Raw genomic sequence first — 230,686 nt, forward strand, 5'->3', positions numbered from 1 at the left:
GGCCTTGTCCAGGCCGCCGTACTTGCTGACGTTGGTCATAATGTATGTTGTGTTGATGTAGATGAAAAAAAGATCGAAGGGTTGAAAAATGGGATAATTCCGATTTTTGAACCGGGCTTATCAGAGCTCGTCAGTACTAATTATGCAAAAAAACGTATTACCTTTACCACTGATTCTGTAGAAGGGATCAACCATGCTGAGCTTCAGTTTATTGCAGTCGGGACACCACCTGATGAAGATGGTAGTGCTGACCTGCAATATGTATTGTCCGTTGCTGGTACAATTGCCAAACATATGGATGCTGGAAAGATTGTAATAGATAAATCAACTGTGCCTGTTGGTACTGCTGACAAAGTTAAAGCGCATATGACGAAAATACTCAGTGAGCGTGGAGTAGAATTGCCTCTTCATATCGTTTCTAATCCTGAGTTTTTAAAGGAAGGCTCTGCACTTGACGATTGTATGAGACCTGAGCGCATTATTATAGGCACTGACAGTGATTATGTCGAAACGCAGATGGGTGAATTGTACGAACCGTTTAGTCGAAATCATGATAAAATTATGATCATGGATGTTAGAAGTGCTGAGTTTACAAAGTATGCTGCCAATTGTCTGCTTGCCACAAAAATCTCTTTTATGAATGAGATGTCTAATCTTGCAGAAAGATTGGGTGTTGATATAGAGCAGGTCAGACGTGGAATAGGTTCAGATTCTCGTATTGGTTACCAATTTATTTATCCTGGTTGTGGATATGGTGGGTCATGCTTTCCTAAGGATGTTCAAGCTCTTGAAAGGTCTGCACATGAAATAGGGTATGATGCCAAAATCCTGAAAGCAGTTGAGAGTGTAAATTATAAACAGAAAGAAAAATTGTTTGAACATATCTCTTCTTTTTATAAAGGAGAACTGGCTGGGAAAACCTTTGCTATTTGGGGACTTTCTTTTAAACCCAATACCGATGATATGAGAGAAGCTTCCAGTAGAGTTCTTATGGAATCGCTCTGGAAGGCTGGGGCAAAGGTACAGGCGTACGATCCGGAAGCAATGGAAGAAGCCCAAAGAATATATGGAACAAGAGACGATTGTACTTTAATGGGAACAAAGGAAGCTGCTATACACGGTGCAGATGCCCTTGTTATTGTGACAGAGTGGAAGAGTTTCAGGGTACCTGATTTTGACTTACTATTAGCAGAGTTAAAAGATAAGGCACTTTTTGATGGTCGAAATTTATATGAGCCAAGTCGTATTGAAGCAATGGGCCTTGCCTATTATGGAATAGGTCGAGGGCGTTCAATAGAGATCTAGTCGTATATAAATGAAGGGGTATAGCCTCTTCATTTTTTGTTTAAGCATTCATTGAATTCTTCAATTATATAAAAGTGAGTAAATGAAAAAAGCACTAATTACCGGAATCACTGGACAAGACGGGGCATATTTAGCCGAGTTCCTTTTGGAAAAAGGCTATGAGGTTCATGGAGTTAAACGGCGGTCGTCGCTTTTTAATACCGACAGGATTGATCATTTATATCAGGACCCCCATGCAGATAAACGGCGATTCATCCTGCATCATGGAGATCTGACCGATTCATCCAGCCTTATTAATATTATAGGTAAGGTTCAGCCTGACGAAATTTATAACCTTGCAGCGCAGTCTCATGTCGCTGTTTCCTTTGAAGAGCCTGAATACACTGCAAATTCAGATGCCCTTGGAACATTGAGAATTCTCGAAGCTATAAGAATCCTGAATTTGGCAGGAAAAACTAAGTTTTACCAGGCTTCAACCTCAGAGCTTTTTGGTAAGGTTCAGGAAATCCCTCAGACTGAAACAACACCCTTTTACCCAAGATCCCCATATGCTGTATCAAAGATGTACGCTTACTGGATAGTGGTTAATTACCGTGAAGCCTATGATATCTTTGCTTGTAACGGCATACTCTTTAATCATGAGTCTCCACTTCGTGGTGAAACCTTTGTAACAAGAAAGATTACAAGGGCTCTTGCAAGAATATTCTTAGGACTTCAGGATTGTCTCTATCTTGGAAATATGGATGCTAAACGGGATTGGGGGCATGCAAGAGACTATGTAAAAATGCAATGGCTCATGCTCCAGCAGGATCAACCTGAAGATTTTGTCATTGCAAGCGGAGAGCAGCATTCCGTTAGGGACTTTGTTGATGCAGCAGCAGCTGAACTGAGTATTACCATTAAATGGCAAGGAAGTGGCATTGATGAAGTTGGTTCTATTGCAAGTCTGCCCATATCTTACGCAGGTGAACTCAAAGTAGGAGACGTTATTGTCCGTGTTGATAGCAGGTATTTTAGACCCACTGAAGTTGAGACTCTCTTAGGGGATCCTCGAAAAGCGAAAGAAAAGCTTGGATGGGTACCTGAAACGACATTTTCAGAGTTGGTTGCTGAAATGATGAGAAGCGATCTCGATGAAGCCAAAAAAGATGAACTGTGTAAAAGCGAAGGCTTTTCGGTGCTCAACCATCACGAATAATTATGGGATCTTCTCGTTTTACGATAAAAAAGGATGAGACCATCTTTGTGGCAGGGCACAGAGGAATGGTTGGTTCAGCAATTGTTCGCAATCTTCAAGGTTTGGGCTGCAGCGATATTATCACTAAAACCCATAGTGAGCTTGATCTGTCCGACCAGGCAGCAGTGAGAGATTTTTTCTCTAGTCGCAGGATTGATAGGGTAGTACTTGCTGCTGCAAGAGTCGGGGGGATTCATGCCAACAATGTTTACCCGGCGGAGTTTATTTATATCAACCTGATGATACAGGCTAATGTCATCCACCAAGCGTATCTAGCTGGTGTTAAGCATCTGCTATTTCTAGGATCATCTTGTATCTACCCTAAGCTTGCACCCCAGCCAATGGCTGAACGCCATCTACTTACAGATGTGCTTGAACCAACAAATGAACCCTATGCTATTGCCAAAATTGCGGGGATCAAGATGTGTGAATCATATAATAGGCAGTATGGCACCTCCTATCGCTCGGTGATGCCCACAAATCTATTTGGGCCCGGTGATAATTATCATTTGGAAAATAGTCATGTTATCCCTGCAATGTTGCGTAAGTTTCATTTAGCAAAGCTTGCCCAGGATCAAGATTTAGCTTCGATAATTGCTGATGAAAATCAATATGGAGCCATTCCTGAAGAGATTCAAAAAGCCATAGGGTACTCATCTTCACTCAAGAAGTTTGTTCATAATGCAAAAGAACCCAGAGTTATTCTTTGGGGGTCTGGCGCCCCCAAACGTGAGTTTTTACATGTTGACGATATGGCCGCAGCTTGTGTGCACGTGATGGGTGTGGAACAACATCTTTTCGAGGGCGATAATTCGTCTTTTGTCAATGTTGGAACAGGAGTGGATATTACCATTCGTGAGACTGCATGTCTAATTGCCGATCTTGTGGGGTATTCAGGGGAGGTGGTTTATAACAGTGATCAGCCTGATGGAACTCCCAGAAAACTCTTAGACACAACTAGAATAAATAGTCTTGGATGGAAGGCTCAATTGAGTTTTCGTGAAGGACTTGCAGATGCCTACAGCGCGTATAAGGCAAAGGCTCAATAAATACATTCGTATTGATACTGTGGTAAAGCCTCAACCAGATTTGGTTGAGGCTTTTTTATTTAACGTGAAGCCGGAAGTGTTTGATAAGGTCGTTACGGATACTATCATGATTGAGGTGGTAGATGTCCTGGGGGAAGAGCAGTTCCATAACTCCTGAATCAAAGATTCGTTTCACCTCATATTCATCATGTGAAACGTCATGCTTATACATATAATTCAGCCAGCTTTGATTGGTGTGAATAATAAACTCCACACGCATGCCTCCAAGGCGGGCAAAGAACTTCAGCATTTCTGTCTTGCTACTCGACCCCGCTCCTGTACCACGGTACGGTGTGCTGCCTGTGAGCGTATCAGAAATATCTTCTAAAACCATAAAACTATCCGCTTTTGACGCACTTCGTATAAGGTGGTCCTGGAAAATTTTAATATCAGAAATATTATCTAAAACTGCCATGAGACCGAGCTCATCGTCCACTGCAATGGAAGGGTTTTTCTCGTTTTTTCTAAGAAGTTTTAATACCTTGGCCTCAGGTGGTTTTTTACGGATAGAAACATAGATTGGTATTTCACGAGTGCCGTTGTGAAAGCGTCTTCTTTTTATGAGGGTTAGCTTGTGTTCTTTATCCCCCGTGACGTCTTTTGCCTGCGCTGGTGTTAGGGGAGAAACATCGACACAGCTGTAATCTTCAGTGGAATGGGTAGAGTGGAGGTAGACTGTATCCAGCTCTCCAATTTTCAAACTATTGCTCCACACGTAATCGTTGAGAAAATGGAGGAAGTTTGAGAATTTTTCCTCAGTTGCTGTTTCCGTTTCCCGCTGGTCAATTGAACCTGCAAGGTTCATTAATACGAGTTTTCTTCTCGCTTCAAAACGAGCTTTTTTGCTGTATTTGTTATCAAACATTATCAACAATAGACCGACAGGGTCATTTGCAACTTCAATTTCATTTGTCGTAGCTATATATGATGCATATTGATTGAGAATTTTGACCTTAAGGCTATTTATAACGGCATCAGCTGTACGAGCATATTGGTGCACTCTGGCTTCTATTTCTCTTGGCGTGCCATTAAGTCCAAACATGTTTCCGAGCAAGGCACAGGCACGTCTGCTGCGTTCTTTTTGGGTGTTTGAGTCTTTGAGAAGTGTCTCGAGTTGACTGAAATCGTCAATATCTAAAAATGCGAAGATTTGGTGTCTGAGAGCTCTATACTTAGTGGTGTTGAGTCGATCTTTTTTTAGATTTTTAACCCAATCTCTTTTTTCAGGTGAAAAGCGACCTGCAAGATTAATATTTTCTTCGACTGCCAATGGCCCGTCTTGTTGGAGAGAGGTAAAGACACTGTGTTCACATATTACTGACATTAAATAGCCCTGATTGTTCTATAGCCTGGTGATAAACGTTTGACCTATCTTTTATGTAGTGCCTCAATGGCAAAAGTGATGAATATCTCAGCTGTAATGATTATAATAGACCTTATTTTTTTCCTACAAGAAGAGGTACAATAGACGAGCTGTAGAAAGAAGCAATAGTTTTGTACTGCAAATGATGCTTGAATTTATAGTCTAAAATTGTTAGGGGAAGTTTTATTTAATCATTTAAACAAGTTTTTGGCTCTTCAAGTATCTCACAATTTTACTCGTGAATGAATATGTATAGAAATTTTAGTGTTGTGCCCAATATTATGTTTGGTCGTGGTTCGTTTGACCAGTTAGCTGACGTTATCGCACCCAAGCGTGTTTCTCCCGGCTCTTATTTTGTTTTTATCTTAGATGATGTTTTTATTGGTAAACCAATTGAAAAACGAATTCCATTGCAAGATGGTGACTTGCTCCTCCATGTAAATGTCGATGACGAGCCCAAAACCAGCTACATCGATGCGCTGGTTCAACAGATTAAAGAGTATAACCCGATTCAGCCTGATGGAATTGTTGGTATTGGTGGTGGGTCTACTTTGGATATTGCAAAGGCGGTTTCTTTGTTACTAAATAATCCTGGGTCTTCAGCCGACTATCAGGGGTGGGATCTGATTGAAAATCCTTCCATTTATCATCTTGCTGTTCCAACACTTGCGGGAACTGGTGCAGAGATATCGAGAACCACAATCCTGACTGGCCCTGAGAAAAAACTCGGTATAAATTCTGATTTTACTCTGTATCACCAGCTTATCCTAGACCCAGAGTTAGTAGCTGATGTTCCAAAGGATCAGTGGTTTTACACAGGAATGGATTGTTATATACATGATGTGGAGTCATTGCAGGGAACTTTTATCAATGAATTCAGTCGATCATATGGTGAAAAATCCATAGATCTTTGTCGTCAGGTCTTTCTTGAAGATCATCCGGAAAAAGATGATAAATTGATGATGGCCTCATACTTTGGGGGGATGTCGATTGCCTATTCTCAGGTTGGAGCATGTCATGCTCTCTCCTATGGGTTGTCGTATGTGCTTGGAATTCACCATGGTATCGGATGCTGTATTGCCTTTGATGTGCTGGAAGAGATTTACCCTGAAGGTGTTGCAGAGTTTCGGGTAATGATGGATAAACATGATATTAGCTTACCTAAAAACATTACAGCCGATTTAAGTGAAGATGCCCTTGAACTAATGGTGACGACTGCTCTTAATCTCGTCCCACTATGGGAGAATTGTCTCGGACCTGATTGGGAAAATCTGATGACTCGAGAACGTTGTAAAAATCTTTTTCTTCGCATGTAAGTAATGGCGAGTGATGCATTTTTAAAAGGGGCTCAGCGAGCTGTTCCAATCGTTCTAGGTTATGTACCCATTGGTTTTGCATACGGAGTTCTTGCAGGCAAAAGTGGTATGTCTGATACGAACACGCTGTTGATGTCCCTTATCGTCTTTGCAGGATCCGCCCAGTTTATAGCTGTGGGGTTATTTGCCAGTGGTACAGGACCTGCTGCTGTAATTTTGACAACCTTTGTCGTTAATCTAAGACACATGTTGATGGCCGCATCTCTTGCCCCATATATGTCAGGATGGAAGAAGAGATACCTTGCTCTTTTTTCCTATGAATTGACAGATGAGACCTTTGCGCTCCATTCATCCCGTGCTGTTGAGTTAAAAGATTGTAAGGTCGAAGCCTTATCTCTCAATCTAACAGCTCAGTTATCATGGGTGACAGGAACGGTCCTTGGTATTGTTGCATCAGGACTCATAGGTGATGTTAAACCTCTTGGACTTGATTACGCCCTTGCAGCGATGTTTATTGGGTTGTTGGTAGGGCAGTGTGAAAATAAAATTAGAGTGTGTACAGCTCTTATCTCAGGAATACTTGCAACACTTTTTTATCTTCTCGGGCTGCAGCAATTTCATATAATATTGGCAACAGTTCTTGCTGCTACCATGGGTTTAGGCTTGGAACAATGGATCAAACGCTAATATTCTGGACCATTGTTGGTATGGCAGTTGTCACCTATATACCACGATTATTGCCTACCCTCTTTTTGAGTGGCAAGACCCTGCACCCAATTCTGGCGGCCTGGTTAAGATTGATTCCTCCAGCAGTACTTGCGGCAATGCTTGTTCCTTCTCTACTTATCCGCAATGAGTCCGTTCATTTAGGATTTGATAACCTGTTCTTATGGTGCGCTCTTGTGGTATTTCTTGTGGCTTGGAAATTTAATAGTCTTTCTGCCACTGTTCTTGTTGGGATGGGGTTGGTTGCACTTGGTCGTTATTTAGGCCTAGGTTTCTAGTTGTTAATTCCCGTGCATCTGGCTTAATTCGATTACACTATGGCTGTAAAATTTCCTACATCTGACGGCAAATTCTTTGTCCAGCAACTTACGCAGTGGTTCCGTAAAACTAAGAGGGATCTGCCATGGCGTCAGAGCTATGATCCATATCATGTTTGGATTTCTGAAATCATGCTTCAGCAAACCCAAATGGATCGTGGCGTGCGTTATTTTTTAAGGTGGATTAAGCAGTTTCCTGAAGTTGATGATGTTGCAAGTGCTTCTGAGGATGAGATTTTATCTCTTTGGGAAGGGCTTGGGTACTATGCAAGAGCCAGAAATCTTCATAAGGCTGCAAAAGAGATAGTGTTAAGTCATAGTTCAGTTGTACCCTCAGACTATGAAACTTTGCTTACACTACCAGGGATTGGTCCCTATACAGCAGCGGCAGTTGCTAGTATTGCGGGAAATCAGGATGTTGCGGTCATTGATGCCAACGTAAACAGGATTTTTGCGAGGGTTTTAGATATGGCGGAACCTGTTAAAAGTAGTGGCTCACAGAGAGTTATCCGTGAACTTGCCGACTCATTATTACCCAGTGGGAAGGCGAGGGTGTTTAATCAGGCGTTAATGGACTTTGGAGGTCTGGTCTGCACCCCTAAAAATCCTGGATGTGATCGTTGTTCAATTCAAACTATATGCAAGGCCTACTTAAAAGGAACGGTCGAGTTGCGGCCAGTGCTCAAAGCTCCTGCTAAGAATATTCTGATTCATCGCCTGGTCGCTCTAATAGTATACGATGGGAATATCTATATGCAGAAGAGGGGGCGTTCAGCAGTATGGGGTGGACTCTGGGAGTTCCCTGGTGGTGAAGCCGTCGTTGGTTGTAAGGGGGAAACTCTGGTTGACCTGAAGAGCGCAGTGAAAAAGGATACTGGACTGGATATAATGAAAGAACATTTTGTCGTGCAGGTTCAGCACCAGTATACTAATCATAAAATAACACTGGATGCATATATTTGTGAATTAAAGGGTCGGGGAGAACCTGAACCACGTTTAGTGAGTGCCACTGAATATCGATGGATGTCACCTGGTGAACTGGACGGAGCAGCTTGTCCATCTGGTATTCGCAAGGTGATAGAATACTTAAAAGAGAAAAGGCCTGAATTGTTAAACAATAATATTGTGTTACATTGAGGCCCTGTTCTTACTGTGAAGTGCTTTTAAATCGAATTATTGCAAATAGCCCTGTTCTTCGAGGTAAAGAAGAATCTCCTGAACAGCCTCCATGGGGGTCATGTTGCTTGTGTCGATACTCAGTTCTGGATTTGAAGGGTTTATATATGGATCAGTAATTCCGGTTACACCCTTCACTTTACCAGCTCTCGCTTTCGCGTAGAGGCCTTTTCTGTCACGTTGTTCGCAAACCTCAAGTGGGGTTGCAACGTGTACCTCAATAAAGCCACCATAACTTGAAATCAAATCTCGATTTGCCTGGCGGGATTCCTCGTAGGGGGCAATGGGTGCGCAGAGGGCAATACCACCGTTTTTGGTAATTTCACTTGCAACAAAGCCAATGCGGGTAATATTGAGATTTCGATGTTCTTTCGAAAAGCTTAATTCTGATGAAAGATTCTGTCGTACAATATCTCCATCAAGAAGTGTTACCGGGCGTTCGTTCATTTCCATAAATTTGACCAGAAGAACCTGGGCAATTGTTGATTTCCCAGAACCAGAAAAACCGGTAAGAAAAATCGTGAAGCCCTGCTTTGATCGTGGCGGAAATGATTTCTGTAGCTCAGAAACAACTTCAGGATAGGAAAACCAGTCAGGAATCTGTTCTCCTTTAAGGAGTTTATGTTTGAGCTCTGTTGAGTTAATAGTTGAAATATCTTCAGATTTATTATCATCTAACACGACATATTTCCCAGTTGACTGCTGGTATCCCATATTTTGTTGGGGAACCATTTCAATACCAGTTTCTTTTGCATGTTTTGCAACAAGTTCCTGGGCACTTCCAATGGGGTAGAAGCGATTGTCCGAGTTACTTCGTATAAAGGGGTCAGCATGATCCTCGGCAACCATAAAGTGACTGCAACCAAAATTCTTACGGGTGATAGCCTGCCATAGTGCTTCTATAGGGCCAGCTTTCCGACTGGCAAAAGGGGTTAAGCCAAGTTGAAGCATATTGGTGGGGAATTTACCAGCAAAAGCCTGATAACATCTTATTTGGGTGTAGTATTCCAAGGCACCTGGGTGGATAAGATCCGCCACAGGTTGGAGAAACAACGCTGCACTATGTTCTCGTGCAGCGTTTAGAACCATTTCGCGGTGGGCGCAGTGCAAATAGTCATCTGTGTGAAAACCAAGAACTCGACGCCAGCCGTTCATACTGAATGTTCTGGCGGTTTCTGATGGGGTAAGGCGCAAGGCCCTGAAGTCGTAGTGGATTGGAAGACTAATGCCTTCAAGGCTACCACCGAGATACCAGTCCTTATTTCGATCTATAAGTTGCATCACTCCGGGGTGCAGGTTAACATCATCAGTCCCGTAGACGGCTTTTGCTTCCTTTGCCTTGTCCGGTTGCCATACATCTTCCACTGTAAGTATTGCAAGGAGAAACCCTTCCTGGTCATTGAGGGCTATTCGCTCTTCTTTTTGAAGAGACTCGGCAAGTGTTTCATTGATATTGAGAGTAATGGGCATGGGCCATATTTCACCATTGGGAAGACGCATACTCTCAACAACGGAATCATACTCTTTGCGGTTGAGGTACCCGCTCAGTGGATAAAAGCCTCTATTAAGTAGAAGTTCCAGGTCACAGAGTTGTCGTGGTGATAAATCTATGGATTTGAGGTCGAGGGCTTCTGAGCGTAGAGATCCAATACGCCTGAAATGGACATACTATGAAATAAAAACTTTCAAAAGAAAAGTCTTTGTTTACGGACGATAGTGTAACTCCACAGGACAATGGTCTGATCCTAACACTTCCTGTTTGATGATTGATGAAACAACGTTGTCTTTTGCGTCTTTGTTGACGCAGAAGTAATCTATCCGCCAGCCAATATTCTTAGCTCTGGCACTGAATCGATAACTCCACCAGGTGTACTGTTCAGGTTCCTTGTTGAAGAGGCGAAAGGTATCTATAAAGCCAGCCTCAATAAACTCATCCATCCAGGCTCTTTCTTCAGGACTAAAACCCGCATTTTTCACATTTGTTTTAGGATTTTTTAAATCTATTTCTTTGTGGGCTACATTAAAATCACCGCAGAGGATGACATTTTTATCCTTCTCAAGCTCTTGTGCAAAAGATAGGAGTTTTGCATCGAATCTCAGTTTGTAGTCCAGTCGCTTAAGTTTATCTCCGCCATTGGGAAAATAGATATTAACCAAATAATATTTGTCGAACTCCAGTGTTATAACCCTGCCTTCACAATCAAACTCATCATCCCCAAGCCCATAGTGCACTGCCACAGGTTTAAGGCGACTATAAAAGGCAACGCCAGAGTACCCCTTACGTTCGGCACTGTGCCAATAAGAGGTGTAACCTGGGATGTTTTTTAACGAATCGGAGAGCTGATCCGGTTGCGCCTTGGTTTCCTGTAAACCAATAACATCGACATCGAACTCCTGAAGTAATTCAATAAAACCCTTTTTCTCTACTGCACGAATTCCATTTACATTCCAGGAAATAAATTTAAGACCATCTTGTTGCGTCATATGTTTTCCACCAGTTTTTCGGGGGCGCACCCCAATTTGAGCACATTCATTTTTAAGTGGACAGATATCACAGTGGGGACCAACCGGTCTACATACAGATTGGCCAAAGGCTACCAGTTTCGAATTAACAGTTATCCAATGCTTTTCCGGTAGTTTATCTCTCAGAGCCATCTCAGTTTTAAGTGGAGTATCTGTCTCTATATACTTCCATATATTCATAATCCTATGTACATGGGTGTCAACACAGATAGCGGGTTTTTGATAGGCAACACTAACAACAAGATTGGCGGTTTTCCGTCCTACACCAGGTAGTTTGATGAGTTCTTCAATGGTCTCAGGAACCTGGTAGTCAAACTGGGCCATTGCATCTCGGAGTAAACGTAGATGCTTGGCCTTGGTCTTGTAAAACCCTACAGGATAAATCAGTTTGGCTAGCTCTTCCTCTGTAAGTTTACCAAGGCTTTCTATGTTATTGGCCTTTTTAAAGAGGCGGGCTGACGCCTTGGCGGTAACTTCATCTTTTGTACGTGCAGACAAGATGGTGGCGACGAGTACTTTGAAGGGATCTTTTGTTTGGACAGCTATGAGGTCCACTACTGGAACCTGTTTGTCTTTCACATAGTTTGCTACCGTTTCTAAATAAAAATCGATATCAATATTTTGAGGCATAAACAGGTTCCTAAGTAGTAGTTGGTTCTTTTTTATAAAACCAAATTATCTTCATCAAATTGAAGTGTTATAAAATAGTCGTCGACTGTCTCAGCCCTGCGGATAAGAGCGACACTTCCATCAGTCTTTAAAAGAAGTTCTTTGGGGCGAAGGTTGCCATTGTAGTTAAAACCCATGGCGATTCCATGTGCACCAGTGTCCTCTATGATGACTATATCACCATCATCTATTACAGGAAGTTCCCGTTGCACTGCAAATTTATCATTGTTCTCACAGAGAGATCCAACGACATCAACCACCTCTTTTGGGCCATCTTCTTTACCTACTACTTCAATATGGTGATACGCGTCATACATTCCAGGCCGCATAAGTGCAGACATTGAGGCATCAACTCCTACATAGGTTCTGTAAATTTCTTTTCGGTTGATGGCAGTAGTCGCAAGTACACCATGGGGGCCGGTCATAAAACGACCACTCTCCATATAAAGCGCTGGCTGATAACCATACTGAGTTGTGAATTCATTAAAGAGTGCGGTGATTTCAGCGCCCATGGCTTCAAGGTTCAGTTCATCAGTGTCTGGGGTATAAGGAATGCCAAGTCCTCCACCAATATTTATGAATTCAAATGTAATATCGAGTTCTGTTGAGATTTCTGTTACGAGTTCAAGTAACATCTGAACAGTTTGAACCATATATTCATAGTTGAGTTCATTGGATGCAAGCATCGTATGGAGGCCAAAACGAGTCGCTCCTTTTTGCTTTGCAAGACGGTAAGCGTCTATAATATGATCGTGACTGACACCATATTTTGCTTCGGTGGGGGTTCCAATGATTTCGTTACCTGTTCTTCTTGAACCAGGATTATAGCGAAAACAAACGAGTTCTGGAACTGTTGGAACTTTTTCAAGCAGGCTAATATCATCGAGATTGAGTATGCACCCTCCCTCAAGTGCGGCCTCATTAAAATCAGCATCACTGGTGTTGTTGGAGGTGAACATGATGTCATCAGGTGTCGCTCCAATTTGCCTGCTTAATTGTAATTCCGCGATTGAACTACAGTCAAAACCAAAGCCCATATCTTTCATAATGGCAAGAATCTCAGGATTTGGAAGCGCCTTTACTGCATAAAATTCTTTAAAGACTGTAATACCTGAAAACGCATCCTTGAGTCGTTGACCAGTGTTTCGAATTCCAACTTCATCATAGATGTGGAAGGGCGTTTGGTAATGTTCTGCTATGGTGTTAATGATTGGAAACAGTCGGTCTTTGTATGATTTTGAAATAGGCATAATGGTTGTCCGTAGTTCTATAATGTTTTGGGAAGAGGGAATCTGCTGGTTTCTTTATTGGTGGAAAGGACAATTTCAGATTTGGTTGATATGACACCTTCAATTGCCTTAATTTGTTTATGTATGATATTACCAAGGGCAGTGCTGTTTTCACATCGTACCTTGGTGAGGTAACAATCGTTACCGGATATAAAGTGTACCTCCTGAATATCAGGTATTTCACTGAGCTTTTCACCCACAAAGGCTTCTTTATCTGTTGTGGTGGTTACATACACATAAGCAACCATGGTACGATGAAAAAGGTCCGGGTTTAGTGTCACTTCGTAGCCGTCAATAATTCCCAGTTTTTCCATCTTCTTTACTCGTTCAAGTACTGCCGATGGTGCCAGTCCAACTTTACGAGAAACTTCTACATTGGGAATTCGAGCTTTTTCTTGAAGAATTTTTAATATCTCAAGACTTGTGTCGTCAATCATTCTCTCTCCTGTGATGTTGAGAGAATTATATTCATCTTATGTTTGTTTGTCAAAAATATAATACTCTTTAAGTAGGGTTGTGGAGACAAATGTATGGTTTTGGCGTTGGCTGAGATGAGAAATGTCTCTTTCGAGTAGATCTGAGAATAAATAGAAAAGCATAAAACACTTTAACTCCCATGAACGTGATAAGTACCGCAAAGGTCTCACTACGTTCACTATCTGGTGGTAAGACTTAACTTACGATTTCACATTCAATTCCTGAGTTTCTCGGAGTCTACGCTACCCGGAGTCTGCGCTACCCGGAGTCTACGCTACCCGGAGTCTGCGCTACCTGGAGTCTACGCTACCTATATTGTATGAAAGGCTTTCAGAAGTAAGGCACTAAACACTAAGGCTGTATCATCTCTTTTGATAGGGTGAATTATAACCATAATCCAAAACATACTTGCGATTTCCTGGTGCGGGTGCAACAATACATTGGAGTGCTTGTCTTTTTCAATATTCATAGTTTTTACATCATCGTTATAGGTGAAGCCAATAGAGAGGGGGGACAATGGCAAAAGTGACGATAATTATTCCTACGCTTAATGAAGAAGAGAACATTAATCTGTTGCTCGATAGAATTTTTACTGTGCGAGACACCTCGAGTCTTGATTTTGATGTACTCTTTGTAGATTCGGCATCGTCAGATAGAACCTGTGATTGTGTAGCAAAATGGCAGGATAAAAGACCTGTTTCCCTGCTGAGAAGAGAAGTTAATGTTGGACTTGCACCAGCAGTTATTGCAGCCGCGCATAATGTAGATACCGAATATGTCCTTGTTATGGATGCGGACCTGAGTCATCCCCCAGAAAAAATTCCACAGCTTCTTATGCCTCTATTGGACGGTCCGTACGACATGGTCATTGGTAGCCGCTATGTAGAAGGTGGTTCAATGCCTGATTGGCCTTTTAGTAGAAAATTATCTTCAAAACTTGCAACTCTACCTGCACTTTGTTTTTGTAATGCAAAAGACCCCCTTGCTGGATTTTTTGCCTTAAAGAGAAGTTTGATTACCGATCTGCCTAAAGAAGTCCCTGGCTTTAAAATTGGTTTAGCAATCCTTGCAGAATATCGTAGCACATTAAAAATTAAAGAAATTCCCATAGAATTCCGTGATAGAGATTATGGACATTCCAAGATGAATAAAGGTGTGGTGTACGATTATCTGCGTCAATTAGGAGGGCTGGTACGTACAAGAGTTGGATGGTAGTCTTTTTTGCTTTACGCTTAACTTGTAAAACCACCACTTGCAAGCACGTCAGGATCCAAAAGTTTTTCTAACTTCTCTTTTGATATATCGGTCATCTCCATAGCCACCTCTAGTATCGGTCTTCTTTCTTGCTCTGCAACTTTTGCAATTTCAGCAGCCTTGTTGTAGCCAATGTGTGGTGACAGTGACGTTACCAGCATCGGGTTATGGCTGAGGGCTTCTGATAATTTTTCCTTATGTACAATAGTAGATTTAATTGCCTTTTCTCCAAGACTGTCCGCACATCCTGTAAGGAGGTCGATGGACTCTAAAATTATGTCTGCTGCAAGGGGCATCATTGTGTTGAGCTGGAAGTTACCACCAAGACCTGCGATATTCATTGTTGCGTCATTGCCGATTACTTTGGCCGCAGCCATAAGAACAGCCTCTGGGATAACGGGGTTAATTTTGGCGGGCATTATGGAAGACCCGGGTTGAAGAGCAGGCAGTTGTATTTCTCCAAAACCATTATGGGGACCGGAGTTCATAAATCGCAAATCATTTGCAATTTTACTCATTGTTATCGCACAGGTTTTTAGGTGGGACATGTGTTCAACAATGTTGTCGAGGGTGCTGATACCCTTAAACCTGGAACTGCACTGACTGAATTCAAGGCTGAAAAGTCTATTGAGAGTTTCTATTGTAATCCCGGCAAATTGCGGATGGCAGTTAACTCCAGTTCCAACGGCGGTTCCGCCTAAGGGCAGGCGCATTAGCCGTGTCTTTGACATTTCCATGCGCTCAATGCATTCTTCTATTTGGCATATCCAGCCCTTGCACTCATCTATGAGTTTAATTGGCAGGGCGTCCATGAGGTGGGTTCGCCCAGTTTTGATAACATTAACATTGTTATTGGTGAATATATTAATGTTTACGACAAGGTTTTTGAGGGCAGGTATAAGGTGGGTTGTTGTACGGTGAGCAGTGGAAATCTGGATGGCTGAAGGAATGACATCATTGCTGCTCTGACATAAATTCACATGGTCATTTGCCGAGATCGGGGCATCAGGTTGGCTGCTCATCCTGGCAATAACTTCATTGACGTTCATATTGGTGCTGGTGCCAGATCCAGTTTGTAAGACAGGGACAGGAAATTGATTTTTGGGTTTCTTTTCAAGAATATAATCAACAGCAGTTGATATACGAATGGCTTGCTCCTTAGTGAGCAGTCCTAATTCTCCATTGGTTTTAGCAGCGGCAAGTTTAATATGAAGCAAGGCTTCTATAAAACTCCAGGGCATAACTTTTTTTGAGATGGTGAAATTATTGATAGCTCTCTGGGTTTGTGCACCGTACAGGGCCTTTGAGGGTACTTTAACCTCACCCATTGTGTCTTGTTCAGTTCTATATTCTGTCATGATATTTGGTGGTTGAGGTGTAAATACGTGGTCAGCAATTATAACTGTGTATACTATAAAGATCTATCTGCTATTGTCTAGAAAAACAGGCAATATGTCAATGATGGGCCTGTAATATTACGCCTATGGAGTGAAAACGACAGCTATACGACAAAGAGTGGAGGATAAGAGGGACGTACGGGAAGGGGAGAACAGACTGACCGTATAGGAGATACGGCCAGTCAGTATTAAGGCTATTTTTTCCAGAGACCGTGCAGGTTGCAATATGCACGTGCAGTTACACCATCATCTGTAACTGGGAAAAATGCTTCAGGTTTATCTGTAGGGTTGAGGAATTGTCTGTATACTGCATTTCCTACTGAAAGTTCAATCCACTCAATCCAGTGAGCATCGGTCATAGGATGGTCTACCGATCCAACGGACACATGCCATCCTCCGTCTTTCTTTTCTAGAACAGGAACGTGTTTTTCAACAGCAGCATCTGTGGTGTTTTCAGTCTGCATTGTCATCTGTTGACCACAACACATTAGATCTGCACCACCAGCGGTGAGAATTTCCGCAACATTACCACAGATATCACATTTATAGACAGCCAGTTTTTGAGCCATTCGAAAACCTCCAATACTCGAGTTTTTAATAGGTGTTAGTAAACATATAGGTAAAGTAACCCAGATGTTCGCCAAATCACGTTATTTAGGGTGATACAACAAATTTCTAACTAACAACAGTTGCTTATACTAATCATCTACCATCTACTGGGCAATATTAAATAAAGATATCAATGAAAGAAATTTCAGAACGTAAGAATTACTAGCGTTAGTGCGGATAAATAAAAATAACACGCAGGTGGGGGATGTGGTTTTAATTGTGCCAGTTTAGCGTGACAAGGTGAAAGAGTGGAGGCTGAGTTTACAGTGATCATCATAATTAATTGGAATTCTAATTTTTAAGGATAAAAAGAATGTTATGTAGGGAAAAGACCTACTGCGTCGGTTTGTGTTTTAACAAATAATAACCATAACTAACACATTGAAAATATTATATAAAAATAATATGCGATAATTGCATAATAGTAAGAGGTCTGTTATGCTCCTCTCTTTTGAAAATATATTGACTGTCTGTGCAGAAGCATTAAGAACCGTTTTGTCAGGTCTGGATAGTGCCCAATCAGCACAGGATATATCCAGTTGTAAATATTTTTTCAGAGGCACAAAAAAAGTACAATTTTCTATTGAATAGAGTGTGTGGGGGGGGAATATGACTAACGGGTTTTATTATCAAACTAATGGTGTAATCCCAGATTTGGGTGCAGGGTTCGATGTCTCTGAAGATATAAACGAGCAAAAATACATCATATCTAACTCTAATGAGTCAAAAACAGAGATGTATGCTCCTGAAATTAATTTTTATTATGCAAATAGTCTCGATCAGGAAAACTTGAAGGCCGATAAACTAAAAATCTTGTATCAGGCCCGATTTCATCGATATGATTATGCTCAAGATGTGGTGTCTTCCCTTAGAGTTGGTACAAGGGTAGCGATCATTTCAGATGACCCGGTGACAGATTTGACGGCTCGTCTAGAAGATCAGGGATATGTTGTCGTAGAAGTATCGTATTCTGCTGTTTCAGAAATACATGGTACCCTCGGTAATTTTTCAATAGTTGTAAACAGTGATGGTGAGCGTACAGAACTATCCTCGGACCATGTCGTATGGGCAGGTGACAGTGCTTACGACAGGAAAATTGTCGGAATGTGTGATTTTAAAGTCTTAGGCTTAGAGGGAACACTAGAGCAAATCACGGCAAACAGTGGCCTATATAAATATAAAAATGGCGTTACCTACAATCTGTCAGCCTGTTTACAAAAAAACAGAAGAAAAGAGGTGTGTGGTAAGTGTGTGGATGTGTGCCCCAACAGTGCCATTACCATGGACCAAAATGGTTGCTCTATTGAGCTCTCACACATTCAATGTGTTGCTTGCGGAAGCTGTGTAAGTATCTGCCCCACTGGTGCCCTTGACTATGCATCGATAACACGTGATGCCTTTACTGCAATAGATAAACTCTACAAGGATAGTATTGCCCTCGTTATTGGTGAAGATACACTTATCAATGATAGAATGTCCTGTATCTTGCCAGAAAAAATATTGCCGTTAGTTGTTGATAGCGTAGGATTTATTGATGAAGATCACCTGATATCCTTAATTCAATCCTCCGGCTATCCTGTGATCTTGTGGCAGGATGTATTGTCAGAGCATCAGCAGGACTGTGTAAATTTAGTAAATGATATTTTTGTTAAAATATATAACAGGCAGGTGGTGTATCATTGCAGTCTTGTCTCCGAGATTGTCGGCGTTGCTGAGCTATGTGAGAAACTTGATCTCGAGGAGCAGAGTGTACCAGATAGTGACCTAGGTAAAAGAGTTCGGATTTCAGAGCGGCTTGCTGCCTTAGTTGGTGATGACGATTTTGGATTACTTACCCCAAAGAGTACAACACCGTACGGAACGATCAAAATTAATACCAATAATTGTACCCTTTGTCTAAGCTGTGTTGATGCCTGTATAGCTCACGCATTAATCCCCCATGCCGAAGATAATAGTTTACGTTTTACCGCGTCGTCCTGTGTTCAATGCGGATATTGCGAAACAATATGTCCGGAAAATGATTGTTTAGAGGTCATCTATAATCAGCTGGATCTCAGTGGTGGTTTTTTCACTTCTCATATTATGGCCCAGGATACACTGTTTAAGTGTATTGAGTGTGGTGAAGGATTTGCTCCTGTACAATCCATAGAAAAAATTATTGCACTGATGACACCGTCTTTTGGTGATGATTCTTTACGTATCAAATCATTGTCATGTTGCCCGGATTGTAAGGCGAAGGTCATGCTTGAAGCGATTACAGCTGATATTTAAAAATATAGAACAAGGAGCAGATATATGGACCATGAAGCAATCAACAAGGCTCGAATAATCTATTATGGGATGTTTGCTTCCCTTTTTGCCTTTAATTTCGATAAGAAGAACTACGCAACAGTAGTAGAGTCAGTTGACATATTATCAGCTCAACCAATGGATGATGAGTCTGGGGAGGCTCTTGAGTGTATGAAAGAGATATTACATTCACGTTCCTACCAGGAGGTGAAGGATGAAAGTGATCTTGTTTTTTTCAGCCCAACTACCTCGCTTATTCCAACAACATCCTCTTTTTATGATGAACAGAGAGACGACGGACGAAAACGAGTTGATATGATGAATTACGTTTTGGCTTCCAAATTCCGCAAAAATTCAGAAACATTTAAGGAAAATGAAGATCATATTGAGTTCATCTCAGTATTCATGCAAAAACTGATTGAAGAGCAGTTGCAGGGCAATGATGGGAGTGGAAATGTCGCCAAAAACGTGTTTGAAAATATACTCAATCATATGCTTGACCCATTAAGCAAGAAATTGTACGAGCATGAAAACGGTGATTTGTATCGTTACGCGGCTGTTGTGCTTGATTCTTTCACACAGCTTGAAAGGTTGTATCTGGGTGTTGCTCAGCCGGATGAAAAAATGGTCAGGAGTACAGTTAAGCCACAAATAAAACCACGTAAGATAAAAAAAGCTCCAAAGGAACTTGTCACAAGAAATATGGATGAGTTTGTAAGTGTTTAGTTACCGGTAGAATGTGTTGAGCTGTACTGAAAAGAAGTAAACAGTGTAAAAAAAGCGGCTTAAGCTGTCTTTGACTTGCTGAAATTAAGGAGTTACAAGGCAGATTGAGTAAAATTTTGAAATGTAATATGCAAAGTCAGCATATTACAACTATCCATTTTTTTTATAACAGGAGGAATCATGCAGGAGGAGCGAAGGAGTTTTCTTAAAACCACGCTTGGTGTAGGCGCTGTAGGCGTTACTACATTGTTCGCCGCTAAAACGGGGCTTGCTGCTCGTTCGGGTGGGGCGGGTAACAGTTCAAGCGGAGTAGTTCAGGGATCGTCTCCTAAAAAGGAGATTTTGTATAAGAAGACCCAAAATTGGGACAGATATTATAAATCGGCCTACTAGGAGGGAGGACCATGATAAAAGAAACGTTTGACAAAATGTCATCGAAAAAAATTGGAAGAAGATCTTTCCTCCAGCTTGCAGCTCTAGGGGCAGGAATGACTGCCACTTCGGCACTCGCTGCGAATGACTCTATACGGCAAGCCACGGAGGAAGAAGTTCAAAATCCGTTTCCTGGATCAAAAACCGTTAAAACAGTTTGTAGTATTTGTTCTGCCGGTTGTGGAATGATAGCTGAGGTACAAAATGGTGTCTGGGTTCGTCAGGATGTTGCTCAGGACCATCCCATTAGTGAGGGAAGCCATTGTTGTAAGGGTGTGGATCAGATTGATCTGATTAAAAGTAAAATGCGACTCAAGCATCCCCTTAAAAAAGTGAATGGTGAATGGAAGCGTATTAGCTGGGAAACTGCTGTAAAGGAAATTTCAGCGAAAATGTTGAAACTCCGTGAAGAAAATGGACCTGATGTTGTTCAATTTCTAGGATCTGCAAAATTTAACTTACAGCAGGCATTCTATTTCAGAAAGTTTGCCGCAATGTGGGGGACCAACAACATAGATCATGTAGCACGAATCTGACACTCTGCAACTGTCGCCGGTGTGGCGAACACGTGGGGTTATGGTGCAATGACAAATCACTTCGGTGATGTTGTTGAAAATTCAAAAGCAATGCTGATTATTGGCGCAAATCCAGCAGCGGCCAATCCTATTGGGATGAAACATTTCCTCCAGGCCAAAGACCGTAATAATGCGCCACTTATTGTAGTTGATCCGGTTTACACAAAAACTGCTGCGAAATCAGACCATTATTTAAGAATTCGTACGGGTACTGATGTAGCGTTTGTTTATGGTTTACTCCATCTGATCTTTAAAAATGGCTGGGAAGATAAAAATTTTATCGATAGCCGTGTTTATGGAATGGATGATATCAGGGCGGAAGCAGCTAAGTGGACTCCTGAAGTAACATCCGATGTAACTGGAATTGAAGCTGCTAAAATTATTCAGGTAGCAACAATTCTTGCCAAATCAAAACCTGCAACAGTGGTCTGGGCTCTTGGTATCACCCAGCATAGTACTGGTACTTCAAACACCAGGATTATTCCAATTCTTCAGTTGGTTTTGGGTAACATGGGGAAAAAAGGTGGTGGATGTAATATTATCCGCGGCCATGATAACGTGCAGGGTTCAACGGATATGTGCTGTCTTGCTGACAGTCTTCCAGGTTACTATGGACTTAAAAAAGGTTCATGGAAGTATTACGCAGACTCCTGGGGTGTTGATTTTGACTGGCTGGAAGGTCGTTTTGCAGGTCCCGAATGGATGAACGCTAAAGGTTTTTCCCTTGCCAAATGGTGGCAGGGTGTTCTTCAGGAAGAAAAAACTTATTCATCAAGCCCAATTCGTGCACTATGGGTACAGGGTAACGGTATCACCTCGATGTCCCAAACTGCAAAAATTCAAGAGGCCCTCGACAAACTGGATCTTCTTGTTATCGCAGAACCGTTTGTTAATGAAGCTGCTGTCATTACGGCAAAAAAAGATGACATCTATATTTTACCTGTTGCAACACAGTTTGAAACAGAAGGAAGTGTGACAGCCACTAACAGAACATCACAGTGGCGTAGTAAGGTGGTCGATCCTCTCTATGAGAGTAAGGCTGATCATGAAGTTATGTTCGCCTTTGCAAAAGAGTTTGGTTTTTACGATGAATATACTCGCGCCATGAAAATGGGGGTTAAGGATGGTGTGCTTCAGGCTGTAAAAAAAGAATTCAATTGGCCAGATGACGCCTCTGATGAGATTGCGCGGATTGTGAAAACCATCGGCCTTGGTGGTTGGACTGCAAAACGTCTTAGAACCCATCAGGAAAATTGGCACATGTTTGACCCTCTTACTCTCAAGGGGTACGGTCCAATGAATGGTGAGTATTATGGTCTGCCTTGGCCGAGTTGGGATACTGAACACCCAGGAAGTCCGGTTCTTTATGATGTAGATACCCCTGTAAATGAAGGTGGTATGGGCTTTCGCAATAGATTTGGTCTCGAGCATGACGGTGTGAGCCAGTTGGCTGAAGGTGGGGTGACTGTAAAAGGTTCTAAGATTAAGGGTGGTTACCCCGAAATCACCAGTGATAATATCGAAACAGTCCTGGGTATCCAGTTAACAGCCGACGAAAAGGCTAAGATTGGTAAGAACTGGAAGGTTGATCATAGTGGAATTATACAGGAAAAATGTAGAGCGGCAGGTGTTGCTCCATACGGTAATGCCAAGGCAAGAACCATCGTCTGGACATTTCCAGATCCTATTCCAATGCACCGAGAGCCCATCCATTCCCCAAGGCCGGATCTGGTTAAGGAATATCCAACATATGAAGATCAGGAGAATAACTTCCGCGTCGATGTGAAGTTTATCTCAGAGCAGAATGCTCAGATCTGGGCCAAGGATTTCCCGACAATGCTCGTTTCCATGCGTGTTGTTAATCTGAGTGGGGCTGGTATGCTGGAGAGGACCTCGAAATACCTCTCTCATATTACACCTGAAATGTGGGCAAACATCCACCCTGATTTAGCCCACGAATATGGTCTGCGTGATGGAGATATGATGTGGCTCCATGCTCCCCAGGGAACTAAAATCAAGGTTAAAGCTCAGTATAGCAAAAGTGTTACACCCGACAGAATTGCACTACCGTATAACTTTGCCGGTATGATGCAGGGTGTGGACCTGAGTCAAAACTACCCGGAAGGTACCAAACCTTATACTATTGGCGAGAGTTCTAATACAATCACCAATTACGGATTCGATATTATAACGCAAATACCTGAGTTTAACGCGGGTTTATGCCGAATTGAAAAAGCATAAGGAGGTATGAACCATGAGTAGTGACCAAGCTAAAATGAAGTTTTACTGCGATAATGATCGCTGTATTGAATGTTATGGGTGTTCAGTTGCCTGCGCTCAGGCCCACGAACTTCCAGTAGGTATCAGCAGACGTAAGGTTATCACCTTAAACGAAGGCGTTGAAGGAAAAGAGATGTCAACCTCAATTGCCTGTATGCACTGTACCGATGCACCCTGTGCTCAGGTTTGTCCTGTGGACTGTTTCTATATCAGAGAAGACGGCATTGTGCTCCATGATAAAGAAAAGTGTATCGGTTGCGGCTATTGTTTGTATGCCTGTCCTTTTGGTGCACCGCAGTTCCCTCGGGATGGTGCATTTGGTACGAAGGGTGCCATGGATAAATGTACTATGTGCGCAGGAGGTCCTGAGGAGACAAACAGTGAAGAAGAACGACACCTTTATGGGCATAACCGTATTGCAGAGGGCAAGGTACCTATTTGTGCCGCTGTTTGTGCGACTAATGCTCTACTTGTGGGAGATGCTGAAGAGGTTTCAGCAATTTTCAGAAAGAGGGTGAGTTCAAGAGGAAAGGGAGCCTGAGAAAGGTGATGAAGAAAATTCTATTTTCTATCATTACCCCGATGTTTCTGGCATCAGCTGTGTATGCAGCTGATAGCCAGATCTGGGGTGAAATGATAATTCAAAACATAATGGCGTATGGAAAGGGGTCGGTTTGTTCTTTGGGACCACTTTTTGTACTTCTGCAAAGTTTATTTTTTTCAAAAATATTTTTGGCTGTTGTTGTGGCTGTACCATCTGTATTTCTAATTCATTATCTTATCATTGGTCCCAAGGTATTTTCACATGACGGTGAAAAAATCTATGTTTTTTCGGCATTTCAAAGGATAGTTCACCTTATTGCAGGTGTAGCTTTTATCATTTTGATTCCTACCGGTCTGGTAATTATCTTTGGCAAATATTTGGGTGGTGGCTTCTTGGTTGAAATGGCCAGGCACTTACATGGTATTGCGACAATTATGTTTATGGTGTCGCTGGTTCCCATGTTTATATTCTGGTTTGTTGAGATGCTGCCGACCCTTGAGGATATCAAGTGGTGCTTTATCCTTGGTGGTTACCTGAGTAAAGAAATAAAAGAAATTCCTGCGTCAAAATTTAATGCAGGTCAAAAGATGTGGTTTTGGTGTGCATCACTTGGCGGTGTTGTGATGATTGCAACTGGTGTAGCCATGTACATGCAGGATTTTGATTATAATATTGCGGCAACCATAGGCTTGTCTCAGATTGATCTATTAAGGGCGTCTGTGATTGTGCATAATATTTTAGCAGTGGTGATTACAGCATTTTTCTTTACCCATGCCTATATGTCCCTTTTTGCCATCAAAGGTGCATTACACAGTATTATAACCGGTTATAAAGAACATGATGAAGTGAAGTATCTACACAGTTCATTTTATAAAAAACTACAAAGGCAGGGTAAAATTTAACTATTTTAATTTTTGTAAAATGACTTTGTTTACTTGTGGTGGTTTGTGTTGAGCCACATCCCTAAAGGGTACAGAGGAAAATCCCGTTGAATATCATTTCAGCGGGATTTTTTTTTGTAATAGGTTTCTCCAGTGGAATTGCAATCTTCTTCCATTCAATTGTTCGTGTGTCTGAAATAGTATTGATTGGCTGGAATCGTGTATACGATACCGTGGCTATTCCAATGTGGTGGTAATTCGATTCTTATTTGAAATTATACAGGAAATTATAGAGAGCAAGATATGATTGAGGTAGGCAATGTATTGTAATAAAGAGTATTATTCTTTAAATAATTCATGAAATCTTTTGTCGGCAAACTCTTCTATCTCTTTTTGTAATTGTCTGTAATTCTTGATGAGTTCCTTTGCCTTAGGGGTAAGATGTGTCCCGCTGGTTGTACCTCTTCCTTTCTGCGAAATTACTAATTCATCTTCAATGTTTTTTTGTAATATTTTAATGTGGGACCAGGCTTTCTTGTAGTTTAACCCCATTTTTTCAGCAGCCTTGGCAATGGAACCTTCCTGTTCGATCTGTTCAAGTATATCTGTTTTTCCTTTGCCAAAAAGGAGATCTTTGTGATCATTTTCAATCCAAACCTTTGTTTTTATATGAAAAGAATTTGAGTCATTAGGTTTCATAGGTAAGGTACGTAGAGTTTAAGTGACAAAGCTTTATGGGGTTTATATTGTCATAAAGGTATAGAGCCAAGGTCAAAACTGAAGTTTAAACTTATCCTACCCTAACTGTACGATTGTCAGCAACACTACTCTTGTTTTTTGATATTTTTTGCAGGTTAGTCAAGAGAATAGTAATCATGTCACAATACTATTTTTCATTCTTGTGTGGCATAGAGATGGTTGATACTTAGTGTTAAACGCTAGAGTTAAACATATTTTAATACATCGAAATTCAAATTACTTAAGCGAGAATCTATTATGATCAGTAACAACATGTGCAAAGCGTTGAATGACCAGGTTAATGCAGAACTGTTTTCATCCTATCTTTACCTCTCTATGTCTTCCTGGTTCAGTGAAAGATCACTTTCTGGTTTTGCATCGTGGATGCGTGTTCAGGCCCAGGAGGAACTCTCCCACGCAATGAAAATCTACGATTACATTTTAGAGCGCGGTGGAAAAATTGAGTTAACATCCATTGATCAACCTGAATCTGAGTGGAAATCTGCTGTAGTGGTTGTTGAGGAGGTAGCACAGCATGAGGCCAAGGTTACAGCCCTTGTTAATGATCTTGTAGATATTGCTCTTTCTGAAAAAGATCATGCGGCAAATATCTTTCTACAGTGGTTTGTCGCAGAGCAGGTTGAAGAAGAGGCAAGTGTGGGAGAGGTGTTTGAGCGGATGAAAATGATAGATGGTGATTCGGCAGGAATGTTTGCTATGGATATGGAACTCAGTAAAAGGGTTTTCACCGCCCCTGCAGAATAATCTGATAATAACAGCATACTATAAGGAGATAATTATGAAAATAGATTGGGCATATATGCGTAAGGGCTGAGTATCGTGTAAGAAAGCCTGGACGGTTACAGAAGAGAAAAATGTAGTAATAGAGACTGAAGTAGACGCCAAAAAACAAACCTGCCAAAGTGATGAGGCGTGGGACTTGGTGAAGACAGCTGATAAAATTGTGGTTGCCAGTGGACAAAAAACACTGGAATTTGATCCCAACTCTGCTGAAAAAGATGAAATCATCAAGAAGATAACCGGTCGTACAGGTAATCTAAGAGCACCAGCATTGAAAATTGGCAATGTCTACTATATTGGTTTTAATGTCGGTATGTACGATAATCTCTTTTCATAAGGTTTTGAACGCTACGTGCCGCAACTTCATGGGCACGTAGCATCATTGTGGATGCAAATATTGGGTGTTTTACTAGTGTATCTATTTCTCGGATTTACTTTTTTAGTAGTTTTAGGATATTATCTGCAATTTCTGTGGCTTCCTTCCCACTTGTGTTCACAGTTTGAAATTGATTGTACCCAAGTTTCCTTTCTTCCAGAAGCTCCAAAATTTTCGCTTTAGGATCTGCTACAGCAAGTAGCGGCCTTTCATTATTAGTATCTTTAAGCAGTCGTTCTAAGATTTCGTCGGCTGTTGCGACGAGAGAAAAGACCTGTCCTTTTAACTTGAGTAATTTCACATTGACAGGGTCTAGCATCATCCTTCCACCCGTTGCAATAACGAGTCCTTCCTGCTCTGATAGATCGCGAGCAATGTCGGTTTCCATCTGTCGAAATTCACTTTCTCCAAATTGCGTAAAGATTTCAGGAATAGAGATACCATGTTTTGCTTCTATAAGTTGGTCTGTGTCAACGAACTTAAGTTGAAGTGTTTGAGCAAGACTTTTGCCGACTGTGCTTTTACCGGTGGCCATAAACCCGGTGAGAACGATGTTATGTATAGGTTTTTCGTGCATATTTACGTAACTATGATTTTAATATGGTTTGTAAAAGTATATTTATGAATTATCAAAGTTGATGGTCATTTCGTGGACGAGCACAAGATACACTGCCGTAACTTGAGTATAAAGGTAAAATATTGGACTAGCTTCTAAAGTGTGTTGTACAGAATTGGATGATACGATTTTAGCTCCATTAAAAAAATCTTGTAAAGGAGAAGAGACTGTGACTACAGAGAATTACCAGGATATTAGCTTAAACTATGATAATAATGTTGCAACCATCACTATTAACCGACCAGAGACTCTCAATTCTATACGAATGCAAACCTACGAAGAGTTGATACATGCTTTCACGGTTGCTGATAATTCTTCTCTGTGCAATGTCATTGTCCTAACAGGAGCAGGGGAGCATTTCTCATCGGGAAATGACCTGAGCGATCTTATCGGTACTGATCATAAAGAGCTTATGAAATATGTTGGAGATATCTTTAAGACGGTCGCAACACTAAAGAAGGTGCTCATAGCAGTTGTCGATGGTGTCGCAGTAGGTATTGGTACAACGATCCTGCTCCACTGTGACCTTGTTGTTTCCTCTAGTCGGGCAAGATTTCGATTACCATTTACAACCTTAGGTGTAAGCCCGGAAGGTGGTGCTAGCTCAATATTACCAATAATAATAGGCCAAAAACATGCAAGAGAGGTGTTGTTGACTGGCCGGTTTTTTACAGCTGATGAGGCAAAAAGTTGGGGCCTTGTCAATGCTGTATCAGAACCGGACAAACTGAGCGAAGTTTTAGAGAGTTATTTATCGCAACTTATAAAGCAACCCTTGGAATCACTTGTTGCAACCAAATCGCTTATGAGGGCTTCGTTACCAGATATCCCCCAGCTTATAGATACGGAATTGCATATCTTCACTGAATTGCTTGGAGCTGAATCAACCCAGAAAAGAATCCAGTCATTTTTAAAGAGATGATGAGGGCAGGGTAATGTGGAATAGGAATATTTGTATAGTAACATTTGGGTGGTTTGCCTTATTCCTCTGTCAGGTATTGCCGCCTACCCACAGATTTTATTGCTCAAACAATGAGAAGACTCATTGTTCGAGCATCTGCACATGTTATCTCATAACTAATATTATCTTTGTCTGCCACTAACAGGCGTGTTGTCCTTTATATGATGATCATCCATTATGATGGCGCATTGGTCCTACCAAAGAAAGCTGGTGAAGTGGGTTACTAAATAGTAACTAAGATTGTACCATTGTAATTTCAATTTCGATATCTGTTAAGTATAAATAACACTGAAACGTTATGATATTGGTATTCTTCTCATGCTGTAAGGCTTCTTTTTAATCATCCTTGTTGGCTTAGATATTGCTAGTAGGCACTTCTGTTTAATGATATGTAACCATGTGTTGTTATATGGTCAAACCTTTGTGTGCTTCCGAACCTTTTGCAGGGGAAAAAGTAGCCGTGGTGCTCAAAATTGGACGGATATATCAAACGCTACAGTATAATAATTAGGACAAATCGTAATGAAAAAACACATACACCCATTTTGCTCTCTTGTAACCTTTGCACTACTATGTAGTTTACTTCTTGGTTTGCCAGTCAGTTGTTTTGCTGCAAAGGGTCCCACAGCAGCAGAATATGGTGTTGTTTTAAATTTGTCAGGGAAGCAGCGTATGCTTACTCAGAAGATGAGTAAAGAGGTGTTGCTTATTGCAAGGAATAATGACGTTGAAAACAATTTGAAAAGTCTTGAGGCAACAGCTTCCCTTTTTGATAAAACGCTTGTTGGACTCATTGATGGTGATAAAGATTTAAATCTCCCTCCGACAGTTGATTTTCTAATAAAAATGCAACTGGGAAAAGTACAGCTACTTTGGGCTAACTTCTACCCACCTATCCAGGAAATTATTAAAAATAAAACAGTTACAGATCACCAAGCATGGCAAATTGCAGAAAAGAATTTACAGCTGTTAAAAGAAGCAGCCGCATGTGTGACCATGTATGAAAAAGATGCGGCAAAGGCAGGGTTGAAGTCGAATCCAAACCTTGCCGTATCTATTAATTTGTCAGGTAAGCAGCGAATGCTATCGCAAAAAATGAGTAAGGAGTATTTGCTTATAGCCTACGGCCATAAAATAGCAGATAATCAGAAACGCCTCAAAAACACATATTCACTTTTTGAGCGGACCTTACTTGGACTGATAAATGGAGATGAAGGTCTGAATCTCATGAAAACTACTAATGAAGTTACTGCGAACCAGTTGTATGTGATTATGGACTTATGGAAAACCTTCAAACCTTTAGTCGTTGCAGCCGCTGAGATAGGCCCTTCTGCTATTACTCAAGAACAGATTTCATTGCTTTCACGTGAGAATCTTTTATTGCTCAAAGAAATGAACAAAGCTGTCAGTATGTATGAAAAAGAGGCGGCAAAATCAGTTTGATCATACCTGTTTAGAATAAGTCATAGGGTGAAGATTTCTCAGTTTAGATGACGTATCTGATCCCTATAACATTACCACTTTTGTCAGATTCGTCATATTCGTCTCATCATATTTTATACCTGTATCTGTACTATCACGCTGTTTCAAAGCGTTACCTTATAACGACAAGATCCTTTGATGATTTATCGTAGAATCTCTCTTCAAGGCATGAATATTTATGATAAAAAATTTGTGTTTTGCACTCCTGATGATACACTGTATTTGTTGATTAAATTGTAAATGATCTCGTAACATTTGATTTTCTTTGTCTAACAACTTTTCGAGTTAATTGTTCTCGTTTGGAGAAGGTAATGGATGTATTTGTAGCCAGGCAGCCTATTTTTGATATCAATAAAAAAATTTATGCCTACGAGTTGCTGTTTCGCTCTGGTGATTCTAACGGTTTTCCAGATATTGATGGTGAGACTGCTACGACCAGTCTTTTGTCTTCTTCGTTTTTCACCGTAGGGATTGAGAAAATAGGGGCTGGTAAACTTGTTTTTATTAACTTCACAGAAGATCTGTTATTAAACGGTACTCCCCAGCTCTTCCCGCCTGACAAAATGATGGTGGAAATATTGGAAGACGTTGGTCCGGGTTCTGATATCGTTAAGGCATGTCAGGATCTTAAGGACAATGGTTACTCCCTTGCCTTGGATGATTTTGTCTATTCAAATCAGTTTGATGAGTTATTACACCTTAGTGATATTGTAAAAATCGACTTTCGTTTGACTCCAGTAGAAACTCTGGGGAAAATGGTTGAAACTCTAAAAAAATACGATTGTAAGCTTCTGGCAGAAAAAGTTGAAACCTATGATGAGTTTCATCAGGCTGTAGAGCTAGGATTCGAATATTTTCAAGGCTATTTTTTCTCGAAACCCGAAGTGTTGAAGAATAAAGATCTCTCTTCTTCACAAATGGGACTAATGCGGCTTATCTCACAAATTAATACGGAAGAATTTGATGTTGATTCACTTGCCGAACTGGTGGCACAGGATGTGTCTATTACGTATAAGTTACTGAAATATATAAATTCATCTCATTTCTCAAGGCTACAACCTCTGTCGTCAATTAAACAGGCAATCACTTTTCTTGGTGAAAATGGTTTTAAGATGTTTGTGTCACTTATTGCCACCAGCAAACTATCTGAAAATAAACCTGGAGAACTTATCAGGGCATCTATTATTCGGGCCAAATTTTTAGAACAGGTCGGTATCAAGCTGAAAAAGGATAGCAGTGAGTTATTTCTTCTTGGACTATTTATGTCGCTTGATGCAATGCTTGATCAAAAGATTGAAAATATTATCAGCAAAATGCCCTTGTCGGACAGTCTGAAAGAAGCACTTGTGGGGAGAAAGGGTGACCTCTTTGCTTTTGTACGATTGATTGAGACGTATGAAGCGGGTAATTGGGTATCGTTTCGTTTTGCCCAGAAAAAACTCGGTTTAACGGATGCCTGTGTTACAGATTTCTACGTTGAGGCATTAGCATGGGCTGACTCTTTTGAGTAAGTCAGCCCCGAATTGAATATGATTTTTACTTGTGAAATAATATCACGCTGCGACTGAAGTTATAATCTCTGGCTGTATCTTTTTAATACATTCCGGTTTTAGTATCACTTCTTGTCGTTTCTCATCCACCTTATATATAAGTATGTCTTCTACGCTAATGTGTGCTGAATAGACAGTACCTCCTCCCATCTCCTTATCAGCCCAGCGGTTAAGAATCCACTTGGCCTCCTGAATGTCGGTGGTCCAGCTTAATCCGTATTCGATATTTGTAAGAGATCCTCTGTAGGCGATACTCCCTTCCTGGGGAAATGGTTTGCCCTGGGCAAGCAACAGGTCTCTGTCGCAGAGACCAAGTAGTTCCAGCCATGTGTCATAGCGTCCTGCAGGGGCAAATGGACTGTTTTTTCGGTAATATAGTCTAAGCACTGTTGCTTCGAGACTGTCGGTTGCTCTGAACTGTTCAAGGTTATTATGAACAAAGGTAATATGTTCAGTGGGGTTGAGAACATTCATAGCTTCGACTGGAAGTTTGGCAAGCTCAAGGGCTGCCTCAATCTCCTGTACTTTTTGATCCTGCATAGCTTTATGGCGCTGTTGCATGTGCTTATTATCAAATGAGCCAACAAAGTCATATGGTGGGTGAAGAAAGCGAATGTTCTCTAGATTCCATTGCATATCTTTAGGTCCTTAGGTTGTATTACCTTTTGGGTGATTGTTGTAGGCTGAGCCATTTGTTGGCAACATCAAGCATTCTGCTGGCAAACCCCCATTCATTGTCAAACCAGCAAAAAATTTTAACGAGTGTATCGCGGCACACCTTGGTCTGGCTTGCATCAAAAATAGAAGATCTGGGATCAGTATTAAAGTCGACGGATGCGTGGGGTTCTTCGGTATAACCAACTAACCCCCTAAGTGGCCCTGAAGCGGCACTATGTATCACTTGGTTAATTTGATCCACGGTAACCGGAATCTTCACATTAAGTGAGATGTCCATGGCTGACACATTTATGGTTGGTACCCGAACATGGAGACATTCGAAACGGTTTGCGAGCTGGGGCATGAGTCTGTCTATTCCTTTTGATAAACTTGTATCCACAGGAATAATTGAGTGAAGTGCGCTCCGTGTAAGACGGAGGTTTGTGCGATGGTAGCTATCAATAATCGGTTGATCATTCATCGCAGAGTGAATTGTTGTAGTCACACCGCTGTCTATGCCAAACTCTCGATCAAGGATGTCGAGGATCGGGACAATACAGTTTGTTGTGCACGATCCGTTGGAAACAATTCTATGATCTGCTTTGAGCTCATCTTCGTTGTATCCATGTACGATGATTGAGTCTACTGCAGGTGTTGCCGGGTGTGAAAGCAGGATTCTTTGGGCGCCGCTCTGTAAATGGAGTTCAGCCGTTTCACGGTCTTCAAAGGTGCCGGAACACTCAAAAAGCAGATCAATTCCAAGTTCATTCCATGGTAGTTTTTTAGGGTCTGCTTCACTTAAAATTACAATGGAGTCCTCGTTTCCAATTCGTAGAATGTTATCACTGTGTGATAAGGGGTAGGGGAATCTGCCATGGGTTGTGTCGTATCTGGTGAGATAGGTGAGTGTCTCTATATCTGCAAGTTCATTGATAGCAACAATGGAAAATTTAGAACGAAATGGAGATGAATAGATCGCTCGAAGTACCGATTGGCCGATACGACCGTAACCGTTTATGGCAACTTTAAAACTCATACGAACTCATTTGAAATGTTGTTGTTAATGGGTCAGATAAAACAGTTCCAATACGTTTTAATCAATACAGCTATTTAAGCTATAAAACAATAACATCTTGCACCAGTAGGAGAGGGAAGAGAATGCGTGTTGGTGAAAAATGTATGTTTTTAATCGAATATCTAAAATTGTAGTATAATTATCAGTTGCTGCGGCTAATTATAGGTATCGAAAAAGGGAATGTAATTTTTCTTTGGAAACTTTATGAAGGAGTTTTGAGGTTGAAGACGTTCTTTTGTCTTTAAAAGGTCGCGATATTAGGATTGCTCAATGGAACAAATATTTAAAAATAACCAACGACTTTTAGAAAAAACAGCCGGTCCGGTTTTTGATGCAACAATACGATGGTGTCTTTCTTTTAACAATAAGCTATCTTTTATCACTATTAACGAGGACACACCCTGCATATTGCGTGGAATGATTGAATGGCATGATCTTGGAAAGATTCTTGAAAACCAGGAAGATTGCACAATTGTGCATCCGGGAGTCGTTGCCCTTGAAGAAAAAATGGTTCTTCTCGAAGATGGTATTCCTTGTACGTTAAGACAATTACAAGAGGGGGCAATTAAAGCACGGCTCTCCCTTGAATTTTCACTTCCCCACTCTGAGCAGAAAGTGTTTCGTGATTCCGGCTGGGATGATATAGATACACTGGCCATCGTTGATATGGTCTGCTCAATTCAAAAGAAAATCAAGGCAGGATCCATAGATGATACAACAGTAATAAGCCTTGCCTGTGGAAGAGCAAAACCAAGCTACTTTCGGCAACGGAGCATGAAGTATAAGGCGGCTCTAGCGCTTGCACGGGGGGTGAGTATTGACGCAATCCCACAAAACATTGTAAATCACTATGTGGCAAGAGACATAATTAACAAAAAAGAATACCTTGTTTATGGTACACGGACCAGGCTTTGCCTGCACTCAGGATCAGGAGAACTTGTGGGCCACCACATAAGCCATCTCTGTTGATCGGTATGAGATCCCTCCCCCTCCCATCTATTTTCCTTTGAATCGCCAAAATCATACGATTGGCCGTCTTTTCTTGCCATCGTTCAAGTCATTGACTAAGTAGTATAAATTGAACTAATTTTTTAATACTATTTGCAGTATAAAATTATCATAATGGGTGGAACCACCATGGGAACAAAGGGTCGAATAATTATCAATACGGGCAATGGTAAGGGTAAAACCACAGCTGGACTTGGAACCGTTTTTCGTGCGTTGGGGCATGGAAAGAAGGTTTGTGTTATTCAATTTTTAAAAGGCCAGGGGAAGTATGGTGAGAGGCTCATGGCTGAAAAAACTGACAACCTTGACTGGTTTATATGTGGCAAAGGGTTTGTCTTTAAAAAAGAAAACATAGAGGAAGACAGGGCGGTTGCGCGTGAAGGGTTTCAATTGGCCATGGAAAAGGTGGCAAGTGATGAATATGATTTGGTTCTGTTAGATGAGATTACCTATCTGCCACTGTATGATTTTTTAGAAGTAGAAAAGATAGTCAAACTTCTAGAAACTAAACCAGAACGTCTTTCTGTCATTATCACCGGGAGGGACGCTGACCCCAGGCTCATTGAGGTCGCCGATACTGTTACGGTAATGGAACCGCTAAAGCATGCCTACGAAGAAGGAATTAAGGCCCAGAAAGGTATCGAATTCTAACGAGCCACCTGCAAAAGTGGTTTCTCGGTGTCTGCGATTATCTGGCCCAACCTTTTTGTTTTGTTCAAAATTATATCCTCGTCATATTACCTTTTTGCTGGTATGTGAAACATGTTTTGTATGGTACCAAAGCTGCAGGCTTACCTCTCGTATATATCAACGAGATAGCTGTGATTAAACGTGTAAGGGATTCTGATAGTAAGCGGGATAGGATGGAGCTCTTAAAATATCAAGAGTCGGAACTGCTTTCTGCTTTCAATACAGTGCGAGGATAGATAATGGATGGTAGAACGAGAAAAGATATTAAAATTGGCGCTGAGGTGAATATTGTTCTCAAGCAGCACCAGCGCAGCGGCACATTGACACGGGGGATAGTACAGGACCTGCTTACCAAATCCCCCAGTCATCCCCATGGTATTAAGGTGAGGCTGGAAAGTGGTGCAGTTGGTCGGGTAAAAGAAATTTTATAATACTCAAGACAATAATATTTTAAGTTTTCCGAACTGATAGAGATGAAAATACGTAAGGTTACAGAAGAAACCCTTCCAAAGGCGATTGGTCTACTGAAACAGTCGTTTACCGGCAGTAATTATGAGGTTAAGCTTGTCGAAAAACTCCATAAAAATAATACATATATAGAAGATTGGGTTTGCATCCATGTTAACAAGGTGATTGGCTATATTGCCTTTACTAATGCATATGATGGTAAAGATTTCTGTGGTTTGCATCTAGCTCCCGTCGCGGTAAAGCCAGAGTATCAAAACCAGGGTATCGCTGCTGAACTTATACGATTTGCTCTACGGCAGGATGTTATTAAAAAGAACACTGTTTTTGTGCTTGGTAAAACCCACTACTATGAACGTTTCGGTTTTAGGCCGTGTGATAATCCTCGTTGTCCATTTACCAAGAATAATCGTAACTTTCTTCGCTTAGGTGATGCTGTGGACCACAGTTTTACTGTGGGGTATGAAAAGGAATTTGGGGCTGTATAAATTCATTGATCATCTACGCTTCTCCGGTCTTTCTTTTTGTTTATAGATTGGAAAGTTCAGGTTGAGCAAATAAGGCTTTTGTATGAGAAATAACGATATTTTAAGACGAATACGTTACATTTTTGATTTGAGTGACTCAAAGATGATAGCAATCTTTGGCCTAGCTGATGTCGAGGCGACAAGGGCTGAGGTGAGTTCCTGGCTTAAAAAAGATGATGACCCGGATTTTTTGGCCTGCTCTGACCTTATGTTGGCTCAATTTCTGAATGGTTTTATTAATGAGAAGCGGGGAAAAAGGGAAGGAATTCAGGTCGTACCGGAAAAGTTTTTATCCAACAATCTTATCATGCGGAAGCTAAAAATTGCTCTTAACCTACGCGATGATGACATAATACAATTACTATCTCTTGCACGTTTGCGCCTGGGTAAAGCTGAATTGAGTGCCTTTTTCAGGAAAAAGGGGCACAAGAACTATCGAGCATGTAAAGATCAGGTGCTGCGAAATTTTTTAGCAGGGCTACAGATACAATATCGGGGGCAAGCAGCAGAGGCTCCGCATTCTGTGTGGAAGTAGTTATAACACATAGCCCGTATTGCATTGTGCTATTAAAGAGATCGGTGCAGTGATACGTTGAAAAATTACGAATTATTATGAGACGAACAGATAAAGAGATCAGCGGAAGGGACGCAATTTCTGAGGTGATAGAAAATGGGATGGTGTGTCGAATAGCTTTGGCGAAAGATAATCAGCCCTATATTGTTCCAGTTTCCTATGGATATGATGGTGAGGCTATCTATTTTCATACCTACTCAAAACGTGGTTTGAAACTCGATTACCTTGCCGCAAACAAAAAGGTCTGCTTTGAGATTGAAAATAATGTTGCACTTGTAGTCCACGATGAAAACCCTTGTGAATGGTCATTTAACTTTCAATCGGTGGTTGGTTTTGGAGAGGTTACTGAGCTGACGAGTGATACGAGTAAAAGTATTGGTTTACAAAGTATTATGAAACAATACTCTGATAAAAAATGGTCATTTGAAGGAATACCACTTACCGCTGTTGCTGTATGGAAGATTAATATTGAATCCATGACAGGAAAGCAGTCTTTGAATTATGCTGATTAAAAAGAGCAATATAATTCATCATGGCTTGTAACTCTTTTATGAATCAACAGAAAAAGACGTGAACAAAGTATCGTCGTTTTGACTTTTCTCTTTCTCCCCATTATGATAGCAACCGACTAGGAATAGCGTTCCCTGTTTAGTGCCTTACTCCTGAAAGCCTGTCATAAAAAAACAGGTAGCGTAGACTCCGAGAAACTCAGGAATTGAATTTGAAATCGTACATTTAGTAATACCACCAGATAATGAACGTAGTGAGACCTTCTAGGCACTTATCCCGTTTATCGGGGTTAGTTCTGTGAAAATTGCTCTATACTAACAATAATTATAATCAATATTTCAATACATTACTATGATTCGTGTTGGCCTTGAAGTCCTGCTGGACAGTTCTGATTACGCCTTTGAGGGACGAAAGATTGCATATCTTTCTAACCAGGCATCGACCACCAGTTCTCTCGTTCAGGGGCGTATACCCCTGCAACAAAAATATGGGGAACAGCTCACTTGTCTGTTTTCTCCCCAGCATGGGTTCTTTTCAGAAAAACAGGACAATATGATTGAATCTGATCATAGTGTTGACGCTCAAACGGGATTGCCCATGTTTAGTTTGTATGGAGATCTTAGAAAACCAACAAAAGAGATGTATGACTCTTTTGATGTGTTGCTGATTGATCTGGTGGATGTTGGGACTCGTGTATACACCTTTATGTATACTATGGCCTATTGTATGATGACAGCTGCCGAGACGGGTAGAAAAGTTGTTATTCTGGATAGACCTAATCCAATTGGCGGTACGCATATTGAAGGAAATATTCTTAGGGATGATTGTACCTCTTTTGTGGGTCTGTATCCGCTACCAATGCGACATGGACTTACCATGGGTGAACTCGCTTTTTTAATGAATAGAGAGTTTAATATCGGGGCCGATCTTTCTGTTATACCTGTTAAGGGGTGGGCAAGAGAGAGTCTTTCCAGGGAGACTGGCTTTCCCTGGGTGGCTCCTTCTCCTAATATGCCTACGCCTGAGTGTGCCCTTGTTTATCCGGGTCAGGTTATCTGGGAGGGGACCAATGTCTCAGAAGGAAGAGGGACAACTCAGCCTTTTGAGTTTGTAGGTGCTCCATTTTGGAAACACAATGAAGTATTTGAATATTTGGGGAAAACAGAACTTCCGGGATGTTTTCTAAGGCCTGTCGTTTTTGAGCCGACCTCGGGTAAATGGGCAGAGTCCGCCTGCTGTGGTTTTCAAGTCCATGTTACCAACAGCGATACTTTTATGCCGTACAGAACAAGTCTTGCCCTGCTGCAGGCTGTATACGTTCTGTACCCTGAAGACTTTCAGTATAAAGAACCTCCCTATGAGTATGAATATAAACGCCTACCCATGGATCTCATTATTGGAGACAAAGATATACGGATACGGCTGGAGGCTGGCGAATCTATAATAGATCTTGAAAATGAGTGGAGCGGACCACTTAAGGAATTTGATACATTACGATCAGACTACTTTTTGTATTAAGAGAAAGACAATGGAAAATAAAACTATAACTGTTGATAATCTGGCCAAGTTGGTCGGTGGTGAGGTAATTGGTGATGGAAGTGCTGAGATAACGGGTTTTGCACCCTTAGATCAGGCTGAATCTGGTGATATATCATTTTTGGTAAAGGCTAAAGAATCAGGTCAGCTGATGACTACCGGGGCCGGAGCGGTGCTCGTGCCAAAAGGAATAACGTGTGATGTTGATATAGCCCTTATTGTGGTAAAAGATCCATATCTTGCCTCAGCCCACGTACATAACTATTTTCTGCAGGCACCCTTTATTGCAAAAGGTATACATGAACGTGCGGTGATTGGCGAGAATGGCTCAATTAGTTCTGAAGTAACCATAGGTGCCCTTGTGGTTGTCGGTGATCGGGTGACGATCGGTGAGCGGGTAACGCTTGAGCCTGGTGTTGTTATTGGTGATGATGTTATGATCGGTGATGATTGTGTCATCAGATCAAATGTTACTGTCTATAAGGGTTGTAAAATCGGTAACCGTGTCTCCATACATTCCGGCACAGTAATAGGCAGTGATGGTTATGGCTATGCAGCAAATGAGAGGGGAGAGCATATAAAACGCCCTCAGGTAGGGATTGTCCGAATTGACGACGATGTTGAAATAGGCTCGAACAGTTGTATAGACCGCGCGGCCTATGGAGAAACCTGGATTAAGTCAGGTTGTAAAATTGATAATCTGGTGCAGATTGCCCATAATGTCGTTATTGGTGAAAACAGTTTAATCGTTTCTCAGGTTGGTATTTCGGGCTCAACCACCCTTGGTCGAAATGTAGTCATGGGCGGGCAGGCTGCGACAACCGGACATATTAATATAGGTGATCAGGTAATGATTGCTGCAAGGGGAGCCGCTCACACAAATCTTGAAAAGGGCGCAGTTGTGGGTGGAGCGCCGGCAATTCCTATTAGACAATGGGCGAAGTCTTGCGCTGTATTTAATAAATTGCCAGAATTGCAAAAACTGGCCCGAAGCAATCGTAAAGCAATCGAGGCGATGGAAGGTCGCAGCGAAACAGATAAGTAAAAGGAGAATAGGTTTCATGAGTGATGTTGTAATTCCAGAAAATATTGATATTGTAGAGATACTAAAATTACTTCCCCATAGATATCCTTTTGTCATGGTGGATCGTATCCTGTCCCTTGAGATGGGCAAAGAAATTGTTGGTCTTAAGAATGTGACAATTAACGAGCCGTTTTTTCAGGGTCATTTCCCTGGAAGGCCTGTAATGCCGGGAGTTTTGATTTTAGAGGGTATGGCGCAGGTTGGAGGGATAATGGCTTTTTATGCTAATCCTGAAGCCATTGGTAATAAGCTATTGTTTTTTGCAGGCATTGATAAAGCCCGCTTTAGAAAACCTGTTGTTCCAGGCGATCAATTGATTTTCACTCTGGAGTTGATCAAGCAAAAGAGATCAATCATGATGATGTCAGCCAAAGCGACTGTAGACGATCAGGTTGTAGCTCAAGCCGAACTCATGGCATCTTTCACCTGAAAAAACTAACCCAGATAAATGGGATAAGTACCTCGAAGGTCTCACTACGTTCACTTATCTGGTGGTAAGGTTAAACTTAGGACTTCAAAAACAATTCCCGAGTTTCTTGTTTTTTGACAGGCTTTCAGAAGTAAGGCACTAAAAGATGTGAAAACAGGTCTATAAATGGTATCAATTTTTCGTAAAAAGAGCGAAAATAGTTGCATTAGGTCTGTTGAGCAGTTAAGGAAGACAGCTTTTAGTGCTTTACACTATATAAGAGAGCCATAATAATAGATGTTTAATTGGCCAGGTTCTAAAGAAAAAATGTACAAACAGCCAATTCAGAGAGATCTTATGGGCTCTTATCCCGGCGTACTTCTCCGTATTCGGGGTTAATATATAGATAATCGGAGTATGTAGATATCCTTCTACGACATATAAATATATCATCATGGCTATACATCCCACAGCAGTGGTTGATCCCAAGGCAGAGGTCGACTCATCCGTTGAAGTTGGTCCATATGCAGTAATTGAAAAAGGTGTGACCTTAGGCGTTGACACTGTTGTAGGTGCCCACGCAGTTGTTTCCGGGCCTACCACCATAGGTGAACGAAATCTAATCGGTTCCTTTGCCATGGTTGGTGGCGCACCCCAAGACCTTGGTTATAAAGGCGAACCCACTGAGCTCATAATCGGCAATGATAATCAGATCCGTGAGTACGCTTCAATACACAGGGGAACTCCAACCGGTCGAAAGAAAACAACAATTGGCAATGAAAATCTGCTTATGGCCTACACCCATGTGGCCCATGATTGTAAAATTGGCAACCATGTAATCATGGCTAACGTTGCAACACTCGCAGGCCATGTTGAAGTAGGGGACAGGGCTTCCATTGGTGGGCTTGTCGCCATTCACCAGTTCTGTCGTATTGGAACCTTTAGTTATATTGGAGGTGTGTCTGGCTTGAGTCTTGACGTTCCTCCATTTGTAATCATTGCCGGTACCCGTAATCGTACCCGGATTTCTGGAATAAATAAGGTTGGTCTGAGACGTAATGGGTTTAAACGTGAGACTATCCAAAATCTTGATAAGGCCTTTCGTATTATATTCCGTTCTCCCAATCTTCTGATGAAGGATGCCATTGAAGTTGCAAAAAATGAATTTCCTGAATGCCCGGAAGTGCAGACCCTTGTCAAATTCTTCGAAGACTCCAAACGTGGCGTTGTGAAGCAGACGGTAGAGGATTGATATCCACTGTATGAACTCGTCTATGGAAAATATTGGAATTATTGCAGGCGGTGGACAGTTCCCAGAGCTGTTCATCCGAGCTGCCCAAAAGGCAGGTCGCAGGGTTGTGGTCATTGCCCATAAGGGTGAGACTGAAGAAAGTGTCGCTGAGGCAGCAGATGCGGTGTGCTGGGTTAAACTGGGGCAGCTTGGAAAGCTCCTGTCTTTTTTTAAAGAACAGGCAGTAAAAGAGACTGTATTCTTAGGGACCATTACTAAAACGAAAATTTTTCGTGATGTGTTGCCGGACTTTAAGGCACTCACTCTCTGGAATAAGATCGATCGTAAGCAGGATGATGCTATATTGCGTGCACTTGCCGGTGCAATTGAAGCTGAAGGAATCGACGTTCTGGAGTCTACGCTGTACCTTCAGGATCTGCTTTTTCCTGAAGGCGTGCTGACAAAAAACAAACCAAATAAACAGCAGCGTCAGGACATTGAGTTTGGTTGGCAGAATGCCAGGGCCATAGGCTCCATGGATATTGGACAGTGTGTAGTGGTAAGAAACTGTTCAGTTGTTGCTGTAGAAGCAATAGAGGGGACTGATGCCACAATCTTACGCGGTGGACTACTTGCTAAGGAAAAGTGTGTAGTGGTTAAGGTGAGAAAGCCTGGTCAGGATTTTCGTTTTGATCTACCAGCTACCGGTCTCACTACTATAGATACTCTAAAGAAGGTTAAAGGGGCCGTTTTAGCGGTCGAAGCCGGGCAATCTTTACTCTTTGACCGGGACAAAATGGTCCAGGAGGCCAACAAAGCCGGTATCGTTGTTGTTGGTGTAAGAGAGAAAGAAGACGGCACACTCGTGATAGGATAGATTGGATATTGCAGTATTCCTTATATAGTTTTTTAACCCCAGTACACGGGATATAAGCTAGGATTATTACTTTGACGAACTTCATTAATAGTAACATCATATGAATTTCTAAGGTACATATCTTAGGTGGAGAGCTCATATGCAAGCAATGATCTTGGCGGCAGGATTAGGCACCAGATTGCTTCCCCATACCAGCATCCGGCCCAAGCCTCTTTTTCCAATTCTTAATACTCCGCTGCTGTTACTGACCATTGAAAGACTTAAAAACTTCGGTTTTGATCGTATCATTGTCAACTGTCATCATTTAAAAGATCAGATAGTTGTGGCTCTTAATGGGATTGATGGTGTGATAATCATTGAAGAAGAGGTTGTTCTTGGGACTGGAGGAGGGATTCGAGGTGCCTTGTCCCATATGAGAGATGAGCCAATTCTTATCAGTAATGGTGATATTTATCACACCGTAAACCTCAAAGAACTCTACAGGTATCACCAAGCGGGCGGCAACCAGATTACCCTTGGGATGCACGATTATTCAAGGTTTAATACGGTGGCAATGAATGGTGAGAAAGTTTTAGCCTTCTCTAAGAGCCCAGGAGCTGTGACGCTTGCTTATACTGGTCTGCAGGTTGTTCAACCTCAACTTTTTGAAGATATCCAATTGGGAGAATATTCCTGTATTATTGATCACTATCGATTGCTACTGGAAAAAGGCGTAGATATTGACAGTTTTAGGGTTGATGACTGTTACTGGACAGATATGGGAACAGTTGATGATTATCTTGATCTACATAAAGGTTTGTTAACAGAAACAATTCCATGTTGGCAGGAGATTGGGCCGGTGAGAAAACCTTACTGTATTGCCAAACGGGCAAAGCTTCCAGCGCACCTGCAGCTTGATGATTGGGTATGTATTGGCGAGGCAAGTATTGGCGATAAGAGTCAACTCAAAGCATGTGTCGTCTGGGATGATATTGAAATCCACGGTGATAAGATAATTAGTGATACGATTGTTTCATCTGGGCTTGAATAATCGATTTTTGTGCATTTTCTTAATGGTCCATTAAATTCTTTACATGAAAACCTACAGCGATTCATTCATAATCTCCCTTGCAACTGATCTTTTGCAGGAGCATGGCCTTGTCAGTCAGGAAGAGGCCACCAGTGGGCAAATTGAAATTACTCCCATTGCAAGTGATGGCTCAACGAGGCGTTTCTGGCGTTGTAAGGTTTTAGATCGTTCTCTGTGTGTTGTTGCAGCACCCCTTACAACGACTGATAATGAAGTTAGGGAATCAAAATCAGCCTGGTTTATCGGTAATCATCTTCGTGCAAAGGGTTGTGCGGTACCTGAACTCTTTGGTTGGGATGAAGAGTCAGGCATGCTTTTATTTGATGACCTTGGGGACCAGCGACTCCATAGTCTTGTCACTCCAGGTAATGGCTTACGAGTGAATGATAGACAGATAGTTGAATTATATACGGAGGTTGTTAAGAATCTCTGTCATATGCAGGTCGCAGGTTCAGCTGATTTTAATACTGACTGGTGTTGGGACACAAGATGTTACAATAAAGAATTGATGTTGAGCCGGGAGTCTGGTTACTTTCTTACAGCCTTTTGGTTAGATTTGTTGCAGCAGTCGGTACCACCCGGAGTAGATGAAGATTTTCAAAACATAGCGGATCTTGCCGCTACGGCAAACGCGAACTATTTTCTTCACCGGGATTTTCAGTCAAGAAATATCATGGTGAACCCAAAAGGGTATAACTTTATCGATTTTCAAGGGGGGCGACGAGGACCTCTTGGTTATGATCTTGCTTCCTTACTCATTGACCCTTATTGTGCTTTGAGTTATGAGGTACAGGAAGAGCTCTTGGAAATGTATCTGAATCATATATCTGAGTATGTAGATATTGATCGAACTACATTCAGAAATGAATACCATGCTCTGGCATTACAGAGAAATCTGCAGATACTTGGTGCCTTTGCATTTTTATCCACAGTACGAAAAAAGTCTTTTTTTAAAGCCTTTATACAACCAGCGTTGTTATCTGCCCAGCTGAGACTTGAGCAGCCAGTCTTTTGTGATCTTAACGTTGTAAAAGCAATGATAAATAGCGGATTGCAAGCTATAGCTTGAGGCAAGCAGCATTGAGTTGTCTAACCCCGATGAACGGGATAAGTGCCTCGAAGGTCTCACTACGCTCACTCTCTGGTGGTAAGACTAAACGTACGATTTCAAATTCAATTCCTGAGTTGCTTTTTTTTATGACAGGCTTTCAGGAGTTAGGCACTAAAAATTATCATGACCATACTGGTCTTTCTTATTCCAGGAACATAAAAAATGTCTGAAAATGAAAATCTACCGATAGTGGCCCTCGTAGGAAGGCCAAATGTTGGTAAATCAACACTGTTTAACAGGATAACCAAATCGAGAAAAGCATTGGTGGATCCTACGCCTGGTGTGACAAGGGATCGGCACTATGATCGTGTTGTATGGGAAGATAAGGGCTTTATTCTCGTTGATACAGGCGGGATAGATGACAACCCTGAAGATGCTCTTGTTCACCATATTCGGGAACAGGCATTTCTTGCCATTGAAGAGGCGGATGTCGTTCTATTTCTCATGGATGGTAAGGAGGGGGTTACCCCTGCGGATTGGGAGGTTGTTGAAATTCTCAGGCGCACCAAAAAACCGGTTTTTCATATAGTTAATAAGGTTGATAGTCCGGAAAGAGAAATTGAGCTTGTATCTCAATTCTATGAACTGGGCGTTGAGGCTCTTTGGCCGTTATCTGCTGAACATAGTTACGGTTTTCGGACTCTTATGGATGATCTGACTGCTATCATTGATAACAGCGATGCCTCCCTCGATCTTCCTGAAGACACTGTCAAAGTCGCTTTTTTTGGACGGCCAAATGTCGGCAAGTCATCAATCATTAATATGATTCTTGGCGAAGATCGAATGGTGGTTTCTGATATTTCCGGTACAACCAGAGACAGTGTCGATACCCTTGTGACCAAGGGGAAATACAGCTACCTTTTCATCGATACAGCAGGAATTCGAAGAAAGGGTAAGACCAAAGAAAAACTTGAAAAATTCAGTATTCTTAAATCCCTTGCTGCTATGGGCAGGTGTGATGTTGCAGTCGTTCTTATTGATGCAGAGGAAGGAATTACTGAACAGGACACTAAGGTTATCGGCTACGTACTGGATCAGGGACGTGGACTTATCGTTCTGATTAACAAGTGGGATCTTTTAGAGGGTGATAAAAAGAGACAGAATGAAGTAGTTGCCGATGTTGCCAGGTTACTACCGTTTGTCGGCTTTGCCCCTCTGCTCAATGTTTCCGCATTAACTGGCTACGGAATAAAGAGACTGTTCCCGACAATTGGATCCGTTTACAGGCAGTATAGTGCAACTTTCCCGACCTCTGCTCTTAATAGATTACTCGCAGACGCCGTCGATCAGCATTCGCCACCAATCTATAAGAATAAGAGACTGAAATTTTACTACACGTCACAGATTGGGACCTGTCCGCCTAAGTTTGTTATTATGACAAACTCGTATAAGGGGGTTCATTTTTCCTATGAGAGATATTTGATAAACAGGTTCAGAGAGGGATTAGGACTTGATAAGGTGCCGATCCAGATAATTTTTAAGGATAAAAGCGGCCAGCGAAAAGATGGATGAAAAAAAGGGGATGAGCGTATATGCTCATCCCCTTTTTTTGTTTAACAAAAGTTAAAAGCAGGTTTCTACAGAGTAGCAACCTTTGCCATAACCCGCTTAAAGCTCTCAGCTGAAGCTGCAATAATTTCATCTGGAACGCAGAAGGCAATTCGTATAAACCCTGGTGCTCCAAAACCTACTCCGGGGACCGCAAGAATTTTTTCTTCCTGAAGCATCGCCACAAACTTAACGTCATCAGCTATTGGAGATTTTGGAAAGACGTAAAAAGCGCCTTTGGGTTCCGTGAACTCAATCCCCGCATCTTTTAAAACCTTACACATTATCTCTTTTCGACGCGCATATAGACTAATATCTACACTTTCATCCTGGAGTTCAGCTACAACTCGCTGCATCAGTGCAGGTGCATTAACAAAGCCGAGAATACGATTAGCAAGAGTCAGTGCATCAAGAAGTTGTGACTTGTCTTTTATCTCAGGATGAACTGCTAGATAGCCAATACGCTCTCCCGGGAGCGACAGGTCCTTTGAGTAGGATGAGACGACGATACTGTTACAGTACGCCTTGAAAATTGAAGGGACCTCATGGTTGTCAAAGGTGATTTTTCGATACGGTTCATCAGAAAGCATAAAGATAACATTACCATATTTACTCTCGGAATCTTTAAGTAGCTCGCCTAGGTGACTGAGAGCATCTTCAGAGTAAATCTGACCGCAGGGGTTGTTGGGGCTGTTGATGATAATGGCCCTGGTCTTTTCAGAAATTGCATCCTGAATGGCAGTAAAATCAAGGTTAAACTCATCATCTGTTTGCACAACCCTAGCTACACCACCATGGTTATCAATGTAAAAGCCATATTCTACAAAATAGGGGGCGAGGATGATAACCTCATCCCCAGGATTGAGAATTGATTTCATCACAATATTAAGGCCACCGGCAGCACCGCAGGTCATGAGCATATCACCTTGATTCACAACCATACCCTGTTCTGATGACATTCTGCGGGCGATAGCTTCACGGACCCAGGGGTAACCTCCATTTGGCATATAGGAGTGGACGCCAGGGCTGTTATCTTCAACAATTTCTTTTATTACAGCCTCATATGCCTTTGGTGGTGGGGCATCAGGATTGCCAAGGCTAAAATCATAGACATTCTCAGGGCCAAATTCAGCCTTCATCTTCGCACCTTCTTCAAACATCTGGCGAATCCAGGAAGATTTTTCGGCATACATTCTCATTTTATCTGAAACGGGCATATATTTCCTCTTGAGTCTATAATAGTTGTGAAAAGGTAATGTATAGTTCTAACCCCGACAAACGGGATGAGTACCTTGTGGTAATTTAACGTTCGCAATGTTAAAAGGTTCTCCAGCTTTCTCGGCGTCTACGCTACCTGTTTTTTATGACAGCTTTTCTGGAGTAATGTACTAATTATATACGACAACTTACAACTTCTTCAAATAATCATTGGCAGCATTTATTTCTTTCATCTTCTCTTCGGCAATTGCTCTAAACTCATCGCCGAGATGCCTCACCTTATCAGGGTGATATTGCATACTTAGTTTTCTATACGCTTTTTTGATATCATCAGCTGATGCACCTTTTTCCAGTCCAAGGGTGGCATAGTGCTTAGCTGACTGGTCATATCCTGGACTTGAGCTTGAGTATTGTTGTCCGTATCTGTACTTAGCCTCTACGGTTCTCTGATCATATTCAGGTATGTCGAGATATCTTGCAATATAGCGGGCTATTTCCAGCTCATCTTCTGGCACATCGGTTTTGGTGTAGAGTACCTGGTAGACGAGCTCTAAAAGAATAAGCCGAGGTTCGTAGGCAAATGTAGATTTGAATTCTGCAAGCAGGGTGTCAAGGGATTGTGTGGAATTGGCGGCCTCCTTGACAAGTTCTTTGACCCAGTGCATCTGGGTTTGACTGTATCTCAGATTATTTTGAAAGAATCTGTGGATTGTCTGAACTTCATCCTTGGTAATCTGACCATCAATTTTTGCAGTATGGATAAGGATGTTGACCAGAAGCCAGACAAACCTGTTGTGACTTTCAGTCTGGGACTGTTCGTAATCAACGACTTTTTTCTTAATCCAGTACGAGAACCCCCAGAACATAGCCATGAGGACCAAAATACCAATAATACCTGTATAAATAAGGGATCCTACAAAAGAAATGAGACCAGAACCGCCTCCTGTCAGGAATACAAAGAGCAGGACAATAAGCAGACATCCGCCGCAGCCCGGTTGTTGCTGTCGTTGGTATTGCATGGGAAATATTTTTTATAATTATTTAAGGTTAAAAGAAATTACTATTCACTTTGAAAAAGAGCATCAACAAATTCAGAGGCATCAAAATCGCGAAGATCGTCCATTTGTTCACCAATACCAATAAAACGGATTGGGATCTTCATATCATGGCAGATATTTACAACAATACCACCCTTGGATGTGCCATCTAATTTAGTTAGAGCAAGGCCCGTAACATCTACAGCAGCATCAAAGAGGCGTGCCTGGGATATTCCATTTTGCCCTGTGGTAGCATCAATGACAAGCATAACTTCATGGGGAGCGCCTTTCAATTTCTTGGCCATAACACGCTTGATTTTTTTGAGCTCTTCCATAAGGTTATCTTTGGTGTGCATTCTACCAGCTGTATCCACAAGGACAACATCGACATCACTTGCAAGTGCTGCTGTAAGACCGTCAAAAACAACAGATGATGGATCTGCCCCTTCATGTTGAGAGATAACTGGTACATCGTTTCTTTCACCCCAAATTTTCAACTGTGATACGGCGGCAGCACGGAAGGTGTCTGCTGCTATTAACATGACTGAGTTGCCTGATTGTTTAAATTTATTGGCAACCTTGCCTATGGTTGTGGTTTTCCCAACTCCGTTTACCCCAATTACCATAATGACAAATGGGCCAGAGTCAGGCATAACGAGAGTCGCATCTGTTTCACTTGCGACGATGTACTTTCTTATCTGCTCTTTAATAATATCTTTTAGAGCGTTTGGATCGGAAAGTTCTTTTCGTTTAACCTTTTTTCTTGCATAACTCACAAGTTCCTCGGCAGTTTCAACCCCAAGATCTGCTGTGATGAGTATCTCTTCAAGGGAGTCCAGAAGATCGGTGTCAATTTCTTTTTTCCCAAGAAAAAGAGCGTCCAGCTGATAGGTGAAAGACTCTTTAGTCTTACCTAGACGGTTTGAAAGCCTGGAAAATAGGGAGTCCTTTTTGGTCTCTATTTTTGAGGTGGAGGTGTTGTCGGAACTGATTTCTGCCACCGGCTTTTTGGGCGACTTGGTTGGGGTCGCTCCAGCGACAATTTCAGGTTTCTGGATAGGGGTAGGTTCAGTAATTGGTTCAGCAATTGATTCTTTAGTATTAACTTCAGGTGGTTTTTGCTGGTTGTCTTTTTCTGCTATCGTTTCTGGTTTAGTAGGGATTTCTTCTGAAGTGGGGCTGGTTGGCTCTACTGCTGCCTCTGTGGCTGGTGTTTCAGGAGCTGGTGCCGGTGTGGGAACAGCTTGGGCAGGTATTGGTGGCTCTGCTGTAGCCTCGTCATGGACTTGTAGCTCCTCTTCCTGACTGTTTTCTACGACCACTTCAGGTGTGGGGGCTTCTTCTTTTTTACCGAATTTTTTCTTAAACCAACCTAGCATTTTATGTCCATGGTGAAATTTACTATAATTTAACAGGATGAGCGTGGGATTTGTATATGTATTATATCTGTTTTAATAAACCTTATAACAGTAAGTCCAATACTTTGATTTTCAATAATTTGCATTAAATTATTTTGGTTGTACTCTGCTTTTTAGCGCGCTATTAATGTGTTTGCTTTTCAACTTAACAGCATTACTGTAGAGATTGTTAAAAATTGGATGCATTTTCAGAGGTGTCCTCTGGGGCTTTCAATATAAATAGAGCGTATTTTTAAATTTTGGAGGATTTGAACATGAGTGGATCATCTTGTGGAGGATCCTGTGGTACACCAGAGTCACAACAGGCGGCTGCTGCACAACAGGAACTTGCAATTAATACATCACTGGGCAAAATTAAAAACAAAATCCTGGTTATGAGTGGAAAGGGTGGGGTAGGTAAATCCACTGTTTCTGTTAACCTTGCTTTAGGTCTTGCCAATGCAGGTTTTCAGGTTGGGTTAATGGACGTTGATATCCATGGGCCCGATGTAGTGCGTATGTTAGATCTTAAGGGTACCATTGAGCCTCCTTCCACTCCGGATGGTCTTGTGCCACCGCTAAAATATAATGATAACCTGAAAGTTGTTTCTCTTGAATACATGATGAGGGACCGTGATGAAGCCATTATCTGGCGTGGACCTCTTAAAATTCAAGCAATTAGACAATTTGTTTCCGATATGGATTGGGGTGAGCTTGATTATCTCATTATTGATGCTCCTCCAGGTACAGGTGATGAACCTCTATCTGTAGCCCAGACAATCCCTAATGTAAAAGCTGTTGTGGTCACAACTCCTCAAAAGGTTGCCCTTGCTGACGTTAGAAAATCCATTAACTTCTGTAAAACTGTTAAAGTTGAGATTGCAGGAGTTGTGGAAAATATGTCAGGTTTTGTTTGTCCTAGTTGCAACACTACTGTAGATATCTTCAAATCTGGTGGTGGGGAAGAGCTCTCCCGTGAACTTGATCTTCCATTTCTTGGTAAAATACCAATGGATCCAAAAGTGGTTATGGCAGGTGATGATGGGAAACCATATTTATCCTCTGATGCAGACAGCCCGGCAGTAGCAGCTTTTAGTGAAGTTGTGAAAGCCATTGAAACAAGACTGCCTCCTGTTGCTGCGCCGGTAAGCCTTAATATGGCGCCTAAAGAAACCAGCTGTGGTTGTGGCGGTTCTTGCGGTTAATTGCTGAGTAGGCGAATATGCATTTGTATCTTGGTCCATTGTTCTTTAAAAGGATTATCGTTTTAAATGACTTGAGGGTCTCGATACATGTTTCGGGCAGATTATTTTTTAACGAAAATAATGTTAAAGGCACTAAGGGGGATTCTACTCTTTAGTGCCTTTAAGATATAATTAATAGAGCGTGCAGGTATGATATTAGATCAATTTGTCGTTGGATCAATGGCGGTTTGTAGTTATATCATTGGTTGTGAAGAGACTAAAAAGGCTGCTATCGTTGACCCCGGAGGAGATGAAGAACTCCTTTTAGGTGAGATTGATAAACAAGGTCTTACCGTAGAATATATTATTGCAACCCATGGTCACCCCGATCACGTTTGTGGAAACAGGAAGCTGCAAGAGGCAACAGGTGCAAAAATTATTATGCATACTGCCGATGTAGATTTCTTCGAAAAGGATGAGGTCAAGCAATACTTTTCAATGCTTGGTCTGGAACCGTCACCTCCTGTAGATACAATCGTCAGTGGCGGTGATGATATTAAGATTGGTAATCTTTCATTTAAGGTTATTCATACTCCAGGGCATACCCCGGGTGGAATATGTCTCTACTCTGCCCCCCATCTTATAACAGGGGATACTCTCTTTGTCGGTGGTTTAGGGCGCACAGATTTCCCAGGTGGTTCACATCAGGAACTGCTCGAATCTATTCGGACCGAACTGTTGACTCTTCCTCCTGAAACAGTGGTTTGGCCCGGTCACGGCTATGGTGGCAGTAAGTCTACCATCGGTAATGAGGCCGCATCAAATCCGTTTTTATAATTTTTTTTAAACTAGAATTGATCAAGGTCGTACGATAAAACTGTCGAACGATCTTAGTGTCTACTCCAGAAAAACTGTCAGAAGAACAGGTAGCGTAGACTCCCAGAAAACTGGAGAACCATTTAATATTACGAACTTAAAATTACTTCCAGGGTACTTATCCCGTTTATCGGGCTCAGGTTCTTTTTCCAGTCAATCCACAACCATTTATTAAACCTATGCGTGAGATAGTTTTAGGTACAGCCGGACATGTAGATCATGGTAAAACAAGTTTCATCCGTGCGCTAACCGGATTTGAAACAGATCGGTTAAAAGAAGAGCAGAAAAGAGGGATTACCATTGAACTCGGTTTTGCCTATCTTGATCTTGCCTGTGGTCACAGGATTGGAATTGTAGACGTTCCTGGACATGAGAAGTTTGTTAAAACCATGGTATCCGGTGTCTCAGGTATTGATATTCTGGCCTTCATTGTTGCAGCCGATGAAGGAATAATGCCACAAACCATAGAGCATTTCGAGATATGCCGACTCATGGGAGTGGAACAGGGAATTATTGTAGTCACCAAAAAGGACCTCGTTGATCCTGAGTGGCTTGAGATGGTAAATGAAGAAATCCGTGAGTTTTGCGAAGGATCTTTTCTTGAGGATGCACCACTCATCAACGTTTCCTCCACTACAGGGGAAGGGGTTGAAGAGGTACGAGCTGAGATAGATAATATTGTCCGCAAGCATAATTTTCATGAGGTGTTTGGTCCTTTTCGTCTTGCTGTGGATCGTATTTTTGCAATCAAGGGTTTTGGTGCAGTGGTGACTGGGACTTCTATTTCGGGACGTACCTCTGTTGGTGATGAATTACAGATTTACCCCACAGATAGAGTCGCAAAGATTAGAGGCATTCAAGTACATTCTTCAGCGGTAGATGAAGTAGAGGCGGGTCATAGAACTGCGATTAACCTGCAAGGTGTGTCTAAGAGTGAAATTAACAGAGGTATGGTACTGGCACCGGTTAATACCTTACAGGAAAACTTCATGCTTGATTGCCAGTTCTTCTATCTTGGCTTAAATGCAAAACCTCTAAAGCATAGAGCGCGCGTACGAGTGCATCTTGGAACGGCTGAGATCATAGGTAGAATATCTCTTCTGGACCGAGACGAATTACAACCGGGTGATGAGGCTGCTGTTCAGGTTTTACTTGAAGAGAAGGCTGTGGTATGGCCTGGGGATAGATATGTGATACGAAGTTATTCCCCCGTTGCAACAATAGGTGGTGGAGCCGTGCTTGGAAATGTATCACCTCGAAAGAGAAAACGGCTACTGGATGCAGATCGCGACTATAACAGGGAAATGTATTCAATATTACGTGATGGTACTGTTGAAGACAAAATCCTGTTTTTCCTTAAAGAAAGTCGTGAACTGGGTCTTACGGCAGATGAGCTTGGAATCCGTCTTGGGCTTTTTGGAAAGCACCTTAAGAAAGCATTGCAGGATCCTATTTCTGCTAAGAAAATGGTAGTTGTTGACTCGGCAAGTCAACGATATGTGGTCGTTGAAATAGCCGAAAATATCAAAAGCCTGTTTGTTGATTACCTCACTCAATATCATAGGAATAATCCATTACTTCCAGGGCTTGCAAAGGAAGAACTTCGTACGAGCTTAGGTCGGGAAATTGACCAGAAAGTTTATAATTACTGCATGGCGGATCTCATTCGTAAAGGGATAATTGTTCAGGAAGAGTCTGTGGTGCGGATGGCTGACCATGAAGTTGCCTTAAAAGCTGATGAAGAACAGCTGAGAAAAGATCTAGATGCATGGTTTAGTACAAAAGGGCTGTCTACTCCAACTCTAAAAGAGACAATGGAGCAGTTTGTAGACTATCCTGCAAAGCTCGTTAAAGAGGTCATTAACCTTGATATCAGAGATGGTAAAATACTGAAAGTCAGCGAAACCCTCTACTATTCAAAAGAGATATTAGAGCCGCTCATTGAGTCGGTGAAAAAACATATCGAAACCAATGGCGAAATTGACGCACCCGGTTTTAAGGAGTTGACCGGTCTTACCAGGAAATTTTCAATTCCGATTCTAGAATATTTGGATCGGGAAAAAATCACCATGCGCATTGGCGATAAGAGAATATTACGGAAAAAAACTGCCTGAGAATGATGTAATCGCGGAGAATTACATTGATATATTCAGTACACGCTTGGTTTCAGCACTTACTCTATATCGATGATCTATGATTTTTCCTATGATTGCGACAACTGAATGTTGACAAACGAGTATAGGCCAGGAGGAACGCCTACGTTTGTCGAGTTGTATTTCGTTGTAATACCTTGATATTTTTTTACTCATTCCACTACTTGGTGCAAATCGCTCGCCTGGCCTGACTCCTCGGATGACCATTGGAAAACTAACTGTATCCATGTCCACTTGAAGCGTTGAGTCATTAATCGCCCTCTGCTCAGTAAGCTCCTCACGGCTTAGGGTAATGCAATATTTTGTGCCAGGGATCTTATATAAACCTGGTTGAGTAACAGTTATTGTAAAGGGTTCAGGTGCCTTTCCACTCCCCCTGTTGTCAACGGGAAGAAGGGGACGGATGAACAGCAGGACTGAGCCAGTTTTAATAACCCTGAGACCATTTGTCAGGTGAAGCTCCTTGCTGTTCTCAGTTGCTTTTGCAAGGGACTGGATATCACTATGTGTGGTGTAGGACGGGCGTGATTGCATTTTCCAGCAGATCTTATCAACGATCCTTCGTTGAATAGCCAGGTGGTTGGCTAAGAATTGCTGAATATGCAAGGATATGCTAGCAGTTGTCTCATCGAGGTCGTTTTGTTGTTCTTCCAAAACACATGAGTCGTACTTTTCTTCACTGATCTCCTGTATAAGGTTATCTTCCTCCTGTAGTATGTCCATAGTATGTAACACAGCTCTACGAAGGTTCGGATTATAACTTTTTTCTAATTCAGGAAGGAGGTCAAGTCGGACACGATTGCGGAGAAAGTGATTGCTTAAATTAGAGGAATCTGTTGACCATTCGACTCCACGTTCTATGAGATACTGTTCGATATTTTCTTTTGATTCAAAGAGAAGCGGGCGAATGATATTCTTATAGCGGGGACGCATGCCGGAAAGACCTGTAGCCCCAGTTCCTCTTAGGAGGCGTATAAAAAACTCCTCAACCTGATCATCTCCATGGTGGCCAACCGCAATTTTCGAATACTTCTTTTGAGATCTGATTTCTTCAAGAGCCTGATAGCGTAATAACCTCGCTGCATCTTCTGTTGAACGACCCTCTTTTGTTGCAAGTGATGAAACATCAACAGCTTTTGTAATACATTCTATTTCAAGGATCTTGCAGAGGGCTGTGACTTTTTTGATTTCTTCAGGGCTCTCTTTTGGGCGAAGACCATGGTCGATATAGACAGCTGTAAGTTGTAGATCCAAAGAAAGCGAAGATAAAATCAAGAGCAGGGCGGTTGAATCAGCACCTCCTGAAACACCCACAATAACACCATCACCTTTATGTAAGAGTTGGTGTCTTTTGATTGATGCCTGGATATTCTTTTGAAAAGAATAGGATTTTTTGCTTAAGGGAGGTATCATAATTTGAATTGACTCACAGTTTCTTAGGCGATATCATTTCGGGTTATAGGTACGATGAGATATAGTGTGAAACGTGGTTAATGGCTAAGAAGCACATATGAATAAAACATGATACATAGAGATACGATGCTGGGTGCAGAAGACATTAAAAAACACTTGTTACAGCAATTTAATCTGCCCGTTGAGCAGATTGAATCTATGATGCCGAGTTTTCTCTCAACCCTTAGCTCCCATATGGACACCCTTGAGGAGGCCTATGTTGGAGATGATCTCATGCAACTTGGTAAGGCCGGCCATACGATTAAGGGTGCCTTTCTTAACCTGGGGCTGGCAGACTGTGCTCAAATAGCCCACGATATAGAACTATCAGGAAAAGCCGGCGATAATACGCTGGACTATAGAGCAAAGATAGATTCACTTCATAAGCATCTCGAATATGTGTTGAAATAGGCTTCTGCTTCTACAATTCCTCGAGTTGATTGAGGAGCCGGTCGTGGATGTTATCAAAACCACCGTTTGAGAGTATTGCTACAACATCCCCCGACTTAAGAACAGCATTGAGTTCTTTTAAAATGTCATCGGTATTTTCAAATGCTGACGCATCTATATGAAATTGATTATGAATGTCTGATGCGAGTTGATTTGAGCTGAACAGATCGTATTCACAGTCTTTGATGGGGATTGGTTCACGAATAAGGGCAAGGTCTGCCGATTCAAACGCCTTTATGTAATCTTTTTGAAAGATTGTTCGCCTCGAAGAGTTGGTCCGCGGCTCAAAAACAGCTACCAGCCTTCTGCCCGGATAACCCATTTTTAGGGCGGCAAGAGTCTCTTTTACAGCGGTCGGGTGGTGAGCAAAGTCGTCAATAACAGTAATGCCTTTACAGGTTCCTCTCACTTCCTGTCGCCGTTTGACTCCTTGAAATTTCGTAAGACCAATATTGATTTGCTCCCTTACGCATCCAACCGTATCCATTACTGCAGTTACAGCTAGGGTGTTGAGGCAATTGTGTACTCCTGTCATGGCAACTGTGATGGAACCCCAGGGAGCACCGTCTTTAAAAATTTCGATATCAGTTTTGCCATCGACAGTCTTCATTGTTCCAAGAGCCCAGTTATATTCTTTTTTATGTCCGTAGCTCAGGACAGTGCACCTGGCATCTTTAATTATTTCGACGACATTTGGATCGTCAAAATTTGCAATGAGATAGCCGTCTTCAGGAATCAGGGCAACAAATTTTAAAAATGCTCGTTTGATGGCATCAAGATCGGCAAAAATATCAGCATGATCAAATTCAATGGATGTGATGACCGCAATTTGTGGACGATAGTGGAGGAACTTGGACTCCTTATCGAAAAAAGCGGTGTCGTACTCATCACCTTCTGCGACAAAAAAATTCCCCTTACCAAGGCGAAAGTTGGTCCCAAACTCCTTGACTATGCCACCAATCATAAACGTTGGGTCAAGTTTGGCATGAAAGAGTGAGGATGCAAGGAGAGAACAGGTTGTTGTCTTCCCATGGGTACCGGCAATAACCAGTGACGATCTGGTCTCAATAAAGAAGTGTGACAATGCCTGGGGAAATGACAGATAGGGGATATCGAGTCCTGATAAGGCGATAGCCTCGGGGTTTTTCCTGGTAATTACATTACCTACGATAACCAAGTCCGGGGCAGGTGTGAGGTTTTCTGCACCATAGCCGTTATTTACAGGAATTTGGAGTTTATCAAGAAAATGTGACATGGGAGGGTATACCTGACTGTCACTGCCTGTGATTGTGTAGCCGGAATCCTTTAACATGCCCGCAAGAGCGGCCATCCCAGTCCCGCAAATTCCCATGATATGAATATGTTCTGTTTTTTCTGGCGCGTAATTTAAATGCGGGGCGAGATTCATCATTGTTTATTTATTTCGTACAGTTTTTTCTATCGTTGAGTAAATGTTTTGAAAGTTGAGTTCAAATCCAGCGGGCGTAATTTTGCCCATTTCAATAAATTTAACAACTATTTCTTTACTGATTTTCAAAATAGCTTCATCAGTGACGGCTTGTGTCCTGCCATGTTGTGTTAATGACTTGTGAGAAGTGTTCATTGCATGCCTGTACGTTGATGTTGAGTTCACCCCCGTTGCTTGAAGAAGGCCAATTCGTCGTTGTTGCAACGGAGGTGATGGGACGAAGAATAACCTATTAAGCCATCCTTGCAGCCTACTAGTTTACTCTCTATGCGTTGTAATATAAAACAATAAATCCCCAGTTTGTTTTTATATCAAGAAGTTAAGACAAGTGCCAAGATATTGTATGTCTATTTCTCTTAGAACACCTTATGTAGGATGTGCTACGCTAAAAGTAATAATATTTCCATACTCATGTCATGGTAACGCTCTAATATATAGAACTAGAGAAGGGGTGAGTTACCGATGATATTGACATAGATTATGTATATTTTTTTGAAGAGTCATATAATTTTCTTCTGAGTTGAATAGTTTTTCGCATAACTCACATTTTCTGTAACCAACAATTTCCTTTGAGAGCATTCCTGAGTACGATGCAATAGTGGAAAGGCCAATGTTTTTTATGCATTGATACAGCGGGTTTTGATCATATTTTTCAAAGAGAGATTCAGCAGAACTGTGTCGTAAATTTCCTAAGTAAAAGGCATTAGTATTGGTGAATTGACTGCCGGCGTCGCAGCAAGCATACATGTTGAAATCAGGGGCGAGGTAACAGTTCATACCACATCTGTTATCATGGTAATCTGTTGAGATAGGATCTTTTAGATATCTTTTGGCTCGGCCCGAGTAAATTAAAGGTTCCGGAAAGTATTTGAGGCTATTGGCCTTGAGGTATTCTTCGTACGCTTCGTCTTGACTTGAAAAATCTGTGACAAATGAAATGAAGTAATCAATGCCGCAAGTTACGCAGGCAAGAACTGCATTGATGATATTTCGCTTCGGTATATGTGCCTGGTGCCAACGGCTGTAACTCAAACGCATTTGCCTAAGACCTGATTTTTTAAGAATAGACACCTTGTTGAGTGCTGTTTCATAATCTTTAGCCCAAAGAGAGTTGGTGACAACGCGGCTGTATATGTTGTTTGACCTGCAAAGCTCTAGGAGTTCATTGAGATCTGGAAAATAAATAGTAGGTTCTCCAGCTGTAAAGCTTATACCGGTGACATTTGCCCTTGCAAGCTTGTTTATTACATCTTTTGCCTGGTCTAGATCCATTTTTGTGGAGGATGGTGACTCTCCTGCGGCAACACAGTGGTCACACTGTATGTTACATCGTGTTGAGTAGCCAAAAGCGATATTTCTCATTTGATTTTCTTCGTTCTTTTCTTTGTATATTTGGTAGCATCCGCAGCCGCGGGATCATCTGGCCAAAAATGTTTTGGATACCTGCCCTTAAGATCTTTTTTTACATCATGGTAACTATTTTCCCAAAAACCTTTAAGGTCGTTGGTTATCTGAATTGGTCGCTGGGCAGGGGAGAGCAGGTGCAGAAGAAGTGGGACCATGCCACCACATATTGAAGGCGTCTCTACAAGACCAAACAGTTCCTGAATTTTTACAGCTAAAACAGGTGAATCATCATTGTTATATTGAATACGTATTTTTGAACCAGTGGGGACTGTATAAAATAAAGGGGCATTTATATCTAATTGTTGTTGACTGTTATAGTCAAGGCGCGCCAGGAGTATTTCATAAAAATTTAGTTTTTGTAGCTGGTTAATGTGCGTGATTCCGGTCAAGTAAGGTTCCAGCCAATCAAGGTTATTTTCTAAGGATGTGATGCTGAAATCAGGAAGCGTAATTTGAGGCTGAAAATTTTGTAAGAATGTAATCCTGGACAGCAATTGCAGAACTTTGGGAGAGGATAGCAGTGAGTTGATTCCTCTCATCTGTATGCCCTTTTTTACAGCCCTTAAAATGTCGTCCTGGTCAACATCCTGTAACATAGATTCTTTTAATGGTATACATCCTACATTAAGTGTTTTAGAAGCTATTACTTTTCCTTTTCCATCGTTCCAGTATACACGCTCATGTACTGTAATGAGGTTTTGGTGATCTTCGACAATAGTTGAGAGTTCAATAGGCTCAGCAAGAAAAATACGCCCCTCTTTCTCTCCTCCGTCAATGCTTGCGATCACAATAAACTCACTGTGGGTTAAGGGATCACCAGGGGGGAGGTGCGCAACTCTTCCGCTAACAAGTTTAAATCGGGTAAACTGTTCCGGTATGCGTTGAGCGAGTCTATCGGGATAGGCAAAGAGGAGCAGGGAGGCGACAGACAGTTGATTACTCAGCACACTGGTCGTTTTTTTAATTTTTAAAAATGATTTCGAGGTTTGGTCTACACGTCTGCAAAGATCAATCTTGCAGGATTGTTGTAGTCTTTGTTTTGATTGCTTTGAATTTTGTGCTCGAAATATTTTCAATAAATCAAGTCGTAAAGAAAGCTCAGCCGTAGTTTTAGTTCGATAATCAATTATATCTTTTTCTGAAAGTAGGGCGCAAATATCGGCACCTAAGTTGGTTTGGTTGTTCGCGGAAGCCCTTTCCATAAGGCGGCCAAGTCTTGGGTGCATTGGGTAGCCCACCATCGCTCGACCTGTTTTTGTCAATCCTCTGTTCCCGTTCACTGCATCAAGGCTTTGTAGCAATGAAAGAGCTTTTTGGTAATTGGATTCACGGGGAGGATCAAGCCATACAAGTTCATCAGGGCTCGTTGCCCCCCAAAGCAAAATCTCAAGAACAAGATTTGACAAGTCGGATTGTAGTATCTCAGGAGGGTGGTACGCTGGTAAACTATGGTGTGTTGTCTTATCCCAAAGGCGTAGGCAGTAACCAGGGCCAAGCCTGCCGGCACGACCGGATCTCTGGTCTGCGCTTGCTTTAGAAACTCTGGTGGTTGTTAAGGTAGTGAGCCCATTTGCTGGATTATATTGTGGTCGCTTGGTCCAGCCACTATCAATTACATTGACTATACCTTCAATGGTAAGGCTCGTTTCTGCGATAGCTGTTGCAAGGACAATCCGGCGTGTATCAAAGTTTTCAGGGTATAGGATGATATCCTGTTGGCGCTGGGAGAGATTTCCATAAAGTGATTGTATCTTTAGATTGGCGCACTCAGGGATTCCGTTAAGGTATTTTTCAGTTGCGACTATATCTCCTACGCCTGGCAAAAATACGAGGATATCTCCAGTTTTCTCGATTATAACCTTGAGTACACCAGCGGCTGCGGTTGCAGCAACGGACCTGCTAGGAGAATTTTCGAGATAATCAACTTGAACATCATAGCATTTTCCTGTCCCCTCTATGATCGGCACTTGCCCGAGGAGTGACGCGATAGGGGCAACGTCAAGTGTCGCCGACATTATAAGAAGCCGGATCTGATCGTTGATCTGACAGAGATCGAGGCATAGTGCAAGCGCCAGATCAGCATGGATTGATCTTTCATGGAATTCATCGAAAATGATAAGGCCGACATCTGAGAGATCAGGGTCGTTTTGTATTCGTCTTGTAAGGATGCCTTCGGTTACTACCTCAATCCTTGTATGTTTAGAGCAGACTCTATCATGACGAATATGATACCCAACTGTGGCGCCAGCTTTTTCGCCAAGTAAGCCTGCCATTCGAAAGCACGCTGCCCGTGCTGCTATTCGTCTTGGTTGCAGGATTATAATTTTTTTTCCCCTAAGCCATGGTTCATCAAGTAGTGCAAGAGGAACAATAGTTGTTTTTCCAGATCCTGGTGGTGCACTGAGAACTGTAGCTCCTGATGAAAGCGCACTCTTAAGTTGTTTAATGGTGCTTGTGATTGGAAGTGAAGGGAGCATTGTTTCCTGGGGCTTTGATATTGAATTTTGAAAGAATATTGTAAATCAGAGCATATACAACGAACAGGATACGGTTGGTACAGTTTTTATAGCCTGCAAATTTGTAAGGTTTTCAGGAAAGTTGTGTAATAGAGTATTCAATAATGTAATTTCGTTAAGTATAAATATTACTGATAAGAGCTAAGTTCCTGAAATTGATGTCTTGCTTATATTGGTTCATATTTTGCAGTTGTCTTTGTGTAATAAGATGGTGTACTACAGCGTATCAATGATTACCCCTCTATAACAAGAGGTCTTAAACACGAAGCGAAGAGAAGGATATGGATACAGATACAATTATATTAATGGTACTCACATTAACAGCATTTTTTTGGTGGTTTGGATTAAGAGTACAGGAAGATAGGCGTTACGCTAGAGAACTAGTTGAGCTGGAAAAAGACAAGGCTGATAGAGCTGAAAGAGTAAAGATACTCACTAATCGTCGTTAGCTTGAGTGTATATTGCTCCCATCGGAATAACTGTCGCAAGCGTTTAATAATTTAAGAAGTACTGGTTTGTTAGTGTTTCTCTTCTCAAAGGTTCTGAGCAGAGTGACTGGTTTACCGGGGAAGATAGTAAGGCTAAGGCACTATAATCAATTGTGCAGTAAAGGTTGGTGGCTGGGAGACAAGGATTCGAACCTTGATAAGCGGAGTCAGAGTCCGCTGTCTTGCCATTAGACCATCTCCCAGCATCTGACGAGCCACTTTATAATGAAAAACTAGAGACGTGTCAAGAATATTTTATTCTATGATAACACCTGCATATCCAACGACTTGTTTTAGATCACCCGAAACAGCCCCTGAGTCCATATAGCCTGCCATGCGAACGCTGTCAGCGCCCAGTTTTTGACTGACGAGAAGTGTGATGACGACAGGAATAACACCACACATGGAAATGTTGTTCGTCTGGACAGTGGTGTAGAGTTGTAATGGATCTAATTCCTTTATCGCAGCAAGTGCCATTGCGTCTTTTACTTCTGATTTCGCGCGTGGTTCGTAGTGGCTCATGTCAGTTGAGGCAACGATGAGAACTGGTTCACAATACTCTTTGATGCCTTGAAAAAGAGATTTTGCAAGTCCCTCGCACTGTTCATAGGACATGCTCTTAAGAGTGAGTGGTGTAATGGAGAGTTGTGGCTGCAGATATTGTAGAAATGGTAGCTGTACTTCCAGGCTATGTTCAGACATGTGGGCATTGTCGTCCACGATGACCGATGTACTGTTTGATAGTATGTGATCAGTAAGTTTTTGATTACTTTTCACATGGCCAAAAGGAGTACTCCAGTCCCGCGCGGAAAGGGAGGCTTGAGCCCCTTGTCCTGTATGGTTAGGACCAATAAGCAACACAGTTTTTGGAATGACAACGGAATGTAGTGTTTTAGCAGCGAGTTGACCCGAATACACATATCCTGCGTGGGGCGCAATGACGGCGATAGCTTTAAGAGGAGGTTGGGGGACAACCTCCTCCATATAGCGTTCTACGGTGGTAAGTAATTCTCTTTTATCTGCAGGATAGAACCTGCCCGCAACAACTGGCTCTCGCGTAGGTCTCAATGTTTGATTTCCTCCGACTCGTTTCCCTGTTTATTACCTGGGTCAGCTGGATTTGACAACCCATGTCGTTCCTTCAGGACCATCTTTTAGCTCAATATTCTTTGCCAATAGCTCATCTCTGATCTCATCACTGCGAGACCAGTTTTTATCAACTCGACACTGCTTACGCTCGACAATCAAGGCCTCTATTGTTGAGCTATCTATATCACAACCTGAAAGCATTTCCTGCTTTTTGTCGTTGAGATAGGTAGATGCATCTTCTTTTAAAAGCCCCATGATCGCCGCAAGTTTTTTGAGCGCGGCGGTGGCTGTTTTGAGGGTGTTCACATCACTATCTAGGGGACTATTTGAAAGTTTGGCCCTCACCTTATTAATAGTTTTAATCGTATCAAAAAAGACTCCCTGAGCCTGGGCTGTATTGAAGTCGTTATCCATCGCCTGCTGGAATCTATCTTCAAGGGAATTGAGTTTTGAGAGATCGTCCTGAGAAAATTCTGATGCTCCATCAGTCACAGTTGATACCAGGGTGAGTGCGTCCACAGCTGCGACACATTCATAGAGTCTCGCAAGTCCAGTAGTGGCATCTTGCATGGCGGCTTCTGAAAAATCAAGAGGGTTACGATAATGTGTGGAAAATATGAAGAATCGTAGTACCTCTGGATGATAGTTGTCTAGAATATCGCGGATAGTGAGGAAATTACCCAAGGACTTAGACATCTTTTCATCCCGGATAGTTACAAAGCCATGGTGTATCCAACTCTTTGCAAATGGTTTGCAATTTACTCCCTCACTCTGGGCAATTTCATTTTCATGGTGGGGAAAAATCAGATCCTGACCACCTCCATGAATATCAAAAGTTTCACCAAGATACTTCTTGCTCATTGCAGAACATTCAATGTGCCAACCAGGGCGACCGTCTCCCCAGGGACTCTTCCATTTGGGTTCACCTGGTTTGGAAGCCTTCCAGAGTACAAAATCCATTGGATGCTTTTTCTGCTCATTAACAGAAATTCGTGCGCCAGCCTTCATGTCATCAATGTTACGTTTAGAAAGTTTTCCGTACTCAGGAAAACTATCAACTATATAATAGACATCCCCACCAGATTCATATGCCTTCCCTTGTGAAATAAGTTGATCAATCATCTCAACCATCTCGGTAATATGTTCGGTGGCCTTGGGCTCTATATCAGGTCGATCTATACCAAGCTTATCCATGTCTGTGTAAAATTCTTGGATAAACCGGTTGGCTAATTCTTCTGAACTGGTGTTTTGCTCCTGTGCTCGTGCTATGATTTTATCATCAATATCAGTAAAATTACGTACAAATGTGACTTTGTAATCGCGATATTTCAAATATTTAACGATCATATCAAAGGCAAGAGATGATCTTGCGTGGCCAATGTGGCAGTAATCGTAAGAAGTGATACCACAAACATAGAGTTTGACGTGGCCAGGTTCAATTGTTTTTAGTTCTTCTTTTTTGCCTGTAAGGGTGTTATGGGTGCGTATAGTCATGTGATTAGAACTGTTTATGGACAGTTCGAAGTTCTTGTATTAATTACATCGCTGCGACTAGCGCAAACGAGTGAGTTGAGTAAGCTATGCTCATTTACCATAATCTTATTGTAAGGAAAAGACAACAATGAGCCATGATAAGAAAGAGGTTGGGAGTTGGCAACAAACCGTGAAGGCATGGTTGCACCCAAAGGCTATTGCCATGCTTTTTCTCGGTTTTTCGGCAGGACTTCCGATTTTACTCATATTTTCTTCACTATCAGTCTGGCTAAGAGAAGCAGGGGTCGATAGATCTGCTGTTACTTATTTTAGTTGGGCGGCTCTTGGTTATTCTTTTAAATTTCTTTGGGCACCACTTATTGACCTGTTGCCAGTCCCTGTCCTGAGTCGTTTACTTGGAAGGCGCAGGGCTTGGATGCTGGTCGCCCAGTTTGGGGTTATCGGGGCAATATGTTCCATGGCGCTTGTGGATCCAATAGAGCAGACAGCCCTTACGATTATAGCACTTTCTGCGGTTTGCCTCGGTTTCTCTTCTGCTACTCAAGATATAGTTATTGATGCCTATAGAATAGAATGTGCAGATACCTCTTTGCAGGCAATGCTTGCCGCCATGTATATTTCAGGGTATCGGATTGGTATGGTCGTGGCAGGCGCCGGGTCGCTATTTTTGGCTACATTTTTTGGCAGTACTAAAGAAGTGTATCTCTATAGTGCGTGGCAGTCCACATATCTGACTATGGCGTGCGTAATGCTGCTTGGAGTTATTACAACTCTTATTATAGATGAGCCAACGGTGCCAAAAGAGAGAGCTTATAAAGATTATGCTGCCAGTGATTACGGGCGGATTATACTGATGTTTTTTATCTCTCTTTCGTGCTTCATCGTAACATTTGTTGTTTTAGGGAGTCAGTTAGTTCGACTGCAACAATATGGTGATGATATTTTTCTCTTAAGTGGCCCGACGGGTGAGTTTTTACTGGGGCTCCTACGTTTCATGTTTTCGCTTATCATAGCTTTCATCAGTGGATATGTTTTGGTTAAAATTGGGCTTGTTAATAGGCAAATGGCCTACAATTCATATGTTGCACCTGTTGTGGATTTCTTTGAGAGATATGGTGGCAGGACCGCGATCTTGTTCTTGGTCTTGATTGGTTGTTATAGGTTTTCTGATATTGTTTTAGGGGTTGTTTCCAACGTGTTCTATGTGGATTTAGGTTTTTCAAAAAATGTCATTGGTGGCATTACAAAGACGTTCGGCGTGGGAATGACTCTTGTCGGTGGTTTTGTGGGGGGCTTATTGACAATGCGCTATAATGTACAGTTTGTGTTGTTTTTAGGTGGAGTCCTCGCTGCCGGGACAAATCTTCTTTTTATGTTGCTTGCTAAAACGGGTGCTGATGTCACTATGCTAACAGCTGTTATTGCAGCGGATAACCTGTCCGCAGGAATTGCAACTACGGCCTTTATTGCATTTCTTTCGAGCCTGACCCATATTTCATTTACCGCAATGCAGTATGCTATATTTAGTTCCTTGATGACTCTTTTTCCTAAACTCATTGGCGGATATTCAGGGTCGATGGTGACAAGTATAGGATATGAAAATTTTTTTCTTGCAACAGCTGTTATGGGTGTGCCTTCACTTGTCCTCATCTGGCTTGTGCGCAAAGAGATTACATAAAGAAGATGAGTTGTTGTTTGATAAGGTAAGGTACTGCAAAGGAGGAGTGCTGCGGGCGCTATCTCAGTTATATACGACTGAGATGTGGTTCGAGAAATGTGTTCATCGCTTCAACGAGTCTCGTGGATTGAAATGAGATTCCGGCCTGATATCCGGGAGCGTCTATTTGTTTGTTGCACCACTCCACCAGTCCCGCGCCAGTTCTCAGTGCTTTTGGGAATTTTTTGTTAAATGCGAACTGTATAACTGTGTCGCTTGTGAGTGGAATGTCTGTATGCAGTCTCATCCCTATTTTGCTGATATCTAGCGTTTCTGCTTTTTCAGAAAGTTGTTCAACAATTTCCCCAGATTTAATCATTTTGAGTAGATCTATTTGATTGGAGAGTTCGATGCGAAGAGATTGCCGACGATTGCGTCCTTTATTGCTTCTATCCTGACCAGCATCGCTGTGTTTAGGGGCGTGCAGGGAGTATTGTAGACAAAAGTAGTGATCTTCTGTCGTACAATATGCTGTAATATGTTCTTCAAGTGGAATAAAAAGTCCATCATTACAGACGCGACATTTTTTTGAATCAATTGACCAGAATTGGCAGGTCGTATTACTTTTCTTGCTTGGGTACCCCATACAAAACCTTATAACAATCAAATTAAAGAACGGAATTGCTTTTTATGATGGATTTGCAATAATTATACCTATTTCAAATTTAGTACGTATGGTCCTTAGGAGATATATTATATCGCTTCATTTTGTCGTAAAATGCAGTCTTGCCTATCTTAAGTTGATCCACCGTTGGGGCAACCTTCCCATGATTATTTTTCAGTGAAATTTCAATAACCTCTTTTTCAAGCTCTGCAATAATGGTTTTTAGAGACTTGCCATCGAGATTGTCCAGATAATTTTTCTCTGTTGACGCTTCCTGCCCGGCGGGGTCAATGTCAAAGAATAACTCATTTTCAGTAATAGCACTGTTTTTTGCCATAAGTACGGAGCGTTGAATAACATTTTCTAGTTCACGGACATTTCCTGGCCAACTGTGAACAAGGAGCCGGTCAAGTATGGATTGGGGAAGAAAGCTAATGTCCTTTTTGAAGACTTGACGATATTTCCTGATAAAATGAGTGGTGAGATCAATGATATCTTCTCTTCGTTCTCGAAGGGGAGGGATGGAGATATTGATGATGTTTAATCTATAAAAAAGATCAAGTCTAAAGCTACCATCCTGAACCATAGATGTTAGGTCTCGGTTGGTAGCAGCAATAACGCGAACATCAATTTGAATAGGAGAATTTCCGCCTACGCGAATAATTTCTCCGTCTTGCAGAACCCTGAGGAGGGCTGCCTGCATCCGAGGACTGATATCACCGATCTCATCGAGGAATATAGTTCCTCCATCAACAACCTCAAATTTACCCTTTCTTTTGCTGTCAGCACCGGTAAATGCACCCCGCTCATGGCCAAAGAGGTCACTTTCAAGAAGAGAGTCTGCTATGGTATTACAGTTTATTTTAAGAAACGGCTTGTCGCTTCGATCACTGGATTCACGTATGAGGTTTGCGACAAGTTCTTTTCCTGTCCCCGATTCTCCAGTAATAAGGATAGTGGCGTCGGATTTAGCAACTTGGAACACCATATTGCGAAGCTCAGTCAAAGCCTTGCTGGACCCAACCATTTTGCCTTCAGTCGGCTGATCCTGTAGATGTTCTTTTAGTGAGTTGAGTTCACTGGTAAGAGTCCGCCGCATTCTTTCGCTTTCTTTTAACTCGCTAATTTTATGGGCAAGGATTGTTTCTATGGAGTTGTGGAAAAGGGATAGTTCTTCTAATTGATTTTTGTTGTCCGTTACGTCTCGTATAAAAAACCACTGCAACATATCACCTTTGTACCCCTTAAAAGGTGCAAGGGTGTACTCTATATGGGTGTTTTCATATGATGTCGCAATAGCTTCACCAAAACTTTGATTCGCATGGGCTGATTCGATGATATTTAAGATGATACCAAGCATCTTTTTTTCCTCTGTCTTCATCTTTTTGTTACTTGAGCAGAGGTTACCGAAAAAACCGAGGGCACTAGGGTTCATATACTCAACGGACTGGCTATTTTTTACTAGCAGTACCATTTCCGGGATGGCGTTGAGTAAATTCTTTTGATTCGAGATGAGGCGAAGACAGTTAGGATCGGTGACATTCATAATAGAAAATATCGTAATTTAAAGGTGATGTGGATATCTGATATTCATTCACTGATTCGAATATACCCCAGATTGCGATATAACTATATACAAAAAGTTCAGAAATCCGAAAAAAATATTTTTGAAAGGGAACACGTTTGAGAGGGTGAAGTATAGGCTAGGGTATTGTTAACAGTATTCACTATTTTGATGTTGTTCATCTGTTGCTGCAGAGTAAGAGTGGGTTCTGGTACTAACTATGATACGTTATCTGGGAGGCCAGTTAATGGGTGGTTTGTTCGTTTTTTTTCGAATCCAGTTGATACTGTTCTGAATTTTTTTCTGAACAATTAAAAATGTAATAAGCCTTCGTTTAAACGGAAAATCAATGAGTAGTAGCGAAACAAATATAGTGATCAGGCCTTGTCCTGGCAAAAAAAGCATTATCACCCCGGAGAGGAGCAGAAAACAGCCGAAAATATTGCGAAGAAGGAAAAAAAACAGGAACTTTATATCATAATCAATGGCCTTGGCTGGTGTACTGGATAACGTCAGGAAGTAATTCGACGGAATTTTCCTTATCATATATGGCAAAAGCAGGAGAGATAGGACAAACGTTAAGAGTGAAATTGCTGGTAACCAGATAAGTAATCCATTGAAATCTCGTTCGCTCAAAGAGCCTAAATACTTGAAGATTGATGTTATGTTCTCCATGAAAAATACTCCTCAAAACAGGTTCTAACCGTTAAAGAGGGGTGATGTCAATGTGCACACCCCTGCTGGTTTTGATGTCTAACCTGGTGTCAATTGTATGTGGAGCAATTTCAATACGACTTTCGTCAAGCGAGAGTTGGGTCAGTAAATGGTTACGTACAATGCTGAGTCGTTTCTCCGCAAGGTCATAGAGCATTTCATCATCAACAATAACTGGTTCAGGTAAAAGTGGTCGGAAACCGGATAAGACTTTAGAGGGAATATCATTTTCAGATATCTTGCCCTCGGAAATAGCACTGTTTTCGCTGTCGCTTACCTGGTTTTCAAATTCCTGTTTTTTCTCCTGCCATTTTGCGAACAGCTTTTCGTTCTCACGCTCGACACGCAATTTTTCATCCTTTTCTAATTGGGCGTGGAGGCTTGTCCTGTCGGCATCCAGGGAGATTCCCCCACTAATTATCAGTTTAATATTAGGATGCGATACAAGTAGTGCGCCATATCTGGTTAGAGTTTTTCGCCCTTGTCCTGTAAGCATGAAGAGACCTGGCTGAAAGCTTATGTGTTCATTATCAATGAGATCTGCAAAGTCACCTTTGGTGAGAAGAAGTGGCGACAGAGAACCCTTAACAACCTTTGTTTGGAAACTGTTTGCAAGAGTTTCAAAAAGACTCAACTTTGTCGATTCAACTGAAGTAGAGATAGACGTCTGTATATGTATCACTCCATTTTTGTCAGCCATTAATGCTATGGGAAGTGCTGTTTCAGATGTTGGTGACAAAGGTGTCAGGCCTGATATGTGAGCGTCTATATTTTGTTCGTTTATGCCAGATTTCTGTTTTGCATTGCTAGTAAATGTGGCCATAGCAGAATCTGAATCTACATCAATTTGAGCTTCTAATTGTTTGTAATAATTTTTTACAGGGTAGTTTTCAACGGATAATTGTTGGCTATTTAGCTTGCCGTTTTTGACTGGTGATATACTTGCCTCCCAGTTAAACGATGAACCGTCTACATCACCACTCATTGAAAAGGTAGCGTTCTCTGCAGATTTTGCTGAATGAATATTTTTTATAGATCCTTTGATGCCAGTAAAAGAACCACGCCATGTAGGAGATAGTCTAGTATCTGTAATATATATTTGACCATCTGTAATAATAATATCCTGTATGTCTGTACCTAAAAGATTTACCTGAGTTGTTTGAGTCACTTTGCCAGGGGTACCTGCAAGGGATGCTCTAAAGTAGTCGATTAAATGGTCTTGGATAGAATCGCTTTTGTTTTGAATTGTCGCCTGTAGTTTTGGAGCTTGCAGGAGAATACGACCGATTGTTCTATGGTAGGGATCTGAAGTGAAACTGATATTTTCAATAGCACAGCTCTTCCACATTAAGGGTATAGTTTTATGAACTATTTTCCCGTCCGTAATAGTAAGATTGCCGACAAAGTTGTTTTGCGGAAAAGTGAGTGTTCCTTTTCCAGATATAGTTCCATCACTTTTTGTTATAAAGTTTGGCTGGGTAAGAAGCGACTCTGTTTCCTGGGATTTGAGTTTGTCAAAATTAAGTGTCAGGTCGACTGCGAGTGGATTAAATTTCATCTGGCCAGTTCCATTAACAGTTCCTCCGCTCTTGGAGGTTCCTGACAGAGTGAGAGTGTTTCGAGAATTGTTTGTTTCACCCTTAGCCTGAAAATCAAGTTTAACCCCCCTCATTGTAAAGGGATCCTTGGTGTCTGGGGAGGTAATAGTAAGCTCACCGTCAAAAGCAAGACTACTCATTATCTTTTCTGATGTGAGCAGCTTGGTAAAAAACGTAACGTTACGAGAGCGGTTAATATACAGGTGACCTTGATTGATTGTAACCTTACCTAGTTTATTGTGGTTGCTACCTATTGCCGCACCAGAAAGTTGTAGCCCATCTGCCGTTAAAAGAGTTTTGTTGTTTGATAGCGTTATTTTTTTGCTGTAACTCTCGATTTCACTGAGTCTGTAATTGAGTTTTCGATCGTCACTGTTCCATATTAAGGAAAGTTTCCCCTCAACATCTGTTGGGCCGTTGTCTGTTATACTGGTGCCCTTAGGGAGCACGGTACGAAATAGTGTTTTCGCAGACATTTTCTTCATTGAGAAATCACCAGTAAGTTCTGTTGGCTTACCAAAGGTGCCCGAGTATGAAAAACTGTGATTGTTGTTATTCTGCTCGCCAGTTAGCGTAAAAACAGCATTCATACCGTTGGTTTCTTCTAACCGGTTGTGAGAGTTGAAGTTGTCAATTGTAGCTCTAAGATGTACCCACTCTTTCGGCGGCGTTGACTTATTTGCAGCACCTTGTTTGAGTTTGCCATCTATAATATTTAAAGAGCGGATGATAAAGGATGTCTGACGTTGCGAAGTGTGAGGTATCGCACTGTCATCGGCCTTTTTTTCAGCAAAATAACTGAGTACATCATCTAAACTTGCTGCATTTGACACAATTGTTGGAGCGCTCATTAAAAACGTATCTACTAATACACGTTTTTTTACAGGATTATATTCACCTGCAATTTGAATATTATCTGAATCGAGTGCGATAAATTTATTGGAAGTATTGCAATAAAATTTTGTGATACCCAATTTAAAACCAACTGAAAAATTGTTCTGTTGTATCTCGTTATTAAAAAGGAGTTTGATTGTTCCATCAATAATTCCAGAAGAAGATTCCAAGGGAAGGCTAAAGGGTAGATAACTCATGTAGTCTTCAAGTTTAACGTCTTGCAGTTCCCAGGTCAGTTCTGTTTGTGATGCCTTTGTTCCAGGATTACTGCTGCTCTCACTATCTTTGAATGTGACCGGGCTGCCATTGATGATAGCTGAAAAATGAGGTCGGATATAGTCTTCTGCTTGAAATCCTATGTTTGAGAGAGTGGGAAGTTGCATCTCTAGTTGTTCAACGTTGTGGATTTGGTCTGTAGGCTTGTCCACAAAGACCACTCTTCCATCTGTCACCGTAATGTTATTGAGAGAAAAAAGAACTGGCAGGTCTGAGAAGGTCATCATCTGCCTATTGGTGCGGTCTTTAGCCGAACCCGGCAATAGGGGGCTGATGTTGTAGGAATTGTCTTTATTTCTCACAAGGTGGAGATGGGGGGCTGATAGTTGTACTTTCTGGCATATAAACTCCATGCGCAATAATTCAATGGGAGAGAATATGAGATCAATGTTTTCAACATCAATTAAAGGTTCACCATCTTGTTGCGTTACCTTGGTGTTATGTAACTTTAGGCTGAAACTGTAGGGGTTGAAGCTTATTTTATCCGCTGTTAGATTGAGGTTGTATTTAAGTTGGAGTTGCTCTGGGATGAAATGGGTGACGTAGTAGGGAACTCCAAGAAAACCTAGTAATGTGTATACCGTCAGTAGGCCAATCGGTATGATTAACCATGAAAGTATTGATGAAAATGGTTTTTTTGCAGCAGACTTATTCTTTTTGTGCGGGCGTTTTTGAGGCGAAGACCTCTGGATGGTTTTTTTCTCAGGTGCGTCTGTGTCAATGGAAATTCCACCAAATATATCTGTCATAATACGTTGTGTTGAGCTTGTGGTCGTAGTTTGAATGATGTGCTGATACAACAATGATTTTGAGTGATTCTTGGACTGTTGTAACGGAAAGTGGGGTTTAAGTAAATCAGCAAAGCACGTTAGTTTGAAAACAGATCAATATCGAATCTACTTCTCTTTTATACATACCTTAGCAAAATCACATCAATTATTATTATAAAATTACTGTAAAACTACTGTTTATGTTTGAAATTTTCTATATACTTAAAATAAGTGGTATTTACACTTTCCCTCTAGCCATTTCTGTGCCGCCTTATGAGGCCAGAGAAAAGAATTAAAATAGCATTACTCTTTGTACCGGTTTTCCTATGCGTAGGTTCTCTTGGTTCTGTTGTGCTGCTCAACATGATGCTTTGATAGTGGATTATCTCTTACCCTACATGACCGGCATCCGCAAATGTGAGCAGGTAAAAAAGAGTGCTGCTGGGCTTAATATGAAGATATTTCAGTTCATAGCAGACGATCAGGCGCAAATTAAGACTGTTGCCTCGACTGTCGACGTTGACAACGTTGTAATAAAAAGTCCAGATGCAGGAGAAATTGTTAGCCTTGTGTCATTTGAATTGTTATAAATTCTAATTACTATAAAAAGTAATTAATATTACTTGTGAATTGATTTATTTGTTGTCGCAGGCTTAAGTGAGTGACAGTAAATCGTAAAATTTATTATCCGAGCAACTTTTAAGGCTGTAAGGATCAAAATCTGAAACTTTTTGTACATGTTAGATAACTTTTCATATTTCAGGTGGCAGGACTGTATTGATATCCTGGTGGTAGCCTTTGTAATATACCAGCTGATATCGATTATCCGGGGGACGCGATCTGTCCAGATGGTGGCGGGCTTAGGTGTGCTCACCATCATATACTTTCTCGCAGGAGTAATGGACCTTGCTGCACTGACCTGGATCATGCAGACTTTTTTGAGTTCCATCCTGATTATTGTTATCATCGTTTTTCAGCACGATATTCGTAGGGCGCTTACCCAGGTCGGAAAGTCGCCGTTTCACAAAACAACTGATGTGGCTGATAAGGAGCTGGAAGAAATTATTCGAACCCTCTTTTATCTTGCCAAACGTCGCATTGGTGCCCTGGTGGTTATTGAGCGTGAGACTGGGCTTGGTGATTTTATTGAATCAGGGTTTCAGCTGGATGCAAAGTTAACAAAAGAGTTGTTAATTTCTGTCTTTATGCCTGTATCACCTCTCCATGATGGAGCGGTTCTCATTAGTGAGGGAAAGATAAAGCACGCAGGATGTATATTACCACTATCGCAAAATCCGTATATTAATAAACGATATGGAACCAGGCATCGCGCAGCCATCGGTCTGACAGAAGAAACCGATGCTGTGGTTCTCGTGGTTTCTGAAGAAACGCAAGAAATATCAATAGTACGGCACGGCGCACTGACTACTGTAGAAGATGAAATTACTCTGACCAATAATCTTAAGGCTATATTTATTGATCAGAATGGACAAGGATCAGCTTGGAAAAATTGGATTAGCAAATGATTAAAGGAGTTCTTCGTTCTATATTTGAACTGAAAAAAATATCAAATCTTGTCTCAAAAGATTGGAGCTTAAAGTTTATTTCGCTCGTCCTTGCAGTTGTGCTCTGGTTTTTTGTTGGTGGAGAAGACAGGGTGGACAAAAATGTGATGCTACCCATTGAGATTATCAATTTACCAAGGGACTTGGTTATTTCAAATCAGTTTAAAAAGGAAATAGAAGTCACAGTAAGTGGTCCTCGTTCTCTCATTCTTGAGATGGCAAATAAGTCCATCACCCGCCAGGTTGATCTTTCTGCTGCCACTCCCGGCACAATGGTGATTGAAAATGATAATGACCATATTCCGGTACTTCGTGGAATTACCGTTCAGCGGGTTACACCATCTTCAATCATCTTATCCCTTGATAAACTCATTCAAAAACAGTATCCGGTCAGCGCTAAAACCGTAGGAAATGTAGCTGATGGTTACTATGTCAAAACTCTCAAGACAGATCCGGATGTGATAACCATAACCGGACCTTTGACAACCTTGTCCCAGTTTGATGAGCTATTTACGAAGGCAATTAACCTTGCAGGAGTGAAGCAGTCGGCTCAACTGCAGGTACCCTTAGAGCTTGATCCAGCCATTGTTGAATTAATTGGAGAAACCTCGGTGACTGCTGACCTTACAGTGGGGCTTGAGACGGTTACAAAAACAATTGAACAGATGGTAGTAGATCTTGTTGTTGACGGAACACAGGTAAAGGTTACGCCTGCCACTGTGAAAATTGCGGCCAACATCCCCAAAATGCTACTTGGGAAATATCGCACTATGGGAGACCTTTTTTCTGTAACTGCCTTAAAGGTAGATGACAGTGATCTGTATCAGGTCAAAGTTATACCCAAAAATAACATTGAGTATCCAATTGAAATATTGTCAATTATTCCAACTCACGTACTGCTCGAAAATGATAATCCGTCTCCTGTTTATGACACAAATGTCCTATCTAAATCGCTTGAGTCTATCGTGCCAATAAAAGATGTGACCTCTTTACAACAGAAGTCAATTCGAAAAATCAAGAGAACAAAAACTAAGAAAAAAATCATACAATGAGAAAATTATTTGGAACCGATGGTATCCGTGGTGTAGCCAATATTTACCCAATGACTACAGAAATAGCCATGCAGGTAGGCAGGGCTATTGCCTTTATTGTAAAAGAAAAGGCCAAAGGGCACCGCATAGTGATCGGAAAGGATACCAGGCAATCATGCTATATGCTTGAAAATGCACTAGCGGCAGGTATCTGCTCCATGGGCGTGGATGTGCTGCAGGTGGGACCGCTACCTACTCCAGGTATTGCGTTTATAACAACTTCTATGCGAGCGGATGCTGGAGTTGTTATTTCTGCATCCCATAACCCCTTTCAAGATAATGGGATTAAGATATTTTCAAGTGATGGTTTTAAGCTTCCTGATGATATTGAAGCCCAGATTGAAGATCTGATTTTTTCCCAAAAGATGGCAGCACTCAGACCAGTCGCAGACGAGGTGGGAAAAGCAAGGCGAATTGACGATGCCAAAGGTCGTTACATCGTTTTTTTAAAGAACACTTTTCCTAAAAATTATACCTTAGATGATTTTCATATTGTGCTTGATTGCGCAAATGGTGCAACCTATAAGGTAGCGCCCCATGTGTTTGAAGAGCTTGGCGCAACGGTGACAACAATTGGTGTAGATCCTGATGGAAAGAACATCAATCACGAATGTGGCGCACTCCATCCAGAAAAAATGGCTGAAAAGGTCAAAGAGCTGGGCGCTGATATTGGTCTTGCCCTCGATGGTGATGGAGACAGGCTCATCGTCTGTGATGAAAATGGTGAGGTGGTGGATGGAGATCATATTATGGCAATTTGTGCCCAGGAACTCATTGTCCAAAGAAAATTAAAGAAAAAAACCCTCGTTTCAACTGTTATGTCAAATATGGGCCTTGAAGTTGCCATGGAGAAGATGGGCGGCAAGATGGTTCGTGCGGGAGTAGGGGACAGATATGTAGTCGAGGAGATGCGCAAGAACGGTTATTCCTTTGGTGGGGAACAATCTGGTCATTTAGTGTTCCTTGATCACATCACCACAGGCGATGGAATTCTTGCTGGATTACAACTTTTAGCCATAATGAAAAAGCGTAAAAAAACGCTATCTAAACTTGCAAAGGTAATGACGAGTTTTCCCCAGGTTCTTAAAAATGTTCGAACTTCAAGAAAAATTGACATTAACTCAATTCAGAACTTTCCTGAAACTGTAGAAAAATTTGAAAAACAACTCGGTCGCACGGGGAGAATCCTTGTTAGACCTTCTGGCACAGAGCCAGTTCTCCGGGTTATGGTGGAAGGAAAAGATGCGGAAACTATTAACGAAATAGCAGATGAACTATGTCTCCTAGTTGAGAAAGCTGATAAAAATTAACAGATGCACTGACAGGGTACTCTAAAAAAACAATTCTAAAATAAATCCTTTTGATATGTATAAAAAAAAGAAAATTGCGATTGTTATACCTGCTTATAATGAAGAAAAGTTGATTGGCAAGGTTGTCGAGACAATTCCTGATTTTGTCGATTATATCATCATTGTTGATGACTCTAGTACTGATGACACTGTTTCAATAGTCAAAGACCTCAGCAAAACGAATGTAAGGATCGTGTTTTTAGCTCATGAGACTAATAGGGGGGTTGGGGCAGCAATAAGTAGTGGTTACATATGGGCAAGAGATAATGCAATTGATGTGACCGCAGTGATGGCAGCGGACTTCCAGATGGACCCTAATGACCTTCCTCGAATCCTTGATCCAGTGTGTAACGAAAAGTGCGATTATTCTAAAGGAAACAGGCTGTTTCGCGGTGAATCTTGGGAAATGATTCCAAAATATAGATTCATCGGAAATTCCATTTTATCACTTATGACAAAAATCGCTTCAGGTTATTGGAATATTGCTGATTCTCAGAGTGGATATACTGCAATATCGTTGGTAGCTCTCCAACATATCGACCTTGAGTCGATCTATCCTAGATATGGTATGCCGAATGATCTGCTAATTAAGCTTAATATTGCTAATTTTCGGGTTAAAGATGTGTCTATCAGGCCAGTGTATAATGTTGGTGAAAAATCTGGGATTAAAGTCCGTAAAGTTCTATTTACTATTCCATGGATACTGTTTAAAGGGTTCTGGAGTCGAATGTTCCAGAAATACGTAATTCGTGATTTCCATCCACTCGTTTTCTTTTATTGCATGGGGGTTATACTCCCTCCTATTGGTTTTGTTTTAGGTCTGTACTTGCTACTAGTTAGGTTTATGGGGGCAGGAGTGGCGCCGACCAGTGCCTTATTTTCTGCATTTTTAATTATTTCAGGATTACAATCTTTGTTTTTTGCGATGTGGTTTGATATGGAATACAATAAAAATTTACAAGGATGAAAAGACGATTAATAACCAGAACGCTAAATAATATTTTTTTTACCCCGTAAGTTCAGGCCTAATTTATAATTGAAAAATATACCCAATATAATCATTAAGATTAGGTGAATTACTCGTATCAAACCAGCAGCCAGAAGACTTTCTGTTGGAGATATTCCGAAAATTTGTGCTGTGATAACCATAATTGATTCAACTACACCTATTGAGCCAGGAGTTATGTTAATCATCGCTGTGAAGTTGAATAAAGTTGAGATGAGGAGGCTTTGGAACAAGGAAAGTTGTACTCCGAAAGCATAATAAGAATAATATACTAAATATAATCCAACTACAGAATTGATTATTGTGATGCCAATTAATTGTTTCATAGCATCAAAATCTTTATTAATGCCGTGCCAAGCTGTTGTGGCTTGGTTAATTTTGTTTAATAGAGTAAATCTTGATTCAGGTATTTTGATAGGTAAAAATATAAAAGCACAAATTAATAAGAAAATAATAATGAAGAAAATGAGCAATTGATAGATAAGTATATTATTGAGTAAATACAGTAAAATTACACAAGCAGTGCCAATTGCAGAATTGATAATAAAAATGAGAAAATACAAAGAAAGTAGAGTTGCAAAGAATTTAGTGAATGGAAACTTATAAACTCTTTTAAGGTATAGAGCGCGTACGCCTGCTCCGCCGCGAAAGGGCAAGATGATATTCCAAAACCTCGTTATAACAGATAAACCATACCATTCACGCCATTTCAATCTTATGGCAAAGTGCTCCATTACAACTTTTGTGAAAAGTCCAGAAAATATTGATTCACCAAATATTAAAAAGGTTAAAATTATCGTAGGCAGCCATGATAAATTGAATATAATTTCAAATTCATGAATGTTGTTACGAATATAGTAGATTAACCAAGTTGTAAAAAGAGTTAAGAAAAAAATAGAAAGGGCGTTACGTATTCGGTTACTCATGATGTTTTAGGTTCTCGGAAGATCTAGCGGGACTTAGTTACCCTAGCTGGGACTCCTGTAGCTATGCTATATGGAGATATGTCTTTTGTAACCACAGCTCCTGCACCAATTTGGGTTCCTTCACCAATTGTGACTCCAGGCATAATTATAGCGCCAACCCCAATGTCACAATCATCTTCAATGTTAACTGGTGAAAACTTGATTGGAGCATGTAAAATTGGTCCCTTTGTACTATGTTCATGTTCTGAAGAAATAATTTTAACCCCTGGTCCAATTCCAACATCGCGACCAATTTTTATTCCGCCTGCACTATGAAAAAAACATTGTTGGCCGATCCAAGTACCCTCACCAATGGCCATTGTGTTTTGGTGATATGCTTTTAGTATTGTTTGGTGACCTACATATACATAGCTAGCAATTTCAATATTTTCAGGGTGAAACACAAGGACTTCAGACTCAAAAATTACGTTATCCCCTAATTTCTTAAAGTCATGACTGGAGAAAGTACCTGTGCCGTGTGATTTGATTGGATATTTACGCTCTGTCAATTATAAAACCTTTCTAATCCATTTATGAGACAACGGCTGATGTATTCTTGATCATCAGTAGTTAAATTTTCGTGTAAAGGCAAGGATATTGATCTGGAAGCGATATTATCTGTTACAGGGAACATACCGGCCACAAATGAATATCTTCTCATGAAGTAGGATGTCATTGGCATGTTGATAGTGCCTATTGTCGCTTCAATTTCGTGCTTTTTCAAATAGGTTATCAGTTTGTCACGGTTGCCTGATACGCCTTCTGGTAAAAGTATAACATACGATTGGTATACTGGGTCAGCACCCTGTGCAATATATGGAGTGGTTATTGCAGTGCCTTGGAATAGTTTATTGTAGCAGGAGGCTTGTTTTAGGCGCGAATCGATGAGTCGATCGATTTTTTTAAGCTGGGTAACCCCCAAAGCACCCTGGAAATCGGTAAGGCGGTAATTGAAACCCGGAATGACAAAGTCAACGTGTCCATGTAAATTAGTCATTCCATGGTTACGAAGAGTTCTGAGCTGCTGAGCTAAATCTGTATCATCTGTTATTATTACTCCCCCTTCGCCAGTAGTAAATGCTTTTCTAGGATGAAAACTGAAACATCCAGCAGTTCCCCATGTCCCAGCCTGTTTTTTATTAAGAGTTGAGCCAAAAGCGCATGCAGCGTCTTCAACCACATGGACTCCATGTTTTTGTGCAATATCGACAATCTTAGGCATATCTGCTAGCTGTCCAAAACAATGAACTGGTAGAATGGCCTTTACTTTATCAGCCGTGTTACTATTAGACATTAATCTTTCAAGTGAGACGTGAAGGGCGTTAGGGTCGATATTAAAGGTATCTCTTTGGATATCGATAAAGAAAGGGCGGGCGTGACACAGCTCTACAACATTAGCCGTCGCAATCCATGAATAAGCGGGTACTAAAACAATATCTCCAGGTTGGACATCAAGTGCTAAAAGAGATAAATGTAAGGCTGCAGTGCAACTGCTCACAGCAATAGCATGTGTGCTTCCTGTAAGTTTAGTTATCTCTTTTTCGAATGTACTAACGTGTTTTCCCTGAACGAGATAGCCGGATTCAAGAACAGATTGCACCGCTCTCAAATCATCATCCTCAATTAAAGGATAGCCTAGCCGTATCATTTAAGCTTACTTTGGTAAAATTCAGCTGTTCTTCTTATCCCCTCTTCCAGATCAACTTGGGCCTGGAAACCTAGTAAGTGTTTCATTTTTTGGACTGATGGTATTCTGAGTTCTATATCAACATAATCCTTGTTCGCAAAAGTGATAGTGGATTTTGAATTGAGTACACGATGGACAATGTTTGCCAATCCATAAATTGTGACAACCGCTTTCTGATTGCCTACATTGAACGATTCACCGACAGCTTTGGGGTGGCTTGCTGCGAGAAGAAGACCGTCTATCATATCGTCAACATAACACCATGCTCTGATCTGTGTTCCATCACCATGGATTTCAAGTGGCTTATCCTGAATAGCCTTTTCTATGAAGTTTCTCAGAGCTCCTTCTCCTACTTGACCTGGACCATAAATATTGAAAGGCCGAACTACGGTTGTTGGGAGCTGTATTTCATTGTAGTAGGCTATGGCCATGTGTTCCTCTGCAAGTTTGCTTACTGCATAAGTCCACCGGGCTTCTCCAACATTACCCATAACGGTGTGATCGGTTTCTGATGAACGGAAAGCTTGTTGACCAAAAACTTCGCTGGTTGAAAAACAGACAACCCTATCACATCGTTGTAATTTAGAAGCAGCTTCAAGAACATTAGCTGAACCGATCATGTTTACCTTCATAGTGCTGATCGGGCTTTTAATTACTGTGTCTATTCCGGCAATTCCCGCACAGTGAATGATAATATTAGACCCTTGGATTGATCTATTCAAGTTGTCTGTGTCTAAGATGTCCCCTTTTATGACAGTGAGATTCTTGTGATCTTTGTCTTTACAATCTTTGAGGGAATTGCGGGAAAAATTATCGTAAACAACAATTTCATTTTTTTCGATTAATCTGCTGATAAGTGTGGATCCTATAAAACCAGCACCACCGGTTATAAAGATCCGTTTATTTTCTAGTTGAATGTTGGTCATTTTTTTCACTTTGTATAAGTGTGAATAGTTCGTCGTAATATTTACGTGTCATTTGTACTATACTAACACTATCTTTACTGTTTTTGTGAAGTAACTGATTTGCTCCAGCAATGATTTTATGGCGCAAATCGTCGTTTTCAATAAGAAGTTTCAAAGCATTTTTTAGGGCATTCGCATTTTTAGGAGGTATAATAAAACAATCATTCAGGTGAGTAAATGTCTTCTGGGTATAGCCTACATCGGTTAACACTACCGGAACTTCCATGAACATTGCTTCAGCAATTGAATTGGCCCATGTATTTTCGATGGGACTAATGTGTACTGTTGCAGTGGCTATTTTGAGTAAACGTTCTGGGTCATTTCGGAGTCCTAACAGAATCACCTCATTGTGTAGTGATAGGTTGTTAATTTCATAAGAGCACATGTCCATTAAATCACCATCTCCCGCAATCAGTGCAATAAAATTGATTCCTTCATCTTTCAATAGTGAACAGGCATGGATGAAAGTAATTGGATCCTTGAATTCGTCTAGACGGCCAATGAATGGAATAACAGGAGTTGTGAGTGGTATGTCGAGTTCTATTCGCAGGTCCGTGGGAACGTGAGAGTTGTTAAACCTTTCTTCGTCAATTGGTGCCATGATTCTACGAAAACTTTTACAGCCTGCTTCTTTTAGATGCTCGTCTGTCTCTACAGCTGTTGATATGCAGCCGTCGATTCGTTTAATGGTCCACCGGGTCAATTTCTTGGGTAATATACGAGTGTCAGAACCCCAGTTGGTTAAAACGATAGGTGTTTTTTTACTGCTAACTAGTCTTGCAATTATGGCAGCAATGGCAGTTGGAAGCCAGTGGCAATGAATAACATCGTAGTTGTTTTGATTTCGAATAATAGTAAAAATTGTAGCCAGCATATAAAGGGGCACTTGCAATTTGGCGAGCAACGAGTTCCTGATATTTGAGAGTATTCCGCTGGTACCATAGGCGAGACATTGGTATGATCTAGGTAAAAAATACTTATATCTTTCTACAGATATACCATCCATGTTTTCATAAGGGGTAAGTCCTGGGCCATGTGGGGCTAGAACTGTTACTTTAACTCCATCGCGAACGAGATATTTGGCAAAACGATGAATGAAACTCCCAGCAAAATCATTTTTGAACCTTGGGAAGCTCGTAGTTACAAAAAGAACTGAAGATGCCTTAGATTTCATGTTGTTTTAATTGGTGATGTATTATTTTTGCACACTCAAACAAAGCTATTATAGCTTTGGTAAATTTGTACAATCTTATATGTCCATCAAGAATTAAAAAATTCTTCAGCTATTTTTTGGCTTGAGGTTTTTTTTAATACCCTTTCTGGATTTTTCTCATTGCGCATTATTTATTCAAGCTACTTCAATAGATATAGCTGTTTAGCTTATCATTTAAGAGACTATTCTATTTATTTTTTAACAACCAGGAGTAATCTTTATCACAAATTGTACAAATCATCTGCGAATTAATTTTTTCACCGCATTCACACACCCATCCACTCTGTCTGCCAGGGTTACCCACAAGCAATGCGTGGTCAGGCACATCTTTTGTGACGACTGCGCCAGCGCCAATTAAGGAGTATCTTCCAATTGTCACTCCACAAATTATTGTGCAATTTGCACCCAAGGTAGCCCCCTCTTTGACCAGAGTTGGCCGGAGTTCTTTCATTTTTTGGATATGCGCTCTAGGGTTAAATACATTTGTAAAAACCATAGATGGGCCACAAAACACATTTCTTTCAAGGGTTATGCCTTTGTATAGAGATACGTTGTTTTGAATTTTACATCCATCCCCTATGACAACATCAGGTCCAAGAGAAACATTCTGTCCTATTATACATTCAATGCCAATTTCAGTGTTATTAAGAATGTGAGAAAAATGCCAAATTTTGGTACCTTTACCAATCTTTACATTATCATCAACAACAGATGTCTCATGTATGAAAATATTTTGAGTATTCATGAAAATAGGAAAAGTTTGTAAACTCTTATACCAAATAAATTGATTATCGCGACATGAACGGATGGAGAAAATCACGCTGCATAACAACATCTGCATTTCGGATATGGTGGACTGCTTCAATGCTGGGGCGGGCGTCTTCCAAGCCAAATCCATTGCCATTAAGTACATCCTGGAAACTTAGGGTATGCAGATCTGTAAATCCGGTGCTAAATTCGAGCTCCTTCCCTGCAACAGTAATAGAACGAAAAGTTCGCTGAGCTTTACTCTTTATATCCTCAGGCAACATATTTTCATCGACACTTAAAAACCATCTGACTCGAGCATTATCGAGCTCCAAGAACCCAGATGCACTGCTGGGACTTCGGTGATGTACGATATTCAGTTGAATCTTACCAAAAATCCAGATGAGCATATCATAGAAATGAACACCGATATTTGTGGCTATACCACCTGATTTTGATTCGTCTCCCTTCCATGAAGTAAAGTACCAGTTACCTCTTGATGTGATATACGTGAGATCTATCTCATACTTTTTTTCATTCTGGCTGTTAGCTATTTGCTTTTTTAATTCAATGATTGATGGGTGTAAGCGCAGTTGTAAAATGTTATACACCTTTTTACCAAAATCCTTTTCAACTTCCTCCAAACTGTCAAGATTCCAAGGATTTAAAACAAGAGGTTTTTCACAAATAGCATCTGCGCCGTTTCGTAAAGAAAAACGAATATGAGCGTCGTGGAGATAGTTAGGGGAGCATATGCTGACATAATCGATGCCGGCTTCCTTTCTCCTCTTCTTATCAATGTGCCTATCAAATCTTTCAAATTCTGTGAAGAAGTCAGATTTGGGATAATAGCTGTCAATGACACCAATACTGTCATTAGGATCTAAGACTGCAATTAAGTCATTGCCTGTTTCCTTAATTGCCTTCATATGCCTCGGGGCCACATATCCAGCACCCCCTATTAAAGCAAAGCGTTTCATTATTAGATTTTCCCTTATAGATTATATTTATTTGATAACTATTACACTGTGCATATAGGTTACCATTTGTCTGGATAAATTCAATAATTATGTATAATTGGTATGCTAGTTGATCTTAGGATTTTTTGAAATTATTGAAGTTCAACGTCAATTCACATTGAAGGGTAAATGGTTTACCGGCTAATGTATAGAAAAAAACAAGAGGCCTAAGTCTTCATCATTAAGGATCATTTGAAAACAGGAAAGTGTTTCTCAACAATCTAAATTATTTTTTTTCACGTAGGTAGCACAATGGTAGAGGTGTTATGTTTTCTGAGAGACTTCATTACTTTTAGTAACTTTATCATTGATCTGTAATTTTATACAAAGAGTAATTTAGATATGAATTAAGCAAAATCAGTTTGTGATTAAAAAAATCAGCTAAAGCTTGTTGGTTCACAGCAGACAAACTTTGCTGGTTGATTCGTTGGGTAAAAAGATCGGTTCGCAAAATGATATGGCTAATACCGTACTGTTTGAGCAGATTTGTAATCATTAAGGTGCTCATATTAGGCTCCTGTGTCCAAGATAACAGTAAGTTTTTATTGTTATAGTTATCAAAAACATGAGTTCGATTTAAATAGTACCCTCTGTGGCCCGTAAAAACGCAAAGAATTTTTGCGGTTTCCGGTAAATTTGAGTTTGCATATTGCATCACTTTGTATTCTGGTCTGTACTTTGCGATATAATTGGTATGTGTGACCTTTCCGCTTATATAACTCATTGGGGCAACATATATAAATTGTTGGTATATGTAGCGGCCATTGTAGGCCAGCATTAAGATTACTGGCACATACCAAACAATGTTATGCATATGTGGTTTGCTTAAGAACTTGATTGCTTTCCGCTCGATATTGTGTAATCCGAATATGGTCAAAATTACTAGAAAAGGAACTAACGGAGCCATGTAGCGTATTCTTAACGTCCCTGAGTTGAATGCAAAGAGAAAATAAAGCAGGCAGAAAACGAGAAGAGTAATCTGTTCTATTTGTATTTTCTTGTCCTTTGTTTCTCCTTGTATAAAGGCAAATAGTGGAAGCAGTAAGAGGAACGGGTTGAGGCGACCATCAAAATAGCGAGGATCGTCATCCAGACCTTCGAAAAATATCCGAACTGGCAAAGACAGTAATTGCCAGATGTTCTCTCCATATAGTGCATGTCGGGTGGCAAAAACACCGCGGATACTGTTTACTTCATTGGAAACTATAGTATTTTCTAAGGGGCCAGGGCTAAAAAAATCATTGTAAAGTGGATAGATAGGGTTGCCGGTCCAAATTGCATTTCTGATTAACCATGGTGAAGCGACTACTAGTGCACATACTAAAAAAAGTAGTGCCGCTCGGATCGCTGGAGATGTCTCATATGGATCAGAGTCTGCACTGCGAAGATAGAGAACTGGAACGAGTGAGGTCAAGAGGAGTAAAACAATCAAGCCGTTGTATTTAGTTCCGACCGCAAGTCCGCAACACAAACCAGCAAAAGCAAGATAGCGTATCTGGTTGTGCTTTTCTATCCAATTGAAAAGTAGAAGAAGTGATGCGGTTGTGAAGAAAATCAGACCTAGATCAACGTAAACAGTTATTGATAGCTTGACAATGATTGGAATGCTCAAAAAAAATAGTGCGCCAAGTAGGGAGTAGTGGTGTGGTAATCGTGGTTTAAGATAACGGTAGATCAAATAGCCAGTTGCTAAGGCAAAAGACATATGAATGAATTTAGGGAGTATGTCGTTATTAAAATAAAGTGCAGCTAAATATAAAAGTTCAAGATTCATTGGATAATATGAAAATATTAGATCCGGAATCTCATATATTCCACCATTTTGCAGGTACAGCTTAGGAATGGCAAGATGATGAATAAGGGCATCTCGGCTAAAGGGAGGCGTGAAATTGAGGAGGATAAGTGCCCCTATGAGGACTACAATAAGAGGTAGTAAGATATACGGGAGGACTGTTTGTTTATTTTTTTGCATGGCCTTGTTTGGCTAGCGAAAGAATCGTATTAAGCGTTTCTGGTGGGATTGAGCCCGTATATTTTTTACCGTCAATAATAAATGTCGGGGTAGCAAGAATGCGTAGTTTCATTCCCGAAAGAATATCATAGCTAAGCTGTTCTCTATAATAAGGGTTAGATATGGCGGCAGCAACTTCATTATAAGGAAGCCCTACTTTATTTGACAGTTTTTCGATATTAATAGATTTTTTCTCTCTCCCTATAGCGAAAAGGGCATCATTCATTTCCCAGAATTTATCCCTTTTCATTGCATAGATGGCCAAAAGGGCCATTTTCCCAGAGCCAACATGAAACGGTTCGGGGACAACGATTGGATTGAATTCGTGATCAAGTGGATAATGGCGGTGAATAAGTCGCAGTTTTTCGGGGTGCTTCGCTATGATTTTTCGAAGATAAAAATGGGTTTTAAGACATTGAAAGCATAGATAATCGCTGTACGCGGTGATAGTTATCTGAGGATTTTCAGCACCAATCCAGGGATTTCCGCTTGGGGTTATACCTGTTTTTAGATTTACTTTCGCTGGAGATTTTGTAGAGAACCAATAATGAGGTAGAGCAGATTCACTTGCCGTGAACAATACACTTAAAGACAGGACGGCCATAAAAAGTACTCTTTTTCTAAAAATATAATAAAAAGAAGCTCGTATGTTTTTTATAAAAGAAAAACCCTCTTGACGTCGATAAATAATCAGAGAAAAATAAAATAAGAACAGATTTATCCCTAGGCAGACAATACATAATACGCAATAAGAATGGATTTCTGTTGCAGAGATATAGCTGAAATAAATAGAAGTTAGTGAGTATAAAACACCTAAAAGAATAAGGAGTGCCCATAATGGTTGGGAAGATTGATTGTGGCGTCTCACGGACAGGAGAAGAGTAAAAAAAAGTAGGTAGCCAAACAATCCATAATGAGCAACAGGTATTCCCCACAATATAGACCATGGACTTTGTGCTACAGTGTCGCAATTGATTGCGTTTGAAATCGCACAGAAACTTGTGTAGTTCATGTCTGTGTAATTCCAATAGTGGCTGAGAGACAAATAGATGGCAACTACTATAGCTATACAGTTTAGGGCTAAAATCGTTGTGAAAAGACGACAGTAACTATGTTTTGAAATATTCATCGTTATTGTGGGAATATGTAATCCTAGCGATGTAGGTATATGGTGATGTTCATTGTCGTAGGTTAGTTACTGTTTTTGGCATAATCATTCAAGACCAATCTGCCCGCTTCATATATTACAGGTTTAATCAAATCGATATTGATTGGAACAGATCGGTGACGTTCACTTCCCGTGTTTAACAAGGAAGTAGAAATAGTAGATATGCTAAACACTTTATAAAGATTTTTTGCGTATTTTTTAGCTGAGTTGATGTCCTTCTGTCGGATACTGTTTTCTATAATGCTGAGCATGATGACGACGTTTTTAGGGCTATTTTTCAGGGCATTCCTTAAGTAGAAATTAGCTTGTTGATAAAATCCGGCGTGGCTGAGCGCCACTCCGATGTTATAGAAATACTGTCCTTTGTCGTTCGAATTTTGAAGAGCAAGGCCAAAAGAGTGGACCGCTTTTTGTGGCTGATCTTGCCATAAAAATATGACTCCTTTGAGATTGTTTGCCCGGTTAATTTTTGTTGTATCTTTGCTGTGGTTGATAATAAAGTCCAGATGCTCAATTGCCTCAGTGAATTGTTTTTGAATAGTTAGGACTTGCGCTAGTCCGAATCTGAATTGATGGAGATTGGGATCGTTCGCAATGACAAGCTTATAATATGTTGTTGCTTCATTGTAATGGCCATAATTGAAATAAATTCCAGCAATATTGGCTAAGATTGCATTATTAAACGGTTTACTTGGGCCGGATTTTGTCCTTGATTTTTGATAAAATCCAACTGCTTTTGTAAGGTTCTCAGGAGTATGCGGTTTTTCCCATCCGTAAATTTGGCCAAGATATGTGAGTGGTCTGGCGTTATCTGGAGCTTTTGTCATCGCATCAGTCCAGAGTATTTCTTGAGATGACCATGCTTTGTTCCTCTGAAATGTCCCCCATCCCATTAAAAACAATAAAGATGATATGAATATGGATATTGTTACAAAGACGAGTCTGTTTGCGTTTCGGTAATGCTGTATCCCACTATGAAGAATCATAGCAAATGGAATAAAAAGAAAAAAAGTGGGTAGGTAATTTCGATGCTCAAAAATCATTTCAAGGGGAATGATAGAAGATTCTATGATGTGATTGATAAAGAAAAAACTGATACTAAAACCCAAAATTGGTCTTTTTCGTAAAAGCAGAAGACCAAAAACAAAAAATACAGAAATAAAAAAAACAGCAGGTAGCGTGGTCAAAGGTTGAAATAAAGTCGTCGAAGTTGCGAGTGAATGGTCGATAGAAAATCGAATGGGTAATGGATAAAGAATGAGGCTTAAGTAAAAGATGAGTATTCGTGGTTGAGTAAGCAGTCTCTCGTAGAGAGAATATGGTCTGAAGCCATAGGGCGTAAATAAATCCTTTGTGAGATATTGAGAACATATGTAATAAATAGCTCCAACAATAAGAATGGTTGTTATAAAAAGTAGACCATTTTTTATCCTCTTAGAGAATAGATCTTGAGGAGGAGAAAAGAAGCTAAATTCTATGATAACTAAAATCACCGGTAAGAGTACAGCGTTCTCTTTTGACCCAAGGGCGAGAAAATAGCAAAATAAGGATGCTATGAGATACTTGAATTTTTGTTGGGAGTGTACTGTAAATTTACTTTTTAGATACCAGAAAAGAGCCCAGAGGAAAAACAACGCTGCCATTGAAGCCATGCGCTGAACTATATATGTTATGGCCTGAATTTGAATAGGGTGTGCCGCCCACAAAAGTGCGCTGAGCAGAGCAATAGAGTAGAGTTCTGATTGACTGTATCTTTTATTGATTTTTGGGGACTGGAGCAGAAGCAGGATTGTATGAAAAAGAATAAGAGTTGTGCAAATGTGAATAAATATATTTACAATATGATACCCAAAAGTACTACTTTGTCCAAAGTACCAGTTGAGAGCAAAGGTTAAGTAGGCTACAGGTCTACCTGGTATGGTTGAAATAATCGGTGAAGCAAATAAGGATTTCCATAGCGATTGAGGTGAGAGGTCTGTTAATTGGAGGAAGCTGTTTTGCGTGATGTTGGGAAGATCATCAAGGTGCCATGGGTAATTTAATGTCCCTGAGTAAATTATACAAATAAAACCTGCTAGGAGCAGGTAGGCAAAATGATTTTTTGTCACAAGAGACCCCTAAAAGACGAAAGCGGGACCTGAGGATGCAAAAACCTCAGGTCCCGCTATTATATTAGTCAGTTTTGTATTACAAATTCATAAGTTTGATATAAGTGTCACCCGTCCAGTAGCCAGTAGGGCTAGCAGCAGCAGTTATTGCATCTTTGTACTCATCTGGGCAACGACCACTACCATCTGTTACAATAATGGTTACGTTAACACTCGGATCTACGGTGCTGATTACGCGAGTGTTGGTACCACTTTTACCAATATTAGTTCCAATGTCAGCAGTTACTATAAGTGTATGAGTTGGGATGGAGAAGTAATCTGCGATATCAGATGCGACAGCATTTGCATCTGATTCTGCAGCAGAGCAAAAGGCTTTATTTCGATATGCTACAAAATTCGGGATGGCTATTGCCGCCAAAATTCCGATGATCGCAATGACGATCATGAGCTCGATGAGGGTGAAACCTTTTTCGTTGTGATTCATTCTTAATTTGTTCATTTTTTTCTCCTTCAATTGGTTGTTGACTAACGCCTCTTTTAAATCCATCTGACCTAATATAAGCAAAGAAAATGCCAATAGTCAAATTGTCGATAGTATTATTTGTTAATGTTCCTATAATACAATCAGTTAAAGATGGACAAACTATCTCATCGATACGTGGAGGCATATTTTTTTCGGAGCTCTTTTTGTTGATAGTGACAGTTTTGAGCGGCTGGGTGACAAATAACGTCACTGTGTTGCGTTGTGATTTGGCGGCGGTGAAAATATTGATTGCACTATGAGTCATTATGTTCAGTTAAAAATCGAAAAATTACGTAATCACCCGATATGATGATTAAAAAACTCGAAATTCACTTTTTAAATATAACCGGTTGGACTAGATATGCTTTTTAGCGGGTTAAAGATGCAAATTGCGGCAACATTGGCCATTTTATTATCGCTTGCGATATTGCTTGGCAATGTAGTTGTTGTTGCCTTCTGGCAAAAAGGTGTTGTTCGATCTGAAATTGACTATGCACAAACGGTTTGGGCATCTACTGTGGCCACGAATAGTGATGCGCAAAATTCAACCCAATCGAGTTTTGCCCGCGAGCTTGAGTTATTATGTAGGTATGCCGGCAGTCGTTGTGCCGGTGTGGTGACGTCTGGAGGCGAGCATTGGTTTAAAAATGATATACCTAAATTGCAGGTGAAATCTTTAAATCTTGCGCAGGAATCAGCGCTGTCTCAAAAAGAAATCATTACGCTTGAAAACAATATGTGGGGAATCTTCTCCCTTAAAAAAAGGTATTTGCTCATAGCGAAACCTTTACGTCCGAAGAGTTCCAAAGAGATGAAGTCAGCTGTTCTGGTTATTGCGTTAGATTCAATTTACGATAGTATATTCAAAAATCACAAAGCAATATTTGTCTACTGGCTGGTGAACGTGCTACTCTTAAGTGTAGTAGGTTTTTTTCGATTGATCAATATTACTGTCAAACCTGTGGAGAGAATGGTCAGAATGTCTGAATCTTATCATGACTCTGATGCATTGTTTTCTGACGGTCTGCAGAAACGGAGTGAATTGGGGCAATTGTCAATGGCTCTTAGTGGTATGCTCTGTCGGATTGCTTCGGACCGGGAAAAATTACGCAAAACGGTTTCGTCTCTTGAAGCTGCAAATTCACAATTGGTTAAGAACCAAAAAGAGATGGTTCGTACCGAAAAAATTGCTTCAGTTGGCATATTATCAGCTGGTCTTGCTCATGAGATTGGCAACCCGATAGGTATTGTTCAAGGGTATGTTGAGTTGCTGCAACAACCAGATCTTGCTGAAGATGACAAACAGCAGTTTGCTGAGAGGTCACTCAGTGAGCTTGATCGCATAAATAAGTTAATAAGGCAACTCCTTGACTATGCTGGTTCCTCTTCAAATGAAATGTCTCTAGTTAATCTCGATGTATTGTGTGAAAATATTTGTCAAATTGTTGCCTTGAAAAGATACGATCCTCCAATTTCATTGAAGAAGGATATTCCTGTGAGTTTATATGTTATGTGTGATGATGAAAGCTTACGCCAGGTATTTCTCAATTGCCTTTTGAATGCATTTGATGCGATTGAGGCGAAAGGTGGAGATTTTGAGCGACAGGTCATGTTTACAGCAGAAAAAATTGCCGAGACAGATGGAGGTCAGTTCAGTGTTAGAATTAGGATTGAAGATAACGGAACAGGGATAGCTGAGAAAGATCTTGAAGTAATCTTTGATCCATTTTTTACAACAAAAGATCCTGGAAAAGGTACTGGGCTTGGACTCTTTGTATCTCAATCCATAATAGACGCCCATGGTGGAAAGATATGGGTCGAAACTTATCTCGGTTCAGGCTCAACTGTTCACGTAGAGCTTCCCGCATACATTTTCGAGGGGCAAGAGGAGCGAGATGAAACTGCTGATCATTGATGATGAAGAAAATATGTGCCATATGCTGAAGGCAATGATTGAGCGGCATGGGTACGATGTTACTACCGCATTTGATGGACTGAGTGCTATTGAGAGAATTACTGAAGAGTATTTTGAGTTTATCCTCTGTGATGTCAAAATGCCTCAGATGGATGGCATGACGTTTCTGGAGAAGGGAGCAGCAAAACTAAAGGATTCAACTGTTATCATGATGTCGGCATTTGGTACCGTTGATTTGGCAATAGCAGCCATGAAGGCAGGAGCATATGATTTTATCTCTAAACCGTTCAAGACAGATGAAGTTTTGTTGACTCTTAGAAAGGCCGAAGAACGCGAATATCTAAAAAAGGAAAATCGTCAGTTAAAAAATGAATTAGACCAAATAAAGAAAAGTGCTTCCTCATTCGGCAAAATGGTTGCCAGAAGTCACGTTATGGAAAAACTTTTTGAGCTTATCAAAAAGACTGCCTGCTATTCGACAACGGTTTTAATTACAGGTGAGTCCGGCACAGGTAAGGAGCTAGTTGCACGTGCGATACATGACAATTCCATGCGAAAGGATAAGCCTTTTGTGGCGGTAAATTGTGGGAGTATCCCTGGCAATTTGATTGAAAGTGAACTGTTTGGATATGTGAGAGGAGCTTTTACTGGTGCTGAGAGAAACAGGAGAGGTTTGTTCGAAGAGGCTGACGGTGCCACACTCTTTCTTGATGAAATCGGCGAATTACCTCTTGGTATGCAGGTAAAACTTCTGAGGGTCCTTCAAGAGCAGGAGATTCGACCCATCGGTTCAAGAATTAATAAGAAGGTAGATTGCAGGATTATTGCAGCAACAGCGAGAGAACTTGGTCAGCGTGTCTCTGAGGGGGTGTTTAGAGAAGATCTATTTTATCGACTGAATGTGATGCCGTTAAAAGTACCACCAGTGCGGGAACGAAAGGATGATATTCTACTATTATGCGAGCATTTCATAAATACCTTCAATGTTCAGTTAAATAAAAACATAAAAGGTCTTACTTCCGAAGCGGCAATGATGATACTCGACTATTCATGGCCTGGTAATGTGAGAGAGTTGGAAAATACCATACAGCGAGGTATGATTCTGACAATGTCAGATTTTATTGATACGGATCAATTATCCAATAAAATTCGTGATTGCAGTAACACTAACCAAGTTATTGAAGTGCAAAACCATAAAGACCTGTCCTTAAAACGTGCCCAGGTAAAACTTGAAAAAGAATTTATTGAGCTTGCTTTGCGAAAATGTGACGGAAATAAAAGTAAAGCTGCACTCATGCTGGAAATTAGCTATCCTTCCCTGTTCAATAAAATCAAAGCATACAATTTATGAAATTACTACTATCGGCCGTTTGTGACAAAAAATGTCATAAAAATATTTTACAATTACTTGCTATCTCGGTTTTGTAATAACCTTTCTTGGTGTGTTTTAGATGGAACATATCAGTGTTTACGGTACGAGAAGGATTAGTCGTCCTAACGGTATATATATTGCACTAAAATTGTTTGTCATTAATTGAAGAATTGGAGGCAGAGTTCTATGATCATAAAGAAGCGAAATGGTTTCACACTGATAGAGGTGATGGTAGTTGTTAGTATTATCGGGATACTAGCAGCGATATCAGTGCCGGCTTACCTCAGCTATCGTCCCAAGCAGCGTCTAAACCAGGCTGTCAACGAGTATCACAGTTTACTACAGAACGCCCGGATGCTCGCAATAAAAAATCGAGGTGACTGCTCGGTCTCATATACGGCTACTTCATACACAGTCAGCTGCACAACAAGTGAATATAACAAAGTGGTCAATCTTTCAGACTATGGTGGTAATATTGAATTCGTGCAGTATGACGGATCTTCCGGTGTCCCTGCGGCCCCCATTACTTTCAATAGTCGGGGTACCAGCAATCAGGAATATCTTCATATTACCAATAGTCAGCGGACAGAATTCTATCGAATTGGGCCTTTGATTTCCGGGGTCATCAGAAAAGATATAAGGGACGGTGGGGGGTGGACGTCGCTATGAGACTATTCTACGATGTGAGAGAGGCAAAGATCTCTGCTCAATTATCTAGGCAAGGTGGTTTTACCCTTACCGAATTGCTTATTGCTATGGTTGTATCTGGAATAGTTGTAGGGGCTACTAGTTTAGTTCTGGCGACGATGGTAAGGAACCATAACACCGAGGTTCGGGTTACGACCATGCACCAGAATCTCCGGTCCACTATGAATTATATGGAGCGTTATATCCGTATGGCCGGATACGACCCATTGGAAAGTGCAGACGCGGAGTTTACCAAACTGTTATCGAATAATATTGCTTTCACACGAGATAAAGGCAGACCGTCAGGGGTGAATATTGACAATGATCCAAACGGTGTAATCGATAGCCATTGGGAAGAGATGATTGAATTTAAGCTCGACGATGATCGATTGGAAAGGGTCGATGAAAATGGTGTGGGACATCTCCTTGCCGAAGATATAGAAGTACTAAATTTTGTCTATCTCGATAACGACGGCGATCCGACCAATAATTCAGATGACGTGCGGTCTGTGCAGATAGCAATTATTGCAAGATCAAGTGGTGGTTTTGTGAATGATTATAGCGATACTACAACGTACACAAATCAGCAGGGGGCGGTAATACTGCCGGCACAAAACGATAACATCAGAAGAATCATGCTCTCAAGCGATGTGAGTTGCAGAAATATGGAATGGTGATGACATGAAAGATTTTGATGATTTTTGCTGTAAATCCATTGGTGGTAAGAAGATGCCAGTACTTTTACTTATTCATAACCAGAAAGGTTTCACTTTGCTTGGCGCGCTGATCGGCATGGCAATTTTTGTTATTGGAATTCTGGCCATTTTTGCACTGCAGATACAAGCTGTCAACAGCACGAGCTCCTCCTTGAGGCGGACCGAAGCAAATACCTGGGCGCAGGATACCCTCGAGTCTCTTATTACCAGTCAGTATGATGATCCCGCTTTGGGGCCGGCGTGCGGGGGTGGTGATGATATCGACCCGCTTGAGACTGTGGACTGCGGAGGTACCCAGGGTGGTGGGTTTATTCATCAGATGAGTGAGGGACCATATACAATCAAATGGGTTGTATTTACCTCTGACCATAACGGGAAGAAAATAAATGATTACGCGATTATTAAAGACGACTTGATGTTTGATAATGTTAACAAGACACAGACTCTAAAAGATATTCCGGACAATACCAAACTCATAAGCGTCAATGTATCGCATCCCAGGGGAGAGGCAAGTCAGTTTGTCTTGCTTAAATCGGATACCTGAAAAAAGTAGGATAGATAATGATTCAAAAATCGTCTCAGAATGAATTAAAAAATGTACAGGCAGAGAAAGGTCCAAGTATCTGCCACGAAGCTGAAGGTGGCTTTATAACTATTATTGTTGTTATATTGATGCTTGGGTTGCTAACGATAATTGGTGTCTCAGCAATTAACATGTCAACGGTCGAATCGATGATTGTTCGCTCTGACGGCCAGATTAAACGTAATTTTTATATGGCTGAATCTGGAGCATATGAAGCGACGCAACGCCTTGAATCCGCGGCTACGACAGAAACCAATCCGACAGGCGGAGTCGCGTGGGTAGTGCCGACCACCACAGATATGACAATTTGGAGCAACTGGCTAGACAATAATGGCACGGCTAATGATTTTTCCGATGATTCCTGGACGGCCAATTCGACTCGACCTGAAACTTTTTTTACTACCGACACTGTGAATAATCCCGCAAATTTAGATGTGTTGATGCCTGGTACGCACACGAGCGATAATGTAAGGCTTTCAGCTCATTTCCAAGGTGTTGCGCCAGGTTCGTCATTGAAAGTAACGGGTGCAGCGGGAAGACTTTATGCGTTTAGTGTATTTGGCATGTATTCCGAATTGGCCACAAATCAGGGTGAAGCGCTCATAGAGATGGGCTATCGAAAGCGGTTTTAAATGGGTGACATGATGACTATGAGCAAGCGAAAGACAATTTCTTTCAGAAAATTGGTGGTTCCGGTGAATATTTTGCGTGCAGGTTTTTTTTCTGCAATATTGATGTTATTTTGTCTCGTTGGTAATTCCTATGCTGTTAATCTCACACTAAATGTGACTGGTGGCGTTGGAGGCAATGTTATAGGGCCAGCCGGCCTTGATTGTCCAGGCGGTGGAGTATGTGGTCCAGAAGATGTAGGCTTGGATGGAACTATTATCAATTTGAGTGCAACACCAGATAGTGGCTGGACTTTCGCAAATTGGACCGGAAATGTCACCGGTTTTGTTGTTGATGTGAATGATTCGAATCCCCAATTTGATATTGGAAGCACTGATAGACTCGTCACCGCTAATTTCAGCAAGATTAACTATGACCTGACGACCTCCATGGTAGGTAATGGTACGGTCACCGCGAGTACGACCTATACGTATGACCAAGGTCTTGCAGTGGTAGCATCACCGGATACCGGTTGGCAATTTGACGGCTGGACCGGTGCCGGCACAGGCAACCTGGTGGATCAGACTGTTGCATCGACCAGCATCAAGAACCCGACAACCTCTAATACCGATGTCGTTGCCAATTTCAGTAAGATCACCTACAACCTGACAACCTCACAGTCAGGCAATGGTACGGTCACTGCGAGTACGACCTATACCTATGACCAAGGTCTTGCAGTGGTTGCATCACCGGATGCCGGTTGGCAATTTGACGGCTGGACCGGTGCCGGCACAGGCAACCTGGTGGATCAGACTGTTGCATCGACCACCATCAAGAATCCGACAACCTCTAATACCGATGTCGTTGCCAATTTCAGTAAGATCACCTACAACCTGACTACCTCACAGTCAGGCAATGGTACGGTCACCGCGAGTACGACCTATACCTATGACCAAGGTCTTGCAGTGGTTGCATCACCGGATGCCGGTTGGCAATTTGACGGCTGGACCGGTGCCGGCACAGGCAACCTGGTGGATCAGACTGTTGCATCGACCACTATCAAGAATCCGACCACCTCTAATACCGATGTCGTTGCCAATTTCAGTAAGATCACCTACAACCTGACAACCTCACAGTCAGGTAATGGTACGGTCACCGCGAGTACGACCTATACCTATGACCAAGGTCTTGCAGTGGTTGCATCACCGGATGCCGGTTGGCAATTTGACGGCTGGACCGGTGCAGGCACAGGCAACCTGGTGGATCAGACTGTTGCATCGACCAGCATCAAGAATCCGACCACCTCTAATACCGATGTCGTTGCCAATTTCAGTAAGATCACCTACAACCTGACAACCTCACAGTCAGGCAATGGTACGGTCACTGCGAGTACGACCTATACCTATGACCAAGGTCTTGCAGTGGTTGCATCACCGGATGCCGGTTGGCAATTTGACGGCTGGACCGGTGCCGGCACAGGCAATCTGGTGGACCAGACTGTTGCATCGACCAGTATCAAGAACCCGACAACCTCGAATACCGAAGTCGTAGCTAATTTTAGTAAGATCACCTACAACCTGACTACCTCTCAATTAGGTATAGGTACGGTAACAGCGGATACGACATACGTATATGATCAAGGGTTAGCTGTAGTTGCATCACCTGCAGTCGGCTCGATTTTTCGAAGATGGGAAGGAAGTACCAGCAATCTTGTCGATTCTTCTCTGGGTACAACAAATATTAAAAATCCCATTTTATCAGATACGACGCTTAAGGCTATATTCGGTCATACAGTCACAGCCACTGACGATGGCATCGCCACGGTGTCGCCTACTGGTGTTACAGAAGTAGATTATGGCGATCTAGCTCCTTACACTATATCTTCTAATGATCCAGCATTTTGTGTCGCGGATGTAATGGTAGATGGTTCGAGTCAAGGGATGATCTATAGTTATACGTTTAACAACGTGACAGCAACACACACCATTAGTGCAAGCTCACGAGCTGTTTACACGGTATCGACAAGCATCGAGCCCGAAGCTGCCCGAGACGCCGGCAGATGGCGCGCTATAGACCATGCTACCGGAAATCCGTTTACAGGTTGGCTTCAGCATCAGGAATCTGCCAACATCCCTTGTGATGTAACCTCTGTCAGGATCGAATATAACACCGTGCTTTGCTGGGATTCGCCAGTTCCTAGCAGCGCGTTTGCAGCCAGTTCAAATCCAACTCCTACAGGTACTTATAGTCTTCAATCTTATAATTTATCACTGGGTGTTTCTGGTTCGGGAACTGGAGAAGTTACTGCTGTGCCTGGTGGCACTGGTGTGGGTACCTACTCAATCGATTGTGGCACTCAGGTAATACTTACTGCTTCCCTGGATCCTGGTTCGGATTTCATCAATTGGCTTGGCGATGTAGACGATCCTTTAAACTACAACACGACAATCAGCATTTATGAGGACGAGACGGTCACCGCGGTATTCGATTCGGTTCAATACGAGTTGTCGATCAGTGGTAGTGGAGGAGGAACTGTTTCTCCATCTGCTGGATCGCATTACTATGATCCGGATACTATCGTCACACTGATCGCTACGCCCAATGCAAACTGGACGTTTAAAAACTGGGTCGGTGATGTTTCCGATATCAATACTCAGTCGACCAAGGTGATTATGAGTAGTGACCAGACAGTGACTGCGATCTTTACTTCCTCGTCGAACCCTGATACCGACAATGACGGTGACGGATACACTGAAAGTGGCAACGGGACCAATCCTGGGGTGGACTGCAATGATAACAACGCTGCTATTCATCCTGGAGCTACTGAAATATGCGGTGATGGTCTTGATCAGGATTGTAACGGCAGTGATGCCACCTGCGCCGACGATAACGATTTTGACGGTTTTGTAGATACAGACGACTGTGATGACAACGATCCAACGGTATATCCTGGAGCGTCTGAAATATGTAGTGACAGCAAAATACAGGACTGTGACCGGGTTGCCACTTATTGCGCATCTGGTGATGACAATTTTGATGCAGCTTGTATTGCCCTGGCTGATCTGATTTGTGATCCTGACCTTACGGACGCTGACGGTGACGGTTTTTCTCCTTCGGCAGGTGATTGCGATGACACTGATTCAGCGATTCACCCTGGAGCCACAGATATCTGCGGTGATGGGATTGATCAGGACTGCTACGACGGTGACAGAATATGTGACGTGGCTGATACCTGTATCGAAATTTCAAATACCCCCCTGAACTCAGAAGTGCAGGCTCCACCTGCAAACATCATTTTCCTTCTAGATGATTCTGGAAGTATGGATTTTACGTCACTTTTAGTTGGGAGCAGCGGGGCTGACGGAATATTCAATGGTTATGAATATTCATTTGATGATCCGGGCGACAATACTTATGGAACTCGTTTCCCGATTGGCCGTTCAGAGCGAAGATTCTGGGAGTCACAATGGTCTGAGGTCAGTGTGCTATGGTACGATCCGCAATCTGAGTACTTTCCATGGGCTGATAACACCCATTCCTGGGATCCTACTTCATATGCTTCCTGGCCGTCATTGCCGGATGCAGATCCTGATAATCCGCGGAGCAATCCTGTTCATAATACACAAACCCAGACACTCAATTTTGCCTCAACGGCAGACAACGGTGGGGTTAATTCTACGACGTATTACACGACAATCTACGAACCTGGCGGACAGCGAATTACTGTTGCCCGCGATACGTCGAGTAACAGGACATATACTGTAGCCGATGCTGTGAGACTGGTAGGTGGCAACTCTCCTACCGTCACCCAAATAAGCGGTGGAAATGATGATGCCGAAGAGGAAAATGACGGTGATATGAGCCGGGGCAGTGTTGATCTCGACTTTGGTGGAGACACTGATAATATGCGGGCCGCTGGTATGCGGTTTGCCAGTGTCACCCTGCCTGCAGACTACTCTGTGGCGAATCCCATCACCGAGGCTAGGATTACTTTTACCGCAAGAACTAACAGGAGCGGAAATACTAATCTGACCTTTACAGGGCATAAGGTTGCTAATTCCCCTGAATTCAGTGGAACTGACGATGATATAACTGATCGTATTAGCGGAGGAGGCAGCAACCCTACAGGGAACACTGTTAACTGGAATTCAGTGCCATCATGGTCAGAGAATAACCAATACAACAGCCCGAACCTTGCCAGCATTGTTACTGAGATTTTGGAGACTGGCTGGACCGAAGGCAATCCAATAACCTTCATCGTTACCGGAAGCGGATCAAGAGAAGCAATTTCCCATAATGCGGATGCTTCACGTGCACCGATTCTGACCTTGAGAACTGCCACATCAACTACAGTAAACGAAATCACCATTGATAACACCGATGCTGAATTCATGTGGGATGAGAGTTGGGGGTATAGAACCACCGGCAGCGCATACCATCCTACGACTACTAACGAAAGGTACTTCCGCACAAGTAGGGGAGAACAGGCCTCAGATCCTGTTAATACAGCAACCTGGTTGCTCAATATTGAAAATGCCGGTTTCTATCAGATATTCACCTATAACCCGGATCTGGATGACAGCGACGAAAATGCGCTTTATACCATCTATTACGATGGAGGCACTCATAGCGGAGCTCTCCGTGTCAATCAGAGAAGAGTTGCAAATGGTGGCAACGGCGGTCAGTGGTTTGAGTTGGTGAAAAGCACGACCTTGAACGCTAACGAGTCAAAAGGTGATACGACTATTACGGTTAACGATTTGGGTGAGGCGCCTAGGGTCGGTGCCAAGTTCACTATAGATGGTGATGTGCAGATCTATACTGTTGCGTCTGGAAGTACTGCGACAACACTCAAATTTAGTCCTGGGCTGACAAGTGCTTATAGCAGTGGGGATTCTCTTGATTTTACCTTGTTCTGGTATCTTACTGCTAACACCAGCTCGCGAGATGCTCTGAATATTCATCGAGCACATTACTATAAGATGTCTGAGGTGATATCTACAACAACGACGAGCAGTTACAATGGCTCGACCTCGACACTGAATGTCGTAGGTGTAGGGACTGTTCAGGCAGGTGATCTTGTTAAACTCACTGACAGACCTGGGGCGTATCGGCTGAAGTCGGATACCACATCCACTACGCTCAGCCTGAAGAGTTCAATTGATGCTTCTTCTAACATGATCCCTGTGGGACAGGAAGTGGTCATCGTTAGGCCGTACTTGATCGTTCTTGATTCCCACGATATAGAGGGGAACGCACTCGGTGCAGATACCATCCAGTATTATCGTTATCAGGATGATGACTGGGACGGAGTTGCCGAGTTCGGTGAAGACAACAATATGGTTGACTATGGTGAACTGACTCGGGATCTGAGTCCACCGGCGGATGTTATTCCGCAGAAAAATTTTATTCGGACGACCAACGTTGCCGCCCTTGGCGCATCAAACCTCGACATTGAGTCAACCGGAACTGCAATTGCCCTCGGAACCACATTTACAGTAGAGGGTGAAACACTCGACCATACCGTGGTGTCGGGAACGACTGCAACCCAGTTACAATTTACTCCATCGCTGGGTGCTGCGGTGGCGTCGGGGGCCAAAGTGGTGTTCAATGACACTACTATTGTCTTTGACAGAAATTATACAGAAGACAAACAAAACTTAGCCAATTGGTACCAGTATTTTAGTCGACGCGAGCTCACAGCAAAAGCTGCTGTAGGTAGAGTGATAGCTGAAATGGAGGATGTCAATATCGGACTTCATTCGATAAATAATAGACTCAAGGAACCAGTTGTTTCAGTAAAACCGACAAATTATTTTAATGATGCGTCTTGTGATGCGACAAATAATTATTGTGATGAGACCGATTATCTTTTGACGAAACTCTACGCCTCATACTCAAGTGGTGGTACTCCGCTGAGAAGAGGACTTGAAAGAGTTGGCGACTATTTTGATCAGACAGACGGCTCTTCCGGTGGAATTGACAATCAAGTCTCACCTTATCTGTCTGCTGCTGAAGGTGGTGCCTGTCAGCAATCATTCGTTATTGCAATGACGGACGGTTACTATAACGGAAGTGATCCTGATCTTGACGGTGATGGGGATAACGATACTGGTTTTAATGCAGACGGAGATGGAAATACTGGCTGGGATGGTGGGGTTTATGGCGATAATGAGGAAGATACCCTCAGTGACGTAGCCATGCACTACTACGAGAGAGATTTGTCGACCACGCTTGACAATCAAGTTCCGAAAAACACAGTTGACCAGAATTCGGCCCAGCATATGGTGATGTACGGTGTCGCTTTTGGCGTTAAAGGTACATTACCTCCTGATCCAGCGCTCAGCTGTCCGCCGGATTGTGGATGGCCGACAAATTTTCCATTCAATAATCAGGAACGTATCGATGATATGTTTCATGCGACCGTCAACGGGCGAGGTGATTTCATAACTGCAACAAGCCCGCAATCACTCGTTGATGCCCTTTTGGCAATCAAAAGCGATATAGAATTTAAGACTGGATCCGGTGCTGCTGTCGGGATCACCCCATCCGGTCAGTTGAGCACCGAAACTCTTGTGTTTCAGGGGACCTATGAACCATCAAACTGGTCTGGTGACATCAGTGCATACGGTTTGGTTACGCTTGAAGAATATATTGCGGATCAGCAGCTGACGACACCTACAGGTATTAAGACAGGTCAGGTGAAGTATCCGAAGGCCTGGTCGGCAGCAGATACCATGAAAGCGATACGAGATAATGACACAGCATGGTGGCATAATGACGGTACAGGATCGCAGTCTTATATCCGGCAAGTTGTCAGCTATAACGGGGTCAAAGGTGTATCGTTTACCATGCCGTTAGACCCCACTGCGCCAACCGCAGATGAACTGACGCTTGGTCAGCTTGGTTCTCTTGGGGCTTCAACAGTTATCCAACAACAAAAGATCAACTATCTCCGGGGTGACGTGACCAACGAACAACCGAACGGCTACGCCTGGAGAGGAAGAGAAGGAGAAATTTTTGGCGATTTCATCCATTCGGCGCCCGGTCTGTTCATTACCACTGTTCTGAGTGCTGGAGACGGTGACGGTATAGATAACAATTCTGATGGCAGTATTGATGAAGTTGGTGAGGAGGAATCCAAACTGCTTGTCGGTGCAAATGATGGTGGTTTACATATTCTTAATGCCGATGATAATGGTCGTGAGTTGCTTTTTTATATTCCAGATCTGGTCTTTGACAACCTCGATGACCTTTCGGTTGCAAATCCGCTTTATCAACATAAGTACTATGTTGATAATTCTGTCTATGCAAAACGTCTTGGTGAGACAGCAACCGATCCCGTACTTGCGGTTGGTGGACTCGGTAAAGGTGGAAAAGGATATTATGCTATCAACCTCTCGGAGGTCACCAACGGTAGTAGTGAATCTAACGCGGCCAATATTGTCAAATGGGAATACCCTAATGCCAACCTGCTTGATAGTTCAGGGAACAGTTTAGCCGACACGAATGGCTATATGGGCTATAGTTACAGTATGGGGTACATTGTTCGCTCCAATGCGAGTGATGCTGACTGGATGGTTGTTTTTGGCAACGGCTACGAAAGTACCAGTGGCAAGGCTGTCCTGATTGTTTTAGGTCTTGACTCAAACGGCAATATTATCTGGCGTAATGAATTTAATACTGGTGTCGGGAACCCGACCCCTACCACGCCCAATGGAACTTGTAATGGGCTCTCTTCACCTGCTCTTATCGATGTCAACTTTGACGGCAAGGTGGATTACGCCTATGCTGGCGACCTTCTCGGTAACATGTGGAAATTTGATTTAAGCAGTGCGACCAGGGGGGACTGGGGAATTCCGTTTGAGGACAGTTCCGGTGTCAAAAAACCTCTTTTTACTGCTCAAGGTGCACTTAATCGGTTCGGCAGTGGATGGGAATCGACCCTGCAGCCCATAACAACTGAACCCGACGTAATTTCTGCCTGCAATACTACTCAGCAAGGTTACCTGGTGCTTTTTGGAACTGGGCGTTATCTCAAGAGCGGTGAATATGAGGATATAAGTCCTCAAACCATCTACGGTATTTGGGACTGGAGTAATGGGTTCACCGACCCTGCAGATAAAAAGAAGAGTTACCTGGGGTCGTTAAATCTGCCAAGTGAGGAAAATGCGTCACTGACACCGCCATATGTGCGTACTGTGTCAAATCAATCCGCCATACCGGTTACAAGAGACCCGGCCCGCACGGGTTCCACTGGCTTGTCGTTATTGCAGCAGACGCAGATTACTGGTGCTTCTGACCCAGCTGCTGCCGTTTACAGGGTAAACAGCGAAAACGTGATGAACTGGTATGATCCAATTACTGGAGATGGCGAACATGTGGGCTGGTTCTTCGATCTGCCTGGTAATGGGGAGCGAATGGCAACCGATCTTTTTGTGCGTGACGGCATATTGCGGTTTGTCACAGTGCAGCCTTCTGATTCACCATGTTCCGGTGGTACTATTTCTATTGTACAAGGGGTAGAGGCTTGCAACGGTGGTCGCTCGGATGAACCGTATTTTGATATAAACGGTGACGGGAAGATTAATTCTGATGATCTTATCGAAATTGACGGTGAAATGGTCCCACCATCAGGATATTATTCACAAGGAATGGTCTACTCACCCGCATCTGTTGCTATCGCGGGTACCGGTACTGCTGTTGATATTTCTAGTGTCTCTGATGCGTCGTTGAAGACGACGATCACAAAGGGTGAACGTATAGGTATAATCAACTGGCGCGAGATTGAGTAAATTCGAAATCTCGTGAGACAATAGGTAAGACAAAACAACATACTCAACCAAGACCACGTGTTTTGAAAAACATCCGGTGAGGGTTTTATGAAATTAATTAAAGTAGGAATTTTAGCGACGATTCTCCTAATGATCACTTTTACCATCGTTTCTGCTAAGGAACTGGCGGTAGAGGTGAAAGGAGATACCAGTCCAGATGGTGTTGGCTGGCTTGAGAGGATTAATACTCAAGAAAGGGAAGTCGTGATTAATGACCGGTTATTGCTGTTAACTGGAGAAACGAAGTTTTTCACCGTCGACGGGAAACTGTCTGATAAGAGCAGCTTTAGTAACGGGATGACGGTACAATATCTCCTCGAAGACAACATCGTTCTGGCCCTATGGCATGAGAATGATACCGACAATGAGCATGATCCAGAATCGCAGGCAGACGGTGCTGGTGTAACAGCTGGCGGCACCCAGAAAAAACAGGGTACCGAAACGTTGGATACCAAGTCTGCTCCGGATGGTAGCGGCTTCTACCAGCTTGAAAACGGTGTCTGGACCAATTAAGGATTCATTGACCATTTTAGGATAACAAAAGGACCTGGGTGTTTACTCTCCCGGTCCTTGCTTTTTTATGAGTTAGAGTAGAGCTTTAATACCAACTCTTTTTTCATTGTAAGTTTTTTATATGAAAGTGGCAAATCATTCTGATTCTGTCTTCCGCAAGTATACCATAGATGTTTCTATCGGATTTTTATCATAACCAAGTTTGGTCTGTAGGAAACGTTAGTAGTTAAAATAATACTGGATAGCTGCTTTACTTCCAAGCAAAGCGTTAGTGCCTTTTGAGGAGTTTTGACCTTTCGTGCGCAGCAATAGTGCCTTACGCTTTTCCCTTGACTTTTCACAGATTACTTTTATATATATTGCTCACAATGAATACTCGTTCAGTATGCCAAGCATTTAAATGTGCGGCATTTAGCTTTAGTTTTATATATTACAAATTTTAACAAAAGAGGTGTTCTATGTCTAAATTAGTAGCCCCACATGGTGGTAAAGGTTTGGTATGTGCGTTGCTTGAAGGCGCTGAGCTTGAAGCTGAAAAGGCAAAAGCGGCAGGTCTAAAGCAAATTGAGATCTCTGATCGTGCTAAAGGTGACTTAATCATGCTCGGTATCGGTGGTTTTTCTCCACTTACCGGCTTCATGAAAAAAGCTGATTGGAAAGGCGTTTGTGAGAATTTCCAAATGGCGGATGGCACCTTCTGGCCTGTTCCAATCACCCTTGATGTTGACGAAGCTGTTGCAGTGGGTGAAGAGATCGCACTCGTTAAAGATGGCGAAGTTTTCGCGACCATGGCAGTAGAAGAATGCTATGAGATGAGCGAAGCTGACAAGAAGTGGGAATGTGAGAAAGTATTCCTCGGCGAAGGTGAAGAGTCAGTAGATGGAAAGTTCTGGGAAATCGCACCTGAAGATCATCCTGGTGTTATCATGGTTATGGCACAGAAAGGTTTCAACCTTGCTGGTCCAGTTAAGGTAGTTTCTGAAGGTGAGTATCCTAAAGAGTACCCAGGTGTTTACCTCAAGCCTGCTGAGACCCGTGCAATGTTTGACGAGCGCGGATGGTCTAACGTTGCTGCTCTTCAGCTACGTAACCCAATGCATAGATCCCATGAGTACCTCGCTAAAATTGCTGTAGAAGTTTGTGATGGTGTTCTTATTCACTCTCTTATTGGTAACCTCAAGCCAGGTGATATTCCTGCAGAGACCCGTGTACAGGCGATTGATATTCTTATCGAGAACTACTTTGTTAAAGAAAACGTTATCAACGCTGGATACCCACTTGATATGCGTTATGCTGGACCACGTGAAGGCCTGCTCCATGCTACCTTCCGTCAGAACTATGGTGTTAACAACATGCTTATTGGTCGTGACCATGCTGGTGTTGGTGATTTCTATGGTCTCTTCGAAGCTCAGGAAATTTTCGATCGCATCCCTACAACTGGTGATGATGCAAAAGATCTCCTTTGTAAGCCAATGAAAATTGACTGGACTTTCTACTGCTCAGAGTGTGATGGTATGGCTTCACTCCGTACTTGTCCACATGACAAAGAATCCCGTGTTATCCTTTCCGGTACCAAGCTCCGTAAGGCGCTTTCTGATGGTGCTGAGATCGTGGATCACTTTGGACGTGATGAAGTTCTTGATCACCTCAAAGTATACTACGGTAACTTGAAAGAGAAAGTTGAAGTTAAGATGCAGGGTGCTGCATCTGGTGATTCTATGTAATCACTGACTTTTACAGTCTAAGAAGGGTGATATCGTCTAGTACGGTATCACCCTTTTTTTTTTGTTTATTCTAGAGTAAGTTTCTTGTCGGTTATAGTTTGAAGGATTTGAGGTAGAATGAAAATGATTTTCAGGGGGCAGTAATGGCAGAGTTGAATGTAGGTCTGGGTGATAGAAGTTATCCGATATTCATAGAAAAAGGCTATCTTTCACAGGTTGGTGAAGATCTTAACAAGAGACAAGTTGGTAATAGATACTGTATTATAGCTGATGATCGTGTGGCTGAGCTATATGGTCAGATACTAATGGAAAGCTTGTCTACAGCTGGAATTCATGCTGAAATTCTCACCTTTCCCCATGGTGAGTCCCATAAGAATCTTGCCACAGTGACCGCTCTTGCAAGTGGCCTTGCCAAGCTTGGTTTTGATCGAAAGGATGCTATAATTGCCTTTGGTGGTGGTGTAAGTGGAGATATCGCAGGATTTTTAGCATCCTCATATATGAGAGGGATACCTTTCGTACAAATACCAACGACTCTTCTTGCCCAGGTCGATAGTTCTGTTGGGGGAAAGACCGGGGTTGACATACCTGAAGGGAAGAATCTTGTCGGTGCCTTTTATCAGCCAAAGGCTGTGTATATAGATATAGATGTCTTACAGACTCTACCAGCAGATGAGCTTTTAGGTGGTCTTGCAGAAGTTATCAAATATGGTGTTATTCGTGATCTTGATTTTTTCACTTTTCTAAAAGATAGCCGCGAAAAAATACTCGCACTCGATGATGCGGCTATTGCTCAGGTAATTTATACCTGCTGTAAGATTAAAGCCGAAGTCGTTTCAGAAGATGAAAAAGAGGGTGGGGTAAGGCGTATACTTAATTTTGGACATACCATAGGTCACGCCGTTGAAGGAGCGTCTGATTTCTCCATTATTCATGGACTTGCTGTTTCAATAGGGATGGTTGCGGCTTCAGAACTGGCTGTGTTGAACAAATTACTTACAAGTGTTGAGTCCAGAGAAATTCTTGCGATATTAAAAGAATATAATATGCCTGTTGAGGTTCCAGCTGGGCTAGATCGTGAGACCATAAAAAAATATCTTCTTACTGATAAAAAGACTGTCGGCGGAGTTGTTTTTTTCGTATTACCAACATCAATTGGTGAAACAATTGTGACAGACCAGGTTACCTCAGAACAAATTGATGCTGTGCTAAACTAACCCCGGTGAACGGAATAAGTGTCTCGAAGGTCTCACTACGTTCACTATCTGGTGGGAAGACTTCACTTACGTTTTCAAATTCAATTCCTGAGTTTCTTGTTTTTTTATAAAAGGCTTTCAGGAGTAAGGCACTAAACGTACGAAACGCTTTTTAAGCTGGGATCTATCACCTCGATTGATGTTCTAGCGTATTAATTTATACATATTTAAAATTACTTCCAAGGTACTTATCCCGTTTATCGGGGGTAGGAGTCGAAATGCCCATATACGAATATTTTTGTACTGATTGTAATGTCGTGTTTAGTTTTATGTCGAGTAAGGTCGCGCCATCCAAAATACCTGATTGCCCAAGATGCAGTTCGGGGGCAATGATAAAACAGCTCTCTGCTTTCACTACACCAGCAAATTCTAGTAGCGGTAATGGAACGTTTGATGAAGATCGGGTTGAGAGTGCATTTACTCATCTCCTTGAAAAAGCTGAGCATGTTTCTGAGCACAATGCTTGCGAAGTGGGAGGGCTTTTAGAGTCATTTACCAAAGAGTGTGGCTACGAGTATACCGGGGAGATGAGAGACAAACTGAGTAACATGTCAACTGCACGTAGCACGCCCTGTGAAATTACTCCCCATGAACTGTTGATGAAAAAAGGTGATAGTAGTGTCTCATTAGATGCGGCAAAGACCGAAATCAGTGACGCTACAGTAGTCGCGAATCCTCCAGAAATTGACCCTAATATTTATAAGCTGTAACACGTAATGGTTACAGCTGAGAATGAGAAACCTCATGGTATTAAAGTTATAAGTGTTACATGAGGTTTAATGGACGGTTTCACTATTGCCCGAATTGGTTGTCTGTAGAGTAACGTGGGTTCTTTCTTTATCTTCAAGAATTTTTTTCACTTCTTCTTCTGAAATACCTAAAGTATCGGCAAGTGCACGGACATCATAGACCGGTTGACCGGACGCTGTGTAATGGGATGGGGTAAGGCCTGGAAACGAGCTGTTTGTGGCAGTTGTCGAAGCCTCAATAAGCAGATCTTGTATTTCGGGTGGTCCATAAAGCATGAGCCACTCAACTGCCTCAGCCCATAATTTACTGTCTACAGTATCATGTTCAAGAACCTTCATCGCACTTTCAAGGTCCCATAGTTCTTTAAATTGCATATCTGTGAAAAACTCCTGCTCAACTGATTAATAATTATGATATTATGCTTTCATAATAAAGCTGATTGAACCCTTTAGCAAGTGTGTTAGATAAACCAAATCCATGTAGGTGTGAGCGATGAATAAATTTGATGGTGGTATTTTTCTCGAAAATATTGAATGGTTTGATGAGTCTGGAAAAGAACTTGTTCATAGGTTACCAGAGGGTGGCTCGGGGGAAATAAAATTTGGAGCACAGCTTACCGTACGAGAGAGCCAGGCAGCAGTTTTTTTCTATAAGGGTAAGGCGTGTGATTGTTTTGGCCCAGGCAGGTATACCCTTCGAACCGGTAACTTACCTCTTATTACTAAAATCTTATCTATTCCATGGAGAGGTGATTCTCCCCTTCGGGCTGAAGTGTATATGGTTAATCTCAAACACTTCACCAATAATAAATGGGGCACACAAAATCCCGTTGCCTTTCGAGATAGTGAACTTGGCCTGATTCGTCTGCGTGCCCACGGTATTTTCAATATTCAAATAGTGCAGCCGGTTCTATTTATTAATTCCCTCGTTGGAACCATGGGGCGAATGGATACGGATAGTATCGCAACATATCTTAAGCGTGTTATCGTTTCACGGTTTAATGACTATCTTGGAGAAACCCTCGACACAATTTTTAATTTGCCGGGGCGCTTTGATCAGTTGTCTGATGAGTTGCAAAAAAGGCTCGCCGATGATTTTGGAAACTATGGGTTGCGATTATCAGAACTCTATATCACCTCCATAACACCTCCGCCGGAGGTACAGGCCGCAATTGATGATCGTGGTCGGATGGAACTTATTGATGATATGGAAAAATTCATGAAGCTTAAAGCCGCAATGGCCATGGAGAAGGCCTCTGAAAATCAGGGAGAGGCTGGAGCAGGCATGGGGCTTGGGGTGGGGATGATGTTACCATCAATGTTCGCGGCTTCAAATGCACAAACAAATACCGGTACTAAGACAAAAGCCATTCCAGAGATTCAATGCCCCGATTGCTTAAATAATATTCCTTCAAATTCAAGATTTTGTCCCCTTTGTGGCCATCAGGTAATACAGCTTATAAAATGTGCTAATTGTGGGAAGAACCTTACTCCTAAGGCAAAGTTCTGCTCCCAGTGTGGTCGTGCAACAGGACAAAAGAAACAAAAAAAGATCTGCTCTGGCTGTAAAACGGAAAACCTTGCCGATTCCATGTATTGCAACAATTGTGGGATTTCAATCTAACGCATCGTATGGAACTTTCAATAGAACAGAGTTGTCCCTCATGTGGGGCTGCAATAGTCCTTAATGAAGACGATAAGTTGATAAGGTGTGACTTTTGTGACGTTTCTAATTTTCGTTTAGATTCTGCTGCACCACGTTATGTTTTGCCACATAAGCTTCCTGAGGATATGAGTGAAGATGATCTGATCTATGTCCCATATCTGCGGTTTAAGGGGGTTGTCTATTTTGTCGATAGGGAGCGAGTTGTACATAAAATTGTAGATACGACAAGGCTCGCAGTAGGTGTTCAGTCTCTTGCGCCATCGCTTGGACTGCGTCCTCAAGTTATGAAGGTGCGTCCGGTTACAAATGCCATGGATGGCACCTTTGTCCTGCAGACCGTTCCGGTTAAGGCTGCTTTTGTACAAGCCACAAAACTTGTGGATCTGTTTTCTGATAAAAAAAATACAACTGTAGTCCATAGAGCTTTTATTGGAGAGACCATAAGCGTAATCTATCAGCCCTATTATATTAAAAATGATCGTTTAGTCGATGCTGTGGATGGAAGGCTGATCGGTTCGGCAGATAATCTTTTGCTGGATCAACTTAAAGGTTCAGAAAGTAAAAAATCCTGGGAGCCTTCATTTATAGGAACAATCTGCACTCAATGCGGAGGATTAATGACAGGGGAGAGAGATAGCCGTGTTCTCACCTGTGAGAGCTGCCTTACACACTGGCTTGAAAATAAAGGTCGTCTTAAGCCTGTTAGCTGGAGTGTTGTGGAGAGTAGCGGTGGGCAGGATATCTTTTTCCCATTTTGGAAAATAAGCTTTTCAACATCAGGCTATGAAATTACTGATTTTAGAGACTTGATCGATTTTACCAATCAGCCAATTATTATTGGCAATACAATAGAGAGTGAAGAGTTGTATTTTCTACTTCCTGCATTTAAGGTAAATCCCAAAATGTATTTACAGCTTGCCTCTCAGCTTACCATAGCCCAGGGAAAAATCCCCCAAGGGACTTCAAGGGGCAAAATATCAAGCCACCCTGTCAATCTCGATGTAACAGAAGCTGTTCAGGCCATTAAAAGTGTTTTGGCACATCTCACTGTTGGTAAAAAGAAAAGACTACTCAATCTTCCCAAAATCACAACAGTGGTTCATCGTACCGAACTCTTGTACCTGCCTTTCACAAAAAAAGTTCATGATTATCTGCAGTGTCATACTCCCGCATCAATTCAAGTAGCGGCTGTTCGATATGGTCGGAGTCTGTAAAAAAAAGGTTATCTAATGGATATGCATCAGGTCTTTATGGATAAGGCGTTGGTCTTAGCAGAAGAAGCTCTCGCTGATAATGAATTCCCCGTAGGTTGTGTAATTGTCCTTGATGGTGCGGTTGTGGCAACTGGCGGAAGAAACAATAGTACGGGAAGGAGTAATGAAGTCGATCATGCTGAAATGATGGCTCTACGATCTATTTTGACAGGTCCTGTGGAAATAGACCTCAGCAAGGTCACAGTCTACTCAACCATGGAACCGTGTCTTATGTGTTTTTCCACTCTCATTGTCAATGGCGTCACCCAGTTTGTGTATGGATATGAGGATGCCATGGGGGGAGGAACCAACTTACCCCTGGCGCAACTTGCCCCCTTGTACAGGGATATCAGAGTTGATGTAACAGCAGGTGTCAGGCGACAGGAATGTTTAGAGCTTTTTAAGAATTTTTTTTCATCTACGAACAGCATGTATCTCAGTGATACTTATCTTGCTCAATACACCCTCGCGCAATAGATGTCTTAAACCCCAGAAATAGAAAAATCATGTCAAATATAGCAAGAACAGTTGGTTTTAAAGAAGGTGAGAGAAATGTATTTTTCCATATACTCACAGCGTGTAATCTCTCGTGCAAACACTGCTACATCAATAAAGACCAGCACGGAACAAAGCAGTTGACTAAAGAAGAAATTGTTGAATGGATGTCGCTCTTTCATGCAAAGGATAAAAGAACCAATCTAATATTCTTAGGTGGGGAGCCGACCATGCATCCTGACCTTGCTTTTTCCATTAGTAAGGCAAAGGAGCTTGGCTACTATGTCACAGTTGACTCCAATGGATACCTTTTCAATGATCTTCTGGAGAAAAGTAATCCTGCAGAACTCGACTACCTGAGCTTTAGTCTGGATGGGCCAACTGCTGCGGTTAATGATCCGATTCGAGGGGATGGGGTGTTTGAAGTGTGTACTGCCAATATTAAAAAGGCAGTTGAAAAGGGGTATAATGTGAGTCTTATCTATACTGTCAGCCAGAAAAATTTGTCCCAACTTTCTGAGATGATACCTCTGTTGAAAGAGCTTGGAGTTAAAAAGTTTTTTATTCAGGTTCTCGGTTTGCGCGGTAATTCGGCTGTGTTAGAAGCGGATGAGACTACTCAGGTTACAAGAAAGCAGTGGCTGAGTATTGTGCCTGATGTTGCCAGAAGTGCCGCCGAGGCAGGAATACATGTGACGTATCCAAAGGTGTTCTTGGATGATGGGGAGGCGTTTCAGTGTGCAGGGAACGTTGCTGAAAACTACTTTGTTTTTCCCAATGGACGAGTATATCAATGCCCTCTCTGTGAAGATCATCCCGTGCACAGCTATCAAATTGAGTCCGGTGTGTTGGAACGTCTTGATGGCTTGCGAGAAGATAATTTCTTTAAGCTGGATATTGAAGAGGGGTGCGTTATGAATAAACTTCTGCAGCCCGATACAATCGAGTACGATAACAATGGTAAACCTCTCTATAAAATATCCTGTTGCCTGTTAAAACAGGAATTTGTGCCTCTAAAGAGTTGATTTGGGTGGGTGCTAAAGAGGGCCTACGGCTGTTTCTTTTTATTGAATAGAAGGCTTAGAAATATACCAGCCTCGTAAAGAAAAAACAGTGGGATGGCTAAGAGGATAGTTGCCATAAAGTCACCAGCCGTCAGTAAGAACGAGAGGACGATAATGGCGATGTAAAAATACATCCGTTTTTGTCTAAAATACGCTGCCTGTACAAGGCCTGCCTTACATGTCATTACCATCAAAAAGGGAATCTGAAAGGAAAGGCCAAAGGCCAGAATGGTTCTTGCAACAAAGGTGAGATATTTTCCTAGTTTTGGCAGGGGGACCAGGCCTTCATTGGCATAGCTCATAAAATAGCTGAGCATTTGAGGAATAACCCCGAAAAAACCAAATGACGCTCCTACAATAAATAGCAGGGTTGACCAGAAAACTACTGTTACTGCGAACTTTTTCTCATTAGCTCTGAGGCCTGGTGCTATAAAGCTCCAGAGTTGATACAAAACAATTGGCATTGAGCAGATAACACCGACAAGTAGAGCGACTTTAATGTAGGCAAGAAATGCTTCTGGCAGATTGGTGTAAACGAGTTTATATACCAGCGGACTTGCTTGAAATAGTGGTGAAATGAAAAAACCAGCTATTTGCTGTGCAAAAATATACGCAATGACTGTGCAGATAATAATTGAACTGCAGATGGTGATGAGTCGTTTACGAAGTTCCAGGTGGTGCGGTCTGAAAAAAGCGATGGATCGTTCAAGGGCTGGAATGCTTTTCTCTAGATTGTATTGAGCCATCTTTTGTACCGCTTCTGATTATTTAAGTGCTGTCTTTTGGGGTTGCTTTATACGCTGGGTGGACTCTGCTTGGGTGTTGAGCTACTATCATTGTCTACTTTTTCTTTGGGCTCATCACTTGCCACCGTCTCACTTTCAGTCAGATCATAGGTATTTGTTTGTTCGTTCTCAGGACTATCAACTCCGCTGTTTTTCATAACTTCGTCGTAGGCCGCCATTACATTTTCAGATGGAGGATTAACACCGCCAGGTGTAACATTTTCGTCTCGGAGGTAGGGAGGTGTTTCCAGAAGGTTATTTTTAAGGGATTTGGCCGCCTCTTCAAGATCAGGTCTAATTTCATCTAAAGGATTGCCTTCGGCGGCAATGGTCTCTTTTAGTCCTTCTGCCGTTTTTTTAAGCTCCATAACTCCTTTGGCAATGGACCGAGCAAGATCAGGGAGTTTATCCGGGCCCACTACAATAAGAGCGAGGGCCAATATCAGGATCATTTCAGGCAGACCGATGCCAAACATAATTCACAACCTTCTGCTGCGCGATTAAAGTAATCTACAGCGTGTTTATTAATCTGAAAATTCGACAAAAACCATAGTCAACGTGTTGCAAATATCAGGTTTTATTGACGTTTAACTAAAACAAGTGGTGCGACGATAGGTACGACTATTGCTGCACAAATGTAAGTGATTTGCCAGATAGTGTCAATGATTGGAGTCAGCCTTGTTAAAAAGGTTGGACATACCGACTGGGCATATGAAAGTGTATGTTGCCAGAAATTACATATAAGTGGAGTATTAAATTTCGGGAATATGCTCGAAAATTGAATAAAATGTTCGTTAAAACTTGAAAAATAAACGAAAAAGCCTAATGTAGTCATGCTAATCTTTGCAAAATTTGATTGATTGACATTAGTCAATCACTTGACTATATTTACGCGTTTGTCTTTTGTGGATCTATTGTGGGGTGATGGGTGTGTCTTGCTCACCGCAATATGTTTCAAATGGAATAACCTCTGAGAGGAGAAGTTTGATGTCCAGCGTTGTCGTTGTAGGTACCCAATGGGGAGACGAGGGTAAGGGAAAGGTTGTTGATTTACTCACCCGCTATGCAGATTTTGTTGTTCGATTTCAAGGTGGAAATAATGCTGGTCATACCTTGGTGGTAGAAGGCAAAAAATATGTATTTCATATAATTCCATCTGGTATTCTTTACGAAGATAAGATGTGTATGATAGGTAACGGGGTTATTGTTGACCCTGGCGTCTTAATTGAGGAGATGGCACAGCTCAAGGAGCAGGGTCTTGAAGTTAATCCTGATCGTTTTATGATCAGTGAGGGTGCTCACCTGATTATGCCGTACCATGCAAGTCTTGATCAAGCTAAAGAGGCTGCACTGTCCGACAATAATAAAATTGGAACCACAGGGCGTGGTATCGGTCCATGCTATATGGACAAGGTTGGTCGGATTGGAATCAAAGCTGGTGACCTTCGTGACGATGTTCTTTTCCGTGAAAAATTAAAAGTAGCAATTGACGAAAAGAACTTCCTGCTCACAAAGAAATTCAACGCAGCACCGGTTGACTTTGATCTTGTCTACAGACAAACCCAGGAATATGCTGAAAAACTTATCCCTTATTACGGTAATGTTTCAGTTGAACTCGACACCGCTCGAAAGAAAGGACAGAATATTCTCTTTGAAGGCGCCCAGGGAACACACCTTGATGTAGATCACGGGACCTATCCTTTTGTTACATCTTCTAACACTATTGCAGGTAACGCCTGTATTGGTGCTGGATTTGGCCCCGCCTATATTGATGCTGTTGTCGGTATTATGAAAGCCTACACTACACGCGTTGGCTCCGGTCCTTTCCCTACAGAGCTTTTCGATGCGACCGGCAACGAACTGCAAGACAAGGGGCATGAATTCGGCGCAACCACTGGCAGAAGAAGACGCTGCGGTTGGCTTGATGGTGTGGTCGGAGCTGATGCCACCAGACTAAACGGTGTCACCGGACTTGCTATCACCAAACTCGATGTTCTCAGTGGACAAAGCGAACTCAAAATCGCAACCTCCTATGAGCTCGATGGAAAGTCGTATAGTGCCATGCCTTCAAATATCCGCGAAGCAGGTAGCGTCAGTCCTGTGTATGAGAGCCTCGAGGGTTGGAAAGAAGAGATTGATCATGTGAGAAGTTATGACGATCTTCCTGTGCAGGCAAAAGATTATATTAAAAGAGTTGAAGAGGTTGCAGGAGCTCCAGCGAACATAGTGTCTGTTGGACCGGATCGCGATGAAACCCTGCTCTTGCACAACCCTTTTGAAAAATAGAAAGCCCCCCTGCCTCTACAAGATTATCTTGCAGGGGTATGATTTAACTTGAGGAAATTATGGCTAGAATTACATGTGAAGATTGTCTTGAAAAAGTAGGCGATGACAATAGATTTAATCTAATTCACCTTGCAGTAAAACGTGTAAAGCAACATCGTCATGGAGAGCCTTTTCTTGCTGAAGGTAAGAATAAGGAAATTGTTATGACCCTAAGAGAAATTGCCAATGGAAGAGTAACCTTTGATAATATTGAAGAACTTCCCGACCAAAATGGGGATTCGGACAATGATGTTGATATACTTGGTGAAGAAGCAAACACCGTTTCATAAGATTTGAAGAGTAGAATAAAAGATGAGTGTTGATTACTACGAGATTTTATCTGTTAGCAGAAGTGCTAGCAGCGGCGAAATAAAGAAAGCATATCGCAAGCTTGCTATGAAGTATCATCCGGACAGAAATCCAGATGATAAAGAGGCAGAGGAGCTTTTTAAATCTTGTACTGAGGCGTACGAAGTCTTAAGTGATGAAAGAAAGCGTGAAATATACAATACGTACGGTCATGACGGACTGAAAAACAGTGGTTATAGTGGCCCTGGTAATGCTGAAGATGTGTTCTCAAGTTTTGGAGATATCTTTGGTGATCTTTTCGGTTTTGGTGGCGGTGGTCAGAGGAGTAGGGCGAGAGCAGATGGTCCTGTTCAGGGAAATGATCTCAGGTATGACGTTGAAATCTCTTTCATGGATGCGGTACACGGTGTTTCAAAAGAGGTTGAGCTGACCCGAAGAGATACTTGCTGGACCTGTGAAGGTAGCGGCAGTCGTCCTGGAACTAAGAAGCAGACTTGTCCGACCTGTGGCGGCAGGGGGCAGGTTGTTCGTTCCCAGGGCTTTTTTCAGATGAGTTCAACATGTCCCCAGTGTCATGGAGAAGGCTCAATAGTTACCGATCCATGTAATGATTGTCATGGCGAAGGCCTGGTTGAAAAGACCAAAAAAGTTTCACTTAAAATTCCTGCAGGCGTTGATACCGGTGCCCGAATGCGTCTTCGGGGTGAGGGTGAAGGTGGAAAGCGGGGCGGTGGATCAGGTGATCTGTATGTTATTGTTCACGTTGAAGAACATGACTTTTTTAAGCGTGATGGCGATACCATATACTGCAGGCTTCCTATCTCAATGACAAAGGCTGCCCTTGGGGATAGTGTTGAAGTTCCAACTATCCATGGTAAAAAATCGCTCAATATTCCAGCAGGCTCTCAGTCAGGTGAACGATTTACTCTTAGAAAAGAAGGTGTGACGAACCTGAGAGGCCACGGAAAAGGTGACATGGTAGTTGAGTTACAGGTCATGACCCCCGTCAACCTCTGCGAAGAACAGAAGAAAGCCCTCAGGGAATTTGACACCCTGTGTCAAGAGCACGGTCAAGACACCGAGGAAGAAGGTTTTTTCAAAAAACTTTTCCACGATGTTTTGGGAAAAAATTAAACAACAGATAGGTTCGTACAATGCCAAACGAAAAGACCGCAGAATTTACCCATTTTGATGAAGAGGGTCACGCTGTCATGGTTGATGTCGGCGGGAAAAAGGCGACTGTTCGTGTGGCCCATGCAGCGGGTTCAATCACTATGTCAACCCAGGCATTTGAAATGGTTAAAAGTGGCTCCATGTCCAAGGGTGATGTCCTTGGCATTGCACGAGTTGCAGGTATTATGGCTGCCAAAAAGGTTGATAGTCTCATTCCTTTGTGCCATCCACTCTTAATTAGTAAAATAAATGTCGATTTTGAATATCAAGATGAGAATAACACCATAGAAATATTTGCAACTGTTGGAATGAGTGGTCAGACCGGCGTAGAAATGGAAGCGCTTACTGCTGTTTCCGTAGCTGGCCTCACTATTTATGACATGTGTAAGGCAGTTGATAAATCCATGGTTATTGGTGATATTCGTCTACTTAAAAAGACTGGCGGTAAAAGCGGTACATATGTACGGCAGTAAATTATTTTTAGTACCTTAGAAATTCATAATGTTTTTTCTGATTGAATTCCGTCAAGGTACTTATCCCGTTCATCGGGGCTAGTACAGTTTGTATGATATTTGTTTGTATGATATTTAAGTGTATTGAGGAGAACGTTAATGGATGAAAATAAACTTGATTTTTTTCGAAAAGAATTGGAATCGAAAAAACAAGAGATCATGAATGAAGCCGGAAAGACAATGGACGAAATGACGGATCAAACTTCAAATGTACCTGATCCTAATGACCGTGCTACTATTGAATCCGGTAGAAGTTTTGAATTAAGAATTCGTGACAGAGAGCGAAAGCTGCTCTCTAAAATTGATGAAGCTATTACACGGATTGATGAAGGTACATTCGGTATTTGTGAAGATTGTGATGAAGAAATAGGGCTGAAGCGACTTGAAGCAAGACCTGTTACGACACTATGTATTGATTGTAAGACAGCCCAGGAAACGCAAGAAAAGTCAAAAGGATTATAGGCAATATGCCTGAGCTCCGAAAAGATCCCGTAATCGGGAGATGGATCATAATTTCTAAGGAAAGGCGTAAAAGGCCTACCGATTTTCCCATAGAAACATTTGAAGGGGCTGGAGGATTTTGTCCTCTATGTCCAGGGAATGAATCGTTTACTCCTAAGGAAGTTTTATCTATCCCCGATTATGCACAGAGGGATGACGGGGCTGAATGGCAGGTTAGAGTAGTACCCAATAAGTATCCCGCCCTGGTTATTGAAGGTGATCTCGAAAAGGAAGGAGTTGGACTCTATGACCAGATGAACGGTATTGGAGCCCATGAGGTCATTATTGAAACACCCAATCACGGTGAAAATTTTGCTGATTTCTCCACCGAGAAAATGGCTAAAGTTTTCCGTGCCTATAAAGATCGCATACTAGATCTGGAAAAAGATCCCAGATTTAGATACGTCATGGTTTTTAAAAACCATGGCAGAGCAGCAGGGGCCTCCCTGGAGCATTCGCATTCTCAGCTTATCGCACTTCCAATTCTTCCTAGAATGATAGTCTCTGAACTTGAGGGTGCCAAATCACACTTTAGTTATAAAGAGCGTTGTGTGTTCTGTGATATCATCTCCCAGGAAATTAAGAATGAACAACGTGTTGTGTGTCAAAATGATTCTTTTATTGCCATAACACCTTTTGCACCCCGGACACCATTTGAGATGTGGGTTCTACCTAAAAAACATAGCTCAAACTTCTCAATCATGGATGACACTGCCCTCCATGAGCTGGCTGAGGTCTTTGGTGAAGCACTGAAAAGGCTTTGCAAATGTATAGAAAATGTCCCCTATAATTTTGTTCTTCATACTGAGCCACTCCACTCGGATGGGCTCGAGTATTACCATTGGCACTTTGAAATAGTTCCTAAATTGACGTCTATTGCCGGTTTCGAATGGGGAAGTGGTTTTTATATTAACCCCATACCACCAGAAGAAGCCGCTGCTTACCTGCGCGAATGTTTAGTTACAGATGATGAAGGAGCATGCAATGAAGAAGATATTACTCGTCGATGATGAGCCCTCCATTCAGATTGTGTATCGTGAAGAATTTGAGGACGAGGGATATGAGGTCGTTTCTGCTGTAAATGGTGAAGAGGGGCTAAAAAAATTTCAGGCAGATGATCCGGATATAGTTATTCTTGATATTCATATGCCTGGCATGAATGGCATAGAAGTGTTACGACAGATGAAGATGCTCCGACCGGAAATACCAGTCATTCTGAGTAGTGCATATCAAGAGTTTCAAAGAGATATTAGTACCTGGGCTTCTGAGGAATATATTGTTAAATCAGGGAATCTTGATGGACTGAAAGAGGCGGTGCAGAGACTTTTAGCTGAGAAGTAATGTCTTAGTACCTTTACATTCGCTCGAAACCTGCGTTGATCTGAAGTTCCTGTTTGTTGGACTTCATTGATCGGGAGTCGCCACGTATGAGTCTTTTATCAGTTACAAAGGTGTTTTTCCCAGTCTACTGTGGTTAGTTAAAACTATTATTTAGGGTGCTCCCCGCATTTTATGAAAGATATTCAAAGCCAGTTGGATAGCCGCAGAATTAATATTAAAAAAGTCGGCGTTAAAAAAGTACCATATCCCATAACTGTAAAAGACAAGGCTCAGAAAACTCAGCACACCATTGCAAGTGCTAATTTATATGTGAACCTACCCCATAAATTTAAGGGGACACATATGAGCCGCTTCGTCGAGATACTCAATGAATGTCACGGCGAGATCACCATGAATAGCTTTTCATCAATTCTTACTAAGATGAAGACAAGGCTTGATGCTGAGGCCTCCCATTTAGAACTAGAGTTTCCCTACTTTTTAAACTGTGAAAAAAATGGGAGGAATTACGTTGCTCACTATCAGTGTGCAATGCATGGTTCGCTTCTCGATGAAGATGATCTAACCCTTACCATTGATGTTCCTATCAGTCTGCCATTTCTTGCTAAAAAAAAGCAAAGGCTACCAGGGTCTATGGGCAGTTGGGGGACGGTGACGGTCAGTGTGCGCTTTAATCAGTTCTTCTGGATTGAGGATCTGCTACTGCTTATTGAAAAGGGTGTTGAAAAAGAATTGAATGGAAGTTCTCTGCCGCTAGAAAAAACGCTGTCAGTTGAGCTTCTCTCCAAGACTGTCGCATCCGGGCTTAAGGATGAAAGTGCCATTGAGTGGTTCTCTGTAACAGTACATAATTTTGGTGATGATTTTTCAACCTTTGCAGCAGTAGAGTCCTGTTAACCCAGCAGCTAAACGATAAACTATACTATTAAATATCCATGCGTGATTTATTATTTGAAATAGGAACAGAAGAAATTCCAGCGGGTTACCTTGAGCCTGCCTATGCGCAAATGCGTGACAAGTTCACCAAAAAGGCAAAAGATTTACGTCTTGACCACGGTGAAATCAAAGTAGTAGGTACGCCGCGGCGTCTCACACTTATCGTATCCGATGTTGCTGAGACCCAGAAAGATATAAAAGAAGAATTGCTTGGACCTTCTAAAAAAGCAGCGTATGACGCCGATGGTAATTTTACTAAGGCGGCAGAAGGTTTTGCCCGCTCTAAGGGTGTCACACCTGCTGAACTTCAGATCGTAGACACTCCAAAGGGTGAGTATCTGATGCTTATTCGCGAGGTGGTGGGTAAGGAGTCCTTAGGGTTATTACCTGAAGTTCTTGTTGAAATCATAAAAGAGCTTTCATTTCCAAAATCCATGCGCTGGGGTGCAAATAATATAGCATTCGTCCGCCCCATCCAGTGGATTTTAGCGCTCTTTGGAAGTGATGTCGTAGGCTTTGAACATGAGGGTATTGTCAGCTCAAATCAGTCTGCAGGTCATAGATTCCATGCCAATAATAGTTTTGTGGTTGATAGTGTTGCTTCATACTTTGAGCTGTTAAAAAAGCATAATGTCATCGTTGATCCAAAGGTTCGAAGAGAGCAGGTTGTTAAAGAAATTAATCTGGCACTCGAGGCGAATACTGATCTGGTCGGTGGTCACGTGGCTGTAGACGAGGGCTTGGTAGACACTGTTACTAACCTTGTCGAGTCTCCGGTCGGTGTTTGTGGCACCTTTGATGAAAAATTTCTCGAGCTTGTGCCTGAGGTTCTTATCACCTCAATGAGGGAGCATCAGAAGTACTTCCCTGTTGTGGATAGTAAGGGTGCACTCATGCCAGGCTTTATTGCCGTTAATAATACTACTGTTAATGATCCTGATGTGACTCGCAAGGGTCATCAACGTGTTCTTAGAGCCCGACTTGAGGACGCACTGTTTTTTTATAATGGTGATCGTCAAAATACACTTGAGTCCAGAGTAGATGGCCTGGACGGTATTATCTTTCAGGCAAAACTTGGAACAATGCTGGAGAAGAAAGATAGACTTGTTAAGCTTGTTAGAATTATTGCTGAAAAAGTAAATGAAACATGCATTGATGATGTCAGTCGGGCTGCTCTGCTCTGTAAAGGTGACCTGCTCTCAGATATGGTTGGAGAGTTTCCTTCTCTTCAAGGTGTAATGGGAGCGGCTTACGCCGAGGTTGATAAGGAAGCTGATTCGGTGGTTGTTGCCATTAAAGAGCATTATATGCCTAAACGCTCTGGAGCTGCCGTGCCGTCAACAGACACAGGTGCGATACTCGCGCTTGCTGATCGTATTGATAGTCTTGCGGGCTGTTTTGGTATCGGTCTTGTGCCAACAGGTACGGCCGACCCATTTGGCTTGCGCAGAATTACCCTCGCCATATTACACATTATTGAGGAGAAGGGGTATCGTATATCTCTTCGGGAGATCATATCAAAGGCGCTTGCCTTGTATGGTGATAAGGTTAACGGTTCAGGTGAAACTGTAGATTCTGTAATTTCATTTGTGAAAGGGCGATTCAAAAATGACAGGATCTCTAAGGGAGACATGGCAGGAAGTGTTGACGCAGCACTTGCCGTATCCTTTGATGATATAAATGATTGTCTCAAAAGAATTGAGGCGATGAGCGATATATATAAAGAACCTTCTTTTGCCGTGCTTGCTTCATCCTATAAGCGTATTCGTAATATCATTAAAAAGAATTCTGACACGGCTGTGTCTGAAGACCTGCTCATCGATGATGCTGAAAAAACACTCTACAGCCTCTTTACAGATATTACTCCAAAAGTAAAAGAAGCAGTTGCTGCTGCAGAATACAGTACGGCTCTTAATCATATGCTTGAGATGAAGGAGCCTGTTGATAACTTTTTTGATCAGGTGATGGTGATGGCAGAAGATGAGGCTGTAAAACAGAATCGCCTGAATCTCCTTACAGGTCTTGGGGATTTGATTCTGCTGGTAGGGGATATCTCTAAGTTTCAGGATTCCTGATAGCAAAGTTTTCTATATATGATTTTACCTTGGTGGTTCAACGTAATTACCAGGGTGAAAATAAAAATGGCCGCGTTCTTAATTAAAAGAACGCGGCCATTTTGGTTACTGTAACTAACTAATATGAAAAATTACTACTTTTTGGGGTGACAAGCAGCACATTTGTCAATTTTCTTAGCTTTGAGGTCTGGGTTCTCTTTAGCCATTTTCTTATGACAGGCAAGACAGTTACCATGTCCAGCGCCTTTGATGGTGTCAAGTTTAAGTTTACCCATCATCTTTCCAGGTAATACTTCAGCATTGTGACAAGACTCACACTTAGCTACTTCCTGACCTTCAACATAAGGAACCTGCTTTCCATCAGCCATCCCATGATGACACTCACCACACTTAAGCTTATCCTGATGAGCTTTATGGGGGAAGATGGCCGGCTTTGGCTTTTTACTTTTCTCACCAACCATGGTGATGTCTGCAGGACCGGCATCAGATGCAAAGCAACTGGCAGAACCAACGAGAACGAACAAGGTTACTACGGAACACGCAAGAATCTTTTTCAGCATGATATCAATCCTCTGGGATGAATTAATGTGTACTGCATACCTAACAGCCTATTATTAATTCTTTATACAGTTTTAATTGATATTTGTCAATTTAGATAAATGTCTGTAAATAATGAAAAAGTCCTACAGCGTCGCACTTGTCATGCAGAACCATAACTGTGGAGGCCGCTCAGGAGAAAATTTACACCGTAGTAGGTGAAAAGTACTGAAATAAAACCAAAAATTGCAAGAAGAGCAATACGTTTTCCACTCCATCCCCTGGTATATCTTGCGTGGAGAGTCAAGGCATAAAAGAACCAGGTGATGAGTGACCAGGTTTCTTTAGGATCCCAACTCCAATAGGTTCCCCAGGCGGAGTTTGCCCAGACAGCACCTGTTATAATACCGGCAGTGAGCCAGATAAAACCAAATACCATTGTACTATGGATAAGAGAGTCAAGTACAGAGTGTGAGGGGAGGTGTGTGGATTCGCTAAGTTTGGATTGTTCGGTATTGGGGGTGTCACTTTTAAGCAGATACATAATTCCAAGTGCTGCTGCAACTGCAAAAGACGCATACCCTATAAAACATGTGACAACGTGTGAAATCAACCAGTTAGATTGAAGGGCTGGCACTAGTGGGTTAATTGTTTTGGAAATATCAGTTGAAAAAGAGGCATACGCCATGGCCAAAAAGGCAAAAGGTACGGTAAATGCTCCGATGACCTTGGTTTTAAACTTTAATTCTATGATCAGGTAAAGAATAATAATGGTCCAGGCAAAAAAGACCACCGATTCGTACATGTTAGTCAGCGGGGCGTGACCAATTCCCATCTGATAAGATTCAGACCAACGCAAGAGAAGACCGGCTGTCTGAACAAGCCATGCACAGGCTGTGAAGAAGGTAGCGATTTTCCCAATCTTTGGAGCCTTAAAAACAACTACGGCAACATAAAGAAGGGTTGAAAAAAGATAGGTAAATGTTGTGATTCCAAGTAGGGTCGAACTGTTCATTCAATGGGCTCCGTATAGTTTACAGGCTCATCAAGCCTTTAGAGGGCTTTGATAAGTTTAGACTTCAGATAAGTGTACACTTCGAGTAAGTATCGGCACTAAGCGTTTAATGATTATCTTAGTATTTACGCCAGCTTGTCAATCTTGTTTTCGAGTTTGCTAAACAACTGCTTAAATGCAAGCTTATTCTTGTTAGCGTTACCCCCAAGAATCAATTTATGATTGGCAGCGGAGGTGTCATGGAATAGCCATAATCTTCTATGGGAGAGAAAGAATGCCATATATAACCCTAGAAGCATCAGGCCACATCCTAAATAGACAATCCATACACCAGGATCTTTCGCCACCTGTAAACCGGTTGCATACATCTGCTTTACAGTGACATCGTAACTGTTGTTCTCCGTGGTGATAACACCTTGCTGGTTGTCATTCAACCATGTCAGTGTGGCGGGACTGTCCCCACTCTTGAGCCATAGTTTTGTTCGGGTGACACGTTGCCCTACAGCTTCAGCATTTACAATGCCATAGCGAAGGTCCATCTCTTCCCAGTTCTGTTGTTTCTGGAATGGTATGATTGCCTGCTTGGTTTCTCCGGATTCTTTGTCTGTTACTGTGAGTATGAAATCCTGGTAACCCTGGTAGCTTGATTGATAGAAAGTAAACCCCTTATAAGTAAGTGGACTATTGACTTCAATATCCGTTGTAAAGATCTTCTTTTCATTCTCACTAACGGTAAGGGTTGACTGGTATTCTTTAGGCATGCCGTTATCGTAAAATTCAATTATGAATTGATCACAACGTACGGTAAAACCAAGATCAATGGATGAAGAATCTTCGGAAGAAAAGAATTTGTTGGTCCCCTGCATTTCGGGAATCATGACGCTGCCTTTAAAACCATAAATAGAACCGACAATTGCTCCAAGAAAAATAACGAGAATGGAGAGGTGTACTATATATACACCAGTGCGGCTATATTTCCCTTTCTGACTAAAATATAGTGTGCCAGCTTCTGTCTCTTTTTTCTCAGGATGCATGGAGACAGATTTAAAAATATCTTCAGGATTAATTTTATTAATGTTTTCAGCGGATATCTGCCACTCTCTGGCACTGCTCATTTTTCCAATGCGCTCGGCTGAAACCTGTAGATTATCGGTTTGAATGATTTTCCAAACCCTGGGGAAACGCTCAATACTACACACTATCAGGTTAATGCTGAGTATCAATAAAAGAGAAAGAAACCACCATGAATAATACATGTCTGGAATATCAAGTACCTGCATAAACTGTGCAGCTGAAGCTCCATACTGTTTCACATAAAAGCCGGCTGCTTCTCCCTGGGGGATAATGGTGCCGATAATCGAGGTGATGGCAAGGCTGCAGAGGGTGAAAATTGCGAGTTTGACAGAGGCGAAAAAATTCCAGATGTTTTTTAGATTAGTCATAGAAAGTAGTGGTAATAATTATTATCATTTAACTACAAATTACATTATAACAAGTAATACAAGGTTGCAATAAAAAGCATTTGATATAAGTCAAAATTCAAAAATATAAAGACTCTTCATGGATTATATAAAGATAGCTAAAATAAACGATTTTGAGGACAAACACATTAAATCTTATACCGTAATGGGAAAAAAGGTTGGTATTGTCCGACAGGAAAATGGTGATTTTTTCGCCATTGAAGTAGGGTGTAAGCACCAGAGTGCCGATTTAACGGAAGGACCGATTGACGGCCTGGTCGTAACCTGCCCCAGGCATCAATGGAAATATGACCTTTTAACAGGGGAGTGTTTAAACCATGATTCAACCCACCTGCGTCGCCATGCTCTTAAGGTTGAAGGACAAAATATTCTGATTTCTCTTTTCCCAGTTGAAGGTTAATGGATTGACGAATATTATGCAGATTGATATTGAAAGCACTTGCCATAGTTCATTAAAGATGGTATGTAGCTTGATTCTAAATTATATTTTGTTAATACATATTTCAACTCGTTTCCCTACTCAGCTGACTTGGGAAATCTGATATAAGGAGAATACCATGGCTAAAGTATGTGAGATTTGTGGCAAGGGACCTATGACTGGTAATAACGTATCCCATGCACACAACAAGACAAGAAGACGTTGGTTGCCAAATCTGAAGACTGTTCGTCAGGCGACTTCAGGTGGCAACACCAAGAGAATGAGAGTATGTACCCGTTGTATCCGTTCTGGAGCTGTTGTAAAGACTGCGTAATTTCCAGAAAAAATGTTTCATTAGGCGAGAGGATCTTATCCTGCTCGCCTTTTTTTTTAAGGAAAAATTATGAGTAATGAAGAACTGGATTTCCTAAGCGTTCAAGAGGCTGCTCAGTTAGTTGGGGCAATACAGGAAGAAGAAGATATAGAGGTTGCCAATAGACGAATTCTTACAGTTTACAGTAAAGATAATAGGGAGCTTTGCTGGTTTGACTTTGAGGAAGTTATGAAAGATGTTGGCGAGGTTGAAGCCGGAGAGAAAAAAGAAGCTGTACAGGGCTATATCCTTCAGCGCATTCCAGTATGGGTAAAAGAGCTCTAAAATTTTCCAGCGGTGTAGAGCTGCATTAAATACCTTACCTCTAAAGTTTAGAAAGCCCGATTGATGTATCAATCGGGCTTTTTGTTGTCTGCCAAAAAGGGTTGATGAAATCTACAGGAAAAAATAGGTAGCCAAAAGCCCCGTGGTTGACATGGTTATAGTGTAGGGAAGGGCGAGTACCACCATACGACCGTAGGAGAGTTTTATAACAGGTGCAAGGGTAGAGGTGAGCAGGAACAGGAAAGCAGCCTGCCCATTGGGTGTTGCAATACTGGGGATATTGGTTCCTGTGTTTATGGCGATAGCGAGTTTCTCAAATTGAGTCATAACAGCAATTACCTGAGAACTCACATCCTGCGGCATTCCAGAAAGGATTTCGGGCCAACTGTGATGGGGGGCTGTGAGTAGGGCCATTAAAGCCTCACCGCTCATTCCAGTACCTTCAATGTTGTTTAACACATTGATGAATTGTAGTTTTGTTTCAGAAATATAGACCGTAGCAACAAATACATTGTCAGAGATCATTGATAATGTACCATTTGCCACATAGTATGCAACCAGTTGTGCCTGCCCCTTCATAGACAAAACAAAGCCGATTACAGGTGTGAAAAGATGTTGGTCGTGTATTACAGCTACAATAGCAAAAAATACCACGAGTAATGCTGTGAACGGTAGGGCTTCCTTGAATGCGCTACCTATTTGATGTTCGTCAATTATACCATTAAAGGCCGTGAGGAGAACAATGACCGAGAGCCCTACGATTCCAACTGCTGCAAGGTGAAATGCGAGAGCTAAGATGAGCCAAAGACCGATAATAGCTTGAATTATGAGGCGTGCTTTACCAGCCAAGCCTCTTTCCTCCTCCATTTGGATGGCTTTTTCCAGTAGATGGGACCTGATGTTGCCGGGCATTTTGATGCCATAGCCAAAGAGTCGATATTTTTCTACGAGATAACAGGTTGAAAGCCCCACTAGAAGTACAGGCATGGATATCGGAATCATTTTAGTGAAAAATTCTGCAAAGTCCCACCCCATTTCACTTGCGATAAGCAGATTCTGGGGTTCGCCGACAAGGGTGCAAACACCGCCAAGTGCTGTTCCAACAGCACCGTGCATCATAAGGTTTCGTAGGAAACCCCTGAACATGCGTAATTCTCGTTTTCTGGTGTCTTTAAGGTTGTGGTCTTCAGTGAGATCATGGGTGTGCATTGCGGCTTTTCCGGATGCATATCTATGATAAATGTCATAGAAGCCATAGGCGACAGCAATAATTACAGCGGTAACGGTTAGAGCATCGAGAAAGGCGGAAAGAAAGGCTCCTGTAAAGCAGAAAAGCAAAGAAATAGTTTTTTTAGATTGAACTCGAACTAAAATACGGGTGAAAGTAAACTGCAGAAAATCCTTCATGAAGTAGATACCTGCTACCATGAAAATAAGGAGCAGTATCACTTCAAAATTATTCAATGCTTCGTGGTAGACAGATTCTGGATGGGTCATGCCGATTGCGACAGCCTCCATTGCCAGCAGTCCGCCTGAAGGTAATGGATAGCATTTAAGTGCCATGGCTAAGGTAAAGATAAATTCGCCGATCAGGACCCAGCCAGCTATAAATGGGCCAGCTGTAAAAAACAGTATTGGGTTAAGGATGAGAAAAGCAATAATTGCTAATTTGTACCACGCTGGAGCATTTCCAAGAAATAGGTCCGATACTGCATGGGCAATCGTTCGCGGCATTACATTATCTCCTTTGTATTTACTGTCCTATTTGTGGTGGATCTTTTAATATATAGAAGTAAATTAAACGAATCGTCGCAACTTTTCTCTATTTTATTGTATATAAATCACTCATGAATTCACTTATTAAATCACTTATATTGCAGTTAAAACTGTAAGGGAGCAATTAAAGGTCTGTTTACGGTTAAATAGTACGGCTTATCTCCTGAAAGAAAGGGCATAGCTATAGCTAAGGTGTAGTAGATTACAGAGTACGTAGTATGAATGGTGATAATAGAGAAATAATACTTTCATTTAACGAGATGACGACGTGAATTGTCTCTATCCCTTTTATTGGGATGTTAGAGGAGAACCATGTACATACCTGAATTTATCCAAAATAAAGCCGATTATAAAAGGTGTATAGAGTTTCACGGACACACCTGCATGGGGGTTACCATTGGTTATCTTGCGGCTCAACTTGCCATGAAACTATTGGTTGAAGTCCATTCCGTCGATGAAGAACTCATTACAGTTGTGGAAACGGATGCATGTTGCTGTGATGCAATTCAGGTTCTTACAGGGTGTACCTTCGGCAAGGGTAATTTCTTTTATCTTGACTACGGTAAAATGGCATTTAGTTTTGCCAGTCGAACAAGTGGAAAAGGGGTGCGATTATCCCTTAAAAATGAGATTTTTGCTATTCCAGATGAAGAACAGCAACTTGCTGGAAAAATAGCAGCAGGCAATCCTGCTGCTTCTGATGTTACGGCCTATGAAAAACTCTACGAGAGTCGGGGAGAGGAATTGTTTTCAAGAGGTCCAGAAGGTTTTTTTGATGTTGAGATCCTTGAAAATTTTATTATGCCTGATAAAGCACCGAGGGCAGACTCAAGAGCCTGTGATATGTGTGGCGAAATGGTGATGGAAACTAAACTTGAAACTATGGGGACCCATCTTGTGTGCAGGGGATGTGTAAAGTAGGGTCGTTTACTCGCCATTTTCAAGCCACTCACTGAGCGGGGTAGCGTAGAGTGCACAGGATGTAACTGACGCATTACTGTATCTATTAACAATTTCCTCGCCCTGAAGAAAAATAGAAACAGGTCTGTCCGATGAAACGACTACTACAATAACATCTCTGTGCTGTGCAGTGAATCTGAGTGCTGAATTGTATCGCGCTCCCCTGGCCCTGTCTTCATTTTTTACCTGCGGTCCATCAAGCAGGCATGCAAAACCGTGAAGATGAAGATCTGCACTGATATGTAGTGCTCCATCGACTTTTGCGAGTCCTGCAGCAAGTTCAAGTTTGTTAGGTTGTCTGAGGTCAATGGGCGGAGTAAGAGATTGGCCGGCAATAGAGGTAGGTTTTTTTGCAAGGTCCACAACAAAGGTGCAGCCAAACATTTTGTCACCTGCTGTATGAACAAGAGATGAAACAATTTTAAAAAGATCGACCCTTGTTGATGGCTCAAGGGGGAAGTCAAGAAGAGCCTCTTCCATCTCAAAGAGCTTTGCCCGATGTGTGTCAGAGCTATAGCGCCCATCTTGAAAACTGCAAATCTTGTTATCGTCCACATTGAGAAAACCAAATTTTCCCTGAAAGTCAGCAGTTATATGAAATGGTTCTATTGGCTTTTTGGCAATTCCTACAATACTGACACCATCAGAAATCAGGGCACGGTTTGAATATTCAACGGTCTGGAGTAGTTTTCGTACATGTTTCAGGTTCGTCAGTAGAGGTTGTTCTGAAGAATCAAATTTTGCGAGAAAATATATTTTATCAAGGGAGCGTGGCTCAACAAAGGTGAGGGAACCATATGGAAGACGGCCCTCTTCGTTTGTCTTGGATATGCCGAGTACCGCATCGAGAAGTGGGTATATTCGTATCTGCACATCTAGGCCTAGTTGCTCTCCTGCACGATCTACAATAGAATCACGAACTGCATGGCCTGCATATTCCCTTAAAAAAGATCCGGATATACCGGTGTATAGGCTACTGTCATTGGCAATGTCGTGGGATAGTCGCAGGACGGCGTGTTCAAGCCAGCACTCGGTGGGAGAAAGGGCGCAAATATTAGGGTGATGTTCAGTGAACCACATCTGATAAAAAACAGGTCCTGAGCTACCACCAAAGGAGATGAGGCCGTCGAGTTGTAAGTTCTTCAGGGACTCAATATGGTTGTACGGTGTCTCTTTGTCAGTACCTAGGGAGTCACGCCACGTTGTGTTATCAATGAATAGGGATTTAAGTATAGGTTCATAGCCACGAATAAGGTTTTGAGGATCACAAATATAAAGTTGATCGTTGGAACTGAGAGCGAATATAAGTGCAGTTCTACTGTGACCTGAAAAAAGTGTCAGGCCGTCGCGCAGTCCACTTAATGTATCGCTTATGCATCTGTTTATGAAGGGATCAGTTAACAAACATTCACCATGGTTAGAAATGTTTTAAAGGTAAGAGTTCGGACCCAACTCACTTGTATTGATACTATATTCTATAGACTATGAAAGAAAATTGCATTGGTTTTCCATGATTAGCTCAATCTTCTCTTAAAAAGAGCAGTGCCCAATACACTGATGAGTGTATTGGGCACATCATGAACATTATTCATCTTATGCGTAATATTACAAAATAATGAGTATGTTTTTACCTTGGGTTATATCCCCTGTGGGGACGATCGCAATCCCGATGATGTTTGTGCTTTTTACTGTAATGAACGTTCTTTCTTTTATGGTGAGATTTTTTATGTCTCTGTCCCTTATAATAGTGTTTGTTCCCGTGCCTGTAGGATTGGCTATACACTACTCTAGGTGGATTATGTCTCGGTACGTGATGATACTGCACGTGGTGGCGTCTTGGACGCTCATGTATCACAACAGGTCTATGGTGTCCACGTCCGCTTTCAGACGCAATGACTGCCCCTAGAATGCCTCCTACAGTTGCACCAATAATAGTTGATTCAACATTTCTACCAATACTCTGGCCCACTATCGCTCCAGCGCCGCCACCTATTATAAGACCGTTAACGCCTCTATTGCCTGCATAGGCCTGATTGTGTAGACAAAAAAACAGGGAAATTGTAATTGCAATGTTTATCCAACGTTTCATAATGTACCTCCTGGTAACAGTTGATAGAAATTGTGCTGTTTCTATTTTTGTAACGTCCAGAACGTGCTTTTTGAAGTGGATGTGTGGGGATATTACCCCAGTTCAGACTAGATGTCGGGTCGGCATTGGCGTAATTACAGGTAGATGAGTACTTGGGTGAAAAGAAACTTTAGAGGGGGGAGATAGGTTCACTTGCTGTAATCGTGGATACCATTACAGCAAGATCCTTAAGAAAGGGTACCGGTATAAAGAAGCGACATTATGGGGTGAAGCTTTGTTCGAGAAATTTTCCGCTGGCAGGATCTTTATATCGAACGACCCCACGAATTGATCCTTTTAGAGGGCTTGCAAGTTGTAAGGTGAATCTTTTTTTGCCAGGCTTAATGTTTTTAAGAAGCCATTTAGCATTCCCGTTACCACTCATTTTATTTGGTTTTGGTTGAGCTGCTGTGACCTTGTTCTTTTGGCTAAAAGATTGCTCAACAATGATACTGCTAGGTGCTGGTTTTCCAACAGAGATCTCAAGTGTAATTGTAGAGCCAGATCCTTTAAGGTACCTGCCGTTTACTGTTGATGCATGGCTTGCTAAAGGTAGCAGACCAATAATGAGGACAGTGAGGAAACATTGAATATTACGGGTTTTTAAAGACTTTTGCATGGCTGTAACTCAGGTTGTAATAGTAAGTGTTGTTTGGTTATTCGGTAATATCATAGTCGAGAGTGTCTGTATTCCAGTTGTAACCATCGCCTAACCAAATTTCTTCAATGAGATCGATTTCATCTTCCAGGCCTATGATTCCGGAAAATTTATCGTATACTGTGAGTATTTCTTCATCACTAATTGTATTGTCTCTGTCTGTGTCCGCCCAGTGATGGTTGCCAGAACGCATTGTGCTATTGCCTGCAATGGGCAGGGCATCTCCACCAGCTGTAGCTATACTACCCTCAAATGTAAGAATCGGCTGTTCTCTACCATTATATTTCATGAGATAGGAAAAACTGGTGGGTATCTTTGCCTTAGTAATCCATTTTAAGAACGAAGTTTGAGAACTTTTTCCACTTTTCCCACTTTTTTCATTATGTCCACTATGTTGTGGTTGTGTCTTGATGATTTCAGCATTTGCAGGGATAGATTCTTTCAGTATAAAGGCAACTTCATCGTCTGATTCTGCTAAGAGTTCAATTTTAACAGGAAAGACCTGACCAACGATATAGTGACTGGGGGCAATTCTTGTGGCCGTTACAGTTACGTTGCTGCTCATTTGGAAAAAAGAGTAGATAAAGGCAATAATTACCCCAAATAGAGTTCCTGAAAGAAGTAATATGGGCCAGCTTTTGAGTAATGTCTTTTTTTCTTTACTTGTATCTGGAGTTTGGGCAGCATGATGCTCTGCAGGTTTAACTGTTTCAGATTTTGCAGGTTCATCTTGTGTATCGAGGATTTCTTCGAGTTCGACTTCTAAGGCCTCGGCTAGTCGAATACCATTTTCCTTTTTAATGGAGGGGTATCGTTTGTTTTCCCAACGGGATATTGTGTCAGTTGTGACATCGACGGCCGTTGCAAGGTACAGTTGTGTGAGGCCCTGTTGTTCACGTAAAACTTTAATTTTGTGGCCATCAATCTTGATCATACTCATGGGGCCTGGAAATGATTTTTCTGTCATTTTTTCTTTACTTGAAGTTGAGTTGGGTACAATAACTGCCTTGTTATAACAACTTCCTCCATACCTATAAAGTAATAATTCATCCTGTGCCCAGAAGCTGTATCTACCCTACATGACCCTATATCCACCAGAAGAACTGGGAAATGCACTGGAAATAGTTACACTGAAATCAGTGAGGACAATATGAATAACCAAAACGAAGGAGAGAAAAATGAAAAAAATTATAACAGCAGCAGTATTGATACAACTGGTAATTGTTGGTGTTCCCGTAGCTTTTAGCGCGAGTGATAAATGTGTCGTGAAAAAGACGCAAGGGAATACCGTAGTGCTTGAATGCAACAAAAAGTCAAAAAATTTTAAAGTAGATGATACGGTGAAGGTGAAGACAATGAGAAAGGCAAGTGTTGAGGGATGTTGATCATATCGCTACATTATCCTGGCATGGTGGTTATAGATTAATGCAAACAATGCAGGGAAAAAAAGCCGAACAAATCTTTAATCACCATTCAAACTTAACCACATTGTCTAGAGGGTCTGATTTTGTGATTCTCACTTTAACGACAGATCCATTAACAAGAGGGCGGCCTCCGGGGGTGGGGAGGTCAATATCCATTAGGATATCAGTTAAAAGCAAATTGACTCTTTTGGGGCCAGCATTGATGATGAGGGCATCAATTGTCTGAGCCTTTCTGTCAGCGAGATACTTAAGTAACCAATACCGTTGTCGCTGCTGCCTGACGTTGTTGGCAGTAGACAGAGTTCTACTTAAAACAGAAGTAAAATCTTTACACATCTCTTCTGTAAAACAGGGTTCCTGTCGCCTTACAATAGAGTTGAGCTGATGTTGCATAACCAGGTCAAGTAAACGCCTGATAGGTGAGGTAACAGTGGAGTAGTGTGACACTCCAAGACCTGAGTGGGGTTTAGCGTTTGTGGAAAGCTCCCCGCGGGGCATATTCTTTCGTTGTAGCGTATTTTGGAAGAGGTCGCTGTCTTCGCCATGTACTATCCTCTTTTTAAGAGGCGGTTGGGATCTGAAAAGACCTGGTACCAGTCTGTCAGCAACATATTTTGCAGCGACCTGATTTGTCAGAATCATCATTTCAGAAACGATGGTCCTGGCTGGAGTATCACTTTTTGCAAGGTTGACATGTACCTTTCCATGGTGGTCAATGAATACATTGACATCAGGGAAGGGTAGAAGCAAGGCTCCCTGCTCAAGCCTGTTTTTTCTCAATTTTTTACGAAGCATGTTGAAGAGTTTAATTTCTTTATCACTCTCTAACATGTTATCGGCTTCTTCGTATGTAAGTCGTCGTTTTACCTTAATAATGGATGGGAATATCCTCACCTTAAGGATTTCAGCCTCTGGAGACAAAAGGACCATAAAGCTAAATGTTGCACGAATCTCATCCTGAATCAGACTGCAAACGCCCTGGGAAAGATGCCTTGGGAGCATTGGGATTTGTGATTCAGGAAAATAGATGGACGTTCCACGCCTCATTGCCTCGGCAAAAAGAGGGTCGCCAGGCTTAACGTAATGTGCGACATCTGAGATATGAATACCGACCAGAAAATTTTTATCCTGGGGCTCAATGGTGAGAGCGTCGTCAAAATCAAGAGTGGTTGGGCCGTCTATTGTGATAGGTTCCAGGTGGGTTAGATCTTTTCTGCCCGGATCTTTAAACAGGTCCTCATTGTTGCATTGGAGAACGTGTTCTGCCTGTTGCCTTGCTGCAAGTGAGAAGTTGACCGGCAGATCGTTTTTTAGAAGGGGAATGTTTTCGTTTTCTGACCAGACACCGGCCTTGACCAGCAGGTGAAATGGACCATGTTGGGTAGTGATACCAGAGGCCTTAAGTACTTTTTGAGCAATAGCCGCATCTTTTGCATCACCTCCAAACAGATAGTACTCTTTGATAATTTCAAGAATCTCAACCTGGAAAGGGTCGAGCTCTGAATGTTTAAACTCAGGTGCCTGTATTTTTGAAACAGCAGCTGAACCTTCTTCAATGAGTCTGTTTCTCTTAGCTTCTTTTTGAAGTTGTACCAGTAACTGTTCAACCTTTTCGGGGCTATTTGCCTGAATCTTACCTTCCTTATATTTAAAATATAATTTGTCCACAAAGACGCAGCGCAGGAATGCTGAGATGGTGTCATCGTTTGCATCTTCGCCGAAAATTAGTTCAGCGAGAAAAGAAGGGCTGAAAACAGACGTACTTTCATCGGCAGTGAGTTCCCATAATTCTTTGAGGTTAACCTGAGACATCAGCGTGCAACGTTTGTCTGTGGTGTCTTTGAGGTGGCTGATGAGGGATTCTCGACTAGCGTCCGATTGGTGGGTCTGGTCCGAACAGTGCACTACCCTGGAAATAGGGAGGTTGAGCTCACGTCCGTTTTGATTGATAAGGCGGAGTCTTTTGGCCTGGCTTTCGGTGACCAGAGCACACACAAATTTTCCGCTATCGAGATATTCGATAAGTTTTCCTGTAGCAATCATTAGGCCGTTAGACTTGGAGGTAGTTTCGTTGGTAATAAATAATTGCTTTATAGCTTGCAACTCAAGGTGGTAAGCAATATCTTCAGTTATTATTATAGTGTTCCGAGCATCGCCTTGTCTATTATAAATAAACAAACGTGACACAGTATAGTGTGGAATGCAATTTTGCCCACATTTATTATCACTCTTTTTAAAAAATTATTACTCTTATATTATGGATCTTTTTGGAAAACCAGTAACATCTGGCCTTGTGGCCATCGTAGGCCCCCCTAATGCGGGTAAATCCACTCTGTTAAATTACCTTCTTGGTCAGAAGATATCGATCGTCACACCTAAACCTCAGACAACGAGAAATCGTATCGTTGGTATCGTCAATGACGATGACTATCAGGTGGTTTTCCTTGACACTCCGGGGTTACATAAGTCACGGGAGCCGTTAAATGTCGAAATGGTGAAGGTTGCCATGGAGAGTCTTGCTGATGTGGATCTTGTTTTATTTCTCGTCGATGTATCTCTGCCTCTGCCTAAAAAAGTACAGGATAAAAAAGATGAGGAAATCCGTGGTTACCTGGAGCAGGTCAAAAGCCCTGCAATCATGGTGCTGAATAAGATTGATCTCATCGATAAGAAAACGGTACTTCCCCTTATTGAAGCATATAACAACCTGTTTCCATTTAAGGCTGTGATTCCTACCTCTGCCCTTGATGGCGACGGGGTGAAGCATTTAATGGATGAAATTCTCTCTATTTTGCCCGAAGGTCCTCGTTATTTTCCAGAAGATATTCCAACGGATGCGTCGGAAAGATTTTTGTGCGGAGAGATAATACGCGAAAAAGTGTTTTTACTCACAGGTCAGGAAATCCCATATTCAACTGCTGTACAGGTTGAGTCGTTTAAGGAGGATACCCAGAAAAAGCTGGTAACCATTCACGCCTCAATTGTAATCGAGAAAAAATCACAAAAAGGTATAGTTATCGGCAAGGGCGGTAAAAAACTAAAAAGTATTGGAATTGCAGCGCGAAAGGATATCGAAACGCTCATTGGTGAAAAGGTCTTGTTGAAGCTTTGGGTGAAGGTGAAGAAAAACTGGTCCCAGGATGAACAATTTTTAAAAGAACTTGGCCTGTAGGTACGATCTTAGATAAGGGAGGGGAGTATGACCTCCCTTATTATAGGAGAACATTTCTAATGAATACTGTTTTCTTTAAAGGCTGAAAACAGTGTAAGACTTTTTAGTATGTTATATGCAGTTCTGAGTTGATTGTCTTGATCAAGTCTCTGCTTTAACGCTGTTTCCTTAGCATTCATTTCATGTAATTCTTCATCGCTCCCAGGCAGGTGATTGGCAAGATCAGCCTCTTTAATGCGTGCTTTTTTCTTTTCCTGAGATACAGGCTCAATACAAGCGATAAAGGGAACTTCGACATCTGGGGTAATGCCAAGGGCCTGGATAGATTTATCGTCCGGAGTATAGTATTTAGCAGTGGTCATGCGCAGTCCAGCACCATCGGGAAGTGGTATAATTGTTTGAACAGAGCCCTTACCAAAGGTTTGATTACCAACAATGATGCCCCGCTTATGGGCTTGAATGGCTCCTGCAACAATCTCTGCTGCACTCGCTGAACCTTCATTTACCAGTACGACCATGGGGTAATCGGTTTCTGTGCTATTGTCATGGGCTGAAAAAATAGTGTTCTGCTCAGTAATTCTGCCTTTTGTGGAGACAATTGTCCCAGCAGAGAGAAATATGTCAGATATGTTTACAGCCTGAAGCAAAAGTCCTCCCGGGTTGTTGCGAAGATCAAGTATAAGGCCTTTTATAGGGCCGATCTTGTGAATGGCAGCAAGGCCACTTTTAAAATCAGCGGCAGTATGTGACTGGAAGTTCGTGATACGGCTATATACAAACCCCTGTGATAGTGCCTCAACTTTTACAGATTGAAGCGGAATCATGTCCCGGGTTAGGGTGATTTCTTTGAGCTCTTCCCAGCCCTTTCTATGGATGGAAATGGTCACGTCCGTACCAGGCTTTCCGCGGAGCTGTTTGATTGCCTCATATGGGCCCATATTCTTGGTCTTTTCTCCGTTTATTTCAAGAATGATATCGTTGGCTTTCAGTCCGGCCTTGTCGGCTGGAGTGTTCTCAATAGGACTTACAACTGTAAGAAGATCGTCTTTAATGGTGATTTCAATCCCAATCCCTGAAAAGGCCCCTTGGGTCTCTTCCTGCAATTCCTGTAAGCCTTCCGGCGGCAGATAGGCGGAGTGCGGATCAAGAGAAAATAACAGCCCCTTAATAGCACCATTTAGTACTTCTTTTGTGTCAATCTCTTCCACATAATTATTTTGCAGGATGCTTAACACATTAGAAAATATTTCTAATTGTTTATAGGTATCAGTTCGATCTTGCTGGGAAATTTCAGCATGTGCTGTGCTTGATATTGCAACACAGAATAATACAATTATGGGAAGTCTAAAAATGCGAAATAATAGTTGAATAGTCATGGTTATCTCTTATCGAGATGAGGTTTTTGGGTGGCGTCATATGCCCCTGCATTTACGAGCTGCTCTCATGAAAGGTGGAGAGTCGGTTAGGATTGAGCCAGAGCAGAGGGTCCAAAGATTCTCGGCCATGGCGTATTTCAAAATAGAGGCCTTCATCAAAGAGTGTTGCTGTATCCCCTACAGTACCAATCTTATCATTTATCTGGACCTTGTCACCTTTCTCTACAACTATTTTTTCAATCCTGGAGGTTACGGTGTAGTACTGTCGACCGTGGTGTATTATAACAGTATTGCCGTAACCCCTCAAATATCCCGAATATATAACATCTCCTCCACCAACCGCAATTATATCTGTGCCATCTGCGGCCTGGAGTTCAATACCAAGAGATTTCCGGTCAATGCCAAGTTTATTAGTTTTTTGCTCCTGAAAAAGGGTGATAATTGTTCCATCAACGGGTGGGGGCAGGCTTCCCTTATTGGTGAAAAATCCCTCTTCGTACACCGCATTCTTGTTTTTAATGGCTACTATTGAATCTGCAAGTTGTTCTGAGGCTTGCTGCATCTCCTCAATTGCCTGCTTGTGAAGTCTTGTTTGGGTGCGGACGTAGGTGAGGAGACTTCTTTTGTCCGCCTTGGTGTCTGCAAGTATTGATTGCTCTTTTTTTGCAACTAGAATGAATTCTTCAAGGACTTGTTTTTCAAGGGTCAGAGCATCTTTTGCCCGTTCAAGTTCTTTAATAGTTTCCCGGTACACCTTAATCACATCCTGATCATATTTAATCAGAGAATCAAAGGAGTCGTGGAAGGTGAGAAGTTCAGGCAGTGTTTTTGTGGAAAAAGTAACATTTAAAAGGCCAATGTCACCCATGGTATAGTATGCAGTAATTCGTTTCTGCAGATGTTTTTCAACAGCGTCTCTCTCATTACGAATCTTGACTAGGGCTTTTTCTTCCCTGTCAATGAGGTCCTGCTGATGATTCATCTTGTCAGTAAGCTTTGAGAGTTTCTCTTTTTGAACGGAAAGCTTATTGTCGAGTATTTCTATTTCTTCGAGAATTCCGATTTCCTGCTGTTCGGTTTCAAAAATTTGATTCTTCTGCTGAACAATCCCATGCTGAAGTCTGCGAATCTTAATTCGAAATTTTGAAACTTCTTTGTCAGCTTTTGGGTTCTGCTCAACTGCATTGCTGTGACCAGGAATAGAGATAAACAGGAGAACTATACATATGGCACAGCAGTGACGTGCAATAGTGCGGTAATCTATGGTTTGACTAAATGTATGTTTTTTTTGAGGCAAGGTTGTCACTGTTTTTACTGTTATTAATTGATGTTAACAGCAATGTTATATTCGTAAAAATTTCTGCATAGTTGAGAAGCTTCCAACGGTGCAGAGGAGTATCGATACCGCAATGATGGTTATAGTTACCCCTGGTGGAAAAAAGGAAAACTCAAAGAGATTAAGAAAACCTGGTCCTGAGAATCTGAGTTTTATCCATTGAAATAAGACGTAGAGTGAACCGATACCAAAGGTAGAGCCGAGGAGCCCCTGGAGTAGGCCTTCCAGTAAAAATGGTGTTCGAATATAATTATTGGTTGCGCCAACTAGTTTTAGAAGTTCAAGTTCTGCCTGTCTGCCCAGGATCGTCAGGCGGATTGTGTAGGCTACCATGAAGATGGTTGTTAATATGAGCAGCGTTCCACTAAGCAGTACGATGATCGAAAGAAGGCGGGTAAAATAGTAAAACCGTTCCACCCAATCCTGTCCATACTGCACTTTGAGTGTGCCTGGAAGGCGAGCAAGATACGAGGAAAAGAGCTTAACTTGATTGAGACTCCTCAGGTTTTTAAGAGGAATAACCTCAATTGAAGGTGGCAGGAAGTCCTTCGGCATGTCATTGAGGACGTCCTGGTTTTCACCAAGTTGATTTGCAAATCGTTTATATGCTTCACTGCGTGAGACAAAACGGATGGACTCAACTTCATCAAAGGTTCGAATCTTTTTCGTTAATTGTTGTCTGAGTTCTGGTCCAGGCTCGTCTTCCAGGTAGACAATGAGACTGAGGTCATCTCCTAATTTATCCCCAAGGTTGAGCATGTTGGAGTAGATGAGGTAGAAGAAAGCAAAAATAAGAACTGATAAGCTTACAGTAAGAAGAGTCATTAGCTGTGAGCCCCATGTCTGACGGAGGTTACGTCCAACCTGTCGTATAACAGTTAGCCAGAAACTCATAATGATAAGCCTCCGGAGAGACTATGGATGACACCTTTTTTGAGCTCCATGACCCTGTGGGTGCTGTGCCTGTAAATGGAATCATCATGGGTTGCAATAATTATGGTGGCACCCGCTTTGTTTGATTTGGCCAGAAGCTTCATGACACGTTCAGTGGTTGTTGCATCAAGGTTTCCGGTGGGCTCATCAACTAAAATCATGGTGGGTGAGTTTGCAATGGCTCGTGCAAGGGTAACACGCTGCTGTTCACCACGGGAGAGTTCCCCGGTTATAGTGTCATGTTTGTCAGACAGGGCAAGTTGGTCGAGAAGGTCGCGGACCCTTCTTTTTATGAGCTGAGGCTTCTTGTAAGAAACCTCCATGGAGATGGCAATGTTTTCAGCGGTCGTGCGATCGGTGAGAAGTTTAAAGTCCTGGTAGGCAACCCCTATTTTCTGTCGTAATTTAGATAGCTTGTGGCCTTTGAGCTGGTTTATGGGTTGGCCACCAATCTCAATTAACCCCTTACTTGGTATTTCCATACTGCAGAGGAGTTTCAGTAGCGTCGTCTTACCGGCACCACTCATGCCGATGATGAAAAACATCTCTCCAACATCTACTGATACTGATATGTTTTGTAAAGCGATGACGTCAGGAGTGTAGGTTTTGGAAACCTTGATCAGCTCTATCATCGTCTCCGTTGAAGAAGGCGAATTATGTGTGTCCATTTTTTAGCAATACCGACAAAGTGTCATCTGTGTTGTGATATATCCTCAGAGAATTTGACCTGAAGCGTTTTCATAAGCATATTCATTTATGGGAAAATTATCGAAATAATAAAGTATTTCAGAAAGAAACGCAAACAATGAGAGGTGGGTGGTGAATAAAACCTATGACGAAGCTTGAACTCTCCCTCGTTTTCTAATGTGTATTACATTTTTGGAATTGTCTATTTGTACAATAAAATATTCTTGCAACTTGGCTCTTAGCTGTTATTGTTACAGGTTTGACTGTTTCAGGCACTTGCAAAATTAACCAAAGTAAATCGGGTGGTTTGCCCCTTTACGGGTAAAGCACAGAGTAATATTTGAAGGAGAAGATCATGGATTATAGGGACACCCTTAATCTGCCCAAAACCGGATTTAAGATGAAGGCCAATCTCGCGCAAAAAGAACCAATGGTCTTAAAGCGTTGGCAGAAAGAGGGCCTTTATCAGATGATTCAGGAGCAGAACAAAGAAAAGCCCCTGTTTATTCTCCACGATGGCCCTCCATATGCTAATGGTAATATTCATCTTGGAACTGCCTTTAATAAGATCCTAAAAGATATCATTCTTCGTTCAAAACGGATGGCTGGTTTTAACGCACCCTATGTTCCGGGTTGGGACTGCCATGGTTTGCCAATTGAACATAACGTAGATAAAGAGCTTGGTGAAAAGAAGAATACCATCCCAAAACTCTCTAAAAGAGCTGCCTGTAGGAAATATGCTAATAAATGGATCAAGACCCAGAAAGAGCAGTTCAAGCGTCTTGGTGTTTTAGGTGATTGGGATGATCCGTATCTCACTATCAACTATAGTTACGAGGCAGCCATTGCAAGAGAGTTCAATAAATTTCTACTCTCCGGTGCAGTTGTACGGAACCGAAAACCAGTATACTGGTGTTCCACCTGTACTACAGCCCTTGCTGAAGCCGAAGTCGAATATCATGACCATACTTCACCGTCCATTTATGTGAAGTTTCGGGCAGGCGAAGACTTTTCTGACATTGATCCAGCTCTCGGGGGTGATAATGTCTATTTCGTAATCTGGACCACGACCCCATGGACGTTGCCGGCAAATCTTGGCGTTGCCATGCACCCTGATTTTACCTATGCAGCTGTAAAGGTTGGAAGTGAGACATGGATTCTTGCAGAAGATCTGGTTGAACAGGTGATGACTGAGACAGAACAGCAGGATTATGAAGTGGTTGCAACCTTTGGAGCCTCTGGCTTTGAGAAAAGGATTTGTAAACATCCTTTTATGGAACGAGATTCGCTACTTATGCTCGCAACATATGTAACTGCTGATGCAGGAACGGGTTGTGTTCATACAGCTCCAGGTCATGGTGCCGATGATTATCAAACGGGGCTTCGTTATGGCCTCGAGATCCTCTCACCTGTTGATTCCGACGGGGTGTACACCCATGACGCGGGGAAGTATATGGGGCAGAAGGTTCCAGATGTAAATAAGGTAATCAACGAAGACCTCGCAGCAGATGGTTCTCTTGTTCACCAGCAATACATTAATCACAGTTATCCCCATTGCTGGCGTTGTAAAAAGCCTGTTATGTACCGTGCCACCCCCCAATGGTTTGTTTCCATGGATAATAATGATCTCAGAGACAACGCCCTCAAGGCTATTGAAGGTGTCACCTGGACGCCGAGCTGGGGTATGCAGAGAATCCACTCCATGGTTGAAGGCAGGCCTGATTGGTGCCTGTCACGGCAGCGTAGCTGGGGAGTACCTCTTACTGTGATTAGCTGTAAGGCCTGTGGTGAGATTGTTAAAGATGGGAATGTTGCAGAAAAAATCAACGAACTGTTTTTAAAGGAAGGTGCTGACGCCTGGTTTAGTCATGATGTCGCAGACTTCCTACCTGCTGGTACAACCTGTGGCTGTGGTTCAATTGATTTTGAAAAAGAAGAGGATATCCTGGATGTCTGGTTTGATTCAGGTGTGAGTCATGCTGCAGTTTGCGAAGAACGTGATGAACTTCGTTCTCCTGCCGACCTCTATCTTGAGGGTAGTGATCAACATAGGGGCTGGTTTCAGAGTTCTCTTCTTGCCTCTGTGGGTACGAGAGGGGTAGCCCCTTTTAAGGGTGTGCTTACCCACGGTTATGTCGTTGATGGTAAGGGCAAGAAAATGTCCAAGTCTGTAGGTAATGTTGTTGTACCTTCTGAGGTCATAGATAAATATGGTGCCGAGATATTGCGACTTTGGGTAGCCAGTGAAGATTATCGTGATGACATCAAGGTCTCCGATGAGATTTTAAAACAGGTTTCCGATTCCTATAGGAAAATACGTAATACAATCAGATATTTTCTCGGGAACCTAGATGACTTTGACCATTCAGAAAATAGCGTAGCCTATGATCAGCTTCCTGAAATTGATCAATGGGCCCTAGCCAAGTTTGAAGAACTGAGAAGCAAAGTAACTGGAGCTTATGAAAAATATGAATTCCATTCAATTTATCATAACCTGAACTACTTTTGCGGCACCACGATGAGTTCGTTTTACCTCGATATTCTAAAAGACAGACTCTACACCTCAGGTACCGATTCTCTGTTACGGCGGTCTGCTCAGACTGTGCTCTTTGAAATACTTGAAGGGTTGTTGCAGTTAATGCATCCTGTATTAAGCTTTACTGCAGCAGAAGCATGGGATTCACTCCATGGCAGGGCGGATAAAGATGCCTTAACTGGTGGTATCTTCTTTTCTGAATTTCCTGCTCCAAAGGAAGTGAACTGTGATCAGGCTATTATGGATAAGTGGGGTGAACTGCTTAAGGTGAGGTCAGAGATAACTAAAGCCCTTGAAATTGCCAGAAGGGAAAAGGTTATAGGTCATAGCCTGGAGGCAAAGGTTATGCTTGCTGTAACTGGCGACCTGGCTACATTTGTCAAAAGTGAATGGCAAACCATCAAAGAAATATCCATCATTTCAGAGATGGTTGAGCTTGATGTTGACAGTGCTGAAGAGGGTATTCGCTATCAGAGTGAAGAGATTGAGGGTTTTGTCGTTCAGGTTCTGCCCGCTTCAGGTGAGAAGTGTGAACGATGCTGGATACGTTCAACAACAGTTGGCGAGCATAGTAAACATCCGGAAATCTGTGATCGTTGTGCAGAAGTTGTAACATCCATGGGCATGTAATTGTGGGCTATATTTTTGTTGTAGTAGCTGTTATTGGAGCTGATCAATTGTCTAAGCTGTGGATTATTGATCTGTTCCAGCTCTATGAAAGCCGTGAGATTATACCGGGACTCTTTAACCTGGTGTATGTTGTTAATACTGGAGCCGCTTTTAGTATCTTGGCTGATGTAGATTCTCCCTGGAGGCACTATTTCTTTCTTGCCGTTGGCTCAATTGCCATAGTAGGACTGACTTTTTTGTACAGGAAGTTACAACTGGAAAATAAGTATTACTTTATACCTATTGGACTCATTGTTGGTGGTGCAATAGGGAATCTCATAGATAGAGTACGGCTCGGTTCTGTTGTTGACTTCCTTGATTTTTATGTTGGTAGTTACCATTGGCCGGCATTTAATGTTGCTGATTCAGCAATCTGTGTAGGGGCGGTCCTTTTTATAGGGATGAATTTTTCAGGCTCAAATAAAACAGAAAAAATAAAATAGAAGATATGAAAATTGCAGTGTTATTTCCCGGTCAGGGATCACAGTATATAGGTATGGCCCAGGAATTTGTTCAAACCCAAAAAGAATGTGCTGGCTTGATGGAAATGGCTGAGAGCACCTGTGATCTTAATTTACAGGAGTTGTGTGGTGCAGGCCCTATGGAGGAGTTAACCAGAGGGACGAATCTTCAACCAGCAATAACTATTGCCAATCTTATCTGCTGGCAGGCCTTTATGGATGCAACCAAAGGAGAGTTTGAGATCAGCTCTTTTGCCGGTCACTCCCTGGGTGAATATTCTGCTCTTTACGCCGCAGGTGTTATCAAGGCTGAGGACACTATGAAGCTTGTGAGTAAAAGAGGTGCACTCATGGAGCGGGAAGGTGTTAAAAATCCTGGTGGAATGCGTGCGGTGCTCGGGCTTGATATTGAGAGCATAGAAAACATAGTAGCAAGCTATGATGGTGATGGCACTGTTACTGCGGCAAACCACAACACTCCTCAACAAGTCGTTATTTCAGGATCTATGGATGGACTTGATTGGGTTGCAACACGTGTTGAAAAAGAGGGTGGTAAGGTTATTCCCCTTAATGTAAGTGTTGCAAATCATAGTCCTCTCGTTGCCGATGCTGTTCCTGAATTTGCCGAATTTATGGAAGAAACAGAATTTAACGTTCCTGAAATTCCTGTTTATTTTAATGTGAGCGCCGAGAAAGAAACAGACCCAGAGAAAATGAAGGGGATGATGGCAAATCAGATAGCGTCCAAGGTACGGTGGTATGAAATCATTTCCTCCATGCTTGATGAGGGAGTAGACACCTTTATTGAAGTAGGGCCAAAGACAGTTTTAAAAGGAATGATGAGGAAGATCACGCCTAAGGGAACAAAGGTGACATCTCTTCAATTTGATACTCCTGAGACCCTGGAAAAGTGTTTGCAGAAATTGAGACAGCAGCAGTAGCTTGTTTGTCCTTACCTGTAGCTTGATGATATCTGTTGTTGCCCATTGTGTGTCCTGAGGTGGGGCGATGATTGAAAAATATACTGAAAAAATAGTGGCGGGTGAACAGCTTGATTTTGAAGAGGCTCTACACCTTGCCCAATCTGTTGATTCTGAACTTCTCTACCAGGAAGCAGATAAACTTCGTCGTATACTACATAAAAACAGTATTGATCTTTGCTCGATTGTTAATGCAAAGTCCGGTAATTGTAGTGAAAATTGTAAGTTCTGTGCACAATCAGTCCATAGTAATGTGGAAGTTGCCAGTTATGATTTGGTGAATCCTGTTGAAGTCTTACGGCTTGCCAGGGAAAATGAAGATAGTGGCGTGCAGCGATTTTCTCTTGTGACGTCAGGCAGACAAGTGAGTGAAAAAAGTCTTGTAGAATTTAAACAAATTTATAGAGACTTACAGCGCGATTCTCAATTGTCCCTTTGCGCCTCAATGGGCTTTCTTACCATTGAAAAAGCATTAAAGCTCAAAGAAATGGGAGTAGGTCGCTATCATTGTAACCTTGAAACTTCGCGCAGTTTTTTTCCTCATGTCTGCACCAGTCATACCTGGGACGAGAAAGTAGCCACCATTAGAATTGCTCAGGATGCAGGCCTTGAGGTCTGTTCTGGAGGCATTATAGGCCTGGGGGAAAGCTTTGAGCAACGTCTGGAACTAGCCTTTGAACTCCGGGAACTTGGTATCCTTTCAGTTCCTCTCAATATCTTAAATCCAATAGCAAATACCCCGTTTGAACATCTTCCTCCGCTTAGTGTCAGTGAGGTGTTAACCTGCGTTGCTCTGTTCAGATTTATTATGCCAAAAGCTGTGATTCGTTTAGGCGGAGGACGCAATCTTTTAGGTGATGAACAACATAAATGTTTTACATCAGGTGCGAATGGTTCAATCGTGGGGAATTATTTGACAACCCTTGGTAATAGTCTTGAGGAAGATCTTAAGATGTTCAGGGAACTGGGGTTTGATGTCGGTGATTGCTCTGTGCCTAAATAGTTGCACCGGTTGCACTACATATTCTAGAATATTTGAAGAATTGATGCACTGTTGTTGTAGTGGAATGCTCTAGTAACCGACCAATTCCTCTCCTTCTATATGTATGTTTATCCCTTCTTCTTTTCTCCTGCTCCTCTAGAAGACGTTTTGTTCTGCCATTAATTCTTCACATAAACTGACGTCAGCCAATGGTTGTATACTCAATAACGGATGGATGAGAACTTTCAGGGTTTTCAATCTCAATCACTTTCAATTGAAAATTGAAAGTGATTGAAATTGTTTATCTGCTATTGGTGATATGGAGAAGATATGGTATGTAAGAATGCGCCAAAATATCAATACTTCCACAAGAGGTAGAATCTGGCGTTGATGCATCGCGTGGCTAAATCGGTTTGAAAGCTGATGGAATCAGAGAGTTGTGCGAATGATTTTTAAATACCAACAGTGTGCAGGGAAGAATCCTGCTTATCTACAACAGGATTTGTCCACAAGGGACTATGTCTAAATATATCAAAATAATTTTTAAAATAGCCTTTAGCGTGGCGTTCTTCTCTATACTTTTGTCCTTTGTTAAAGGTAATGAGTTACTTGCTGTGATTAAGCATGTGGACCCTCTGTTTTTTGTGATAACGTTTCTTGTCACGTTTGTAATGCTTATTGCAAGTTGTGCTAAGTGGAAGGTAGTGCTCGACTTAAAAAAGAAGAAAGTCCCCTTCTTTGAACTGCTCAAGATTTATATGGTTGGGTATTTCTTTTCAAATATTCTGCCCTCCACAGTTGGTGGGGATGTGGTCAGGTCCTACTATGCCGGACGAATTATAGAAAATCAGGCATATTCTGCTGTCAGTGTTTTTGTTGAACGATTTTCAGGTATTATGTTTCTATTTTTACTTGTTATCATTGCTCCACTTGTTCAGCCTCAATTATACAAGAGCGCTTATATCTTTATTCCCTCATGTGTCGGGCTCTTTTTCCTCGTTGCTATTCTTTGGGTCTGGATTGTCAAAAATCCATTTGCACTGCCAAACCTTATTACCGATAAATTGTTTGGTTGGGCACGTACTATCGCCGAAAAAACTGGAATCCAGTTTGTAATTACGGTTGTAAACAAGGTTGAAAAGCTGTACCAGACTATTCTTGAAAAGCTTAAAAAATTCAGAGCAGAATTGCAGGTAGCAATGCAGGCAGTGAAGCATGACAAACGATTTCTATTTCGAATAATCTATCTCACTGTACTTTTTTATGTTCTTACCTGGATAAACGTCTATACCGCCTACCGTGCTTTTGGTGTTGAGGTCGATTTTATACAGATTTGTGCTATTGTTCCTGCTATTATGCTTGTAGCCCATGTTCCAGTCACCTTACTTGGTAATTTAGGCTATTTTGAGTCGGTATTTGTTTTTTACTTTCTCTTAATTGGGGTCGGAGGGGCAGAATCCCTTGCCATGGGACTGCTGTTGCGCCTTAAAACTCTCACCATGGGAGTGATTGGCTTTGGTGTTTATCTTTTATATAAACAACGAAATGTACTGGATTTAGAGCAGGTAGAAACGACGCAGGTTCCATAGTTGAGAATTGTATCATAAATGCTGGTATACAACGTTTATTGTCTGATTTTTTCAGGCGAAAAACGATTTAAGAGGGCCTGAACTGAACCATCTAAATGGCCTGGATTTTAATTATAAGTGTGTACCATTGGTGCGCGTAAATATATTAAACACGGAGAATTATCTTGTTACTTTCAGTTGTTATCCCCCTACTCAATGAAGAAGAAAACATCCCTTACCTGTACGATGAGCTTAATGAGGTTTTGGGATCCATGGAAGAAGGGTATGAACTCCTCTTTATTGATGATGGAAGTACTGATAGAAGTCTTGAACTACTCAAAGGTCTTCAAGAAAAAGACGAGCATGTTGTCGTTGTCAATTTCAGGAAAAATTTTGGACAGACTGCAGCAATGGCCGCAGGTTTTGATTACGCCTCAGGTGATGTCATCATCACTATGGATGCTGATCTACAAAACGATCCCCATGATATACCACTTCTTCTTGAGAAAATTAATGAAGGAAACGACGTGGTTACGGGGTGGAGATATGATAGAAAGGATGCGTTTATCAATAGACGTCTTCCCTCAATTATCGCTAACAAGATTATTTCTAAAACCACAGGCGTAAACCTTCATGATTACGGATGTACGCTCAAGGCCTTTCGTAAGGAAGTGATCAAGAACGTTAAATTGTATGGTGAGATGCATCGGTTCATCCCCGCCATAGCAAGTGGTATGGGAATCGACTTCACCGAAGTTAAGGTAAACCATAGGCCGAGACGATTTGGTACTTCTAAGTATGGAATATCAAGAACCATCCGTGTTGTACTCGATTTGCTCACCGTTAAGTTCCTGCTGAGTTATGCAACCCGACCTATTCAGGTTTTTGGCCTAATGGGTGTTATTTCTGGTGGAATTGGCTTTCTTATTGCCCTGATTATGACCTTCCAGAGACAGTTTATGGGTGTTCCACTTTCCGACAGACCTCTCTTGTTTCTTGCTGTGCTGCTGATCTTCATAGGTATCCAGTTTATCTCTTTAGGACTGATTGCAGAACTGCAGGCAAGGACGTACCATGAATCCCAGTCTAAGCCGGTCTATTACGTGAAAAATGTTTTCAGGTCGAAAAACGACGATAACAACCAAGTAGATGCAGACAGCTGAGCCGAAAATAGAAGTTATAATTCCAAACTGGAATGGTTCACTGATGTTGCAGCACTGTCTGCGGTCTCTTGCGTCACAATCATTTAAAAACTTTACTGTAACAGTTGTAGATAACGGCTCTACTGATGACACAGAAGAGGTGTTGGTAAGAGACTATCCAGACGTACAGTTAATAAAATTTGACCATAACACTGGCTTTAGTGTTGCGGTTAATGCTGGAATTAAACAATCAACGGCTCCGCTTATCCTTTTATTGAATAATGATATGGAGGTAGCTCCTGATTGTTTACAGCTATTGTATGATGCTGCTGAGAACAACTATGACTTTGAGTTTTTTGCACTCAAAATGGTGAGCTTTCATGATCGTGATGTTCTTGATGGGGCAGGGGATGTTGTCTTAAGAGGTGGTGTGGGCTATAGGCTCGGAACCCTTGAAATGGATGGAGATGTGTACTCCTCTGATCGGGAGGTTTTTGGAGCTTGCGCGGGTGCTGCACTCTATAGGAGGCGGTTCTTCTCAGCAGTTGGTCTTTTCGATGAAGATTTCTTTGCCTACCTTGAAGATGTCGACCTTAATATTCGCGGCCGTCGACTTGGTTTGAGGTGTTTGTACCTGCATGAGGCGGTGGTTTATCATATAGGCAGTGCAACTTCGGGCTCAAAGATTAACCCTCTTACCATACGACTATCCACCCGTAATAACCTTAATCTACTGATAAAAAATTATCCTCTTTCCTATTTTGTACGGTTTGCTCCTGCCCTTTTGGTCTATCAGTGTATGTGGTTTTTGTTTTGCTGTAAAAAACTCATGTTAGTGGCCTGGTTTAAGGGTGTTTTAGAAGCTGTTTCAATGTTCTCTAGGACAAAGGCTAAGCGAACAAAATTGCTTACTAGTACAAGTAGGGATTGGCACACTGTTTTAGCGAATCAGATCAAAGACGCTGAACGGATGGCAGTTGATTCGATAATGCGCAGAAGGAGTGAGCAGGGAAAAGGGAATGTAATGTTACAGGTCTATTGTAAACTCTTCTTATAAGCTAAGCGATAGCTCCCTCAAAAAAATATTATTATGCAACTAAAGGCCCATGTCATTGTTGTAACCCATAACTCAGAAAATGTTATCGACACCTGTATTGCCGGGGTTAAAAAGCAGGGGAATATTGTTGCAACAATTACAATAGTGGATTCAGGCTCCGGCGATACCTCATACTTAGACAAATTAGAGCAAGATGGGGTTAATGTTATCAGGTCGAAAAATGTTGGTTTTTCCTGCGCCAATAATCTTGGTTTTGCATCCCTTAAACCAAATACTTCTGATATTATTCTATTTTTAAATCCCGATGCATTCCTCCAGCCAGGAACAGTGGCTAGGTTTAATGAAATATTTCTAGCTGATCCTACCCTTGGTTGTGTAACCGGCAAGCTATTGGGTTACGATCCATTAAAAGAAACTGCCACCGGAAAACTAGACTCCACAGGTGTTTTTCGTAAGTGGTATGGCCGGTGGTTTGATCGGGGGCAGGGTGAGGTTGATGTTGGTCGGTATGATACACAACAATATGTCCCTGCAATATGTGGAGCGCTTATGTGCTGCTCCATGGAAGCCCTCAGTTCTTTTGGCAAAAATGTATTTGATACCAGTTTTTTTATGTATAAGGAAGATGTCGAATTAAGTCTTAAATTACGGCGTAATGGATGGAAATTATTATATGTGCCGGATATAGTAGCCTACCATTGTAGGGGCTGGAATGCTGACAGAGGGAATGTCTCTTACGGAAGTAAACTTATATCTGCTGAAAACGAAGTGAAACTGTATTTGCGACATCCTTCGATGTACATAATCTGGGCTGTTTTTAAATATTTAATAGTACGGTTATTTCGGGTGTAAGAGGTAGGGTGAAGTAATAATGAGCAGCTCTAAAAAACAACTGTTATCAGTTATCATTCCAACCCTTAATGGCGAATTGACCCTTCGAGATTTTTTTGCAGCTCTTGCAATGCAGGATATCAAGGTTGATGAAATTCTTGTTGGAGACTCTGAATCAACGGATAAAAGCGTCGAAATCTGTAGAGCAAATGGTGCTGAGGTTGTGACTATAGCACGAAATGAGTTCGATCATGGTGGTACCAGGACTTTTCTTGCAAACCTGGCTAAGGGGGATATTTTAATCTACTTTACCCAAGATGCTGTACTAAGTAGTCCAGACGCTTTAAAAAAGCTGGTAACACCACTTATTGAAGATAATGACTTGAGTTGTGCCTATGGAAGGCAGTTGCCGCACCCAGACGCATCTTTACTTGCTGCACATTTGCGTCATTTTAACTATCCTGCTCAGTCAGAAATTCGTACATTTAGCGAAAGAGCTCATTTAGGGCTTAAAACTATATTTATTTCAAACTCTTTTGCCGCATATAAACGAGAAGCTCTTGGGGCTGTAGAGTTCTTCAAGAACGGATTGATTTTTGGCGAGGATACTTGTACCCTTGGAAGGCTTTTAAAGCAGGGCGGCAGTGTCTTTTATGCTGGCGATGCTGCCGTTTATCATAGTCATAACTATGGCTTTGATGAAGAGTTCAGACGGTCATTTGATATTGGAGTCCTACACAGCAGTGAGCAGTGGTTACTTGAGACCTATGGAAATGCAGAAGGGGTTGGACGAATATATGTCAAATCCGCTTTAAAAGAGATAGTATCACAAAAAAAATACATATTGCTTGTTGACTGGTTTTTCAGAAATGGTGTTAAGCTTTGTGGTTATAAGTTTGGACGTATGTATTCACATCTGCCAAAATTTTTATGTTCTAAGTTAAGTTTAAACAGGCGATGGTGGGATAGTAATTGTTAACCCCGATGAACGGGATAAGTGCCTTGGTGGTAAGAGTAAACTTACACTTTTCAAATTCAATTCCTGAGTTTCTCGGAGTCTCGCTACCTGTTTTTTTATGACGAGCTTTCAGGAGTAAGGCACTAACCACCCGATCAACTGCTTCATAAACATGCCTTAGACACAGTATATTTTATGTTATCAACGAATTTACGGGAGCAAAGCTCTCTTATGGCAAGACTTCTGCATCTGATAGACTGTCTTGTTGTGGTAGGTTATCTTTCTCTTTTAGTTGTTTGGTATAGGGTTCCCTGGAGCCCATATTATAACAGACTAATCTTGATTACGTTTATCCTCACCTTTATTAGTTTTCAGTCATTTCAGCTTTACAGATCCTGGCGAGGCTGGAAATTCTTCTTGGAATTTCTTGTAATATTAAAAGCATGGGGCGCTGTAATCGGTTTACTCCTCTTTTATTTCTTTATTTTTAAAATCTCAATAGCATACTCAAGGGTTGTTATTCTCATATGGTCCATTACCACACCGTTTTTAATCTTTATCATCCATCTTGCTGCCAGGAAATTGCTGCGTTCTTTTAGAACCCGTGGCAAAAATGTGAGAAGAGCGGTAATTGTTGGTGGTGGTGACCTTGGGGTCAATCTTGTAAAAGAGCTTGAATCCATGCCGTGGGCTGGGATTGAAGTGCTGGGCTTTTTTGATGATAAGGTGGATGAAGCCGATTTTGGCGATGTCTTTGGTAAGCCGATGCTTGGTAATATTAGTGCGATTAATGATTACCTTGAGGTCCACGACATTGATTATGTGTATATAGCTCTGCCTATGCGGGCAGAAAAGAAGATATTCAAGATACTTCGGGAATGCAGATCCCTCGGAGCGAGAATTTTTCTTGTACCGGATCTCTACTTATACGGTTTACATCATGCTGAGATGCAGTCCCTTGGAAGCCTTCTTATTTTAAACTTTAATCCTAATACGGAATGGAAAAGAGGTTTTGATCTTATCTTTTCTACGATGATTCTGATTGTAACCCTTCCTTTTACATTGTGTATAGCAGCACTTGTAAAACTAAATGATGGTGGTCCTGTTTTTTATCGACATAAACGAATAACTGCTGCCGGAAAGAAATTTAACTGCCTTAAGTTTAGAACCATGCGGGTTAATGCTGAGCAGGAGCTTGCTTCATTGCTCGAGCAGGATGATTCACTGAGACAGGAGTGGGAGGCGAGTTATAAGCTTAAAAACGATCCTCGGATCACTAGGATTGGAAAGTTTCTCAGAAGAACCAGCCTTGATGAATTCCCACAGTTCATAAATGTTATCCGTGGAGATATGAGCGTTGTTGGAGCAAGACCCATCGTAGGTAAGGAACTTAATGGTTTTTACAAGGATAGCGCCGGAAGATATTGCTCAATGAAACCAGGTATTACGGGTCCATGGCAGGTTGGGAAGAGGTCTAATGTTGAGGCGTATGAAGAGCGTGTACAGCTCGATGACTGGTATATTCTTAACTACTCTTTATGGACTGATATAAAGATTATTATTAAAACTGTCTATTGTATGATTGTTGGAAAAGGTGCCTATTAGTGCTTTACACCTGAAAGCCTATTATAAAAAAACAGGTAGCGTAGACCCTACGAAACTCAGGAATTATTGCTGAAATCACAAGTTTCATATTACAACCAGGGCACTTATACCCCCTTGTGGGATGGTAGTGTTTTTAAAGTGCTTACTTCACACTTAAAAGAGAATTATGACAGCTATCACCGGTAAAAATATAGTTGTTGGTGTCACTGGATCCATTGCAGCTTTTAAGGTTGCCGGTTGGGTAAGTGACCTTGCAAAGGAAGAGTCACTGGTTCATGTCATAATGAGCAAGTCTGGACAGCAATTCGTCACACCCAGGACCTTTGGTGCATTATCAGGTAATGTTGTTCATACGGATATGTTTACAGCTGATCATGAATCAATGGCCCATATAGATCTTGGCCGAGAGGCTGATCTGGTTGTAATTGCACCAGCTTCCGCGAACACCTTGGCCAAGCTTGCAGCCGGCTTTGCCGATAATCTTCTTACTACCACTGTGCTTGCCACCCGTGCTCCTGTTCTGATATTTCCAGCCATGAACAGTAAGATGTACTCAAACCCTGCCACCCAAAGCAATCTTGACAGACTTAGAGGTCTTGGCTATCAGATTGTTTCTCCTGATTCCGGTATGATGGCCTGTAAGGAAGAGGGACAGGGCCGTTTACCTGAGTGGGAGGTAGCTAAAGAGTATATTGCTAAAGCTCTTACGAGGCAGGATTTATCTGGAAAACGCTTTCTGATTACTGCAGGCCCAACCAGAGAGGCTATTGATCCGGCACGTTATCTGAGCAACAGGTCCTCTGGCAAGATGGGGTACGAACTTGCCCGTAGTGCATGGAGAAGAGGGGCTGAGGTTGATCTTGTCAGTGGTCCTACATCACTTTCTGTTCCTGTCGGTGTCCACTGTGTCGCCGTCAATAGTGCAGTGGAAATGTATGATGCCGTAATGTCTCTTGCAGGTCATGCTGATATCGTAATTAAGTCTGCGGCTGTTGCAGATTACAGGCCTGAAACACAATTCTCCAATAAGGTAAAAAAAGAGAGCATCGAGCTCAGTCTTCCCCTTGTTCAAAACCCGGATATTCTTTTTGAGTTAGGTAAGGTTAAAAAAGATGGCTTACTTCTTGTTGGTTTTGCAGCGGAAAGTGAAAATTTAATTGCCGAGGGAAAGAGGAAGTTGAAGAAAAAAAATCTCGACTTGATTGCAGTTAATGATATCAGTAAGTCTAATAGCGGATTTGAAGCCGATACAAACAGAGTTCTCCTTATTGATAGTACAGGGGAAGAGCAACTGCCGCTCACCTCAAAGCAGGCTACGGCAGATCTTATTCTAGATAAGGTACGTTTACTTCCTGGCAGATAAGAGTTACCGGCTGGAAATGTAGTTATCTCTGTTTACTTGACCGCGCAGCATCTTTTGAATTTTTTCATGGAGCCACAGGGGCAGGGACGATTTCGTTCAACCTTCTTTTTAGTCACCTCACAGACTCCATCAACGTAATACCAGAGACCGTCTATTTTCGAAAACTCACTGACTTCACTGAGACAGCATAATTTGCCATTTTCAAGGTATGTTGAGGTGAAGTCCACTGTGCCTGTACTGTCCTCAGCAGTGCCACCACTAGTGTTATTAATTGTAAGGCCAACCCAGGTGACAGGATGATCATCAAAGTTTAAGTTGGCAGGTCTCTTGTTTTCAATCCAACTCTGAAGAACATGTTCACTATTTTCTAGAACAAATGCTGTGTATCGCGAACGCATGAGTGTTTCTGCAGTAGCTGCTGCCTTGTGATCTAGGTGGACCTTGCCACAGCAATTTGAATACTCTTTGTTGCTGCCGCAAAGGCAGTTAACATTTTCAGGATGGGAGAGTGTCATGTTTTGATAAAAATGTCGAAAGGGTTGAAAATTAAGAAGCAGGATGATTTATGTATATCATTTTAGATTGCAAATTTTATATAATGTTTTTTTCAAAAACCTACTACGCCTATTTGCAGTTGAAGTTTGAAATACCTTTAAATAGAAATTTGCTCACGTGCACTTAAATCTTTTGGAATTTCTTTCTTTGAACACTGATATAATTAATAAAATAACGAGATTTCGTGGTTTTACCCTTGTGGGTTTTATTCGATATTTTGTTATGAAATTTCGCAAGAAGCAGCTCTTGGTTACAGGGAGTTGTAACTGCTGTGGAAGTTGTTGTGAAAAATTGTCGCTTGATGACGGGAGAGGGTGGATACGAAACGAAGCTGAGTTTAAGGCAATTGTTGCCAAGCATCCAGAGTACGGATGTTTCACTATTATAGGTTACGATAGTTCCGGTATAGTACTGTTTAGATGTTCCCACATTTCATCAGATGGAAAATGCGAAATATATCAGGAACGATTTCGCTTTTGCAAAGATTTTCCTGATAAAAATTTACTGTTCTGTGGAGGTGGTCTACCTCTTGGCTGTGGATATCAAATTGAATCTGTCGTTCCGTTTAATAGAATTTTGAAAGAGACAATAGATACGTCCAATGAAAAAGATCCTTATTCTTGAACCATATTTTGGCGGCTCACATAAACATTTTCTCGAAGGTTTGATGAAAACAGTTGATGCTGAGTATGTAATTTTGTCACTACCAGCTAGAAAATGGAAAATGAGGATGCAGTTGTCGGCGCAGTGGTTTGTGGAGCAACTGGAGGGCTTTGAACCACAAAAACGGCAATTTGACACTGTGCTGTGCTCTACTTTTATTGATGTTGCAGTTTTTCGCGCGCTAGTCTGTCGGTTACCTGGCTGGAATACTCTTGCAAAAATATGTCTCTACTTCCATGAAAATCAGTTTGCTTATCCCAACAGAACTGACGATAAAAGTCTGTACCATTTTACAGCAATAAATTTCAATTCAGCCCTTGCTGCTGATAGTATAGCCTTTAATTCAGAGTTTAACCGGGCCAGTTTTCTAAAGGGTTGTAAGAGATATCTGAAGTTTGCCTCAGATATGAAATTTACAGGGCTTCTGGACAAAATGATTTCTTCAAGCGTTGTTATTCATCCGGGGATTGAGTTTTCGCTTATAGATAGAAATAGAAGAAAAGACACATCACACCAGCCTGTAATTGTATGGAATCACAGATGGGAGCATGACAAGAACCCGGATGAATTCTTTGAAGGATTACGACATCTAAAACAAAAAGATATCGACTTTAAATTAATTGTTCTTGGCCAATCATTTCATAACAGTCCAGATTGTTTTGTGAGGGGGAAAAGAGAATTCAAAGAGGAAATACTTCACTATGGATTTTCTGATTCATACGACAACTATGTCAAACTGCTTAGTCAGGGAACTGTTGTAGTTTCGACATCCGTCCATGAATTCTATGGTATCTCAGTAATAGAGGCAGTGAGAGCGGGGTGCAGACCACTGCTGCCCAATAGACTCTCATACCCAGAGTTGTTTCCGGCTAAATACCTGTATGACCAAAAAACATTTCCCTCACAACTTGAAAAGATTGTGAGGGAAAATCGTACAATACGTTCTACAACTGCTTTAGAACTAACCAGGAACTTTTCCTGGCCTGCGCTAAAAAGTGACTATGATCGCTGGTTATTAGCCTCTTAGCTGTTAAGAATTGTTACCTTGGTATGAACCAAGGTCCCTAACTCTTCCTTATATTTCATGTTTATCGAGACTTGAGTTGCAATGTTATTTTTTCATGGTTTTTGCAAAGTCGAGCATTCTCATGATTGGAATTTTTGCACGCTCCGCGAGATCCGGTGAAATATGGATTTCGTTTGTTCCATGTTCTAATACTTCAGCGAGATTGTGCAGGGAGTTCATACCCATCCATGGACAATTAGCACAACTCTGACATGTGGCACCTTCTCCCACCGTAGGCGCCTCCATGAGTATTTTTTCAGGAGCCAATTGTTTCATTTTGTTGAAAATCGAGGCATCCGTTGCCACAATAAATTCTTTGTTGGGTAGGCTCACCACTGCATCAATAAGTGCTGTTGTTGAGCCGACGACATCTGCTAGCGCCACAACCTCTTCAGTTGATTCAGGGTGGACGAGAACAGCAGCTTCAGGATGGACCTTTTTCAGGCGTTCAAGCGCCACAGAACGAAATTCTTCATGGACAACGCAAGAGCCAGGCCAAAAGAGCATCTCAACACCCGTGAGGTTCTGTACATATCGACCAAGATGACGATCCGGAGCCCAAAGAATCTTTTCACCTTGCTCGGCAAGATGCTTTACAATTGGAAGGGCAATCCCTGAGGTTACTACCCAGTCAGACCTAGCCTTGACCTCGGCGCTTGTGTTGGCATAAACTACAACGGTATGATCAGGGTGTTCATTGCAAAACTCGTTAAAGGCGTCGTGGGGACACCCCTCATCGAGCGAGCAGGTCGCATCAAGATCCGGCATAATAACCCTTTTGTCATTACTCAAAATCTTCGAGGTTTCCCCCATGAAACGAACCCCTGCCACCACAAGAGTTTTTGCGGAATGTTCCTTGCCAAACCTGGCCATCTCGAGACTGTCCGCAACACATCCCCCAGTTTCCTCAGCGAGATCCTGAAGAACGCCCTGGGTGTAATAATGGGCAACAAGAACAGCATTTTCGCGCTTCAGTAGAGCCTTGACTCTATCTTTTAGATCACGTTCTTCCTGTTGAGTAAGAGTGGGCCATATGGGATGGGGCGGAACAGTTATAGTTGGAATGGTGATGGAGCCCTTGTTGTAATTGTTAGACGATGTATCCATAGTGCGCTGAATGACCTGATGAAATATTGTGTGTGGTAGTAGACAATGACCTTCGTACTTTTTGAAAACATGTCAATAAAAGCAGGAATTTTGGATTGAGGTGTGCAATGAAAAGCGTAGAGCAACATTCAAGGCATGTTTCGAGCTTTTTTCCGTTTACTGAGGTGAGTAATATAATTGCTCTGTTGTAAATATTAAACCTCAATTTTATTAAATCAACTGCACTCACCCCCTCTCAGTGAGAATAAAAGAATAAAACAAAACAGGAAGTTCAAATTGTTGGCCCGAAAATAACTGGGTTAACAGTTGGTTAGAGGAGACGCTCTTTGTAATCGAGAAGAGTGTTTACAAGTCTGGAGGCCCTTTCAAGGGCAAGGTTGTCACCTTTTGCTATACCGTACTTTGACTCCTCTATAAAAATCAGATACTCAATCAGTTCACTGCCATCGTCGCTACTGGTTAGCAGATCAAAAACATGGGGCAGGTATGCCAGATACTCTTCCCGGTATTCTTCGCTCATGGATAAACAGTTTGCATCCCAAAGGTAAAAGAGGGCCTCATCAGTTTTGATATAGAGTTTTTGCTCATTATCCGTGCGCATCTGTGTCATATGGCGAAATGCCTGTTCATGACTGTAGATGACAAATTTATAGGGAGTGGCCTGGTCCTGTACTGTTTCCATATGTACTATAGTTGTTTCTGACTGATGGTGAATTAATATAGAAGGATTGTTTTTAGTTCTATTTGTTATTTTTGATCATATTTTCAACAGTTTTGCAAATGGCAAACACGTTTATCGTAAATAAGCGTGATGTGGTTTGCTGCAAAACGACAATTATAGAGAGGTGATACAGTTAGCAAGTTCTATAAACCGACTCACAGTAAGTGTCTCTGGTCTTGTTTGTGGTGGAATTCCAGATTTTTCAAGAGCTTGAAGGGCTTTTTCTTTGTTCTGCTCCTTGAACTCTTTGCCTTGCGGCCCAAACACGCCAGCTTCTTTTAAGGTGTTTGCTATGGTTTTTCGCCGCTGATTAAAGGTGGTTCTCACTATTTTGGTGAAAACAGTCTTGTCGTAATCAGCAGGTGTTCCTGTTTCAATTCGGTTATCTGAAAAATCAATAAAGATGACAACAGAATCGACCTTAGGTCTTGGGTGAAACTCAGCGGGTTTTAGGGTGAGTTTTTTTTGTACAGTTGCGCAGGCTCCAAGAAGTATGGTTGGTACACCATAATCTTTAGTACACGGTTCAGCATTAAGTCGATCAGCGACTTCTTTTTGCAGCATAACAGTTACTGAATGGATGAGATGTGAGTTTTCTATCAACTTAAAAATAAATGGATTGGAAATAGAGTAGGGGAGGTTTGCAAGAATTTTAACAGGCCCACCGCACTCTTTGTACATCTGGTCGAAATCCGCTTTTAGTATATCCTGATGTATAAGAGTGACATTATCCGGAAGGTCTTGTTCTTCTTCATGGAGCCTCACAATTCCACTGTCAATTTCGTAGGCGATAACATGCTTTGCAGTTTCAGCTAGAGGACAAGTTAAAGCGCCAAGGCCGACACCTACCTCAACCACAGTATCTTCTTTACTTAATTTTCCAACCCGAACAATTGCCTCGGCAGTATTTTGATTGACGAGAAAGTTTTGACCGAATCTTTTTTTAGCAGTCAGCTTGTTGGACTTAAGCGTGTCATATGGTTGACGACCGTATTTGGACATAGAGCGTGATTTTATAGTAGTTGGGGTGAAATAGTGAGTAAAAGACTTATGGTCTGTCAAACGCCTCAGTAGTAGTTTTTAGCCTTTTGGCCTGGCGCTTTTTAAAAAATGGGACGCTCAGATAATAGCTGAGAAATGAAAAAGGTAAAGCAAAAACAAAACCGCCAACAAGCAAAACAATAATTGTCTCCTGACCGAGGTTCATTATCATTTTTATCGACGCTTCTATACCAGCCCCATTCATAATCTGGTCTAGCAGTAACTGGATTGTTTGAAAATTAATTTCATAGGGGGTGAGATAGTTACCAATAAGTACTGAAACGTAATAAATAGGGAAGAATGTAAATGGATTGCACACGAGCCAGCTTACAGCAATGCCCGCCAAAACTGAGGTCCTGGTTAAGAGGGCGAGGCCGATAATAAGAGGTGTGTGTAAGGGCATTGTCGGGGACAGGCCGATTAATACCCCTATGGCAATACCGCCTGCTATAGCCCGGGGATCTCCACTGAGTCTTTTAATACGTATCAGGTTGTACCTGATAATACGTCGTATCCCTGTAATTAACTTCATCACTCCCCTCAGCCCAGGTGTGAGCGTGAGTACACATCCTGATCTATTGTCGTTGGCCCGTTAGCAAGGTACTTATGATACCCTGCTAAGGCAATCATTGCAGCATTATCGGTACAAAATGTGATTTGAGGACTGAAAAAATGGTAGTTTTCCTTTTTGCACTCTTTCTCAAAACGTGAACGTAAGGTTGAATTGGCTGAAACACCGCCACCAAGTGCTATTGAATTCACACTGTGAGTCCTGGCTGCAGTTAAGACTTTTTTAACAAGCACATCCACCACAGCCTCCTCAAATGAGGCGCAAATGTCAGGAATGTTAATTTTATTATTTTTAGCCTTAGTGTTGTTCACATGATTTAAAACTGCAGTCTTGAGGCCACTAAAGCTAAAATCAAGGGAGTTTTCTTCAAGCCATGCTCTTGGGAATTTAATAGCCTTAGGATCGCCATCTTCTGCGATTTTAGATACATGGGGACCGCCCGGATAAGGAAGCCCTAAGAGTTTGGCGACCTTATCAAATGCCTCTCCCGCCGCATCATCTCTGGTTCGTCCCAGGCAGGTAAATTCATTATAATCTTTGGCGAGATATATTGAGGATGTTCCACCTGAAACGACAAGTGAAATATAAGGAAAGGTAGGTTTTTTTTCATTGAGGAGGATGGAAAGGATATGGCCTGCCATGTGATCAACCCCAACAAATGGTATCTTGCTTACGTGTGAGAGTGCCTTAGAGTATGAGAAGCCAACAAGAAGCGAACCAATGAGACCTGGTCCCTGGGTTGTAGCAATGAGGTCGACTTCAGATAGTTGAACTCCCGCTTTTTCAAGTGCCGTCAGGACGATTGGATGGACTGCCTGAAGGTGTTGGCGTGATGCGAGTTCTGGAACCACTCCACCGAATTTACTGTGGATTTCGTCCTGACTGGAAAGAACATTTGAGAGTACCTCACCGTTTTTAACTACAGCGGCCGAAGTATCATCGCATGAGCTTTCTATACCTAAAATAAGCATTGGTTTAATTTCTAGTTGAGTGATGTTATTTATATGTTAATAGTGGAAACGTACTGTTGTAACTGAGCTCAAAATAAGAAAGGGCTATACACGAATATTTACATGAGTTGAGTGTTGTGAACGAAAAAATACAAACTATTTCTCCTCTTGTCGACCAGTTTTCAAGAACCATATCGTATCTTCGTCTTTCAGTGACAGACAGATGTAATCTGCGATGTATGTATTGTATGCCAGAAGATGGCGGTGATGCTGAACCTCAGGTTAAAAGCGGTAAATTTCTCATGCATTCTCAACTTCTCAGTTATGAGGAGTTACTTCGTATTGTTCAGCTTGCTGTCTCCCTTGGAATGAACAAAATCAGGCTAACTGGCGGGGAGCCACTGGTTAGAAAAGGGATCTTGGATTTTATCAGCGCTTTAAATACGGTTGAAGGCCTCGATCAGATACGGCTTACGACAAATGGTGTGTTGCTGCAAAAGTACGCAGCTGACCTCTATGCCAATGGAGTACATCAGATCAATGTCTCGCTAGATAGTTTACAGCGTGACAAATTCAAAAGAATAACAGGCAGAGACAATTTTGACGATGTCTGGGCTGGGTTGAAAAGTGCGAGGGATCTTGGGTTTAGGGTTAAGATTAATGTCGTTGCCATGAAAGGCATAAACGATGATGAGTTTGCGGACTTTGCACGGCTTGCTTTGGATTATCCCTTTCAGGTTAGATTTATAGAATTTATGCCGGTGGGTGATAAAAACAGCTGGCAGCGTAAGAGCTTTATCGAGTCAGATTCAATTCGTGACATGGTGGCCCACGTCGGAAATTTAAAACCATCCCAAAAGCAGTATGGTGATGGGCCTGCACGAATGTATAATATTGAGACTCCAGGTGGACAAACTGGATCTGTAGGTTTTATCAGTCCAATCAGTCATCATTTCTGTGATAAATGTAATCGGTTGCGTTTGACTTCTGAAGGCAGGCTGAGGGCATGTTTGTTGCGAGATAGTGAAACTGATCTAAAGCAACTTATGCGATCAGGTGGTTCTGATCAGGATATTGTAGAGAGTATTCGCCAGACCATTCTTAATAAACCCCAAGGTCATACGCTGCAGGATGAACTTGGGGCTGAAGAGAAGGCGGGGTGCTCAGGTAGAATGTCAAGAATTGGAGGGTGACATCTCGTTTTGCGGGTATGAGCCGAGCCATTCAAAGTATGAACATTGATCTTTGAGTATTTGACAGCCGCGCTTTATTTTCTCATCTTCGATGTGGCCGAGCATGTCAAGAAAGAATAGGTATTTCCACTGCTTACCCTTAATTGGTCGGGACTCAATCTTCGCAAGATTGATATCTTCCTCAGATAGTGCGGCAAGTACTGAATTAAGTGCACCTGGCTTATCCATGAGTCCGATGAGAAGGGATGTTCGATCTACTCCGCTTCTTGATGGAGATTGTTTACCGATGACAAGAAAGCGTGTCGTATTACCTCTGTAATCCTCAACGCCCTGTACAACGACCTGAAGTTCGTAGGTCTTGATAGCAAGAGAGGATGCTATTGCACCAATGTTGGGGTTGTTAGCAGCCATTTGAGCTGCCGCTCCAGTTGAAAACACAGGTAGTGTAGGTATAGACGGTAAATGTTTCCTCAACCACTCACGGCATTGAGCAAGGGGTTGATTGTGTGAGGCTACGGTTTGGATATCGGCTATATTACCTGATCTGCACACCAGATTGTGACTGATTTCAAGCTGTGCTTCGCCGCAGATCTGGACCTTATATTTCATAAAACAATCAAGAGTTGAAAAGACAGCCCCTTCTATGGAGTTTTCAACAGGTACTATACCATACTGGGTTCGTCCTTTTTCAACTTCTGCAAAGACATCGTCGATGGTTTCCATTGCCTTATAGTCTGCCGAGTGGCCGAAATACTTAACGCCTGCAAGGTGGCTAAAAGTGGCTTCAGGACCGAGGAAGGCGACAGCCGCACGTTTTTGCGAAAGTCTGCAGGTCGTGATAATCTCGTGAAAAATAGATTTAAGAGCATCTTGCGGGAATATATCCTGATTATCTGCAAGGAGTCTGTCATAAATCTGTCGTTCTCTCAGTGGGTCCCATTTTGCTCTATTTTCACCAGTCTTGATTCTACCTATTTCCTTTGCACAAGCTATACGTTCTTTAAGCAAGCTGAGGATCTGGTTGTCTATTGAGTCAATGTTGTCTCGAACAGAGACTAAAGCTTCTTTCTGATCAGGTTTCATGCTGTTTGTCCGTGTTTTCTTCGTGAGTGGTATTGCCTGGGTCTTGCAAGTGCGTAGACCAGCCGAAATATCTGTTTTGACGGCTTCTCTTGACTATTTGGTGTTTAACCTAACTGTTTCAAAAGTTTTAAAATATAATTCTGTGTTAGTTTGCACAGGTTTTAGGTGGTAAGACACTGGTAAACTGTCATACCCTAGGGCAAAGAATTTGCTATGTCAACCTTCAACGGATAGCTATACTATTGGTTTCGAACTATTTAAAGAAATTTTCTATATATTAACCAATAAAAGATAATTTGTGAATATTGTTAAGTTCCTGTCGGTTTTTCGATGTATAAGCAATGTTGTATTAGAAACTATATCACATGGGAAGAGGTACTGTTTTTATGGGGATAACAGACGAAAAAATTGTACGTTTAAAAGAGATACTCCAACAGCATACGCGTCTTGCTGTGGCTTTTTCAGGGGGGATAGATTCAACATTTTTGCTCCACTTCGCGATACAGAGTATTGGGGGTGAAAATGTAATAGCGTACTCCTGTACAAGTGCGGTTAATTCTGCGAGTGGGCTTGTTAATATGCGCAAGGTCTTTGCGACACATTTTGCAAAGGTTGCAACACTGTCTGAGGTTGAAATATTCCCCCTTTCATGGAAGGAGTTTGTCACTAATAATGATAAAAGGTGTTATTTCTGTAAAAAAAGAATGTACAGAACCTTACTTGATGAGAGTAAAAAAAATGATTGTTTTACCTTAGCCGATGGAACAAATGTTGATGACTTAAAAGGAAATAGGCCCGGTTTACGCGCAATACGAGAACTGAATATTCAAACGCCCCTGGTGGATGCAGGCTTAACTAAACAGGAGATTCGTCGAATAGCAAAGGAACATGGCCTGATAAACTACGATTTACCATCAAATTCCTGTCTCGCAACTAGAGTTAAAAAAGATACAGAGATAACCTTACTCACACTGAATGTTATCGAAAAAGCAGAGAATTACTTGAAAAAATTAGGTTTTGTCGGATGCCGGGTAAAGGTTTCAGGCCACTCAGCTGTCATCTCCCTTGTAAAGGGAGATTTTGCATTATTTCTAGAAGATGATGTGAGAGTTGGAGTCATTCATACACTATATCATCTGGGTTTGACTGAGGTTTCATTGTCTCTCACCGCTCGGTAGGGTTTTGGTAATTATTTGATAACTAATTCTAATAAGTATGATTTATTGCTTGATTCTGATTTCCGATTCAATTAAGGTGCCTTGATATGGATGTAATGCCCGAATCTAAAGGGTTGTGTCATTCTTGTTTTGTATGTCTTGAGAAGAATCGATCTGATTTTTTTTGACAATTGAGAAGAGTTACAGTAAAGCATGGTTTTTTGGATAGTGGGCGAGTACATGCCCTCAATACCTAAGTAAACAGATGATTAAGCAGGGAGGAATTCATGAACAAGAAGGAACTTATTGAAAGTATCGCAGGTGCAGCAGACATCAGCAAGGCAGCAGCTGAAAAAGCTCTAAACGGTACCCTTGCAGCTATTGCTGAAAGCCTGAACAAAGGCGACAAGGTTACTCTCGTAGGTTTTGGAACTTTTTCTGTTTCAAAGCGCGAAGCTCGTCAGGGAAGAAACCCTCAGACTGGCAAGACAATTGAAATACCAGCGAAAAAAGTTGTTAAGTTTAAAGCTGGTAGCAAACTGTCTGAAGCTATCAACTAATTCTTGTTTAATTTCGACCTGGACTTTGTAGCTACTCTTTTTTAAGTGTAGTTAACTTTTTTGAAGTTGCACAACGTTGGGTGGATTTTTACAGTTATTTAAGCAGGTAGCCTAAGGTTCAACCTTAGGTGTTCACGCTGCTTTAATAGTTGGAAGTTGAAAAAAGGGCTGTTCCTCATCATGAGGAGCAGCCCTTTTTTTGTTTTTTTTAAAGAATACCGTGAAAAATCTTTTAAAAGAGGCATAATCAGATCTGTTAAAAATCATTTGTTAAGAGGGGTTGCTAACCCGATTATTCAATGAGCCACTAACAAAAGTGTTTTGTGTTTAGCATCTTCGTTTTGATCAAATTTTTATCCTTGATATACTGACAATATCTCTTTGGTAAAATTTCTCATAAACCGTAGTCTTGGACGAAAATCTTGTTTTTGTGCAGGGCTCAAATATTTAAGAGTAAAAAATAATGAAGTCTTTTGATGAACTACTAAAACAATCAACCGAGGTGCATGGCCATATCTGTGCGGGTCAGGTTATTGGTGTCAGGATGTGTCTGCTCGCATTATCTCTCATTGGTATTGAAGATCCCAAAGGAGTAGATAGAAAAAAGCTCTATACCATTGTTGAAATTGATAGATGTGCAACAGATGCCATTCAGTCTGTAACTGGCTGTAGCCTTGGTAAAAGGTCTATGAAATACATAGATCATGGCGTTATGGCGGCTTCGTTTGTTAATCTTGAAACAGGGAAAAGTGTACGTATTACTGCACTTGAGGAGGCGCGGGAGCACGCATCTAAATACTGCAGTGATCTTGAAAATAAATATGCCAGGCAACTTGAAGCCTATAAGGTTATGCCAGAGCATGAATTGTTTCGTATAGAAAATGTAAAAATTACTATCCCAGAAGAAGATATGCCCGGTCGACCAATGAGAAGAGTCCAGTGTGAGTCCTGTTCTGAATGGGTGCAGGATAGCAGAGATATACAAGTTGATGGTAAAACACTGTGTCAGGGATGTGCAAATGGTAGATATTATACGAAAATTATTAATTGATTGCAGCCAAATATAGAAAGATTGTACTTAAGGAATTGAAATGAACGTAACCTTACTTGATTATGGCGCAGGAAATGTGCGCAGTGTTAGAAATGCTATACGTAAGCTTGGTATGTCTGTGACGGATGTCCAGAACCCAGATGATATATTAACTGCTGAAAAGCTTATATTTCCAGGAGTTGGAAGTTTTGGTCTGGTAATGGATAGACTTAAAGAGAGTGGGTATATTGAACCTCTCACGCGTCGCATTAAAGAAAATAAACATTTCCTGGGGATCTGTGTTGCTTTGCAGGCGCTTTATGAAGGCAGTGAAGAGTCGCCAGGAGTTGCAGGACTAGGTATATTGCCAGGTAAAATTTTACGTTTTCCTGAAAGTGATCTTGCTGTACCGCAAATTGGTTGGAACGGTATCTGTTTACAAAAAGTATCAGGACTATTTGAAGGTTATAACAACGAGAAACTTTATTTCGTTCATTCGTTTCACGCACCTGTCGATGAGGCGAGTGACTGGACTCTTGCTACCACAAAATATGGGCGAGAATTCGTTTCAGGAGTTGAAAAAGGTAATGTCACGGCGTTTCAGTTTCACCCCGAAAAAAGTGGGGAAGCAGGACTGAATATTCTTAAAAACTATCTTACTCGTACTGAATCTGTAGCTGTAGCCTCAGCTCAAATCCATACAGGTGAAACAGATACTAAAATGGCCAAGAGAATCATTGCCTGTCTTGATGTGAGAAGTAATGATAATGGGGATCTCGTCGTCACAAAGGGTGATCAATATGATGTTCGTGATGATGGGGAGGTTCGTAACCTTGGCAAGCCTGTTGAGTTAGCGAAACGTTACTATGAAGAGGGCGCTGACGAAATAACCTTTCTCAATATCACAGGCTTTCGAGATTTCCCAATGAAGGATCAACCGATGCTTGAGGTTCTTGAAAGAACATCAGAAAATGTTTTTGTACCACTTACCATTGGTGGTGGGATTAGAGAATTTACTGATTCAGATGGTAAGTACTACTCATCTCTTGATGTTGCCTCTTCCTATTTTAGAGCAGGAGCTGATAAAATTTCCATTGGTAGCGATGCTGTATATGTGGCTGAAAAATTTATAGAGTCCGGCGTCAAGACTGGTACTTCATCCATTGAACAGATTTCAATAGTGTATGGGGCTCAAGCTGTTGTCATCTCGGTTGACCCCCAAAGGGTATATGTTACGTCACCTGATGAGAGTTCACATGCAGTTATAAAAACTGATGTTCCAGGGCCTGATGGTGAAGAGTATTGCTGGTATCAGTGCACTGTAAAAGGTGGCAGAGAGGGTAGAGACCTTGATGTCGTTCAGCTGGTGCAAAGTTGTGAGGCGCTCGGGGCCGGAGAGATTTTGCTTAATTGTATCGATAAGGATGGTACAAACAGCGGATTTGATATAGAGCTTATTAATCAGGTTAAGAATGCGGTATCCATACCTGTTATTGCCTCAAGTGGTGCTGGTTCTTCCCAGCATTTCTGTGATGTTTTCGCATCAACAAGGGCCGATGCTGCTCTTGCTGCTGGAATATTTCATAGAAAAGAAGTCGAAATATCGGACGTAAAAGTTGCGGTGGAAAAAGCAGGTATTGAGATTCGTTAACTTTACATTGCATCTGCTATAAAGGTATTAAGGAAAAGATGACTATTTAAGATGCTTAGACAGAAGAGAAACAACCGCATAGCGCTATTAACACTACTTTTTCTTCTTACCTTTATTGTTACACTTAAACTGGTTTCATCCTGGACGTATAGTCGCGGTATTAATAGCCTCAAGACCCAGGGAGAAGCCAGGTTGGATCTATATGTCAACTACCTTCAGGGCGTGCTAGAGAAATATCAGAGTTTACCTGAGCTTCTTGCGATCGACAAAAAACTGGTTCATGCCCTTTCATCTCCCCACGAAAAAAAGCGAATTGAGACGCTTAACAGATATCTTGAGACCATAAATAAGGTGAGTGATACTCTTGATACTTATCTGATGAATAAAAATGGTCTCACCATAGCTGCGAGTAACTGGCAGGAAGATCGGCCATTTATCGGACGAAATTTTAGTTACAGGCCATATTTTAAAGAGGCTATGAAAGGTAAACTCGGAAGGTATTTTGCACTTGGAGTTACGTCTTCTAAACGTGGCTATTATTTTGCGTATCCTGTTCGGGATAACGATGAGATAATAGGTGCTGTGGCCATCAAAATAAGCATCGACACCGTTGAGAAAAAGTGGGCCCAGGAAGGTGAGAATTTTCTTGTTACAGATCCGGATGGGGTGATTTTTATTACCACCTATCCCGGGTGGCGTTATAAGACTCTGGAGCCATTAAGTGAAGATGCACTTATGAGAATAAACGAGAGTAAACGTTATCCGGAGACAAATTTTGAACCTGTTGTGGAAGAAATATTAGACAAAGATTTACATTCTCAATTCCTGAGGATTGCGTCAGAATCAATAGAAAAGAACAGTCATGTTATTAAGCAAACAAGGTTTATGCCCCAGGCCGGCTGGAATGTTCATATTCTTACAGACATTGCAGATATTAAAAAAAATGTTCTGCTTATTAATATTATTGTCGCAAGCTCCTTTGTTGTAATCTACATACTAACACTCCTATTTTTCCAGCGTCACTACAGGCTGCAAGAGCTTGCAATTATCGAAGAAAACACAACAAATGCGCTGCGTGATGCTAATGAACAACTTGAGTCCAGGGTAGCAGAAAGGACCGTTGAATTAACCCAGGCAAACGAGCAGTTAACAAAAGAAGTCTTAGAGAGAAAAGAGACAGAGGTTAAGTTAAAACGTACTCGAAAAGAACTTATTCATGCGGCAAAGCTAGCAGTTCTTGGACAGATGTCTGCTGGTATTAATCATGAGCTGAATCAACCCCTGGCAGCTATTAGGAGTTATACTGATAATGGGACTCAGCTTTTGAAGAAAGGACGCTATGAAGATGCTATGTGGAATATGGAGCAGATAGCAGAACTTACCGAACGAATGGCTCAGATTGGGGCGCAGTTGAAACTCTTTTCTAAAAAATCGAGTGGCCATATTGTAGCTGTACCTCTACACGGTGTTGTCGATGGGGCTATGGAAATACTTAAGCCTGCCCTTAAAAAAGCAGGTGTTTCCATGGAGATATCCATTGAACCTCCAAATCTGGAAATCCGTGGAAATAATGTCTTACTGCAACAGGTGCTGGTCAATCTTTTTTCCAATGCTATGCATGCAATGGAAAACCAGGAAGTGAAGAAAATCAGCCTTAAATGCGAAGACAAGGGTGCTCGGGTTTTGGTTTCTGTTGAAGATACTGGTCCCGGAATAGATGAAGAGCATTTAAAGAATATTTTCGATCCGTTTTTTACTACTAAAAAATCTGGGCAAGGCCTTGGCCTGGGGCTTACTATCAGTGATAGAATTGTTCGCAATTTTGGTGGTAAAATCACCTATGTCTCCGTAGATAATGGAGCCAGGTTTGAATTCACGTTAGAGAAGGTAGGGTAGTGCATGACAGTTTTAGGAAAAGTACTATTTATAGATGATGAGAAACATATTCGCCAAGCCAATAAACAATCACTTGAACTGGCAGATCTTGAAGTTGTAACTGAGGATTGTGCAGAGTCAGGGCTTGAACAAATAGGGCGTGAATGGCCAGGAATTGTTGTGTGTGACATTCGTTTACCGCAGATGGACGGAATGGAATTCCTGCAAAAAGTACAGGCGATAGATCGGGACTTGCCGGTAATACTTATAACAGGTCATGGTGATATCTCAATTGCTGTTAAGGCTATGAGGGATGGTGCCTATGATTTTATAGAAAAGCCGTATTCTGCTGAACGACTTGTTAAAACAGTCTTCAGGGGGCTTGAAAAACGAGCGCTTACCCTTGAAAACAGGAATCTTCGAAGAGAGCTCGAACTTCATAGTGCGCCAGGTCCTCGTATTATAGGGCGAACCCCGGGGATGGAGAAGTTACGGAGTACCATCGCCCAAGTGGCAGATACCGGCGCGGATGTTTTGGTGTTTGGTGAAACCGGTACAGGGAAGGAACTCGTTGCAAGGGCTCTGCATGAGAATAGCAATCGTCGGACCAATAATTTTGTGGCGATTAACTGCGGGGCTGTTTCCGAGTCGATTATGGAGAGTGAGCTTTTCGGGCATGAGCAGGGAGCATTTACCGATGCTAAAGCATCCAGAGTAGGCAAGTTTGAACACGCCAACGGCGGAACACTATTACTTGATGAAATTGAATCAATGCCCCTGCGGGTCCAGATCAATTTACTCAGGGTGCTGCAGGAACGATCTGTTGAACGACTCGGTTCAAACCGGCTTATCCCTGTTGATCTGCGTGTAGTTGCTGCCTCAAAAGTAAATTTACTTGAAGCCTCGAAAGCGGGGACGTTCAGGGAAGATCTGTACTATAGACTTAATGTTGTTTGTCTAGATATTCCACCTCTCAGGGAGAGGCGTGAGGATATTCCACTTCTGTTCCATCATTTTCTACTTGTGGCCGGACATCGATATCAGCAGGAGGTGCCCATGCCGAATGGTACCCAGATGAACGCACTTCTTTCATATACATGGCCTGGTAATGTTCGGGAATTGCGTAATTTTACCGAAAGATATGTGCTCCTGGGAAGGCAGTTTGATTGGTCCCTGGACAGGATGCTTTTTGGGAAGGAAAAAGACCAGGATCAATCCCTGGTGCAACAGGTGGAAAGATTTGAAAGAAGTTTGATAGAACACGCACTTGTGTCAACAAGTGGGAGTTTGAAGGAAGTTATGGAGGTGTTGCAACTTCCAAGAAAAACATTGTATGACAAGATGAGAAAGTTTGGATTAAAAAAGGCTGACTATAAGTAATCCATCCTTTCCTGCGCCGCATCTCTTACGATTCGCGAATCCTGTGTCTTTTCCCTATATCATTTTAACATACTGAATTACCGTTATTAGGAGCATTGTCCTTATTTGGTCAAATTGGCGGAATTCCACCCATTTTGTATTCTCTTTTCTTCGCGCTATTGGTATAAGTATTTGATATTTAATGTGAATTACATTTTGTGCAGCCTTGGCTGTTGTTTTGGCGGAAAATGGCCACTTTTATCAGTTTATTTGATTAGTGCTATCAAACATACTAGTAGTAATGGCCTTTTGCGCTTGACGGATATAATTGGCCTATTCTTTGCACCTCTGTTTGAGGTCACTAATTGAAATTGGTGAATATTTAAGCTCAATGTTTCATCTTTTAAAGATAAATCATTGATTACAAACACCCTTACCGGAGGAAGAAATTATGTTCAGGACGATTACAACTCTTGTTGCAACCGCATCCTTATCAGCAATGCTTATTACAGGTACTGCTCTTGCCGCAGGCCCAGTAACCATTAAATTCTCCCACGTTGTTGCAGAAAACACTCCTAAAGGCCAGATGGCCAACAAGTTTAAAGATTTAGTAGCAGAGCGCCTTGCAGGAAAGGTTGTAGTTGAAGTTTTCCCAAATTCACAGCTGTTTGGTGATAACAAGGTACTAGAGGCAATGCTTCTCGGCGATGTACAAATGGGAGCTCCAGCTCTCTCCAAGTTTAGTCGCTATACTAAAAAACTACAGATTTTTGACCTCCCGTTTCTCTTTAAGGATATGGCTGCAGTAGAAAAATTCCAACAAAGTGATAAAGGTAATGAGCTACTTGATTCATTGCAAAAGAAAGGCCTGGTAGGTTTAGGTTATCTGCATAATGGTATGAAACAGCTTTCCTCCAGTCAACCTCTTAAGGTTCCAGCTGATGCAAATGGTCTGAAATTTAGAATTATGTCCTCAGACGTACTTGCTGCTCAATTCAAGGCTGTCAATGCCACTCCTCTGAAAAAACCATTCTCAGAAGTGTTCACCCTGCTCCAAACAAAAGCCATCGATGGTCAGGAAAATACCTGGTCAAACATCTACTCAAAAAAATTCTTTGAGGTACAGCCATACATAACTGAATCAAACCACGGTTTGCTTGACTATATGGTTGTGACTTCTAAAGAGTTCTGGATGAGCCTTGATAAGGCGGATGCTGAAGCTGTAAAGAAAGCTCTTGATGAAGCTATCGCTTTTGGAAACGAAGTTGCTGCCAAAAAAGCTATGGATGATCGCCAAAAGATAGTCGATTCCAAGAGAACTGAAATTATTGAACTTGATGACGCGCAAAGAAGTCAGTGGGTTGAAGTAATGAAACCTGTCTGGGAAGAGTTTGAAAAAGAAATCGGCAAAGATATGATCGACGCAGCTTACAAATCAAATATGTAAGAATAATGATGAGCACCTTTTATGGGAGGTGCTCATCACAATATTTTGTAAGAGGTACAATATGTTTATGCGCATCATGAACCGCACGGAAGAAGCGGTAATATGCATTTTGCTAGTTCTAACAACTCTTATTGTTTTTTTAGATGTGGTAATGCGTTTTGGTTTTAACACTGGTTTTATGTGGTCGCAGGAACTTACTCTTCATATGTCAGCATGGTTTGTGCTGTTTGGTGCGTCCTATGGCTTAAAGGTAGGATCACACATTGGTATGGATGCTTTTATTAAGCTCTTTCCACGAACTGCAAGAAGATGTTTGAGCAGTATTGCTGCTATTCTTGCAATCGTATATTGCAGTCTCATTTTTTATGGGAGCTGGATTTATTTAAAAAAGATGAAAATGATCGGAATTGACCTTGAAGATCTCCCAATACCAACATGGATTGCCCATGGCATGCTGTTATTTGGTTTTGGTTTTTTAATTATACGTCTGCTCATAATTCTCTGGTCCATAATAACAGACAAGGCGGATGGGTTTAAACATGCAGATGAGGCCAAAGAAAGTATGGCGTTAGCTGAAGAAATTGAAGCGGAGGAGGCATTATGACAACTGCAGCTCTATTTATACTCCTCTTTGGCTGTATGATGCTGGGAATGCCAATTGCACTTGCATTGGGGCTTTCCAGTATTGGCACTATCCTGATGTTCTCAAATGATTCCCTTGCTTCTATTGCATTAAAGTTATTTGAAGCTCTTTCAGAACATTACACGCTTTTAGCAATCCCATTTTTTATCCTTTCATCCACCTTTTTATCAACAGGTGGCGTTGCAAAAAGAATTATTAGATTCGCTCTAAGCCTTGTTGGCCATATTCGTGGCGGTATTGCCATGGCGTCAGTTATCGCCTGTATGATCTTTGCTGCTGTCTCCGGGTCATCTCCTGCGACAGTTGCAGCCATCGGATCCATTGTTATCGTTGGTATGGTTAAGGCCGGTTATCCTGAAGAATTCGCTGCTGGTGTTATTGGTAACGCAGGAACTTTAGGAATTCTTATTCCACCTTCAATTGTTATGCTGGTATATGCAGCTGCAACGGAGGTTTCTGCTGCACGGATGTTTATGGCAGGCTTTATACCTGGGCTTATGATGGGCCTTATGCTCATGATCGTCATTTATTTTGTTGCTCGTTATAAAAAGATACCGAGTCAACCATGGGCAGGATTTGGAGAAATTATAGTCTCCGGGGTAAGTGCCACAGGCGGCTTGATGCTTATTGTAATAGTCCTGGGATCCATCTATGGTGGTATAGCCAGTCCTACAGAGGCTGCTGCTGTTTCTGCTGTTTATGCGTTTTTTGTCGCGGTCTATGGATACAGAGACATGGGGCCTCTCAAAGAGATTCCCTGGAAAGTAGATGGTGAAGGTGTCGGCGGTATGATTATTCGTAATACTAAACACGTCATTTTTACCTTACCGCGCATTATTACGGATAAAGAGATTAATAAGGTTGTGCTTGATGCCTCTAAAGTAAGCATTATGCTACTTTTTATTATTGCCAATGCAATGCTTTTTGCGCATGTACTGACCACAGAGCGTATTCCTCATCACATAGCAGAGCTTATTGTGTCATGGGGCCTTTCTCCGTGGATGTTTCTTGTTGTAGTTAACCTGCTGCTTCTTGCTGCAGGAAACTTCATGGAACCTTCAGCTATCCTGCTTATTATGGCACCGATTCTTTTTCCAATTGCCGTTAAGCTTGGAATCGATCCAATTCATCTGGGTATTATTATGGTGGTGAATATGGAAATTGGAATGCTGACACCTCCGGTTGGTTTAAACCTTTTTGTAATCTCTGGTGTGACAGGGCATTCTATAGGTTGGGCAATTAAGGCCTGTGTGCCTTGGCTTCTTGTATTACTCACCTTCCTTGTTATTATCACCTATGTACCGCAGGTATCTTTGTTCTTGCCTGAGCTTCTCGATAAGTTACAAGGCTTTAATTAAAAATTATAAAACATTTTTTTTTAGGCGATCTCTCAATGGTAATTAAGCCATTGGCAGATCGCCTTTTTTTGTTTGCATTCTCTATAAAATGGTTATATTCATGCCGCTCCTTTTAAGATAAAGGAAAAGCACTATTGTATAAATTAACCTTCAAGATAACTTGGGGGATCATGAATATATGGAGAAGCAGTTATGGAGAATACACCAGTTATTAAAACTATACTCTACACATCTGATCTGGGTGGCGGGACTAAACCAGTATTTTTACACGCACTTGCCATGGCAAAACATTATAAGGCCGAGATTGTTATGGTCCATGTTGTTGAACCAATGAGTGATTCTGCAAAAGCAGTTATTCGTTCATATCTTGCAAAAGATGTAACCAATGACGTTCAAAAAGATGTGATGAAGGGTACTCTTTCCAGGATGAAGAAGCGTTTAAAAGGCTTTTATAAGGCCGAGGGTATGGATAAGGATTACTCCAAGCTTGTTAAGAAAGTTCATGTAATTGCAGGAAAACCCAGTGAAGAAATCCTTCGCCTGGCTGAAAAAGAAAAAGCTGACATGATTGTCATGGGTAAATCCACCAGGAAGGTCCGGGGAATTAGGGTTATGGGATCTACTGCACGCCGTGTAAGTCGGATGTCAAAGGTTCCTGTTCTTGTGGTACCAAATTTCTAAAGTATTAAAGCTCTTTAATGGTGAGTGATGTGTCTGACATAACAAAAGTGTATTTAGCTTCACCACGGGGCTTTTGTGCTGGAGTGGAAAGGGCGATAGAGACCGTCAAGCTGAGTTTAAATAAGTATGGTAAGCCTGTCTATGTTCTGCATGAGATTGTTCATAATAAGCATGTCATTGATGAGTTAAAAGACTTGGGCGCTGTTTTCGTTGAGCATCTTGCAGATGTACCTTGTGGTGAGGTGTGTGTTTTCAGCGCCCATGGTGTTGCATTGGGGGTCGAGTCCTATGCAAAAGAATTAGGTTTGCGCACTATTGATGCAACCTGTCCTCTTGTGACCAGTGTTCATCGTATGGTTGAACAATTCCATGACAATGGTGTGGAAGTTCTCATTGTCGGCCACCATAATCATCCAGAGGTTGAAGGAACGGCAGGGCGGGTTCCAAATGGGGTTCAGATAGTCGAAACTGAGGGCGAAGCAAAACTGGTTCCTGTAAAAGATCCCGGAAAGGTGGGTTATGTCACCCAGACCACCCTTTGTAAAAGTGATGTAGAAGGCATAATTACTATTCTTCGTAGTCGTTTTCCTGGTATTCAAGGGCCTCGCTCAAACATTTGTTTTGCAACGCAGAATCGTCAGGATGCTGTACGGATACTTGCTGAAAAATCTGAGCTGATTTTTGTTGTGGGTTCTAAAAACAGTTCAAACTCTAATCGCCTCAAAGAGGTCGCAAGGTCCTGCAACGTTGAGGCGTATCTTATCGATGATTTTGAAGATATTGATGAGACGTGGCTGGAGGGTGTGACGAAAATAGGAATTACAGCTGGGGCTTCAGCGCCTGAACGACTTGTTGACGGTGTTGTGGCATGGCTTGAGACAATAAGGGAAATAGATGTACAGCAGTTAGATGGAGCTGAAGAAAATATTCACTTTAAGCCCGCGGCTATTTCCGCAAACTAAGTTTTTATACTGACAAAAGTTCCTGTCTGTTTTCTCGATTACAGCTATTGTTTTTTAGGGCATCTCAACCTTTTGGCTGGATGCCCCAAAATAAACAGGGGTTAAGACAGGGCTTTTGTGAGGCGCTCCATTGCTTCTTGTACCTTTTCATGGCTGTTGAATGCCGATATTCTGATGTACCCCTCTCCGCATTTACCAAAACCCGCACCAGGTGTGCAGACAACTCCGGCTTTATTGAGCAGCATGTCAAAAAATTCCCAGGAATTCATATTGCCCTCAATCCAGATGTATGGGGAATTATCTCCACCCACATAGGTGTAACCAAGAGCATCCATTGTTTTGCAAATTGTGGCTGCGTTCTCCATGTAGTAGTCAATAAGTGCCTGACACTCAGCTTTTCCTTCATCGCTATAAACGGCCTCAGCGGCACGCTGGACCGGATAAGAGACACCGTTGAATTTGGTGCAGTGTCGTCTGTTCCATAGTGCATGGAGAGAATGTGAGTTACCATTTTTGTCATATGCCATACACTCTTTAGGAACAACAGTAAACGCACATCTGGTACCGGTAAAACCGGCATTTTTTGAAAAGCTTCTAAATTCGATGGCCACTTCTTTTGCACCTTCAATCTCGTAGATAGATTTGGGCAAATTTTCATCATGGATAAATGCTTCATAGGCCGCATCAAATAAGATAAGGGCCTTGTTAGCCTTGGCGTAATCTACCCAAAGTTTAAGGTCTGCCTTGGATATTACTGAGCCAGTTGGATTGTTGGGAAAGCAGAGGTATATAAGATCAACTTTTTCCGTAGGAAGAGAAGGAACAAAGTTGTTTTCTTTAGTTGAATCAAGATAAACAATACCTTTGTATCTGCCATCCTCAAAAGAGCCGGTACGTCCAGCCATAACGTTGGTATCAAGGTATACGGGATATACAGGGTCTGGTATGGCTATGGTTATATCCTCAGAAAAAAGTTCCTGAATATTTCCTGAGTCACATTTAGCTCCGTCACTGACAAAAATTTCATCCGCCTGTATCTTCGCACCCCTTGACTGGAAATCATTTACAGCGATTGCTTCTCGTAGGAATTCATAACCCTGTTCAGGGCCATAACCACGAAAGGAGCTGTCCTCAGCCATTTCATCAACAGCCTTATGGAATGCTTTGATAGCTGCAGGAGTAAGGCCTTTTGTAACATCACCAATACCAAGCTTGATAACATCCATATCCGGGTTGTTTTCCTGGAAACTTGAAACGCGTTTGGCAATATCAGAGAACAGGTACGATGCTTGTAACTTTAAGTAATTGTCATTGATTGTAATCATTTAAATCTTTCTCAGTTGTATTTTAGATAAAAGGAGTTAGGTTCTTTTTCGTATAATTATTCAAAATTTGAACTGTAATTATAAGGGAATGATTGGTGCTGTCAACCCGCTTCTCTTATTCAACTTCGTCTGGATAAATGTGAATAGATATGAAAATTGATCAGCCTGTAGCTATATTTCGGAAAGACTATACTCCGTTTCCCTTTAATGTAGATTCCTTAGAACTTGATTTTCAACTCTACGATGATAGGACAATTGTGAAAGCCACAACTGTTTATCGGGCAGTTGGAGGTGGAACTGGTGATGATAAGGATCTCTACCTATATGGTGAAGAGTTAGTATTGCTATCTATATTAGTAGATGGGAAAGAGTTGGGTGATGGGGCATATTCAAAGGATGACAAGGGGCTCACAATACAATCGCCTGGGCAATCGTTTACCCTGGAAATTGAAACAGAAATTTATCCTGAGAAGAACAGCTCCCTTGAAGGTCTGTATCGATCCAGTGGAAATTATTGTACCCAGTGTGAGGCGGAAGGTTTTCGTAAGATTACGTACTATCCAGATCGACCCGATGTCTTGACACAGTTTACAACGCGAATTGAGGCTGACAAGGTGCAGTGCCCGGTGATGTTGTCTAATGGTAATCTAATTGATAGTGGAGAGACTGCGGATGGCAGGCACTTTGCTGTGTGGCAGGATCCATTTGATAAACCCAGTTATCTGTTTGCACTGGTTGCAGGACAACTCGTAAGCCTCGATGATCGCTTTAAGACATGTTCAGGCAGAGAGGTTGAGCTTAAAATATTTGTAGAAGAAAAGAACGCAGATAAATGTGCCCACGCGATGGAGTCCCTTAAAAAGTCCATGAAATGGGATGAAGATGTGTTTGGTCTTGAATATGATTTAGATATATTCATGATTGTGGCTGTGGACGATTTTAATATGGGGGCCATGGAGAATAAGGGGCTCAATGTATTTAATTCAAAATATGTAATGTCCACTCCCGAGAGTGCAACCGATCAGGATTATTTGGGAATTGAAGGGGTTATTGGGCATGAGTATTTCCATAACTGGACAGGAAACCGTGTGACATGCAGGGATTGGTTTCAGCTGAGTTTAAAGGAGGGTTTAACTGTCTTTCGTGATCAGGAGTTTTCTTCTGACATGAACTCAAGGGCAGTTCAACGAATAGATGATGTTCGTATCCTTAGAAACGTTCAGTTCCGTGAAGATGGTGGCCCTATGGCACATCCGGTTCGACCTGATAGCTTTGTGGAAATAAATAATTTTTACACAGCAACTGTCTACAATAAGGGTGCTGAGGTCATCAGGATGATGCACACACTGATTGGTAAAGACGCCTTTAGAAAAGGGATGGATCTTTACTTTGAAAGACATGACGGCCAGGCTGTTACCTGCGATGATTTTGTACTGGCCATGGAAAGTGCTTCTGGTGTTGATTTAGAGCAGTTCCGGCACTGGTATTCCCAGGCAGGTACGCCACTGTTACAGGTGACAACTCATTGGGATAAAGAATCCTTAGAATTCACAGTAACTCTTAAGCAGTCTTGTGAGCCGACCCCAAGACAAGATGTTAAATTACCATTTCATATTCCCGTTAAAATCGGGCTACTTGGAAGCGGAGGAAATGAACTTATAGTTGAGCAGATCCTGGAGCTAAAAGACGCGGAGCAACATTTCGTATTTAAAGATATAACGGAAAAACCAGTACTTTCGTTTTTAAGGGATTTCTCTGCACCTGTGCGTGTAAAACCTTTTCAATCTGACGAAGAGCTTTCCTTTCTGATGGCAAATGACTCTAATCTGTTTAACAGGTGGGATAGTGCGACCCAGCTTTCTTCTAAGATTATTCTAAGAGTGGTGGAGCAGTTGAAAAATGGGGAGCCACCAAAGATTGATAATTTTTACCTTGATGCGATTGAACAAACTCTATCATCTGTAATGGATGATAAAGATCTCACTGCTCTGGCTCTTCAACTCCCAACAGAGACGACTCTAGCTCAAGAAATGGAGGTGATTTATCCAAAACATCTCCATGATGCAAGAACCTTTGTAAAGCGAAGTATTGCTGAAAAGTGTCACGGGCAATTGACAACGCTTTACAACGAAAATCAAAGTAGGGGAGATTATAGTATAGCACCAGAGGCAAAAGGGCGGAGAAGTTTAAGAAACCTGTGCCTTTCCTATCTTATGGCTCCACAGCCTTCTTCTGGTGACGTTTTGGCTCTTTGCAGGTCTCAATACGATAATGCTACGAATATGACCGATGCTATTGCAGCGATTGCCTTGCTTGTAAATGGTGATAATGAGGGGCGGACAGAGGTATTACAGGACTTCTATGATAAGTGGAAGGAGGACGCGTTGGTTTTAGATAAGTGGTTTGCTATACAGGCCCTGTCTGAAACGCCTGATGTACTTGCTGAGGTTCGATCACTAATGGAGCACCCAGCATTCTCAATTAAAAATCCTAATAAGGTTCGCTCACTTGTTGGAACCTTTTGTAGTGGAAACCATGCAGCCTTTCATAATGAAAATGGTGAAGGGTACAGGTTTTTATCAGCTCAGATTATAGCTTTGAATAAAATTAATCCCCAGATTGCAGCCAGACTGTTATCTCCAATGATTAATTGGAAGCGTTACGAGCCAAAACTTAAAGGTCTAATGGAAAAAGAGTTGAATTTTATCCTGAAACAAAAGGATTTGTCTCAGGATGTGCTTGAAATTGTGACAAACTCACTGGCTTAAAAATTATCTTTTATGGCAGAATAAACACCTGAACTTTGGTGGATGTCCCTCTTGTAACGGGGCATCCCCTTCAGGGCCGTGGCAATCGAGACAGGTTGTTTCTGCCTGTTTTTTACTTTTGATGAGAAAGAATGGAGCATGGATGTCATCGTGTGGAAGAAAGGATGTGGTTTCTTCTGGCGCCCGTAGTAAAAAGACGAGTATACCGACACATAGTGTGGCAAATATCACGTTAAGGATTAAGTTTTTTCTTTTGGGGGTAACTGGTTGCATTGGTGCCTTCATATAGAATTAATGTGCCATTTCAGCAGCACGAAAATCGATGATGTTCTTTTTTAATGCATAACAGATAACTTCTGAAAGACAAGTGGAAATTGCCGGGTGGGTTCTTACAATTTTTGCCATTCGTCTATGGATAGAATGATTTTTGAGGAGTCTTTTCATTTCCCGTTTTGCGCTTTGGGGCGTCTTGTTACAGATCTCCCTTCCGACTGCTTCCCCTGAAATAATTGCAGGGTAAATACCTTCTCCGGTAAGGGCTGATGCAAGGCCTGCTGCATCCCCAACAAGAAAGGTCTTCCCGTATTGATAGCCCCTGTAATCGTAATTTATCCGCTCTGCTGTTAACTTACTTTCGGTTAGGATTAGTTTACGTTCATCCGCCCACCTATGTAGAGAGGCTTTAAGGTCGATAGCTGATATCGATTTTGAGTCTGCATAGGCTCCAATGGAGGCCTGGGTTTTGTGAGGGAATATCCAGGAATATCCACTGCCAAATAAACTGCTGTTAAGGTGCCACTCCATTTTTGAAAAATCCCCATCAACCATATAATTGATTCCTACACCAAAGTCTTGAACCGGTAGTTTGAGGTGTTTTCGAACGGTAGAAGACGAGCCATCAGCACCAACGAGAATCTTAAAGGTGACTGTCTCTGACAGCCCAGCCTTTTTGTCTAAAAATGTGAGGGCTGAATCGGAAATTGATGTTACCTGACAACTGGGGCGTACAGCGGCACCTGACGACTCAGCATTGTTAAGCATCAAAGTACCCAGGGTCGTCCTATTGACTGTAGCTATAATTGGATTGTTTTCAGAAACAGTGAATGTCTGTTTTTTGCTGTAGATATACTGAGTTTTAAAGCTTTTTTCAGAAATGTCTTTAAGTTTTGTGACAAGGCCATTCCAGGTAATTCCACCTGCACAGATCTTGGGGCCAATGGATGGTTTTTGCTCAAGAACAAGGGTTTTAAGGCCCTGGGCGGCTGTGATACGTGCACATGCGAGTCCTGCGGGTCCGGCACCAACTATAACAACATCATAAGAGAGCATTGGACATTTTAAAAAAGGGTGAAAGGGTTGCTGCGAAATGAGTTAGCAGTAGTAAAAAAATCTGATTGGCTGGCGAGAAACAATAATTAAAGCTTACTAAGCAAAGACTGATATAACAAAAAAACCTGTACCCTGCAAACAAAGGCAGGGTACAGGTTAAAAATTACGGAAGTTGTGACTTTAAGACCTTAGCCTTCGGTTAAGGCTGCCATCAGATACTCTTTGTTGAGACGAGCGATATTTCGAATGGAGATACCCTTAGGGCAGACAGCCTCACATTCTTTTGCATTTGTACAGTTACCAAAACCTTCTATGTCCATCTGCTCAACCATTGCAAGTGCTCTTTGTTTTCTCTCTATCTGGCCCTGGGGAAGGAGGGCAAGCTGAGATATCTTCGCACTGGTAAAGAGCATGGCTGCACCATTTGGACAACTGGCAACACAAGCTCCGCAACCGATACAGGCGGCTGCATCCATTGCGAGCTCTGCATCGTGTGAAGAGATGGGGATACTGTTTCCGTCAACCGTGCCCCCAGTATTAACTGAAACATATCCTCCCGATTGGATTATACGATCAAGGGCAGAACGGTCCACGAGCAGATCCTTTTTCACTGGATACGCACGTGATCTGAAGGGTTCAATTACTATGGTATCACCATCCTCAAAATGTCTCATATGAAGCTGACAGAGGGTGACTTCCTTTTCAGGTCCATGGGCTACTCCATCAATTACTGCTCCGCACATTCCACAAATACCCTCACGGCAATCATGGTCAAAAGCAACGGGATCTTTACCTTCTACGGTCAGTTTTTCATTTAGCACGTCAAGCATTTCAAGAAATGACATGTCGGTGTTGACACCGTCAAGAGTGTAGTCCTCAAGTTTTCCAAGTGCGTCACTGTTTTCTTGTCGCCAGATTTTTAACGTCAGGTTAATGCTGCTCATGTTGTATATACCTTAAGAGTTCAATTTAAATTCTCTATGCTCAACTCATAACGCAGAGTGGTCATTTTATTTATAGCTACGCTGAGAAGGAGTGACGTTCTCAAAAGCAAGCGGTTCAGTGTGAAGGTTTGGCTCTTTGTCTTCACCTAGATATTCCCAGACAGATACGTGGGAGTAGTTTGCATCATCCCGCTTGGCTTCATTTTCTTCTGTTTGGCTTTCTTCACGGAGATGACATCCACATGACTCTTCACGGGTGAGCGCGTCTCGAATCATAATTTCCGCAAATTCGAGAAAATCAGCTAAGCGTCCAGCTCTTTCAAGGGATTGATTAATCTCTTTAGCATCGCCAGGTATGTATACATAGTCCCAAAATTTTTGTTTAATCGCAGGAAGCTCCTCAAGGGCCTTTTCAAGGTCAGCCTTGTTGCGGGCCATTCCACAATTATCCCACATCAGCTTCCCGAGTTCCTTGTGGATCTCGTCAACTGTAAACTTGCCGGCAGGTCCACCTGCACTGTTTTTTAGAAGCTTTGCGATTCTGTCTTCCACCGAACGTTTAGAATCAATAAAGTCCTGTTCGTGTCCGCTCACCGTCTCAAGCTTGTTTGATCCCAAATAGTGTGCAATGGATGTGGCTATTACAAAATATCCATCTGCAAGACCTTGCATCAGTGCGCTTGCACCAAGACGGTTGGCTCCATGATCAGAGAAGTTACATTCACCAATGGCAAAAAGGCCAGGTATGTTTGTCATAAGATCATAATCAACCCAAAGTCCGCCCATTGTGTAATGGACAGCAGGATAGATCATCATTGGCTCTTTCATGGGATCACTGTCTGTGATCTTTTCATACATCTGAAAAAGGTTGCCGTATTTTTTATAAATAGTCTCTTCACCGTCGCGCTTAATTGCATCGGCAAAATCCAGATAGACAGCAAGGTTGGTACTACCAACCCCTTTACCAAGATCACACTGCTCTTTAGCATTACGTGATGCTACATCCCTGGGTACAAGGTTACCAAAACTAGGATATTTATTTTCCAGATAATAATCTCTTTCATCTTCAGGTATCTCTGCAGGAGGCCTTTTATCTCCAACCTTCTTAGGTACCCAGACCCGGCCATCATTTCTAAGACTCTCACTCATAAGAGTAAGTTTTGACTGATAATCGCCATGCACAGGAATACAGGTAGGGTGGATCTGTACAAAGGATGGATTGGCAAAACCGGCACCTTTTTTATGCACCCGCCATGCGGCTGTGACATTTGATGCCATTGCGTTGGTTGAGAGGAAATAGACATTGCCGTAACCTCCAGTTGCAAGAATTACTACATCTGCAACATGGCTTTCTATTTCGCCGCTCATAATATTCCGGGTCGTAATTCCCCGGGCTTTTCCATCAACGACAACAACATCCATCATCTCCCGGCGGTTAAACATCTCAACTCCGCCAGCGTGGATTTGCCTGGATAATGCACCATACGCTCCCAGTAGCAATTGCTGTCCGGTTTGTCCACGGGCGTAAAATGTTCTTGAAACCTGAGCACCACCAAAAGATCTATTAGCAAGAGTACCACCATACTCACGTGCAAATGGTACTCCCTGGGCCACACATTGGTCGATGATTTCGGTGCTGACCTGTGCCAGACGATATACATTTGCCTCTCTCGCTCTAAAATCGCCACCTTTGATGGTATCATAAAAAAGTCGAAAGACTGAATCCCCATCATTCTGATAATTTTTAGCGGCATTAATTCCACCTTGGGCTGCAATGGAGTGAGCTCGCCGTGGGCTATCCTGGATACAGAAGGCCTTGACCTTGTAACCTTGTTCGGAGAGGGTGGCTGCAGCAGAGGCTCCGGCAAGGCCTGTGCCTACCACAATTGCTGAATACTTACGTCTGTTAGCAGGGTTAACGAGCTTATTGGAGAATTTGTGATTATCCCATTTCTTTTCCAGAGGGCCCTCTGGTACGCGTGCATTTAGTTCCATATTAAAAACCTTAATTAGTTTCTATATAATATTTTATCTGTCGAAGTCGTCGTTTACAGTGTCGGTGGTCAACTAATAATTAGCGCCGAGCCCAGTCATAAAATAAAAGGCAATACCTGCAAAAATTAACAGAAAAAACAGCGGAATTCCTAGGGTCAACCTGGAAATTAACGTATTGTATCGAGGGTGATTGATTCCAAACGTTTGCAGCATACTCCAAAAGCCGTGGCTTAAGTGGATGGTAAGTGCAACAAATGCAACTATATAAAAAAGTGAGTAGAAGAAATTACCCAGTAATTCTTTTACTGTAACGGATATTTCCACATCTTTTGGGGAAAAGGTAAACCCTGCAATATGAACAAGAAGGAACAGAAAAATGAAAATACCTGTGTATGGCATGGTCTCAGAGGCAAAGGAATTTTCCACAACTCGAGTTGTAACCTGGTAACGAGAGTTGCTGACTTTGCGGTTTTCGTAGAACAGGTAGAGTCCGACTGCAATATGTACGAGGAAAACAACAAGAAGACAAAGACTAAAAACGAGGACAATAAGAGGATGGCTATGCAGCTCATCAGCATAGCTTTGAAAAACTTCACTGCTCATGAAAATTGTCGCGTTTCCAGCGACATGGGTCATGAGAAACAGAACTAACAGCAACCCTGTGGTTGCCATAATAAGTTTCTTGCCAATGGAAGATCCTAAAAACCTGACAAACCACATAAGTACACCTCGGTGAAATTTTATGAGTTAATGTAAGTTACAAAGTACTCTGATAATATAAAATAATTTTAAAAATGAAAGTAAAAATTTGGTTTTTTAGTGGTAGGTGGTGAAACAACGTTACTATTTGACGTGTAATTTGCATGAATGCAATAGTTAAAGTACTGTTATAATAAAGGAATGTAAAACAAATGAAGATATCATCAATAATATTTGACCTTGACGGAACTCTTCTTGATACTATAGGTGGCCTCACTGATACGACCAACTTTGTGATGAAAGAGTTTAATTTTCCGCAACATTCAATTGAAACGTGCAAACAGTTCATTGGCAACGGTATGAGAATACTCATTGAGAGGGCCGCCCCGGCTAATACTTCTTCAGAGTGCATCGATGATTGTTGTAGAGCCTTTAAAGAATATTATAGTAGGACGTGGAAGGATAAATGTTGCCCTTACGACGGTATTAATGCTATGTTAGCCGGCCTGCAAAAATGGGCTATACCGCTTGCAGTTCTTTCCAATAAACCCCATCAGTTTACGCAGCTTTTTGTGGAAGAATTTTTCCCTGAAGATATGTTTGCAATGGTTTATGGGCAACGTGATGGGTTCGATAAAAAACCCGAACCGGGAGTTGCATTAGAGATTGCAAAGAATTTTGGAATGAATACTGATACTATGCTCTTTGTGGGAGATTCAGGTGTAGATATTCAGACTGGCAAAAATGCTGGTATGAAAACCGCAGGAGTAAGTTGGGGCTTTCGTCCCAGGCAAGAACTAATCGAAAATAAACCGGATTTACTACTTAATCATCCTCTAGAATTATTAGATCATGGCATATTTACCCGTTGAACTGCTTCCATATACTAAATATATAGCACCTCCTGTTGTGGGTGCTTTTATTGGTTATCTTACCAATCGCGTTGCTATTAAGATGTTGTTCAGACCTCTTAAACCTTGGAAAATTGGAGGTCTCCGTCTTCCAATGACCCCTGGGGTGATTCCATCAAAACGGCATGAACTCGCTCAGAATATGGGCGAGGTAGTTGGCGATCACCTCCTCACGAGTGAAGAAATTGGAAAAGGTCTGCAGCAGGAGGCTTTTCAGGGCCATCTTTATAATGTCATTGACGGACGGGTAAAAGGCATTCTAGAAAAGGACCTGGGATGTATAACTGAAATAGTGCCTGAGAAGTTTTCAGCATACATCGATATGGGGTCGAGGGCCATAACCTATCAACTTAAAGGGCAGCTTCGTAAGTTTATTGATTCGGACCAATTTGAAACGATAATTGGTGAGGCTGTTGGTGAGCGCTTAGATATCTTTCTAGATAAAGAGATTGGTCTTGTATTGCCGGGGGATAAAAGAGAAACGGCCTACGGTTTTATCGAAGAAAACATAGAACGAATGTTTGCCAGTGAACCCATGGAACAGTGGGTGGAAGATTTTGTACACCAGAAGGTGTATGCAGTTCTGCAACAAGAGAAATCACTTTCAGAAGTGGTTCCTGACTCTGTTCAAACATTACTGCTGGATACAATAGAAAAACAGATCCCTTCATTTTTGAAAAAAATTGCAACCATAGTGAGTGAACCTTCTGTCAGAGACAGGGTGGTTGCAGGGGCCTGCGCAGGTGTCGATAAATTTATCGAATCCCTTGGCTCAATGGCTGATATGGTGCGTGGCTTTATGCGCATGGAAACTGTTGAGGAAAAAATACGTGAGTATCTTGTTGAGAAAAACGATGACATTGTTGCCTGGTTACAGTCCGAGGAGGTACAGGAGCGTGTTGTTGTCATTTTACGTGAAAGAAGTCAGGACTTTATAAATAAACCCATAGTCAATTGGGTAAAAGCTGAAGATGAAGACGTGGTTCAGGATTTTTGTAATCAGCTTAGCCAGCAGATATTACTTCTAATACGGGGGCAAGAAGTTTCCACGGTGCTTACCTCTATGATTAAGTCAAATGTTGAAGATCATATAGACTCAGGAGATCTTCCTACAAGAGTTGTTCTTAATAAACTCCTAGGCAGTGAAAGTGCTGAAGGAGCACAGAAGTGGTTGATTCAGGAAATTCGAGTGATTTTACAATCAGAGAATACCAAAACAACCATAGATGCTATGATAGATTCCCTTGCCAATGGCTTGTTGCATAAAAGAATGGGAAGACTCGCTAATTACATACCAGGTGGAGTAAGAGAAGGTGTCTCAAAATCCTTTCAGCGTATCGCCTCTGAGGTTTTGGCTTCCGAGGTTCCAGGCCTCGTTCATTCACTAAATATTAGAAAGATAGTAATAGAGAAAATCAACTCACTTGATCTGCTTAAACTGGAAGGGTTACTCCTTTCCATAATGGAAGAGCAGTTTAAATATATTAATCTGTTTGGTGCATTGCTTGGTTTTGCTCTTGGTTGTTTGAATCTGATATTTTTGTATGGTAGCTGATCACAAAACAATCAGAAATTTATTCCTAACTTGTATAAATCATTTCACAATGGGCTTAGGCAGACAAATTATACGGCACATGCTAGCTGCCTTCGCTGAGCGCAGACCAGCAGGATTTAGAAGTAGTGCTGATAAGGAATTTTGCCCAAAGTGTGACGAGCTTGTGAGAAAGTATTCTCTACTGGAAGCACCAGAGGAGTACAAGGGCGAGAAATGGTGTTTCGATTGTATCAATGACTATTACGATAATGAGAAGCGCTACTAAGCTAACCCCTGTAAACAGGATAAGTACCTCGAACACCCCACTATGTTCACTATCTGCCTGTAGGTTTAACCTTTAGACTTCAAAGGCAATTTCTGAGTTATTCGGAGTCTACTCTACCTGTTATTTAACAACAGGCTTTCAGGATTAAGGCACTTAAACCAGAGTAGTATTACACATGGTACTACCGTGGTATTGGAGCTCTGAATGAGGGTTTAATTACACCATATCCCTCGGGATTGTATAATCCCAGTTCTGTGAATAGACTCGCTTGTCGCCTTCATAGGCATCGAGTTCCGCCTGTAGAAAAAAACTGGTGGCAGAAGAAGTCAGGACAGTTCGAGTAATGGTCCGTACCGACCATGATCCCCTTTTAAACTCCCGCTCCCATAGAGTTTCTCCTTTAACCGAGTTGAAATCATCACCTTGGGAGGTATACCATTCCTGGGCTTTCCTACAGATGGTTAAATCGATTTCTTTGAAATACTGGCAGCCTGAGTCGTTGACAACTTCAAGCTTTGAAATATCCGCGGCTAAATCTCGGATAACCTGCCAATTGTAATAATCTGGTCGGATTATTTTTGGTCGAATTGGTGGTGCCGCTTCAGCAGATTTAAATTTTCGTAACCGTTTATCTTCAGCTTGTGGCTCACGTGTAGGCAGTAATAGTCGACTTTTCCCAGTGTGTAGCATAACAGCCGCTGATTCTGGTGCTGTCCAGGCCATTGGCCAGTATGATGTTGAGATAGCAACTCGCAGACGATTTCCTGCGGGTATTACCTGGGCAGCATAGTTAAGCTTTATACGCACCAGATACCGTTTACCAGAAACCAGTGGCTCTGGATGCTCATGGCTGTCACGGTGGGTAAGATTGAGCAGCCCATAGGTAAACCGCGTTGCCTTGTTGTCCGGACCAATGTCAGAAAGTCGTACAGCAAGCATCGCCACAGGTTTATTTGTCTCAATATCCAGTTCTACTTCTGGTGCGCCAAAGATTTCCAAAGGTTTTTCAAATGGTATGGTGTCGTAAATTCTTGCTCCGCCATCTTCTAAACGTTGATCGTATGGCATATCAGGAGCAGATGTGTATGAGCACCACTTGCCTGCAAAAAGTCCAGTTCCCAAGGGGGACTGAAGTTTACAACACTCAGTACCTGTTTTCTCACCTGCATTAACGAGCACACGACTCGCGCCAAGCAGATATTCTTTTTGTTTGATTTTTGTGGATGGCCAGGAACTTTCAGCAACCCACCTGCCTGGGCGGTTATCGTAACGTGTTGTAGGGGGAACACTATCCTGCATCCATACGCGAAGCATGGGTTCGTCCATTACGCCTGTATCTATATCTTTAAGCCATGTATCCCACCAGCGAACGGCCTCTTGCAGAAAACCTATTGCAGGTCCTGGTTTACCAAGGTGGGGGTATTTATGTCCCCATGGTCCTATCAACCCTTTGCGAGGGACACTGAGGCCAGCAAGTAGGCGAAAAACGGCATTTGAATAGCCGTCAGCCCAACCACTAACTGCCATAACAGGACATTGAATGGCGTTGAAATCTTCACAAATAGAACCGTGTTTCCAGTAACTATCCCTTCGCTGGTGTCTGAGCCATTTCTCAAGCCAGAGGCCGCTCCCCTTTAATCGGTCAAACCAGAGGTCCCTCCACTTGTCTCCAGTAATTTCAGGATCGGGTGGACACGAATTATAACTAAACATTGTAGATGCCCAGGAGAGATTATCTCCGAGCAGGCAGCCACCCATCTGATGAACGTCGTCGGCAAAACGATCGTCTGTTGAAGATGCGGTGATTATGGCTTTAAGCTGAGGGGGGCGTCGAGCCGCTAATTGTAAGCCATTAAATCCTCCCCATGAAATACCCATAATACCAACTTTGCCATTACACCAGCTCTGTTCTTCAAGCCATTGCAGGATTGAAATACCATCATCTAACTCCGATTGAAGATATTCATCCTCTAGTATTCCTTCGGAGTCACCGCTTCCTCGTATATCGACGCGTACACCAGCATAACCGTGCCCGGCAAAGTAGGTATAAATTTCGGTGTCGCGACTACGCATTGAATCACGTTTGCGGTAGGGAATATATTCAAGTATCGCAGGAACCGGTTCAAGAACTGAGGATTCAGGGAGCCAAAGGCTGGCTGCTAACTTTACTCCGTCGGACATGGTGATCCAGACATTTTCATGATGCACAACCTTGTGTTCAAAGTTTCGTATAATTTTCATTGTGGGATCCCATTTTATTCGATTATAAACGGCAACATAGACAAGGCAGCATTGTAGTTATCCAACAGCTGTTTATGGCTTGCAGCTCCCATGAACAGATCAGCAATGTCATAGCTGTAACTATCCTGATCGCGGAGATCTGAAAGGCGCATGCCGGCTTTTATACTCACAATCACCTCTGTTCCCGGGAATATATGTTTAACCCGCTGCAAATCTTTTTTTTCAGGAATTTTTTTAACCAGCCCATCTTCATAGCGTCGTAGCATAAATTTAGCAGCGACTTGAAACTGGCCCATTCTACTCGGAAAATCAGGTCGCCTTCCTAAGGCAAGATCAAGCATTACTGCGTGGTGGTATTCACCATCCACCATCTTAAAAAGAGGAACATGTGACTTTGATATACGTGTGTTGACCTCTAGTAGGGATATATGATCCAGATCCTCATTCCAGTAGAATTCTATGTTAAAAGGGGCGTTGTTATACTCTGTTCTGGATAGGAACTTTCTGGTAATGATCTCCATGCGATCTAACACCTGAGGTGGTAGGGCGGAAGGGTATTGATATCGCGTGAAACTTGTCTGCAGGCGCCCTCCACGGACTGAATCGACAGCCCCATAGATATGCACATCCCCATTAAAAACATAACCTTCAAGTGTGCATTGGTGTCCTTTTGAGATCAAGCTTTCAGCTATACAGTAATAGCCATCAATTTCTTTGATTTCTGGGGGGAGGTCAGCGAAATTGAGTATGTGATTAAATGGAGAGGCGTAGCGTTCGATATTTTTGCGTGTTGTTTCTAGTGCAGTTCTGAACGACTCAGGATCTGTAATTAAAAATCCCAGATGGGAGAGTACCGACTTAACGGGTTTTAACCAGAAGGGGTAGGGGATATGGCATTGTTTAATTGCATTATTGCTAAACGGATTGATTGCAGTAAATGTGGGAATGTGGTGCGGTACGCTTTCTGCCTGAACGAGACGGCTCCATAACTTATGCTCACATTTTAATACGGATTCCAGAGTAGGACCATCGAGTCCAGCTATTTTTCTGACCAATGGCAGAACAGTACTTACAGGGAAATCCCAATAACCGACGATAGCATCAATAGTACCCGTAAAAGAATCAAATGTTTGCTGAGAATGTTCAAGAAACTTTTTAACAGGAAATGTATCACCGCACTTTATCTCTTCGTAGGACATTAGCGGATGAAAACAATAGTGTTCAGCTTGCTTTAACGATGTTAGCTGGGCTAAATGAAAATCATCCAACCCGGCAACAAAAACATTTTTCACCATAATAATTTTCCACTGTAGTTATCTGTTGTAACTGAACCAGACCACAAATGAACAATAAGGCAATTATGGAACTGAAGAATTTTCAAGGAACATGAAAAAAAGTCGTTATTAAAGAATATCAAAAGATGTCGCGACAAACAAGGGAAGGAGGCTGCTGTGTAGTGTGATTAGGGGGAGAAACACGCACATCAATGACAGTCAATATGGTCTTGTAACTGCTCACGCCATTTTTTTGTACCATGTGAGCCTTTTGCAAAAATAGGCTTTTCGTTCAAGATTGAGGCCTGTGATACATTTTACCACAGGCATATAGTTAATATTGCGAGGATAAAATTTTGAACAAAACGAAATGATTGGACGCAAAGGCACTTTTGCAAGTGGCCCATGTGTCTGTGTATTATTTTTTCAATATACCGTGTCTTTTTTGTATGTGTCTTCGGAGGTTCCAGATTGCAGATATATTGTGTTCGTAGTAAAAACATCATCTTGGTATAAGCTAAGGAAAAGCGGCAGTTTCAGGCTTAGTAAAAATATTTTTCACGTTCTACGAGTTGTATCTCACTACAACGTGATATAAATGGAAAAAGAAATGGATTTTCTCAATATAAAATTCTTTGAGGATGAGTGCTTTTCATCAATGAAGTTGCATGAAGAACAGGCCTTGAAGGGGATTGAGTTTAGCGACTGCATGTTTGTGAGTTGTAAGTTTTCTAAAGCCATATTTTTTGATTGTAGGTTTGAAAATTGTACGTTTCAGAATTGTGATTTAAGTTCAATTACGATCAAGCATACAGTCTTTGACGATGTAGCCTTTGAAGATTCAAAATTAACAGGTATTCAGTGGGCTGATGCTGGTATTCCTTTACATGTGAAATTTAAGCAATGTTCACTTAATTACTGTAGTTTTATTGGTGTTGATTTAAGAAGAACAATGATGAACAAATGCGCGATCAAAGAGGCTGATTTCAGTGAAGCGAATTTGTCATATTCCAACTGTAGATATTCGGATTTTGCAGGGACACGCTTTGTAAACACCAATTTAGAGTATACAGATCTGTCTTATGCATCAAATTATTCTATTCACCCGGATGGCAATAAACTTAAGAAAACAGTCTTTTCTTCCCCTGAAGTTCTGTCTCTTCTGGATGTTTATGATATTGTAATTAAATAACAATTCCAGTAAGTAGCTGAGGGCCGAGTGTCTGGAAAATCTCTCAAGGTGCAGGGAATGTAGAGTACGAGATGTACGAATTATTAGTCGAAAATTTCAGGATATCACTATGAATACAATAGAGTCACTTTTTAAAGACGGGGTCATGGAAATGGCAACGTATAGTCCCATTGAGCCACCGGATCAAATTGCCTTGCGTCTAGGCATGCCAGAATCGGAAATTATTAAACTGGATGCAAATGAGAACCCCTATGGTGTAGCTCCTGAGGTTCTTGATGCGTTGGGAAGAGCAAAATACCTGTCCATTTATCCTGATCCTGCACAAAAAGCTATCAGACATTCTATTGGTGAGTATGTAGGCTGTACTGCAGAGAACATTGTTGCTGGAGCGGGTGCAGATGAACTGATCGATTTGATCTGCAGGTTGGTGCTTAATCCCGGTGATAAGGTTCTGACTTTTACTCCCACTTTTTCCTATTACAAACACGTAGTAGAATTAAATGGCGGGGAATTGGTGGATGTAGAGCGGGATGCGGATTACTCAATCAACCAGGGCGGACTGTCAGGGCTTAACCTGGATAAAATCAAGATAGTTCTGCTCTGTTCGCCAAATAACCCGCCAGGTAATATGCTTGAGGAGGAGGTCTTGGACTTCTTTCTCGACAAAGATATGCTGGTTGTCGTTGATGAGGCCTATTATGAATTTTCCAGGTCCACCTTTGCTGATCGTATAGCTCAACACAATAACCTTATTGTGCTTCGTACATTTTCAAAATGTTTTGGTCTAGCCGGGCTTCGTGTGGGGTACGGAATTATGTCCTCAGTACTCCAGGAAGCAATCATGAAAATCAAGCCACCATACAGCGTAAATATGGCAGCTGAAGTTGCCTTAAAAGTTTGTATGGAGCAAAAGGAAATATTTGCAGACCAGGTTGATGCGATGATTACCACGCGTGACTTCGTAACTCAAGAACTTCAAAAACTTGATGAACTTGAAGTGTATCCATCGAGTTCCAACTTCATCCTGATGAGAATAAAGAGTGCCAGTGCAAAAGAGTTGCGGGATGCGATGGAGCAAAAAGGAATTTTACTTCGTTATTTTAATACTCCACAGCTTAAAAACCACCTGCGGGTCTCTGTCGGGACCAGGGAGCAGATGGATGTTTTTTTGAGTGAATTCGTCAGCTTGCTAAAGAGTTGATTGCTGTAGTTGAATAAGGTTTCACAATGCGCATGTTGTCGGAGCACAATAAAGTTTGACCAGAACTATTTTGATTGTGCCGTGATATTCGCACTGTTGCCTAACACACCTCAATGAAGAAATTTAAAATACTATCTTTTCTGAAAACAGCTGCAAATGGAGCAACTTTTCGAGTATTGAGAGCCGGAAACTATCTTTGGATACCCTTAACCTTGCAATTGCTCCATTTCTGAGTAAATTCTATGAAACTGGTAGAATACATGATGTACTATTAATTAATTTCTCGTGGTAAAATGGTGACACTTTATCCACCTCTCTTTCTCACAGTATTTCTGGTTTATCCTGCAATAAATTTATAGGAAAACACTATTGCTTGTGCGAGTCGTATTGGAATAACCTATTGGACTCTTCAACCCTTCCATGTTACCAACCCCAAATACCTTGTTTATCAATTATATTGACTAGCCCGGATTTCTCATAAGGTGTAAAATTTCGCGGAGGCGGTGGCTCATTTACTATAAAAAGATGAATTAGTGCGACCTTTCAAATCTCAGCACTAGCAATCAACCAACGCCGGTTATTTTGAGGCCATTTCTAGCGAAAATCCTTGAGTTATTTTCTCCAGAGAACGCACCTCAACTGTCGATTGCACTGCTCATTCAGAATTCACAGTTAATGCCTGATGGGTATTCTGCCGATATTTTTCAAAACCTGATCGAAGATCTCCTTATAGGGATATCCTTCGGCAAATGCTATCCAAACCTTTCTTACTGTCAGTCTCACCCTTGCTCCAATTTTGAATAATCTAATTCTTATGGTGTCACATTGAGCTTTTGCCATCACAGTACCTTCAAGGCCAAGACGACGCAGGGCTTGAGTAAGAACGTAGGCCAGAGAGGAGAAATAGAGTCGAACTTGATTACTGTGCATTTTCTTGGTACTGGTTCTTGCTGCAAAGAGCATCAGCTGCTGCTCCTTTATGCGATTCTCCATATCACCCCGGGCACAATACATCATTTCATACAAATCACGAGCACCATAGAGTTCAGCTGGTAACGAGGTAACGACAAATCGTGGATTTGATCCTTTGGCCAAATGTTCAGCCTTTCCTACAACTCGACGATGCCATCGCCAAGTTTTTAAAGTTTTGTAACAAAAATCCTTAAACACGCGTGACGCTTTTCCACTGCATTGATACAACGCTTTGGCTAGCGCCAGTTCTTCTGCAATTTCCTCAGCAAGGCGGTTGTTTTTAGCAACTCCAACAAGAAAGTGAACATCATGATCTTCGCACCAGACCATGATCTCTTCACGACAAAAACCACTGTCACCACGAATAATTATTCGAGTGTCCGGCCAAGATAAGCGAATACGCGCGATTATGCGATCCACCTCCTCAACTGTACCAGCTGCGCCATCATTATTGGCAGTCCGGAGCCGTGCACACAACAGATGTTCTCCACAGAAAATGTACAACGGTAAGTAACAATACGCTTTATAGTAACCGTGGAAAAATTTACCTTCCTGATTGCCATGTAAGGGATTATCAGTAGCATCAACATCAAGGATTATTTCTTCAGGGATTTTTGTTTGTGATTCGAGAAAGATATCAACTAGAAGATTGTCTACAGATTCTGGTTGCAGGACAATTTTTTTGTAGGCACTCTTCGAATCTGCATCGGTTGCTGTCAATTCCAACCTGTTCAAGGTACTTTTTCCTGCCAGGGGCTTGCCCTTGTCTTTTATGGATTTACGGTCCAGGCCTTGGGGATCTTTTTTACCTACTGCTACAGCAAGCATTTTATCACTGGCCAGACGGTCATGGTCATTAAGATCCTCATATCCCAAAGCCATGCCAATAACCCGCTGGGAAACCAGAGATAGTACGCTATGTTCAATACGTTTGGAATCTCGATAGTCCGTAAAACATTCTGAAAAACGTTGGAGAATTGCTGTTCGTTGCTCAACTTCTCGAAGTAACAGCGCCCCTCCATCGGAAGTTATGGTTCCACCACTGAAATCAGCAACAATCCTTCTTTTTCCCAGGACTTGAAATGAACGGTAACTTTTTGTACACTCTGTTTCCATAAGGCCACCTTTGTTGGATTATCTAACGTCTTGAGATAACGTTAAATATACCACTTTTGTGGCCTTTTTTGTTCTAATTAATGAGAAATTCGGGCTAGGTGCCTATTGCTTAGTAGGTGTTGTTGCAGGTTGGTTAATATTACTGACATTAACGATTTCATTGAGGAAATAAAAATGACTAAACTATCACGATTGATGCTGGCAGCTCTCTTTCTGGTTGCTTGTGCAACCTCCACCTATGCTGGAGATCTTGACTCCTTCAAAGGGCAAAGCGGCACACTTAAAATTGCAGGTGGTACTGCCCACATTCCAGTTATGAAAGAGGTCGCAAAAATGATAGGTGAAGCTCATCCCGACGTCCGCATAACTATCGCCGGTGGAGGTTCTGGTGTTGGAATTAAACAGGTTGGCGAAGGCCTCATCGACATCGGAAACGCAGGTCGAAAGGCGTCAGACAAGGAAATTAGCAGTTATGGACTGGTTATGTACAAATGGGCTATTGATGGTGTTGGGCCGGTGGTCAACCCCAAAAACCCTGTTACAGAACTAACAACAGAACAGCTTCAAGATATTTTTACCGGTAAGATCGCGAATTGGAAAGAACTTGGCGGAGAAGATCGTGTAATTAATCTTTATGACCGTGATGCTGCCAGTGGTACTCGATCAGTTTTCTGGAAAAAGGGTCTAAAAAAAGCTGAGGTTTCTTCTAAAGCCAACGTTGTAGCTTCAAACGGTGCTATGAAGACCGCCATCTCCGGCGATCCATACTCCATAGGTTTTGTATCCGTGGGTCATATTGATAACTCCGTTGCTCCGGTGACCCTCGATGGTATTGCTCCCACCCTCGATAATGTCAAGAACGGTTCTTTTACTGTTGCTCGCGGACTCTACTCGAATACAAAGGGTGATGCGCAGGGGCTGGCAAAACTATTTATTGACTTTCTCTTCAGCCCCACAGGCCAGGAGTTAGTGAAAGCCAAAGGCTTTGTTGCAGTAAAATAATTTTACGTTTTCTGGAATTTGACCTTTTGTGATAAACACCATTAAGAGTTTTGAACATTTTTGTCGGGCCATGGCGATGGGAAGCGGTTTGCTGCTCATCGCCATTTTATTTATGATGGCCTTCCTCGGCTGGCCATTGGTAGAGAATGACCGCTTCGCTGCACTTTTCTCTCAAGACTGGGATCCGCTTGGGCAGCATTACGGTATCCTGCCTATGGTTATGGGCAGCTTACGAATCACTTTACTGGCCCTATTGTTCAGCCTTCCGATGAGCATAAGCGCTGCCTGTCTTACGGAGTCTTTGGCTCCTCGCCCTTTACGTCGACTGCTCCTTATAGCTATTCGTTTCATGGCTGGAATACCTACCGTGGTATACGGTTTCGTGGCCGTTTTTCTGTTAGTTCCTCTGATGCGTGAGTACTTTATTCAAGGTTCCGGTTTTTCCATCCTCACCGCCTCATTAGTCCTAGCAGTACTCATTGCACCGACGATGATTATCTTCTTTGTAAACGGTTTGCAAAGCGTGCCCCGGTCATACTGCTCTGCAGTTGACAGTCTTGGCGGCAGGCCTATGCAGAAGCTGGTCTATTTATTAATTCCGCAGGCCTATCCAACGTTTCTCATTGGTATTGTGCTAGGCCTTGGACGTGCCATGGGTGACACGTTGATCAGCCTGATGTTGGCTGGCAATAGTGTGGCGATGCCTGAATCCGTTGCTGAATCGGGCCGCACCCTTACGGGCCACATCGCTCTGGTAATTGCCGCCGATTTTTCTTCCATGGAGTTCACCACGATTTTTGCCTGCGGCCTAATCCTTTCCCTATTTACTATTTGTCTAATCCTCTCCATTCGTCTACTCGGGCGCTTCGGTGCCAGTCGTGTCATACAGGTTGAGGATTCCAGGAGTTTGAGCCATGACTAGAGCCACTGAGCGATGTCTTGTTCTGTTCTGTTGGGTCTTTGGTCTACTCCCGCTGCTTATTTTAGCGACTGTTATTGTTTACCTGCTGATACGTGGTGGCAGTGTACTTGGCCTGGAACTGATTTTCGGGAAGGTACCGATACTTGATGCCTTGCTCGGTCACCGTCAGGTCTTTGATGGTCTCTTTCCCGCTTTAACTGGTACCGGCCTGTTGGTCATTCTGGCCCTTATCCTGGCGATTATTCCTGGTATTTGTGGTGGTATCTATCTCGCGGAATACAGTTCTCCTAGTGAGCGACGTCTACTTGGTCTACTCTTTGATATAATCGCCGGATTACCTTCTATTGTTATTGGTCTTGCAGGCTTTGCACTGACCATTCTTCTCCACCGATATTTTCCAGGTCGCCTTGGCCCATGTCTGCTTCTTTCGGCAATGGCATTGGCCTTTCTCATTATTCCTTACCTGGTACGTACCACCGAGGCAAGTCTCCGCTCAATCCCGCTTGAACTGCGTCTCACGGGTCCTGCACTTGGTGCCAACAAATTGCAGAACATTGTCTTTGTACTTTTACCCGCCAGGGTGAACGATCTTGTTGGTGGCCTAATCTTAGGAATAGGGCGAGCCGCAGAGGATACAGCAGTTATCATGCTCACTGGCGCAGTAGCCTCTGCAGGAATGGTTCGCTCTGTTTTGGAACAGTATGAAGCATTACCATTTTATATTTATTATATCTCGTCCCAGTATAGTGATGCGGCGGAACTCCAGAGCGGTTTCGGTGCGGCTATTCTCCTATTCGCACTCTGCGGATTACTCTTTTTGATCGCCATTCTACTGGAACAGGCGGTTTCAAAGCGCCTGAGACGATAAAGAAGAGATAAACAAAAAGAGACAATATACAGCTATGTCACAGGGTAAAACCGCAATAATTACAGAAAAAATTAGTTTTCATTACTACGGAATGACTATCCTGAAAGAGATTGATCTGAACCTGCCGGCAGGGAAGATTATTGCCATTACTGGTCCATCTGGTACTGGTAAATCAACACTGCTAACCATTTTTAATCGGCTATGGGAAGAAACAGGTGTCGGTCGACTGGAAGGACGTGTAGAATTGTCTCTTGGTGGAAAAATGGTGGATATCTATCAGGATGATTACCCCCTCGACAAGCTACGTCGTAAGGTGGGTATGGTTTTCCAAAACCCGAATCCTCTACCCATGAGTATCGCTAAAAATCTTGCCTTTCCGCTGCGACTCATGAACATTCGGGATAAAAACCAAGTCTCTTCAATGAGTGAGGAAATGCTGCGAAAAGTCCATCTCTTTGACGAGGTGGAATATCGACTGCAATCTGACGCCACTCAGCTTTCAGGTGGACAGCAGCAACGGTTGTGCATTGCCCGTAGTCTAATGCTTAACCCGGAGATCCTTTTACTCGATGAACCGACCTCTTCACTTGACCAACAAGGTTGTCAACGGATAGAGAGGCTGCTTACAGAACTTCGAGGTTCCACCACCATCCTTCTGGTCTCACATTACCAGGATCAAATACAGAGAATCGCTGATTGTTGTTATGAACTGCGGGACTGTCAGCTCTACAGAAGGGTTTAGGCTACCTTTCGGCTATCAATGAAGGTAATCATTCAAATGATAAAACCTTTTTTAGACATAGTATATCTAAAAAAAAAATGACCATTTTCCTTTCTGCTGTTGTTTCATTGCTGAACAATTCCAGCGAAGAAGGTAGGGTTAAGTGACATCTTTGTCCTATGGTTTGATTCCTCTTCCGGAAGGAAACACTAAATAAGGCTGCCTCACCAGAAACAGCCTTTTAAAAAGACAGTCTATAATTTAGATTTCTTCTAAAAGTATTGAAACTGCGAAGATTTATCTCTGATTATTAGATCCAGATCAACTAAATCTATTCTCCATCATCCCCTTGTTTTGGCAGATCTTTATAGTAATAGCTGCCCCTGTCAGGAATGGTTTCGGCCAAATCAGGATCAATTTCAAACAATGAATAATCAGCAGTTGCTTCCAGAATTGCTTTCATCTGTTCGTAGGCATGCTTAATGATCATACCGCTCTGTTTTTGACCAATTCCACCCTTAAGTTCCACAAGGATACTTCCTGTACCTGCAAGTCCATAGGCGTTTCTGGCAATTCCGGGAAACGTTCCACCTGGATACAGAGTAACAGTGGAAAATCCGAACTGTTCCATATGATCATAGATCGTATAGCAAAGTTGTTTAGACAGGTCTACGTACCCTTCTTCTACATTTTCATTTTTCGGCCATAGAATAGAGCTTGTTATATTCTCTCCATCATCAGTAACGTAGGTTGCTTGATGGTGAAAATCTGCGATCCAGATTGGCAAATAGGAGTTAAATGCATCAATAACAGCAGTTGCTTCCGGAACAGGGCTTAAATCTGGGTCAAAGTGTCTGCCTGGCAAGTTCGGATTGCATAATATTTGATCACTCTGTGACCAGTCCGACCAGTGGTACCTGTTTATGTCATAATTGGAAAAGAGTTGACCGTATTCATCGACATAGGTTGTAGAGTAAACCCCTCTACCCTGATTGATAAGCATTGGGTCAACATAACCCTCTTCATCAAAACAGCTCCGTGAGTCTCGCGGTGGTGCATCCCAATCAGTATTTCCTCTAGTAAATAATTCTGACCCTTCAGGATTAACCCTCACAATAAACAGCACATAGAGATGATCAAGTATCTCCATTGCCTGCTTACTGCCTGTACCCAGCGACTGTAGTAGCTGCAATGCAGCCTCAGTTGTCATTGGTTCATTCCCATGCTGCTGAGTCATAATCATGACCGGAGTGTTATTGGCAAATCCGGCTTTTGCCATATAAATATCCTTGCCGTAATTTGTTTGCCCAATAACCTCCAATTCAATCAGGCCTTGTGATGTCTTTTCGATTTGCCTCAGCTTTTTGACCAGTTCATCATAATCACTCAGTCTGGATAAACTCATCTTCTGTGTATCTGTTAACCATGGCCCTCCTGGAACGATATCTGTTTTAGCCCAGGATGTACCACAACCAATAGCGAGAACTGCTGTCGACAACGCGATCTTTTTCCACATGGTTCCCCCCCATTATGAAATGTTTGACTACATTGACCAGCACTACCTGCTGGTTAGACTGTCTCTCTTTCTCACATCTGTGCTAGACCTCAATTAAAACACCAGAAACAATCCTGTTACATTGATGGTGTATGGTTACATTACACTACCAATGTCAATTTACAACTGAATATTAGCCGTTTGCGTAGAGCCCCGCCACTGCCTGCCTGTTGCTGCTAAAAAACATCCCTTGAGTTCGATATCCAACCTGATAAAACTTCATAACCTATTATATTGGTATGGTTGCAACACCTCTTTCATGTCTAGATCGTCCATCTAACCTACCTGAATTCCATAAATAACTTGAATTTGAATTTGCAAAATTGTACGTTGAATCAGCATTGTAACTATTTATTGAAGACCCCACTCTCAAGGGATACAGTAGCTTTAAATCCAATTTATAACCTGTCTCTTTTGTCACTAACAAAAAAATAGTAAAATGAAGATATCTCAAACTGATGGAATGTGGAATTTTGTCATATTTATTGCAATTCTATTCTGTGGATGCGCCAGCAACAGTTTGGCAAAAAGCTACTCCTTCAGTTGGGCTGAAAATACTGACCCTGTTGAAGGATATAACCTTTATTATAAAAAAGGTGGAGATGCTGGCCCTCCGTTTTACGGTGAAGATCCTTCAGCAGACCAGTTACCAATTAACGTTGGCAAGACCGATAATTATACCATTGAAGGTCTCGAAGACAATGTGACCTATCACTTCGCACTGACGGCCTATAACGGTAGTGATGAAAGTGATTACACAGACGTCATTACTGTTTTTCCTGCGGCGACAACTGATGACTCCAGTGAAGACAACAGCACTCCGGATGAGATTACTCAATCTCCATCTGTAGATCCTCCCGCTGCTACAGACAGCATCATAAGCGGCTCCGAGGATACTCCCGTAAGTGGCTTTGTTGTAGTTGACAGCAGAGAAGATTTTACCCTGCAGCTCACCGGGGAACCTCAATATGGTAGTGTAACTATTGATAATACGACTGGTGGATATACCTACACACCAGACGTGGACTTTTTCGGGGAGGATGTGTTTACTTTTTCTGCAAGAAATTCTGGTGGAGACTCCAATCCAGCCTCTGTCACAGTGACCATTCTAAACGTAAATGATCCTCCAGATGCCCTGGCTGTCTCTGTTGCCACTGACGAAGACACTCCTTTAAGCGCCCAGCTTCCTGCAAGTGATGCAGATGGCGACTCACTCAATTATTTAATAGTGTCAGCGCCTGCGCACGGTACTCTAACAACCAACACAGACGGATACTCAACCTATATCCCCGATGAAAACTGGAATGGTACGGATTCCTTTACATTCGTGGTAAGTGACAGCACCACTGCTTCTGACTCGGCCAATGTTTCCATAACAGTCCTGCCGGTAAACGATAAACCGACTGCCAGCAACATAAACGTAGATACGATTGAGGGTAGTACTATCAGTGGCCAACTCAGCGCAATTGACATAGATGGAGATCAATTATCCTTTGCTCTTTCCAGCAAACCAGCCAACGGAAGCGTCTCCCTGTCCAAGGCAGGGACGTTTACGTATACCCCTGATGCCGACTGGTGGGGAACAGATACATTCACCTACATCGCTTCCGATAATATTGGAGTCTCTTCTCCAGCTACTGTATCCATCAATGTAACTCAGAAAATCGATGAATTCACCTATGAACTTGTTGAAATTGCGGCAAACTCTTCCTGGCAACAGATCCTACTTACCAACTCATTCATCAATCCCGTTGTCATAGCAAAAACTACAAGTTTCAATAATGAAGAGCCAGGTGTAATCCGTGTAAAAAATATAACAGCAAGTAGTCTGGAGTTACGATTTCAGGAGTGGGACAGTTATGATGACGTACACCCCCAGGAGACTGTAACCGTATTAATTGTAGAGGCTGGATCATTTATACTCGAAAACGGAGCTATGGTAGAAGCGGACTGTTTTCCTTCCTCAGCCGTTGAAACATTTTCGGCAGCTACATTTCTCCAGGCCATGAACGACGTCCCCGTTGTTGTTACCACCATAAACTCCGTAAATGAATCAGATGCTGTCACCCTGCGGATTAAAAATGTGGATAGTGGTGGTTTTGAATTTAAGCTGCAGGAACAGGAAGCAAATGCCTCTATACATCTGGAAGAAAATGTCTGCTATCTGGCCTGGGAACCCTCCGTTGGAGCTATCGGAGAATTGCAGTTTGAAGTTGCCCGTACAGAACCGGGTATCACCCATGATATCAGTACTATTGCCTACACTAGTCGCTTTGTCGAACAACCGTTTATTCTCGTCAATCAGCAGACAACCAATGGAGTTGATACCGCAGTCCTCACAAGCAACAATGTCAGCATCCAAGGGCAGGAACTATGTATCAGCGAAGAGCAATCGCTTGATTTAGAAATCGAACATGTGGCAGAAGCAGGAGGCTATATTGCTTTTGCCTCCAATATTCCAACAGACGACCCGGACGGAGATGGTCTGAGCACCGAAGATGAAGACAAAATTTATGGAACACATCCTGGGTTAATCGACTCAGATCAGGACGGCATTGATGACGGTTCTGAAGTAAATATGTGGACATCTTTTGGCAGTGCCTGGAATCTTGATATCGATCAAGACGGTGCTATCAACCTTCTAGACCCGGATGCGGATAACGATGGAATTACTGACGGTGACGAACTTGCGACAGGTAGAAACCCCGCCAGCTCTGAGACTGAGGTTCAAGTACAGGGAGTCAGCCTCCATGTCAATACATACAAATGGAAGGGGAAAGGCTATGCTGAATTAACCTGGTCTGGAATAGATGCGGACAATGTGGTGATTTACAACAATGGCACTGTGGTTGACTCGATAACCAACAGAGACACCTATACCCATGGCCCATTAAAAATCCGTAAACCTGAAACTTATCAAGTTTGTGGAAGCGACACAGCAATCTGCAGTGATGAAATCACAGTGAATTGGTAATTGAGGGAATGTAAGTTCTCTTTACCTCCTGTGACACCCTTTAAACTTGCCGTTTCAAATGGTAAAAATATGAAGTAGCTTCCAATATAGCTTCTTCCTGTACCTAAAAATTATACTTCACCAAATTTTAACAACAGGATCTTAAACTTGAGGAAGTCCATGTAAATCATGATGTTGTCGCACACAGAAAAATCATTTTTCAGGTTCTTCTTTTGCCGTATTAGCTTTTGCCTTAGTTTTTGATTTATTTTCTTCCTCTGTAAAATCTACCACTGAATTTGCAATATGAGCAGGTAGTGCCAAGGTTCGATAGAGAAGAGAAAATGGGAGGGTGGCAACTTCTTTAAAAACTGTATTTTCCACTTTGGGATTTGCCAGGTCGCCGGTAACCTTTAGAGCGATTGATGGCCGTTTTTCTTTACCTGTCAAAATGTAGCCCAAGAGAGGAATCTTTGAGATATTGGATTTAGCCTTAGTGATCAGGTTGAGGGATATATTTATCTGGTTTTTAGGAATGCTAATCGAGCCTGCGCCCGTCATGGAAAGAACGGGAGATTGTATATCGATATTTTCTATGTGTGTGATATTATCCTGTATTGTTAGGCCGACCATTGCAGAGCTTATGTACATACCTTTGGTGCTGTATTCAGGTAGTGAAAATGTAATTAATGCCGGGATGGTATCAAGAAATGCGAGTATATTATTGAGAGGATTAAGGCTTTTTAAAGTACTTTTTTCAATCTTAATTAAGGCTGAAGATTCAGAGAATGTGCCCTTTGCTGCAAGTGTCATAACCCCTTTATGAAACTGAGAACTCTGAATGAGGGCTCCCATAAATGTATCCCCTAAGTTTTCTCCATTAAGGGTGAACTCATCACCTTCCATCTCGAAATCAATGTTTCCCTGTTGATGTAGAAGTTGAATTTTACTGGTAGTGCCGTCATAATCAAGTGTGATTTGGTCCGCGAGTGCTACGTGGTCAGTACCAAAAAAGAGATTGCTGTTACTAGCGTTTAGGGCGATGTGGACCTTTTTTTTATCTTTACTTGGGGGACTGGTTCCATCAGTTGTATCAGTATGTTTTTTGCCTGTTGAGCTGGCTTGCTCATTATAAAATTTTATGATTGCAGGGATATTAAAACCAATATCATCGGACGTGACCGTGATATCATTATCATAATGAATCTTCATTTGATCATTAATAACTGCGCTGATACCATCATCGGATATTTTGCCTTCGATATGGAAATCATCAATGGGTTTATTATCCTGTATTAAAAGAGGATATGTATAGGGAATCTCCGCTTTGAAGGAATACGGTCTTTTGCCATTATTGGAAGATATTATAAGATTACCTTTATCAATCTTGTATTGTTGTAATAATTTGGAGCGCGGGTAGATTGTGCTCAGGTCATTGAAGGTGGCAGACCAGTTTTTATTCTCACCTGAGGTGAGTTGCAGGTCTAATAATGGCATATGTAATAAGAGTTTGTCATTTTCCCTGCTCACTTCTAACGGTATTCCCTGACTATCTCCCAAAAGGTCTCCAACATGACCATCTTTGACCTCTAGATCCTCAAGCATGAACAGCCCTTTTTGGGTTAGTCTGTTGAAAATGCCTGACGTTGTACAGTCAAAAAAATCGCCGTAACTTATTCTGCTCTCAGTTATGGATATGGTGTTATCTGTGTAACTGATCGTTGAAGGATACAGTGTGGTGGCAATACCACTGAGCTTCCATTGGGAGGTTGTTTGATTCTCTATTGTTAAACCCTGACCATATTTGACAGCAATAGGACCGAAAGGCTTGACCAACGATATGTCATTGACCTCATATTGTTTTAGGAAACAGTTGAGGTCGATTGTACGATCCTTTACAGAAAACATACCAGAGATATCGGCATTAATAGTTTTTCCAACTGAGACAGCTGTGGGGGGGAGAGTGAGCGAGAATGTATCTTTTTCGAAAGAACTTTTGAAAGCGGCAATTCTGAACTCTAATTCGTCCACGTTCCAGGCTGATGAACTTACACCAAGTGAATCGCCTTCAGGAGCAAGATAGAAGTCGATAATTGGCAATGGTGCAGATGAGCTTAGTTGTAAAATCGATTTACCAAATTTATACTCAAAATCTTTAAGCTTAATTTCAAGCTGCCCCAAACCCTCTGCTAAATCAATTTTGCCTGCTATATCTGCTGTGAAAAGGTTCTCGTACTGGAGGGTTAGATGAATGATCTCTATTTTACTGTTATTTTGAAGAATTTCTGCGTTGGAGATCGAATATTTATTGTTGTCCCATATAACATCAGCCTGATCAATTTGAAAAGCTCCCTTGGTCGTGATATGTAACTGACTTAAATTGATTGTAAGAAGAAAATCTGTTCCTGTCCGCCCGGTTGTCTGCTTAAATGGCATTCCAATATTGTAATAGTTGAGCAGCTTGAGAATGTCATCATTGAGTTGAGCTTCTGTTAGTATGTGGGTGGTGAGGAGGATGTTAGTTGGGTCAACGAAATCAATATCCACTTGGCCTTCATCAATTGGCTGACCATAAAAGGTTGAGTCATGGGGGGTGATATGCAGGATTCCACTGCTGAATATTACATCGGTATAACTGTAAGCGCTTATTAAACCCCATCTTCACAGGCCAACAATAAAATGTTCCATTTATGCCAACCCTTAACCTGGAGGCATATTATGGGAAGAAATCGAAGTAAAGCTTTCTGGCAAGATCACATTGACGCATGTGACAAAAGTGATTTGAAGCAAGTGGATTACTGTGCAAAGCACAATATAGCTGTTTCAACATTTGGTTACTGGAAAAGAAAGCTCAGGGAGTCTGATTCAAAGAATCAGGTTTTCTATCCCCTAACTATACCTTCTGGCAGACCTAAAGTTCCTGAAGAAGGTAATTCAGGGATTATCGTCAGCTTGGGTGGCGGGCGATTTTCCATTAAAGTTGAAAAGGAATTTTCAACAATAGCTTTGTCGCAAATAATAACAACTCTGGAACAGCTATGAAACAATGGCGCGCTGGAGGTGATGTTTATATAGCCGTTGGCGCAACTGACATGAGAAAATCAGTTAACGGATTATCGCTCCTTGTTGAAGAGCATTTTGAACTCGATTTGTTTTCAGGCAGCTTGTTCGCATTTTGTAATCGTAAACGGAATATAGTTAAGATTCTCTACTGGGCAAACAATGGTTTCTGTATTTGGATGAAAAGACTTGAGGAAGAAATCTTCAGGTGGCCTGAGTCTGAACACGAGGTTCTAGAGATAAGTTCCAAAGCACTTGGCTGGCTACTGGATGGTCTTGATCTTGATCATGCGCACCGACAACTGAGCTACAAAAAAGTTGGCTAAAACAGTATCTTAACCTGCTGATTAGCCCTCTAATACCTTGAATTTTTATCCGGTTTTTGGTAATGTTTTGTCTATGAATTTAGACACTTCGACATTGCCGGATGATCCTGTTGAACTCAAGAAAATAATCCTCGAGTTGCAAGACAAACAACAGAAAGAACATGACGCTTTTCACAAGCAGATTGATTTGCTACGCGAGGAACTGCGTCGCGCTTATGCGGAGTTGTTTGGTCCAAAAAGTGAGGTGTTTAAAGGTAAAAGTCCTCAATTGCCGCTGTTTGATATGCCAGAGCCTGAGGATGTTGAAAAAGAAGCTGATGAGGAGCCTGTTGAGATAGCTGCCCACTCTAGGAAAAAGCAAGGTAGAAAACCTTTGCCGGATGCTTTACCTCGTGTAGAGGTGATTCATGATATACTTGAAGAAGAAAAGGTCTGCTCATGCGGTTCCCAGCTCAGCAAAATAGGCGAGGAAACTTGTGAAAAGCTTGATCTTATTCCTGCCATTATCCGGGTTATCAGGCATATCAGACCAAAATACAGTTGTAAATCCTGCGAAGGTATTGAAGACGAAGGAGCTACAGTAAAAATTGCTCCCGTTCCGCCTCAAATAATCCCAAAAGGAATCGCAAGTGGTGGGCTTCTTGCCCATATTCTTACTGCAAAGTTTGAAGATGCACTGCCCTTTTACCGCCAGGAAAAACAGTTCACCCGGTTAGGTGTCGATCTTGGTCGAGCAACCATGTGTAACTGGGCAATGAAGGTTGCTGAGCATTGCCAACCGTTACTGAGTTTGCTTCACAGCGAGATCTTGTCGGGACCTCTTATCAATGTAGATGAGACAACGGTTCAGGTTCTGAAAGAACCAAACCGTTCACCGACAACCAAATCATACATGTGGGTATTTCGAGGTGGTCCGCCGGAATCTCCAAGTGTATTGTACCAATATCACCACGGTAGGGCTGGAGAGATTGCCAATACATTTTTGCGCGATTATCAGAGAGCGGTACAAACTGACGGGTATTCTGGTTACAACTTTCTCGATAATAAAAAAGGCGTGATCCATGTGGGATGTTGGGCTCATGCCAGAAGAAAGTTGGTTCATCCGGCAAACGAGTACCTAGGCGTATGAAGGTGATATAGCCGTAATTTGAAATACTCCATATCACGAAATCCATACACCTGTCGTTTTAGGGTTTTGATTTTGTTGTTTGTACCTTCAACCACCGCATTGGTAATGTGATGTTTGAAGTAATTGAGAATTTGTTTTTTATATTTATTCAACGTCAATCCAAGTCTTATAAATGGCTTAATCCCAGAATTTAACGCATCAAAGCACCATGAGTAGAGAAATTGTTCAGCGAGGTCCTGGTTTTTGAACATCCAGAAATAGCGCAGCAGTTCTTTCATTTTATACATATAAAAGAGCGGTTCATTCGCATCAAGTAACGGCTGTAGTTTTGCCTTACTCTGATCTGTGAGGTTTGAGTAATTTCGTAAAAATAGAAACTTGCTCCCTTTCAGAAAGCTTCTGTCTTTTTCATCAAGTTGAGCCTGAAGATCCTTGCGTAGGTTATCAACGGCCCGATTTACAAGTGCAGATATATGATAGTGATCAAAGACAATATCAATGTGGCCGAGATTTTCATTGATTGCCTTAAAATAGCTCTGGCTCATATCGACAGCAACAGCTCTGAGGTTAGTTGCCTTTTTACTGAGTTTTCGAAGAAATGGCGAAACAATCTCAGAAGATCGACCTTCAACCGCATGGATTATACGACCACTTTGTAAGTTAACGAATATGGTCATATACGAGTGGCCTTTTTTAATACTGAATTCATCAATACCGAGATAAATCAGATCAGTATAGCTCTGCTTTCGATACATTACCTCCAGCTTTTCTTTGTGAATTTTCTTTACGAGGTCCCAGCCTACATTGAGGTAGTCGGCAACAGATTTAATTGTCGAGAACTGTAACAAATCTAAAACAGTCAGTGCAAAAGCACGAGTGTAACGTCTATTACCATTCATAAATGGCAACCGTGGCCAGCAAAGATTACCGCAATTTTTACAGCAGATTCGATGCATAAGTAATTCGAGAACACAACGTTTACGCCCTGTAGGAGGTAGGTGAAAATATCGTATTTTCTTTCCCTTGAAGATCACATCACCGCTTTGGCAAAAGGAGCATGACTTGATGGATGCACCCATCTCCGCTTTAAAAATGATGTTGTTACCAATGTATTTGGTAGCACGATATTCTACCCCCTTAATATTGAAGGCATGGTATAGTAGTGATGTAGACATGACATGATTTCCTTTGAGGAGATGGTTGCTGGTTTCGTCACCGAACAACCTGATTCATGTCATGTCTATTTTCAACTTATATTAGATGCAGGTACTCGTTTACCGGATGAACCAGAAAGTTTATGGAGGCAGAAAAGGCGAGACCTAAAAATGCCAGGCCTGGCAGTTCAACTGTTGCTTTAAAACATATCCAGACTTTATATGGCGTTGAGAAAAAAGGAAAGAAGCTGGGACTTTCTGGTAGAGAACTTGTCTTATTGCGTGAAACAGAAGCGCTGCCTAATCTTGAAAAATTTCGTAAATGGCTAGAAAAGAAATCCCTTACTGTCACTCCGAAAAGCCTCTTGGGTAAAGCTGTTAGCTATACACTAAAGCAATGGCATAGGCTTGTTGCCTATATCCATCATGGAGATGTAAGCCCTGATAACAACCTAGCTGAGAACGCTATTCGTCCATTTGTTGTTGGTCGTAAAAACTGGCTTTTTGCTGGAACACCAGAAGGAGCTCGAGCCAGCGCTGCAATTTACACACTTATTGAAACTGCCAAGGCTAATAAACTTGACGCGTACAGATACCTCAGATTTCTTTTTGAGAATCTGCCACTGGCGCTAACCACCGAAGACCACAAAGCACTACTACCATCACAGGTTTCAGCAGAACAGATATCTCCAGTTAAAGACCTCAGTGTGGTTTAATAGGCGGTTACGTATAACTTGTTTTTATTGGTTCAAGGCCAGGTGCAAAGGTATATTGACAGTCCTTAACTGAAACTCTGGCAATAAGATTCGTAAGTATGGCGGCAGGATCACTCCATGGCACAACCCCTTCCAGGGTTTCAAGAGTATAACTACTCCCTGATAAATAGGTCGTTATCCAGCGCTGTATGGTGGAAGGGAGTCTAAATAGATCAACTACAGGTTTAATGGACTCCAGTTTTGCGGTCTTTGTGTTTTTAAAACTGATTTCTTTGCTATCAGCTGTGATATCAACGGTGATTGGAAGATGATTGGCAATGTCTGCAGATATTGTTCCGGTAATCTTGCCCAGTGTGGAGTCGAATATCAGGTTACCTTTTGCAATGGTATTGAAATGTTTGATGCTGAGTTCGGTGATATTGGCAGATAGTTTATCAGCTAAAAGGTTGAGACTTGATTGAAGTTTGATTCCATCGGTGAATAGATTGAGAGAATAGTTATCCATTGTACCATTCTGACTCAATTCAAATCTTCCATTCCTTCCCTCTGACTCAATTGATTCAATCTTTATATCTGAAAAAAAACCTACAAAAAAATGAGCTAGTTTTAGACTTTTCCTTATAAAATTTAAGTCTAGCGGTGTCTCTTTGTTCTTGACTTTAGTGGGTTCTGTAAATGTAACTCTACTTACTTGTAAGGATAGTTTGTCGACCCAGATGAGAGAAATTTTTTCAATCGAAAGATTGTTGATGGTGAGACTGTCGAGATAAACACCTTTTTTTAGTAGGGTGAGTGAGTAGAGGGAGGTGAGACATCCAATAAATATAAGGATGAAAAATATAACAATAATCTTGTGGTGTTTAAATCTGTTTTTTTGTGCTGTTAAATTAGTCAATATACCACCGTTGTGTAGGCACGATATTTAGAAAAAAATTTATCAAAGAAAGAAAAATATTGTAGGGCTATCTTCATGGACTGTTGTATCCCTTCCATGAAGGTCGTGATTGTTATTATACTGCATTTTCAATCAATTGGTGTATAAAGCTTTTATTGATGAAAGACGAGTTAAAGCTCTGCACAGCTATAAATTAACATTCTATAATCCTACCAGACCTGTTTTTTATGACAGGTTTACCTGGGTAAGGTACTAACCCCGATAAACCGGATAATGAAAAAGTACCGTTTCTCATGTTTGTCTGTTACATGTATCATAATTGAAGATATCAATTTTCAGAAATCTGGTCCCGAGCAAGAGAGGGGCGTATAAAATATTTAAATGAGAGTTTTATGAAGTTAAATGACCCCTTCGGACGAATGGCAAGCCGGCACCAACTTGGCTATGAAGCAATGCGTGATACTCTACGAAAAAATGGTATAAATACAGCCAGTGAAGCGATGGAGATCATTGACCGATCAAAAAAGCGCGCTGTACAGTACATATCTGTTGCAGTGGTTGTACTCCTGCTGCTTACTGTTATTTCTATAAAGTGGCTGCCAGTCACCTTTAGTCTCGGAGTTTTTTTTAGCGTTTGGATAATCACCTCTACAACAAATGGTCAACGATACATCAAGCGATATATTGATGAGGACTTGGCGAATGAAAAGACCCATTCTTCAGGTAAGTAAAAATCTAACCCCGATGAACGGGATAAGTGCCTCGAAGGTCTCACTACGTTCACTATCTCTGGTGGTAAAACTAACCTTACGATTTATATATCAATTCCTTAGTTTCTTGCTTGAGCAACTCTTTGTAACGTTTTCTTTTCCATCGTTTCGAATTCGATCATTTTCATACGTATTCTGCAGGTACAAAATTCAGCAATTTCTCTCCCTCAATAATATGTGATAGAATTAATGTACGATGAGACTATGTCCATTGCATTTTCAGTGGGTGAATAAATCTAAGTTTCGTGAGACGTTGAATAAATGGATGTTGCAAACGAGAACCCTGGCAACATATAGGTGTGTCGCTGTTGTAGGGCGCAAACTGTACGTTCAACCTGCGTATCTTTACGATTGTTCAATTGTATAGACGCGATGGTGAACAATGGCACCACTCGTTAAGCAATATCCACATCTATACCCGAACCTCAATTAAAGGAGAGCAAGGTATGATACGATTTAGCAAACAACAATTGAAAATCCCACGCCTGCTAAGACCTGTCTATATGGTTACAGCAGGCCAATCTAAGTTCGATAGGGCTATCCCAGAGAAAAAAACTGAAGAGCTCTGTATCGATGCGTTCACAATGGCAGCTCGATTAATCGAGATATCTCCTGCTGAACTCAAAAGCTATATTCATAGTTGTTATTATGGGCATTTTGCTGATCACTTTGGAGATCAACTTCTTGGGGAATCAGTTATTCACGACCGTTTAGGACTTGATCCCTTAGGCAATGTTGGCATAAAAACAGGTGGTGCGACAGGGGGCTCAACCCTATGGGAGGGTTTAAAGACTGTTGCTTCAGGTTATTCGGACTGTGTTCTGGTGATGGGCTGGGAGCGGATGGATGAGGTGCCTACAGATGAGGGGAATTTTCTTATCTCCTGTGCCGCAGATAAAGATTGGGAGTCTCCGTTAGGACATATCTATACCGGCTACTATGCCGTCATGGCCCAGCGGTATTGGCAGATATTTGGTAAGTCAGAAGAATCATTTAGAAGAACTCTTGCAGAGATAGCTGTTAAACATCATGGGTATGCGAGATTTAATCCATTTGCCCAATCGCCCATGGATATAACGGTTGATGATGTACTCAACTCTCCGGTTGTGGCATACCCACTTAGGGCGCTTGATTGTTGCCTGATGAGCGTTGGTGCCGCCTGCACCATACTTTGTGATGAAGACACAGCAGTTAAGCTTACGAAGAACAGCAGCAATAAACCATTAAGGATGTGGGTCTCAGCAGGCTCCCATACTCTACGACCTGCGGATCGACTCCATATGGATATACCTCTGCTGCCTAACGAAATTGAAGACCAATATAAGGACCTTGGTAAACGCTTTCCTGGAGGTGATAGATATCCGGGCTTTACAGGATTTTTAGCAGCGCGAATAGCTGCATACTATGGTTATGGTATGACAGGGGTAACAGATCCTACTGAAGATCTGGATGTAGTAGAACTGCACGATGCCTTCACAATAAGCGATGTTCAGAGTTATGAAGATCTGGGAATTAGGACCTACGGTAATGGTCGTGATTATGTGGAATCAGGAGATTGCTATCACACCAACCCCCATACAGGAAAGCCTGGTAAACTGCCGTCTAACCTTTCGGGTGGCCTTTTAGGTTGTATGCACTCTGTGGGTGCAACCGGGATTATGCAGGCATTTGAAATTGCATTGCATATCTGGAACCGGTGGGATGAGTTACACGGTGATGAAAAAATCTGGGAAAGTTTTAACCGGAAGAAACCGGCTGATTGGACAAGCCTTCAGGTGAAAGATGCACGGCGGGGTATGGCTGTGAGTCATGCTGGGGTCGGGTCCCATGTGACAGTGACTATTCTAATGGATCCGGATTATCTGATACAGGAGGACTGATATGAGCGTATTTGGCCAGGTAAGTGTGAAAAATAACAAATACAAACCACAAGGTAGTTTTCATCAAGTCATTAAAAACTCTCCAATACGAGATGCTGATCACAACTGGAGATTGCTTGGTGTAACAAAGCCTCGGGCTATGACCTACATGCATTCATATGGTGGCGAAGCTGTCTTTTTTGAGTCATTACCAAAAGGTAAGCTGCTTGCAACACGGTGTGATAATACGAATTGTGATTCGACAGGGATAGTATATCTGCCTTTTCGAATCCATTGCCCGGATTGCTTGTCCCAAAATAGTATCATTGACATCACAAGCATTGCCAAAACTACTGCTACAATTCATACCTTTATGGTGTGTGAAAGATCAGGGGCTTTTAGTATGCTCGAAAAACCTATTAAATTTATAAATATTGAAATTGATGGGGTGGCTACTATTTTGATGAGTTATCTCCTCTTGGGAGAACCTGTATTTGGTAAAAGAGTAGTGCCGATATTTAAGACCACCGACCCCTCATATACAATACTTGACCTGTCATGGGTGGTTGAGGGGACAACCGTAAAAGACTTACCAGAAGGGTTCTGTTTTTAGAAAGATAGAAAGAGCGTGATAAAGGAGAATGAATATGAATTTTCCTCAACTGCAATTTGGCTTAGATGAAACGGCAACCTTACTGAGGGACTCTGTACAGAGTTTTGCTAAAGGGGAGATATCTCCGATTACTGAACAAATTGAAAACAACGAAGAGATCCCGAGAGAACTATGGTTAAAAATGGGAGATATGGGGCTCCTTGGGATAACTGCAGATTCGCAGTTTGGTGGTGCTGAAATGAGCTATTTAGAACATGTTATAGCTATGGAGGAAATCAGTCGTAGTTCAGCATCTGTGGGTCTTGCATATGGAGCCCATTCTAATCTTTGTGTTAATCAGATACAGCGAAATGGAACACAATCTCAAAAGGAAAAATATCTTCCCAATCTCATTTCTGGCAAACATATAGGCGCTCTTGCAATGAGTGAGGTGGGTGCAGGTTCAGATGTCGTCAGTATGACTATGTCAGCTCAAAAACGAGGAGGCAATTTTATCCTCAGTGGCAGTAAAATGTGGATTACGAATGGACCAATTGCTGACATCTTTATTGTCTATGTCAAAACCTCACCAAAATTAAAAGCGAAAGGCATTTCAGTTATGATTGTTGAAAAGGGGATGGATGGATTCTCAACCGGACCACAGCTCGACAAACTTGGTATGCGTGGATCATCTACCTGTGAACTGGTATTTGATAGTTGTGAGGTTCCTGAAGCAAATCTGTTAGGTATAGAGGGCAGGGGCATTGAGGTTTTAATGAGTGGACTTGACTATGAAAGGCTTGTTTTAGCAGGAGGCCCCTTAGGGATTATGGCAAGTTGCATGGATGTAGTGTTGCCCTATGTGCATGAAAGAAAACAGTTTGGCAGGGCCATTGGAGAGTTTGAGTTGATGCAGGGAAAGCTTGCTGATATGTATTCCACCTGGAGCGCATGTAGATCATATGCCTATACGGTTGCTAGAGCTGCAGATACTGGAGCAAAGATTCGAAAAGATGCTGCATCAGTTATTCTCTACTGTGCGGAAAAAGCAACGTGGATGGCTCTTGAAGCCATCCAGTGTCTAGGCGGTAATGGATACATTAACGAGTATCCAACAGGTCGATTACTTCGGGATGCAAAACTCTATGAAATTGGAGCAGGTACCAGTGAAATACGGCGGATGCTCATAGGCAGGGAACTCTTTGCTGATACAATGCCACAGTAATACTATGGGCGTAGATATTAAATTACCTTACTACCTGGATAGGGGGTGTGTTACTGTTTTCGTCCCACTATGTCTAGTCATACATCTGGTCGAGTGGGCTTTTTGTTCAAACAAGTGTGTGGGGGAAAATAACGAAGCGTATGGACAGAGACTCGTTTAAACAGGCCATAATATACATACTCTTTGTAATCATAGTTTCTTTATATGTTGTGTCACCAGTCAACGCACTTCAGTATAGCTGTGAAGAGACACCAGGTGTTTTCGTATCTGCACCAAATGACGACATGGTCAATCATGTTTGTAATGCAGCTGACCGAACCATACGATATCTTCGGAAATATAATTTAGAGCCCAAAAGAGACATATACATAGAGGTAATAGAAGAGATTATTAATCAAGATGGTTACAAGGCGTTTGGAAGCTACGATCGCCAACGTGATCGAATTCAAATGATGTCATTACCAGCAATATTACAAAGCAGTACATCTCCAACGATGTACAATATGCCGTTTGATGAGGAACACTATATTGGGGCTTTAGCCCATGAAATCACTCATGCGATCTTTCATCACAACTCTGATAGCGTAGAAGAGAAGTGGAATAACGCAGCGCAAGAATATCTTGCTCATACCACCCAAATTGGTGTTTTGTCCGCACAAAGACGAACTGATATAATCAACTCTGAAGATACTGGCCCTTGGGAGTCAGGAGATGAAATAAGTGTGACTTACATGGGGTTTAATACCACCGGTTTTGCAGTAAAATCTTACCTCCACCTGACACAGATGACTGATCCACAGTCGTTTGTACAGATTCTCATCAATCACAAATGGTTATATATATCAGTGCCCTGATGGTCCTCCAATAAAGAAGATGAATGGCAGTAGGTTGCGAATCTAGTTTTAGTTTGTTTTATTGAAAGTAACTGAAACATTTTGGTAACCAGGCATTTCACCTTCGTTTCCCTGGGCTCCAGTGGACTTGCTGAAACTCCTGTTACAATACGAATTGGAGATCCACTATGACTCGATTGAAGGCATATATACCGTCGATTTTTCAAAGAGTGAGCCTCATTCTTGTCTTAGTCTGTTTTTTTTGCACGGGCTGTGCACTTATAAAACTAAAAGAAGAAGAAAAAAAGTCTCAAGAATCCACCAGTATAATCGGGCGTATTCATACCAATGTCTTAGGTAATGGGCCGATTATAGTCGCTGCTTGTTCAACAAATGGGGATTATGAAATAGCTCACTATACGGTTTTGCATGGTTCCGGTGAGTATGAACTCATGGTCGGCCAAGGAGAATATTACGTTTTTGCGTATAGGGATAAAAACAGCAACCTAATGTATGAAGAAGGCGAGCCTGCTGGACAGCATGGTGGCGCAAAGAGAATCAACGTCCCGGCAGTTGGGGTTGTTTATGATATTGATATCAATATTTCCGATGCAGGTATCGATATTGTAATACCCCATGGGACAGAAATATCATCTGTTAAACCAGAAGAACTACGTAGCAGGCAGGCGGGTGCCATAGTGAGTTTAGATGACGAACGGTTTTCTGAAGAGTATGGGGCAAAAGGATTTTGGGAAGGTTGGTCCTTTTATCGCCAGTTTGGTGGGAATATCTATTTTCTTGAAGAGTATGATCCTGAAAAAATTCCGATTCTATTTATTCACGGAGCGACTGGGACACCGAAAGGCTGGCGTTATTTTATAGATAATATCGATAGAAACCGATTTCAACCGTGGCTGTATTATTATCCGACAGGCGCTCGTATCGAAAGTATGTCACACCTGCTGCTTTGGAAACTGACCAATCTTCAAACCAAATACCAATTCAATACAATCTATATAACGGCACACAGCATGGGAGGGCTGCTCGCAAGATCTTTTCTCACCAAGTACGGTCAGGTATTTCCCTATGTTGATCTGTTTATCTCGCTGGCAACACCATGGGGTGGTGATAGGATGGCCGAATACGGAGTTCAGCAATCTCCTGCGATCGTTCCAAGTTGGATTGACATGCAACCGGAAGGTGACTTTATCGAATCGTTGTATCGATCAAAACTACCTGAAAACACAAGTTTTTATATGTTCAGTGGGCATAGAGGCAATCGTAATCCATTTCGTTCCAATAATGATGGAACTATTACGATGTATAGTTTGCAGGACCTGAGAGCCCAGACAGAGGCAAAGATGAATTATGTCTTCGATGAGGACCATACGAGCATCATATACAGTAAAGAAGTATTGGCACAGTATAATATTATATTGAATGAGTTTGGAGAAACAGAAGAAAGCGAGTCAACTCCTCGAGGGGGGCAACTCAAAGTAAATGTTTCGTATAGTTATGAGTTCGAGGGCATCAGGCCCAGGCCAATACTCATACTTCGGTCTAGCCAAAATAAAAATACGGATATAGTTACATACCTCAGTAGCAACGATAATGATAAAATTGTTGGCCCTTTTCCTCCGGGAGAATATTTGGCCAGTGTTGTTACCATGGCTGGAAAAACAATTGAAAAGGCTATTCATGTGACTGTGGAAAGCGATACAATAAAAGAGTTAGACTTTGTATTTACGCCGGATGGCGCTATACGTGGTTGCGTTGTCATGCCAATTGAAAAAGATGATAAGGTCGTGGGAATGCCGGATTATAACTATAGATTGGCCGACAGAAAGATCAAAATAGACTCGATTACACTGCATGGCAACGGGGTTAATAGAACTCTTCAGCAAATTGAAGGGGAAGATATTAATAATTATGACTGGGCTATTTTACGTTCCGATATCTGTTACAATAAATGTTTTGGTTTCTTTGGCTTACCGGCTGGAGATTATACACTGACCATTAACGCACAAGGCTGTATACCGAGTATCAAAAAATATAGTGTTCAACCTGGCGTCCCTGTATATTTCAGGACCACTGAATTGACTCCTTATTGATTTTTGAGAAGTAATATGCAACCAAACTGTTGGCTTACTACTACCACCATTAAATCAACACTCATCAGTCAGTTACAAAACAGGGGTGAAACTGATGATAATTGATGGTGATTTTCTAAAACTAACAAAGGTTAAAACAGTATTTTACAGGCCTTGCTTGTTATCGCTGGGCCACGAGCAGAATAAAAAATGGATTTCACAACACAACAAATACTTGAGCAATACGTATTAGGAAAAGACAAGGATCAGTATGTTGTATTAGAGGCTATCTTTGCTGATTTTGCAGAAGTTGAATTTGAAATTCGTTCGGAGAAAATTTCATTTCCTAAAACAGTTAAGGGTAACAAAGATATAGCGCGAGTTTTGTCGAAGGATTTCAATAAAAGCTATGAACGTGTCAGAACCTATTATTTAGAAGGTGTAGAGCAAAACGCCAACAGTATAGACAATCAACCGTGGTTGGTTGTAATGAAGGAGGTTGGCAACGATGTAACACGTGTTGGAACCGGATATTACAATTGGATACTACGCAAGACCGAAAATGGCCTAAAAGTTACAAAACTGAAAATCTATATCCATGAAATGTTAGAATTAGATGACTCAAAATCTGTTATGCTAGAAGACATACAGCGTAGTATTGATTATCCATGGCCAGCTTTTTTATCAGTGACCAACACCCTAAAGCCTTATGGAAAATTATGTGTCGTTTCAAAATATATACATAAACACAGTAGGTGATGGGTCGTTGCAGCAATTTATAATTGGCCTTTTACTCAATATTACTCCTGCCTTATTGGCCCAGCCAACCTGATATGTATTGCAAAGCATCAGCCATCACACGTCGTTAAAGAAGGTAACCTTTTGAAACTCGGCAAAAGATTGAAGAAAATTGAGTCGATGGTTACATCTGACTACACTCACATCTGGGATTGTTGTTGTGACCATGGCCTATTGGGTGCAACATTAATTTCCCGGCATGCTGCACCGCACATTCACTTTGTTGATGTTGTTCCCGATCTTATGTGCGAACTCCAAATAAAACTGCAGCGTTATTATTCGAATTCATCCACAAATTGGAAAATTCACTGCCTGGATCTGGAAGCATTATCACTGGACCAATATGAAGGGAAGAGCATCGTCATTATTGCGGGAGTGGGGGGTGACCTCATCACTCAGTTTGTCACTGCTATTCATCAGAGACAGCCAACAACACCCATTGATTTCATACTGTGCCCTGTTTATCATCAATTTACGCTACGTCAGCAATTGATTGAGCTTAATTTTAGTCTTAATGATGAAGTGTTAATCGAAGAGAATCGGCGTTTCTACGAAATTCTACTGGTTTCTTCACCTTCAAAAAGAGACGATACATTTTCCACTATTTCACCGGTTGGGGAGTTAATTTGGAAAAGCGATACCGATGAACAGTCAAAAATTGCAACCGACTATCTCAATAAAACTCTTAATCATTTTCAGAGAATTAAACGAGGGGGTGGTTCCGATGTTCAGTATATTATTGATGCCTATCTCTATGTCGCGCAAAAGCATAACATTCAGCTTCGGTTATCTGAATAATTCAAACGATAGACAAATAATGATCGATGATACTCACCGGCATCAAATACAGTGAATTATTTTGTGAGGAAAATATCTGGCATTTGTGCCAGCATGCAGAGCTGGTTGAGTTTCCCAAATATGTTCTTTTCATCTCAAACGCCAGAAAACAATGTCCGTTCTGGTTTCAGAAATCTGCACCAGCACAAGGATTCGTCTGTTGGGATTATCACGTCGTGTTAGCTGTGAAGATGGTAGATTGGAAGATATTTGATCTGGATACGACACTATCTTTCCCAATAGGGTTGAAAGAGTATGTATCGTTTACTTTTAAGGGAATGGCAGGTATTCATCCAGGTTATTTCCCCAGTTTTAAGATTATTGATGCTCGAAGATATGTAAGGGAATTTTATTCTGATCGAAAGCACATGAAAGATGAGATGGGAGAATGGCTCAGTCCAGCTCCAGATTGGTCGTTAATCCTCGGCAATAAAATGCTATCCATTGATGGTTTGTTTGATTTTACTGGTTCAAGCAAGCAAGAGATATATAGCTTACCTGATATGCTTTATTATCTGTATAAAGAGATATAAAACGGTGATATATGAATATTGAAGAGGCAAAAAACTATTTTGCAAAAGATCAATATGCTGCTCTGACAGGAGTTGAAATAGTCACCGTAAAAAAAGGGTATTGTAAAGCTCGTATGGTCATCGAAGACAAGCATATGAACGCCGCAAATGTCGTTCAGGGTGGAGCTATTTTTACTCTTGCGGATTTAGCGTTTGCTGTTGCGTCGAACAGTCATGGTCAGCTTGCACTTGCAATTAATGTCAATATTTCCTTTTTGAAATCTGCATCAGTTGGGATCCTTTATGCTATAGCCACTGAGGTTAAAGAGCCCTCAAGACTTGGGGCCTATGATGTGTTGGTAACCGATGATGAAGGTGAGATCGTTGCACGATTCAACGGGATGGTTTATCGCAAGAACATTCAAATACCGGGCTAAAGTCTGTACACACAATGTAATCATTTTGGGGCGTGTTGAGGTCAAAAGAATTGTTCTTCCACTACTATTGCATTACATCAAGTACTATGCGCAGGGACGTAATGTTTCAATACCATGACAGTTTTAATTTTTGGAAATGGAATATTTGGGTGATGTTAATGTCGGCAGACAATAATGTTTGACCAAAACAAGGCTATTCCTCATGTTTTTAGTCAGGGGATATGACTAAAGTTTGACCATTTTTTCCACTTAGAACAAATTTCACACAAATTTAGTGACAATAAAGTTTGACTGTTTTCAGAAAAAGTCGCTCGATCGTCAGTTACTATCAAGCATGTTGCCTGACAGGATTTATGAATAGGTTTATCAAGAGTTGCGGTCAACGCTGCTCTCGGAAGTAGGCAAAAGTACGACTTCTTTTGTATCTGTTCTCTTCAGTTTACTTCCCGCAATTATTGATAAACCTGTAGAACTGGACTGCGGTGTAGGCTATTCAGGATGAGTTTTTTTTCTATGGGGATTTAATGGAGGGCTGGCAGGAAATACAATGGTGGATCATGCCAGTTTTCTCGAAACAAAAACGCTCATGAGAGCTGAACTTTACTGAAAAGCGATATTTTTGTGAGAGAATCGTCAAGTTATTCCGTTAAATCGATAAATTGAGTGTTTTGAGGAACGTATTACTCTGAAGTAGACGCACCTCTCCTGTTAAAGCTGGAACTTGGCCATTTAAGACTCCAAGCTATTGCTGAAGCAACAGTCAGGATGTATCTCGTAACAGGTTGGGCAGCTCTTCAATGCACACCATTTTTCCTCTACCACACTCAGGACAAAGAGACACATCAACTCCCGTCAGTCGTACCATCATCTCTTGTATTGTTTCTGAGGATTGTTCGTGTATTTGGGCCTCAGGATCAATCAGTTTTCGGAGTAGCGGAATACATTTTTTTTTGTTCGCATGACCAAGAAATCCAAAGTAGCGGATTTTCATAAAACCCCGTGGCAGAATATGTAACAAGTAACGCCGGATGAACTCTGTTGCTTTGAGGGTAAGAACTTTAAGAGTGTTCTCGTCACTACGATCACGATAATTGAAAGCAACCTTGTCAGCTTCAATCGAGAGAATTCGATTATTTGTAATAGCAACCCGGTGCGTGTAACGACCAAGATATTCGAGCACCTGCTCTGGTCCTCCGAAGGGTTGTTTAGAGTAGGTAATCCATTGCTTTCCCTTCAGTGTAGTAACCATTTTTAGAAAGATTTCCTTGTTAACAAACTCAGAAGCCCTTCCATTAAAGACCAGTAATCCCTGGTTGTAAGCCAGCTCAAATTTTCGTAGGTATCTTTTCCTGAATTCTTTTGCTAAAGATTCCACTTTGAAAAGATAGTTCTTTCTGGCTGGAACCCATCTTGTCCTATCAAATGAAAGAACCCCTGCCGGGATAATGCAATGCAGATGAAAATGATCCATGAGCTTCTGGTTCCATGTATGGAGTACAGAAATAAAACCAAGTTGCCCAATGAGCCGCCACTGTGAATCAGCGGCAAATACCTGGAGAGTTTCTTTAACGGCAGTGAATAATATAGCCAGCAGGATTTTCTGATTACTCAGAATAAGTGGATTGAGTTCGTGAGGCAAAGTAAACACGTTGTGAAAATATGGGCACGGCAATAGCTCGGATTTCCTGGAATTTAACCATTTCTCTTTTACAAGAGTCTGGCACTTCGGACAATGCCTGTCCCTGCATGAATTATAGGCATTCTTTTCAAATCCACAGTGATCGCAAGCTGCAATATGGCCACCAAGGACAGAGGTCCGACAGATTTCAATATGGTACATTGTTCTAGCCTGCTGGCCGGATAAGAAGTGGGTACGTCGGTAATCATCCCCATATTTACGGAAAATATCTGCAAGCTCTGGTTGTCTTTTATTTCTTTGCATGGTCGCCCTCCTCTCTTAGCTCAAGAAAATCAAGGGGACTTTTAAGTTCAGCGAATCTGGCAGGAACTATGTGGAGATAGAGAGCGGTAGTCTCTATTGATGTATGTCCAAGGAGCTGGCCGATTGTGTACAGGTCATAGCCGTTGTACAACAGGTGGGTTGCGAATGAGTGCCTCAGCGTATGTAGGCTGCACTCTTTGGTTATGCGAGCTTTTTTTTTGCACGGTAGAAAACTCTGGAGACAGTTGATGTTGACACAGGAGCATCAAGGCTCTTTCCTGGGAAAAGCCACTGACCTGGAGTGTATTCACGCCAGTAATTGCGGAGTTCAATAAGAAGATTCTCAGACAAGACAGTATAGCGATCCTTTTGCCCTTTACCTTGTTCAACTCTGATCATCATTCTTGATGGATCACTTTCAATATGCTCTGGTTTGAGGTGGACCGCTTCTGAAACTCGAAGGCCCGCACTATAAATTGTTTTAAGCATAACCCTGTGCTTGAGGTTTTTTGTACAGGATAGCACTCGGCTGACTTCTTCCATACTCAGTACGATAGGTAATTTTTTACTTCGAACCCGCGGAGGCAAACCAAACCGGTCATCAACCTTACGTTTGCATAGATGCCTGAAAAAATATAAAATGCCACACATGTATGAGCTACATGTAGCCCATGACAGCTTACGTTCAAGGACAAGATACCGGAAATACATATGAACTTGACCATTGGTCAATTTCTCAGGGGATTGGTCATAGTAGTTCGCCAACCCTTTGACACCATTTATGTAACTTCTCTGGCTATGCTCGGAGAAACCGGCAAGCTTCATGTGTTCTATCAATTTAGCTCTGACTGCAGTACTCATAATGTACCTCCTTTGTTTAGTGGATAAGAAAACGCCTTAAGTTCTTATCGACCCAAGAGGTACACTATTGAATGTAAATCAAGATGGGGAGGTGGGGTTTTCCGCGTAGCGGTTCAGTTCTACTTTCAAATCAATCATTTTAGCCGGTGACCGATACTGCCGTGCTATCAACACCCTTGCCTGACAAACATTCTTCCTGTATAACCACTTCAAAAGTTTTCTTTATAGCTTCTTTAGTACTTATAAAAAGGATAATGATTGATTTGAATATAAGTTACCTTAATCAAGGAATAATATCTACAGAATATCTAGATACAGGATTAATATCTGTAGATGAAAATGTGATTCATTTTGGTAAACATGGAAACAAAACACTCTTTTTTTTGGTTTTATTAACTGGATTGCCAACGTTATTGTTTATGATATTCTATCTTATTCCGATCGCAAATGATGATCTACTAAAGGTTTTTTTAATTCTTGTGACAGCTTACCTCGCATGTCGTTTTGGGATGCCACTTACAGATATGTTTTTTCGCAACCAAATTGATGTTGATTTTGTAAAAAGAGAAATATTAACGACAAACGTTTTTGGGAAGAAGAAAAAATGGCTTATCCAAAACCTGAGTAATATTAAATTTTCTCATGGAGTGTATTGGGGAAGTAGGCGTCATTTCTATAAAATTATATTGATTGATCAAAAAAAAAAGTTCATTGTTATACGAGGTATACCTTTTGAAAAGGAGGCTCGGAATCTTTGTGCAATATTAAACACTTTCACGTGTTTTGTCGTTGGCGAGAAGAAATGCGACAACATACAGGTGCTTAAAGATTTATCGCTGATATAGTCGATATGATAAGAAAATAAAATATATCTGCTTGCATCAATTCAGCAGCCCTGTCATTGGAAGTATGGCTTCGAACCTACTCCGTTGATGGTATTCGCTCAGAAAACTCAACGTTTGCGATTTCTACTTTTACAGAAGAGGCATTAAAAAACACTTGGGCAAAATTTACATTTTTTCTATTAAATAATAAGTATATATATGAAGATTTTTCTGAATAAAGGTATCTGGTGGATCACTATTTCCTTGGCAGTAAATTTACTATTGAGTGGTGGTTACATGATGTTATACTCATCAGGCCCTGAATCTTTTTTAAGCTTAATTCTTCTTTTTCTCGCATTTGGATTCGGAGCAATTGCAATTGCTTCGAATCCAGTTTATCAGACACCAATACTTGTTGTGGATGATGCTGGCATTTCAATTGATAGTGCTTCACTGGAGATAAAAAAATTACCTTACTCTGAAATTCAAAAAGCTGAGTATAACCGCCCCGGGGCCTTAGTGCTGACTATACCTAAACTACATAAGTACAAGGACATTTCAAAAATAGACACGCTGTTTGGTATCGAAAAAACTGTTTATATCGGTGCTCGCAGCACTGCTGACTCGACCTATCGAACGTACAACATTGACTTAGAATACGTCGCTCATTTGATATCCAGCAAAATTGTTTCTCCTCACGTTCCGATTAATAGTTTGGCAAATGATCCGTCGATAACTGGTTTTAAGAAAAAATTTTCTTCCTCGCGAGTTACTTCATGTATCAGTATTGCTCTTTGCCTTTTCATTTGTTTCAGTACAATAGACATGCTTTTTTTCAGAAGTTGGTCAACTCCATTTCCACACTGACATAGTGTTGATAGTACTTTCAAAACGGTATTGATCTCAATCAACGGACGTGCCGTGGTTTAAGGAGATTAATAATGGTTCAAGCCTGCCACACATTCTTATTTGGTTTTGTCTTATATTTAGCATGCATGGTTTCACCACTTGAAATAATAGCGGGGGAAAGTTCTTTTCTAAAAATCTACCAAGGTGGGTACAAAATTAGTCGTCAACAAGATTTCCCCATTGTCGGTAGTACCGCTCTCGTTTTCAAATTAAACTGCGACTTCCCGCCAAAGAAAGTTATTGAGTTTTATGACAATATTTTTGAAGTAACTAATACAAAACCATTTGATAAACTCAGCGCTACTAGGAAATGGAGAACCTATCACAAGTACTACAAAGGGAAAATGTATCGCACAAATGAATATCTCGCATCTTGGTGGGACACAGAGAACAATTTTTTATATTCGTTAAATCTGAGATATACGACACTTGCTAAAGTCACTACGGATACAACAGAATTAAGCATATCTCTTCAACAGGTGCCGTTCACTGAAGATGATTACTCTATGCTTCAAAAAGATATTGCAACATTTGATGAGTAGCAATGACAGCTATCAAACTACAATTTACTCCATTTCTGACAACCCTAATGTAAGGTATTACTTTCCTTTAGAAGTCTAATAAATCTGATTAAATGACGAGTAAAACTACAATTCGGCTCATAGCTAAAATCGCGACTATATTAATGGCTATTTCAGCAGCAGCTTTATTCTGGGTTCGAGATCTACGTTTTTTGTTAGTCCTTATACCGTCTACAGGTATTTACTACTGGTATAAGAAAAATTACACCGATCAAAAAGAAGAACTTGAGGATTTTGCAACGAAATCAAGTTTACTGTTTCTTGTTATCCCAATCGGCATTTTGTTATCAGGCTGCATATTTGTTATTGGATGGATTATTTATAGTAATATTTTCAGATAGGTGTCGTTGTGTAAAATGCTCCATTTCTGGAAACACTGGGTGTTAATAGTACTTTCTTAACGGTACTGGCATCAATCCATTTATTATGCAGTTCTATCATACCGTTATTAATAGAACTTAGGTGAATATATAGATGAAAGTTAATTTGAAAGATATTGTAGAAAACCTGCTAAAATGGCTTATCCCTCTCTATATTTTAAAGATGATGTGTGATGGGATTGCTGCCTATGAAATGCAGCAGATTAATGGATTTTCTATAGAAGCTGACCTTTCAGCAGTGAAGTCAAAACTTGTTTTATTGCAAGCTGTTGAGGTTCTGCATAATTTGGTGGCTGGTGTTTGGATGTTTAAACAAGCAGGTAATGCTGGATTAAATAAATATATTTGGGGAATATTCGGTTTGGCAAAGCCGTTTTTCGGGCTTTTAGGATTTATTTTATTGATTATGCACAGAAATTTTGAAATCGATCGACCTGCAAGTAATGATAATATTCAGAGTCATGCAAATAATCAAAAAGCTCCTCAGACCTGCTCCATTTCCAGACAGTCTAAGTGTTGATAGTACTTTCATATGAACAATTGAATTGAATTAAGGTGAAAAATGGACAAACTTTATTGTCACTTTGCCGTTTTGGTCAATCTTTAATGTAAGTGGCCAAACTATATTGTCTGACGACAGTTAACCGCAGAAAAAATACTGGGCTGGATTCCCCTGTTTAAAATAAGGTTCAAAGCCGGGCAGTTCAGAGCCTGGAAAAGTTTATGACGAAATGAGAACGGTAATGTACACTGTTGATTGCGGCTCATTGTTGAGTGAGGCAGAAACATATGTAGTTGTACTGTGTTCTATTGAAAGGATCATAAGGAGAAATTGAGTGCTTGCCGAAAATGTAAAAAGTGAATTGATAGCGATCACCGGAGAGGATCAGTACAGGGACTCGATAGAGATACGTTCCTGTTATGGGTATGACTCATTTCTTGAAGAAGCTCTCCCCGAATGTGTCATCTTTCCTCACTCAGCAGAAGAAGTTGCAGGACTGCTCCGAGTTGCCAGTAAGTATGGAGTTCCTGTAACGGCTCGTGGGGCAGGTACAAGTGTGTGTGGGGCTCCAATTCCACTCAAGGGTGGTATAGTCCTCTGTCTTACTAAAATGAACAGGGTGCTTGAAATGAACACCCGGGATAGATACGTAATCGTTGAACCCGGAGTTATTAATGGAGATTTACAAAAAACATTAGCTCCCCACGGTTTTTTCTATCCACCTGATCCTGGTTCCATAAACATCTCTACAATTGGAGGAAATGTGGCCCTTAACGCCGGTGGCCCCAGATGTTTAAAATACGGTGTTACCATGGACTATGTTCTAGGCATGGAGGTTGTTTTACCCTCAGGAAAAATTATTACCGATGGTAGCAGGAATTCAAAGGATGTCACCGGGTACAATTTGAAATCTCTATTTGGTGGCTCGGAAGGAACGCTTGGTATTATTACCAAGGTTATCTTACGTGTACTTCCTATTCCAGAGACAACCAGAACAGTGATGGTAAGCTTTGACAATCTTGATAAATGTGCATCCGCAGTCTCGGAAATTATTGGCAGCGGTATTCTGCCGGTTGCGATGGAACTTATGGACCAATTAACAATCAAGGTCATTGAAGACAGTGTAAAACTCGGTTTAGATACTCAGGCAGCTGGTACGCTGCTTATTGAGGTTGATGGCTTTTCGGAAACGATTGAGAGGGAGATGGGCCTCATAAGAGAGAAAGTAAAAGAGTGTGGTGCTATATCTGTACAGGAGGCTGACACAGCCGAAGACAGAGACAGACTCTGGCAAGCTAGAAGGTCTGCCTATCCGGTTTTTGCTAAGATTGGACCAGATATAATCACTGAAGATGTGACCGTTCCTGTAAGTAAGGTACCGGACATGATTAGAAACATACGTGAAATATTAGGAAAATACGATATTAAGGCTGGGTTGCTCGCCCATGCTGGTGATGGAAATATGCATCCATTGATTCCTGTGGACCGAGATAATCCTGAGCAGATGGCCAGGGTAAACAAGGCAATTGGAGAGATTTTTGAGTCTGCAGTTCCCCTAAATGGAACCTTGACCGGTGAACATGGTGTAGGGCTTGCTAAAGCTGAGTACCTTCCCTTGATATTAGATGAGAACACGCGCGAGTTCATGTCTACCATCAAAAAGGCTGTGGATCCCCAAAATATTTTAAATCCAGGTAAATTTGTATGAGCACTAAGACAGCCAATAAGTGTGGTAAGTGTGGATTCTGCCTGGCTGTTTGCCCAGTCTATAGCGCCATGGGCGAGGAACAAGTTTCACCAAGGGCCAAAATTCAACTTATACGTTCTTTCAATGAGGGGAACCTTGAGTCTTCTGAGCTGCTGAAAGACTTGATGTCAAAATGTTTGATGTGTGGATCGTGCACAGCTCATTGCCCTTCAGCGGTGGATCACTATCCACAGTTCATGGGAATGCGATCAAAAATGATCAAAGACCATAGTGAAAGGGTAGAAATCAGGAGCCTTGTATACATGCTGGCCAAGGAAAGGAGATTGAAGTTTGCAGTTTCTTTGGCAAAGATCGGTCAAAGTCTTACGCCTAGAGGTGTGGCTGATAAATGTAAGCTTGCCAATATTCCTATTTCAAAATTTCCCACACTCAATGACAAAAGTTTTCGTAGACAGATTGGTACTATTGTCGAACCTGAAGGTGAATATAAAGGTACAGTTTTGTATTTTACAGGGTGTGCAACCAACTACATTTTTGAAGATACAGGGTACGCAACTGTTAAAATCCTCAATAAGATGGGGTATAGAGTTGTAATTCCTGCATCTCAGGTATGTTGTTCAGTGCCGATGCTGTTGCATGGCGCGGTGGAGCAAGCAGGGGAGAATATCCAGACTAATGTAGACTGTTTTTCTGTCGATGGAATTGAGGCGGTGATTGTGGATTGCCCCACATGTGGATCTACCATAAAGAACGAATATCCAAATGTCATAGGCACGTTTGATGGGGATGTGGAAAAGGCCAAGATATTGTCTGGAAAGATTGCAGATATTATGTCTTTTATCTACGAAAGATGGGATATGTTGGAGTTTGATACGTTAAAGGTAGAAAACAGTGAGAAGGTGACCTATCATGCCCCCTGTCATTTAAAAAATGTCTTCACGCCATCTGATAGGATTTTTGAAAAAATCAAAGGGGTTACGTATAACTCTGTTCCGGACAGTAGCGAGTGTTGC

198 protein-coding genes, 1 tRNA gene and 4 pseudogenes (2 of these 203 only partly in view) are annotated in these 230,686 nt (G+C 41.8%); 129 read left to right on the forward strand and 74 right to left on the reverse strand.

The window, feature by feature from the left end; translation table 11 throughout:
- From ACX6CI_RS05840 to ACX6CI_RS05850, 3 genes are all read left to right on the forward strand, one after another.
- A protein-coding gene (locus ACX6CI_RS05840) for a UDP-glucose dehydrogenase family protein (RefSeq protein WP_458777224.1) crosses the window boundary here: on the forward strand, positions 1–1,305 show its 3' portion. 33 nt of this gene lie to the left of the window's left edge; 1,305 of the gene's 1,338 nt are visible here — the last part of the coding sequence; the start codon falls outside the window, past its left edge; it ends in the stop codon at positions 1,303–1,305.
- 82 nt (positions 1,306–1,387) lie between these two features.
- Positions 1,388–2,503: a GDP-mannose 4,6-dehydratase gene (gene gmd / locus ACX6CI_RS05845; RefSeq protein ID WP_458777225.1), complete on the forward strand. Its 1,116-nt coding sequence runs from the start codon at positions 1,388–1,390 to the stop codon at positions 2,501–2,503.
- A gap of 2 nt (positions 2,504–2,505) precedes the next feature.
- On the forward strand, positions 2,506–3,591 hold the full coding sequence (locus ACX6CI_RS05850) for a GDP-L-fucose synthase family protein (protein WP_458777226.1): 1,086 nt from the start codon (positions 2,506–2,508) through the stop codon (positions 3,589–3,591).
- A gap of 55 nt (positions 3,592–3,646) precedes the next feature.
- Here ACX6CI_RS05850 and ACX6CI_RS05855 read toward each other — a convergent pair whose 3' ends face one another.
- Positions 3,647–4,954, reverse strand: a complete 1,308-nt coding sequence (locus ACX6CI_RS05855) for a hypothetical protein (protein WP_458777227.1) — start codon at positions 4,952–4,954, stop codon at positions 3,647–3,649.
- Between the two features lie 287 nt (positions 4,955–5,241).
- On the opposite strand from ACX6CI_RS05855, the gene ACX6CI_RS05860 reads away from it, so the two are divergent.
- Genes ACX6CI_RS05860 through mutY form a run of 4 tightly spaced genes read left to right on the forward strand, consistent with a single transcriptional unit; the run spans position 5,242 to position 8,489 of the window.
- Positions 5,242–6,309 carry an iron-containing alcohol dehydrogenase family protein gene (locus ACX6CI_RS05860; protein WP_458777228.1) on the forward strand — a complete coding sequence of 356 codons (1,068 nt, stop codon included), beginning with the start codon at positions 5,242–5,244 and terminating at the stop codon, positions 6,307–6,309.
- Positions 6,310–6,312: 3 nt separating this feature from the next.
- Entirely contained in the window at positions 6,313–6,996 is a 684-nt protein-coding gene (locus ACX6CI_RS05865) for an AzlC family ABC transporter permease (protein WP_458777229.1), read from the forward strand.
- Positions 6,981–7,313 (forward strand): AzlD domain-containing protein, encoded by a 333-nt coding sequence (locus ACX6CI_RS05870; protein ID WP_458777230.1) that lies wholly within the window; start codon positions 6,981–6,983, stop codon positions 7,311–7,313. The genes ACX6CI_RS05865 and ACX6CI_RS05870 overlap by 16 nt, the downstream gene beginning before the upstream one ends.
- A 39-nt stretch (positions 7,314–7,352) precedes the next feature.
- The gene (gene mutY, locus ACX6CI_RS05875) at positions 7,353–8,489 is read left to right on the forward strand and encodes an A/G-specific adenine glycosylase (RefSeq protein ID WP_458777231.1); all 1,137 of its coding nucleotides are present in this window, start codon (positions 7,353–7,355) and stop codon (positions 8,487–8,489) included.
- Between the two features lie 36 nt (positions 8,490–8,525).
- Here mutY and ACX6CI_RS05880 read toward each other — a convergent pair.
- From ACX6CI_RS05880 to ACX6CI_RS05895, 4 genes and pseudogenes are all read right to left on the reverse strand, one after another.
- Positions 8,526–10,193 (reverse strand): annotated as a pseudogene (locus tag ACX6CI_RS05880) (bifunctional sulfate adenylyltransferase/adenylylsulfate kinase); the annotation flags it as partial.
- Between the two features lie 39 nt (positions 10,194–10,232).
- A complete protein-coding gene (locus ACX6CI_RS05885) occupies positions 10,233–11,681 on the reverse strand; it encodes an exodeoxyribonuclease III (protein ID WP_458777232.1) in 1,449 nt (482 codons plus the stop codon).
- A 32-nt stretch (positions 11,682–11,713) separates the two neighbouring features.
- Positions 11,714–12,970, reverse strand: coding sequence for a diaminopimelate decarboxylase (locus tag ACX6CI_RS05890; protein WP_458777233.1), 1,257 nt, complete (start codon positions 12,968–12,970; stop codon positions 11,714–11,716).
- A gap of 17 nt (positions 12,971–12,987) precedes the next feature.
- On the reverse strand, positions 12,988–13,446 hold the full coding sequence (locus ACX6CI_RS05895) for an Lrp/AsnC family transcriptional regulator (RefSeq protein WP_458777234.1): 459 nt from the start codon (positions 13,444–13,446) through the stop codon (positions 12,988–12,990).
- Between the two features lie 556 nt (positions 13,447–14,002).
- On the opposite strand from ACX6CI_RS05895, the gene ACX6CI_RS05900 reads away from it, so the two are divergent.
- Positions 14,003–14,701 carry a polyprenol monophosphomannose synthase gene (locus ACX6CI_RS05900; RefSeq protein WP_458777235.1) on the forward strand — a complete coding sequence of 233 codons (699 nt, stop codon included), beginning with the start codon at positions 14,003–14,005 and terminating at the stop codon, positions 14,699–14,701.
- A 17-nt stretch (positions 14,702–14,718) separates the two neighbouring features.
- Here ACX6CI_RS05900 and ACX6CI_RS05905 read toward each other — a convergent pair whose 3' ends face one another.
- Both ACX6CI_RS05905 and ACX6CI_RS05910 read right to left on the reverse strand, forming a co-directional pair.
- Positions 14,719–16,098, reverse strand: a complete 1,380-nt coding sequence (locus tag ACX6CI_RS05905) for a class II fumarate hydratase (RefSeq protein WP_458777236.1) — start codon at positions 16,096–16,098, stop codon at positions 14,719–14,721.
- Positions 16,099–16,331: 233 nt separating this feature from the next.
- Entirely contained in the window at positions 16,332–16,706 is a 375-nt protein-coding gene (locus ACX6CI_RS05910) for a desulfoferrodoxin (RefSeq protein WP_458777237.1), read from the reverse strand.
- Positions 16,707–17,355: 649 nt separating this feature from the next.
- Here ACX6CI_RS05910 and ACX6CI_RS05915 point away from each other — a divergent pair.
- The 6 genes from ACX6CI_RS05915 (at position 17,356) to ACX6CI_RS05940 (ending at position 24,494) form a co-directional block, all read left to right on the forward strand.
- A complete protein-coding gene (locus ACX6CI_RS05915) occupies positions 17,356–19,017 on the forward strand; it encodes a 4Fe-4S binding protein (protein WP_458777238.1) in 1,662 nt (553 codons plus the stop codon).
- Positions 19,018–19,041: 24 nt separating this feature from the next.
- Positions 19,042–19,761 carry a TorD/DmsD family molecular chaperone gene (locus ACX6CI_RS05920; protein ID WP_458777239.1) on the forward strand — a complete coding sequence of 240 codons (720 nt, stop codon included), beginning with the start codon at positions 19,042–19,044 and terminating at the stop codon, positions 19,759–19,761.
- Between the two features lie 180 nt (positions 19,762–19,941).
- Entirely contained in the window at positions 19,942–20,154 is a 213-nt protein-coding gene (locus ACX6CI_RS05925; protein ID WP_458777240.1) for a Tat pathway signal protein, read from the forward strand.
- Between the two features lie 11 nt (positions 20,155–20,165).
- Positions 20,166–23,009, forward strand: coding sequence for a formate dehydrogenase subunit alpha (locus ACX6CI_RS05930; protein ID WP_458777241.1), 2,844 nt, complete (start codon positions 20,166–20,168; stop codon positions 23,007–23,009).
- Positions 23,010–23,022: 13 nt separating this feature from the next.
- Positions 23,023–23,589: a formate dehydrogenase FDH3 subunit beta gene (gene fdh3B, locus ACX6CI_RS05935; protein WP_458777242.1), complete on the forward strand. Its 567-nt coding sequence runs from the start codon at positions 23,023–23,025 to the stop codon at positions 23,587–23,589.
- Between the two features lie 8 nt (positions 23,590–23,597).
- Positions 23,598–24,494: a formate dehydrogenase subunit gamma gene (locus ACX6CI_RS05940; RefSeq protein WP_458777243.1), complete on the forward strand. Its 897-nt coding sequence runs from the start codon at positions 23,598–23,600 to the stop codon at positions 24,492–24,494.
- A 318-nt stretch (positions 24,495–24,812) separates the two neighbouring features.
- On the opposite strand, the gene ACX6CI_RS05945 is transcribed toward ACX6CI_RS05940, so the two are convergent.
- Complete coding sequence (locus tag ACX6CI_RS05945) at positions 24,813–25,172, reverse strand: winged helix-turn-helix domain-containing protein (protein WP_458777244.1); 360 nt, start codon at positions 25,170–25,172, stop codon at positions 24,813–24,815.
- Positions 25,173–25,469: 297 nt separating this feature from the next.
- On the opposite strand from ACX6CI_RS05945, the gene ACX6CI_RS05950 reads away from it, so the two are divergent.
- Positions 25,470–25,976 (forward strand): ferritin, encoded by a 507-nt coding sequence (locus ACX6CI_RS05950; RefSeq protein WP_458777245.1) that lies wholly within the window; start codon positions 25,470–25,472, stop codon positions 25,974–25,976.
- 85 nt (positions 25,977–26,061) lie between these two features.
- Positions 26,062–26,349, forward strand: a pseudogene (locus tag ACX6CI_RS05955) (hypothetical protein); the annotation flags it as partial.
- A 94-nt stretch (positions 26,350–26,443) separates the two neighbouring features.
- On the opposite strand, the gene ACX6CI_RS05960 reads toward ACX6CI_RS05955, so the two are convergent.
- Entirely contained in the window at positions 26,444–26,965 is a 522-nt protein-coding gene (locus ACX6CI_RS05960) for a shikimate kinase (RefSeq protein ID WP_458777246.1), read from the reverse strand.
- Positions 26,966–27,173: 208 nt separating this feature from the next.
- On the opposite strand from ACX6CI_RS05960, the gene ACX6CI_RS05965 reads away from it, so the two are divergent.
- The 3 genes from ACX6CI_RS05965 (at position 27,174) to ACX6CI_RS05975 (ending at position 30,958) form a co-directional block, all read left to right on the forward strand.
- A complete protein-coding gene (locus ACX6CI_RS05965; RefSeq protein ID WP_458777247.1) occupies positions 27,174–27,926 on the forward strand; it encodes an enoyl-CoA hydratase/isomerase family protein in 753 nt (250 codons plus the stop codon).
- 561 nt (positions 27,927–28,487) lie between these two features.
- Complete coding sequence (locus ACX6CI_RS05970) at positions 28,488–29,408, forward strand: type IV pili methyl-accepting chemotaxis transducer N-terminal domain-containing protein (RefSeq protein ID WP_458777248.1); 921 nt, start codon at positions 28,488–28,490, stop codon at positions 29,406–29,408.
- A 350-nt stretch (positions 29,409–29,758) separates the two neighbouring features.
- Entirely contained in the window at positions 29,759–30,958 is a 1,200-nt protein-coding gene (locus ACX6CI_RS05975; RefSeq protein ID WP_458777249.1) for an EAL and HDOD domain-containing protein, read from the forward strand.
- A 42-nt stretch (positions 30,959–31,000) separates the two neighbouring features.
- Here ACX6CI_RS05975 and ACX6CI_RS05980 read toward each other — a convergent pair whose 3' ends face one another.
- Positions 31,001–31,633 carry a hypothetical protein gene (locus ACX6CI_RS05980; RefSeq protein ID WP_458777250.1) on the reverse strand — a complete coding sequence of 211 codons (633 nt, stop codon included), beginning with the start codon at positions 31,631–31,633 and terminating at the stop codon, positions 31,001–31,003.
- A gap of 22 nt (positions 31,634–31,655) precedes the next feature.
- Entirely contained in the window at positions 31,656–32,690 is a 1,035-nt protein-coding gene (locus ACX6CI_RS05985) for a type I glyceraldehyde-3-phosphate dehydrogenase (RefSeq protein ID WP_458777251.1), read from the reverse strand.
- Between the two features lie 309 nt (positions 32,691–32,999).
- On the opposite strand from ACX6CI_RS05985, the gene ACX6CI_RS05990 reads away from it, so the two are divergent.
- The 14 genes from ACX6CI_RS05990 (at position 33,000) to der (ending at position 45,332) form a co-directional block, all read left to right on the forward strand.
- Positions 33,000–33,698, forward strand: a complete 699-nt coding sequence (locus tag ACX6CI_RS05990) for a hypothetical protein (RefSeq protein ID WP_458777252.1) — start codon at positions 33,000–33,002, stop codon at positions 33,696–33,698.
- A gap of 168 nt (positions 33,699–33,866) precedes the next feature.
- The gene (gene cobO / locus ACX6CI_RS05995; RefSeq protein ID WP_458777253.1) at positions 33,867–34,388 is read left to right on the forward strand and encodes a cob(I)yrinic acid a,c-diamide adenosyltransferase; all 522 of its coding nucleotides are present in this window, start codon (positions 33,867–33,869) and stop codon (positions 34,386–34,388) included.
- A gap of 278 nt (positions 34,389–34,666) precedes the next feature.
- Entirely contained in the window at positions 34,667–34,858 is a 192-nt protein-coding gene (locus ACX6CI_RS06000; protein WP_458777254.1) for a YwbE family protein, read from the forward strand.
- Positions 34,859–34,900: 42 nt separating this feature from the next.
- Positions 34,901–35,380, forward strand: a complete 480-nt coding sequence (locus ACX6CI_RS06005) for a GNAT family N-acetyltransferase (protein WP_458777255.1) — start codon at positions 34,901–34,903, stop codon at positions 35,378–35,380.
- 82 nt (positions 35,381–35,462) lie between these two features.
- Positions 35,463–35,954 carry a YehS family protein gene (locus ACX6CI_RS06010; RefSeq protein ID WP_458777256.1) on the forward strand — a complete coding sequence of 164 codons (492 nt, stop codon included), beginning with the start codon at positions 35,463–35,465 and terminating at the stop codon, positions 35,952–35,954.
- A 77-nt stretch (positions 35,955–36,031) separates the two neighbouring features.
- Positions 36,032–36,505: a pyridoxamine 5'-phosphate oxidase family protein gene (locus tag ACX6CI_RS06015; RefSeq protein ID WP_458777257.1), complete on the forward strand. Its 474-nt coding sequence runs from the start codon at positions 36,032–36,034 to the stop codon at positions 36,503–36,505.
- Positions 36,506–36,854: 349 nt separating this feature from the next.
- Positions 36,855–38,021, forward strand: a complete 1,167-nt coding sequence (locus ACX6CI_RS06020) for an exo-beta-N-acetylmuramidase NamZ family protein (protein ID WP_458777258.1) — start codon at positions 36,855–36,857, stop codon at positions 38,019–38,021.
- Positions 38,022–38,031: 10 nt separating this feature from the next.
- Positions 38,032–39,084, forward strand: a complete 1,053-nt coding sequence (gene lpxD, locus ACX6CI_RS06025; RefSeq protein WP_458777259.1) for a UDP-3-O-(3-hydroxymyristoyl)glucosamine N-acyltransferase — start codon at positions 38,032–38,034, stop codon at positions 39,082–39,084.
- A gap of 16 nt (positions 39,085–39,100) precedes the next feature.
- Positions 39,101–39,553, forward strand: coding sequence for a 3-hydroxyacyl-ACP dehydratase FabZ (fabZ, locus tag ACX6CI_RS06030; RefSeq protein ID WP_458777260.1), 453 nt, complete (start codon positions 39,101–39,103; stop codon positions 39,551–39,553).
- Between the two features lie 433 nt (positions 39,554–39,986).
- Positions 39,987–40,784 (forward strand): acyl-ACP--UDP-N-acetylglucosamine O-acyltransferase, encoded by a 798-nt coding sequence (gene lpxA / locus ACX6CI_RS06035; protein ID WP_458777261.1) that lies wholly within the window; start codon positions 39,987–39,989, stop codon positions 40,782–40,784.
- A gap of 22 nt (positions 40,785–40,806) precedes the next feature.
- Positions 40,807–41,640 (forward strand): LpxI family protein, encoded by an 834-nt coding sequence (locus ACX6CI_RS06040; protein WP_458777262.1) that lies wholly within the window; start codon positions 40,807–40,809, stop codon positions 41,638–41,640.
- Positions 41,641–41,779: 139 nt separating this feature from the next.
- Positions 41,780–42,670: a nucleotidyltransferase family protein gene (locus ACX6CI_RS06045; RefSeq protein ID WP_458777263.1), complete on the forward strand. Its 891-nt coding sequence runs from the start codon at positions 41,780–41,782 to the stop codon at positions 42,668–42,670.
- 43 nt (positions 42,671–42,713) lie between these two features.
- Positions 42,714–43,778 (forward strand): aminoglycoside phosphotransferase family protein, encoded by a 1,065-nt coding sequence (locus ACX6CI_RS06050; protein WP_458777264.1) that lies wholly within the window; start codon positions 42,714–42,716, stop codon positions 43,776–43,778.
- A 204-nt stretch (positions 43,779–43,982) separates the two neighbouring features.
- Positions 43,983–45,332 (forward strand): ribosome biogenesis GTPase Der, encoded by a 1,350-nt coding sequence (gene der, locus ACX6CI_RS06055; RefSeq protein ID WP_458777265.1) that lies wholly within the window; start codon positions 43,983–43,985, stop codon positions 45,330–45,332.
- A gap of 65 nt (positions 45,333–45,397) precedes the next feature.
- Here der and ACX6CI_RS06060 read toward each other — a convergent pair whose 3' ends face one another.
- The 3 genes from ACX6CI_RS06060 to ftsY form a co-directional block, all read right to left on the reverse strand.
- Complete coding sequence (locus ACX6CI_RS06060) at positions 45,398–46,585, reverse strand: pyridoxal phosphate-dependent aminotransferase (RefSeq protein ID WP_458777266.1); 1,188 nt, start codon at positions 46,583–46,585, stop codon at positions 45,398–45,400.
- Positions 46,586–46,774: 189 nt separating this feature from the next.
- A complete protein-coding gene (locus ACX6CI_RS06065; RefSeq protein ID WP_458777267.1) occupies positions 46,775–47,605 on the reverse strand; it encodes a DnaJ domain-containing protein in 831 nt (276 codons plus the stop codon).
- Between the two features lie 41 nt (positions 47,606–47,646).
- Positions 47,647–49,002, reverse strand: coding sequence for a signal recognition particle-docking protein FtsY (ftsY, locus tag ACX6CI_RS06070; RefSeq protein WP_458777268.1), 1,356 nt, complete (start codon positions 49,000–49,002; stop codon positions 47,647–47,649).
- Between the two features lie 293 nt (positions 49,003–49,295).
- Here ftsY and ACX6CI_RS06075 point away from each other — a divergent pair, with 293 nt between their 5' ends.
- The 3 genes from ACX6CI_RS06075 (at position 49,296) to selB (ending at position 53,194) form a co-directional block, all read left to right on the forward strand.
- Positions 49,296–50,225 (forward strand): P-loop NTPase, encoded by a 930-nt coding sequence (locus tag ACX6CI_RS06075; protein ID WP_458777269.1) that lies wholly within the window; start codon positions 49,296–49,298, stop codon positions 50,223–50,225.
- Between the two features lie 189 nt (positions 50,226–50,414).
- Positions 50,415–51,041 (forward strand): MBL fold metallo-hydrolase, encoded by a 627-nt coding sequence (locus ACX6CI_RS06080; protein WP_458777270.1) that lies wholly within the window; start codon positions 50,415–50,417, stop codon positions 51,039–51,041.
- A 218-nt stretch (positions 51,042–51,259) separates the two neighbouring features.
- Complete coding sequence (gene selB, locus ACX6CI_RS06085; protein ID WP_458777271.1) at positions 51,260–53,194, forward strand: selenocysteine-specific translation elongation factor; 1,935 nt, start codon at positions 51,260–51,262, stop codon at positions 53,192–53,194.
- 21 nt (positions 53,195–53,215) lie between these two features.
- Here selB and tilS read toward each other — a convergent pair whose 3' ends face one another.
- Positions 53,216–54,646: a tRNA lysidine(34) synthetase TilS gene (gene tilS, locus ACX6CI_RS06090; RefSeq protein ID WP_458777272.1), complete on the reverse strand. Its 1,431-nt coding sequence runs from the start codon at positions 54,644–54,646 to the stop codon at positions 53,216–53,218.
- Positions 54,647–54,754: 108 nt separating this feature from the next.
- Between tilS and ACX6CI_RS06095 the strand changes: the two genes are divergently transcribed.
- Complete coding sequence (locus tag ACX6CI_RS06095; protein ID WP_458777273.1) at positions 54,755–55,096, forward strand: Hpt domain-containing protein; 342 nt, start codon at positions 54,755–54,757, stop codon at positions 55,094–55,096.
- A gap of 10 nt (positions 55,097–55,106) precedes the next feature.
- Here the strand turns inward: ACX6CI_RS06095 and mpl are convergent, their stop codons facing one another.
- The 3 genes from mpl to hrpB form a co-directional block, all read right to left on the reverse strand.
- The gene (mpl, locus tag ACX6CI_RS06100; RefSeq protein WP_458777274.1) at positions 55,107–56,546 is read right to left on the reverse strand and encodes a UDP-N-acetylmuramate:L-alanyl-gamma-D-glutamyl-meso-diaminopimelate ligase; all 1,440 of its coding nucleotides are present in this window, start codon (positions 56,544–56,546) and stop codon (positions 55,107–55,109) included.
- Positions 56,547–57,059: 513 nt separating this feature from the next.
- Positions 57,060–57,965: a radical SAM protein gene (locus tag ACX6CI_RS06105; RefSeq protein ID WP_458777275.1), complete on the reverse strand. Its 906-nt coding sequence runs from the start codon at positions 57,963–57,965 to the stop codon at positions 57,060–57,062.
- Positions 57,962–60,487, reverse strand: a complete 2,526-nt coding sequence (gene hrpB / locus ACX6CI_RS06110) for an ATP-dependent helicase HrpB (RefSeq protein ID WP_458777276.1) — start codon at positions 60,485–60,487, stop codon at positions 57,962–57,964. The genes ACX6CI_RS06105 and hrpB overlap by 4 nt, the downstream gene beginning before the upstream one ends.
- A 320-nt stretch (positions 60,488–60,807) precedes the next feature.
- Here hrpB and ACX6CI_RS06115 point away from each other — a divergent pair, with 320 nt between their 5' ends.
- On the forward strand, positions 60,808–60,975 hold the full coding sequence (locus ACX6CI_RS06115; RefSeq protein WP_458777277.1) for a hypothetical protein: 168 nt from the start codon (positions 60,808–60,810) through the stop codon (positions 60,973–60,975).
- Between the two features lie 168 nt (positions 60,976–61,143).
- Here the strand turns inward: ACX6CI_RS06115 and ACX6CI_RS06120 are convergent.
- The 3 genes from ACX6CI_RS06120 to cysS all read right to left on the reverse strand — a co-directional run bounded on the left by ACX6CI_RS06120 (position 61,144) and on the right by cysS (position 63,597).
- Positions 61,144–61,217, reverse strand: a tRNA-Gln gene (locus tag ACX6CI_RS06120).
- A gap of 52 nt (positions 61,218–61,269) precedes the next feature.
- Positions 61,270–62,082, reverse strand: a complete 813-nt coding sequence (amrB, locus tag ACX6CI_RS06125) for an AmmeMemoRadiSam system protein B (protein WP_458777278.1) — start codon at positions 62,080–62,082, stop codon at positions 61,270–61,272.
- A 42-nt stretch (positions 62,083–62,124) separates the two neighbouring features.
- Positions 62,125–63,597 (reverse strand): cysteine--tRNA ligase, encoded by a 1,473-nt coding sequence (gene cysS, locus ACX6CI_RS06130; RefSeq protein WP_458777279.1) that lies wholly within the window; start codon positions 63,595–63,597, stop codon positions 62,125–62,127.
- Between the two features lie 127 nt (positions 63,598–63,724).
- Between cysS and ACX6CI_RS06135 the strand changes: the two genes are divergently transcribed.
- Positions 63,725–65,275: an AmpG family muropeptide MFS transporter gene (locus ACX6CI_RS06135; protein WP_458777280.1), complete on the forward strand. Its 1,551-nt coding sequence runs from the start codon at positions 63,725–63,727 to the stop codon at positions 65,273–65,275.
- Positions 65,276–65,342: 67 nt separating this feature from the next.
- On the opposite strand, the gene ACX6CI_RS06140 is transcribed toward ACX6CI_RS06135, so the two are convergent.
- The 4 genes from ACX6CI_RS06140 to ACX6CI_RS06155 all read right to left on the reverse strand — a co-directional run bounded on the left by ACX6CI_RS06140 (position 65,343) and on the right by ACX6CI_RS06155 (position 71,713).
- Positions 65,343–65,900: a PilZ domain-containing protein gene (locus ACX6CI_RS06140; RefSeq protein WP_458777281.1), complete on the reverse strand. Its 558-nt coding sequence runs from the start codon at positions 65,898–65,900 to the stop codon at positions 65,343–65,345.
- A 79-nt stretch (positions 65,901–65,979) separates the two neighbouring features.
- Positions 65,980–67,464 (reverse strand): sigma-54 interaction domain-containing protein, encoded by a 1,485-nt coding sequence (locus ACX6CI_RS06145; protein ID WP_458777282.1) that lies wholly within the window; start codon positions 67,462–67,464, stop codon positions 65,980–65,982.
- Positions 67,465–67,710: 246 nt separating this feature from the next.
- Positions 67,711–68,157 (reverse strand): PGPGW domain-containing protein, encoded by a 447-nt coding sequence (locus ACX6CI_RS06150; protein ID WP_458777283.1) that lies wholly within the window; start codon positions 68,155–68,157, stop codon positions 67,711–67,713.
- A 31-nt stretch (positions 68,158–68,188) separates the two neighbouring features.
- On the reverse strand, positions 68,189–71,713 hold the full coding sequence (locus ACX6CI_RS06155) for a DUF748 domain-containing protein (protein ID WP_458777284.1): 3,525 nt from the start codon (positions 71,711–71,713) through the stop codon (positions 68,189–68,191).
- Positions 71,714–72,060: 347 nt separating this feature from the next.
- Between ACX6CI_RS06155 and ACX6CI_RS06160 the strand changes: the two genes are divergently transcribed.
- The 5 genes from ACX6CI_RS06160 (at position 72,061) to ACX6CI_RS06180 (ending at position 76,706) form a co-directional block, all read left to right on the forward strand.
- Complete coding sequence (locus tag ACX6CI_RS06160; RefSeq protein ID WP_458777285.1) at positions 72,061–72,324, forward strand: hypothetical protein; 264 nt, start codon at positions 72,061–72,063, stop codon at positions 72,322–72,324.
- A gap of 147 nt (positions 72,325–72,471) precedes the next feature.
- Positions 72,472–73,260: a diadenylate cyclase CdaA gene (cdaA, locus tag ACX6CI_RS06165; RefSeq protein WP_458777286.1), complete on the forward strand. Its 789-nt coding sequence runs from the start codon at positions 72,472–72,474 to the stop codon at positions 73,258–73,260.
- The gene (locus ACX6CI_RS06170) at positions 73,257–74,351 is read left to right on the forward strand and encodes a CdaR family protein (RefSeq protein ID WP_458777287.1); all 1,095 of its coding nucleotides are present in this window, start codon (positions 73,257–73,259) and stop codon (positions 74,349–74,351) included. The genes cdaA and ACX6CI_RS06170 overlap by 4 nt, the downstream gene beginning before the upstream one ends.
- Positions 74,348–75,700 (forward strand): phosphoglucosamine mutase, encoded by a 1,353-nt coding sequence (gene glmM, locus ACX6CI_RS06175; protein WP_458777288.1) that lies wholly within the window; start codon positions 74,348–74,350, stop codon positions 75,698–75,700. The genes ACX6CI_RS06170 and glmM overlap by 4 nt, the downstream gene beginning before the upstream one ends.
- A gap of 55 nt (positions 75,701–75,755) precedes the next feature.
- Complete coding sequence (locus ACX6CI_RS06180) at positions 75,756–76,706, forward strand: glycosyltransferase family 2 protein (RefSeq protein ID WP_458777289.1); 951 nt, start codon at positions 75,756–75,758, stop codon at positions 76,704–76,706.
- 23 nt (positions 76,707–76,729) lie between these two features.
- Here ACX6CI_RS06180 and ACX6CI_RS06185 read toward each other — a convergent pair whose 3' ends face one another.
- From ACX6CI_RS06185 to ACX6CI_RS06235, 11 genes are all read right to left on the reverse strand, one after another.
- Positions 76,730–77,671 (reverse strand): lysylphosphatidylglycerol synthase transmembrane domain-containing protein, encoded by a 942-nt coding sequence (locus tag ACX6CI_RS06185; protein ID WP_458777290.1) that lies wholly within the window; start codon positions 77,669–77,671, stop codon positions 76,730–76,732.
- Between the two features lie 23 nt (positions 77,672–77,694).
- The gene (locus tag ACX6CI_RS06190) at positions 77,695–78,219 is read right to left on the reverse strand and encodes an acyltransferase (protein ID WP_458777291.1); all 525 of its coding nucleotides are present in this window, start codon (positions 78,217–78,219) and stop codon (positions 77,695–77,697) included.
- A complete protein-coding gene (locus tag ACX6CI_RS06195; protein ID WP_458777292.1) occupies positions 78,216–79,358 on the reverse strand; it encodes a DegT/DnrJ/EryC1/StrS family aminotransferase in 1,143 nt (380 codons plus the stop codon). The genes ACX6CI_RS06190 and ACX6CI_RS06195 overlap by 4 nt, the downstream gene beginning before the upstream one ends.
- Positions 79,355–80,323 (reverse strand): NAD-dependent epimerase/dehydratase family protein, encoded by a 969-nt coding sequence (locus ACX6CI_RS06200; RefSeq protein ID WP_458777293.1) that lies wholly within the window; start codon positions 80,321–80,323, stop codon positions 79,355–79,357. The genes ACX6CI_RS06195 and ACX6CI_RS06200 overlap by 4 nt, the downstream gene beginning before the upstream one ends.
- Positions 80,298–81,536, reverse strand: coding sequence for a glycosyltransferase family 4 protein (locus tag ACX6CI_RS06205; RefSeq protein WP_458777294.1), 1,239 nt, complete (start codon positions 81,534–81,536; stop codon positions 80,298–80,300). The genes ACX6CI_RS06200 and ACX6CI_RS06205 overlap by 26 nt, the downstream gene beginning before the upstream one ends.
- 226 nt (positions 81,537–81,762) lie before the next feature.
- Positions 81,763–82,416 carry an acyltransferase gene (locus ACX6CI_RS06210; RefSeq protein ID WP_458777295.1) on the reverse strand — a complete coding sequence of 218 codons (654 nt, stop codon included), beginning with the start codon at positions 82,414–82,416 and terminating at the stop codon, positions 81,763–81,765.
- Positions 82,364–83,302 (reverse strand): Gfo/Idh/MocA family protein, encoded by a 939-nt coding sequence (locus tag ACX6CI_RS06215; protein ID WP_458777296.1) that lies wholly within the window; start codon positions 83,300–83,302, stop codon positions 82,364–82,366. Before ACX6CI_RS06215 ends, ACX6CI_RS06210 begins: the two co-directional genes overlap by 53 nt.
- A 343-nt stretch (positions 83,303–83,645) precedes the next feature.
- Positions 83,646–85,313 carry an ArnT family glycosyltransferase gene (locus ACX6CI_RS06220; protein WP_458777297.1) on the reverse strand — a complete coding sequence of 556 codons (1,668 nt, stop codon included), beginning with the start codon at positions 85,311–85,313 and terminating at the stop codon, positions 83,646–83,648.
- Positions 85,300–86,481, reverse strand: coding sequence for a vitamin K epoxide reductase/DsbA family protein (locus tag ACX6CI_RS06225; protein ID WP_458777298.1), 1,182 nt, complete (start codon positions 86,479–86,481; stop codon positions 85,300–85,302). Before ACX6CI_RS06225 ends, ACX6CI_RS06220 begins: the two co-directional genes overlap by 14 nt.
- Positions 86,482–86,543: 62 nt before the next feature.
- The gene (locus ACX6CI_RS06230) at positions 86,544–88,172 is read right to left on the reverse strand and encodes a tetratricopeptide repeat protein (RefSeq protein ID WP_458777299.1); all 1,629 of its coding nucleotides are present in this window, start codon (positions 88,170–88,172) and stop codon (positions 86,544–86,546) included.
- 535 nt (positions 88,173–88,707) lie between these two features.
- The gene (locus tag ACX6CI_RS06235) at positions 88,708–89,175 is read right to left on the reverse strand and encodes a type II secretion system protein (protein WP_458777300.1); all 468 of its coding nucleotides are present in this window, start codon (positions 89,173–89,175) and stop codon (positions 88,708–88,710) included.
- 358 nt (positions 89,176–89,533) lie between these two features.
- On the opposite strand from ACX6CI_RS06235, the gene ACX6CI_RS06240 reads away from it, so the two are divergent.
- The 11 genes from ACX6CI_RS06240 (at position 89,534) to ACX6CI_RS06290 (ending at position 108,070) form a co-directional block, all read left to right on the forward strand.
- On the forward strand, positions 89,534–91,066 hold the full coding sequence (locus tag ACX6CI_RS06240) for a sensor histidine kinase (protein WP_458777301.1): 1,533 nt from the start codon (positions 89,534–89,536) through the stop codon (positions 91,064–91,066).
- Positions 91,047–92,417, forward strand: a complete 1,371-nt coding sequence (locus ACX6CI_RS06245; protein WP_458777302.1) for a sigma-54-dependent transcriptional regulator — start codon at positions 91,047–91,049, stop codon at positions 92,415–92,417. Before ACX6CI_RS06240 ends, ACX6CI_RS06245 begins: the two co-directional genes overlap by 20 nt.
- A 207-nt stretch (positions 92,418–92,624) precedes the next feature.
- Complete coding sequence (locus ACX6CI_RS06250; protein ID WP_458777303.1) at positions 92,625–93,107, forward strand: pilus assembly FimT family protein; 483 nt, start codon at positions 92,625–92,627, stop codon at positions 93,105–93,107.
- On the forward strand, positions 93,104–93,802 hold the full coding sequence (locus ACX6CI_RS06255; protein WP_458777304.1) for a prepilin-type N-terminal cleavage/methylation domain-containing protein: 699 nt from the start codon (positions 93,104–93,106) through the stop codon (positions 93,800–93,802). The genes ACX6CI_RS06250 and ACX6CI_RS06255 overlap by 4 nt, the downstream gene beginning before the upstream one ends.
- A 4-nt stretch (positions 93,803–93,806) precedes the next feature.
- On the forward strand, positions 93,807–94,385 hold the full coding sequence (locus ACX6CI_RS06260) for a type IV pilus modification PilV family protein (RefSeq protein WP_458777305.1): 579 nt from the start codon (positions 93,807–93,809) through the stop codon (positions 94,383–94,385).
- Positions 94,386–94,402: 17 nt separating this feature from the next.
- Positions 94,403–95,056, forward strand: a complete 654-nt coding sequence (locus tag ACX6CI_RS06265) for a pilus assembly PilX family protein (RefSeq protein WP_458777306.1) — start codon at positions 94,403–94,405, stop codon at positions 95,054–95,056.
- A 63-nt stretch (positions 95,057–95,119) separates the two neighbouring features.
- The gene (locus tag ACX6CI_RS06270) at positions 95,120–103,828 is read left to right on the forward strand and encodes a PilC/PilY family type IV pilus protein (protein ID WP_458777307.1); all 8,709 of its coding nucleotides are present in this window, start codon (positions 95,120–95,122) and stop codon (positions 103,826–103,828) included.
- A 129-nt stretch (positions 103,829–103,957) separates the two neighbouring features.
- A complete protein-coding gene (locus ACX6CI_RS06275) occupies positions 103,958–104,380 on the forward strand; it encodes a hypothetical protein (protein ID WP_458777308.1) in 423 nt (140 codons plus the stop codon).
- A gap of 458 nt (positions 104,381–104,838) precedes the next feature.
- Complete coding sequence (gene sat / locus ACX6CI_RS06280; RefSeq protein WP_458777309.1) at positions 104,839–106,104, forward strand: sulfate adenylyltransferase; 1,266 nt, start codon at positions 104,839–104,841, stop codon at positions 106,102–106,104.
- Positions 106,105–106,247: 143 nt separating this feature from the next.
- Complete coding sequence (aroB, locus tag ACX6CI_RS06285) at positions 106,248–107,321, forward strand: 3-dehydroquinate synthase (protein ID WP_458777310.1); 1,074 nt, start codon at positions 106,248–106,250, stop codon at positions 107,319–107,321.
- Positions 107,322–107,578: 257 nt separating this feature from the next.
- Positions 107,579–108,070, forward strand: a complete 492-nt coding sequence (locus tag ACX6CI_RS06290; protein WP_458777311.1) for an FmdB family zinc ribbon protein — start codon at positions 107,579–107,581, stop codon at positions 108,068–108,070.
- A 66-nt stretch (positions 108,071–108,136) separates the two neighbouring features.
- Here ACX6CI_RS06290 and ACX6CI_RS06295 read toward each other — a convergent pair whose 3' ends face one another.
- Complete coding sequence (locus ACX6CI_RS06295) at positions 108,137–108,484, reverse strand: hypothetical protein (RefSeq protein WP_458777312.1); 348 nt, start codon at positions 108,482–108,484, stop codon at positions 108,137–108,139.
- Between the two features lie 118 nt (positions 108,485–108,602).
- Between ACX6CI_RS06295 and ACX6CI_RS06300 the strand changes: the two genes are divergently transcribed.
- Genes ACX6CI_RS06300 through ACX6CI_RS06315 form a run of 4 tightly spaced genes read left to right on the forward strand, consistent with a single transcriptional unit; the run spans position 108,603 to position 112,548 of the window.
- Complete coding sequence (locus ACX6CI_RS06300) at positions 108,603–109,733, forward strand: SPFH domain-containing protein (RefSeq protein WP_458777313.1); 1,131 nt, start codon at positions 108,603–108,605, stop codon at positions 109,731–109,733.
- Positions 109,734–109,741: 8 nt separating this feature from the next.
- A complete protein-coding gene (locus tag ACX6CI_RS06305) occupies positions 109,742–110,989 on the forward strand; it encodes a TFIIB-type zinc ribbon-containing protein (RefSeq protein WP_458777314.1) in 1,248 nt (415 codons plus the stop codon).
- A 15-nt stretch (positions 110,990–111,004) separates the two neighbouring features.
- Positions 111,005–111,505: a nucleoside deaminase gene (locus ACX6CI_RS06310; protein ID WP_458777315.1), complete on the forward strand. Its 501-nt coding sequence runs from the start codon at positions 111,005–111,007 to the stop codon at positions 111,503–111,505.
- Between the two features lie 29 nt (positions 111,506–111,534).
- On the forward strand, positions 111,535–112,548 hold the full coding sequence (locus tag ACX6CI_RS06315; RefSeq protein WP_458777316.1) for a radical SAM protein: 1,014 nt from the start codon (positions 111,535–111,537) through the stop codon (positions 112,546–112,548).
- Positions 112,549–112,571: 23 nt separating this feature from the next.
- On the opposite strand, the gene tatC is transcribed toward ACX6CI_RS06315, so the two are convergent.
- Together tatC and ACX6CI_RS06325 are read right to left on the reverse strand one after the other, a co-directional pair.
- Positions 112,572–113,333: a twin-arginine translocase subunit TatC gene (gene tatC / locus ACX6CI_RS06320; protein WP_458777317.1), complete on the reverse strand. Its 762-nt coding sequence runs from the start codon at positions 113,331–113,333 to the stop codon at positions 112,572–112,574.
- A 47-nt stretch (positions 113,334–113,380) separates the two neighbouring features.
- Positions 113,381–113,848 carry a twin-arginine translocase TatA/TatE family subunit gene (locus tag ACX6CI_RS06325; RefSeq protein WP_458777318.1) on the reverse strand — a complete coding sequence of 156 codons (468 nt, stop codon included), beginning with the start codon at positions 113,846–113,848 and terminating at the stop codon, positions 113,381–113,383.
- Positions 113,849–114,359: 511 nt separating this feature from the next.
- On the opposite strand from ACX6CI_RS06325, the gene ACX6CI_RS06330 reads away from it, so the two are divergent.
- The 9 genes from ACX6CI_RS06330 to glyS all read left to right on the forward strand — a co-directional run bounded on the left by ACX6CI_RS06330 (position 114,360) and on the right by glyS (position 122,541).
- A complete protein-coding gene (locus ACX6CI_RS06330) occupies positions 114,360–115,658 on the forward strand; it encodes an adenylosuccinate synthase (RefSeq protein WP_458777319.1) in 1,299 nt (432 codons plus the stop codon).
- Positions 115,659–115,717: 59 nt separating this feature from the next.
- Positions 115,718–115,987 carry a DNA-directed RNA polymerase subunit omega gene (gene rpoZ / locus ACX6CI_RS06335; RefSeq protein ID WP_458777320.1) on the forward strand — a complete coding sequence of 90 codons (270 nt, stop codon included), beginning with the start codon at positions 115,718–115,720 and terminating at the stop codon, positions 115,985–115,987.
- 22 nt (positions 115,988–116,009) lie between these two features.
- On the forward strand, positions 116,010–117,140 hold the full coding sequence (dnaJ, locus tag ACX6CI_RS06340) for a molecular chaperone DnaJ (RefSeq protein WP_458777321.1): 1,131 nt from the start codon (positions 116,010–116,012) through the stop codon (positions 117,138–117,140).
- A 20-nt stretch (positions 117,141–117,160) separates the two neighbouring features.
- On the forward strand, positions 117,161–117,652 hold the full coding sequence (gene moaC, locus ACX6CI_RS06345; protein WP_458777322.1) for a cyclic pyranopterin monophosphate synthase MoaC: 492 nt from the start codon (positions 117,161–117,163) through the stop codon (positions 117,650–117,652).
- Between the two features lie 138 nt (positions 117,653–117,790).
- Positions 117,791–118,153, forward strand: a complete 363-nt coding sequence (gene dksA, locus ACX6CI_RS06350) for an RNA polymerase-binding protein DksA (protein WP_458777323.1) — start codon at positions 117,791–117,793, stop codon at positions 118,151–118,153.
- Between the two features lie 5 nt (positions 118,154–118,158).
- Positions 118,159–119,202 carry a galactose-1-phosphate uridylyltransferase gene (galT, locus tag ACX6CI_RS06355; protein ID WP_458777324.1) on the forward strand — a complete coding sequence of 348 codons (1,044 nt, stop codon included), beginning with the start codon at positions 118,159–118,161 and terminating at the stop codon, positions 119,200–119,202.
- Positions 119,177–119,533, forward strand: a complete 357-nt coding sequence (locus ACX6CI_RS06360) for a response regulator (protein ID WP_458777325.1) — start codon at positions 119,177–119,179, stop codon at positions 119,531–119,533. Before galT ends, ACX6CI_RS06360 begins: the two co-directional genes overlap by 26 nt.
- A 171-nt stretch (positions 119,534–119,704) precedes the next feature.
- Positions 119,705–120,427, forward strand: a complete 723-nt coding sequence (locus ACX6CI_RS06365) for a GTP cyclohydrolase I FolE2 (protein ID WP_458777326.1) — start codon at positions 119,705–119,707, stop codon at positions 120,425–120,427.
- A 38-nt stretch (positions 120,428–120,465) separates the two neighbouring features.
- On the forward strand, positions 120,466–122,541 hold the full coding sequence (gene glyS / locus ACX6CI_RS06370) for a glycine--tRNA ligase subunit beta (RefSeq protein WP_458777327.1): 2,076 nt from the start codon (positions 120,466–120,468) through the stop codon (positions 122,539–122,541).
- A gap of 134 nt (positions 122,542–122,675) precedes the next feature.
- Here glyS and ACX6CI_RS06375 read toward each other — a convergent pair whose 3' ends face one another.
- The 3 genes from ACX6CI_RS06375 to resB form a co-directional block, all read right to left on the reverse strand.
- A complete protein-coding gene (locus tag ACX6CI_RS06375) occupies positions 122,676–123,101 on the reverse strand; it encodes a cytochrome c3 family protein (RefSeq protein WP_458777328.1) in 426 nt (141 codons plus the stop codon).
- 140 nt (positions 123,102–123,241) lie between these two features.
- Positions 123,242–124,093 (reverse strand): c-type cytochrome biogenesis protein CcsB, encoded by an 852-nt coding sequence (ccsB, locus tag ACX6CI_RS06380; RefSeq protein WP_458777329.1) that lies wholly within the window; start codon positions 124,091–124,093, stop codon positions 123,242–123,244.
- Between the two features lie 125 nt (positions 124,094–124,218).
- Positions 124,219–125,535 carry a cytochrome c biogenesis protein ResB gene (resB, locus tag ACX6CI_RS06385; RefSeq protein WP_458777330.1) on the reverse strand — a complete coding sequence of 439 codons (1,317 nt, stop codon included), beginning with the start codon at positions 125,533–125,535 and terminating at the stop codon, positions 124,219–124,221.
- 118 nt (positions 125,536–125,653) lie between these two features.
- Here resB and ACX6CI_RS06390 point away from each other — a divergent pair, with 118 nt between their 5' ends.
- The 3 genes from ACX6CI_RS06390 to ACX6CI_RS06400 all read left to right on the forward strand — a co-directional run bounded on the left by ACX6CI_RS06390 (position 125,654) and on the right by ACX6CI_RS06400 (position 126,650).
- Positions 125,654–125,974, forward strand: a complete 321-nt coding sequence (locus ACX6CI_RS06390; RefSeq protein WP_458777331.1) for a Rieske (2Fe-2S) protein — start codon at positions 125,654–125,656, stop codon at positions 125,972–125,974.
- A gap of 157 nt (positions 125,975–126,131) precedes the next feature.
- Positions 126,132–126,326, forward strand: a complete 195-nt coding sequence (gene rpmB / locus ACX6CI_RS06395) for a 50S ribosomal protein L28 (RefSeq protein WP_458777332.1) — start codon at positions 126,132–126,134, stop codon at positions 126,324–126,326.
- A gap of 69 nt (positions 126,327–126,395) precedes the next feature.
- The gene (locus tag ACX6CI_RS06400) at positions 126,396–126,650 is read left to right on the forward strand and encodes a hypothetical protein (RefSeq protein ID WP_458777333.1); all 255 of its coding nucleotides are present in this window, start codon (positions 126,396–126,398) and stop codon (positions 126,648–126,650) included.
- Between the two features lie 111 nt (positions 126,651–126,761).
- Here the strand turns inward: ACX6CI_RS06400 and nhaB are convergent, their stop codons facing one another.
- Positions 126,762–128,384: a sodium/proton antiporter NhaB gene (nhaB, locus tag ACX6CI_RS06405; RefSeq protein WP_458777334.1), complete on the reverse strand. Its 1,623-nt coding sequence runs from the start codon at positions 128,382–128,384 to the stop codon at positions 126,762–126,764.
- Positions 128,385–128,738: 354 nt separating this feature from the next.
- Between nhaB and ACX6CI_RS06410 the strand changes: the two genes are divergently transcribed.
- Entirely contained in the window at positions 128,739–129,347 is a 609-nt protein-coding gene (locus ACX6CI_RS06410) for an FmdE family protein (RefSeq protein WP_458777335.1), read from the forward strand.
- 6 nt (positions 129,348–129,353) lie between these two features.
- On the opposite strand, the gene ACX6CI_RS06415 is transcribed toward ACX6CI_RS06410, so the two are convergent.
- From ACX6CI_RS06415 to ACX6CI_RS06430, 4 genes are all read right to left on the reverse strand, one after another.
- Positions 129,354–130,790: a diadenylate cyclase gene (locus tag ACX6CI_RS06415; protein WP_458777336.1), complete on the reverse strand. Its 1,437-nt coding sequence runs from the start codon at positions 130,788–130,790 to the stop codon at positions 129,354–129,356.
- Positions 130,791–131,013: 223 nt separating this feature from the next.
- Positions 131,014–131,475, reverse strand: coding sequence for a YMGG-like glycine zipper-containing protein (locus tag ACX6CI_RS06420; protein WP_458777337.1), 462 nt, complete (start codon positions 131,473–131,475; stop codon positions 131,014–131,016).
- A gap of 259 nt (positions 131,476–131,734) precedes the next feature.
- Positions 131,735–132,133 (reverse strand): hypothetical protein, encoded by a 399-nt coding sequence (locus ACX6CI_RS06425; RefSeq protein WP_458777338.1) that lies wholly within the window; start codon positions 132,131–132,133, stop codon positions 131,735–131,737.
- A 37-nt stretch (positions 132,134–132,170) separates the two neighbouring features.
- Complete coding sequence (locus ACX6CI_RS06430) at positions 132,171–133,139, reverse strand: helix-turn-helix transcriptional regulator (RefSeq protein ID WP_458777339.1); 969 nt, start codon at positions 133,137–133,139, stop codon at positions 132,171–132,173.
- Between the two features lie 211 nt (positions 133,140–133,350).
- Between ACX6CI_RS06430 and ACX6CI_RS06435 the strand changes: the two genes are divergently transcribed.
- Positions 133,351–133,557, forward strand: coding sequence for a hypothetical protein (locus ACX6CI_RS06435; protein ID WP_458777340.1), 207 nt, complete (start codon positions 133,351–133,353; stop codon positions 133,555–133,557).
- Between the two features lie 81 nt (positions 133,558–133,638).
- Here the strand turns inward: ACX6CI_RS06435 and ACX6CI_RS06440 are convergent, their stop codons facing one another.
- The gene (locus ACX6CI_RS06440) at positions 133,639–135,774 is read right to left on the reverse strand and encodes a ribonuclease catalytic domain-containing protein (protein ID WP_458777341.1); all 2,136 of its coding nucleotides are present in this window, start codon (positions 135,772–135,774) and stop codon (positions 133,639–133,641) included.
- A 79-nt stretch (positions 135,775–135,853) separates the two neighbouring features.
- On the opposite strand from ACX6CI_RS06440, the gene era reads away from it, so the two are divergent.
- Positions 135,854–136,768, forward strand: a complete 915-nt coding sequence (era, locus tag ACX6CI_RS06445; protein WP_458777342.1) for a GTPase Era — start codon at positions 135,854–135,856, stop codon at positions 136,766–136,768.
- A 56-nt stretch (positions 136,769–136,824) separates the two neighbouring features.
- On the opposite strand, the gene ACX6CI_RS06450 is transcribed toward era, so the two are convergent.
- From ACX6CI_RS06450 to ftsE, 4 genes are read right to left on the reverse strand one after another with little or no spacing between them, the layout of a single operon-like run.
- A complete protein-coding gene (locus ACX6CI_RS06450) occupies positions 136,825–138,144 on the reverse strand; it encodes a S41 family peptidase (protein WP_458777343.1) in 1,320 nt (439 codons plus the stop codon).
- A gap of 52 nt (positions 138,145–138,196) precedes the next feature.
- A complete protein-coding gene (locus ACX6CI_RS06455) occupies positions 138,197–139,441 on the reverse strand; it encodes a murein hydrolase activator EnvC family protein (protein ID WP_458777344.1) in 1,245 nt (414 codons plus the stop codon).
- A gap of 45 nt (positions 139,442–139,486) precedes the next feature.
- The gene (locus ACX6CI_RS06460) at positions 139,487–140,374 is read right to left on the reverse strand and encodes a cell division protein FtsX (protein WP_458777345.1); all 888 of its coding nucleotides are present in this window, start codon (positions 140,372–140,374) and stop codon (positions 139,487–139,489) included.
- Entirely contained in the window at positions 140,371–141,081 is a 711-nt protein-coding gene (gene ftsE / locus ACX6CI_RS06465) for a cell division ATP-binding protein FtsE (protein WP_458777346.1), read from the reverse strand. Before ftsE ends, ACX6CI_RS06460 begins: the two co-directional genes overlap by 4 nt.
- A 374-nt stretch (positions 141,082–141,455) precedes the next feature.
- Here ftsE and ileS point away from each other — a divergent pair, with 374 nt between their 5' ends.
- From ileS to coaBC, 11 genes are all read left to right on the forward strand, one after another.
- Positions 141,456–144,266 carry an isoleucine--tRNA ligase gene (ileS, locus tag ACX6CI_RS06470; RefSeq protein WP_458777347.1) on the forward strand — a complete coding sequence of 937 codons (2,811 nt, stop codon included), beginning with the start codon at positions 141,456–141,458 and terminating at the stop codon, positions 144,264–144,266.
- Positions 144,267–144,268: 2 nt separating this feature from the next.
- Positions 144,269–144,748: a signal peptidase II gene (gene lspA / locus ACX6CI_RS06475; RefSeq protein WP_458777348.1), complete on the forward strand. Its 480-nt coding sequence runs from the start codon at positions 144,269–144,271 to the stop codon at positions 144,746–144,748.
- 5 nt (positions 144,749–144,753) lie between these two features.
- Positions 144,754–145,707, forward strand: a complete 954-nt coding sequence (gene fabD, locus ACX6CI_RS06480; protein ID WP_458777349.1) for an ACP S-malonyltransferase — start codon at positions 144,754–144,756, stop codon at positions 145,705–145,707.
- 67 nt (positions 145,708–145,774) lie between these two features.
- Entirely contained in the window at positions 145,775–146,749 is a 975-nt protein-coding gene (gene bioB / locus ACX6CI_RS06485; protein ID WP_458777350.1) for a biotin synthase BioB, read from the forward strand.
- 497 nt (positions 146,750–147,246) lie between these two features.
- Positions 147,247–148,317 (forward strand): lysylphosphatidylglycerol synthase transmembrane domain-containing protein, encoded by a 1,071-nt coding sequence (locus tag ACX6CI_RS06490; RefSeq protein WP_458777351.1) that lies wholly within the window; start codon positions 147,247–147,249, stop codon positions 148,315–148,317.
- Between the two features lie 164 nt (positions 148,318–148,481).
- Complete coding sequence (locus ACX6CI_RS06495) at positions 148,482–149,459, forward strand: glycosyltransferase family 2 protein (RefSeq protein WP_458777352.1); 978 nt, start codon at positions 148,482–148,484, stop codon at positions 149,457–149,459.
- Positions 149,446–150,495 (forward strand): glycosyltransferase family 2 protein, encoded by a 1,050-nt coding sequence (locus ACX6CI_RS06500; protein ID WP_458777353.1) that lies wholly within the window; start codon positions 149,446–149,448, stop codon positions 150,493–150,495. The genes ACX6CI_RS06495 and ACX6CI_RS06500 overlap by 14 nt, the downstream gene beginning before the upstream one ends.
- A gap of 33 nt (positions 150,496–150,528) precedes the next feature.
- Positions 150,529–151,347 carry a glycosyltransferase gene (locus ACX6CI_RS06505; protein ID WP_458777354.1) on the forward strand — a complete coding sequence of 273 codons (819 nt, stop codon included), beginning with the start codon at positions 150,529–150,531 and terminating at the stop codon, positions 151,345–151,347.
- A 19-nt stretch (positions 151,348–151,366) separates the two neighbouring features.
- On the forward strand, positions 151,367–152,305 hold the full coding sequence (locus ACX6CI_RS06510; protein WP_458777355.1) for a glycosyltransferase family 2 protein: 939 nt from the start codon (positions 151,367–151,369) through the stop codon (positions 152,303–152,305).
- 210 nt (positions 152,306–152,515) lie between these two features.
- Positions 152,516–153,889: a sugar transferase gene (locus ACX6CI_RS06515; RefSeq protein WP_458778442.1), complete on the forward strand. Its 1,374-nt coding sequence runs from the start codon at positions 152,516–152,518 to the stop codon at positions 153,887–153,889.
- 166 nt (positions 153,890–154,055) lie between these two features.
- Complete coding sequence (gene coaBC, locus ACX6CI_RS06520) at positions 154,056–155,252, forward strand: bifunctional phosphopantothenoylcysteine decarboxylase/phosphopantothenate--cysteine ligase CoaBC (protein WP_458777357.1); 1,197 nt, start codon at positions 154,056–154,058, stop codon at positions 155,250–155,252.
- 32 nt (positions 155,253–155,284) lie between these two features.
- Here the strand turns inward: coaBC and ACX6CI_RS06525 are convergent, their stop codons facing one another.
- Positions 155,285–155,767, reverse strand: coding sequence for a YchJ family protein (locus ACX6CI_RS06525; protein ID WP_458777358.1), 483 nt, complete (start codon positions 155,765–155,767; stop codon positions 155,285–155,287).
- Between the two features lie 187 nt (positions 155,768–155,954).
- On the opposite strand from ACX6CI_RS06525, the gene ACX6CI_RS06530 reads away from it, so the two are divergent.
- Both ACX6CI_RS06530 and ACX6CI_RS06535 read left to right on the forward strand, forming a co-directional pair.
- The gene (locus ACX6CI_RS06530; protein WP_458777359.1) at positions 155,955–156,431 is read left to right on the forward strand and encodes a hypothetical protein; all 477 of its coding nucleotides are present in this window, start codon (positions 155,955–155,957) and stop codon (positions 156,429–156,431) included.
- Positions 156,409–157,497, forward strand: coding sequence for a tRNA-queuosine alpha-mannosyltransferase domain-containing protein (locus ACX6CI_RS06535; RefSeq protein ID WP_458777360.1), 1,089 nt, complete (start codon positions 156,409–156,411; stop codon positions 157,495–157,497). The genes ACX6CI_RS06530 and ACX6CI_RS06535 overlap by 23 nt, the downstream gene beginning before the upstream one ends.
- An 84-nt stretch (positions 157,498–157,581) precedes the next feature.
- Here the strand turns inward: ACX6CI_RS06535 and nadA are convergent, their stop codons facing one another.
- The 5 genes from nadA to tsaD form a co-directional block, all read right to left on the reverse strand.
- Positions 157,582–158,643 (reverse strand): quinolinate synthase NadA, encoded by a 1,062-nt coding sequence (gene nadA / locus ACX6CI_RS06540; RefSeq protein ID WP_458777361.1) that lies wholly within the window; start codon positions 158,641–158,643, stop codon positions 157,582–157,584.
- Between the two features lie 310 nt (positions 158,644–158,953).
- Complete coding sequence (locus tag ACX6CI_RS06545) at positions 158,954–159,325, reverse strand: hypothetical protein (protein WP_458777362.1); 372 nt, start codon at positions 159,323–159,325, stop codon at positions 158,954–158,956.
- 153 nt (positions 159,326–159,478) lie between these two features.
- Complete coding sequence (rsmA, locus tag ACX6CI_RS06550) at positions 159,479–160,426, reverse strand: 16S rRNA (adenine(1518)-N(6)/adenine(1519)-N(6))-dimethyltransferase RsmA (protein ID WP_458777363.1); 948 nt, start codon at positions 160,424–160,426, stop codon at positions 159,479–159,481.
- Positions 160,413–160,937, reverse strand: a complete 525-nt coding sequence (locus ACX6CI_RS06555) for a DUF2062 domain-containing protein (RefSeq protein ID WP_458777364.1) — start codon at positions 160,935–160,937, stop codon at positions 160,413–160,415. The genes rsmA and ACX6CI_RS06555 overlap by 14 nt, the downstream gene beginning before the upstream one ends.
- Before the next feature lie 8 nt (positions 160,938–160,945).
- A complete protein-coding gene (tsaD, locus tag ACX6CI_RS06560) occupies positions 160,946–161,947 on the reverse strand; it encodes a tRNA (adenosine(37)-N6)-threonylcarbamoyltransferase complex transferase subunit TsaD (RefSeq protein ID WP_458777365.1) in 1,002 nt (333 codons plus the stop codon).
- A gap of 116 nt (positions 161,948–162,063) precedes the next feature.
- Between tsaD and moaA the strand changes: the two genes are divergently transcribed.
- Entirely contained in the window at positions 162,064–163,119 is a 1,056-nt protein-coding gene (moaA, locus tag ACX6CI_RS06565; protein WP_458777366.1) for a GTP 3',8-cyclase MoaA, read from the forward strand.
- On the opposite strand, the gene pheA is transcribed toward moaA, so the two are convergent.
- Complete coding sequence (gene pheA / locus ACX6CI_RS06570; RefSeq protein ID WP_458777367.1) at positions 163,102–164,202, reverse strand: prephenate dehydratase; 1,101 nt, start codon at positions 164,200–164,202, stop codon at positions 163,102–163,104. The two genes, moaA and pheA, sit on opposite strands and share 18 nt — an antisense overlap.
- 386 nt (positions 164,203–164,588) lie before the next feature.
- Here pheA and larE point away from each other — a divergent pair, with 386 nt between their 5' ends.
- From larE to ispH, 11 genes are all read left to right on the forward strand, one after another.
- Complete coding sequence (gene larE, locus ACX6CI_RS06575) at positions 164,589–165,380, forward strand: ATP-dependent sacrificial sulfur transferase LarE (protein WP_458777368.1); 792 nt, start codon at positions 164,589–164,591, stop codon at positions 165,378–165,380.
- A gap of 266 nt (positions 165,381–165,646) precedes the next feature.
- Positions 165,647–165,919 (forward strand): HU family DNA-binding protein, encoded by a 273-nt coding sequence (locus ACX6CI_RS06580; RefSeq protein ID WP_458777369.1) that lies wholly within the window; start codon positions 165,647–165,649, stop codon positions 165,917–165,919.
- Between the two features lie 463 nt (positions 165,920–166,382).
- Positions 166,383–166,970, forward strand: coding sequence for an FmdE family protein (locus tag ACX6CI_RS06585; protein WP_458777370.1), 588 nt, complete (start codon positions 166,383–166,385; stop codon positions 166,968–166,970).
- 40 nt (positions 166,971–167,010) lie between these two features.
- Positions 167,011–168,600 (forward strand): imidazole glycerol phosphate synthase subunit HisF, encoded by a 1,590-nt coding sequence (hisF, locus tag ACX6CI_RS06590; RefSeq protein ID WP_458777371.1) that lies wholly within the window; start codon positions 167,011–167,013, stop codon positions 168,598–168,600.
- A 51-nt stretch (positions 168,601–168,651) separates the two neighbouring features.
- Positions 168,652–170,496 carry a sensor histidine kinase gene (locus tag ACX6CI_RS06595; RefSeq protein WP_458777372.1) on the forward strand — a complete coding sequence of 615 codons (1,845 nt, stop codon included), beginning with the start codon at positions 168,652–168,654 and terminating at the stop codon, positions 170,494–170,496.
- A 3-nt stretch (positions 170,497–170,499) separates the two neighbouring features.
- On the forward strand, positions 170,500–171,855 hold the full coding sequence (locus ACX6CI_RS06600) for a sigma-54-dependent transcriptional regulator (protein WP_458777373.1): 1,356 nt from the start codon (positions 170,500–170,502) through the stop codon (positions 171,853–171,855).
- A 478-nt stretch (positions 171,856–172,333) separates the two neighbouring features.
- Entirely contained in the window at positions 172,334–173,281 is a 948-nt protein-coding gene (locus tag ACX6CI_RS06605; protein ID WP_458778443.1) for a TRAP transporter substrate-binding protein, read from the forward strand.
- 61 nt (positions 173,282–173,342) lie between these two features.
- The gene (locus tag ACX6CI_RS06610) at positions 173,343–173,885 is read left to right on the forward strand and encodes a TRAP transporter small permease (protein ID WP_458777374.1); all 543 of its coding nucleotides are present in this window, start codon (positions 173,343–173,345) and stop codon (positions 173,883–173,885) included.
- On the forward strand, positions 173,882–175,282 hold the full coding sequence (locus ACX6CI_RS06615; protein WP_458777375.1) for a TRAP transporter large permease: 1,401 nt from the start codon (positions 173,882–173,884) through the stop codon (positions 175,280–175,282). The genes ACX6CI_RS06610 and ACX6CI_RS06615 overlap by 4 nt, the downstream gene beginning before the upstream one ends.
- 192 nt (positions 175,283–175,474) lie before the next feature.
- Complete coding sequence (locus ACX6CI_RS06620; protein ID WP_458777376.1) at positions 175,475–175,963, forward strand: universal stress protein; 489 nt, start codon at positions 175,475–175,477, stop codon at positions 175,961–175,963.
- A gap of 17 nt (positions 175,964–175,980) precedes the next feature.
- Entirely contained in the window at positions 175,981–176,925 is a 945-nt protein-coding gene (gene ispH, locus ACX6CI_RS06625; RefSeq protein WP_458777377.1) for a 4-hydroxy-3-methylbut-2-enyl diphosphate reductase, read from the forward strand.
- A 101-nt stretch (positions 176,926–177,026) separates the two neighbouring features.
- Here the strand turns inward: ispH and ACX6CI_RS06630 are convergent, their stop codons facing one another.
- Positions 177,027–178,250 carry an LL-diaminopimelate aminotransferase gene (locus tag ACX6CI_RS06630; protein ID WP_458777378.1) on the reverse strand — a complete coding sequence of 408 codons (1,224 nt, stop codon included), beginning with the start codon at positions 178,248–178,250 and terminating at the stop codon, positions 177,027–177,029.
- A gap of 149 nt (positions 178,251–178,399) precedes the next feature.
- Between ACX6CI_RS06630 and pepN the strand changes: the two genes are divergently transcribed.
- Positions 178,400–181,018 carry an aminopeptidase N gene (gene pepN, locus ACX6CI_RS06635; RefSeq protein ID WP_458777379.1) on the forward strand — a complete coding sequence of 873 codons (2,619 nt, stop codon included), beginning with the start codon at positions 178,400–178,402 and terminating at the stop codon, positions 181,016–181,018.
- 3 nt (positions 181,019–181,021) lie between these two features.
- Here the strand turns inward: pepN and ACX6CI_RS06640 are convergent, their stop codons facing one another.
- The 5 genes from ACX6CI_RS06640 to ACX6CI_RS06660 form a co-directional block, all read right to left on the reverse strand.
- Positions 181,022–181,291, reverse strand: a complete 270-nt coding sequence (locus tag ACX6CI_RS06640) for a hypothetical protein (RefSeq protein WP_458777380.1) — start codon at positions 181,289–181,291, stop codon at positions 181,022–181,024.
- Between the two features lie 18 nt (positions 181,292–181,309).
- A complete protein-coding gene (locus ACX6CI_RS06645; RefSeq protein ID WP_458777381.1) occupies positions 181,310–182,347 on the reverse strand; it encodes an NAD(P)/FAD-dependent oxidoreductase in 1,038 nt (345 codons plus the stop codon).
- A 188-nt stretch (positions 182,348–182,535) separates the two neighbouring features.
- Positions 182,536–183,291: a succinate dehydrogenase/fumarate reductase iron-sulfur subunit gene (locus ACX6CI_RS06650; RefSeq protein WP_458777382.1), complete on the reverse strand. Its 756-nt coding sequence runs from the start codon at positions 183,289–183,291 to the stop codon at positions 182,536–182,538.
- A gap of 66 nt (positions 183,292–183,357) precedes the next feature.
- Positions 183,358–185,286 carry a fumarate reductase/succinate dehydrogenase flavoprotein subunit gene (locus tag ACX6CI_RS06655; protein WP_458777383.1) on the reverse strand — a complete coding sequence of 643 codons (1,929 nt, stop codon included), beginning with the start codon at positions 185,284–185,286 and terminating at the stop codon, positions 183,358–183,360.
- Between the two features lie 72 nt (positions 185,287–185,358).
- Complete coding sequence (locus ACX6CI_RS06660; RefSeq protein ID WP_458777384.1) at positions 185,359–186,006, reverse strand: succinate dehydrogenase cytochrome b subunit; 648 nt, start codon at positions 186,004–186,006, stop codon at positions 185,359–185,361.
- Between the two features lie 191 nt (positions 186,007–186,197).
- Between ACX6CI_RS06660 and ACX6CI_RS06665 the strand changes: the two genes are divergently transcribed.
- Complete coding sequence (locus tag ACX6CI_RS06665; RefSeq protein ID WP_458777385.1) at positions 186,198–186,857, forward strand: HAD family hydrolase; 660 nt, start codon at positions 186,198–186,200, stop codon at positions 186,855–186,857.
- On the forward strand, positions 186,838–188,451 hold the full coding sequence (locus tag ACX6CI_RS06670) for a DUF445 family protein (RefSeq protein WP_458777386.1): 1,614 nt from the start codon (positions 186,838–186,840) through the stop codon (positions 188,449–188,451). The genes ACX6CI_RS06665 and ACX6CI_RS06670 overlap by 20 nt, the downstream gene beginning before the upstream one ends.
- Before the next feature lie 481 nt (positions 188,452–188,932).
- On the opposite strand, the gene ACX6CI_RS06675 is transcribed toward ACX6CI_RS06670, so the two are convergent.
- Both ACX6CI_RS06675 and ACX6CI_RS06680 read right to left on the reverse strand, forming a co-directional pair.
- Complete coding sequence (locus ACX6CI_RS06675; protein WP_458777387.1) at positions 188,933–190,957, reverse strand: CocE/NonD family hydrolase; 2,025 nt, start codon at positions 190,955–190,957, stop codon at positions 188,933–188,935.
- Between the two features lie 14 nt (positions 190,958–190,971).
- On the reverse strand, positions 190,972–192,252 hold the full coding sequence (locus ACX6CI_RS06680; RefSeq protein WP_458777388.1) for an ATP-grasp domain-containing protein: 1,281 nt from the start codon (positions 192,250–192,252) through the stop codon (positions 190,972–190,974).
- A 577-nt stretch (positions 192,253–192,829) separates the two neighbouring features.
- Here ACX6CI_RS06680 and ACX6CI_RS06685 point away from each other — a divergent pair.
- Both ACX6CI_RS06685 and hisC read left to right on the forward strand, forming a co-directional pair.
- Complete coding sequence (locus tag ACX6CI_RS06685) at positions 192,830–193,423, forward strand: pentapeptide repeat-containing protein (protein ID WP_458777389.1); 594 nt, start codon at positions 192,830–192,832, stop codon at positions 193,421–193,423.
- Between the two features lie 109 nt (positions 193,424–193,532).
- Positions 193,533–194,624: a histidinol-phosphate transaminase gene (gene hisC, locus ACX6CI_RS06690; protein ID WP_458777390.1), complete on the forward strand. Its 1,092-nt coding sequence runs from the start codon at positions 193,533–193,535 to the stop codon at positions 194,622–194,624.
- 672 nt (positions 194,625–195,296) lie between these two features.
- Here the strand turns inward: hisC and ACX6CI_RS06695 are convergent.
- Positions 195,297–196,712: an IS1380 family transposase gene (locus ACX6CI_RS06695; RefSeq protein WP_458775562.1), complete on the reverse strand. Its 1,416-nt coding sequence runs from the start codon at positions 196,710–196,712 to the stop codon at positions 195,297–195,299.
- 174 nt (positions 196,713–196,886) lie between these two features.
- Between ACX6CI_RS06695 and ACX6CI_RS06700 the strand changes: the two genes are divergently transcribed.
- The 4 genes from ACX6CI_RS06700 to ACX6CI_RS06715 all read left to right on the forward strand — a co-directional run bounded on the left by ACX6CI_RS06700 (position 196,887) and on the right by ACX6CI_RS06715 (position 200,246).
- Positions 196,887–197,714, forward strand: coding sequence for a phosphate ABC transporter substrate-binding protein (locus tag ACX6CI_RS06700; protein WP_458777391.1), 828 nt, complete (start codon positions 196,887–196,889; stop codon positions 197,712–197,714).
- Positions 197,715–197,982: 268 nt separating this feature from the next.
- Positions 197,983–198,636 (forward strand): PstC family ABC transporter permease, encoded by a 654-nt coding sequence (locus tag ACX6CI_RS06705; protein ID WP_458777392.1) that lies wholly within the window; start codon positions 197,983–197,985, stop codon positions 198,634–198,636.
- The gene (locus ACX6CI_RS06710) at positions 198,629–199,504 is read left to right on the forward strand and encodes a PstA family ABC transporter permease (RefSeq protein WP_458777393.1); all 876 of its coding nucleotides are present in this window, start codon (positions 198,629–198,631) and stop codon (positions 199,502–199,504) included. The genes ACX6CI_RS06705 and ACX6CI_RS06710 overlap by 8 nt, the downstream gene beginning before the upstream one ends.
- A 34-nt stretch (positions 199,505–199,538) precedes the next feature.
- Complete coding sequence (locus tag ACX6CI_RS06715; protein ID WP_458777394.1) at positions 199,539–200,246, forward strand: phosphate ABC transporter ATP-binding protein; 708 nt, start codon at positions 199,539–199,541, stop codon at positions 200,244–200,246.
- Between the two features lie 310 nt (positions 200,247–200,556).
- On the opposite strand, the gene ACX6CI_RS06720 is transcribed toward ACX6CI_RS06715, so the two are convergent.
- The gene (locus tag ACX6CI_RS06720; protein ID WP_458777395.1) at positions 200,557–201,741 is read right to left on the reverse strand and encodes a M14 family zinc carboxypeptidase; all 1,185 of its coding nucleotides are present in this window, start codon (positions 201,739–201,741) and stop codon (positions 200,557–200,559) included.
- 478 nt (positions 201,742–202,219) lie between these two features.
- Here ACX6CI_RS06720 and ACX6CI_RS06725 point away from each other — a divergent pair, with 478 nt between their 5' ends.
- Positions 202,220–204,754 (forward strand): fibronectin type III domain-containing protein, encoded by a 2,535-nt coding sequence (locus tag ACX6CI_RS06725; RefSeq protein ID WP_458777396.1) that lies wholly within the window; start codon positions 202,220–202,222, stop codon positions 204,752–204,754.
- A 192-nt stretch (positions 204,755–204,946) separates the two neighbouring features.
- On the opposite strand, the gene ACX6CI_RS06730 is transcribed toward ACX6CI_RS06725, so the two are convergent.
- On the reverse strand, positions 204,947–207,280 hold the full coding sequence (locus ACX6CI_RS06730) for a YhdP family protein (protein WP_458777397.1): 2,334 nt from the start codon (positions 207,278–207,280) through the stop codon (positions 204,947–204,949).
- Between the two features lie 171 nt (positions 207,281–207,451).
- Here ACX6CI_RS06730 and tnpA point away from each other — a divergent pair, with 171 nt between their 5' ends.
- From tnpA to tnpC, 3 genes and pseudogenes are all read left to right on the forward strand, one after another.
- Positions 207,452–207,775, forward strand: coding sequence for an IS66 family insertion sequence element accessory protein TnpA (gene tnpA / locus ACX6CI_RS06735; protein WP_458777398.1), 324 nt, complete (start codon positions 207,452–207,454; stop codon positions 207,773–207,775).
- Positions 207,772–208,119, forward strand: coding sequence for an IS66 family insertion sequence element accessory protein TnpB (gene tnpB / locus ACX6CI_RS06740; RefSeq protein ID WP_458777399.1), 348 nt, complete (start codon positions 207,772–207,774; stop codon positions 208,117–208,119). The genes tnpA and tnpB overlap by 4 nt, the downstream gene beginning before the upstream one ends.
- 73 nt (positions 208,120–208,192) lie before the next feature.
- Positions 208,193–209,212, forward strand: a pseudogene (gene tnpC, locus ACX6CI_RS06745) (IS66 family transposase); the annotation flags it as partial.
- A gap of 5 nt (positions 209,213–209,217) precedes the next feature.
- On the opposite strand, the gene ACX6CI_RS06750 reads toward tnpC, so the two are convergent.
- On the reverse strand, positions 209,218–210,423 hold the full coding sequence (locus ACX6CI_RS06750; RefSeq protein WP_458777400.1) for an ISL3 family transposase: 1,206 nt from the start codon (positions 210,421–210,423) through the stop codon (positions 209,218–209,220).
- Between the two features lie 122 nt (positions 210,424–210,545).
- On the opposite strand from ACX6CI_RS06750, the gene ACX6CI_RS06755 reads away from it, so the two are divergent.
- Positions 210,546–211,118, forward strand: coding sequence for an IS66 family transposase (locus ACX6CI_RS06755; RefSeq protein ID WP_458777401.1), 573 nt, complete (start codon positions 210,546–210,548; stop codon positions 211,116–211,118).
- A gap of 7 nt (positions 211,119–211,125) precedes the next feature.
- Here ACX6CI_RS06755 and ACX6CI_RS06760 read toward each other — a convergent pair whose 3' ends face one another.
- Positions 211,126–212,013, reverse strand: coding sequence for a hypothetical protein (locus ACX6CI_RS06760; RefSeq protein WP_458777402.1), 888 nt, complete (start codon positions 212,011–212,013; stop codon positions 211,126–211,128).
- A gap of 392 nt (positions 212,014–212,405) precedes the next feature.
- Here ACX6CI_RS06760 and ACX6CI_RS06765 point away from each other — a divergent pair, with 392 nt between their 5' ends.
- From ACX6CI_RS06765 to ACX6CI_RS06810, 10 genes are all read left to right on the forward strand, one after another.
- Positions 212,406–212,744, forward strand: coding sequence for a hypothetical protein (locus ACX6CI_RS06765; RefSeq protein ID WP_458777403.1), 339 nt, complete (start codon positions 212,406–212,408; stop codon positions 212,742–212,744).
- Positions 212,745–213,229: 485 nt separating this feature from the next.
- Positions 213,230–214,663, forward strand: a complete 1,434-nt coding sequence (locus tag ACX6CI_RS06770; RefSeq protein ID WP_458777404.1) for a thiolase domain-containing protein — start codon at positions 213,230–213,232, stop codon at positions 214,661–214,663.
- Position 214,664: 1 nt separating this feature from the next.
- The gene (locus ACX6CI_RS06775) at positions 214,665–215,255 is read left to right on the forward strand and encodes a Zn-ribbon domain-containing OB-fold protein (RefSeq protein WP_458777405.1); all 591 of its coding nucleotides are present in this window, start codon (positions 214,665–214,667) and stop codon (positions 215,253–215,255) included.
- A 34-nt stretch (positions 215,256–215,289) separates the two neighbouring features.
- Positions 215,290–216,459, forward strand: coding sequence for an isovaleryl-CoA dehydrogenase (locus ACX6CI_RS06780; RefSeq protein ID WP_458777406.1), 1,170 nt, complete (start codon positions 215,290–215,292; stop codon positions 216,457–216,459).
- 140 nt (positions 216,460–216,599) lie between these two features.
- Positions 216,600–217,313, forward strand: coding sequence for a DUF6639 family protein (locus tag ACX6CI_RS06785; RefSeq protein ID WP_458777407.1), 714 nt, complete (start codon positions 216,600–216,602; stop codon positions 217,311–217,313).
- 167 nt (positions 217,314–217,480) lie between these two features.
- Positions 217,481–219,403, forward strand: coding sequence for an alpha/beta hydrolase (locus ACX6CI_RS06790; protein WP_458777408.1), 1,923 nt, complete (start codon positions 217,481–217,483; stop codon positions 219,401–219,403).
- Between the two features lie 189 nt (positions 219,404–219,592).
- A complete protein-coding gene (locus ACX6CI_RS06795) occupies positions 219,593–220,141 on the forward strand; it encodes a hypothetical protein (protein ID WP_458777409.1) in 549 nt (182 codons plus the stop codon).
- Between the two features lie 123 nt (positions 220,142–220,264).
- Entirely contained in the window at positions 220,265–220,978 is a 714-nt protein-coding gene (locus tag ACX6CI_RS06800) for a tRNA (adenine(22)-N(1))-methyltransferase (protein ID WP_458777410.1), read from the forward strand.
- Between the two features lie 26 nt (positions 220,979–221,004).
- A complete protein-coding gene (locus ACX6CI_RS06805; RefSeq protein ID WP_458777411.1) occupies positions 221,005–221,550 on the forward strand; it encodes a protein N-terminal glutamine amidohydrolase in 546 nt (181 codons plus the stop codon).
- 11 nt (positions 221,551–221,561) lie between these two features.
- Positions 221,562–221,966, forward strand: a complete 405-nt coding sequence (locus ACX6CI_RS06810) for a PaaI family thioesterase (RefSeq protein ID WP_458777412.1) — start codon at positions 221,562–221,564, stop codon at positions 221,964–221,966.
- Positions 221,967–222,726: 760 nt separating this feature from the next.
- Here ACX6CI_RS06810 and ACX6CI_RS06815 read toward each other — a convergent pair.
- Positions 222,727–223,908, reverse strand: a complete 1,182-nt coding sequence (locus ACX6CI_RS06815; RefSeq protein ID WP_458777413.1) for an IS91 family transposase — start codon at positions 223,906–223,908, stop codon at positions 222,727–222,729.
- A pseudogene (locus ACX6CI_RS06820) lies at positions 223,895–224,769 on the reverse strand (site-specific integrase). The gene ACX6CI_RS06815 and the pseudogene ACX6CI_RS06820 overlap by 14 nt, the downstream one beginning before the upstream one ends.
- A gap of 254 nt (positions 224,770–225,023) precedes the next feature.
- On the opposite strand from ACX6CI_RS06820, the gene ACX6CI_RS06825 reads away from it, so the two are divergent.
- From ACX6CI_RS06825 to ACX6CI_RS06850, 6 genes are all read left to right on the forward strand, one after another.
- On the forward strand, positions 225,024–225,614 hold the full coding sequence (locus ACX6CI_RS06825) for a hypothetical protein (RefSeq protein ID WP_458777414.1): 591 nt from the start codon (positions 225,024–225,026) through the stop codon (positions 225,612–225,614).
- A gap of 198 nt (positions 225,615–225,812) precedes the next feature.
- Positions 225,813–226,460, forward strand: coding sequence for a hypothetical protein (locus tag ACX6CI_RS06830; protein WP_458777415.1), 648 nt, complete (start codon positions 225,813–225,815; stop codon positions 226,458–226,460).
- Between the two features lie 74 nt (positions 226,461–226,534).
- On the forward strand, positions 226,535–227,044 hold the full coding sequence (locus ACX6CI_RS06835) for a hypothetical protein (RefSeq protein ID WP_458777416.1): 510 nt from the start codon (positions 226,535–226,537) through the stop codon (positions 227,042–227,044).
- Between the two features lie 513 nt (positions 227,045–227,557).
- Positions 227,558–227,983, forward strand: coding sequence for a hypothetical protein (locus ACX6CI_RS06840; RefSeq protein ID WP_458777417.1), 426 nt, complete (start codon positions 227,558–227,560; stop codon positions 227,981–227,983).
- A 316-nt stretch (positions 227,984–228,299) separates the two neighbouring features.
- Positions 228,300–229,673, forward strand: coding sequence for an FAD-binding oxidoreductase (locus ACX6CI_RS06845; RefSeq protein WP_458777418.1), 1,374 nt, complete (start codon positions 228,300–228,302; stop codon positions 229,671–229,673).
- Positions 229,670–230,686 carry the 5' portion of a (Fe-S)-binding protein gene (locus ACX6CI_RS06850; protein WP_458777419.1) on the forward strand. It continues 207 nt past the right edge of the window, so the window shows 1,017 of its 1,224 coding nt (coding positions 1–1,017); it begins with the start codon at positions 229,670–229,672; the stop codon falls past the right edge of the window. Before ACX6CI_RS06845 ends, ACX6CI_RS06850 begins: the two co-directional genes overlap by 4 nt.

The organism is Desulforhopalus glucosivorans (assembly GCF_054397165.1).

What these genes read in the sequence shown, in the direction of transcription:
- ACX6CI_RS06810 (WP_458777412.1), top strand. Translation starts at nt 221,562, where the DNA reads ATGAATATTGAAGAGGCAAAAAACTATTTTGCAAAAGATCAATATGCT.
- ACX6CI_RS06095 (WP_458777273.1), top strand. Translation starts at nt 54,755, where the DNA reads ATGATACATAGAGATACGATGCTGGGTGCAGAAGACATTAAAAAACAC.
- ACX6CI_RS06115 (WP_458777277.1), top strand. Translation starts at nt 60,808, where the DNA reads ATGGATACAGATACAATTATATTAATGGTACTCACATTAACAGCATTT.
- ftsE (WP_458777346.1), bottom strand. Translation starts at nt 141,081, where the DNA reads ATGGACACACATAATTCGCCTTCTTCAACGGAGACGATGATAGAGCTG.
- cdaA (WP_458777286.1), top strand. Translation starts at nt 72,472, where the DNA reads ATGTTAGATAACTTTTCATATTTCAGGTGGCAGGACTGTATTGATATC.
- ACX6CI_RS06765 (WP_458777403.1), top strand. Translation starts at nt 212,406, where the DNA reads ATGAAGTTAAATGACCCCTTCGGACGAATGGCAAGCCGGCACCAACTT.
- ftsY (WP_458777268.1), bottom strand. Translation starts at nt 49,002, where the DNA reads ATGCTAGGTTGGTTTAAGAAAAAATTCGGTAAAAAAGAAGAAGCCCCC.
- coaBC (WP_458777357.1), top strand. Translation starts at nt 154,056, where the DNA reads ATGACAGCTATCACCGGTAAAAATATAGTTGTTGGTGTCACTGGATCC.
- ACX6CI_RS05870 (WP_458777230.1), top strand. Translation starts at nt 6,981, where the DNA reads ATGGATCAAACGCTAATATTCTGGACCATTGTTGGTATGGCAGTTGTC.
- ACX6CI_RS06700 (WP_458777391.1), top strand. Translation starts at nt 196,887, where the DNA reads ATGACTAAACTATCACGATTGATGCTGGCAGCTCTCTTTCTGGTTGCT.
- ACX6CI_RS06515 (WP_458778442.1), top strand. Translation starts at nt 152,516, where the DNA reads ATGGCAAGACTTCTGCATCTGATAGACTGTCTTGTTGTGGTAGGTTAT.
- ACX6CI_RS06600 (WP_458777373.1), top strand. Translation starts at nt 170,500, where the DNA reads ATGACAGTTTTAGGAAAAGTACTATTTATAGATGATGAGAAACATATT.
- sat (WP_458777309.1), top strand. Translation starts at nt 104,839, where the DNA reads ATGTCTAAATTAGTAGCCCCACATGGTGGTAAAGGTTTGGTATGTGCG.
- ACX6CI_RS06610 (WP_458777374.1), top strand. Translation starts at nt 173,343, where the DNA reads ATGTTTATGCGCATCATGAACCGCACGGAAGAAGCGGTAATATGCATT.
- ACX6CI_RS05990 (WP_458777252.1), top strand. Translation starts at nt 33,000, where the DNA reads ATGGAACAAATATTTAAAAATAACCAACGACTTTTAGAAAAAACAGCC.
- ACX6CI_RS05940 (WP_458777243.1), top strand. Translation starts at nt 23,598, where the DNA reads ATGAAGAAAATTCTATTTTCTATCATTACCCCGATGTTTCTGGCATCA.
- ACX6CI_RS06360 (WP_458777325.1), top strand. Translation starts at nt 119,177, where the DNA reads ATGAAGAAGATATTACTCGTCGATGATGAGCCCTCCATTCAGATTGTG.
- ACX6CI_RS06525 (WP_458777358.1), bottom strand. Translation starts at nt 155,767, where the DNA reads ATGACACTCTCCCATCCTGAAAATGTTAACTGCCTTTGCGGCAGCAAC.
- ACX6CI_RS06490 (WP_458777351.1), top strand. Translation starts at nt 147,247, where the DNA reads ATGTCTAAATATATCAAAATAATTTTTAAAATAGCCTTTAGCGTGGCG.
- ACX6CI_RS05905 (WP_458777236.1), bottom strand. Translation starts at nt 16,098, where the DNA reads ATGACAGAATATAGAACTGAACAAGACACAATGGGTGAGGTTAAAGTA.
- ACX6CI_RS06670 (WP_458777386.1), top strand. Translation starts at nt 186,838, where the DNA reads ATGGCATATTTACCCGTTGAACTGCTTCCATATACTAAATATATAGCA.
- ACX6CI_RS06420 (WP_458777337.1), bottom strand. Translation starts at nt 131,475, where the DNA reads ATGAAACGTTGGATAAACATTGCAATTACAATTTCCCTGTTTTTTTGT.
- ACX6CI_RS06710 (WP_458777393.1), top strand. Translation starts at nt 198,629, where the DNA reads ATGACTAGAGCCACTGAGCGATGTCTTGTTCTGTTCTGTTGGGTCTTT.
- ACX6CI_RS05895 (WP_458777234.1), bottom strand. Translation starts at nt 13,446, where the DNA reads ATGATTGACGACACAAGTCTTGAGATATTAAAAATTCTTCAAGAAAAA.
- pepN (WP_458777379.1), top strand. Translation starts at nt 178,400, where the DNA reads ATGAAAATTGATCAGCCTGTAGCTATATTTCGGAAAGACTATACTCCG.
- mutY (WP_458777231.1), top strand. Translation starts at nt 7,353, where the DNA reads ATGGCTGTAAAATTTCCTACATCTGACGGCAAATTCTTTGTCCAGCAA.
- ACX6CI_RS06220 (WP_458777297.1), bottom strand. Translation starts at nt 85,313, where the DNA reads ATGCAAAAAAATAAACAAACAGTCCTCCCGTATATCTTACTACCTCTT.
- ACX6CI_RS06400 (WP_458777333.1), top strand. Translation starts at nt 126,396, where the DNA reads ATGAGTAATGAAGAACTGGATTTCCTAAGCGTTCAAGAGGCTGCTCAG.
- gmd (WP_458777225.1), top strand. Translation starts at nt 1,388, where the DNA reads ATGAAAAAAGCACTAATTACCGGAATCACTGGACAAGACGGGGCATAT.
- ACX6CI_RS06015 (WP_458777257.1), top strand. Translation starts at nt 36,032, where the DNA reads ATGAGACGAACAGATAAAGAGATCAGCGGAAGGGACGCAATTTCTGAG.
- ACX6CI_RS06135 (WP_458777280.1), top strand. Translation starts at nt 63,725, where the DNA reads ATGAGCCATGATAAGAAAGAGGTTGGGAGTTGGCAACAAACCGTGAAG.
- ACX6CI_RS06680 (WP_458777388.1), bottom strand. Translation starts at nt 192,252, where the DNA reads ATGGTGAAAAATGTTTTTGTTGCCGGGTTGGATGATTTTCATTTAGCC.
- ACX6CI_RS06660 (WP_458777384.1), bottom strand. Translation starts at nt 186,006, where the DNA reads ATGTGGTTTGTCAGGTTTTTAGGATCTTCCATTGGCAAGAAACTTATT.
- ACX6CI_RS06005 (WP_458777255.1), top strand. Translation starts at nt 34,901, where the DNA reads ATGAAAATACGTAAGGTTACAGAAGAAACCCTTCCAAAGGCGATTGGT.
- ACX6CI_RS06390 (WP_458777331.1), top strand. Translation starts at nt 125,654, where the DNA reads ATGGATTATATAAAGATAGCTAAAATAAACGATTTTGAGGACAAACAC.
- ACX6CI_RS05855 (WP_458777227.1), bottom strand. Translation starts at nt 4,954, where the DNA reads ATGTCAGTAATATGTGAACACAGTGTCTTTACCTCTCTCCAACAAGAC.
- ACX6CI_RS06365 (WP_458777326.1), top strand. Translation starts at nt 119,705, where the DNA reads ATGAAAGATATTCAAAGCCAGTTGGATAGCCGCAGAATTAATATTAAA.
- ACX6CI_RS05865 (WP_458777229.1), top strand. Translation starts at nt 6,313, where the DNA reads ATGGCGAGTGATGCATTTTTAAAAGGGGCTCAGCGAGCTGTTCCAATC.
- rpoZ (WP_458777320.1), top strand. Translation starts at nt 115,718, where the DNA reads ATGGCTAGAATTACATGTGAAGATTGTCTTGAAAAAGTAGGCGATGAC.
- ACX6CI_RS06150 (WP_458777283.1), bottom strand. Translation starts at nt 68,157, where the DNA reads ATGGAGAACATAACATCAATCTTCAAGTATTTAGGCTCTTTGAGCGAA.
- ACX6CI_RS06325 (WP_458777318.1), bottom strand. Translation starts at nt 113,848, where the DNA reads ATGTTTGGCATCGGTCTGCCTGAAATGATCCTGATATTGGCCCTCGCT.
- ACX6CI_RS06705 (WP_458777392.1), top strand. Translation starts at nt 197,983, where the DNA reads ATGAGCATAAGCGCTGCCTGTCTTACGGAGTCTTTGGCTCCTCGCCCT.
- ACX6CI_RS06310 (WP_458777315.1), top strand. Translation starts at nt 111,005, where the DNA reads ATGGATATGCATCAGGTCTTTATGGATAAGGCGTTGGTCTTAGCAGAA.
- selB (WP_458777271.1), top strand. Translation starts at nt 51,260, where the DNA reads ATGCGTGAGATAGTTTTAGGTACAGCCGGACATGTAGATCATGGTAAA.
- ACX6CI_RS05920 (WP_458777239.1), top strand. Translation starts at nt 19,042, where the DNA reads ATGGACCATGAAGCAATCAACAAGGCTCGAATAATCTATTATGGGATG.
- ACX6CI_RS06255 (WP_458777304.1), top strand. Translation starts at nt 93,104, where the DNA reads ATGAGACTATTCTACGATGTGAGAGAGGCAAAGATCTCTGCTCAATTA.
- ACX6CI_RS06200 (WP_458777293.1), bottom strand. Translation starts at nt 80,323, where the DNA reads ATGACCAACATTCAACTAGAAAATAAACGGATCTTTATAACCGGTGGT.
- ACX6CI_RS06685 (WP_458777389.1), top strand. Translation starts at nt 192,830, where the DNA reads ATGGAAAAAGAAATGGATTTTCTCAATATAAAATTCTTTGAGGATGAG.
- moaC (WP_458777322.1), top strand. Translation starts at nt 117,161, where the DNA reads ATGCCAAACGAAAAGACCGCAGAATTTACCCATTTTGATGAAGAGGGT.
- ACX6CI_RS06060 (WP_458777266.1), bottom strand. Translation starts at nt 46,585, where the DNA reads ATGCCCGTTTCAGATAAAATGAGAATGTATGCCGAAAAATCTTCCTGG.
- ACX6CI_RS06715 (WP_458777394.1), top strand. Translation starts at nt 199,539, where the DNA reads ATGTCACAGGGTAAAACCGCAATAATTACAGAAAAAATTAGTTTTCAT.
- ACX6CI_RS06045 (WP_458777263.1), top strand. Translation starts at nt 41,780, where the DNA reads ATGCAAGCAATGATCTTGGCGGCAGGATTAGGCACCAGATTGCTTCCC.
- ACX6CI_RS06265 (WP_458777306.1), top strand. Translation starts at nt 94,403, where the DNA reads ATGATTCAAAAATCGTCTCAGAATGAATTAAAAAATGTACAGGCAGAG.
- rpmB (WP_458777332.1), top strand. Translation starts at nt 126,132, where the DNA reads ATGGCTAAAGTATGTGAGATTTGTGGCAAGGGACCTATGACTGGTAAT.
- ACX6CI_RS06330 (WP_458777319.1), top strand. Translation starts at nt 114,360, where the DNA reads ATGTCCAGCGTTGTCGTTGTAGGTACCCAATGGGGAGACGAGGGTAAG.
- ACX6CI_RS06020 (WP_458777258.1), top strand. Translation starts at nt 36,855, where the DNA reads ATGATTCGTGTTGGCCTTGAAGTCCTGCTGGACAGTTCTGATTACGCC.
- ACX6CI_RS06825 (WP_458777414.1), top strand. Translation starts at nt 225,024, where the DNA reads ATGATTGATTTGAATATAAGTTACCTTAATCAAGGAATAATATCTACA.
- nadA (WP_458777361.1), bottom strand. Translation starts at nt 158,643, where the DNA reads ATGGATACATCGTCTAACAATTACAACAAGGGCTCCATCACCATTCCA.
- nhaB (WP_458777334.1), bottom strand. Translation starts at nt 128,384, where the DNA reads ATGCCGCGAACGATTGCCCATGCAGTATCGGACCTATTTCTTGGAAAT.
- ACX6CI_RS06295 (WP_458777312.1), bottom strand. Translation starts at nt 108,484, where the DNA reads ATGCAATTTAAAGAACTATGGGACCTTGAAAGTGCGATGAAGGTTCTT.
- ACX6CI_RS06830 (WP_458777415.1), top strand. Translation starts at nt 225,813, where the DNA reads ATGAAGATTTTTCTGAATAAAGGTATCTGGTGGATCACTATTTCCTTG.
- ACX6CI_RS06695 (WP_458775562.1), bottom strand. Translation starts at nt 196,712, where the DNA reads ATGGAAACAGAGTGTACAAAAAGTTACCGTTCATTTCAAGTCCTGGGA.
- ccsB (WP_458777329.1), bottom strand. Translation starts at nt 124,093, where the DNA reads ATGAACAGTTCGACCCTACTTGGAATCACAACATTTACCTATCTTTTT.
- ispH (WP_458777377.1), top strand. Translation starts at nt 175,981, where the DNA reads ATGGTGAGTGATGTGTCTGACATAACAAAAGTGTATTTAGCTTCACCA.
- ACX6CI_RS06145 (WP_458777282.1), bottom strand. Translation starts at nt 67,464, where the DNA reads ATGAATGTCACCGATCCTAACTGTCTTCGCCTCATCTCGAATCAAAAG.
- ACX6CI_RS06675 (WP_458777387.1), bottom strand. Translation starts at nt 190,957, where the DNA reads ATGAAAATTATACGAAACTTTGAACACAAGGTTGTGCATCATGAAAAT.
- ACX6CI_RS06505 (WP_458777354.1), top strand. Translation starts at nt 150,529, where the DNA reads ATGCAACTAAAGGCCCATGTCATTGTTGTAACCCATAACTCAGAAAAT.
- ACX6CI_RS06665 (WP_458777385.1), top strand. Translation starts at nt 186,198, where the DNA reads ATGAAGATATCATCAATAATATTTGACCTTGACGGAACTCTTCTTGAT.
- ACX6CI_RS06430 (WP_458777339.1), bottom strand. Translation starts at nt 133,139, where the DNA reads ATGACAGAAAAATCATTTCCAGGCCCCATGAGTATGATCAAGATTGAT.
- ACX6CI_RS05925 (WP_458777240.1), top strand. Translation starts at nt 19,942, where the DNA reads ATGCAGGAGGAGCGAAGGAGTTTTCTTAAAACCACGCTTGGTGTAGGC.
- ACX6CI_RS06725 (WP_458777396.1), top strand. Translation starts at nt 202,220, where the DNA reads ATGAAGATATCTCAAACTGATGGAATGTGGAATTTTGTCATATTTATT.
- glyS (WP_458777327.1), top strand. Translation starts at nt 120,466, where the DNA reads ATGCGTGATTTATTATTTGAAATAGGAACAGAAGAAATTCCAGCGGGT.
- ACX6CI_RS05850 (WP_458777226.1), top strand. Translation starts at nt 2,506, where the DNA reads ATGGGATCTTCTCGTTTTACGATAAAAAAGGATGAGACCATCTTTGTG.
- ACX6CI_RS06010 (WP_458777256.1), top strand. Translation starts at nt 35,463, where the DNA reads ATGAGAAATAACGATATTTTAAGACGAATACGTTACATTTTTGATTTG.
- tsaD (WP_458777365.1), bottom strand. Translation starts at nt 161,947, where the DNA reads ATGCTTATTTTAGGTATAGAAAGCTCATGCGATGATACTTCGGCCGCT.
- ACX6CI_RS06620 (WP_458777376.1), top strand. Translation starts at nt 175,475, where the DNA reads ATGGAGAATACACCAGTTATTAAAACTATACTCTACACATCTGATCTG.
- cysS (WP_458777279.1), bottom strand. Translation starts at nt 63,597, where the DNA reads ATGACTATACGCACCCATAACACCCTTACAGGCAAAAAAGAAGAACTA.
- ACX6CI_RS06585 (WP_458777370.1), top strand. Translation starts at nt 166,383, where the DNA reads ATGAAGTCTTTTGATGAACTACTAAAACAATCAACCGAGGTGCATGGC.
- ACX6CI_RS05985 (WP_458777251.1), bottom strand. Translation starts at nt 32,690, where the DNA reads ATGAGTTTTAAAGTTGCCATAAACGGTTACGGTCGTATCGGCCAATCG.
- pheA (WP_458777367.1), bottom strand. Translation starts at nt 164,202, where the DNA reads ATGAAACCTGATCAGAAAGAAGCTTTAGTCTCTGTTCGAGACAACATT.
- ACX6CI_RS06105 (WP_458777275.1), bottom strand. Translation starts at nt 57,965, where the DNA reads ATGAGAAATATCGCTTTTGGCTACTCAACACGATGTAACATACAGTGT.
- ACX6CI_RS06545 (WP_458777362.1), bottom strand. Translation starts at nt 159,325, where the DNA reads ATGGAAACAGTACAGGACCAGGCCACTCCCTATAAATTTGTCATCTAC.
- ACX6CI_RS06300 (WP_458777313.1), top strand. Translation starts at nt 108,603, where the DNA reads ATGAATAAATTTGATGGTGGTATTTTTCTCGAAAATATTGAATGGTTT.
- glmM (WP_458777288.1), top strand. Translation starts at nt 74,348, where the DNA reads ATGAGAAAATTATTTGGAACCGATGGTATCCGTGGTGTAGCCAATATT.
- lpxA (WP_458777261.1), top strand. Translation starts at nt 39,987, where the DNA reads ATGGCTATACATCCCACAGCAGTGGTTGATCCCAAGGCAGAGGTCGAC.
- ACX6CI_RS05950 (WP_458777245.1), top strand. Translation starts at nt 25,470, where the DNA reads ATGATCAGTAACAACATGTGCAAAGCGTTGAATGACCAGGTTAATGCA.
- resB (WP_458777330.1), bottom strand. Translation starts at nt 125,535, where the DNA reads ATGACTAATCTAAAAAACATCTGGAATTTTTTCGCCTCTGTCAAACTC.
- ACX6CI_RS05860 (WP_458777228.1), top strand. Translation starts at nt 5,242, where the DNA reads ATGTATAGAAATTTTAGTGTTGTGCCCAATATTATGTTTGGTCGTGGT.
- ACX6CI_RS06155 (WP_458777284.1), bottom strand. Translation starts at nt 71,713, where the DNA reads ATGACAGATATATTTGGTGGAATTTCCATTGACACAGACGCACCTGAG.
- der (WP_458777265.1), top strand. Translation starts at nt 43,983, where the DNA reads ATGTCTGAAAATGAAAATCTACCGATAGTGGCCCTCGTAGGAAGGCCA.
- ACX6CI_RS06305 (WP_458777314.1), top strand. Translation starts at nt 109,742, where the DNA reads ATGGAACTTTCAATAGAACAGAGTTGTCCCTCATGTGGGGCTGCAATA.
- ACX6CI_RS06250 (WP_458777303.1), top strand. Translation starts at nt 92,625, where the DNA reads ATGATCATAAAGAAGCGAAATGGTTTCACACTGATAGAGGTGATGGTA.
- tilS (WP_458777272.1), bottom strand. Translation starts at nt 54,646, where the DNA reads ATGATACCTCCCTTAAGCAAAAAATCCTATTCTTTTCAAAAGAATATC.
- ACX6CI_RS06650 (WP_458777382.1), bottom strand. Translation starts at nt 183,291, where the DNA reads ATGAGCAGCATTAACCTGACGTTAAAAATCTGGCGACAAGAAAACAGT.
- ACX6CI_RS06795 (WP_458777409.1), top strand. Translation starts at nt 219,593, where the DNA reads ATGGATTTCACAACACAACAAATACTTGAGCAATACGTATTAGGAAAA.
- ACX6CI_RS06075 (WP_458777269.1), top strand. Translation starts at nt 49,296, where the DNA reads ATGAGTGGATCATCTTGTGGAGGATCCTGTGGTACACCAGAGTCACAA.
- ACX6CI_RS06260 (WP_458777305.1), top strand. Translation starts at nt 93,807, where the DNA reads ATGAAAGATTTTGATGATTTTTGCTGTAAATCCATTGGTGGTAAGAAG.
- hisF (WP_458777371.1), top strand. Translation starts at nt 167,011, where the DNA reads ATGAACGTAACCTTACTTGATTATGGCGCAGGAAATGTGCGCAGTGTT.
- ACX6CI_RS06065 (WP_458777267.1), bottom strand. Translation starts at nt 47,605, where the DNA reads ATGCAATACCAACGACAGCAACAACCGGGCTGCGGCGGATGTCTGCTT.
- ACX6CI_RS06245 (WP_458777302.1), top strand. Translation starts at nt 91,047, where the DNA reads ATGAAACTGCTGATCATTGATGATGAAGAAAATATGTGCCATATGCTG.
- hisC (WP_458777390.1), top strand. Translation starts at nt 193,533, where the DNA reads ATGAATACAATAGAGTCACTTTTTAAAGACGGGGTCATGGAAATGGCA.
- ACX6CI_RS06655 (WP_458777383.1), bottom strand. Translation starts at nt 185,286, where the DNA reads ATGGAACTAAATGCACGCGTACCAGAGGGCCCTCTGGAAAAGAAATGG.
- ACX6CI_RS06615 (WP_458777375.1), top strand. Translation starts at nt 173,882, where the DNA reads ATGACAACTGCAGCTCTATTTATACTCCTCTTTGGCTGTATGATGCTG.
- ACX6CI_RS06050 (WP_458777264.1), top strand. Translation starts at nt 42,714, where the DNA reads ATGAAAACCTACAGCGATTCATTCATAATCTCCCTTGCAACTGATCTT.
- ACX6CI_RS06210 (WP_458777295.1), bottom strand. Translation starts at nt 82,416, where the DNA reads ATGCAGATGTTGTTATGCAGCGTGATTTTCTCCATCCGTTCATGTCGC.
- ACX6CI_RS06185 (WP_458777290.1), bottom strand. Translation starts at nt 77,671, where the DNA reads ATGAGTAACCGAATACGTAACGCCCTTTCTATTTTTTTCTTAACTCTT.
- fabD (WP_458777349.1), top strand. Translation starts at nt 144,754, where the DNA reads ATGAAAATTGCAGTGTTATTTCCCGGTCAGGGATCACAGTATATAGGT.
- ACX6CI_RS06375 (WP_458777328.1), bottom strand. Translation starts at nt 123,101, where the DNA reads ATGCTGAAAAAGATTCTTGCGTGTTCCGTAGTAACCTTGTTCGTTCTC.
- ACX6CI_RS06215 (WP_458777296.1), bottom strand. Translation starts at nt 83,302, where the DNA reads ATGAAACGCTTTGCTTTAATAGGGGGTGCTGGATATGTGGCCCCGAGG.
- ACX6CI_RS06140 (WP_458777281.1), bottom strand. Translation starts at nt 65,900, where the DNA reads ATGGGGTACCCAAGCAAGAAAAGTAATACGACCTGCCAATTCTGGTCA.
- ACX6CI_RS05960 (WP_458777246.1), bottom strand. Translation starts at nt 26,965, where the DNA reads ATGCACGAAAAACCTATACATAACATCGTTCTCACCGGGTTTATGGCC.
- ACX6CI_RS06275 (WP_458777308.1), top strand. Translation starts at nt 103,958, where the DNA reads ATGATCACTTTTACCATCGTTTCTGCTAAGGAACTGGCGGTAGAGGTG.
- aroB (WP_458777310.1), top strand. Translation starts at nt 106,248, where the DNA reads ATGGCAGAGTTGAATGTAGGTCTGGGTGATAGAAGTTATCCGATATTC.
- tnpA (WP_458777398.1), top strand. Translation starts at nt 207,452, where the DNA reads ATGGGAAGAAATCGAAGTAAAGCTTTCTGGCAAGATCACATTGACGCA.
- ACX6CI_RS06595 (WP_458777372.1), top strand. Translation starts at nt 168,652, where the DNA reads ATGCTTAGACAGAAGAGAAACAACCGCATAGCGCTATTAACACTACTT.
- ACX6CI_RS06750 (WP_458777400.1), bottom strand. Translation starts at nt 210,423, where the DNA reads ATGTCTACATCACTACTATACCATGCCTTCAATATTAAGGGGGTAGAA.
- ACX6CI_RS06000 (WP_458777254.1), top strand. Translation starts at nt 34,667, where the DNA reads ATGGATGGTAGAACGAGAAAAGATATTAAAATTGGCGCTGAGGTGAAT.
- ACX6CI_RS05890 (WP_458777233.1), bottom strand. Translation starts at nt 12,970, where the DNA reads ATGCCTATTTCAAAATCATACAAAGACCGACTGTTTCCAATCATTAAC.
- larE (WP_458777368.1), top strand. Translation starts at nt 164,589, where the DNA reads ATGGGGATAACAGACGAAAAAATTGTACGTTTAAAAGAGATACTCCAA.
- hrpB (WP_458777276.1), bottom strand. Translation starts at nt 60,487, where the DNA reads ATGCTCCCTTCACTTCCAATCACAAGCACCATTAAACAACTTAAGAGT.
- ACX6CI_RS06555 (WP_458777364.1), bottom strand. Translation starts at nt 160,937, where the DNA reads ATGAAGTTAATTACAGGGATACGACGTATTATCAGGTACAACCTGATA.
- ACX6CI_RS06460 (WP_458777345.1), bottom strand. Translation starts at nt 140,374, where the DNA reads ATGAGTTTCTGGCTAACTGTTATACGACAGGTTGGACGTAACCTCCGT.
- dnaJ (WP_458777321.1), top strand. Translation starts at nt 116,010, where the DNA reads ATGAGTGTTGATTACTACGAGATTTTATCTGTTAGCAGAAGTGCTAGC.
- ACX6CI_RS06805 (WP_458777411.1), top strand. Translation starts at nt 221,005, where the DNA reads ATGATACTCACCGGCATCAAATACAGTGAATTATTTTGTGAGGAAAAT.
- ACX6CI_RS06630 (WP_458777378.1), bottom strand. Translation starts at nt 178,250, where the DNA reads ATGATTACAATCAATGACAATTACTTAAAGTTACAAGCATCGTACCTG.
- bioB (WP_458777350.1), top strand. Translation starts at nt 145,775, where the DNA reads ATGATTGAAAAATATACTGAAAAAATAGTGGCGGGTGAACAGCTTGAT.
- ACX6CI_RS06755 (WP_458777401.1), top strand. Translation starts at nt 210,546, where the DNA reads ATGGAGGCAGAAAAGGCGAGACCTAAAAATGCCAGGCCTGGCAGTTCA.
- ACX6CI_RS06785 (WP_458777407.1), top strand. Translation starts at nt 216,600, where the DNA reads ATGGACAGAGACTCGTTTAAACAGGCCATAATATACATACTCTTTGTA.
- ACX6CI_RS06580 (WP_458777369.1), top strand. Translation starts at nt 165,647, where the DNA reads ATGAACAAGAAGGAACTTATTGAAAGTATCGCAGGTGCAGCAGACATC.
- ACX6CI_RS06535 (WP_458777360.1), top strand. Translation starts at nt 156,409, where the DNA reads ATGAAAAAGATCCTTATTCTTGAACCATATTTTGGCGGCTCACATAAA.
- galT (WP_458777324.1), top strand. Translation starts at nt 118,159, where the DNA reads ATGCCTGAGCTCCGAAAAGATCCCGTAATCGGGAGATGGATCATAATT.
- cobO (WP_458777253.1), top strand. Translation starts at nt 33,867, where the DNA reads ATGGGAACAAAGGGTCGAATAATTATCAATACGGGCAATGGTAAGGGT.
- ACX6CI_RS06410 (WP_458777335.1), top strand. Translation starts at nt 128,739, where the DNA reads ATGTACATACCTGAATTTATCCAAAATAAAGCCGATTATAAAAGGTGT.
- ACX6CI_RS06205 (WP_458777294.1), bottom strand. Translation starts at nt 81,536, where the DNA reads ATGAAATCTAAGGCATCTTCAGTTCTTTTTGTAACTACGAGCTTCCCA.
- ACX6CI_RS06790 (WP_458777408.1), top strand. Translation starts at nt 217,481, where the DNA reads ATGACTCGATTGAAGGCATATATACCGTCGATTTTTCAAAGAGTGAGC.
- dksA (WP_458777323.1), top strand. Translation starts at nt 117,791, where the DNA reads ATGGATGAAAATAAACTTGATTTTTTTCGAAAAGAATTGGAATCGAAA.
- ACX6CI_RS06225 (WP_458777298.1), bottom strand. Translation starts at nt 86,481, where the DNA reads ATGAATATTTCAAAACATAGTTACTGTCGTCTTTTCACAACGATTTTA.
- ACX6CI_RS06780 (WP_458777406.1), top strand. Translation starts at nt 215,290, where the DNA reads ATGAATTTTCCTCAACTGCAATTTGGCTTAGATGAAACGGCAACCTTA.
- ACX6CI_RS05980 (WP_458777250.1), bottom strand. Translation starts at nt 31,633, where the DNA reads ATGCAATGGAATCTAGAGAACATTCGCTTTCTTCACCCACCATATGAC.
- ACX6CI_RS06605 (WP_458778443.1), top strand. Translation starts at nt 172,334, where the DNA reads ATGCTTATTACAGGTACTGCTCTTGCCGCAGGCCCAGTAACCATTAAA.
- lpxD (WP_458777259.1), top strand. Translation starts at nt 38,032, where the DNA reads ATGGAAAATAAAACTATAACTGTTGATAATCTGGCCAAGTTGGTCGGT.
- ACX6CI_RS05975 (WP_458777249.1), top strand. Translation starts at nt 29,759, where the DNA reads ATGGATGTATTTGTAGCCAGGCAGCCTATTTTTGATATCAATAAAAAA.
- tatC (WP_458777317.1), bottom strand. Translation starts at nt 113,333, where the DNA reads ATGGCTCAATACAATCTAGAGAAAAGCATTCCAGCCCTTGAACGATCC.
- ACX6CI_RS06435 (WP_458777340.1), top strand. Translation starts at nt 133,351, where the DNA reads ATGAAAAAAATTATAACAGCAGCAGTATTGATACAACTGGTAATTGTT.
- ACX6CI_RS06775 (WP_458777405.1), top strand. Translation starts at nt 214,665, where the DNA reads ATGAGCGTATTTGGCCAGGTAAGTGTGAAAAATAACAAATACAAACCA.
- ACX6CI_RS05970 (WP_458777248.1), top strand. Translation starts at nt 28,488, where the DNA reads ATGAAAAAACACATACACCCATTTTGCTCTCTTGTAACCTTTGCACTA.
- ACX6CI_RS06315 (WP_458777316.1), top strand. Translation starts at nt 111,535, where the DNA reads ATGTCAAATATAGCAAGAACAGTTGGTTTTAAAGAAGGTGAGAGAAAT.
- ACX6CI_RS05915 (WP_458777238.1), top strand. Translation starts at nt 17,356, where the DNA reads ATGACTAACGGGTTTTATTATCAAACTAATGGTGTAATCCCAGATTTG.
- ACX6CI_RS06160 (WP_458777285.1), top strand. Translation starts at nt 72,061, where the DNA reads ATGCGTAGGTTCTCTTGGTTCTGTTGTGCTGCTCAACATGATGCTTTG.
- ACX6CI_RS06815 (WP_458777413.1), bottom strand. Translation starts at nt 223,908, where the DNA reads ATGCAAAGAAATAAAAGACAACCAGAGCTTGCAGATATTTTCCGTAAA.
- ACX6CI_RS06770 (WP_458777404.1), top strand. Translation starts at nt 213,230, where the DNA reads ATGATACGATTTAGCAAACAACAATTGAAAATCCCACGCCTGCTAAGA.
- era (WP_458777342.1), top strand. Translation starts at nt 135,854, where the DNA reads ATGGATCTTTTTGGAAAACCAGTAACATCTGGCCTTGTGGCCATCGTA.
- ileS (WP_458777347.1), top strand. Translation starts at nt 141,456, where the DNA reads ATGGATTATAGGGACACCCTTAATCTGCCCAAAACCGGATTTAAGATG.
- ACX6CI_RS06450 (WP_458777343.1), bottom strand. Translation starts at nt 138,144, where the DNA reads ATGACTATTCAACTATTATTTCGCATTTTTAGACTTCCCATAATTGTA.
- ACX6CI_RS05885 (WP_458777232.1), bottom strand. Translation starts at nt 11,681, where the DNA reads ATGCCTCAAAATATTGATATCGATTTTTATTTAGAAACGGTAGCAAAC.
- ACX6CI_RS06510 (WP_458777355.1), top strand. Translation starts at nt 151,367, where the DNA reads ATGAGCAGCTCTAAAAAACAACTGTTATCAGTTATCATTCCAACCCTT.
- ACX6CI_RS06835 (WP_458777416.1), top strand. Translation starts at nt 226,535, where the DNA reads ATGGTTCAAGCCTGCCACACATTCTTATTTGGTTTTGTCTTATATTTA.
- ACX6CI_RS06500 (WP_458777353.1), top strand. Translation starts at nt 149,446, where the DNA reads ATGCAGACAGCTGAGCCGAAAATAGAAGTTATAATTCCAAACTGGAAT.
- ACX6CI_RS06720 (WP_458777395.1), bottom strand. Translation starts at nt 201,741, where the DNA reads ATGTGGAAAAAGATCGCGTTGTCGACAGCAGTTCTCGCTATTGGTTGT.
- ACX6CI_RS05900 (WP_458777235.1), top strand. Translation starts at nt 14,003, where the DNA reads ATGGCAAAAGTGACGATAATTATTCCTACGCTTAATGAAGAAGAGAAC.
- ACX6CI_RS06640 (WP_458777380.1), bottom strand. Translation starts at nt 181,291, where the DNA reads ATGCAACCAGTTACCCCCAAAAGAAAAAACTTAATCCTTAACGTGATA.
- ACX6CI_RS06240 (WP_458777301.1), top strand. Translation starts at nt 89,534, where the DNA reads ATGCAAATTGCGGCAACATTGGCCATTTTATTATCGCTTGCGATATTG.
- tnpB (WP_458777399.1), top strand. Translation starts at nt 207,772, where the DNA reads ATGAAACAATGGCGCGCTGGAGGTGATGTTTATATAGCCGTTGGCGCA.
- ACX6CI_RS06425 (WP_458777338.1), bottom strand. Translation starts at nt 132,133, where the DNA reads ATGCAAAAGTCTTTAAAAACCCGTAATATTCAATGTTTCCTCACTGTC.
- ACX6CI_RS06170 (WP_458777287.1), top strand. Translation starts at nt 73,257, where the DNA reads ATGATTAAAGGAGTTCTTCGTTCTATATTTGAACTGAAAAAAATATCA.
- fabZ (WP_458777260.1), top strand. Translation starts at nt 39,101, where the DNA reads ATGAGTGATGTTGTAATTCCAGAAAATATTGATATTGTAGAGATACTA.
- mpl (WP_458777274.1), bottom strand. Translation starts at nt 56,546, where the DNA reads ATGATGAATCTCGCCCCGCATTTAAATTACGCGCCAGAAAAAACAGAA.
- ACX6CI_RS05945 (WP_458777244.1), bottom strand. Translation starts at nt 25,172, where the DNA reads ATGAAACCTAATGACTCAAATTCTTTTCATATAAAAACAAAGGTTTGG.
- ACX6CI_RS06080 (WP_458777270.1), top strand. Translation starts at nt 50,415, where the DNA reads ATGATATTAGATCAATTTGTCGTTGGATCAATGGCGGTTTGTAGTTAT.
- ACX6CI_RS06180 (WP_458777289.1), top strand. Translation starts at nt 75,756, where the DNA reads ATGTATAAAAAAAAGAAAATTGCGATTGTTATACCTGCTTATAATGAA.
- ACX6CI_RS06645 (WP_458777381.1), bottom strand. Translation starts at nt 182,347, where the DNA reads ATGCTCTCTTATGATGTTGTTATAGTTGGTGCCGGACCCGCAGGACTC.
- ACX6CI_RS06195 (WP_458777292.1), bottom strand. Translation starts at nt 79,358, where the DNA reads ATGATACGGCTAGGCTATCCTTTAATTGAGGATGATGATTTGAGAGCG.
- ACX6CI_RS06840 (WP_458777417.1), top strand. Translation starts at nt 227,558, where the DNA reads ATGAAAGTTAATTTGAAAGATATTGTAGAAAACCTGCTAAAATGGCTT.
- ACX6CI_RS06235 (WP_458777300.1), bottom strand. Translation starts at nt 89,175, where the DNA reads ATGGATTTAAAAGAGGCGTTAGTCAACAACCAATTGAAGGAGAAAAAA.
- ACX6CI_RS06040 (WP_458777262.1), top strand. Translation starts at nt 40,807, where the DNA reads ATGGAAAATATTGGAATTATTGCAGGCGGTGGACAGTTCCCAGAGCTG.
- ACX6CI_RS05910 (WP_458777237.1), bottom strand. Translation starts at nt 16,706, where the DNA reads ATGGCTCAAAAACTGGCTGTCTATAAATGTGATATCTGTGGTAATGTT.
- ACX6CI_RS06290 (WP_458777311.1), top strand. Translation starts at nt 107,579, where the DNA reads ATGCCCATATACGAATATTTTTGTACTGATTGTAATGTCGTGTTTAGT.
- ACX6CI_RS06230 (WP_458777299.1), bottom strand. Translation starts at nt 88,172, where the DNA reads ATGGCTTCAATGGCAGCGTTGTTTTTCCTCTGGGCTCTTTTCTGGTAT.
- fdh3B (WP_458777242.1), top strand. Translation starts at nt 23,023, where the DNA reads ATGAGTAGTGACCAAGCTAAAATGAAGTTTTACTGCGATAATGATCGC.